Origin of the sequence: Vibrio sp. TRT 1302, from assembly GCF_050113875.1 — a bacterium.
Taxonomy (GTDB): Bacteria; Pseudomonadota; Gammaproteobacteria; order Enterobacterales; family Vibrionaceae; genus Vibrio.
This window is the reverse complement of the sequence record NZ_JBNJOF010000003.1, coordinates 1-230,686: the sequence shown is the minus strand read 5'-3', so window position 1 is coordinate 230,686 and position 230,686 is coordinate 1. Positions and strand designations below refer to the sequence as shown.

The 230,686-nt window shown below is 44.6% G+C and carries 213 protein-coding genes, 5 pseudogenes and 1 riboswitch (1 of these 219 cut by a window edge); of the genes and pseudogenes, 108 read left to right on the top strand and 110 right to left on the bottom strand.

Translation table 11 applies throughout. The features are described from left to right. Window positions 1-255, top strand: the 3' end of a protein-coding gene (locus ACQEXP_RS06145; RefSeq protein WP_426968829.1) for an HD domain-containing phosphohydrolase. 1,023 nt of this gene lie to the left of the window's left edge; the window shows 255 of its 1,278 coding nt (coding positions 1,024-1,278); its start codon lies beyond the left edge, outside the window; its stop codon occupies window positions 253-255. A gap of 18 nt (window positions 256-273) precedes the next feature. On the opposite strand, the gene ACQEXP_RS06140 is transcribed toward ACQEXP_RS06145, so the two are convergent. Continuing rightward, a complete protein-coding gene (locus ACQEXP_RS06140; protein WP_426968827.1) occupies window positions 274-918 on the bottom strand; it encodes a DUF2057 family protein in 645 nt (214 codons plus the stop codon). A gap of 424 nt (window positions 919-1,342) precedes the next feature. On the opposite strand from ACQEXP_RS06140, the gene ACQEXP_RS06135 reads away from it, so the two are divergent. The 3 genes from ACQEXP_RS06135 (at window position 1,343) to ACQEXP_RS06125 (ending at window position 8,858) form a co-directional block, all read left to right on the top strand. Then, complete coding sequence (locus ACQEXP_RS06135; protein WP_269375143.1) at window positions 1,343-2,740, top strand: tryptophanase; 1,398 nt, start codon at window positions 1,343-1,345, stop codon at window positions 2,738-2,740. A gap of 333 nt (window positions 2,741-3,073) precedes the next feature. Next, a complete protein-coding gene (locus tag ACQEXP_RS06130) occupies window positions 3,074-5,959 on the top strand; it encodes a glycosyl hydrolase family 18 protein (RefSeq protein WP_426968825.1) in 2,886 nt (961 codons plus the stop codon). A 469-nt stretch (window positions 5,960-6,428) separates the two neighbouring features. After that, window positions 6,429-8,858, top strand: coding sequence for a glycosyl hydrolase family 18 protein (locus tag ACQEXP_RS06125; protein ID WP_426968823.1), 2,430 nt, complete (start codon window positions 6,429-6,431; stop codon window positions 8,856-8,858). 73 nt (window positions 8,859-8,931) lie between these two features. Here ACQEXP_RS06125 and ACQEXP_RS06120 read toward each other — a convergent pair whose 3' ends face one another. From ACQEXP_RS06120 to ACQEXP_RS06105, 4 genes are read right to left on the bottom strand one after another with little or no spacing between them, the layout of a single operon-like run. Continuing rightward, entirely contained in the window at window positions 8,932-11,046 is a 2,115-nt protein-coding gene (locus ACQEXP_RS06120; RefSeq protein ID WP_269375140.1) for a type I secretion system permease/ATPase, read from the bottom strand. 17 nt (window positions 11,047-11,063) lie between these two features. After that, the gene (locus ACQEXP_RS06115) at window positions 11,064-12,974 is read right to left on the bottom strand and encodes a bifunctional diguanylate cyclase/phosphodiesterase (RefSeq protein ID WP_269375139.1); all 1,911 of its coding nucleotides are present in this window, start codon (window positions 12,972-12,974) and stop codon (window positions 11,064-11,066) included. 5 nt (window positions 12,975-12,979) lie between these two features. Continuing rightward, entirely contained in the window at window positions 12,980-13,690 is a 711-nt protein-coding gene (locus ACQEXP_RS06110) for a transglutaminase-like cysteine peptidase (RefSeq protein ID WP_426968821.1), read from the bottom strand. Further along, on the bottom strand, window positions 13,691-15,082 hold the full coding sequence (locus ACQEXP_RS06105) for an HlyD family type I secretion periplasmic adaptor subunit (RefSeq protein ID WP_426968820.1): 1,392 nt from the start codon (window positions 15,080-15,082) through the stop codon (window positions 13,691-13,693). Between the two features lie 212 nt (window positions 15,083-15,294). Between ACQEXP_RS06105 and pdxH the strand changes: the two genes are divergently transcribed. Further along, window positions 15,295-15,930 carry a pyridoxamine 5'-phosphate oxidase gene (gene pdxH / locus ACQEXP_RS06100; RefSeq protein WP_269375137.1) on the top strand — a complete coding sequence of 212 codons (636 nt, stop codon included), beginning with the start codon at window positions 15,295-15,297 and terminating at the stop codon, window positions 15,928-15,930. Between the two features lie 14 nt (window positions 15,931-15,944). On the opposite strand, the gene ACQEXP_RS06095 is transcribed toward pdxH, so the two are convergent. From ACQEXP_RS06095 to ACQEXP_RS06085, 3 genes are all read right to left on the bottom strand, one after another. Next, window positions 15,945-16,658: a helix-turn-helix transcriptional regulator gene (locus tag ACQEXP_RS06095; protein WP_269375136.1), complete on the bottom strand. Its 714-nt coding sequence runs from the start codon at window positions 16,656-16,658 to the stop codon at window positions 15,945-15,947. A 260-nt stretch (window positions 16,659-16,918) separates the two neighbouring features. Continuing rightward, complete coding sequence (locus ACQEXP_RS06090) at window positions 16,919-18,745, bottom strand: SUMF1/EgtB/PvdO family nonheme iron enzyme (RefSeq protein WP_426968817.1); 1,827 nt, start codon at window positions 18,743-18,745, stop codon at window positions 16,919-16,921. A 141-nt stretch (window positions 18,746-18,886) separates the two neighbouring features. After that, window positions 18,887-19,984: a PEGA domain-containing protein gene (locus tag ACQEXP_RS06085; RefSeq protein ID WP_269375134.1), complete on the bottom strand. Its 1,098-nt coding sequence runs from the start codon at window positions 19,982-19,984 to the stop codon at window positions 18,887-18,889. A gap of 495 nt (window positions 19,985-20,479) precedes the next feature. On the opposite strand from ACQEXP_RS06085, the gene ACQEXP_RS06080 reads away from it, so the two are divergent. From ACQEXP_RS06080 to ACQEXP_RS06055, 6 genes are all read left to right on the top strand, one after another. After that, on the top strand, window positions 20,480-21,295 hold the full coding sequence (locus ACQEXP_RS06080; RefSeq protein ID WP_426968815.1) for an AraC family transcriptional regulator: 816 nt from the start codon (window positions 20,480-20,482) through the stop codon (window positions 21,293-21,295). A gap of 187 nt (window positions 21,296-21,482) precedes the next feature. After that, the gene (gene putA / locus ACQEXP_RS06075; RefSeq protein ID WP_426968813.1) at window positions 21,483-24,602 is read left to right on the top strand and encodes a bifunctional proline dehydrogenase/L-glutamate gamma-semialdehyde dehydrogenase PutA; all 3,120 of its coding nucleotides are present in this window, start codon (window positions 21,483-21,485) and stop codon (window positions 24,600-24,602) included. Window positions 24,603-24,626: 24 nt separating this feature from the next. Then, window positions 24,627-25,325, top strand: a complete 699-nt coding sequence (locus ACQEXP_RS06070) for a 1-pyrroline-5-carboxylate dehydrogenase (RefSeq protein WP_426968811.1) — start codon at window positions 24,627-24,629, stop codon at window positions 25,323-25,325. A 68-nt stretch (window positions 25,326-25,393) separates the two neighbouring features. After that, window positions 25,394-26,881, top strand: a complete 1,488-nt coding sequence (gene putP, locus ACQEXP_RS06065; RefSeq protein ID WP_269375130.1) for a sodium/proline symporter PutP — start codon at window positions 25,394-25,396, stop codon at window positions 26,879-26,881. 167 nt (window positions 26,882-27,048) lie between these two features. Then, window positions 27,049-27,282 (top strand): hypothetical protein, encoded by a 234-nt coding sequence (locus ACQEXP_RS06060; RefSeq protein ID WP_138970882.1) that lies wholly within the window; start codon window positions 27,049-27,051, stop codon window positions 27,280-27,282. Window positions 27,283-27,382: 100 nt separating this feature from the next. Continuing rightward, window positions 27,383-27,859, top strand: coding sequence for an Lrp/AsnC family transcriptional regulator (locus tag ACQEXP_RS06055; protein WP_426968808.1), 477 nt, complete (start codon window positions 27,383-27,385; stop codon window positions 27,857-27,859). Between the two features lie 31 nt (window positions 27,860-27,890). Here the strand turns inward: ACQEXP_RS06055 and ACQEXP_RS06050 are convergent, their stop codons facing one another. The 3 genes from ACQEXP_RS06050 to ACQEXP_RS06040 all read right to left on the bottom strand — a co-directional run bounded on the left by ACQEXP_RS06050 (window position 27,891) and on the right by ACQEXP_RS06040 (window position 30,754). Then, window positions 27,891-28,595, bottom strand: coding sequence for a DUF445 domain-containing protein (locus ACQEXP_RS06050; protein ID WP_426968806.1), 705 nt, complete (start codon window positions 28,593-28,595; stop codon window positions 27,891-27,893). Window positions 28,596-28,714: 119 nt separating this feature from the next. Then, window positions 28,715-29,143, bottom strand: a complete 429-nt coding sequence (locus ACQEXP_RS06045) for an acyl-CoA thioesterase (protein ID WP_426968804.1) — start codon at window positions 29,141-29,143, stop codon at window positions 28,715-28,717. Window positions 29,144-29,323: 180 nt separating this feature from the next. Next, on the bottom strand, window positions 29,324-30,754 hold the full coding sequence (locus tag ACQEXP_RS06040; RefSeq protein ID WP_426968802.1) for a methyl-accepting chemotaxis protein: 1,431 nt from the start codon (window positions 30,752-30,754) through the stop codon (window positions 29,324-29,326). 275 nt (window positions 30,755-31,029) lie between these two features. Here ACQEXP_RS06040 and ACQEXP_RS06035 point away from each other — a divergent pair, with 275 nt between their 5' ends. The 3 genes from ACQEXP_RS06035 (at window position 31,030) to ACQEXP_RS06025 (ending at window position 32,447) form a co-directional block, all read left to right on the top strand. Further along, window positions 31,030-31,485, top strand: coding sequence for a GNAT family N-acetyltransferase (locus ACQEXP_RS06035; protein ID WP_269375125.1), 456 nt, complete (start codon window positions 31,030-31,032; stop codon window positions 31,483-31,485). Window positions 31,486-31,727: 242 nt separating this feature from the next. Then, window positions 31,728-32,084, top strand: coding sequence for an acyl-CoA synthetase (locus tag ACQEXP_RS06030; RefSeq protein WP_426968800.1), 357 nt, complete (start codon window positions 31,728-31,730; stop codon window positions 32,082-32,084). A 15-nt stretch (window positions 32,085-32,099) separates the two neighbouring features. Next, on the top strand, window positions 32,100-32,447 hold the full coding sequence (locus ACQEXP_RS06025; RefSeq protein ID WP_426968798.1) for a GlpM family protein: 348 nt from the start codon (window positions 32,100-32,102) through the stop codon (window positions 32,445-32,447). A gap of 34 nt (window positions 32,448-32,481) precedes the next feature. Here the strand turns inward: ACQEXP_RS06025 and ACQEXP_RS06020 are convergent, their stop codons facing one another. From ACQEXP_RS06020 to ACQEXP_RS06000, 5 genes are all read right to left on the bottom strand, one after another. Then, window positions 32,482-33,321, bottom strand: coding sequence for an energy-coupling factor transporter transmembrane component T family protein (locus ACQEXP_RS06020; RefSeq protein WP_269375122.1), 840 nt, complete (start codon window positions 33,319-33,321; stop codon window positions 32,482-32,484). Then, entirely contained in the window at window positions 33,318-35,006 is a 1,689-nt protein-coding gene (locus ACQEXP_RS06015) for an ABC transporter ATP-binding protein (protein ID WP_426968796.1), read from the bottom strand. Before ACQEXP_RS06015 ends, ACQEXP_RS06020 begins: the two co-directional genes overlap by 4 nt. Window positions 35,007-35,012: 6 nt before the next feature. Continuing rightward, window positions 35,013-35,561, bottom strand: a complete 549-nt coding sequence (locus ACQEXP_RS06010) for an ECF-type riboflavin transporter substrate-binding protein (RefSeq protein ID WP_269375120.1) — start codon at window positions 35,559-35,561, stop codon at window positions 35,013-35,015. A 285-nt stretch (window positions 35,562-35,846) separates the two neighbouring features. Then, window positions 35,847-36,977, bottom strand: a complete 1,131-nt coding sequence (locus ACQEXP_RS06005) for an HlyD family secretion protein (protein WP_269375119.1) — start codon at window positions 36,975-36,977, stop codon at window positions 35,847-35,849. Continuing rightward, window positions 36,977-37,357, bottom strand: coding sequence for a DUF3302 domain-containing protein (locus ACQEXP_RS06000; protein WP_426968793.1), 381 nt, complete (start codon window positions 37,355-37,357; stop codon window positions 36,977-36,979). Before ACQEXP_RS06000 ends, ACQEXP_RS06005 begins: the two co-directional genes overlap by 1 nt. 143 nt (window positions 37,358-37,500) lie before the next feature. Here ACQEXP_RS06000 and ACQEXP_RS05995 point away from each other — a divergent pair, with 143 nt between their 5' ends. Next, window positions 37,501-38,391 carry a DMT family transporter gene (locus ACQEXP_RS05995; RefSeq protein WP_426969056.1) on the top strand — a complete coding sequence of 297 codons (891 nt, stop codon included), beginning with the start codon at window positions 37,501-37,503 and terminating at the stop codon, window positions 38,389-38,391. Between the two features lie 4 nt (window positions 38,392-38,395). On the opposite strand, the gene ACQEXP_RS05990 is transcribed toward ACQEXP_RS05995, so the two are convergent. From ACQEXP_RS05990 to deoD, 4 genes are all read right to left on the bottom strand, one after another. Continuing rightward, complete coding sequence (locus ACQEXP_RS05990) at window positions 38,396-39,976, bottom strand: diguanylate cyclase domain-containing protein (RefSeq protein WP_426969054.1); 1,581 nt, start codon at window positions 39,974-39,976, stop codon at window positions 38,396-38,398. Further along, window positions 39,960-41,444 carry a tetratricopeptide repeat protein gene (locus tag ACQEXP_RS05985; protein WP_426968791.1) on the bottom strand — a complete coding sequence of 495 codons (1,485 nt, stop codon included), beginning with the start codon at window positions 41,442-41,444 and terminating at the stop codon, window positions 39,960-39,962. The genes ACQEXP_RS05990 and ACQEXP_RS05985 overlap by 17 nt, the downstream gene beginning before the upstream one ends. 126 nt (window positions 41,445-41,570) lie before the next feature. Continuing rightward, window positions 41,571-43,040, bottom strand: coding sequence for a transposase (locus ACQEXP_RS05980; RefSeq protein ID WP_426968789.1), 1,470 nt, complete (start codon window positions 43,038-43,040; stop codon window positions 41,571-41,573). Window positions 43,041-43,100: 60 nt separating this feature from the next. Next, complete coding sequence (gene deoD, locus ACQEXP_RS05975; RefSeq protein ID WP_005394915.1) at window positions 43,101-43,811, bottom strand: purine-nucleoside phosphorylase; 711 nt, start codon at window positions 43,809-43,811, stop codon at window positions 43,101-43,103. Between the two features lie 351 nt (window positions 43,812-44,162). Between deoD and ACQEXP_RS05970 the strand changes: the two genes are divergently transcribed. Genes ACQEXP_RS05970 through ACQEXP_RS05955 form a run of 4 tightly spaced genes read left to right on the top strand, consistent with a single transcriptional unit; the run spans window position 44,163 to window position 48,224 of the window. After that, on the top strand, window positions 44,163-45,113 hold the full coding sequence (locus tag ACQEXP_RS05970) for a YbgA family protein (RefSeq protein WP_269375115.1): 951 nt from the start codon (window positions 44,163-44,165) through the stop codon (window positions 45,111-45,113). Further along, entirely contained in the window at window positions 45,103-45,894 is a 792-nt protein-coding gene (locus ACQEXP_RS05965) for a MerR family transcriptional regulator (RefSeq protein WP_426968788.1), read from the top strand. The genes ACQEXP_RS05970 and ACQEXP_RS05965 overlap by 11 nt, the downstream gene beginning before the upstream one ends. 4 nt (window positions 45,895-45,898) lie before the next feature. Continuing rightward, on the top strand, window positions 45,899-47,329 hold the full coding sequence (gene phrB, locus ACQEXP_RS05960) for a deoxyribodipyrimidine photo-lyase (protein ID WP_426968786.1): 1,431 nt from the start codon (window positions 45,899-45,901) through the stop codon (window positions 47,327-47,329). Continuing rightward, on the top strand, window positions 47,319-48,224 hold the full coding sequence (locus tag ACQEXP_RS05955; RefSeq protein ID WP_269375112.1) for a L,D-transpeptidase family protein: 906 nt from the start codon (window positions 47,319-47,321) through the stop codon (window positions 48,222-48,224). Before phrB ends, ACQEXP_RS05955 begins: the two co-directional genes overlap by 11 nt. 53 nt (window positions 48,225-48,277) lie before the next feature. On the opposite strand, the gene ACQEXP_RS05950 is transcribed toward ACQEXP_RS05955, so the two are convergent. Beyond that, the gene (locus ACQEXP_RS05950; protein ID WP_006880552.1) at window positions 48,278-48,526 is read right to left on the bottom strand and encodes an Lpp/OprI family alanine-zipper lipoprotein; all 249 of its coding nucleotides are present in this window, start codon (window positions 48,524-48,526) and stop codon (window positions 48,278-48,280) included. Window positions 48,527-48,870: 344 nt separating this feature from the next. Here ACQEXP_RS05950 and ACQEXP_RS05945 point away from each other — a divergent pair, with 344 nt between their 5' ends. Next, complete coding sequence (locus ACQEXP_RS05945; RefSeq protein ID WP_269375111.1) at window positions 48,871-50,214, top strand: DEAD/DEAH box helicase; 1,344 nt, start codon at window positions 48,871-48,873, stop codon at window positions 50,212-50,214. A gap of 116 nt (window positions 50,215-50,330) precedes the next feature. On the opposite strand, the gene ACQEXP_RS05940 is transcribed toward ACQEXP_RS05945, so the two are convergent. Continuing rightward, window positions 50,331-51,974 carry a methyl-accepting chemotaxis protein gene (locus tag ACQEXP_RS05940; protein ID WP_426968784.1) on the bottom strand — a complete coding sequence of 548 codons (1,644 nt, stop codon included), beginning with the start codon at window positions 51,972-51,974 and terminating at the stop codon, window positions 50,331-50,333. A 351-nt stretch (window positions 51,975-52,325) separates the two neighbouring features. Between ACQEXP_RS05940 and ACQEXP_RS05935 the strand changes: the two genes are divergently transcribed. The 10 genes from ACQEXP_RS05935 (at window position 52,326) to ACQEXP_RS05890 (ending at window position 64,857) form a co-directional block, all read left to right on the top strand. Further along, on the top strand, window positions 52,326-53,147 hold the full coding sequence (locus ACQEXP_RS05935) for a phosphate ABC transporter substrate-binding protein (protein ID WP_269375109.1): 822 nt from the start codon (window positions 52,326-52,328) through the stop codon (window positions 53,145-53,147). Between the two features lie 102 nt (window positions 53,148-53,249). Then, the gene (gene pstC / locus ACQEXP_RS05930) at window positions 53,250-54,179 is read left to right on the top strand and encodes a phosphate ABC transporter permease subunit PstC (protein ID WP_269375108.1); all 930 of its coding nucleotides are present in this window, start codon (window positions 53,250-53,252) and stop codon (window positions 54,177-54,179) included. Between the two features lie 50 nt (window positions 54,180-54,229). Continuing rightward, complete coding sequence (pstA, locus tag ACQEXP_RS05925) at window positions 54,230-55,093, top strand: phosphate ABC transporter permease PstA (RefSeq protein ID WP_269375448.1); 864 nt, start codon at window positions 54,230-54,232, stop codon at window positions 55,091-55,093. A 51-nt stretch (window positions 55,094-55,144) separates the two neighbouring features. Next, a complete protein-coding gene (gene pstB, locus ACQEXP_RS05920) occupies window positions 55,145-55,894 on the top strand; it encodes a phosphate ABC transporter ATP-binding protein PstB (RefSeq protein WP_138970583.1) in 750 nt (249 codons plus the stop codon). A gap of 246 nt (window positions 55,895-56,140) precedes the next feature. Next, complete coding sequence (locus ACQEXP_RS05915; protein ID WP_426968782.1) at window positions 56,141-56,689, top strand: hypothetical protein; 549 nt, start codon at window positions 56,141-56,143, stop codon at window positions 56,687-56,689. Between the two features lie 26 nt (window positions 56,690-56,715). Next, window positions 56,716-60,549 carry a beta strand repeat-containing protein gene (locus ACQEXP_RS05910; RefSeq protein ID WP_426968780.1) on the top strand — a complete coding sequence of 1,278 codons (3,834 nt, stop codon included), beginning with the start codon at window positions 56,716-56,718 and terminating at the stop codon, window positions 60,547-60,549. A gap of 63 nt (window positions 60,550-60,612) precedes the next feature. Beyond that, complete coding sequence (locus tag ACQEXP_RS05905) at window positions 60,613-61,302, top strand: C39 family peptidase (protein WP_426968779.1); 690 nt, start codon at window positions 60,613-60,615, stop codon at window positions 61,300-61,302. A 12-nt stretch (window positions 61,303-61,314) separates the two neighbouring features. Then, window positions 61,315-61,989, top strand: a complete 675-nt coding sequence (locus ACQEXP_RS05900; protein ID WP_426968778.1) for a hypothetical protein — start codon at window positions 61,315-61,317, stop codon at window positions 61,987-61,989. 98 nt (window positions 61,990-62,087) lie between these two features. Next, window positions 62,088-63,476, top strand: coding sequence for a hypothetical protein (locus ACQEXP_RS05895; protein ID WP_426968776.1), 1,389 nt, complete (start codon window positions 62,088-62,090; stop codon window positions 63,474-63,476). Further along, a complete protein-coding gene (locus ACQEXP_RS05890) occupies window positions 63,427-64,857 on the top strand; it encodes a sigma 54-interacting transcriptional regulator (RefSeq protein ID WP_426968774.1) in 1,431 nt (476 codons plus the stop codon). Before ACQEXP_RS05895 ends, ACQEXP_RS05890 begins: the two co-directional genes overlap by 50 nt. Here the strand turns inward: ACQEXP_RS05890 and ACQEXP_RS05885 are convergent. From ACQEXP_RS05885 to ACQEXP_RS05865, 5 genes are all read right to left on the bottom strand, one after another. Continuing rightward, complete coding sequence (locus ACQEXP_RS05885) at window positions 64,854-65,957, bottom strand: GGDEF domain-containing protein (RefSeq protein WP_426968772.1); 1,104 nt, start codon at window positions 65,955-65,957, stop codon at window positions 64,854-64,856. The genes ACQEXP_RS05890 and ACQEXP_RS05885 overlap by 4 nt on opposite strands. After that, window positions 65,941-66,426, bottom strand: a complete 486-nt coding sequence (locus ACQEXP_RS05880) for a molybdopterin-dependent oxidoreductase (RefSeq protein ID WP_426968770.1) — start codon at window positions 66,424-66,426, stop codon at window positions 65,941-65,943. The genes ACQEXP_RS05885 and ACQEXP_RS05880 overlap by 17 nt, the downstream gene beginning before the upstream one ends. 172 nt (window positions 66,427-66,598) lie before the next feature. Beyond that, window positions 66,599-67,969 (bottom strand): YjiH family protein, encoded by a 1,371-nt coding sequence (locus ACQEXP_RS05875; protein ID WP_426968769.1) that lies wholly within the window; start codon window positions 67,967-67,969, stop codon window positions 66,599-66,601. A 233-nt stretch (window positions 67,970-68,202) separates the two neighbouring features. Continuing rightward, window positions 68,203-68,874 carry a YoaK family protein gene (locus ACQEXP_RS05870; protein ID WP_269375100.1) on the bottom strand — a complete coding sequence of 224 codons (672 nt, stop codon included), beginning with the start codon at window positions 68,872-68,874 and terminating at the stop codon, window positions 68,203-68,205. An 89-nt stretch (window positions 68,875-68,963) separates the two neighbouring features. Beyond that, entirely contained in the window at window positions 68,964-69,371 is a 408-nt protein-coding gene (locus ACQEXP_RS05865; protein ID WP_426968767.1) for a GFA family protein, read from the bottom strand. Window positions 69,372-69,442: 71 nt separating this feature from the next. On the opposite strand from ACQEXP_RS05865, the gene ACQEXP_RS05860 reads away from it, so the two are divergent. The 4 genes from ACQEXP_RS05860 (at window position 69,443) to ompW (ending at window position 72,771) form a co-directional block, all read left to right on the top strand. Beyond that, on the top strand, window positions 69,443-70,054 hold the full coding sequence (locus ACQEXP_RS05860) for a hypothetical protein (RefSeq protein WP_426968765.1): 612 nt from the start codon (window positions 69,443-69,445) through the stop codon (window positions 70,052-70,054). An 89-nt stretch (window positions 70,055-70,143) separates the two neighbouring features. Then, window positions 70,144-70,443 (top strand): isoamylase early set domain-containing protein, encoded by a 300-nt coding sequence (locus tag ACQEXP_RS05855; RefSeq protein WP_269375097.1) that lies wholly within the window; start codon window positions 70,144-70,146, stop codon window positions 70,441-70,443. A gap of 206 nt (window positions 70,444-70,649) precedes the next feature. Beyond that, window positions 70,650-71,900: a peptidoglycan DD-metalloendopeptidase family protein gene (locus tag ACQEXP_RS05850; RefSeq protein ID WP_269375446.1), complete on the top strand. Its 1,251-nt coding sequence runs from the start codon at window positions 70,650-70,652 to the stop codon at window positions 71,898-71,900. A 223-nt stretch (window positions 71,901-72,123) separates the two neighbouring features. Continuing rightward, window positions 72,124-72,771 carry an outer membrane protein OmpW gene (gene ompW, locus ACQEXP_RS05845; protein WP_426968763.1) on the top strand — a complete coding sequence of 216 codons (648 nt, stop codon included), beginning with the start codon at window positions 72,124-72,126 and terminating at the stop codon, window positions 72,769-72,771. A 57-nt stretch (window positions 72,772-72,828) separates the two neighbouring features. Here the strand turns inward: ompW and ppsA are convergent, their stop codons facing one another. Further along, complete coding sequence (gene ppsA, locus ACQEXP_RS05840) at window positions 72,829-75,216, bottom strand: phosphoenolpyruvate synthase (protein ID WP_426968761.1); 2,388 nt, start codon at window positions 75,214-75,216, stop codon at window positions 72,829-72,831. A gap of 156 nt (window positions 75,217-75,372) precedes the next feature. On the opposite strand from ppsA, the gene ppsR reads away from it, so the two are divergent. Continuing rightward, complete coding sequence (ppsR, locus tag ACQEXP_RS05835) at window positions 75,373-76,206, top strand: posphoenolpyruvate synthetase regulatory kinase/phosphorylase PpsR (protein ID WP_269375094.1); 834 nt, start codon at window positions 75,373-75,375, stop codon at window positions 76,204-76,206. A gap of 70 nt (window positions 76,207-76,276) precedes the next feature. Here ppsR and ACQEXP_RS05830 read toward each other — a convergent pair whose 3' ends face one another. The 7 genes from ACQEXP_RS05830 to ACQEXP_RS05800 all read right to left on the bottom strand — a co-directional run bounded on the left by ACQEXP_RS05830 (window position 76,277) and on the right by ACQEXP_RS05800 (window position 81,632). Next, window positions 76,277-77,020: a substrate-binding periplasmic protein gene (locus tag ACQEXP_RS05830; RefSeq protein WP_426968759.1), complete on the bottom strand. Its 744-nt coding sequence runs from the start codon at window positions 77,018-77,020 to the stop codon at window positions 76,277-76,279. Between the two features lie 64 nt (window positions 77,021-77,084). Next, window positions 77,085-77,867, bottom strand: a complete 783-nt coding sequence (locus ACQEXP_RS05825; RefSeq protein ID WP_426968757.1) for a heme ABC transporter ATP-binding protein — start codon at window positions 77,865-77,867, stop codon at window positions 77,085-77,087. Then, window positions 77,864-78,901 (bottom strand): FecCD family ABC transporter permease, encoded by a 1,038-nt coding sequence (locus tag ACQEXP_RS05820; RefSeq protein ID WP_426968755.1) that lies wholly within the window; start codon window positions 78,899-78,901, stop codon window positions 77,864-77,866. The genes ACQEXP_RS05825 and ACQEXP_RS05820 overlap by 4 nt, the downstream gene beginning before the upstream one ends. A gap of 13 nt (window positions 78,902-78,914) precedes the next feature. Next, the gene (locus ACQEXP_RS05815; RefSeq protein ID WP_426968753.1) at window positions 78,915-79,760 is read right to left on the bottom strand and encodes a heme/hemin ABC transporter substrate-binding protein; all 846 of its coding nucleotides are present in this window, start codon (window positions 79,758-79,760) and stop codon (window positions 78,915-78,917) included. A gap of 11 nt (window positions 79,761-79,771) precedes the next feature. Beyond that, on the bottom strand, window positions 79,772-80,185 hold the full coding sequence (locus ACQEXP_RS05810; RefSeq protein WP_426968752.1) for an ExbD/TolR family protein: 414 nt from the start codon (window positions 80,183-80,185) through the stop codon (window positions 79,772-79,774). Next, a complete protein-coding gene (locus ACQEXP_RS05805) occupies window positions 80,185-80,880 on the bottom strand; it encodes a MotA/TolQ/ExbB proton channel family protein (RefSeq protein ID WP_426968750.1) in 696 nt (231 codons plus the stop codon). Before ACQEXP_RS05805 ends, ACQEXP_RS05810 begins: the two co-directional genes overlap by 1 nt. Then, entirely contained in the window at window positions 80,880-81,632 is a 753-nt protein-coding gene (locus ACQEXP_RS05800; protein ID WP_426968748.1) for an energy transducer TonB, read from the bottom strand. Before ACQEXP_RS05800 ends, ACQEXP_RS05805 begins: the two co-directional genes overlap by 1 nt. Before the next feature lie 271 nt (window positions 81,633-81,903). Here ACQEXP_RS05800 and hutX point away from each other — a divergent pair, with 271 nt between their 5' ends. The 3 genes from hutX to ACQEXP_RS05785 all read left to right on the top strand — a co-directional run bounded on the left by hutX (window position 81,904) and on the right by ACQEXP_RS05785 (window position 83,567). After that, window positions 81,904-82,407 (top strand): heme utilization cystosolic carrier protein HutX, encoded by a 504-nt coding sequence (gene hutX / locus ACQEXP_RS05795; protein WP_269375086.1) that lies wholly within the window; start codon window positions 81,904-81,906, stop codon window positions 82,405-82,407. Between the two features lie 37 nt (window positions 82,408-82,444). Beyond that, complete coding sequence (gene hutZ, locus ACQEXP_RS05790) at window positions 82,445-82,975, top strand: heme utilization protein HutZ (protein ID WP_331417411.1); 531 nt, start codon at window positions 82,445-82,447, stop codon at window positions 82,973-82,975. A gap of 70 nt (window positions 82,976-83,045) precedes the next feature. After that, window positions 83,046-83,567: an ATP:cob(I)alamin adenosyltransferase gene (locus ACQEXP_RS05785; protein WP_269375084.1), complete on the top strand. Its 522-nt coding sequence runs from the start codon at window positions 83,046-83,048 to the stop codon at window positions 83,565-83,567. 54 nt (window positions 83,568-83,621) lie between these two features. On the opposite strand, the gene ACQEXP_RS05780 is transcribed toward ACQEXP_RS05785, so the two are convergent. The 3 genes from ACQEXP_RS05780 to ACQEXP_RS05770 all read right to left on the bottom strand — a co-directional run bounded on the left by ACQEXP_RS05780 (window position 83,622) and on the right by ACQEXP_RS05770 (window position 87,069). Continuing rightward, window positions 83,622-84,173 (bottom strand): DUF924 family protein, encoded by a 552-nt coding sequence (locus tag ACQEXP_RS05780; RefSeq protein WP_426968746.1) that lies wholly within the window; start codon window positions 84,171-84,173, stop codon window positions 83,622-83,624. A gap of 195 nt (window positions 84,174-84,368) precedes the next feature. Further along, window positions 84,369-85,646 carry an NAD(P)/FAD-dependent oxidoreductase gene (locus ACQEXP_RS05775; protein WP_426968745.1) on the bottom strand — a complete coding sequence of 426 codons (1,278 nt, stop codon included), beginning with the start codon at window positions 85,644-85,646 and terminating at the stop codon, window positions 84,369-84,371. A 28-nt stretch (window positions 85,647-85,674) separates the two neighbouring features. Beyond that, window positions 85,675-87,069 carry a glutamine synthetase family protein gene (locus ACQEXP_RS05770; protein WP_426968743.1) on the bottom strand — a complete coding sequence of 465 codons (1,395 nt, stop codon included), beginning with the start codon at window positions 87,067-87,069 and terminating at the stop codon, window positions 85,675-85,677. Between the two features lie 320 nt (window positions 87,070-87,389). Here ACQEXP_RS05770 and ACQEXP_RS05765 point away from each other — a divergent pair, with 320 nt between their 5' ends. The 7 genes from ACQEXP_RS05765 to ACQEXP_RS05735 all read left to right on the top strand — a co-directional run bounded on the left by ACQEXP_RS05765 (window position 87,390) and on the right by ACQEXP_RS05735 (window position 94,953). After that, window positions 87,390-88,721 carry a glutamine synthetase family protein gene (locus ACQEXP_RS05765; RefSeq protein WP_269375080.1) on the top strand — a complete coding sequence of 444 codons (1,332 nt, stop codon included), beginning with the start codon at window positions 87,390-87,392 and terminating at the stop codon, window positions 88,719-88,721. Window positions 88,722-88,834: 113 nt separating this feature from the next. Continuing rightward, window positions 88,835-90,184, top strand: coding sequence for an aspartate aminotransferase family protein (locus tag ACQEXP_RS05760; protein WP_426968741.1), 1,350 nt, complete (start codon window positions 88,835-88,837; stop codon window positions 90,182-90,184). 44 nt (window positions 90,185-90,228) lie between these two features. Then, complete coding sequence (locus tag ACQEXP_RS05755) at window positions 90,229-91,338, top strand: extracellular solute-binding protein (RefSeq protein WP_269375078.1); 1,110 nt, start codon at window positions 90,229-90,231, stop codon at window positions 91,336-91,338. Between the two features lie 48 nt (window positions 91,339-91,386). Further along, complete coding sequence (gene potG, locus ACQEXP_RS05750) at window positions 91,387-92,529, top strand: putrescine ABC transporter ATP-binding subunit PotG (protein WP_269375077.1); 1,143 nt, start codon at window positions 91,387-91,389, stop codon at window positions 92,527-92,529. Beyond that, window positions 92,526-93,440, top strand: coding sequence for a putrescine ABC transporter permease PotH (potH, locus tag ACQEXP_RS05745; protein WP_426968738.1), 915 nt, complete (start codon window positions 92,526-92,528; stop codon window positions 93,438-93,440). Before potG ends, potH begins: the two co-directional genes overlap by 4 nt. Then, window positions 93,440-94,282: an ABC transporter permease subunit gene (locus tag ACQEXP_RS05740; RefSeq protein WP_269375075.1), complete on the top strand. Its 843-nt coding sequence runs from the start codon at window positions 93,440-93,442 to the stop codon at window positions 94,280-94,282. The genes potH and ACQEXP_RS05740 overlap by 1 nt, the downstream gene beginning before the upstream one ends. Before the next feature lie 128 nt (window positions 94,283-94,410). Then, window positions 94,411-94,953: a cupin domain-containing protein gene (locus tag ACQEXP_RS05735; protein WP_269375074.1), complete on the top strand. Its 543-nt coding sequence runs from the start codon at window positions 94,411-94,413 to the stop codon at window positions 94,951-94,953. A 98-nt stretch (window positions 94,954-95,051) separates the two neighbouring features. Here the strand turns inward: ACQEXP_RS05735 and ACQEXP_RS05730 are convergent, their stop codons facing one another. Beyond that, window positions 95,052-96,539, bottom strand: a complete 1,488-nt coding sequence (locus ACQEXP_RS05730) for an aldehyde dehydrogenase (protein WP_426968737.1) — start codon at window positions 96,537-96,539, stop codon at window positions 95,052-95,054. Window positions 96,540-96,554: 15 nt separating this feature from the next. Next, complete coding sequence (locus ACQEXP_RS05725; RefSeq protein ID WP_269375072.1) at window positions 96,555-97,103, bottom strand: cupin domain-containing protein; 549 nt, start codon at window positions 97,101-97,103, stop codon at window positions 96,555-96,557. A gap of 244 nt (window positions 97,104-97,347) precedes the next feature. Here ACQEXP_RS05725 and ACQEXP_RS05720 point away from each other — a divergent pair, with 244 nt between their 5' ends. The 5 genes from ACQEXP_RS05720 (at window position 97,348) to ACQEXP_RS05700 (ending at window position 102,184) form a co-directional block, all read left to right on the top strand. Then, complete coding sequence (locus ACQEXP_RS05720; protein ID WP_138970549.1) at window positions 97,348-98,679, top strand: aspartate aminotransferase family protein; 1,332 nt, start codon at window positions 97,348-97,350, stop codon at window positions 98,677-98,679. Between the two features lie 2 nt (window positions 98,680-98,681). Continuing rightward, the gene (locus ACQEXP_RS05715; protein WP_426968734.1) at window positions 98,682-100,178 is read left to right on the top strand and encodes a CoA-acylating methylmalonate-semialdehyde dehydrogenase; all 1,497 of its coding nucleotides are present in this window, start codon (window positions 98,682-98,684) and stop codon (window positions 100,176-100,178) included. A 7-nt stretch (window positions 100,179-100,185) separates the two neighbouring features. Continuing rightward, window positions 100,186-100,926: a type 1 glutamine amidotransferase gene (locus ACQEXP_RS05710; RefSeq protein ID WP_426968732.1), complete on the top strand. Its 741-nt coding sequence runs from the start codon at window positions 100,186-100,188 to the stop codon at window positions 100,924-100,926. 176 nt (window positions 100,927-101,102) lie between these two features. Then, window positions 101,103-101,348: a hypothetical protein gene (locus tag ACQEXP_RS05705; protein ID WP_269375445.1), complete on the top strand. Its 246-nt coding sequence runs from the start codon at window positions 101,103-101,105 to the stop codon at window positions 101,346-101,348. A gap of 77 nt (window positions 101,349-101,425) precedes the next feature. Next, window positions 101,426-102,184, top strand: a complete 759-nt coding sequence (locus ACQEXP_RS05700) for a substrate-binding periplasmic protein (protein WP_269375069.1) — start codon at window positions 101,426-101,428, stop codon at window positions 102,182-102,184. Window positions 102,185-102,229: 45 nt separating this feature from the next. Here the strand turns inward: ACQEXP_RS05700 and ACQEXP_RS05695 are convergent, their stop codons facing one another. Both ACQEXP_RS05695 and nadE read right to left on the bottom strand, forming a co-directional pair. Continuing rightward, on the bottom strand, window positions 102,230-102,778 hold the full coding sequence (locus tag ACQEXP_RS05695; protein ID WP_426968730.1) for a hypothetical protein: 549 nt from the start codon (window positions 102,776-102,778) through the stop codon (window positions 102,230-102,232). Between the two features lie 258 nt (window positions 102,779-103,036). Beyond that, window positions 103,037-103,864: an ammonia-dependent NAD(+) synthetase gene (gene nadE / locus ACQEXP_RS05690; RefSeq protein WP_426968728.1), complete on the bottom strand. Its 828-nt coding sequence runs from the start codon at window positions 103,862-103,864 to the stop codon at window positions 103,037-103,039. Between the two features lie 186 nt (window positions 103,865-104,050). On the opposite strand from nadE, the gene ACQEXP_RS05685 reads away from it, so the two are divergent. Both ACQEXP_RS05685 and ACQEXP_RS05680 read left to right on the top strand, forming a co-directional pair. Beyond that, window positions 104,051-104,563, top strand: a complete 513-nt coding sequence (locus ACQEXP_RS05685) for a nicotinate-nicotinamide nucleotide adenylyltransferase (protein ID WP_426968726.1) — start codon at window positions 104,051-104,053, stop codon at window positions 104,561-104,563. Between the two features lie 32 nt (window positions 104,564-104,595). Beyond that, window positions 104,596-105,072: a hypothetical protein gene (locus ACQEXP_RS05680; protein WP_269375065.1), complete on the top strand. Its 477-nt coding sequence runs from the start codon at window positions 104,596-104,598 to the stop codon at window positions 105,070-105,072. 28 nt (window positions 105,073-105,100) lie between these two features. Here the strand turns inward: ACQEXP_RS05680 and ACQEXP_RS05675 are convergent, their stop codons facing one another. Beyond that, on the bottom strand, window positions 105,101-106,951 hold the full coding sequence (locus tag ACQEXP_RS05675) for a bifunctional diguanylate cyclase/phosphodiesterase (RefSeq protein ID WP_426968724.1): 1,851 nt from the start codon (window positions 106,949-106,951) through the stop codon (window positions 105,101-105,103). 127 nt (window positions 106,952-107,078) lie between these two features. Further along, window positions 107,079-107,960 carry a LysR family transcriptional regulator gene (locus ACQEXP_RS05670; RefSeq protein ID WP_426968722.1) on the bottom strand — a complete coding sequence of 294 codons (882 nt, stop codon included), beginning with the start codon at window positions 107,958-107,960 and terminating at the stop codon, window positions 107,079-107,081. Window positions 107,961-108,072: 112 nt separating this feature from the next. Between ACQEXP_RS05670 and ACQEXP_RS05665 the strand changes: the two genes are divergently transcribed. The 3 genes from ACQEXP_RS05665 (at window position 108,073) to ACQEXP_RS05655 (ending at window position 109,869) form a co-directional block, all read left to right on the top strand. After that, a complete protein-coding gene (locus ACQEXP_RS05665) occupies window positions 108,073-109,251 on the top strand; it encodes a multidrug effflux MFS transporter (protein ID WP_269375062.1) in 1,179 nt (392 codons plus the stop codon). Between the two features lie 51 nt (window positions 109,252-109,302). Continuing rightward, entirely contained in the window at window positions 109,303-109,653 is a 351-nt protein-coding gene (locus ACQEXP_RS05660; RefSeq protein WP_269375061.1) for a hypothetical protein, read from the top strand. A gap of 81 nt (window positions 109,654-109,734) precedes the next feature. Beyond that, window positions 109,735-109,869 carry a hypothetical protein gene (locus ACQEXP_RS05655; protein WP_269375060.1) on the top strand — a complete coding sequence of 45 codons (135 nt, stop codon included), beginning with the start codon at window positions 109,735-109,737 and terminating at the stop codon, window positions 109,867-109,869. Window positions 109,870-109,985: 116 nt separating this feature from the next. Here ACQEXP_RS05655 and ACQEXP_RS05650 read toward each other — a convergent pair whose 3' ends face one another. The 7 genes from ACQEXP_RS05650 to norR all read right to left on the bottom strand — a co-directional run bounded on the left by ACQEXP_RS05650 (window position 109,986) and on the right by norR (window position 116,925). Beyond that, complete coding sequence (locus ACQEXP_RS05650; RefSeq protein WP_426968720.1) at window positions 109,986-110,585, bottom strand: glutaredoxin domain-containing protein; 600 nt, start codon at window positions 110,583-110,585, stop codon at window positions 109,986-109,988. 58 nt (window positions 110,586-110,643) lie between these two features. Further along, entirely contained in the window at window positions 110,644-111,528 is an 885-nt protein-coding gene (locus ACQEXP_RS05645; RefSeq protein ID WP_269375444.1) for a DMT family transporter, read from the bottom strand. A gap of 117 nt (window positions 111,529-111,645) precedes the next feature. Continuing rightward, window positions 111,646-112,557, bottom strand: coding sequence for a DMT family transporter (locus tag ACQEXP_RS05640; RefSeq protein ID WP_426968718.1), 912 nt, complete (start codon window positions 112,555-112,557; stop codon window positions 111,646-111,648). Window positions 112,558-112,760: 203 nt separating this feature from the next. Next, window positions 112,761-114,098, bottom strand: a complete 1,338-nt coding sequence (locus tag ACQEXP_RS05635) for an MATE family efflux transporter (RefSeq protein ID WP_426968716.1) — start codon at window positions 114,096-114,098, stop codon at window positions 112,761-112,763. A 148-nt stretch (window positions 114,099-114,246) separates the two neighbouring features. Then, a complete protein-coding gene (locus tag ACQEXP_RS05630; protein ID WP_426968714.1) occupies window positions 114,247-114,870 on the bottom strand; it encodes an HAD family hydrolase in 624 nt (207 codons plus the stop codon). A gap of 14 nt (window positions 114,871-114,884) precedes the next feature. After that, window positions 114,885-115,244: a glutaredoxin family protein gene (locus ACQEXP_RS05625; protein ID WP_269375055.1), complete on the bottom strand. Its 360-nt coding sequence runs from the start codon at window positions 115,242-115,244 to the stop codon at window positions 114,885-114,887. 91 nt (window positions 115,245-115,335) lie between these two features. Continuing rightward, on the bottom strand, window positions 115,336-116,925 hold the full coding sequence (norR, locus tag ACQEXP_RS05620) for a nitric oxide reductase transcriptional regulator NorR (protein ID WP_426968712.1): 1,590 nt from the start codon (window positions 116,923-116,925) through the stop codon (window positions 115,336-115,338). Between the two features lie 229 nt (window positions 116,926-117,154). On the opposite strand from norR, the gene hmpA reads away from it, so the two are divergent. Beyond that, complete coding sequence (gene hmpA / locus ACQEXP_RS05615; protein WP_426968710.1) at window positions 117,155-118,330, top strand: NO-inducible flavohemoprotein; 1,176 nt, start codon at window positions 117,155-117,157, stop codon at window positions 118,328-118,330. 29 nt (window positions 118,331-118,359) lie between these two features. Here hmpA and ACQEXP_RS05610 read toward each other — a convergent pair whose 3' ends face one another. From ACQEXP_RS05610 to ACQEXP_RS05600, 3 genes are all read right to left on the bottom strand, one after another. Further along, window positions 118,360-118,911, bottom strand: coding sequence for a hypothetical protein (locus ACQEXP_RS05610; RefSeq protein WP_426968708.1), 552 nt, complete (start codon window positions 118,909-118,911; stop codon window positions 118,360-118,362). Further along, the gene (locus tag ACQEXP_RS05605) at window positions 118,904-119,443 is read right to left on the bottom strand and encodes a YaeQ family protein (protein WP_269375051.1); all 540 of its coding nucleotides are present in this window, start codon (window positions 119,441-119,443) and stop codon (window positions 118,904-118,906) included. The genes ACQEXP_RS05610 and ACQEXP_RS05605 overlap by 8 nt, the downstream gene beginning before the upstream one ends. Before the next feature lie 131 nt (window positions 119,444-119,574). Further along, on the bottom strand, window positions 119,575-120,060 hold the full coding sequence (locus tag ACQEXP_RS05600) for a PaaI family thioesterase (protein ID WP_426968706.1): 486 nt from the start codon (window positions 120,058-120,060) through the stop codon (window positions 119,575-119,577). Between the two features lie 57 nt (window positions 120,061-120,117). Between ACQEXP_RS05600 and ACQEXP_RS05595 the strand changes: the two genes are divergently transcribed. Further along, on the top strand, window positions 120,118-120,399 hold the full coding sequence (locus ACQEXP_RS05595; RefSeq protein ID WP_426968704.1) for a DUF134 domain-containing protein: 282 nt from the start codon (window positions 120,118-120,120) through the stop codon (window positions 120,397-120,399). A gap of 7 nt (window positions 120,400-120,406) precedes the next feature. On the opposite strand, the gene nqrM is transcribed toward ACQEXP_RS05595, so the two are convergent. The 3 genes from nqrM to ACQEXP_RS05580 all read right to left on the bottom strand — a co-directional run bounded on the left by nqrM (window position 120,407) and on the right by ACQEXP_RS05580 (window position 121,539). Continuing rightward, window positions 120,407-120,601: a (Na+)-NQR maturation NqrM gene (gene nqrM, locus ACQEXP_RS05590; protein ID WP_426969051.1), complete on the bottom strand. Its 195-nt coding sequence runs from the start codon at window positions 120,599-120,601 to the stop codon at window positions 120,407-120,409. A 5-nt stretch (window positions 120,602-120,606) separates the two neighbouring features. Then, a complete protein-coding gene (locus tag ACQEXP_RS05585; protein ID WP_426968702.1) occupies window positions 120,607-121,083 on the bottom strand; it encodes a NifB/NifX family molybdenum-iron cluster-binding protein in 477 nt (158 codons plus the stop codon). A 246-nt stretch (window positions 121,084-121,329) separates the two neighbouring features. Next, window positions 121,330-121,539, bottom strand: a complete 210-nt coding sequence (locus tag ACQEXP_RS05580; RefSeq protein WP_038204438.1) for a cold-shock protein — start codon at window positions 121,537-121,539, stop codon at window positions 121,330-121,332. A 48-nt stretch (window positions 121,540-121,587) separates the two neighbouring features. Between ACQEXP_RS05580 and ACQEXP_RS05575 the strand changes: the two genes are divergently transcribed. Further along, window positions 121,588-121,710 carry a hypothetical protein gene (locus tag ACQEXP_RS05575; RefSeq protein WP_269375047.1) on the top strand — a complete coding sequence of 41 codons (123 nt, stop codon included), beginning with the start codon at window positions 121,588-121,590 and terminating at the stop codon, window positions 121,708-121,710. A gap of 209 nt (window positions 121,711-121,919) precedes the next feature. Beyond that, a complete protein-coding gene (locus ACQEXP_RS05570) occupies window positions 121,920-122,129 on the top strand; it encodes an alternative ribosome-rescue factor A (RefSeq protein WP_426968700.1) in 210 nt (69 codons plus the stop codon). A 42-nt stretch (window positions 122,130-122,171) separates the two neighbouring features. On the opposite strand, the gene ACQEXP_RS05565 is transcribed toward ACQEXP_RS05570, so the two are convergent. After that, complete coding sequence (locus ACQEXP_RS05565) at window positions 122,172-123,335, bottom strand: threonine/serine exporter family protein (protein ID WP_426968699.1); 1,164 nt, start codon at window positions 123,333-123,335, stop codon at window positions 122,172-122,174. A 474-nt stretch (window positions 123,336-123,809) separates the two neighbouring features. Between ACQEXP_RS05565 and ACQEXP_RS05560 the strand changes: the two genes are divergently transcribed. Together ACQEXP_RS05560 and ACQEXP_RS05555 are read left to right on the top strand one after the other, a co-directional pair. Beyond that, window positions 123,810-124,166 (top strand): NADH:ubiquinone oxidoreductase, encoded by a 357-nt coding sequence (locus ACQEXP_RS05560; protein WP_269375044.1) that lies wholly within the window; start codon window positions 123,810-123,812, stop codon window positions 124,164-124,166. Window positions 124,167-124,358: 192 nt separating this feature from the next. Beyond that, window positions 124,359-125,525 carry a serine hydrolase gene (locus ACQEXP_RS05555; protein WP_426968697.1) on the top strand — a complete coding sequence of 389 codons (1,167 nt, stop codon included), beginning with the start codon at window positions 124,359-124,361 and terminating at the stop codon, window positions 125,523-125,525. Between the two features lie 56 nt (window positions 125,526-125,581). Here the strand turns inward: ACQEXP_RS05555 and gbpA are convergent, their stop codons facing one another. Next, window positions 125,582-127,045: an N-acetylglucosamine-binding protein GbpA gene (gbpA, locus tag ACQEXP_RS05550; RefSeq protein ID WP_426969050.1), complete on the bottom strand. Its 1,464-nt coding sequence runs from the start codon at window positions 127,043-127,045 to the stop codon at window positions 125,582-125,584. 72 nt (window positions 127,046-127,117) lie between these two features. Further along, a riboswitch (cyclic di-GMP riboswitch) is annotated at window positions 127,118-127,205 on the bottom strand. Window positions 127,206-127,527: 322 nt separating this feature from the next. Between gbpA and ACQEXP_RS05545 the strand changes: the two genes are divergently transcribed. From ACQEXP_RS05545 to ACQEXP_RS05530, 4 genes are all read left to right on the top strand, one after another. After that, window positions 127,528-127,884, top strand: a complete 357-nt coding sequence (locus tag ACQEXP_RS05545) for an XRE family transcriptional regulator (protein ID WP_269375042.1) — start codon at window positions 127,528-127,530, stop codon at window positions 127,882-127,884. A 71-nt stretch (window positions 127,885-127,955) separates the two neighbouring features. Next, a complete protein-coding gene (locus ACQEXP_RS05540; RefSeq protein WP_138970523.1) occupies window positions 127,956-128,177 on the top strand; it encodes a DUF3820 family protein in 222 nt (73 codons plus the stop codon). Between the two features lie 266 nt (window positions 128,178-128,443). Then, entirely contained in the window at window positions 128,444-129,988 is a 1,545-nt protein-coding gene (locus ACQEXP_RS05535) for a cryptochrome/photolyase family protein (RefSeq protein WP_426968695.1), read from the top strand. Then, window positions 129,988-130,695: an SDR family oxidoreductase gene (locus ACQEXP_RS05530; protein ID WP_426968693.1), complete on the top strand. Its 708-nt coding sequence runs from the start codon at window positions 129,988-129,990 to the stop codon at window positions 130,693-130,695. Before ACQEXP_RS05535 ends, ACQEXP_RS05530 begins: the two co-directional genes overlap by 1 nt. 37 nt (window positions 130,696-130,732) lie before the next feature. Here the strand turns inward: ACQEXP_RS05530 and ACQEXP_RS05525 are convergent, their stop codons facing one another. From ACQEXP_RS05525 to ACQEXP_RS05495, 7 genes and pseudogenes are all read right to left on the bottom strand, one after another. Then, window positions 130,733-130,870, bottom strand: a complete 138-nt coding sequence (locus tag ACQEXP_RS05525; protein ID WP_426968691.1) for a DUF2256 domain-containing protein — start codon at window positions 130,868-130,870, stop codon at window positions 130,733-130,735. Between the two features lie 252 nt (window positions 130,871-131,122). Continuing rightward, the gene (locus ACQEXP_RS05520; RefSeq protein ID WP_426968690.1) at window positions 131,123-131,893 is read right to left on the bottom strand and encodes a hypothetical protein; all 771 of its coding nucleotides are present in this window, start codon (window positions 131,891-131,893) and stop codon (window positions 131,123-131,125) included. 115 nt (window positions 131,894-132,008) lie between these two features. Next, a pseudogene (locus ACQEXP_RS05515) lies at window positions 132,009-132,452 on the bottom strand (IS5 family transposase); the annotation flags it as partial. 75 nt (window positions 132,453-132,527) lie between these two features. After that, window positions 132,528-132,878: a hypothetical protein gene (locus ACQEXP_RS05510; RefSeq protein WP_426968688.1), complete on the bottom strand. Its 351-nt coding sequence runs from the start codon at window positions 132,876-132,878 to the stop codon at window positions 132,528-132,530. Continuing rightward, window positions 132,871-140,829: a hemagglutinin repeat-containing protein gene (locus ACQEXP_RS05505; RefSeq protein WP_426968686.1), complete on the bottom strand. Its 7,959-nt coding sequence runs from the start codon at window positions 140,827-140,829 to the stop codon at window positions 132,871-132,873. The genes ACQEXP_RS05510 and ACQEXP_RS05505 overlap by 8 nt, the downstream gene beginning before the upstream one ends. Window positions 140,830-140,846: 17 nt before the next feature. Next, a complete protein-coding gene (locus ACQEXP_RS05500) occupies window positions 140,847-141,920 on the bottom strand; it encodes a ShlB/FhaC/HecB family hemolysin secretion/activation protein (RefSeq protein WP_426968684.1) in 1,074 nt (357 codons plus the stop codon). 68 nt (window positions 141,921-141,988) lie between these two features. Beyond that, window positions 141,989-142,549: a POTRA domain-containing protein gene (locus ACQEXP_RS05495; RefSeq protein ID WP_426968682.1), complete on the bottom strand. Its 561-nt coding sequence runs from the start codon at window positions 142,547-142,549 to the stop codon at window positions 141,989-141,991. A gap of 617 nt (window positions 142,550-143,166) precedes the next feature. Between ACQEXP_RS05495 and ACQEXP_RS05490 the strand changes: the two genes are divergently transcribed. Beyond that, on the top strand, window positions 143,167-144,432 hold the full coding sequence (locus ACQEXP_RS05490) for a Rid family hydrolase (RefSeq protein ID WP_426968681.1): 1,266 nt from the start codon (window positions 143,167-143,169) through the stop codon (window positions 144,430-144,432). A 160-nt stretch (window positions 144,433-144,592) separates the two neighbouring features. Here the strand turns inward: ACQEXP_RS05490 and ACQEXP_RS05485 are convergent, their stop codons facing one another. Continuing rightward, window positions 144,593-144,841, bottom strand: a complete 249-nt coding sequence (locus tag ACQEXP_RS05485) for a hypothetical protein (RefSeq protein WP_426968679.1) — start codon at window positions 144,839-144,841, stop codon at window positions 144,593-144,595. A 251-nt stretch (window positions 144,842-145,092) separates the two neighbouring features. Here ACQEXP_RS05485 and ACQEXP_RS05480 point away from each other — a divergent pair, with 251 nt between their 5' ends. The 8 genes from ACQEXP_RS05480 to ACQEXP_RS05445 all read left to right on the top strand — a co-directional run bounded on the left by ACQEXP_RS05480 (window position 145,093) and on the right by ACQEXP_RS05445 (window position 152,222). Next, window positions 145,093-145,737, top strand: coding sequence for a hypothetical protein (locus ACQEXP_RS05480; RefSeq protein WP_426968677.1), 645 nt, complete (start codon window positions 145,093-145,095; stop codon window positions 145,735-145,737). Between the two features lie 9 nt (window positions 145,738-145,746). Further along, window positions 145,747-146,430: an ABC transporter ATP-binding protein gene (locus ACQEXP_RS05475; protein WP_269375031.1), complete on the top strand. Its 684-nt coding sequence runs from the start codon at window positions 145,747-145,749 to the stop codon at window positions 146,428-146,430. Further along, window positions 146,418-147,677 carry an ABC transporter permease gene (locus tag ACQEXP_RS05470; RefSeq protein WP_426968676.1) on the top strand — a complete coding sequence of 420 codons (1,260 nt, stop codon included), beginning with the start codon at window positions 146,418-146,420 and terminating at the stop codon, window positions 147,675-147,677. Before ACQEXP_RS05475 ends, ACQEXP_RS05470 begins: the two co-directional genes overlap by 13 nt. Further along, window positions 147,670-148,428: an outer membrane lipoprotein-sorting protein gene (locus ACQEXP_RS05465; protein ID WP_426968674.1), complete on the top strand. Its 759-nt coding sequence runs from the start codon at window positions 147,670-147,672 to the stop codon at window positions 148,426-148,428. Before ACQEXP_RS05470 ends, ACQEXP_RS05465 begins: the two co-directional genes overlap by 8 nt. After that, the gene (locus tag ACQEXP_RS05460; RefSeq protein WP_426968673.1) at window positions 148,429-149,697 is read left to right on the top strand and encodes a hypothetical protein; all 1,269 of its coding nucleotides are present in this window, start codon (window positions 148,429-148,431) and stop codon (window positions 149,695-149,697) included. Further along, window positions 149,697-150,731, top strand: a complete 1,035-nt coding sequence (locus ACQEXP_RS05455) for a sensor histidine kinase (RefSeq protein ID WP_426968672.1) — start codon at window positions 149,697-149,699, stop codon at window positions 150,729-150,731. The genes ACQEXP_RS05460 and ACQEXP_RS05455 overlap by 1 nt, the downstream gene beginning before the upstream one ends. Before the next feature lie 12 nt (window positions 150,732-150,743). Next, the gene (locus ACQEXP_RS05450; RefSeq protein WP_269375027.1) at window positions 150,744-151,535 is read left to right on the top strand and encodes a LytR/AlgR family response regulator transcription factor; all 792 of its coding nucleotides are present in this window, start codon (window positions 150,744-150,746) and stop codon (window positions 151,533-151,535) included. Window positions 151,536-151,601: 66 nt separating this feature from the next. Beyond that, window positions 151,602-152,222, top strand: coding sequence for a DsbA family protein (locus ACQEXP_RS05445; protein WP_426968670.1), 621 nt, complete (start codon window positions 151,602-151,604; stop codon window positions 152,220-152,222). Between the two features lie 43 nt (window positions 152,223-152,265). Here ACQEXP_RS05445 and ACQEXP_RS05440 read toward each other — a convergent pair whose 3' ends face one another. Then, entirely contained in the window at window positions 152,266-153,897 is a 1,632-nt protein-coding gene (locus ACQEXP_RS05440; RefSeq protein WP_426968668.1) for a glycoside hydrolase family 13 protein, read from the bottom strand. 141 nt (window positions 153,898-154,038) lie between these two features. On the opposite strand from ACQEXP_RS05440, the gene ACQEXP_RS05435 reads away from it, so the two are divergent. Then, on the top strand, window positions 154,039-154,935 hold the full coding sequence (locus tag ACQEXP_RS05435; protein ID WP_426968666.1) for a LysR family transcriptional regulator: 897 nt from the start codon (window positions 154,039-154,041) through the stop codon (window positions 154,933-154,935). 48 nt (window positions 154,936-154,983) lie between these two features. On the opposite strand, the gene ACQEXP_RS05430 is transcribed toward ACQEXP_RS05435, so the two are convergent. From ACQEXP_RS05430 to ACQEXP_RS05420, 3 genes are all read right to left on the bottom strand, one after another. Beyond that, a complete protein-coding gene (locus ACQEXP_RS05430; protein ID WP_426968664.1) occupies window positions 154,984-155,217 on the bottom strand; it encodes a hypothetical protein in 234 nt (77 codons plus the stop codon). Window positions 155,218-155,379: 162 nt separating this feature from the next. After that, on the bottom strand, window positions 155,380-157,545 hold the full coding sequence (locus ACQEXP_RS05425) for a peptidase domain-containing ABC transporter (protein ID WP_426968663.1): 2,166 nt from the start codon (window positions 157,543-157,545) through the stop codon (window positions 155,380-155,382). 3 nt (window positions 157,546-157,548) lie between these two features. Further along, complete coding sequence (locus ACQEXP_RS05420) at window positions 157,549-158,784, bottom strand: HlyD family secretion protein (RefSeq protein ID WP_426968661.1); 1,236 nt, start codon at window positions 158,782-158,784, stop codon at window positions 157,549-157,551. A gap of 220 nt (window positions 158,785-159,004) precedes the next feature. On the opposite strand from ACQEXP_RS05420, the gene ACQEXP_RS05415 reads away from it, so the two are divergent. Together ACQEXP_RS05415 and ACQEXP_RS05410 are read left to right on the top strand one after the other, a co-directional pair. Next, window positions 159,005-159,253 (top strand): hypothetical protein, encoded by a 249-nt coding sequence (locus ACQEXP_RS05415; RefSeq protein ID WP_426968659.1) that lies wholly within the window; start codon window positions 159,005-159,007, stop codon window positions 159,251-159,253. Between the two features lie 4 nt (window positions 159,254-159,257). After that, window positions 159,258-160,055, top strand: a complete 798-nt coding sequence (locus ACQEXP_RS05410; RefSeq protein ID WP_426968657.1) for a CPBP family intramembrane glutamic endopeptidase — start codon at window positions 159,258-159,260, stop codon at window positions 160,053-160,055. 601 nt (window positions 160,056-160,656) lie between these two features. Here ACQEXP_RS05410 and ACQEXP_RS05405 read toward each other — a convergent pair. The 5 genes from ACQEXP_RS05405 to ACQEXP_RS05385 form a co-directional block, all read right to left on the bottom strand. Further along, a complete protein-coding gene (locus ACQEXP_RS05405; RefSeq protein ID WP_110415740.1) occupies window positions 160,657-161,217 on the bottom strand; it encodes a hypothetical protein in 561 nt (186 codons plus the stop codon). A 384-nt stretch (window positions 161,218-161,601) separates the two neighbouring features. Then, window positions 161,602-162,003 (bottom strand): hypothetical protein, encoded by a 402-nt coding sequence (locus tag ACQEXP_RS05400; RefSeq protein ID WP_426968655.1) that lies wholly within the window; start codon window positions 162,001-162,003, stop codon window positions 161,602-161,604. Continuing rightward, a complete protein-coding gene (locus tag ACQEXP_RS05395; protein ID WP_426968653.1) occupies window positions 162,000-162,350 on the bottom strand; it encodes a hypothetical protein in 351 nt (116 codons plus the stop codon). Before ACQEXP_RS05395 ends, ACQEXP_RS05400 begins: the two co-directional genes overlap by 4 nt. 19 nt (window positions 162,351-162,369) lie before the next feature. Further along, window positions 162,370-162,993: a PAAR domain-containing protein gene (locus ACQEXP_RS05390; RefSeq protein ID WP_426968651.1), complete on the bottom strand. Its 624-nt coding sequence runs from the start codon at window positions 162,991-162,993 to the stop codon at window positions 162,370-162,372. Between the two features lie 445 nt (window positions 162,994-163,438). Next, window positions 163,439-163,810: a hypothetical protein gene (locus ACQEXP_RS05385; RefSeq protein ID WP_426968649.1), complete on the bottom strand. Its 372-nt coding sequence runs from the start codon at window positions 163,808-163,810 to the stop codon at window positions 163,439-163,441. A 174-nt stretch (window positions 163,811-163,984) separates the two neighbouring features. On the opposite strand from ACQEXP_RS05385, the gene ACQEXP_RS05380 reads away from it, so the two are divergent. After that, window positions 163,985-164,179: a hypothetical protein gene (locus ACQEXP_RS05380; RefSeq protein ID WP_269375017.1), complete on the top strand. Its 195-nt coding sequence runs from the start codon at window positions 163,985-163,987 to the stop codon at window positions 164,177-164,179. Window positions 164,180-164,407: 228 nt separating this feature from the next. Next, window positions 164,408-166,318 carry a methyl-accepting chemotaxis protein gene (locus ACQEXP_RS05375; protein WP_269375016.1) on the top strand — a complete coding sequence of 637 codons (1,911 nt, stop codon included), beginning with the start codon at window positions 164,408-164,410 and terminating at the stop codon, window positions 166,316-166,318. An 80-nt stretch (window positions 166,319-166,398) separates the two neighbouring features. Here ACQEXP_RS05375 and ACQEXP_RS05370 read toward each other — a convergent pair whose 3' ends face one another. Beyond that, window positions 166,399-167,604, bottom strand: coding sequence for an MFS transporter (locus ACQEXP_RS05370; RefSeq protein WP_426968647.1), 1,206 nt, complete (start codon window positions 167,602-167,604; stop codon window positions 166,399-166,401). Window positions 167,605-167,701: 97 nt separating this feature from the next. On the opposite strand from ACQEXP_RS05370, the gene soxR reads away from it, so the two are divergent. Beyond that, window positions 167,702-168,166 (top strand): redox-sensitive transcriptional activator SoxR, encoded by a 465-nt coding sequence (soxR, locus tag ACQEXP_RS05365; RefSeq protein WP_269375014.1) that lies wholly within the window; start codon window positions 167,702-167,704, stop codon window positions 168,164-168,166. Here the strand turns inward: soxR and ACQEXP_RS05360 are convergent. Both ACQEXP_RS05360 and ACQEXP_RS05355 read right to left on the bottom strand, forming a co-directional pair. Then, window positions 168,140-169,015 carry an AEC family transporter gene (locus tag ACQEXP_RS05360; RefSeq protein ID WP_269375013.1) on the bottom strand — a complete coding sequence of 292 codons (876 nt, stop codon included), beginning with the start codon at window positions 169,013-169,015 and terminating at the stop codon, window positions 168,140-168,142. The genes soxR and ACQEXP_RS05360 overlap by 27 nt on opposite strands. A gap of 120 nt (window positions 169,016-169,135) precedes the next feature. Continuing rightward, on the bottom strand, window positions 169,136-169,612 hold the full coding sequence (locus tag ACQEXP_RS05355; protein WP_426968644.1) for a peptide-methionine (S)-S-oxide reductase: 477 nt from the start codon (window positions 169,610-169,612) through the stop codon (window positions 169,136-169,138). A 301-nt stretch (window positions 169,613-169,913) separates the two neighbouring features. Here ACQEXP_RS05355 and ACQEXP_RS05350 point away from each other — a divergent pair, with 301 nt between their 5' ends. The 3 genes from ACQEXP_RS05350 (at window position 169,914) to ACQEXP_RS05340 (ending at window position 173,076) form a co-directional block, all read left to right on the top strand. Continuing rightward, a complete protein-coding gene (locus tag ACQEXP_RS05350; protein ID WP_426968642.1) occupies window positions 169,914-170,915 on the top strand; it encodes an ABC transporter substrate-binding protein in 1,002 nt (333 codons plus the stop codon). Between the two features lie 4 nt (window positions 170,916-170,919). Then, window positions 170,920-172,278, top strand: a complete 1,359-nt coding sequence (locus ACQEXP_RS05345) for a GGDEF domain-containing protein (protein WP_269375011.1) — start codon at window positions 170,920-170,922, stop codon at window positions 172,276-172,278. A gap of 189 nt (window positions 172,279-172,467) precedes the next feature. Continuing rightward, complete coding sequence (locus ACQEXP_RS05340; protein WP_138971094.1) at window positions 172,468-173,076, top strand: YitT family protein; 609 nt, start codon at window positions 172,468-172,470, stop codon at window positions 173,074-173,076. Window positions 173,077-173,109: 33 nt separating this feature from the next. Here ACQEXP_RS05340 and ACQEXP_RS05335 read toward each other — a convergent pair whose 3' ends face one another. Together ACQEXP_RS05335 and ACQEXP_RS05330 are read right to left on the bottom strand one after the other, a co-directional pair. Further along, window positions 173,110-173,628: a flavodoxin family protein gene (locus ACQEXP_RS05335; RefSeq protein ID WP_426968640.1), complete on the bottom strand. Its 519-nt coding sequence runs from the start codon at window positions 173,626-173,628 to the stop codon at window positions 173,110-173,112. A gap of 78 nt (window positions 173,629-173,706) precedes the next feature. Next, on the bottom strand, window positions 173,707-174,183 hold the full coding sequence (locus ACQEXP_RS05330) for an HAD family hydrolase (protein WP_426968639.1): 477 nt from the start codon (window positions 174,181-174,183) through the stop codon (window positions 173,707-173,709). Between the two features lie 365 nt (window positions 174,184-174,548). Between ACQEXP_RS05330 and ACQEXP_RS05325 the strand changes: the two genes are divergently transcribed. Both ACQEXP_RS05325 and ACQEXP_RS05320 read left to right on the top strand, forming a co-directional pair. Next, window positions 174,549-175,694 (top strand): efflux RND transporter periplasmic adaptor subunit, encoded by a 1,146-nt coding sequence (locus tag ACQEXP_RS05325; protein WP_269375008.1) that lies wholly within the window; start codon window positions 174,549-174,551, stop codon window positions 175,692-175,694. A 9-nt stretch (window positions 175,695-175,703) separates the two neighbouring features. Beyond that, complete coding sequence (locus ACQEXP_RS05320; protein ID WP_426968638.1) at window positions 175,704-178,829, top strand: efflux RND transporter permease subunit; 3,126 nt, start codon at window positions 175,704-175,706, stop codon at window positions 178,827-178,829. A gap of 73 nt (window positions 178,830-178,902) precedes the next feature. Here the strand turns inward: ACQEXP_RS05320 and ACQEXP_RS05315 are convergent, their stop codons facing one another. The 4 genes from ACQEXP_RS05315 to ACQEXP_RS05300 form a co-directional block, all read right to left on the bottom strand. Continuing rightward, on the bottom strand, window positions 178,903-182,004 hold the full coding sequence (locus ACQEXP_RS05315; protein WP_426968636.1) for an efflux RND transporter permease subunit: 3,102 nt from the start codon (window positions 182,002-182,004) through the stop codon (window positions 178,903-178,905). Then, window positions 182,001-183,317: an efflux RND transporter periplasmic adaptor subunit gene (locus tag ACQEXP_RS05310; RefSeq protein WP_426968634.1), complete on the bottom strand. Its 1,317-nt coding sequence runs from the start codon at window positions 183,315-183,317 to the stop codon at window positions 182,001-182,003. The genes ACQEXP_RS05315 and ACQEXP_RS05310 overlap by 4 nt, the downstream gene beginning before the upstream one ends. Window positions 183,318-183,322: 5 nt before the next feature. Continuing rightward, complete coding sequence (locus ACQEXP_RS05305) at window positions 183,323-183,973, bottom strand: TetR/AcrR family transcriptional regulator (protein ID WP_426968632.1); 651 nt, start codon at window positions 183,971-183,973, stop codon at window positions 183,323-183,325. 359 nt (window positions 183,974-184,332) lie between these two features. Continuing rightward, complete coding sequence (locus ACQEXP_RS05300) at window positions 184,333-186,843, bottom strand: bifunctional diguanylate cyclase/phosphodiesterase (RefSeq protein ID WP_426968630.1); 2,511 nt, start codon at window positions 186,841-186,843, stop codon at window positions 184,333-184,335. Between the two features lie 291 nt (window positions 186,844-187,134). Here ACQEXP_RS05300 and ACQEXP_RS05295 point away from each other — a divergent pair, with 291 nt between their 5' ends. Next, the gene (locus tag ACQEXP_RS05295) at window positions 187,135-188,070 is read left to right on the top strand and encodes an endonuclease/exonuclease/phosphatase family protein (protein ID WP_426969048.1); all 936 of its coding nucleotides are present in this window, start codon (window positions 187,135-187,137) and stop codon (window positions 188,068-188,070) included. A 104-nt stretch (window positions 188,071-188,174) separates the two neighbouring features. Further along, window positions 188,175-188,321, top strand: coding sequence for a hypothetical protein (locus ACQEXP_RS05290; protein WP_269375002.1), 147 nt, complete (start codon window positions 188,175-188,177; stop codon window positions 188,319-188,321). Window positions 188,322-188,392: 71 nt separating this feature from the next. On the opposite strand, the gene yghU is transcribed toward ACQEXP_RS05290, so the two are convergent. Then, the gene (gene yghU / locus ACQEXP_RS05285; RefSeq protein WP_426968628.1) at window positions 188,393-189,253 is read right to left on the bottom strand and encodes a glutathione-dependent disulfide-bond oxidoreductase; all 861 of its coding nucleotides are present in this window, start codon (window positions 189,251-189,253) and stop codon (window positions 188,393-188,395) included. Window positions 189,254-189,456: 203 nt separating this feature from the next. After that, entirely contained in the window at window positions 189,457-190,104 is a 648-nt protein-coding gene (locus ACQEXP_RS05280; RefSeq protein WP_426968626.1) for an HAD family hydrolase, read from the bottom strand. Between the two features lie 284 nt (window positions 190,105-190,388). On the opposite strand from ACQEXP_RS05280, the gene ACQEXP_RS05275 reads away from it, so the two are divergent. Further along, window positions 190,389-191,264, top strand: coding sequence for an NAD(P)-dependent oxidoreductase (locus ACQEXP_RS05275; protein ID WP_426968624.1), 876 nt, complete (start codon window positions 190,389-190,391; stop codon window positions 191,262-191,264). 305 nt (window positions 191,265-191,569) lie between these two features. Here the strand turns inward: ACQEXP_RS05275 and ACQEXP_RS05270 are convergent, their stop codons facing one another. The 7 genes from ACQEXP_RS05270 to ACQEXP_RS05240 form a co-directional block, all read right to left on the bottom strand. Further along, window positions 191,570-192,601 (bottom strand): NADP-dependent oxidoreductase, encoded by a 1,032-nt coding sequence (locus tag ACQEXP_RS05270; RefSeq protein WP_426968623.1) that lies wholly within the window; start codon window positions 192,599-192,601, stop codon window positions 191,570-191,572. Window positions 192,602-192,677: 76 nt separating this feature from the next. Further along, complete coding sequence (locus ACQEXP_RS05265; protein WP_269374997.1) at window positions 192,678-193,262, bottom strand: TetR/AcrR family transcriptional regulator; 585 nt, start codon at window positions 193,260-193,262, stop codon at window positions 192,678-192,680. Between the two features lie 174 nt (window positions 193,263-193,436). Then, the gene (gene yqfB / locus ACQEXP_RS05260) at window positions 193,437-193,754 is read right to left on the bottom strand and encodes a N(4)-acetylcytidine aminohydrolase (protein WP_269374996.1); all 318 of its coding nucleotides are present in this window, start codon (window positions 193,752-193,754) and stop codon (window positions 193,437-193,439) included. Then, complete coding sequence (locus tag ACQEXP_RS05255) at window positions 193,751-194,947, bottom strand: DEAD/DEAH box helicase (RefSeq protein WP_138971105.1); 1,197 nt, start codon at window positions 194,945-194,947, stop codon at window positions 193,751-193,753. The genes yqfB and ACQEXP_RS05255 overlap by 4 nt, the downstream gene beginning before the upstream one ends. Before the next feature lie 109 nt (window positions 194,948-195,056). Continuing rightward, window positions 195,057-195,524, bottom strand: coding sequence for an OsmC family protein (locus ACQEXP_RS05250; protein WP_426968621.1), 468 nt, complete (start codon window positions 195,522-195,524; stop codon window positions 195,057-195,059). Between the two features lie 141 nt (window positions 195,525-195,665). Then, complete coding sequence (locus ACQEXP_RS05245; protein WP_426968619.1) at window positions 195,666-197,345, bottom strand: pseudouridine synthase; 1,680 nt, start codon at window positions 197,343-197,345, stop codon at window positions 195,666-195,668. Between the two features lie 76 nt (window positions 197,346-197,421). Then, the gene (locus ACQEXP_RS05240; RefSeq protein WP_426968617.1) at window positions 197,422-197,823 is read right to left on the bottom strand and encodes a hypothetical protein; all 402 of its coding nucleotides are present in this window, start codon (window positions 197,821-197,823) and stop codon (window positions 197,422-197,424) included. 171 nt (window positions 197,824-197,994) lie between these two features. Here ACQEXP_RS05240 and ACQEXP_RS05235 point away from each other — a divergent pair, with 171 nt between their 5' ends. Continuing rightward, window positions 197,995-198,864: a LysR family transcriptional regulator gene (locus ACQEXP_RS05235; RefSeq protein WP_426968615.1), complete on the top strand. Its 870-nt coding sequence runs from the start codon at window positions 197,995-197,997 to the stop codon at window positions 198,862-198,864. Between the two features lie 52 nt (window positions 198,865-198,916). Here the strand turns inward: ACQEXP_RS05235 and ACQEXP_RS05230 are convergent, their stop codons facing one another. Further along, on the bottom strand, window positions 198,917-199,690 hold the full coding sequence (locus tag ACQEXP_RS05230) for a siderophore-interacting protein (protein WP_426968613.1): 774 nt from the start codon (window positions 199,688-199,690) through the stop codon (window positions 198,917-198,919). A gap of 93 nt (window positions 199,691-199,783) precedes the next feature. Beyond that, complete coding sequence (locus tag ACQEXP_RS05225; RefSeq protein ID WP_426968612.1) at window positions 199,784-200,368, bottom strand: LysE family translocator; 585 nt, start codon at window positions 200,366-200,368, stop codon at window positions 199,784-199,786. Window positions 200,369-200,512: 144 nt separating this feature from the next. Between ACQEXP_RS05225 and ACQEXP_RS05220 the strand changes: the two genes are divergently transcribed. From ACQEXP_RS05220 to ACQEXP_RS05205, 4 genes are all read left to right on the top strand, one after another. Continuing rightward, window positions 200,513-200,953, top strand: coding sequence for an Lrp/AsnC family transcriptional regulator (locus ACQEXP_RS05220; RefSeq protein WP_269374989.1), 441 nt, complete (start codon window positions 200,513-200,515; stop codon window positions 200,951-200,953). A 178-nt stretch (window positions 200,954-201,131) separates the two neighbouring features. Next, window positions 201,132-202,127 carry a porin gene (locus tag ACQEXP_RS05215; protein WP_426968609.1) on the top strand — a complete coding sequence of 332 codons (996 nt, stop codon included), beginning with the start codon at window positions 201,132-201,134 and terminating at the stop codon, window positions 202,125-202,127. A gap of 286 nt (window positions 202,128-202,413) precedes the next feature. Beyond that, window positions 202,414-204,042 carry a methyl-accepting chemotaxis protein gene (locus tag ACQEXP_RS05210; RefSeq protein ID WP_426968608.1) on the top strand — a complete coding sequence of 543 codons (1,629 nt, stop codon included), beginning with the start codon at window positions 202,414-202,416 and terminating at the stop codon, window positions 204,040-204,042. Between the two features lie 426 nt (window positions 204,043-204,468). Continuing rightward, the gene (locus tag ACQEXP_RS05205; protein WP_138971115.1) at window positions 204,469-205,515 is read left to right on the top strand and encodes a GMP reductase; all 1,047 of its coding nucleotides are present in this window, start codon (window positions 204,469-204,471) and stop codon (window positions 205,513-205,515) included. A 117-nt stretch (window positions 205,516-205,632) separates the two neighbouring features. On the opposite strand, the gene ACQEXP_RS05200 is transcribed toward ACQEXP_RS05205, so the two are convergent. From ACQEXP_RS05200 to ACQEXP_RS05185, 4 genes are all read right to left on the bottom strand, one after another. Continuing rightward, on the bottom strand, window positions 205,633-206,664 hold the full coding sequence (locus ACQEXP_RS05200; protein WP_426968606.1) for a phage integrase: 1,032 nt from the start codon (window positions 206,662-206,664) through the stop codon (window positions 205,633-205,635). Between the two features lie 356 nt (window positions 206,665-207,020). Beyond that, the gene (locus ACQEXP_RS05195; protein ID WP_426968604.1) at window positions 207,021-207,767 is read right to left on the bottom strand and encodes a hypothetical protein; all 747 of its coding nucleotides are present in this window, start codon (window positions 207,765-207,767) and stop codon (window positions 207,021-207,023) included. 100 nt (window positions 207,768-207,867) lie between these two features. Beyond that, on the bottom strand, window positions 207,868-209,865 hold the full coding sequence (locus ACQEXP_RS05190) for an AAA family ATPase (RefSeq protein ID WP_426968602.1): 1,998 nt from the start codon (window positions 209,863-209,865) through the stop codon (window positions 207,868-207,870). A gap of 5 nt (window positions 209,866-209,870) precedes the next feature. Continuing rightward, window positions 209,871-210,497: a phage repressor protein CI gene (locus tag ACQEXP_RS05185; RefSeq protein ID WP_426968600.1), complete on the bottom strand. Its 627-nt coding sequence runs from the start codon at window positions 210,495-210,497 to the stop codon at window positions 209,871-209,873. 90 nt (window positions 210,498-210,587) lie between these two features. Here ACQEXP_RS05185 and ACQEXP_RS05180 point away from each other — a divergent pair, with 90 nt between their 5' ends. The 7 genes from ACQEXP_RS05180 to ACQEXP_RS05150 all read left to right on the top strand — a co-directional run bounded on the left by ACQEXP_RS05180 (window position 210,588) and on the right by ACQEXP_RS05150 (window position 214,842). Then, the gene (locus ACQEXP_RS05180; RefSeq protein ID WP_043921157.1) at window positions 210,588-210,800 is read left to right on the top strand and encodes a hypothetical protein; all 213 of its coding nucleotides are present in this window, start codon (window positions 210,588-210,590) and stop codon (window positions 210,798-210,800) included. Between the two features lie 106 nt (window positions 210,801-210,906). Beyond that, the gene (locus ACQEXP_RS05175; RefSeq protein WP_426968598.1) at window positions 210,907-211,422 is read left to right on the top strand and encodes a phage regulatory CII family protein; all 516 of its coding nucleotides are present in this window, start codon (window positions 210,907-210,909) and stop codon (window positions 211,420-211,422) included. A gap of 319 nt (window positions 211,423-211,741) precedes the next feature. Further along, on the top strand, window positions 211,742-211,954 hold the full coding sequence (locus ACQEXP_RS05170; RefSeq protein ID WP_426968597.1) for a hypothetical protein: 213 nt from the start codon (window positions 211,742-211,744) through the stop codon (window positions 211,952-211,954). Between the two features lie 25 nt (window positions 211,955-211,979). After that, window positions 211,980-213,149: a replication initiation protein gene (locus ACQEXP_RS05165; protein ID WP_426969046.1), complete on the top strand. Its 1,170-nt coding sequence runs from the start codon at window positions 211,980-211,982 to the stop codon at window positions 213,147-213,149. A gap of 99 nt (window positions 213,150-213,248) precedes the next feature. Further along, window positions 213,249-213,449, top strand: a complete 201-nt coding sequence (locus ACQEXP_RS05160; protein ID WP_426968596.1) for a hypothetical protein — start codon at window positions 213,249-213,251, stop codon at window positions 213,447-213,449. A gap of 304 nt (window positions 213,450-213,753) precedes the next feature. Next, window positions 213,754-214,533, top strand: coding sequence for a ParA family protein (locus ACQEXP_RS05155; protein ID WP_426968594.1), 780 nt, complete (start codon window positions 213,754-213,756; stop codon window positions 214,531-214,533). 9 nt (window positions 214,534-214,542) lie between these two features. Next, a complete protein-coding gene (locus tag ACQEXP_RS05150; RefSeq protein WP_272280369.1) occupies window positions 214,543-214,842 on the top strand; it encodes a hypothetical protein in 300 nt (99 codons plus the stop codon). A gap of 776 nt (window positions 214,843-215,618) precedes the next feature. Here the strand turns inward: ACQEXP_RS05150 and ACQEXP_RS05145 are convergent. The 3 genes from ACQEXP_RS05145 to ACQEXP_RS05135 form a co-directional block, all read right to left on the bottom strand. Continuing rightward, window positions 215,619-216,665, bottom strand: a complete 1,047-nt coding sequence (locus ACQEXP_RS05145; protein WP_426968592.1) for a hypothetical protein — start codon at window positions 216,663-216,665, stop codon at window positions 215,619-215,621. Window positions 216,666-217,120: 455 nt separating this feature from the next. After that, window positions 217,121-218,818 (bottom strand): DUF4209 domain-containing protein, encoded by a 1,698-nt coding sequence (locus ACQEXP_RS05140; protein ID WP_426968590.1) that lies wholly within the window; start codon window positions 218,816-218,818, stop codon window positions 217,121-217,123. A gap of 132 nt (window positions 218,819-218,950) precedes the next feature. After that, complete coding sequence (locus ACQEXP_RS05135; RefSeq protein ID WP_426968588.1) at window positions 218,951-219,091, bottom strand: hypothetical protein; 141 nt, start codon at window positions 219,089-219,091, stop codon at window positions 218,951-218,953. Window positions 219,092-219,381: 290 nt separating this feature from the next. Between ACQEXP_RS05135 and ACQEXP_RS05130 the strand changes: the two genes are divergently transcribed. From ACQEXP_RS05130 to ACQEXP_RS05120, 3 genes are all read left to right on the top strand, one after another. Beyond that, the gene (locus ACQEXP_RS05130) at window positions 219,382-219,687 is read left to right on the top strand and encodes a ribbon-helix-helix domain-containing protein (RefSeq protein ID WP_426968586.1); all 306 of its coding nucleotides are present in this window, start codon (window positions 219,382-219,384) and stop codon (window positions 219,685-219,687) included. 82 nt (window positions 219,688-219,769) lie between these two features. Continuing rightward, the gene (locus ACQEXP_RS05125; protein WP_426968584.1) at window positions 219,770-220,159 is read left to right on the top strand and encodes a VOC family protein; all 390 of its coding nucleotides are present in this window, start codon (window positions 219,770-219,772) and stop codon (window positions 220,157-220,159) included. A gap of 17 nt (window positions 220,160-220,176) precedes the next feature. Beyond that, window positions 220,177-220,467: a putative quinol monooxygenase gene (locus ACQEXP_RS05120; protein WP_426968583.1), complete on the top strand. Its 291-nt coding sequence runs from the start codon at window positions 220,177-220,179 to the stop codon at window positions 220,465-220,467. A 175-nt stretch (window positions 220,468-220,642) separates the two neighbouring features. Here the strand turns inward: ACQEXP_RS05120 and ACQEXP_RS05115 are convergent. The 3 genes and pseudogenes from ACQEXP_RS05115 to ACQEXP_RS05105 all read right to left on the bottom strand — a co-directional run. Further along, a pseudogene (locus ACQEXP_RS05115) lies at window positions 220,643-220,869 on the bottom strand (integrase); the annotation flags it as partial. Window positions 220,870-220,947: 78 nt separating this feature from the next. Continuing rightward, a pseudogene (locus ACQEXP_RS05110) lies at window positions 220,948-221,244 on the bottom strand (integrase); the annotation flags it as partial. 178 nt (window positions 221,245-221,422) lie between these two features. Next, entirely contained in the window at window positions 221,423-222,178 is a 756-nt protein-coding gene (locus ACQEXP_RS05105) for a hypothetical protein (RefSeq protein ID WP_426968582.1), read from the bottom strand. A gap of 100 nt (window positions 222,179-222,278) precedes the next feature. Here ACQEXP_RS05105 and ACQEXP_RS05100 point away from each other — a divergent pair. Continuing rightward, window positions 222,279-222,533 (top strand): annotated as a pseudogene (locus ACQEXP_RS05100) (IS110 family transposase); the annotation flags it as partial. A 361-nt stretch (window positions 222,534-222,894) separates the two neighbouring features. Here ACQEXP_RS05100 and ACQEXP_RS05095 read toward each other — a convergent pair. Then, complete coding sequence (locus ACQEXP_RS05095; protein WP_426968580.1) at window positions 222,895-223,527, bottom strand: hypothetical protein; 633 nt, start codon at window positions 223,525-223,527, stop codon at window positions 222,895-222,897. A 99-nt stretch (window positions 223,528-223,626) separates the two neighbouring features. Between ACQEXP_RS05095 and ACQEXP_RS05090 the strand changes: the two are divergent. The 4 genes and pseudogenes from ACQEXP_RS05090 (at window position 223,627) to ACQEXP_RS05075 (ending at window position 228,295) form a co-directional block, all read left to right on the top strand. Continuing rightward, window positions 223,627-224,652, top strand: a pseudogene (locus ACQEXP_RS05090) (IS110 family transposase). A gap of 1,499 nt (window positions 224,653-226,151) precedes the next feature. After that, on the top strand, window positions 226,152-226,688 hold the full coding sequence (locus ACQEXP_RS05085) for a hypothetical protein (RefSeq protein ID WP_426968578.1): 537 nt from the start codon (window positions 226,152-226,154) through the stop codon (window positions 226,686-226,688). Between the two features lie 189 nt (window positions 226,689-226,877). Further along, the gene (locus tag ACQEXP_RS05080; RefSeq protein ID WP_426968576.1) at window positions 226,878-227,564 is read left to right on the top strand and encodes a ParB/RepB/Spo0J family partition protein; all 687 of its coding nucleotides are present in this window, start codon (window positions 226,878-226,880) and stop codon (window positions 227,562-227,564) included. Beyond that, window positions 227,561-228,295 carry a hypothetical protein gene (locus tag ACQEXP_RS05075; protein ID WP_426968574.1) on the top strand — a complete coding sequence of 245 codons (735 nt, stop codon included), beginning with the start codon at window positions 227,561-227,563 and terminating at the stop codon, window positions 228,293-228,295. Before ACQEXP_RS05080 ends, ACQEXP_RS05075 begins: the two co-directional genes overlap by 4 nt. A 92-nt stretch (window positions 228,296-228,387) precedes the next feature. Here ACQEXP_RS05075 and ACQEXP_RS05070 read toward each other — a convergent pair whose 3' ends face one another. The 3 genes from ACQEXP_RS05070 to gloB are packed head-to-tail and all read right to left on the bottom strand — an operon-like array spanning window position 228,388 to window position 230,385. Beyond that, window positions 228,388-228,777 carry a ribbon-helix-helix domain-containing protein gene (locus ACQEXP_RS05070; RefSeq protein WP_237302249.1) on the bottom strand — a complete coding sequence of 130 codons (390 nt, stop codon included), beginning with the start codon at window positions 228,775-228,777 and terminating at the stop codon, window positions 228,388-228,390. Between the two features lie 53 nt (window positions 228,778-228,830). Continuing rightward, window positions 228,831-229,625: a type 1 glutamine amidotransferase domain-containing protein gene (locus ACQEXP_RS05065; RefSeq protein ID WP_426968572.1), complete on the bottom strand. Its 795-nt coding sequence runs from the start codon at window positions 229,623-229,625 to the stop codon at window positions 228,831-228,833. Between the two features lies 1 nt (window position 229,626). Then, on the bottom strand, window positions 229,627-230,385 hold the full coding sequence (gene gloB / locus ACQEXP_RS05060) for a hydroxyacylglutathione hydrolase (protein ID WP_426968570.1): 759 nt from the start codon (window positions 230,383-230,385) through the stop codon (window positions 229,627-229,629). Window positions 230,386-230,686: the final 301 nt, after the last annotated feature.

Sequence of the window (230,686 nt, the reverse complement as noted above, 5' to 3'; positions counted from 1 at the left end):
TATCCTCTAGGACTGACAGCCGAAAGCTTAGATGGCCCTAGCCGACTGGTTGCGGTTGCCGATGTTTTTCAAGCACTCACTCAGTCGAGACCCTATCGAGCAGGTTTGCCGCTGGAGAATGCAATCAGCATTATTGGTGACTTAGTTGATAAAGGAAAGTTAGATAGGCAAGTGTTTGGCTGCTTGGTCGCGAACGCTGCAGAGTGTTACCGAATCTCAATTGGCCAGCCTTACGATGAGCCAGCGGTCGCATAGCCGCTGGCACGATTGACATTACTGCTTATTGATAAAGGCTTTGAAGCGAGCTTGAGTCTCCGCGTCGGCCTTGCTGTACCAAAAATGGAGCATCTCTTCAGCGGTATTGTCTCCAACTTGAACGTTTTTCTGATCCAGTTTAGCTGGAAGAGTGACGGCAACCACTGCGGTAGTTGAAACTGCCGCAACTCCGCCTCTTCTGTTGTAATCCGCCAGTTCAATTTGATGGTTGCGCCCAATCTGCATACCATCTTTCACCAGTTTGTCTTGCTTCATTTCGATCGCTTGGCCACTAGTATCGATCAATGCCCATTCAAGGTTACGAATTTGCTTCGCGCCGTCGTGCTCGTTGCGATATTTAGGCAAATCAAACTCTAGCTGAGTGTCACTGGCGGTAAAGGTACCAATGATGGGATCGCTTTCTAGAATGATGCGGTCTTTACCTTGATCGAAATAGGGCTGGTACTTGAACAAAATTTGGTTCTCACCATCGGGTAGGGTCAGGGTCTTGGTGGCCGAAAAAATACTGCCAGAGACATCGGGTCTACTGTCGTTAACCACCAAAACATCAATGGTATCTGGAATAGCGATTGTGACATCCGCAGCAGCAGTGGCGCTGATACCTAGCGTTACAGCGGCAAGTAGTGTTGTTCTAATTTTCATTTTTGTTTCCTAGTAAACAGGCACTTATTGTTTAAGAGAGTGCCTAGCTCACTCAATGATTTCAATAAACAAATGTGAGAAGTTTGAAAAATTCATCAAAGCGTAATGTCACTTATATGAGTACGCGTTGCGAATGATAAATTTGAGCTATGTTTCACGGTAACTGGCGTTTTGTTTCCGCTATACTCAATGAAGTGTTCAATGAATCAGGAGGATGATGCTGTGGCATATACAGATATGTTAGACAACAGACTAGTGTTGTCGTCATGGTATAACATTGACTACACCCTATCTTTACTCAATAAAGAGTCAACGTTTCGTTAATTCCCTCAGGTGCGCTCGCGCCTAATTAAATACATCTTAATTAAACTCATTCGCGACATGACATCGCGAATAGAACAGATCTATCTAAAGGAAATTAACAATGAAACGTATCCCAGAACCTTTCCGTATCAAAATGGTTGAACCGATCAAAATGACGACTTATGACGATCGTGTTAAAGCGTTGAACGAAGCGGGATTAAATCCATTTTTGCTTAGAAGTGATGACGTCTATATTGACCTGTTAACCGATTCTGGAACCGGTGCCATGAGTGACAATCAGTGGGCCGGTCTCATGATGGGTGACGAATCGTATGCTGGTAGCCGTAACTACTACAATCTTTGTGCCGCTGTGGAACACTTTTTTGGCTATAAGCTTACCGTTCCTGCCCACCAAGGGCGTGGTGCTGAACAGATTCTATTTCCGGCGCTGATCGAACGTATGAAAACCGTACGTGGCGGCAAAGATCCAGTTTTTATCTCTAATTACCACTTTGATACAACGGCGGGTCATATTGAGTTGAATGGTGGCAAGGCAATCAACGTGGTTGATAAACATGCCTTTGACACCACCACGCCATATGATTGGAAAGGTAACTTTGATCTCGACAAGCTCCAATCCACTATTGCTGAATATGGCGCGGAAAACATCTGTGCCATCATCACTACGGTCACGTGCAACAGCTCGGGTGGTCAACCTGTCTCGATGGCAAACATGCGTGCTGTCTATGAGATTGCTGCTAAGAATGACATTCCAGTGGTTATCGACTCCGCACGCTACTGTGAGAACGCTTACTTTATAAAACAACGAGAAGCGGGATACCAAGATAAGTCGATCTTAGAAATCATTCGCGAAATGTACCAGTACGGCGACATGCTGACGATGTCTGCGAAAAAAGATCCAATGGTTAATATCGGTGGCCTGTGTTGTATTCGGGATCATGAAGAGTTGTTTCAGGCCGTACGTACCCGCTGTGTTCCAATGGAAGGATTCGTTACTTATGGCGGTATGGCGGGACGCGATATGGAAGCCTTAGCTCGTGGTCTGTATGAAGGTGCAGATGAGGACTATCTTCACTATCGTATCAGTCAAGTAGCGTATTTGGGTGAGCGACTAAGAGAGGCAGGTATCCCAATCCAGTATCCAACGGGTGGGCATGCAGTCTTTGTCGACGCTGCGAAGATTCTTCCACATATCCCAGCAGATGAGTTTCCTGCTCAGGTACTGTGTAATGCTTTATATCTAGAAGCCGGAATTCGAGCTGTCGAGATTGGTTCACTATTGTTAGGTCGTGACCCTGCGACGGGGGAACAGAAAGCATCAGAGCTCGAGCTAATGCGTTTGACGATTCCGCGTCGTGTCTACACCAACGATCATATGGATTACATTGCGGATGCGATTATCGAGTTAAAAGAGCGTGCACATGAGCTAAAAGGGCTTACTTTTGAATATGAACCGCCCGTTCTTCGTCATTTTACGGCGCGTTTTAAGTCGAAGTAACACGTTAAAATGATAAAAAATGGCACCACTTTCTTGCGGTGCCATATTTCAAAAAATCAACAATTAATAGTCATATCATCTAGGAAGTTTCCTACAACCATTTTGTTTTGCTACATAATGCTATCACCTTGAATTTTGGCTCAATGTCTTTGTTGTAATGTAACAATATGATAATGAGTTGTTAATTTCTTAATTTGGCTCGAAGTTAACAGTTATTCTTTTGCTACATGAAGAAAGTTTCTTAAATACTTGTCGGGATGTTTCTTTGTTTATAAGGGAGCAGATCTATCGTTGGCAAATTGCGCCAAACAACAAGTAGTGAGAGAAATAGGTATGAATCGGATAACCTTGGTGGCCGCGAGCATCGCTATGGTGATCTCTGGCACAGCAGCGGCAGCCCCCGCAGTCCCAGTCGTAGATGTAAGTGGCTCTAATGATCTTCAGTATTCGAAGGTTGAACTGGCAATGGGATCACCCGCTGGTTATAACCAGATGGTTCAGTATAACGATGATGTTGCTGTTGCAATCAAGTTCAATCAGTGGAGCAGCCCGATCACTGGGGACACATATAAGATTTATTTCGATGGGCAACAAGTGGCTACTGGCCCCATTACTGGCAGTGAAACGATCGCCAACTTCCTCTACAACCAAGCAGGTCGATACCAATTGACCGTTGAAGCGTGTGACGCTTCGGGTTGTGCTTCAAGCAATCCGGCAGAATTGGTCATTGCTGATACGGACGGTTCACATTTAGCACCACTTGATATGAACGTTGACCCGAATAATCAATCTTACAACACCGATCCTAACACTGTAGTGGGTACTTATTTTGTTGAATGGGGTATCTACGGAAGAGGATACACCGTTGATAATTTACCTGCGGATAATCTGACGCACATTTTATATGGCTTCATTCCTATCTGTGGTCCGAATGAGTCACTAAGAGCAATCGGCGGCAATAGCTATTCGGCTTTAGCAACTGCGTGTCAAGGGATGCAAGATTATGAAGTCGTGATTCATGACCCTTGGGCAGCCTATCAGAAATCCTTTACTCAAGCGGGTCACGTTAATAAAACACCAATTAAAGGCAACTATGGAATGTTGATGGCGCTCAAACAGCGTAATCCTGACTTAAAGATCATCCCTTCTGTAGGGGGATGGACGCTTTCAGACCCATTTTTTGATTTTACTACTAAAGCAAATCGTGACACGTTCGTTGCCTCGGTTAAGCGCTTCCTGAAAACATGGAAGTTCTATGATGGCGTAGATATTGACTGGGAATTCCCTGGTGGCGGTGGTGCGGCAGCCAATTTGGGTGACCCTGTCAATGATGGTCCTGCTTACGTTGCTTTGATGCGTGAACTGCGCTCTATGCTTGATGAGCTTGAGGCCGAAACTGGTCGTACATACGAATTGACGTCAGCGATTGGTGTCGGCCATGACAAAATTGAAGATGTTAACTATGGCGAAGCGATTCAATACATGGATTACATCTTTGCGATGTCATATGACTTCTATGGCGGTTGGAACAATGTTCTCGGTCATCAGACCGCGCTCTACTGTGGTAGTTTTATGCGACCTGGAGAGTGTGATGGTTCGGGCTTAGATGAAAATGGTGAACCATACCCAGGGCCAGCATACACATCTGACAACGGTATCCAAGCCTTATTGGCACAAGGTGTTCCTGCCAACAAGTTGGTGCTAGGCGCTGCTATGTATGGCCGTGGTTGGGAAGGGGTAACTCCAAATACTCTTGCTGATCCAAGTGACCCAATGACTGGCACGGGTAGCGGACCGTTAACGGGAACCAGTGCTCAAGGTGTATGGGAGGCGGGCGTCATTGACTATAAGGGTATTAAGTCTTTCATGCTGGGGCCTGACAATACGGGTATCAACGGCTTCCAATATGGCTATGATGAGCAAGCAGAAGCCCCTTGGCTTTGGAATCCAACATCAGGGAAACTGATCACATTTGATGATTCGCGATCAGTCATTGCAAAAGGTAACTACGTTCGTCAACTTGGTCTTGCAGGTCTATTTTCATGGGAAATCGACGCTGACAACGGTGATATTCTAAATGCGATGCACGAAGGTCTCTCCGGTGGTACTCCGGTGAATCGCAGTCCTGTGGCACAAGCGGGTGTGGATACTGTTGTTGTTGGACCTGCTACCGTTTCGCTGGACGGCAGCGCCTCGAGTGACCGAGACGGTACTATCGTGAGCTATCATTGGAACCAAGTTTCCGGTACTCCGGTCGTCCTGAATGGTGCCGATAGCGCTCTAGTGAGCTTCAACGTGGCTGAAGTAACACAGGCAGAAATACTTACGTTTGAACTGACTGTGACTGATAACGAAGGGGCGACGGCGACCGACTCTGTGCAAGTGACGGTTACTCCGACTGAACCTGAGGTTGAAAACCAAGCTCCCGTTGTCAACATCACTGCACCAGCAAGTGTGAATAACGGTGAGCAGGTTGTTGTTAGTGTTGCAGCGACTGATGCAGATAACGATCCACTCACATACAGCTGGGAGGTTCCTGCTGGCATTACTGTTACCGACAATGGTTCGACTGTGAGTTTTGTTGCACCCGAGTACAGCCAAGATACCTTGCTAACGTTCACTGTTTCAGTAAGTGATGGTCAGGCGGTGTCATCAGCGTCAGCGACAACACTAGTACTTGCTGCTGGCACTATTGGTGGACAGTGCGACAACCTTTGGGATCCTACCGCTGCTTATAGCGTAGCTGGCACTCAAGTCGTTTGGGATGGTTATGTTTGGGAAAACAAATGGTATGCCAACCCTGGTGACAACCCATCTGATTCAGGCCCTTGGGGAACTTGGAAACAAGTTGGTGTCGCCGATTGTAGCGCTGGAGGAGAGACATCTGGAGTCTCAACAGACTCGACAGACTCGACAGACTCGACAGACTCGACAGGTTCGACGGGTGACCTAGGTGGTACGGATACTTCAGACGGTAACGTGGAGACAGACACAGGCGCAAGCACTGGTGGAACTGAAGACAACACCGATGTAAGTGGTGCTCAATGTGACAACCAGTGGGACTCATCTGTCGCGTACAGTGTGCCTGGTACTCAAGTTGTTTGGGATGGGTATGTATGGGAAAACAAATGGTACGCTGAGCCAGGTGAAAATCCATCGGATTCAGGTCCGTGGGATGTATGGAAACAAGTTGGCGTCGCTAACTGTTCTGCACAATAACTTAGATCAGTAGTTATTTAAATTAAAAGCCACTTGAGGTATCGAGTGGCTTTTTTCATTGAGGAACTCAGTAATTATTTCGACTCAATTGGGCGTTTTTGGCAACAATTATCCGATTCATTCAGAGTTGCTATGAAATAACCATCCGCAGAATCTTCCCTACAATTTAGGAGTGTTTCTTTAATCTAGGGTGAGTTAAGGCTAAATAATTACTTTATTGAGTAAACTCTTATAATTCAAATTATTAGAGTTTATTTTATTAGCAGAAGCTTAGATGTTTTTGGCTCGATGTGGACTTTTCTAATCCTACGAAATGAGAAGGAATTATTATTACCTGACCTTAATTCTAAAACCTATTCTATTTTTTTACTCAGCAAACAAACTGACTTAAATAGATAGCTGTAGCGATGCTCTCATAGAGCATTTGAGCTCAATGAGTTAGTTTGTGAATAAGAAAGAGAGAAAAGGTATGAATCGTATTTCTTTATGTGCCGCGAGTATTGCTTTGGCAACGTCAGGCATTGCGACTGCCACTCCTGTCGCCCCAGTAGTTGACATTGGTAGCTCGAATAATTTGAAGTATTCAAAAATAGAATTATCGATGGATGCGCCATCAGGTTATACCCAGATGGTTCAGTACCACGATCAGATCCCAATCACCATTGCCTTTAGCCAAATGACAGGAGAAACAGGCGAGACCTACAAGATCTATTTTGACGGAAACCAAGTGTCTGAAGGTGTCATTTCGAGCCGCCAAACCGTTGCAAGTTTCGATTACAGTGACGGTGGTCAATACCAGATGACAGTGGAAGCTTGCGACTCGTCAGGTTGTAGCACAAGCGCTCCGTTAGAGTTAGTGATCGCTGATACGGATGGTTCTCATCTGGCACCATTGCCGCTAAATATTGATCCAAATAACCAGTCTTATAACACGGATTCGAATACTGTCATGGGAGGCTATTTTGTTGAATGGGGAATCTATGGTCGAGATTATACGGTAGACAAGATTCCGGCAGACAATTTAACCCATCTGCTATATGGCTTTATCCCAATTTGTGGCCCTAATAACTCACTTATGGCGGCTAATCAAAACAGTTACGCAGCGTTAGTTTCAGCGTGTCAGGGTGTTCCAGACTATGAAGTGGTTGTCCATGACCCATGGGCTGCCTATCAAAAACCATTTGAACAGGCGGGTCATGACGGCAGTTCAGTGATCAAAGGCAGTTACGGCATGCTGATGGCACTAAAACAACGTAACCCTGATCTTAAAATCATCCCTTCGATTGGTGGCTGGACACTGTCTGACCCATTCTTTGACTTTACCTCTAAAGATAATCGAGACACCTTTGTCGCTTCGGTTAAACGTTTTTTAAAAACGTGGAAGTTCTATGATGGCGTTGATATCGATTGGGAATTTCCCGGTGGAGGTGGTGCGTCATCCGCTTTAGGTGATGCCGCCAATGATGGTCCCGCTTATGTGGCATTGGTTCAAGAGCTGCGAGCAATGCTAGATGAGCTGGAAGAAGAAAGTGGTCGAACCTATCAGCTTACTTCGGCGATTGGCGCTGGTTACGACAAAATTGAAGACGTCAATTATGCAGATGCTGCTCAGTATCTGGATTACATTTTCGCTATGACGTATGACTTTTATGGCGCTTGGAACAATGTGCTAGGCCATCAGACGGCACTTTACTGTGGAAGCTTTATGCGACCTGGAGAGTGTGACGGAACTGGGGTTGATGAAAGCGGTAATCTTTACCAAGGTCCAGCCTACAGTTCTGATAATGGTATCCGTGCTTTGTTGAACCAAGGTGTTCCTGCCAATAAGCTGGTGCTTGGCGCCGCAATGTTTGGCCGTGGTTGGGAAGGCGTCGTACCGGAGTCATTGGCTAATCCTAATGATCCTATGACGGGAACGGGCAATGGCCCTCTTACAGGTTCTTCGTATCAAGGTGTTTGGGAACCTGGAGTAATCGACTACAAAGCAATTAAATCACTGATGTTAGGACCTGATAACACGGGCATAAACGGCTTCCAATACGGCTATGATGAACAAGCTCAAGCGCCGTGGGTGTGGAATCCTTCTTCGGGACAATTGATAACATTTGATGATTCACGATCGGTGAATGCAAAAGGTCAGTATGCGCGTCAGATGGGGCTAGCAGGCCTGTTTGCGTGGGAGCTTGATGCGGACAACGGCGATATCTTGAACGCTATGCATGAAGGTTTTGCCAGTGGAGAAAATATCGAAGTTCCAAATGAAGCCCCAATTGCTAACGCTGGTGCAGATATGATTGTGGTTGGCCCAACAACGGTTTCTCTTGATGGTAGTGGGTCAATGGATAGCGACGGCACTATTGTCAGTTATCAATGGGTTCAGCTATCGGGTTCTCCTACAGTAATCAATCAATCTGATAGCGCACAGGCAAGTGTATATATTGATGATGTAACACAAACTGAAATGATCACTTTTCAACTGACAGTGACTGATGATCAAGGCGCTGTTGCAACGGATACCGTTGTCATTACAATCAATCCGTCACCAGAAAATCAAGCTCCGGTTATTGAATTAACTGCTCCCAACACTGTGGAGTGGGGAGAAAGAGTAGTGATCAATTTGTCATCCTATGATCCCGACGGTGATCAACTCTCTTATCGCTGGGATATTCCTTCTTTAATGAAGATCCAGAGAGTTCGAGTGGAACTGAGTGACGAAGCATTGTCATTTAATGCGCCATTTTACGTCAGAGATACACCATTGACGTTTACTGCTGTGGTCAGCGATGGGGAAACATCGACCACTAAGTCGGTAACTGTCATCGTCAAATCACCATTTAGTCCTATTCTACAATATGTCTGGTCATTCCTTTTTGGCTCTCACACCAGTCTATTTAGATAAGTTCATTTGATATAAAAAAGCCATTCGGGTGACCGAATGGCTCTTCTTGTGGAGTTCCTGATAGAACCACGGATTAGTTGACAGCTCTTACTTTACCTTGTTTAAGGTTGTTGAGAACTTCTGATTTCGGACCGTCTGCGATGATACAGCCTTTTTCCATCACAATGACGCGGTCAACCACATCGAGCATCGACGTCTTGTGGGTAATCAAAATCAAGGTTTCACTCGCCTTAAGTTGGGCTAGTTGCTGCTTAATGTGCATTTCTGAGCGGTTATCCATCGCACTGGTTGGTTCGTCCAACAGTAGAACGGGTGGACGACCGAGTAATGAACGCGCGATAGCGACAGCTTGACGTTGCCCGCCTGAAAGTAGCATACCGCCTTCGCCAACCTGACGTTCTAAACCAGCAGGATCTTGCTGAGTAAAGACAGTCACGCCGGCTCGGTTTGCCGCATCGAGTACATCACGGTCGTCTGCTAATGGTCGACCAAGAGTGATGTTGTCGCGGATGCTGCCATAGAACAATTGACTATCTTGAGGGACACAGCCAATGTTACGGCGAATATCAATATGGTGCAGCTGATCAATATCGGTGTCGTCGATACGCACATGACCTTCGGTCGGCTTATAAAGCCCCATGATCAATCGCTCTAGCGTGGTCTTACCGGAACCAATTCGACCAATGACGGCAACTTTTTCACCTGGGTTGATGGTCAAACTTAAATCACGGATAGAGGCAATCGGTGAATCTGGATAGTGGAAGGTCACTTTATCGAGCTCTATCTTGCCATGGATGATAGGGCGGTGAATGTAACGTTTACCTTGTTCTTGTTCATCCGGCATCGACATAACCTGCTCAATGATGGTCATTGACGATTTTGCTTGGTTGTAACGGGTCGATAGCAGAGAAAGTTGGACCATAGGACCAATGGCTCGGCCACTGAGCATTGTCGCCGCGATTAGGCCACCCATTGTTAGGTCTCCTTCTGCGATCAAGTAAACACCCAGTATAATCATACCGACGTTAGAAGCTTGCTGAACAAAGCCTGCGGTATTTTGAATACCATCTGTGATTCTGCGGCTCTTAATGTTCCAGTTCGCCATGTGAGCGACGGCTTCTTCCCAGCGGAACTGGAATTGACTTTGAGCACCAAACAGCTTGACGGTTTCAAGCCCGGCAAGGCTTTCAATGAGGTTAGCGTACTTCTGTGATGCCAATCGAGAGCCTTCTTCAATAGCATGTCTGAGTGGTCCTTGAATCAGCATGGAGTAGACGATCAGGATCAGTACACCGACGATAGGCACGATAACGAGATTACCTGCCATCAACCAGATTAAGATCAGGAAGATGATGGCGAAGGGTAAGTCGATAAGTGAGCCAATTGTCGCTGAAGTGAAGAACTCACGGATAGACTCAAACTCTTGCAAGTGTCTCGCGAAGGCACCGACTGACGCGGGGCGCGCTTCCATACGGATGCCCATGACTTTACTAAATAGTTTCGATGAAATGAGAATGTCAGACTTCTTGCCAGCGACATCAATAAAATAGCTGCGCAGCAATTTGAGGGTTAAATCAAATAAGAAAATAACAAAAATACCGCTCGCTAATACCCAAAGTGTTTCGAATGCGAGGTTGGGTACCACTTTGTCATAGACTAAGCGGGTAAACATAGGGGCTGCGATCGCAAACAAGTTGATCAAAATTGAGGCGATGAGAACATCGCGGTAGATCTTTTTCGATTGCCAGATAGTTCCCCAAAACCAGTGTCCTTCACGCGTCTTGAGTACTTCAGGGGAGCGTTCGTCATAGCGGAACTGCTTTTTGACCAGAAAGTAGCGCCCTATGTAGAGCTCTTCCAATTCCTTGAGTGGAATCGAAATGGGTACCAAGCCTGACTCTCCGGTTACAATTTCGGCTTCGCTCTGATCGTTATTGATGCTGTTTAATACACAAGCATCGCCACTTTTAAGTATCAACACCACCGGAAGGACTAATTGAGATATTTCAGTCAATGCCGATCGGTTTTCTTTCGCCACTAAGCCTGCGCGTTCAGCGGAACGCGGGAAAAGAAAAGGAGTTAGCTTACCGTCTGAAAGCGGTAAGCCATTGATAAGTGCCTCTGGAGAATTTGCTAAACCGTAGTATCGACTGACGTAGATAAGCGAGTTTAATAGCGGATCCTGCATGCTATACCTTTATATTGTTATTTATCTACGATAAAGCCTTGGAAGACTTCAATAAAGTGTTCTGATAAGAAATCCAGCTGAGTCTGAGTTTCGACACGCGATGCGATGGTTTTTATCCCCAAGTTGTGGGCGGTTCTAGAGATCGAAGTCAGAGTGAACTTCTGTTTCTCATCGTCAAGGTGATGCGTGTACAAGTAATCAAGCTTCACATAAGCTGGACGGAATTCATTGATGTAATCCAATGATTGGAAATTACGACCATAGTTGTCAACACCAAAATCTGCGCCAGCAGCACGGACGGCATTACAGAATAGCGCCGTATGGTGCGGAGAGTTGATAAAGCAGTTTTCTGGAATCTCAAAGTGCAGTAATGACGCGATAGAATTGTGCTTGTTAAGCAGTTGCGTTACCCAGCGAATAAAGCTTGGTTGTGAAATGCTGCTCTGTGCAATGTTAATGGCAACCGGCTCTTCAAACTCTCCAGATTCAAGTCGTTTGACGATAGATTCGATAACGTACTCATCGAACAGATGACTGGCGTTAAGCTGTTCAAGAGCGAATAGGTATTGGTTTGCACTGTATCGCTCCCCATCTTTCTCAATCGCAGAGAACACTTCTCTGTGGTAAGCCTTACCCCAGCTGTCATTAGCGGCCTGGAAGCGGAAACTGAACCAATCGTTGCTGATAGCCTCTTCGACCAAGTTTTTCCACTGCTGTTTACCCATCAGCCCTTCGCTGCGTTCGCCAGTTACGTAACCATAGCTTAGCTCTGGATTTGATTTCGCATTGGCCAGAGCATTGTCGAGCATGGTTAACAATTCCGACGAGCTGGTGGAGGCTTTGTTGTAAACAACGCCTAACGCCAAGTTAGACGTAGCCATACCTGTTGGGTCGGCATTAATATCTTGGACATAAGTAACGATACTTTCTGCGATGAGTTTGAGATCTGGTTCTTCGGTATTCGGTAAGATGAAACCAAACTCTTCCGTCGAGATGCGCGCGAGTGTCACGTTTGGCGAAGAGAGAGAAACTTTAAGATGATCGGCTAACTCACGAACCATTCCATCACCTGCTTCGTAGCCTTTGTCATCATACAATTCGCGGATAAAACTAGCTTCTAAAATTGCAACACCACCGATACCCCCTTCACCAATCCATGAATTCAGTTGGCTCATGTAGTATGCGCGGTTACCCAGTTGTGAAACCGGGTCGATATAGGCGCGTTCGCGCAGTTGTTGTGCTTCTTTTGCTTGAGCTTGGAAGGACTTTTCAAGTTGTGCCGACATGCTGTTGATACCATCGACCACATAGATGAGATCTTGAGTCGCTGGTCTTGGTAGCGGCTCGCCAAACTGGTTTTTAGCAACCTGTTCCATCTTATTGACAATAAGTTGAAGAGGGCGCAGCGCACGCTTGAGGATAAATGAAATAGCGAACAAGCCAATCAGCATGATGATACAGAATGCAATCACTAGACGTTCAAATGCAAGCCATAGCTGGGTGTAGGCTTCCCCAGGGTGACTCACAATCTCTACTTCGGCAAGTTGCATCCAGCCACTGGTCACGACTCGACGATCATGGATCTTCTCAAACAAGTTAAGGTTAGTGAACCACTTAGGCACATTGTTTGGTTTGATCGGATATGAGCGGAGTATTTCATCGCCAGTGTCTAGGAAGATCAGGCGCACAATCGAATAGCTGCTGCCATCGAAAAGCGCATTGATTACTGATTCAACGGCCACTTGGTCCTTGTCTTCCAAATAGGGAGCTAAAGCCAACCCCACGGTGTTGATGGTGTTGTTCACCTCAGAGCGTTGTTGTTGAATGAGGTTACTTCGTGTTGTGTTGAATTCGATGATAAACACCGAAATCAATAACATCAAAATCACCGCAATCATGCCCGCGACAAGTTGTTTATATAACGTCATATTGCCTACTCATCATAGTTAACTATGGGTTTATTAAGTTTGAGCGATTTCTCGCGAGCACGTAGGTCATTCCATAGGCTTAACCTTGATGATTCCCCCGCGAGTTGTCCGTTTTTCGACTTCATTAACCACAAGTTCTTACCGTTAAAACTGTAGATAGGTAACAAATCTCGTCGCGTTGAAGCTGGTTTTATTTCTGGGTTGATATTGTCTAACAGTATGGGCTCTGCACTTGGCTTTGAGTAGTAGGCGAGCACCATATGGAATTGATTCAGTTCGATAGCTTTTACGTACACTAAGCGTAATTTTTTGTCGGAAACGCCAAGTTCTAGCAGGGAGAAATATTTTGCGATGGTAAAGTCTTCACAATCCCCCGCATTACTACCAAGAAACTCGAGAGGCGTTGCCCAATAATCATTTTGTCCCCACAAATTAATGTCGTTAACAAAATTGAGTTGGTTGAAGAAATTGTTGACCTTAGTCAGTTTCTGACGCTCAGACAGCGATTTGTATTGAGACATCTCTTTGCGCCATGTCTCAACGCGTCTCCCTGCGCGTTCGCCGTAGGTTTTACGCACAGCATCAACCCAACGTTGCTCTTGAGTGTTAAGAGCAAACGAGGTCGTTGATGCCAGCAAAAGTAGTGTAACTACTAATGCTGACTTCAATATGAAGCGAACTTTCAAGCGTGCATCCCTACGTAATTGACCATACATCTATTCCTTTAGCGCGTTGTTTTGGGCGCTGAGTATTGGTTTGAGCAGATATTCGAGGATGGTTCGCTTACCAGTAATAATGTCTACGGAAGCCGTCATACCAGGTATGATTGGCAAGGTGTTATCTTTGTCTAGACTGGTCTCTTTAGTGCGAACACGAACCAGATAAAAGCTGTTGCCCTCTTCATCAGTGGTGGTATCTGCACTGATGTGTTCCAAGGTGCCTTCTAGACCGCCGTATTTAGTGAAATCATAAGCACTAAACTTAACGATGGTGTGTAACTCTGGACGTAGAAACGCAATATCTTGGGGAGCAATCTTTGCTTCAACCAGCAAGGTATCTTCACTCGGGACAATTTCAACAATATCCATACCTGGTTGAATAACGCCACCGACGGTATTGACGTTGAGTGTTTTTACTGTACCCGTGACAGGTGAGGTCACGATGGTACGGTTTACTCTATCTTCCAGTCCAACCGTTGACTCCGTCATCGACGATAACTTGTCTTGTGCTTGGTTGAGTTTCTCTTGTTGCTCAGAACGGAACTTTTGCGCTGCGTCGATGCGGCTCAACATCGCCTCTCGAATCGCTGATTTAAGCACCGGCATTTTTAGCTCACTAGAGGTTAACTCACGTTGAGTATCGTTGACTTGGCGCTGGAGCTTAAGTAACTCAATACGCGGTACAACCCCTTCATCAGCGAGAGGCTGGGTGATTTCCAGCTCTTTTTTTGCAAAGCGGTAGCTTTCACGCAGGTTTTTAATTCGTGCCTGAATTTCAACCAGATCCTGTTGTTTCTGCTTTACCTGTTGGTCAATCAGTGAAATCTGGTTACGAAGATTATTAAGATCTTGGCGATATTCAGCGCGCTGACGTGCAACCAAGTCTGGTTGCAGTTCACTTAAAGTAGGTGGGAAAGCAAGTTTATTAAAATTTAATTGGACGTTTTTTTGCCAATTATTTTCGTCGAACTCCTCATCGATATCGACACTGGTGATCGAGGCCGAAAGTTGTAGAACGCTTGCGGTTAAGTTGGCAACCTGTTGCTCTCTTTCGCGGTAGTCTGAGCGGAATCGAGTATCATCGATAAGCAGTAGCTGCTGACCTTTCTCAACAGTTTGTCCTTCGCGAACCAAGATCTCTTTTACCAGACCACCTTCAAGGTTTTGTACCACTTGAACCTGTGATGAAGGCACAACTTTACCTTGACCGACGGTCACTTTATCGATCTCTGCCCATGATGCCCATAGAATGGCAAATACGAAAAAGACCACCATTACCCACAGCATGATGCGAGCGCTGCTTGGCGTATTTAGCAATAGAGCGGCTGTTTTATCGTCAACGTAATCCAGCTCGTCAGGAGTAAGCTTGTTGTAACTGCTCTTACTCATTGGTGATCCTTGTAAAATGGTGTTATTTGATTGATTTTATTATTCATTGCCTAAAATGTTAAGGATTTGCTGTCAGTTTTGTTCCCCTAATTGATATATAGCGATGTTTTAATAGCTAGTTTGTATAGAGTGTAGCGTTATCCATCGCACTGGGCTTGAGTTCTTGTCATTAAGGGCGCACAATCGACAAAAAATTTCGCCAAGGAGAAAAGATGGAACTTGAAGATATTCGCCGTGAGTACACCAAAGGTGGCTTGCGTAGAAAAGACTTGCTAGCGGATCCAATTGCCCAATTCGATTTATGGCTTCAGCAAGCGATCGACGCTAAGCTGACTGACCCAACGGCAATGACGGTCGCAACGGTGGATGCATCAGGACAACCTTTTCAACGAATTGTGCTACTAAAAGATGTCAATCAAGATGGTTTCGTTTTTTATACCAACCTTGGTAGCCGTAAAGCTCAGCAGATTGAAGCGAACGCAAAAGTTAGCCTGCATTTCCCTTGGCATCCTCTTGAGCGTCAAGTGCATATTACTGGTGTGGCTGAAAAGCTATCTGCGGTCGAAAACATGAAGTACTTTTCTTCTCGTCCTAAAGCAAGTCAGCTGGCGGCAATCGCCAGTAAGCAAAGTAGCCGTATTAGTGCTCGTGGCGTGTTGGAAGGTAAGTTTCTAGAGCTCAAACAAAAGTTTGAAAAAGGCGAAATCCCTGTGCCTAGTTTCTGGGGTGGATTTCGAATCAAGCCGCAAAGTATCGAATTTTGGCAGGGCGGTGAGCATCGCCTTCACGACCGCTTCTTGTTTTCAAAAGAAGCTGAAGAGTGGCATATTGACCGCTTAGCACCATAAAAAAATACGCCGCTTTATGCGGCGTATTCATTATCTAGGGCGACAGACAGCTGTCTTTTTAATAACGTCTTAGGTATGTGAGAACCATATCCCTGCTCTAGAGCCATATCGATCAATTGCGCTTTAGAATGAGCGCCAAACTTTACTCGCAGTCTCGCGACATAGCTTTCTAATGTTTTTATCGAGATGTTCATGATTGTGGCGATGTAGTGGGGTTTCTTACCATAGAGCAGTAAAAACAGCGCTTCTGATTCTCGGTTAGTCAGTTTGAGATCAAAGCGCGTTGTCGTAGGTGTTTCTGCGATTAGACTACTTTCAGGTGGTAAACCTGTCGCGCGACATATCCAGTGACCCACTTCTAGAATTGCGGTATCAGACAACTCTTGCCCATAAAAAATTGTCCCTTGAATCTTTTCTGAATCATCTAGCCATGGGATTTTGGTAAATAAATGCGCCCGCCAGCTGCCATCTGGGTATGGGTGAATATCGAGAACTCTCAATGACGTATTGTTTTCAATGACATACCGATCTTGTTTAACAAAATCAGCAGCGCAGTGAGATGTGGGACTGGGCATTTGAAAGTCGGTAAGACCAATACAATCTTGTGATTTCTCGAAACCGATCAGTTTGGCATAAGCAGTGTTAGCATAAACAAAGACAGAGTTGAGGTCTTTGCATCCCCAGAACCCGGGGAGTTGACTGAATAAAGAGACTTGCTGCTCGTTCACTTAAAAAAACTTCTTACTAAACAGAGTGAGTATGATACCAAAGTCACATGTGCTGTACGATAAAAAATGCCAGGCATCGTTGGATGACTGGCAAACACAAGATAAATCTTGTCGACGTGTAGAAGAGGTTCTATGTACTCAGTAAATTACTGAGCATAGACATATCAATTGATACCGAGGAGGATGGATAAATCCAACTCGTTAATGATTGTATCTGAAGGGAATAAGATAAAAAGGGGGGAAATCCCCCCTTAATATAACTAGTTGATGTCTCTAACGACTCGGAAACCTAAGTAGTTAGCGGCAGAGAATGGTGAAAGGTATAGCTGCTTGTCTGCTGCGGCCATATCTGGTGAGAAGTTCCACGCACCACCTTTCGCAATGCCTCTCGGGCTGCTTGTCCATTGCCAAACATTACCCACCGCATCATATACGCCTAACTGATTAGGTTTGAAAGCGCTTACGGGCGCAGTACTTTGGTTTGACCAAGGAGTGCCACTCCAGCCAGTGTTTGCTTCACCTGGTGCAAATTCATTACCCCACCAGTATTTATCTTGGCTGCCAGCACGCGCCGCAATTTCCCACTCTTCTTCTGTTGGTAGACGGTAAGAAGCACCAGTCTGCTTACGCAACCAATTAGTGTAAGAGACAGCATCGTTTTGGCTCACACACACAACCGGTGAATTAGGTGATTGTTTGAACCCAGGATCTCGCCAACTGCTGTTTGGAATTGGTGTTACTTCGCCTTGAGCTAGCGTGGTACAGGTGTTTTTTAGCTCGGCATCGGTTTGGTAATTGGTTTGTTCAACGAAGGTTGCAAACTGACTGACGGTGACTGGTGTCGCGCCAATACCGAAAGCATGATCAAGGGAAACTTGGTTAGAAGCTTTCTCTCCAGTGTAGTAAGTACCTTGGAGAATGGTGATCAATTCCGGTGCGTGACCGCTGCTTGCCAAGCCATCAGCAAATTTAGCACCAGCGCGTAGCGGGTTAGCTTTTTCAGTCAGTACCGCACGTAAAGACGTATCCGCGTTAACGGAAAGTTGTTGGCTGTATGACTTGTAGCCTTCTTTCTCGATCGTAATGTCGTGGATACCTATTGGTAGCATGATTTCTACAGGAGTGCTGCCATAAGAAACGCCATCGATCGTTACGCTGTCGTTGTATTGGTTAGAGCGAATAGCGAGTGTGACCCAAGCGATCTCTTGGTCATCTTGGAACTGCTGGTTTCCTGCCGCTCCAGGCGCAAAACAGTATTGACTATCGATTTGCAGAAGCTCACATGCCACTTTGGCTTTAGGGCGAGCCTCAAGTTCTACATCCATTAGTGTTCGGTAACGAACACCATCGTAGAAGCCCTGTTCGGTAGTAATGTGCTTGACAACGTGGATGTTAAGAGCAACATCATTGATATTGCGCTTGACCAGTGAACTTTCGCTGGTTTGCTCAACAATCTCACCGCGAAATTGCTTAACCGCTTTCTGCAAAGCTAGCTCTTTGGTTTGCTGATCACATTGCGCCAAAGTTAAAGAGGCTTGGCAGCGGTTAGTGAAACTGACCGAAATTTTCTGCGACTGTTCCAGTTCAAGCTTGAGCTGTTCGACTCTGGCGCGAAGTTTTTGTTCGTCCAATTCTGCAATAGCAACCTTAATTGCATCGGCTTCCGCTTTACGAGTAGCAAGATTCGCTCGCTCTTCCTCAAGCTTTTGTTCAGCGTCAAGGCGTGCCTTTTGATTTTGCTTAACTGACGACCAAGCATCTTGATAGGCCTTCTGAGATGCAGCTAGGTCAACATTGGGATCATCAATCATACGTTGATAATCCATTTCAAGCTTATTCTTGGCACTCGCAAACGACTTATCAAGAGACTCTGCCGTTTGTTGCAGAGACTTTAATTCGGCTTGCTGCTTATTGAACAGAGCTTGCTGCTCGTCTGAGGCTTTTTGTGCAGACTTTAACTCATCGTGTTTGCTAAAAAGCTTATCGTCGATCTGAATAACCGACATCTTCGCTTCCTCTGCGGAAGCGGGAGATAAAAGCAAACAAGGAGATAATGCTAATAAAAGGATTGATAAACCTGGACGCATCGTCTTTCTTCTACATCTAATTATTGATTAATTGGGTATTTTAAACGAAAACGCCATCTTGTCTTAAGTTATCCGTTGATAACTTAGGATCAAAATGGCGTTTTAGCTCATCTTTGTGAATCCGGTAGGTTTTTTTAGCCGTTATCCATTTGGACGTAGCTTAACCCAAACCGTGTCATTTGCGTTGACAGTGATCACGCGATTGTATGTCTGAAAACCATTTTTCGACACTGTAACTTGATGTTGGCCACGTGGTAGAACAACTTCTACTGGCGTGCTGCCATAGTTAATGCCATTGATAACTACGGAATCATCATATTGATCTGAACGAACGGTCACATTCACCCAATTCTTGTCTTTCTTAGCGGTTTTCTCTTCTTCACTGCCTTTTAGACAGTAACGAGTTGAAACGTTAAGTAGTTTACAAGCTGCTGAGGCCTCTGGACGCGCCTGCAATTGCGATTGCATTTGAGTGAAGTAGCTATTGTTGCCTTCAAAACCAGAGCGGATGAGCTGGCTCTCTTGAACATGAACATTCAACTGAACGCCTTTGGCATTTTGCTTAGCTAGGTTTGACTCCGTCAAACGATCCATCAGTTTTGCTTTGAACGCTTTGACGGCTTTCTGTTTAGTCAGGTATTGACCCTGGCTAGCACACTCGCCCAAAGTCATGGTCGATGAACAAGTTGTTTTGTAACTTGTTTCGAGAACATCACTTTCACGTAGCTCAGCAGAAATACGTTTTACACGCGCTTCCACTTTCTGCTCTTGTAAGTAAGAAAGCTCAGAAGTTAGACGTGCTTGCTTCTGTTTTACTTGTGAGAGGCGCATTTCACTTTCAGTTATCGCTTGTTGGTTTTCCAATAGCGCAGACTGGTTATCTTTCACTTCAGTCCAAACATCTTGGTAAGCTTTCTGGAATGAAACTAGGTCGATATCTGGATCATCTAAAAGACGGTTATACTGTTTGTCCAGAGCTGACTTAGTGCGATTGCGCTTCGCATTGAGTTCTTCCTCATTGCGTTTCAGCTTAGTTCTATCATTCTGAAGTTGTTGGAGACGATCAGCTTCAGAGTTAAACTCCGCAGCCATCGTGCCCATTTCTGCTTCTTTATTTTCTAACTTAACTTCGATTTCAGAAACAGGATCACCCTGTACATTTTCTTCTGCGAAAATCGAAGTCGAAACCCAAAGAGGGCTTAGCGCAAGCAAAAGCGCTGGCATGCGACGTATGATCATAAGTCCCTGCAACAATTAACGTTTAATAACCAATAAAAAAATAGTCAAACTTAGTGCATATCATTGAAATAGTGCACTTTATATAGAAAAAAAGACAAACTTTTGACAGTCCATTGCAAAGGTGCCTTGAAAAGGTCTATTTCTTCCTTCTATTCACACTAGTTAATAGAGCGAATTACCTAAGCTTATCATAAATCGAGATAAACTTAGGTGTTACATCATCCATTTTGGGCTGATTGAAGAAATATGCAAGTAAAGATTCTCGATCAGGAATAACGAAAATCGATAGAAGTGACATAAGCCGTAATTTATGTGCACTTGATCATTCTTCCAGTACGACAAATGACCAGATTTTCAGCAGTTCGCCCCGATAATTTTCTGTTTGTTGACGATGGTAAATGCAACCATTTTTATAATCAAACAATACAATTTTCGAGTTGCGTCACTTCTGGTATATCATGGCTTATCGAACATGTAATTTGACTGTGTGTCTCTATGTCATCATCCAATAAGCCGCTAAGTGAATCATCCACTGCCAAAGAATTGTCACCAAAACCAGCTCAATTGGTTACGTTGCCTTCGTATATGGAATGTCACGCGCACGACTATACTCAGGTGGTGATCGGTTTACGTGGTCAAGCGGAGTTTGAAGTTGGTGGCTACGGTAATATGGTCGGTCCTGGGCAAGGTTGCGTCGTGACATCCGGTTCAGGGCACGCATTTGGTGGTGTCGTTGGTCAATCTGATATTCTGGTACTCAATATGCCTGTTCCCTCGCAATCTGACGCTTTGATGATGCAGCGGCTTAACGAGCTTAACCAGAAAGAGACCTACTTTCAGCTGAACACTCAAATCCAGAAGCTTATCCAGATGCTAGTGTCTGAGATGCATTCTAGCCCAGATGACTTGCTGCTAAGCCGAGCTTGCAGTGATACGGTTGTGGCTTTATTACAGCGCCATATGTCGGCCTTTGAAGCGAGTCGTAAAGAATCGCGCTTCGATCTTGAAGCGATAGATCGCTATATCGAACAGCACATGAATCAGAGGATCTCAGTGATGCAGCTCGCAGGCAGTGTGTTCTTAGGCGAGAGTCAGTTTCACTCCTTATTCAAAGAACAGATGGGTATTACCCCTCACCAGTACGTGCTGGGCAAGCGAATCGACATGGCGAAGCAGCTAATAGAGCAGGGCAATCTCACTTTGGGACAGGTCGCCGAGTTCACTGGATTTTCAGGTCAAAGCACCTTTACTCATACTTTTTCCCGTCTTCAAGGTATTTCACCTTCTCAGTACAAGAAACGATTTGGTTAAATAAGCTAACGTAAACGATATAAAGTTTTACTTAATTGAGTGTGACTCTGTTTTTGTTTTGTTAATATTCAGAGTTTTTAGCAAAAAACTCGGAGTTTTTGACAAGTATTCTTCTCAAGCTCAAAATACACTGCATGCCATTGTAGAAAACCTGAAATGATTTCAGGTGTGAGATTGAGGAAAACGCATGTTTACAGCGACTAATGTGTTAAACGCTGAGTTTGTCGAGCAACCGCTTGAAAAACTTTGGTCGTTGATCTCGCCACTTTATATGGTGGACGAATCACAATGGCTTAACCAACTACTGCCATTAGCAACACCCACTGAGTCAGAGAAAGAGCAGATTGCCATCAAAACGACGGATTTGATCAATACGATTCGTGCTGACAAAAAGTCCATTCAGATGATTGACGCTCTGTTACTGGAGTACAGCCTTGATACTCAAGAAGGTATTCTGCTGATGTGTCTTGCTGAAGCTTTGATGCGTATTCCTGACGCTGCGACAGCCGATGCTTTAATCCGTGACAAGCTTACTGTGGCAGATTGGAAATCACACCTGAAAAATTCTGATTCCGTTTTTGTTAATGCGTCTACATGGGGCTTAATGCTTACAGGTAAAGTTGTTGGTCTTTCTGATAGCGAATCTCAAAGTCCGGTAAGTGCGGTTAACCGACTAGTCAACAAGATGTCCGAACCTGTGATCCGTAAGGCGATGCATCAGGCAATGAAAGTCATGGGACACCAGTTTGTACTTGGCCGTACCATTGCCGAGGCACAGAAAAATGGTCGTCACATGCGCGACAAGGGCTTCACGTATTCTTATGACATGCTTGGCGAAGCGGCGCTTACCACTGTTGACGCAAATAAGTACTTCAAAGATTACTTAATGGCCATCGAAGCGGTAGGCCGTGATGACTATGCTGCAGATGTGAGTCCAGCGCCTTCTGTGTCGATTAAGCTTTCAGCACTTCATCCTCGTTATGAGGTCGCGAATGAACAACGCGTTCTGACCGAATTATACGACACTTTGCAGCAATTGCTCCGTCGTGCGGTTGAGCTTGACGTCGCAATTACCATTGATGCTGAAGAGGCAGACCGCCTAGAGCTGTCCCTCAAATTGTTCGAAAAAGTGTACCGAAGTGAATTGGTCAAGGGCTGGGGTAAGTTTGGTCTAGTGGTTCAGGCGTACTCTAAGCGAGCGCTTCCTGTTTTGGTTTGGCTAAATGGCTTAGCGAAGCAGCAGGGCGATATGATTCCTCTGCGTCTTGTAAAAGGTGCTTACTGGGACAGTGAAATCAAATGGTCACAGCAGGCTGGTTATACTAACTACCCTGTTTATACGCGCAAAGAAGCGACCGATGTGGCTTACTTAGCTTGTGCTCGATTCCTTTTGAGTCAACATGTTCGCGGTAATATCTTCCCGCAATTTGCGAGTCACAATGCTCAGACAGTCACATCGATTGCTGTGATGGCTCAGCATAAAGATTTCGAATTCCAGCGTCTGCATGGCATGGGCGATTCTCTTTACAACCATGCGATGTCAGCCTACCAACAATCAGTGCGCATTTATGCACCCGTTGGTAGCCACAAAGATCTGCTGCCATATCTTGTTCGCCGCTTATTGGAAAATGGTGCAAACAGTTCATTTGTTCATCGCTTGGTCGATGCTCGTTGCCCTGTCGAAACACTGACACAGCATCCAGTAGATATGCTTAACGCGTTTGATTCTTTCTACAACACAAGCATTCCTCTACCAACCAACGTGTTTAACGAGCGCAAGAACTCTTTGGGTGTCAACATTGATATCGAGAGCGAAGCTAAGCCGTTTGAACATGAAGTAGAGAGTTTTCTAAGCAAGCAGTGGCTAGCGGGTCCGATCATCAATGGCGACATGTTTGCCGAAAGCATGATCAAGGAAAACATCAACACAGAACAAGTCACCGCTCCTTACGATCGTCGTATTCAGGTGGGTCAGGTTGCGTTCGCTACGCTTGAGCATGTTTCGGCAGCGATTGAAGGTGCTGAGCAGGCCTTCCCAGCTTGGCAAGCAACGCCAAAAGCCCAACGCGCAGAGAAGCTAGAGGTTCTCGCTGATCTGTTGGAAGAGAATCTTGCAGAGTTTGTTGCGATTTGTCATCAGGAAGCAGGTAAAACGATTCATGACAGTATCGATGAAGTGCGTGAAGCGGTTGATTTCTGTCGTTACTACGCTAAGCAAGTGGACGCGTTAGGCGAACTAACCATTAACGGTTTTGATGGGCAGACTCGTCAAGTGTCTCGTCAAGGTCGTGGTGTTTTCGTTTGTATTAGCCCATGGAACTTCCCTCTGGCAATTTTCCTTGGTCAGGTGACAGCCGCTTTGGTTGCAGGAAATACGGTTGTGGCGAAACCAGCCGAACAGACCAGCTTAATCGCAGCACGTGCGGTTGAACTGATGCTCGATGCAGGATTCCCAGCAGGGACGATTCAGCTATTAACAGGCCGTGGCGCTGAAATTGGCTCGGCTCTGACGTCGCATCCAGCCATCGCAGGTGTTGCTTTCACTGGTTCAACAGCGACGGCGCAGCGCATTAACCAAACATTAGCAGAACGTGATGCCGCTCCAGTGCCTTTGATTGCTGAAACGGGTGGTCAAAACGCAATGATTGTTGACAGTACAGCACTACCTGAACAAGTGGTGAGAGATGTGATTCGCTCTGCGTTTGCTTCTGCGGGTCAGCGTTGTAGTGCGCTGCGCGTTCTATACGTTCAAGAAGACATTGCCGATCGTATTGTTGCTCTGATCCAAGGTGCGATGGAGGAGCTAAGCGTAGGTAAACCTTATCTTCACTCGACAGATGTTGGTCCGGTTATCGACGCCAATGCTAAGAGCAAACTGTTAAAGCACATCGAGTTTATGACTGAAACAGAGAAGAAAGTCGCTCAACTGGTGCTTACTGATGAACATGAAAACGGTGACTTCGTTGCACCTTCAGCCTTTGAAATCCGTGATATTTCTTGTCTTAAAGAAGAACAGTTTGGCCCGATCTTGCACATCGTTCGATTCAAAGCGAGCGAACTCACTCAAGTGGTTGAGCAGATAAACAATACCGGTTTTGGCTTAACCATGGGTATCCATAGCCGCAATGAAACTACTTACCGCTGGATTGAAAAGCATGCTCGTGTTGGCAACTGCTACATCAACCGTGATCAAGTCGGCGCGGTCGTAGGAGTACAGCCATTTGGTGGTCAAGGCCTATCAGGTACTGGACCAAAAGCGGGTGGTCCACACTATCTTTACCGTTTTACACAAACACAGTTTTGTTAATCGAGTGAGCAAGGAGAAGTAATTATGGTTCATCAAGTAACTCGTTTTTCTGACGCTTTCTCTGCTTGGGAAAACTGGAATTTAACTAATTTTGATTCTAAAAGTGAGTGCCTACTCGCTTTTAAACAGGCTTTACAACAAGTTAAGCCTGAGTTGGCTTCGGTCGTTTCGTACCATATTGATCAAGCGTCGGCATTAATTGCTGATACCCATCATCTGGTCGGCCCTACAGGCGAAACCAACGAACTTTACACCGCAGGTCGTGGTGTGGCTCTTGTGATTCAGGATGATGTTCAAGAGCAAGCGAAGCTATCCGTCGTTGCGCAACTAACGGCTGCGCTGATCGCGGGTAATAGTGTCATCTTATGCAGTGATGATGCGGAGCTTTGCCAAGTGTTAGAGGCTGCTTATGTTCAGTCTTCACTTCCAACTCACCTTGTCCAGTTCGCAGCATATGATGCTTATCATCAGTTGCTCGAGTCGGACGTGCGAAGCATCGGTTATGTTGGAAATCCAGAGGTGGAAAGGACGATTAACCGCCAACTGGCTAAACGTTCGGGCGCTATTGTAAGCCTGACGTCTGAAACGGATCTTGTGAGCATACCTGTTGCCCACGATCCTCATTTGGCGCTCCGTTTTATCACTGAGCGTACAAGAACAATAAATATAACAGCAGTGGGTGGTAACGCGACCTTGCTAGAGCTCGGAAACGAAGCCCACTAAACTTCATTGATTTGCCCTCGTATTGAGGGCATTCAGGGAAGGCGATCTTTCAAAAGAGGACAAATCACATGGAAAATAGCTTTGCTATTACAACCACGTTTATTGCGTATCTGGTGTTGATGCTTGCCATTGGTGTCATCGCATACCAGCGTACAAAAAATTCAAGCGACTACTTTCTTGGTGGTCGTTCATTAGGCCCTTGGCCGGCGGCGCTTTCCGCAGGTGCATCGGATATGAGTGGTTGGCTTCTGCTTGGTCTGCCGGGTTATGCGTACGCAGCAGGCATCGAAGCATTTTGGCTAGCGGGCGGTCTATTGGTAGGTACATGGTTGAACTGGTTAATTAATGCTAAACGTCTTCGTACTTACAGCATCACGACTGACGCACTGACTTTACCAGAGTTCCTATCTCGTCGTTTTAACGATAAATCTAAACTGATTCAGGTTATTTCTGCTTTCTTTATTCTTTTATTCTTCCTTTTCTACACCAGTTCAGGCTTGGTTGCAGGCGGAAAATTATTTGAAACAGTCTTTGGCCTAGATTACTCAACGGCGGTAATCATTGGTACCGTTTGCGTCGTCTCTTACACGCTATTCGGTGGCTTCCTTGCGGTATCGTGGACTGACTTAGTGCAAGGTCTGCTGATGGCAGCGGCACTGATGATCGTTCCAATTACTGCGTTGGAAGGTGGTTTTGGTCAGCTTAGCAATGATCTTGCGGCGATTAACCCACAGCTATTAACGCTATGGAATGACTCTAAAGGTGAACCACTTTCTGCGATTGCGATTATCTCTCTGGTTGCTTGGGGCCTAGGTTACTTTGGTCAGCCGCATATCCTTGCGCGTTTCAAAGCATCTCGTTCAAATAAAGATCTGACAACGGCTCGTCGTATTGCGGTGATCTGGACTGCGCTATCCATGGCAGGGGCGATTCTAGTAGGTCTAGTTGGCTTAGTTTATGTGACAAACTCTGGTGTCAGCATTGATGATGGCGAGAAGATCTTTATGCTTCTAGTTAACTCTTTGTTCCACCCTGTTGTTGCCGGTATCCTACTTGCTGCCATTCTTGCGGCGGTAATGAGCACTGCGGATTCTCAGTTACTGGTTTCCTCTTCAGCGTTGGCAGAAGATTTCTACAAGCAAGTGTTTAAGAAAGACGCGAGCTCTGAAGAGATTGTTATGGTTGGCCGTATTGCCGTCGTTGGTATCTCAGTTGTTGCGCTAGTTTTAGCGATGACACCTGACAGCTCAGTGCTTGGCTTGGTTTCTTACGCATGGGCTGGTTTTGGTGCTGCATTTGGTCCTGCGCTAATCCTTAGCCTTTACTGGGAAAGAATGAACCGTAATGGTGCACTCGCGGGTATTGTGGTTGGCGGTGTGACTATCGTTATTTGGAAGCAGTTATCAGGTGGCTGGTTCGACGTTTATGAAATTGTCCCTGGTATCATTTTCTCGACTCTTGCAATCGTTGGTGTAAGTTTAACGACTGGTGAGCCGGAAGAGGCTGTAAAAGCGCAGCACAAGACGTTCAAAAAGCACTTAGCTGAACTGGACTAATTGATATTGGTTCGAGTGAAAAGCCCCTAAATTAGGGGCTTTTTTGTTGTCTATTGACTATTTATTGAACTTGTCTCACGTTTTCTAAACTAATGTTTGAATTTAATGAACTCTAGGTTCCAAAATATGTCAGTTATCAATAACGCTAACACTTAGGACGAACGGAAATGCCTCACATGTACTGCCATTGTTGTGATAAAAAAACTGCACATAAAATTGTCATGAAGCGTTGTGAGACGCAGAATAATTCGGTAGTTAAAAATATGGCGAACTTCTTTGCCACCGTTTTCCAAGGTGATCACTACGTAAAAATGGAAAAGCAGGCCTTTTGCAGAGTCTGCAATAGCCAAACAGAAGTTGTGACCGCGCAAGACGCTTTTTCTGACGCAAAAATCGCATAACCTTCACATAATTTATCGCTAACTCAACGATCGCTATCTGTGGCTCGGTGCTTTTGTTTTAGAATACCTTCAGCATCTATAACAACTTAATGAGCCGTTAATGGATTTAGATAGAATTGACCGTGAGATCCTACGCGCCTTGAATCTGAAAGGCCGACTTCCTATTGTTGAACTCGCCAAGCAAGTTAACTTAACCACCTCTCCTTGTTCTGATCGGGTAAAAAGATTGGAGAAAGAAGGCTATATTACGGGCTACCATGCTGAGCTAAATCCAGAAAAGCTTGGCTTGGATGTACAAGTGTTCATTCATATTCGTTTGGATCAAACCAGTTTTTCAATATTTGAAAAGTTTGCTCAAGCAGTGGCGGACATGCCAGAAATTGAAGAGTGTTATTCGCTATCAGGTGACTTCGATACCATGATTAAGGTGCGTGTAAAGGATATGAAAGCATATCAATACTTTATGTCGACGAAATTAGGGACTTTGCCCGGCGTGATTCAAACTCGCAGTGAAGTGGTTATTGAAGAGCATAAGACCAGCTTTGGCGTTAATGCAGATCTCATTTCGAAACTATAAAAAAGGAAGCTTACAGCTTCCTTTTTCAATTTTAAGCAATAAAAGATGAAATTATGCCAATAATGCCACCAAAGATTCCCCCCCAAACGACTAACCAGCCTAGGTGTTCTTTGATCATTCTCTGAACGATTTCCTTAACCAGTTTGGGTGTGAGTTCATTGAGGCGCTGATCGATGATGTTCTCAACGTTAGTGCGTATTTCATCCATCATCGCTGGGGCTTCAAACTGTTCTTTTAAGGCATCTTTGATGGTGTCGCTCTGACTCATGTCGACAATCGCTAGTTTCATTTTCTCGACAAAAGGTTGTTTCATAGGTTGGAGCGCTTCTGTGCCACCAAACATCGCCAGCATGCCACCAAATTGAGAGTTAGCGATGACTTCAACGAGTGAGTCAAACGTTGGGTTAAAGTCTATCTTTTCAATCACAGGCTCAAGGTTAAGGGACTTGCCGCCAGCCATTTCCCTGCTTAAGAACTTGTCGATGTTTTCTTGGGTAAAAAACTGCTCCATCATCAGTGTCTTGATTGCTGATTTAAATTCTTCAAAACGCGCAGGAATAACACCGGAACCATAGAGACCTGGAACCTTTTCAAATAGCATATGAATAGCAAGCCAGTTGGTGATGGCGCCTGAAAACGCAAATAGCCCAGCGTATAAGGCAATTTGGTTGTCTGCTTGATAGCCTCCTGCGAGTAAAGCGAGTGCGATAAGATTGGTTAGTAAGCTCTTGTTCATTGACAAATAAGGTGTTTATTAACGATGGAGAGGAGTATATACCAAGTCAAATATGAGATGTCACACAAATTGATTTGGCGCTCTGATGACATCGCCAAATCGAAACTAGGGTTTTGAGATCATCGCTCTTCGGCTAATAAAATAGCTTGTTTGATGTTTTCAGGTATTGAAGCTTTGGTGTGTTGCTTAAAGTCAAACATGACGCAAGTGGCTGAACCAACGGTCGTGACTTTACCAGTGTTCTCACTCACGATCTGGTACTCCATTGTGAATCGGTCGTCTTGCAAGTCAGTGACACGAGAGCCAATTAACAGCGTGTCTGGATAAGTTACCGGCGCTTTGTATCGACATTCGGTGTGGCTAAGCACAGGACCTATATGGTTTTGTTTTAGGTTAACGAGCAGATTGATTTTGTTGAAGTAGTCGAGTCTTGCTGTTTCAAAGTAGCGAAAATAAACCGCGTTGTTGACGTGTTGCAAAGCGTCCATCTCGCCCCAAGCCACCTGAATTTTCGTTACTGTAGCAAATTCGGCCAGTAGTTCTTCCATGTTACATCTCCTTAAACTGAGCTTTTATTCTAGTGGCTAAGTGCGAGCCTGTGCAGAAATTGTTATCAGTTTGTGATCCCAGTTGTTCGGTACAAGGCGGTGCAACTGAAATGTTCGTCACGGAGATGAGTCTGCACTACAGGGCAAAAAGAAAGGACCCAAAGGTCCTTTTTTTGTCTATTAAGTGCGATAGCCTTTTAGTATTTCAGCCAGAGATACGGAGGCTTTAGTAAGATTGGCTACCCCCATTGAGGATTGTTCTGCCACGCTACGAATCGTATTAGATTGCGCTCGAATTTCACTCAGTTCTGAGGCGATGTCATTGGCAACCGCGCTTTGTTCTTCCGCTGATGTTGATATCTGAATGCTCATATCTTTCAGAGCGCGTGCTGATTCGGAAATGGATTGTACGTCATGGCCAATGTCCGCGACGATATCACTGCTGGTTTGAGCTTGGCTCACGGTTTGTTCAGTAATTGAAGCGATACTGCGCGTTTCTGATTGGAGCTTCTCAATCATGGTCTGGATTTCGACTGTTGCGGCTTGCGTTCGTCCTGCCAACGTGCGTACTTCATCCGCTACTACAGCAAAGCCACGTCCTTGTTCACCAGCACGAGCCGCTTCGATGGCGGCATTCAATGCCAGTAGATTGGTTTGCTCAGAGATAGCGTTGATGGTGGTGATCACTTCATTAATTTGTGTCGTGTTATCAGTGAGGCTAGAGACGGATTGTGATGCCTGACCAATGTACTCGGACAGCTTTGTGATTTCATTGATAGCGGACTGAACGCGTTGGTAGCTTTGGTCAATATGCTCAGAATCGCGCTCAGTTTGTGCTGTTGAGTGCTGAGAAATGTTTGTCACTTCTTTTGCTGAAGCAGTCATCTCTTCCATGGCGGTAGCGACAGAATCTAATGAGGCGTACTGCTGACTGATCTGGGTTTCGCTCAATTTCATCTCTTGTTCGAATGAAGCTGAAGTTTCGCTCAGTGTTGTCGCGTTATCTTTCACGGTCACGACTAAGTCGGTTAGGGTATCCATAGCTTTGTCTAGAGCACAGCCGATAGTACCAAACTCATCACGCCCTGGATGGAAGCCAAGGCGAGAGGTTAAATCACCTTCACCAATGCGTTGTGTTGTGGTGTAGAGAACCCACAGAGCACCACCAAGGAATGTGGCGACCCAGTAGCAAAATAGTGCAAAAGGAAGCGCCCAGATAAAACTAAGGGCAAAACTGGTCATCGCTTCGGATTTTAACTGTTGTAACTCACCAGAACGATTTAATGTTAACTGATAGAACTTACCATCTTGCGCTTGTGCGGTCGCTGTAACGACGCCGTCACGGAACGCCGCTGCTTGTGAGCGGTTGACTTGAGTCACATTAGAAAGTGCGCCAAGTTTCTGTGGTTCGGCGACTTTGGCTAGCTCAGCGATGCGCTGTTCTGCGGTGACAACGGCTGACTGCTCGAACATTTCGATAGTATTGGTATATCTTCCACCAGCCAATGAGGCTACCGCTAAGATAAATAGGGCAAAAATCGCCCACATCTTGTCATTGATCGACATTTTAATGAACAAGCGATCTATCGTTCGAAACTCTACTTCTTTCATACTAGGATTCCTTTTCCGTCTCAGCCGGAAAGCTTACAGTTATATTGTAAAAATCTGATTACAAATTTATCGGCCTAAGGTGAAGAATTATGAGTCATCTGTCGCAATAATTTGTAATTAAAATTCCATTTTATCCAAGTAATGTGACAGTGGTCGTTATTCAGAGGAAGCGCGAGTTATACCCGTTGTATATGAATCACAGTCACCATGCAGATGGAAATATTTGGTCTTTTTCTTGCTAAGTTAACAATAGTATTGAGATATAGAGAATGATAATGGAAATTAAAACAGGTCTATTGGATCACCCTGATGTGCTATTGCTACTTGAGCAGCACCTCGCGGATATGAATGCCACTTCTCCCGCCGAGAGCGTTCATGCGTTGGATGTAACGGCGCTGAAGGATCCTCAAGTGACTTTTTGGACAGGCTGGAGCAATGGAAAGCTATTAGGATGTGCTGCGTTAAAACACATTGATGATACGCATGGAGAGATCAAGTCAATGCGTACTGCCGAGACTTCGCGTGGCCAAGGGGTTGCCGCATCTTTGCTCAATCATGTATTGGAATATGCCCATCATTCCGGGCTGAACCGTGTTAGCTTAGAAACGGGCTCTATGGCCTTTTTTGCTCCGGCCCGTTCACTGTATGAGAAATTTGGTTTTGAGTACTGTGAGCCGTTTGCAGACTATGAGCTCGACCCTAACAGCCAGTTTATGACGCGTAATATCTAATTTAACTTAGCAATAGCCCAAGCGTACGAATGCTATCTATTGGTGCGTTCGTGCACTTTAACAGTGCGACAATACAGGTCCAAATACCACATTGTTCTAACGGCAAGATGTCCCAAAGTGTCCAACATGAATTTAGATGTAATTTTCATCTGGTGAGAATTACACCAATCTGATGGGTCGTTATTCTTATCCGCAGTTACTACTCTAGAGCCACATATGCCACCTAGTAGGTGTTCTACACGATGAATCTGATTGTTAATATTCAAAAAAGTGTGCGAAAGCATGGCTTTGAGATGGCGACGAGACAAGCTTGGCGATGTGGGGTCAAAGCCAATTTAGTTAAGCGAGTTATTGGCGTTGCTCGTGGGCAAATTGTGTGTGTCGTTGAAGGTGTTCGTCCTGAACTATCGACAGAGATAAATAACGCGCTTCACTCTGATGACAAGCAGGGCAGATATGTGTTTGTCGGAGGCATTGTTTGGCTCCCAAATGATTTGCTAGCCCCCGGGTTTCCTGACTTTATGTTTATGCACGTTAGAAATCTAGGTACCAAGCATAAATACATGACAGATGAAGAGCTGTTCTTAAATTTGGCGTAGGTAAGGCGTAAGGCTATGGTAGCGTTGTTTTTTAAATGTCTGATTGGGGCCGCCGCTGTGCTGGTGATTGCACTGCTGTCCAAATCGAAGAACTTCTTTATTGCTGGTTTAGTACCGTTGTTTCCAAGCTTTGCTTTGATCGCGCATTACATTGTCGGCTCTGAGCGGAATATGGAAGATTTACGAGCCACGGCCTTGTTTGGCCTCTACTCACTGCTCCCCTATGCTAGCTATCTGTTAGCCGTCTACTATTTCAGCTATCGCTTTAGTTTGGTTCAAACCCTGAGCATGGCTACCGCCGTTTGGGTTGCGTCAGCGATGATGCTGCTCGTAATTTGGACCAGAGGTTTAGCGGTCAGTTAGAAGAAAGCCTAGAGTTCGACTCTAGGCTTTTTTGTTAGAACGGGTACCAGAACAATTCGGTTTCTAGATATCGCTTAGCTACCGCCAATATGACGATGACCGCAATGGCTAGCAGGCAGAGTTTGTCCGTGCTGCCTAGTGGCCTTGAGCTATACCATGAACGGGTATTGTGGCGTCCAAAGCCTCTTAACGTCATCGCGTTGGATATTTCATCCGCTCGGTCCAAGCTTGAGAAGATGAGAGGACCAAGGATTTTAGCCACGTTTTGTAGGCGCTGCACTAGAGGTGTGTTTTTTGATATATCAAGGCCACGGGCCTGCTGAGCGTGCATGATATTGACGAAATCGTTCTTGACCTCTGGAAGGTAGCGCAGTGTCAAACTGACGGCATATGCAATCTTGTACGGCACGCCAATGCGGTTCAAGCTGGCTGCAAACTCTGTCGGGTGAGTAGTAAAGACAAATACCAAAGCAATTGGGAACATGCTGAAGTACTTGAGTGTGACCGTCACCAAATAGAACAGAGTCTCTTGAGTTAGCGAATAGTGACCAGGCAGATTAAACAGAACAGTACTTGATCCAATGTATTCACTGCCTTGTTGGGGAGCCAACAAAAACATAAATAGTGCGTTGAGTGTTAAGACACTGGCTGTACCAATGAGCAAAGGTTTGTAAACTTTGAAAGGTACTTTTGTGATTTTTAGTAAGTACAGGCCTGCCACAATCAGTAAACCAATCAATCGGATATCGAAAGTGGTCAGTACCACAGTGACCCAAGCCATAAATAAGGCGAATTTGGTAATGCCATTTAGTGCATGCAAAGGCGACTTGGTATCGACATAACTGATACCAAACTTCATTTTAGAAGCTTTCATGCTGCGTGATTCTCTAGTTGGATGAAGTACTGCATAAACGCATTGATATCGGCGACATCTAAACACTCTGCCAAATCATATAGGCTAGTGGTGGTTAGATTTGCTTTGTCGAGTAGCTCGGGCTGGCTGAAAACTTCAGTCATCGGCGCATCAGCTATTAAGCGGCTGTCAGAAATAACAATTGAGCGGTCAGTGTATTCGAGCACGAGATGCATATCGTGGGAAATGATCATGACAGTAATACCCAGCTGCGAATTTAGTGTGCGAACAAAGTTCAGCATAGAGGTATAGTTGCGATAATCCTGCCCTGCGGTAGGTTCATCAAGAATCAGCAGCTTAGGCTCTAAAGCAAGGATTGAAGCGATGGTCACACGCTTTTTCTGTCCATAGCTTAGCGCCTCAATTGGCCAGTTTCGGTACTTGCTCAAACCACAGAGTTCAAGGGTATCGAGCACTTTCTTCTCAACCTCTTGCTCTGACAATCCTTTGTTGCGTAAACCAAAGGCAACTTCATCAAAGATCATGTGATGTGAAATCATATGATTTGGGTTTTGTAACACCACACCAATTTGCTGGCTGCGCTCAAAGATAGAAAGAGTAGAGATGTCTTCTCCCTCTAAACAGATAGAACCTGAATCTGGCTCGATCACGCCCATAATTAATTTGGTAAGCGTCGATTTGCCCGAACCGTTTTTGCCAAGTACAGACACAAATTCGCCGTGAGAAATAGTAAAAGAGACGTTTTCCAATGCATTCTTCTCACCATCGTAAGAGTAGGTTAACTCGTTGATGGTAAGCAGACTATCGTCTGAGCGAGTAAGCGTTTTGGTTGGACTCTGCCAGTTAGCAAAGTGAGGCCTGTAGCCAGCGATAGGCATCTCTTTAATAGAGGAATAAGTGTTCAATTGTTCCAACGGACAATTGGCCGCTTTTAGAGCCGTTAAGTAGAGCGGTTCACGAATTCCATGAGTTTCGAGTAGAGTTGACGCCAGTAATGCGTCGGGTGTCATGTCTGCAACAATTTCTCCTTGTTGCATTAGAATGACTCGATCGACGGGGCGGTGTAGAACATCTTCTAGTCGATGTTCTATGATGATGACGGTCTTACCCGTATCACGATGTAACTGATCAATGATCTCGATGGTTTTTCGGCTGGTCTTTGGATCCAAAGCGGCAAGCGGTTCATCAAATAGCAAAGTATCAACATCATCAACTAAAATGCCGGCAAGTGATACACGTTGTTTCTGACCTCCAGATAGATCGTGCGGTGAACGATCGAGCATGTCACCGAGTTCTACCATTTGTGCCGTTGACTTGACGATAGGATACATCTCGATATTCGAGGCCAGTTGATTCTCTAATGCAAAGGCAATATCTTCGCCAACACTCAGCCCAACGAATTGGCTATCGGTGTCTTGTAACACCGTACCAATCTGCTCTGTGTATTGGTGAAGATCCAACTGAGTCGCCGCTTTGCCATTTAAAAGCAGTTGACCTGAAGTCTCGCCTTTGATGGCGTGCGGGATCAGACCGTTCAGGCATTGGCCAAGTGTCGACTTTCCGCTACCACTTGGCCCTATAATGACGATTTTCTCTCCTTTCTCTATCCTTAGATTGATATGTTTAAGCGTCGGTTTATCCAGTGACTCATATCTAAAAGAGAAGTCAGAAAATTCAATGGTCATTATCGTTTAAGCCTCAGAAAGATTGCGGCTTTGTTTGTTGCGTTTTGCGACAGATTTAAGGATAAAGTAACCCACAACGGCGATCAGAACGGTGTTACCCGCAGCGATGATCGTCAACTGAGTAAAGACCTTGGTGAATGGTTCTGCGTAGAGAACGGTGTCGAGCAAGGCTGAACAGCCGTAGCCAAATACATTGCCAACCAAAGCAAGGAGAACGAAGAGAATGAAATCTTTGTTATCGAAGTGGCCGTGAGAGATACGCTGTTTGGTTAAGATAGGGAAGAAACCGATCACCAAGCCGACAATGCCTGAGCCCAGAACCCAAGTTAGCCATACGCCCCAGCCAGCAAATAAATCGGTCACCCAGTGGCCGATAAACCCAACTAAGAAGCCGACGATAGGGCCAAATAGTACAGAGAAAAGAGCTAATACAGCCATTGCTGGTTTAAGTGTTGTATTGGCGAAAACTGGAATACCAAACATAGGCAGCCCGCCGATACCGTAAAGTGCTGCGCCGATCGCAATGACCACCACTGTTTTTGCTGAAAAGTTCATAGATAACCTTTTGTATTACATCCTTTCATCCGTCATTTTAGTGATTAATAACGAGCGAATGAATGGCAATGAAATTGTAAAAGAACGCAATGATAGGTGCTTTATTTGATTAAGTTTTATACACCTAAGTTCGTAAGGCGCAGATTATACCTTCAGAGCTTGAGCTTGGAAAGCTAACTATCTGGATGGCTAAAAAGTAGCAGATGCTTTTACTGATTTAAAATGCTGTCCTTAATCCTGATAATGAAAAAGGCCTCTATGGTAGAGGCCTGTTGATAGGTAGGGTTAATGATCGAGATAGAGGTAGTTTTGCCAGCTCTTCATTCGAATCAGGACTTTACGCATGATAGAAACATGGCTGAATCTATCTGAATAGACGGCCACTTCAACGGCAGTACCTAAAGGAAGTTGGTACTCAGTGAGGTCGTCAGTAATTTTAAGCGTCACAAAGACTCGTCCACTGGTTCTCAATGCTTCAGTACCGAGTAAGCTACCACGAGCTTGGAACTGGCTCTCACCGATAGCGGGTAAAACATCAATCACTTCGCCTTTAAACACTTTGCCTGGTAGTGCTCTGAATAGAAATTCAGCTTCAAAACCTGGTTTTAGTCTTTGTAGCGAATTTTGGCGAAACGCGGCGGTATAGATTTTTTCTTCGGTATGGACGAAAGTCATAACCGGTGCCAGCGGTAGCGGTACGGCCATCACACCAGGTCGAAGCGCAAGTTGTGTGGCAAAGCCATCTGTGGGCGCTCTAACGACGGTCTGCTCTAAGTCAAACTCGGCTTTGCGAAGGTCAGCTAAAAGGCGAGCAACCGTGGTGTTTTCACCGCCGATCTCAGAGTCTAGCGCTAGCTCAGCTTGTTCAACGCCCGCTGCTGCGGACTCAACGGCTGCTTGCGCCGCTTTGTAGGTTTGGCGGCGAGTATCAAGTTGTTGCTCGGTGAACGCACCTTTATCGTAACCACGTTGATAGCGTGAGAACTCTCTTTGTGCTTTATCTCGTTCAGCAATCGCTTGTACTTCTGCGGCTTTGGCGGCCTGAAGCTTAGACTCTAAGCCAAGCGCTCCCTGACTTGCCTCTTTGATTTGAGCTTCTAACTTAGCTACTTCGGCCTGATAAGGGATGGGATCGATTCGGAACAAAATATCGCCTTGTTGCAATGGCTTATTTGCTTCGACAGGGACCTCAATCACTTTACCACGCACGCCAGACACGATAGGTGTTGAAGAGAAAACCTGATTGCCAATCTGAGTAAATGGGTGGTTGAAGTTCATCAATAGAATCAGCGTACCGATCAAAACCACGCCCCCAAGTACTGCTGTTGGGACAGTCCACTTATTCAATGGGATATTGAATACTTTGAAAATGGTAATACACAGTGCGGCATAAGTCAGAATGAGTAGTAAATCCATTATTGCTCCTCCTGCTTATTGTTATCATCAGCCTTTTGCTGCCTTTGGCTGGCTTTGAGGGTTGCAATTTCCTGCTCTAACTGAGCGACCTGATCGATGAGGATGGTCACTCGATGGTGGATATCATGCTGCTCTTCTTCGAGCTTTTGAAATCCCCAGCCACGCTCTTTTCGCCAAATGGTGGCCCAAATCCACAAAAATGGCCAAATGGCATGAAGAGTAAAGAGGCTAACCCAGCCCGCGTAGTGAATGGCGTCTTGGTGGGGATGCCCGCGTTCTTTAGCTATTTCATAGGGAATATCGTGAATAACGATAATGCCATAGAAGATAACTAGGGCAACAAAGACCAACAGCCCTAAGGCGAAGTAGTCTAAAAACATAGCTAAGTCCTTGAAGTGGTGTTTCTAAATTTAAATCGTACGGCGGTTGAGACATAAAGTATAGAAATAAAAACAACAAATTAGCGATTAATTGGTTACAATTTTATCAAAAATTAAAGCACAGTAACGTTATGCGAGGAATGATGGGTTTTCAGGGAGAAATTGCCGCAATTGGCGCTGCAATGGTGTGGGCGCTTGCTACTTGGATCTATAGCCAGTTTAGCCATCGTTTTTCAGCACTGCAGCTGAATATTCTAAAAGGCGTCATTGCTTCGGTTATGATGCTGGTCGTACTGCCGCTTGAAGCACAGTTTGACCAACCGATCTCTAAAGAACACTTACTGATTTTGGCTCTATCTGGCGTGATTGGAATTGCGGTGGGCGACAGTGCGTACTTTGCCTCATTGAGGCGGATTGGTGCCAACAAAACACTCTTGCTGGAGTCATTGGCTCCGCCGCTCTCCGGTGTACTGGCTATCGTCGCTCTTGGTAGTACACTGTCATCACAGAGTTGGCTTGGCGTCATGATCACCACTCTTGCGGTTACTTTCGTCATCTTTCAACCCACTGAAAACAGCAGCAATATGTCTTGGTCAGGCATAGCTTTCGGCTTGTTGGCGAGCGTGTGTCAGGCGACAGGCGTGGTTATTTCTCATTACGCTTTAGTCGCTGGTGATCTTCCACCGCTGCTCGGTGCATTGATCCGACTGTCTGTGGGAGTCATGGCGGTGATAGTGGTGATCCAGTTTGTTGAAAAAGCCCCTTTTCGAATGATAAAACAACACTTAAAAGAACTGACATCACAAGCGTTTTTGTGGCTGCTGGGGGCGATTTTTGTTGGTACTTTCTTAGCTCTATGGTTGCAACAGGTATCACTCAAATATGCCAATCCGGCAATTGCGCAAACCTTGATTGCGACCAGTCCTTTGTTCATGCTTGTGATTTACGTGTTTAAAGGACAGCGAATCGATGCCAAAAGTGCTGTAGGTACAGTGGTCGCGGTGGGTGGTATTTCCTTGTTCTTTATTCAGTAGTTGACTACTCAGTGCAGACTTGGTTGCGCCCATTTGCTTTGGCTCGATAAAGGGCTTTATCTGCTCGATAGAATGTGCGCTGGGTGTTTTCACCCTCACGGTGGAGCGTAATGCCAATACTCACGGTTAGCCCGCGTTCGCCAAGGATATTTTGCCAACCAAAATTGAAAATACGCTCACGGTAGTTTTCGGCATGCAATTCGGCCTGCTCGAGTGTAGAACGTTCGAGTATCACCAAGAACTCTTCTCCACCAAAACGCACACATGAAGCGCCCCGAAACTTGAAATAGGTTGAAAGTTCGTGGGAGACGTTAACAATAGCTTTGTCTCCAACCAAATGGCTTAACTCATCATTGATCGACTTAAAGTGATCGATATCGACGACCATCAACGCAAATGGCACATCATGCAACAGCAAGTCTTTCAGTTTGACATCTAGCCAACGGCGGTTGTGTAGAGAGGTCAAAGGATCGGTAAACACATCTTGTTGAAGCTGAGCTACCGTATGTTTTTGGTTTTCGGTGGTCTCTTTCAGCTCTCGGTTTTCTTGCTCAGACAAGATCAGTTTTAATTGCAACTCAAAACGAGAAAGTCGACGTAGTTGACTGGCGCCTAACTCCCCGATTGGGATCTTCTTCATTAGATCACTCTCAATCCGGTAGGCGCGTTTTTGGTAGTCTAGGGCACTTTTGAAATCATTTCTCTGTGCGCTAATTTCTGCCAGCGAGTTACATAGCTGAAGGTTGAGGATCGGAGACGCGTATTGTTTGATTCGTTTGCGTGTCGATTCTAGAACCCAATTCGCAATATGAGGCTTATTTACTTCACACAGGCAGGCAGCAAGTTCTAAACGAATCATGTTAGACAGCCAAGTCGAGTGAATGTTACCTGTCGTGTACTGTACGTTGCCAAGACAACGCATCGCGGAGTCTAGTTGTTTGCCTTGTCGATATAATTTTGCTTGGTAGAGAAGAATCTGGCCAGACAGGACTTTGTCACTGACTAAGATGCTTAACTCTTCACACTCTTTAATCAGATCGCTTGCCGCAGTGGTTCGATTGAGTTCGATATAACACGCCAACATATAGAGTTTGTATCGCAAACGGAGCGAACGACTACTAATGGCATGGTCGATACTGTCAACTTTTTGGTAATAACGCAGTGCGCGGTTGTGATCGCCATAGGCATCGCATAAGTTGCCCATACCTATGACGGCAAGAACATAAGCATCAATGAAGCCGTTATCGACCGCTATCGTCGATGAACTGCTGTATTCACCAAGAGCGCCGTGGTAATCACCATTTTCTACCAGTTTATCTGCAAGTGCGTTACGTACCTCTAAAATCAGCTCCGCGTCTTCAGGCAGAGAGAGATAACTTAATGCTTGTCTAAGCTCATCGATGCTGGCTTGCAATTGCTTCAGCTCAAAACGAAACTCAGCGCTAATGACTAAACACTGCGCTTTTTCCTGCGATGTGGTTGCTACATGTAGTCTGACATGATCCCAAAATATCAATGCCTCTTCACCGGACACGGAAGCAGCATCTAAACCGGAGTCAGATATCTTTTTAAACAATGCTTCCATCATGATCTTCCTGTTGCAGGCTATCTTCGAGCTGCTCTAATGTGAAAGGGAAAGAGAGAATATCTTGGTATACAACCTTAGGTAAGTCTTGGTTGAGCCCACGACGGTGCCAAGGGTAAATTTCAATCATTTTTGCAAGGATATGGAAAACGTTAAGCGCTTCTTCACCTTTGTCGGCCAGAAGTAATCCGAGGCGTTCACTACTCAGTCGAGCCAGCAGATCTTGTTTATTACAAATCGAGTGTGTCAGTTCCGCACAGACATCAAGACAGTTGGAGTCATGGTGTTGGATGGTGATGACGGCATGGTTCGAGCGTTTAAGCTCGGTCTTGAATAGAACTAACTGCTCCCACCAATAGGTTTCCGATACCATCTGACTTAACTGTTTGTCTGGGTCAAATTCATGTTGACCACGAATTCGGTTGATCAGCTTGCGGGCGCGTTGTTCGAGCTGTCGTTTAGACGCGCGGGCTTTATCGTTGCTCACTCTTGCTGTTTGCTCGCGGAGCATAGCAATAGAGTGTTTACGATATTTTTGAAACGCTTCAAGGGCGGTTTTGTAGTCGCCTGACTCTTCAGCGACACGAGATTGTTGGAAACAGATTTGCGATAGCAACTCGCCATTGTCGAAGGAGATGGCAGACTGTTCTGCCTGTATAAGTAATTCTGCGGCTTTTTCGGGTCTTTTACGAAGAAGTTCGACTCGCGCTCGGCTAATAAATGAGTGCGCCTTCATCCAAATGAGATCGTGGCGCAGAGCGAGTTCGTGAGCTTTGCTGGTGGCTTGTTCGGCATCCTCGACGCGCTCAAGTCCTAGCAAGGCTAATCCCCTAAAATCCCACACTTCTGCTTGCCATGTTTTATCGTGGTGGTCTTTTAACACTTCCATCGCACCATCAAGAACCGAGAGCATTTCCACATAGTTGTTGAGTAAATACAGATCCCAAGCGAGTAAGATTCGTGCCTTGCCTTCGAGCCAGCCAATACGACTGTTATTGGCAACCTTAACGGCTAATTCATGGGTAGATTTGGCAAGTTGATATTCGTGGGTGATACGCCAGACATTACCAAGACCAATCAGTGCTTCGAGTTGGATTTCTGTTTCATCAACTAGGGCTGACTGCTCTAGCGCGTTGATCCAAAATTGCTGTGCGGAGTAGTATTTGGCTTCTCCCCAGTAATGCAGGGCGTGAATGTGTAAGATTTCTGGAAGGAGGTCGTCAGTATCAAGTGCATTGAGTTTACTATGGGCGTCTTTTATGTATTTTAAGCCCTTGCGGTATTCCATTGTGCACCAAGCACAACGAGACATGATGATTAGACACTGGATTTCACCTTCAGGGTAAAGGATCTGCGACGAGCGAGCGGCGCATTGCTCAGCAATCGCCCACACTTTATCGGGTTCCGTTTCAATTCGCCCTTTGAGTTGCTCAATTTCGACTTCTAACAGCCGCTGGCTTTTATCCAATGAATCAATCCTTTACTGCATCAGTGTTCACATACCTACTGGTATTATATTAATTGCTAAAGAATGAACACTACTAAAAGTGCTAAAACAGAAACTGTTTACGGGCATTCGTCACATTACTGAGAATTATGAAAGTAGCTCGCGCAAAGTCAAAGGTGATTGAGTCAATTCTAAAGTTTGAGCGGCTGTCCTTCCTGTCTTATCCTGATAGCATAAATTATGCCATGCTCTGAATATATCAAGCATTGGCATCAGTCCACCTGGACGTAATTTGCGTCGAGGTTCATTGATAAAGCTCTCAAACAAAGTTTGAAAACGATGTTGATAAAACTCTGTTTGGCGAATTGAAGCCTTACGAAGCCACTGTTTTGGTTGGTTATTATTCCCAGCTAGGTAACAAATACCTTTAGCGGCTTGTTCTCCAGACACAATTGCCCATCTGTCGCGCCACCATCCCATATGAACAATGTCGATTTTGTCGATTGGGTTTTCTTCTCGCCACGCTTTATCTTCCTCAACATACATAAGGTCGATATTTTGACGCTGTATTCTAGGCAGGCAAACACTCAATGCCGCAGAACGTAGTACCGGATCTTGTGGCAAATATATGGAGACTTGACGCTCGCTCTGACACATATCCATCACGTGTAGAAAATGCGCGTAGGAAGTATAGGGTGGACGAATCAACGCCCCCTTCGACGGGTAGTTAAATACCGTAAGATTTCCCATTGGATCTTCAACGTTACCGCGAGCCAAAATGGTTTGATATTGCTGATCAATGCGCTCCCTTAAGAAAGGAGAAGGGGTTGGCGCTGGCATATTGGCTTCGGATGAATGTTCACGTGAAACGAATCGTGCCGGAAACTGATACGGATCGTGATCAACACTCCCACTAGGTTCTTCGTCAGCAGAATAATTGACGTGTTGACATAAGATGTAACCACTGTGCGCTTCACCAGTCGCTATCCACAAAACGCCATTATTGCTTTTGGGCTGGAGAGAAACGTAATGAGAGGCAAGCTCATAGTTTTGAGCATGGTTTACCCAACGGGCGTCAAACATGGCCAGTTTTCTACGGCAACGACTTGCGATGTGATCGAGGTGATCGTAAAACGTCTTTGGATTGATCTCTAACTTACGGCATATTTCGCGTACGGAATAGCCCATAAAGAGCAAACCAAGCAGGTTTTCTTGGAAGTGCAGTTTTTTATTGGCACCTGACCATTTATCGACAAACGTCGACTGACATGACTTACAACGGTAACGTTGGCGGTCACCGCTATAGCCAAAGGCATGGTATAGATGTTTATGGGTGTGGACAGAAAGTCCGAAGTTTTGACAGTCGTCATTACGACAGGCGGGTAGGCCGTCGCTGTGGAGATGTCTAAGGCGGTGAAGTTCATTTAAAACTTCACGGTTATTAAGTAAGGGGGGGAAAGCACCACACTCCCGACATACCATCGCAGGTCGCTTAGGGTTAGCATGCTGCACAACGTAACGATGCGCTTCACTCAATCCAAAGTTGTCACACGCCAATGTTTTACAAAAGTTGAGCTGTAACCCGTCTGCTTCCTGTGGCAGTTTGCCAGTAGTCACTATCTCCCCCTCGGGATATTCAGGCCACCAAAGACATCTCTGGCGGCAATAAGAATAGAATTAGATGTTGATCGCTGTTTCTAGAGCCACTTTCATCATGTCGTTGAATGACTTCTGACGCTCTTCTGAACTTAGCTTCTCACCACGGATGATGTGGTCAGATACAGTTAGGATAGTTAGTGCTTTCGCGCCTAAGTCTGCAGCAACACCGTAGATACCTGCTGCTTCCATATCAACACCTAGAATGCCTAGTTTTTCCATCTTCTCGAAGATGTCTGCTTCTGGTGTGTAGAATAGGTCTGCAGAGAATACGTTACCTACTTTTACAGGAACTTGTTGAGCACGCGCTTGGTTCACGGCTTCTTCAAGTAGACCGTAGTCAGCAATAGCCGCGAAATCATGGTTGTTGAAACGAATGCGGTTAACTTTAGAGTCAGTAGAAGCACCCATACCGATCACAACGTCCATTAGGTTTACGTCGTCACGTACCGCGCCACAGCTACCTACACGAATTACGTTCTTCACACCGTACTCAGCGATAAGTTCGTGCACATAGATACAACAAGAAGGGATACCCATACCGTGGCCCATAACCGATACTTTTTTACCTTTGTAAGTACCAGTAAAACCAAACATATTACGAACGTCACAAACTTGCTTGACGTCTTCTAGGAAAGTTTCAGCGATGTACTTAGCGCGAAGCGGGTCGCCTGGCATAAGTACTGTTTCTGCGAAATCACCAGGTTGAGCGTTAATGTGTGGGGTTGCCATAGTTATTACTCCAAATTTATTAGTCAATCATGGTGCTGATTACTAATTGTGTTGATTTTGAAAAATCTGTTGAGGCAATACTAGCTATATCTGCCAATACTCCATGAGAAGTATGTCACAAAAGAGCGGCTATGTGTGCCAAACATACCTATTGATAACTAAATATGTTGAAACTGGTAAAGCAATCGATTCGGAAAAACGTTTGCTTTATGTGGTGAACCAAATAAGCAATTTTTTCGTATCATTTGCCATGATTGTACAAACACTATTTTTGTACAGTTGAAGAAAATTATGCTAAAACTTGTACAAGATGTTTACTTGTATAGCCTAAAGGTTCGTAAGGAGCTCGCTATGGAACAGAAGATTAAAATTGGCATCAGTGCTTGTGTATTGGGCGAACGAGTTCGATTCGACTCTGGTCATAAAATCAGTAAGTTTGTGACCAAAGAGCTCGCGCCTTATTTTGACTTTGTATCCGTCTGTCCTGAGGTGGGGGCCGGGATGCCAGTACCAAGACCGACGATTCGCTTGATTTCGAATGAAGAGCGAATTGCTCTGGTCGAAACGAAGGATCCGAGCAAGGAACATACTCAACAAATGATCGACTTTTCTAAAGCAAAAGTAGAGGCGCTAGCAAGTGAGCAGCTATGCGGCTATATCGTCTGTGCTAAATCTCCAACTTGTGGCATGGAGAGAGTCAAAGTCTACAAAAAGGGTGGGGCTGAAAACATTGGTGTCGGGCTTTATACCAGAGAGTTAATGGAACGAATGCCTTGGCTACCGGTAGAAGAAGACGGTCGGCTCAATGATCCTGTGCTTAAAGAGAACTTTGTCACTAGGGTCTACACTTTACAAGATTTCTATCAGTCTATGGGTGATGAACCGACGAGAGGGAAAATCGTCGCATTCCACTCTAGATATAAGTTGGTACTGATGGCACACCATCCTCAGTCCTATAAAAAATTAGGCAGCTTAGTCGCCAATATGAAAGAGTATCCGCTTGATGAGTTTTACCTTCTTTATCGTGAAGGGCTAATGAAAGCGATGTCGTACCGAGCGAGCAGAAAGAACAACACCAATGTTCTTCTCCATATTCAGGGCTATTTTAAACGCCAATTAGGTAAAGCCGAGAAACAAGAGCTGCGTCAGACCATCGATGATTATCGTGTTGGTTTACTCCCTTTGCTTGCGCCACTCACTCTGCTTAAACATTACTTGTCAGCGCATCCTGATCAGTACCTTTCTCAGCAGGTGTTCTTCCAACCTCATCCTCAGGAGTTACGTTTAAGATATGGATTGTGAACAAAAGCAGTACGCAATTAGAGAAGTGTCTCAACTGACTGGTGTAAAGCCCGTAACATTGCGGGCTTGGCAACGACGATACAATTTAATTCAGCCACACCGTACGGAAAAAGGCCACCGAATCTATACTGAGCAGCATATAGCGCTTATTGGGGAAATACAGAGCTGGCTCAGTAAAGGAGTTTCTATCGGTAAGGTTAAACAGGTTCTAGATCTGAATGACGCCGGTGAGGCAAATGAGCTGGCCACTGTCAACCAGTTGGATGAGGTGCCGTTGCTACTAGAGGCTCTCGCTAAGCTCAGCAAAAACAAAGCGGACTCCATCATCGCTACAGTGCTGAAAGAGTACCCGATTGACATTGTAGAGCGGCAGTTCATTCAACCCACTGAAAAAGCGCTTTCGGTGGTTCGGTTTGGTTTACGATCACTCCAAACTGGGATGATGAGAACTTTGTTAGTTGCACGGCTTAACGAGATTGTAGAAGCAGAAAACAAAGTATCGAGTTCTAAACGATGTTTACTTATTTGCTATGAAAGCACCAACGATATCGAGTCTCGCTTGTGGGCATTAACGCTTTCTCAGTCTGGTCTGCATGTTGTCATTGTCGATGGTGTCGATGACTTGTCGGGATTAGTGGAACACCCTGACTTACATGTTTATGACACATTGGCGATTTTTAGTGGACGCCCAGTTACAGCAGCCCAGCAATCTCACATCGAGAGAATTAAGCTCAGTTTTAGCGGCAACCTGGAACTATCCGATATGGTAGAAAGCGAGTAAAACGATGAAGTTAGTATGGCTACGTAGAGACCTGCGTGTCGAAGATAACCGCGCCTTGAACTTAGCATTAGCATCAGGCCACCCTGTTGCAGCCATCTATGTTGCAACACCTAAGACTTGGCAGCGTCACGGCTTGGCACCTATTCAGGCAGACTTGATCTTTCGCCGCTTATTCGAATTGCGCAATGACCTCGATTTACTCAATGTCCCTCTATTCTATGCGCAAGTAGAGACGTTTACACAGGCTGCAGAGATAGTGGGTGAGTTGGCACAAGCTAACTCAGTGAGCGGCGTTTTCTACAATAAGGAGTATGAAGTTGACGAGCGGAACCGCGATTCGTATTTAGAACAGCAACTGAGCGATTTAGATATCGACGTGATCGGGGTTGATGACAAGTGTGCGTTGAAACCGGGTAGTGTGCTCAATAAACAAGGGGACTACTTCAAGGTTTTTACCCCGTTTAAACGCGCGTATCTTACCAAATTGTACCAACAGCCCATTAGCGTATTGAAAGCAAAGTCTGCCGACAGCAAAGCTGAGCTTCAATCCCTAAATGGTATAGAACGGTTTTCGCAGGCTTGTGCTCTAGATTATCCTCGTGTGTGCAGTGACAGTTACCCTGTGGAAACCAATGCTATCATTGGTCAACTTCGTCGCTTTGTTTTTGAACGTTGTGATCAGTATGATCAGCAAAGGGATATTCCATCCATCAATGGCACCAGCATGCTATCTCCCTATTTAGCTATAGGGGCGTTATCGATACGTCAGTGTATGGCCCGTCTCCATGATAGTCAGACATTGCCACTCAGCGCGGGAAGAGAAGTTTGGCTAAGTGAATTAGTCTGGCGCGACTTTTATCAGCACCTGATCTACTTTGAAGATAAGTTGAGTAAAGGCAAGAGTTTTGTTGAATGGGGAGACTCTCTTACTTGGCGAGATTCAGCCAGCGCAGTGATAGCTTGGCAAGCAGGACAAACAGGCTATCCCATTGTTGATGCCGCAATGAGGCAGCTCAACCAGACTGGCTGGATGCATAATCGATTAAGAATGATTGTGGCCAGTTTTTTAGTCAAAGATCTGCATCTGGACTGGCGTGTCGGCGAGCGATACTTTATTTCGCATCTCATCGACGGTGACTATGCTGCCAACAATGGTGGCTGGCAGTGGTGTGCTTCTACCGGTTGTGACGGTCAGCCCTATTTCAGGATCTTTAACCCCATTTCTCAGGGAGAAAAATTCGACCCTCAAGGCGACTTTGTTTACCAATGGATTCCTGAGTTAGCCAACGTGCCTCGCCAGTTTATCCATCAACCTTGGAAGTGGAGTAAAGCAAAGGAATTGTCATATCCGTCACCAATAGTTGATCATAAGACCGAAAGAGAGATAACCTTAAGCCTTTATAAAGATGCTAAGGACAATGTGAATGGTACGTAAGTTTATCGCGTTCTTTTGTTGTATAAGTTCGCCTTTATTTGCGGCTACTTACGACTTGCCTGCAAAAGAAAGCAGTATAGTAGGCAGAACTCAATATCATAAGGTGCAAGAAGGTGACACATTGGCGAATATCGCCAAGCAATACGATGTTGGTTTTCTATCTCTTATGGCTGCAAATAAGGGGGTAGATCCTTTTCTTCCCACTATAGACTACGTATTGACTATTCCGACCCAAATCATTTTGCCTAATGTTGAACGTCAGGGAATCGTGATCAACTTAGCCGAGTTACGACTCTACTATTTTGAACCTGAGATCAATAAGGTACATATTTTCCCTGTCGGCATTGGACGTATAGGTCGTGATACTCCTGAAATGGAGACCAAAATCAGCCAGAAACGTCCAAACCCTACGTGGACGCCACCAGCATCGATTCGAAAAGAGTACCTTGCTAAAGGCATCGAGCTACCAGCGGTTGTTCCTGCCGGACCAGAAAACCCACTAGGAGAATATGCATTACGCTTGGCCTATGGTGCAGGAGACTATCTAATTCATGGTACCAACAAAGATTTTGGTATCGGACTTAGAGTCAGTTCAGGTTGTATTCGTATGGATCCGAAAGATATCGAGTGGTTGTTTTCGCAGGTTCAGTTAGGGGAGAAGGTACGTGTGATCAATGAACCTATCAAGGTGGCATTGGAGCCAGATCGAAGTGTGTTTCTTGAAGCTCATGAGCCTTTGACTCGTAGTGATGGCATCAAAAAACCTTTAATCATGCCGCAAGAACTGACTTGGTGGTTGGAAGAATTTGATCAATCGGATGTTAAGGCACGAGCCGCAATCCTTGCTCAAAACGGTGTTCCTGTCGAAATCGTCGCACCAAGCTTTATCAACTAAAGAACAAAAAAAGAAAGGGTCTGCATGCAGACCCTTTCTTTTAAAAGACGTAATTACTTAGTGTAAGACTGAGCAATGTTGTCGATACGCTCATTTGCACGAGCTGCTTCTTCTTGAGCTGCCATAGCCGCATCACCAGACTTACGAACTTCTGATTGAAGAGCTTGAACGTCTTGGCTTAGCTGGCTTACTTGATTGCTCAGTTCATCCATTTTCGCAGTAGTAGCTTCGTCTGGACCAGACGCACAACCAGCTAGTAGAAGCACAGAAGATGCTGCAGCTGCGATCAACATTTTGTTCATAAGTGAACTCCTTGCATGTATAAGTATCAATAAAATGTCCTATACCTTTTTGTGTATAGTAACGTCAATTAGTGTAGCCCTAATTTTACGCTTCCAAAAGCCAGAAAAAGTCAAAAAAACCCAAGATTTTAGGTAATTATCGAATTAGTTGACCCACGTCTCATTGGTGAGAGCAATGAATGTAAGGCAATAAAAGTGATACTTTTGTCGCATTAGTGACATTCGAGATTATTTTATGTGATCTCTATCCTCCTTGTGCGAATCCAGTTATCATAGCCTGTTTTTATTAATTCCCGTGTTGTAAGGCTCCATCATAAGCTTCGCCTGCGACACTTAATGATCAAATGGAGAATACTTTGCAATTTAAAGATTTAGGTTTAGACAATCGCTTACTCAAGAACTTAAAGCATTTTGACTTTAAGAAGGCGACAGAAATACAGCAACAAGCGATCCCGGTCGCGATTGCAGGTAAAGATCTGTTGGCTTCTTCGAAAACGGGTTCTGGTAAGACGTTGGCTTTTGTTTTGCCTATGTTGCACAAGTCATTAAAAAACAAAGCATTCTCTGCAAAAGATCCTCGCGCAGTAATTCTCGCACCAACACGTGAGCTGGCAAAACAGGTTTACGGCGAACTACGTTCTATGCTGGGTGGCCTGACCTACGACGCGACTCTGATCGTTGGTGGTGAGAACTTTAATGATCAGGTGAAAGCGCTACGCCGTTACCCTAAGTTCATTGTTGCAACGCCAGGGCGCTTAGCCGACCACTTAGAACATCGTTCACTGTTCTTAGATGGACTTGAAACACTTGTTCTTGATGAAGCAGACCGCATGCTTGACTTAGGTTTTGCGCCTGAACTGCGTCGTATTCACCTCGCCGCTAAGCATCGCCGTCGTCAAACTCTCATGTTCTCTGCCACACTTGATCATGCTGAAGTGAATGACATCGCTTTCGAAATGCTTGATGCGCCAAAACGCATTGCGATTGGTGCAGGTAGCGCAGAGCACACAGATATCACTCAGAAGTTTTACTTGTGTGATCACTTAGATCACAAAGAAGCGATTTTAGAACGCATCTTAGAGCAAGAGAATTACAAGCAGTTGATTATCTTTACGGCGACGCGAGCCGATACGGAAAGACTGACTGCCAAGCTGAATGAGAAAAAGCTTAAAGCGATTGCGCTTAGCGGTGGCTTAACTCAGACTCAGCGCAATACGATCATGAGCCAGTTTGAACGTGCAGTGTTTAAGATTCTTGTGACAACCGATATTGCTTCTCGCGGTTTGGATATTGCTAACGTTACGCACGTGGTTAACTTTGATATGCCGAAACATACTGAAGAGTATGTTCACCGAGTCGGCCGTACTGGTCGTGCAGGTAATAAAGGTGACGCAGTTTCTTTGGTTGGGCCAAAAGACTGGGATAGCTTTAAGCGTGTAGAGGCGTTTTTACAGCAAGATTTAGCATTCTCTGAGCTTGAAGGGCTGAAAGGTAAATTTAAAGGCTTACGTCCTAATAAACCCGATTATCGTGGAAAAGGTAAGTCTGCGAAGAAAGCGGCACCACAAGCCAAGAAAGCAGCCAAGAAACCCGTTAAACGCGATAAGAGCTTCCATCAGAATGTTGCTGTGGGTGATACGGTATTCATTCCGAAAAAGAAAGTCGCACCGAAAACAGACGACGAATAAGCCGTCAGATAACAAGAAAATGTCACGAAAAAGGGTTGCCGTAATGGCAACCCTTTTTGATTGTTCACCACCCATTCTTTGGTGGTGATTATCACTGCGTTAGGGCAGTGTACTTATTAGACTTTAAAGAAACCAAGTTGCTGCTTTTGGTTTTCTGCAAGGGTTGAGAGTTCTTGGCTCGCCGCCGCAGACTGAGTAATACCCGTCACGTTTTGGCTTACTAATTCATAGATGTTGCCAAGATTTGTATTGATGTCAGCAGTGACTTGACCTTGCTCTTCAGAGGCGACAGCCACTTGTGCATTTAGCGTAGTGAGTTCAGAGATAGACGTACTAATGTTGTGCAATGCACTACGAACTTGCTCAGCTTGTTGCTGATTCTGTGCAAGTAGCTCTAAGCTTGAACTCATGCTGTCGTTTGCAGTACCTGATTGTGTTTGCAGCTCTTCAATGATGGTCTGAATCTCTTTCGTCGATTCTTGAGTACGTGCGGCTAGCATACGAACTTCGTCAGCGACTACGGCAAATCCACGCCCACTCTCGCCCGCACGCGCGGCTTCGATTGCAGCGTTAAGAGCCAGTAAGTTGGTTTGCTCAGAAATGCTTTCAATTACTTCAATGACTTTACCAATCTGCTCAGATTGTTCTTTAAGATTAGTGACTACGTTTGCAGCTTGGGCCAGTTGATCAGCCATCTTGATGCTTGCACGAGTGTTTTGCTCAAAAATCTCTAGACTTTCACGAGCCAGTTTATTTGCACTGCTTGAGGCGGCATCCGCTAAGTTAGCATTTTGTGTTACTTCCGCAGCGGTGGTTTCCATTTGGTTGATCGCCGAAGCGACTTGCTCAACTTCATTCTTTTCTTGATCTGAGTTCACGCTTGATTGAGTCATTACCGCTGCGAGTTCCGTTGACGCAGAAGCCACATCAACACTGATTCTAACCAGTGAGTCTACTGTTGTTTTCAGTTGAACAACTGTCGCATTAAAGTCGCGCGACAGTGCAGTAATTTCATTGTTGCCTTCTTCAGCTACAGTGACACGTAAATTGCCTTCAGCCAGTTCTTTCATTGCTTTCTGAAGTTGCTTAATTGGTGTCACGATGACGCCAGCAAGTAGCCAGCTGATTGCGCACGCGGCCAATAGAACAATAGCCAATCCTACAACCGAATTGAACATGACGCCTGAGTGAATCTGTTCATTCTGTTCCACTTCTGCGAGAGCAAGCTGGTTGAGCTTTTTCGATAGGTTGTCGATAGCTTCTACCATCTGTTTACCTTTATCACGGTAGATGCCAGAAGCTTGATTGTACTGGTTATCAAAATCACTTGAGGTCACAGATTGACTGTGTTTTTTGTTGAGTAACGGAATCATCGTTTCTATCGAATAGCTAACGTAATCCTCGATAGCGAGTTCCATTTGCTCGATCTCACGCTGAAGACCGTCTATATCACGCAAATTATCGAGTAGGCGTAGATTCTCTGTCTGTTTAGTGCGAAGCGTTACTTGTAATTGCGCAACATCTTCCGCGCGGAACAGGCTGTAGATCGCCTTGATGCGCATTCCGTAGGTATTATCAATAATTCTAGTCAGCTCATCTTTGTGCTGAATAACATCATTGGTAGAAACGGTCACTTGGTTAAAGGCATGTTTAAGGGTTGAAGTGCTGTAGCTGATGCCTGCAATAAGGAGCAGTATTGTAAATACTACAGGCACAACAACTTGCAGCTTGATAGATAAGCCACTTAATAACTGGCGCATGAATAGTCCTCTTCTGATAAAAGATATTTATTATATTTGTTTGATAATCATTCTAATTTGCATTATTGATAATGCAATCGATAATTCGCGCTATTGTAAAACATTGCACGGCGCAGGGTCACTAAGGAATTATATTATTTAACATAGCCTTACAGGATGTTGCTTGGTTTGTGTGAGATGGTACTTATGTTTGGTTAACCTAGGGTTACAATTTTATTTTGAGCATTGAAAGATTTTCACCTTTGTCATAGAGGCTTCAACTAAGTGAAACACAACTGTCATATTTGAGTCCTAAAGTGGGCAGCGTTCAAGTGAAACACAACGGCAATAACGCCACTTAAGGATAATGTGATGAAAAAGACAGTAATCGGTGCAATCGCACTTCTAGGCGCAATGGCAGTGACTTCAGTTTCTGCTAAGGAAACGATCTCTGCTGTAGGTTCTAGCAGCGTAACTCCACTGATGGAAGTTTTCTCTGAAACATACATGAAAACAAACCCAAACATCTTTATTGAAGTACAAGGACCTGGTTCTTCTGCGGGTGTTAAAGCGGCCAAAAATGGCAGCGCGGATTTAGGCATGTCTTCGCGTAACCTAAAAGATTCTGAAAAAGAGCCAGCTCTTAAAGAATTAACAATCGCGCTAGACGGCATCGCAGTTGTCGTTAACCCAAAGAATGGTTTAGAAAAGTTAACGGGCGAACAAGTAACGGCAATTTATAAAGGCGAAATCACTAACTGGAAAGATGTTGGTGGTGCAGATAAGCCAATCGTTGCGATCACTCGTGATACAGCATCTGGCACACGCGGTGCTTTCGAAGACATCATGCAACTTAAGAAGAAAGTTTCTGGCAAGAAAGTTTCTGCAATCTCTCAGCGTGCACAAGTGGCAAACGGTAACGGTGCACTAAAAACAATGGTTGCTTCAAACCCTTACGCAATTGGTTACATCTCTTTGGGTACAGTAGACAACACAGTCAATGCACTCGCAATCGATGGCGTAGCGGCAAATGTGGACAATGTTAAGAACGGCTCTTACAAAGTTGCACGCCCATTCCTAGTTCTTTACAAAGACGGTAAACCATCAGCAGAAACTCAAAAGTTCCTAGATTGGATGGTGACGCCTGAAGCACAAAACCTAGTAGACAAAAAAGGCTACATCTCAGTTAACTAATCTCAGTTAGCCACCCTTAACTTTGCTCAGCCCACTTTTTCGGGCTGAGCGTTTTCAATCCATTTCGACTCTGCTTTGCAGTTCGAACTGCGAGATTTTCATATGACCATCGCAAATAGTGAAAAGCTTATGAATACTGAATTGACTCAATTGAATAAGCCAGGTCTGCGCGCTAAAAAGCGTGTGGATTGGAAAGAACGAATTTTCCACGGACTATTTCTTACCAGTGCGGTTATCGGTATTGTCTCTCTAGCGGTTATCGCTTACTTCATCGTTAAAGAAAGTATCCCTGCGTTCCAAGAAGCGGGTGTTTCGGGCATCGTTCTCGGACAAGACTGGTTACCACCTGCACTTTATGGTGTGGCAACCATGATTGTCGCATCTGTGGTTTCTACGTTAGGTGCGGTTGTGGTAGGGGTTCCTATCGGTGTTTTAACGGCAATCTATATTGCTGAAATTGCACCAAAGCGTGTGGCGGATATTATTCGTCCAGCGGTAGAGCTGCTCGCGGGTATTCCTTCGGTAGTTTATGGTTTCTTTGGTTTGGTCATCATCGTTCCACTGATTCAACAAATCTTTGATGTGCCCGCGGGTAACACGATTTTGGCGGGTATTATCGTACTTGGTGTGATGATTCTTCCTACTGTTATCACCGTATCTGAAACGTCCATTCGTGCGGTTCCACGTACCTACAAAGAAGGTTCATTAGCACTTGGTGCGTCGAAAATATTTACTATTTTTAAGCTATTAGTTCCAGCTGCGCGTAGCGGTATTATGACAGGTGTGATCTTAGGTATCGGCCGAGCGTTAGGTGAAACAATGGCGATCATCATGGTGATGGGTAACGCGCCCGCGATGCCAGAAGGTATTCTCGATTCCGCACGTACACTGACCGCTAATATTGCAATCGAAATGTCTTACGCAAGTGGTGTACACGCCAACGCTCTATACGCTACAGGTGTTGTTCTACTGGTATTTATTATGTCTCTTAATGCCGTTCTGCTTTACCTGAACCGCGAGAAGGCGAGGTAATAATCATGTCTGCTATTAAATCATCACCTAATCAGTCAAAGGTCTCGCAAATGGACACTGCAAAGCTGAAAAAGGCGCGTCAGACAAAAGATAATATCTTGAATGCTTTTGTTTGGGCTTCTGCCGCACTTACCGTTGGATTCCTGTTTTGGATTATTTGGTACATTCTGTCGAACGGACTAAAGCACGTAGATTGGGCATTCATTACCGATATCTACACCGCAACGGGTGAAGAGAAAGGTATTTTTCCTATGATTGTGTCGACCATATATATGGTCATCGCATCTATCGCTGTAGCTGCACCACTTGGCATTATGACCGCTATCTACCTAACTGAGTATGCCAAAGTCGGAAGTCGCCTAGTTAAAGTGATTCGTTTCTGTACCGAGTCATTAGCCGGTATACCATCGATCATCTTTGGTCTATTTGGTATGACATTTTTTGTGGCGATCCTTGGTTTGGGTTTCTCGATTCTCTCGGGTGCGTTAACGCTAAGTATTCTTATTCTTCCGGTGATTATCCGTACTACGGAAGAAGCTCTCATGGCAGTGCCTCAAACTTATCGTGAAGGTTCCTATGCACTGGGGTCTTCAAAAATTTACACTATCTGGCGTCTTATCTTACCAAGTGCGACACCAGGTATCTTAACTTCGGTCATTCTGAGTATTGGTCGTGTAATTGGTGAATCTGCGCCTGTTTTCTTAACCGCAGGTATGGTTGCGCGAATCCCTGATTCTTTACTCGATTCGGGACGCACGCTGACGGTTCACCTTTATAAGCTAACTACCGAGCTGTTCACTATTGATGAGTGGAATCAGGCATACGGTACAGCGACAGTGCTGATTGTTGTGGTCTTACTGATCAACACGGCAACGAAATTTATTGCGAGCCGCTTTAATAAAGCGACGTATTAGCCCTTTCAGCACAAGTTAAACACGAATTACAGAATTTAAGAGATTAAGAAAATGAACAAATTTAATATTGAAAACCTAGATCTTTTTTATGGTGAAAACCAAGCTCTAAAATCGATTAACTTACCTGTACCAGAACGTCAGGTAACGGCGCTGATTGGCCCTTCTGGCTGTGGTAAGTCAACATTGTTACGCTGCCTTAACCGTATGAACGATTTGATTGAAGGGGTTAAGATTACTGGTCGTCTAGAGATGGATGGCGACGATATCTACGGTAATATCGATGTTGCAGACCTACGTATAAAAGTAGGAATGGTATTCCAAAAGCCAAACCCATTCCCAATGAGCATCTACGAAAATGTCGCTTATGGCTTACGCGCTCAGGGGATTAAAGACAAAAAGCATATTGATGAAGTGGTCGAACGTTCATTGCGCGGCGCGGCGTTGTGGGATGAAGTGAAAGATCGTCTGAAGTCACATGCGTTTGGCTTATCTGGTGGTCAGCAGCAGCGTCTTTGTATCGCACGTACTATTGCGATGGAACCTGATGTTATTCTGATGGATGAACCTACTTCAGCCTTAGACCCAATCGCGACGCACAAAATAGAAGAGTTGATGGAAGAGCTGAAAAAGAACTACACCATTGTTATCGTGACTCACTCAATGCAACAAGCGCGTCGAATCTCAGATCGCACGGCCTTCTTCCTCATGGGTGAACTTGTCGAACACAATGATACGCAAATTATTTTCAGTGAGCCAAAAGACGACCGCACAAGAGGTTATGTCAATGGTGACTTCGGTTAACCAGTTACTGGCACAAAAATTATAACTATAAGCGATGGAACTTTGCCCCTCATTTGAGGGGCTTTTTTATGTCTTTAAGAAAGAAATGACTGTTTCACATCTGTCTCACCTGTCTCACTACACTGTCTCATGTGAGACTGATATATGTGAAAAATTTTCCTAACACTTTGATTTTTAGCTGTTTAATTTTTGGCATGAGCGTTGCTCTTCCTAATGTGAATCCGAATTGGCTTCAGGTTAGGGATAATGCAAAAAGTAATTCTGGTAATAACAAGTTTATTTAGCCTTCAACTCTCGGCACAAGATTTAGTCACTTTAGGTCCGTCCACTTTTCAGGGGGCGGAAGGGGCTATTGCTGTCAATATCGCTGCTGGTGAACACAATATTCAAAGCAGTAACTTCATCTACTCTGCACAGGGTGGTTATGAGTTAACTATTGTCTCTGCAACACAAAGTTCAGAGATCTCTCATTCAGCTTCCGCATCAATTGAATCAGGCGCATTCGATAATGCTGGAGGTTATATCAGTGCCAATCTGGCTGCTGGTAAAAGTAATCAACAGCATAACGTCATTATCTTCGCGCCTAGTTCGTATGCGCACTGGGAAGCAACGGATCTGAGTTCTCAGTCAGCTGAGATCTCTGATAGAGAAATTTCAGAAAATAACCATGACCTTTCAGTAGAAATTGCTCCACTCGCTCTTAACGGAGCGAGCGGAGTTATTCAAATGAGCCAAATCGCCGGTAGTGGCAATACCGTGCGCAATACATTCCAAATGCCAACAACCATAAATTAATCTCAATGAAATGAGGAAAAAACACCATGGAAAAACAATGGAATAAGGTACCGCTAGCGGTAATCATCGGAACGATCCTTTCTGCACCTGCCTATGCAGATGGACTTGAAGTGGAGGCCAATAATTTGCAGGTCTCCGCGGACAACTGGGTGGATGTAAAATTTAATGCTCCAGGTATTGCCGATTCGGGTATCACCAATAATGCCTCATTAAGTAGTGGTGCATTTGATGATGCGAGAGGTGTTGTGCATTCAAACGTTGCTGCGGGTTTTTATAATCAGGGCAGTAACCAAGCTTCTATGGGGACGCGAGATGAAGGAAATATAGATCGCGCTGCTTCAGTTAGAGCAGGTTCTGCGCAAGCCAGCAGTGGTGAAAACCTAACTATGAAGAAGGACTTTGGTGGAGATAATGACAACAGTGCAACTTTAAATGGTGCGTTTAAGGAAGCGAAAGGCATTATCGGCACAAACATTGCCGCAGGTATTTCAAACTTGCAAACCAATAACGTTGCTATGGGTAATGCAGAAGATGCTAGCGAACTAACATTGATAGCAGCCTCTGAACAAACTCTTGGATTTGCACGCACTAAGGGTGGGGATGTCGAAGGAAATACGATTAATTCACTAGGTGCAGATAACGTTGCAAAAGTTCAGGGTAATGCTTTTAACCAGGCTAACGGTGTTGGTGGAGCCAACGTTGCTTCAGGAATGGCAAACCAACAAGCTAACTCAGTAGCGTTGGCTAACTTTGTGACCGTTGGTTCAGGTGACCCTTCTGAAGGTGATGCGGCCGCAAATATAGGTGAGACATTAGGCGTCGATGGACTACCAGCGAATACGAACAACAAGCAACCTTTAGATAACCAAACTGAAGTCACAAAGGTTACTCTGACATCAAAGGGTAAACAGAGTTTGGATGGAAATAGTGTGACTGTTGATGGCGACCCGCATCAATTCCAAAACAATACTTCGCTGATCGATAATGTATTTAACGCAGTAAAAGGCATTTTCGGTCTTAACGTGGCTTCTGGTGATCTTAATGCACAAAGTAATAACGTTTCCTTAGGCGTAACGGCTTTGCCAGATCCAGATAATGGTAGTTCAGTTAATGTGAATGCACTTGCTGATCAGAGTGTTCAGAACAATACGGTAAGCTATACCAACAATGGTGGAAATCGCAGTAACCCATCAACCAATGATGCCACTATTTCGAGAAGCTTTGTTGGTGCCAATGGTATAGTCGGTGCTAATGCTGCTGCGGGACAAAATAACGCGCAAACCAACAATGTTGCGGTTGCTGTGACTGAGCCTAACGGCAATGGTCCTGTTGACGCGGTGAGTGTCGTCGCATCATCAAATCAATCGGTATCGTCCAATACATTAACTCAGACGAAAGACCGTAGTCTTGGTCAAGTGACTAACAATGCCACGATTAACAATGGTTCGTTCTCAGGTGCTCAAGGTATTGTAGGCGCTAACGCTGCTGCTGGTCAGTTCAATGCCCAGTCTAACCAAGTGAGTGTCGCGTCTGTTGCTGGTTGGATTGACTCGCAAGCTGATACTAGTGGAGTCGTTAAGGCTAGCTCTGAACAAACAGTTTCAGGCAACGGAATGGCGACGAAGGACTCTGGTAACTACGAGGCGACTTCAAATGCGACACTAACTGGTAATGCATTAGACAATATTACCGGTATTGCTGGTGCGAATATCGCAGCAGGCCAAGGCAATGCTCAAACAAATAATGTTGCAATGAGCAGTGCATATGGTGATGTTGATTCATCAGAAGTTGTGGCGCAAAGCAAACAAAATGTGACTCAGTCAGATATTGCACCAGATAGTGATTCAGATTTAACGTCAAGCGCTACTATTAAATCCAACTTCTCTAGTGACGTATCAGGCATTATGGGTGTCAATGTGGCTTCAGGTCAGTCCAACGTCCAATCAAATAACGTCGCGTTGGCTTCGTATAACGATCAGAATGAATCTACAGCAGATGTTCTAACAGTTGAAGCAACCAGTCAGCAGTCAGTGAGTTCAAATGATGTCTTTGCTAGTGGTAGTGGCTATATTGATAACAACGCATCAATTGACAAGTCGTTTAATGGTGGTGTCAGTGGTGTTGTTGGTGTGAACGTCACTTCGGGTCAGGCTAACGCAGCAAGTAACAACGTTGCACTTGGGCTATATGCAAGTAAGCAGAAAGACGACTCTCAGGGTGACTTAATCAAAGCCAAAGCGAGCTCAGAGCAATCGGTTGTAGGTAATACTAATGAAATCGGTGCAGGTAGCGAAGCTCCTATCAGCAATACAGCGTCAATTACGGGCTCATTCACTAATGGAGCATCTGGCGTGGTTGGCGTGAACAACGCAGCAGGTCAAGGCAATGCTCAAGCGAACAACGTCGCTATTGCTTTAGATGAGTCATCGGATGATGGTGCGGGGGCTGGCTCAGTTATCGCAGCATCAAATCAGAATGTCATCAGCAACAACACAGTTTCAGATATCGAAGAAGGCATTGCGGTGTCTAACCAAGCGACGCTTGCTGGTTCATTTACGGATGTCTCGGGTGTCGTTGGAGTCAACTTGTCATCAGGTCAAACTAACGCGCAAGCTAACAATGTTGCGATTAGCAATGGTTCCGGCGGTGGTGAGACAAACCCATTCTCTAAACAGAACGGTATTGATACAACATCAAGCTTTAGTGGCGTACTTGCGGCAAGCGTCCAAGAGATCGACGGCAGTGATGTAACGTTAGGAGCTAGTAATTCTGTTTCGGAAAACGTTGCGAAGCTTACTGGTTCGTTTAGTCAAGCAAGTGGCGTAATTGGTGCTAACGTGACAGCGGGACAAGCTAACGCGCAATCGAACAATGTGGCGATGGCAGCTGACGGTCAATCCGGTGCGCAAGATGGAACATTAGCAGCGGCGGCAGTAAGTCTGCAAGAGTTCGATGAAGTGGATGTATCTCTGGGAAGTGGTTTCGAAAACAGTGCAACACTGAGTGGATCGTTCAATAATGGTACGAAAGGAATTGTTGGCGCGAACGTGTCTTCTGGTCAGGCAAACGCTCAAACCAACAACGTAGCACTTTCTTCAAACGATGGTCAGCCATCAGTAGCAGTTGCTGGTAGCGCTCAGGTTATTGGTGCGCAGCTAAATGGTGCAGGTACTGGTAATACGGGTACCAACAATCCAATGACTGTGACTAACGAGCTGTTTGCAAGTAATGCTGAGCTGTCGAACTCATTTGAAGACGCGAAAGGCATCCTAGGTGTCAATATAGCTTCTGGTCAGTTAAATGCTCAGGCAAACAATGTTGCGGTTTCAGTAACGGGTACAAATGCAGGGGCTCCTACTGGCGCAATCAATGTTCAAGCCGCGGTCATTAATGAAGTAAATTACAACGCCACAGGTGCATATACAGCAGTACTTGGTAGTAATGCATTCAACGGTGCGACTGGCGTAATTGGTACCAACATGGCAGTTGGTGTAGCAAATGGCCAAAGCAACAACGTTGCAATGCAAATTGCAGATGGCAATACCTCGGGTCCTGCAGTGGCAGCGAACATCCAAGGCTCGTTTGCTAATGGAGCTGCGACCAGAACGACAACGGGCGCAGTCAATGTAGACGGCATGGCTGAATTCGCTGGCCTCGCTGTTGAAAGTGTGCAGCTTAGTAAGTTTGCTGTGTCTGATAACGGTATTGGTACTAACAGTAACTTGGTCAGCGTAGGCAACACAGCGACAATCAAAAACAGTTACAACGGTGCTAAAGGCGTTATCGGCGTTAACGTAGCGTCAGGCTTAGGTAACTTGCAAAGCAACAATGTTACGCTTGTCGCCTCTCGCGGCAACTAACGACATGGTGTAAATATCGAAATGCCCTCCTCGGAGGGCATCCTTTTAAACTTAAGGAAAAGTATGAAATTTTGTCTTTTGACTGTTGGACTATGTTTATCGACCTTGACTCATGCGGCTACGGTTTATCTTGATGGACTTGTACCTGGGGTGGGTTCGATGCAGAAAGAAGTGGTCAGCATCAAAGAGAGAAAGTTTCTAAATATCGTACGACAACAAACAGACTTTTCTTGCGGTGCAGCTTCGCTCGCTACTTTACTTCGTTATGGATACAACATTGATACCGATGAAAAAAAGGTAATGAACGGCATGTTTCAGGTCTCAGATGCGACTGCAGCAAGAAAGCTTGGTTTTTCCATGTTGGATATCAAAAACTATGTTGAACAAGGATTAGGGATGAGGGTGCAAGGTTACAATATTCCTGCGGATAAGCTGAGTGCTCTACCTATTCCGACGATCGTTTTGCTAGACATCAAAGGATATCGCCATTTCGTCGTGTTAAAGAGGGTGGATCAGAGTGGGAATGTCTATATAGCCGATCCTGCGCTAGGTAATCTGACGATGTCAATTGAACAGTTTACTCAGGGTTGGCAAGGCGTCGTTCTGGCCGTGGTTGGCCAAGGGTATGATCAAAGCTCACCGTTAGCAGTGCCATCCCCACCACTCACTGTACGGTCACTGGAGGATCAGTTCGCTCCTGTAACGGCCTTTAACTTAATGGATTTTGGCTTCAATGCCTCGGAGTTGTTCTAAAAGGGAATTACAATGAAGATCAAATGTTTAGCTGTTTGCCTATTTGTCTGCTTTCAGGCGAATGCGGCGGTTGATTGGAAGTCAATGCAAGCAACCTTGGTAGATGAACAACAACTATCAACAATGCGTGGTAAGTATCGAGTCGCGCGTTCTGGAGAGGATCTCTATTTTGGGGTGCGGATGATCACTCATTGGAGTGATTCGAATTCATCAGGTTCAGCAGGAATGGATGTTGTCGTCAATGGTAACAATGTTAGTGTTACTCCATTAGATGGCAGTGAGTTACAAAGCAGCATTAATGACAATGGTATCCATGGAAATGGTTCGGGAATGGTGCAACTCGTTCAGATAGCGGGCAATGGCAATGCTGCAAGCAATGACTCTGAGTTAAAGCTGGTGGATAGCAGTAGGTTGACGTCGAAGTCGCTTACAGAGTCGTCGCAAGTAGAGTATTACCAAGTCTCGGGTGGTGAGAACCGTGTCGGATATAAAGTGACCATCGGAGAAAGCATAGCAATCCAAGAAATTCGGAGCCTGAAATCGGCACATGGAGCCTACCAAGGTATAAAACTCAAAGGTGATGATTTGGTGGTTCAGAACCAAATGTTAATGGAGGTGAAGATTCCCGACTCGTGGAAACAAAGTCGAGAGTTAATGGTATCTCATTCATTATTAAAAGGTTTGTAAGTACGTTAAATGTACTTCTGTTTGATATCTCACTTTTGAAACAGCAACGAACTATAAATTAAATTAACATCAAGCGAGTTCATATCCGGGAGGTGAATATGAAAAGGAGCTCGCTTACGATAAGTTGCCTGATCGCAACTAGCAGCCCTGTCATGCATCTGCATGCCAATGATCAAGTGGACGCGTTATCCCAGCAACTGGCTGAGCAAAAAGCGGCAAATGAAGCTTTAAGAGCTCAGTTGCAACAGCAGCAACAGGTGATGCAACAGGTTATCCAAGCCGTCAACAATCATCAACAAGTGCTAATCAATCATCAGGGAAATATTGATAGCCTAGTTAAAAAGAACCAGCGCGTTTCCGCGGAGATGAAATCTCAACTTAATGGTGATAAGGAAGAAAACACCCTATCGCGTCCCGAGAAAGTTGCCATCGATTCGACAGCTGGAGCTTCGCCGTCGGTTCGCCCTGAGACTCAAACTGCTCACTCTCAAGCTCCGAAAGCTACACCGATAAATGCAACTAAGCCTCAAGATTCAAGCCAGAAAAGCCGCAGCGCAGAAGATGTATACCAAGAAGCCGGTAACGTCTTTACACGTAAGTTCACACTGGAAACTGCTTTTCGTTACAGCTACTTTGACCGCAAGGATCTTGCATTAAGCGGTTTCTTAGCTCTTGATTCAATTTTTCTTGGTGATATCAACTTAGATAGAGTGCGTTCTAACACCTTCAACTTAGACTTTTCTGGACGTTACACTATCGATGACCGCTGGCAGGCAGAATTAAGTATTCCGACGGTTTACCGCTGGTCGGATTATGAAACCGTAGGTCAAAACAACTCGAGTGATGGATTAGAGTCAGGAAAAGTGTCTAGCTCAGGTATAGGCGACATTAGTGCAGGCATATACTACCGAGTTCTTAAAGAGACTACAGATTCCCCCGATTTAGTCTGGAACTTCCGTGTTACCGCACCAACAGGTAAAGACCCATATGGAATATCTACCTCGTCATCACAGTCTGGAAACCTCAATGTTCCCAATGATTTGCCAACAGGTAATGGTGTGTGGGGTTTAGGTACCGGAATCTCCATTGTTAAAACCTACGATCCGGCGATCGTATTTTTGAACCTCAATTATACCCATCAGTTGGAAGAGCAGTTTGATGACATCAGCAGTGCTGCGGGCAATCAGGCAGGCAGTGTCAAATTGGGAGACAGTTGGGATTATGGTCTGGGTGTTGCCTTTGCGATAAGCGAACGCATGAGTCTCGCAATTAACTTTAGCCAATCAATGAGTAATACCTCTAGACAAAGACTTGATGGGGGGGATTGGGTAGAAGTTATCGGCAGCGATGGCAATAGTGCCACTTTGGGTATTGGTTCAACCATGGCTTTGACCAAGAACTTGAGTATGGTGACGCAAGTCAGTTCTGGTTTAAGTGATGATGCTGCTGATTACGCAATCAGCATCCGCTTCCCTTACCGATTCTAAAGGTGATGAAGGTATTATTATGCGAGAAGAACAAGCGGTATCAATATTAGTTATTTCGCGTGATCATCAACTATGGTCAGGAATTTTGTCTGCTCAGGGGTGGAGTTATCGAATTGTAGCATCGGTTGATACTGCAAAAGAGATATTAAAGAATGTACACCGACTTGTGGTTGTATTCGACTTTTCATGTGGTCGATATCAATGTAAACAATTAGAAGTGCTCCATGGAATCGGCTTGGGAGTTCGCACTATTGCTTACTTGGACAAATCCCAAAGAGAGCTGATGACCTGTGAAGATCTCAACTATATTTCATACTATTGTGTTGATTATTACACCAGTCCTTTGCCTAAAGAAATGGTAGTGAAAACTCTAGGTCATCAAGTAGGAATGCTCGATTTGAAGAGCAACTCACTGACAAAATCAAAAGTAAATGTTGTTGAAGGTAAGACGACTGCGTTGATTGGTGATTCTCCTGTTGTCCATCGTCTGAGACGACAAATAGGCAAAGTTGCGCCAACGGACGTTAACACTCTAATTTGTGGTGAAAGTGGTACAGGTAAAGAATTAGTTGCTAGGGCTATTCACGATGCATCCTCACGAGCGAATGAGACATTTGTAGCGGTGAACTGTGGTGCTTTGAATGAACAGTTAGTTCATTCAGAGTTATTTGGTCATGAAAAGGGGGCGTTTACAGGAGCCAGCACAAGCCGAACGGGTAAAATAGCACTAGCTCATAATGGCACACTATTTTTGGATGAAATTGGTGACTTGCCCCTAACTCAGCAAGCCAATTTGCTACGGTTTCTTCAAGAAGGAACGATTGATGTTCTAGGGGGCAATGAGCCGGTCAGAGTAAATGTGCGGGTGGTTGCGGCAACTCACGTTGATTTGGAACAAGCGATTAGGGAAGGGCGTTTCCGACAAGATCTCTACTTTAGATTGAATGTGCTGCGGGTTAATGTACCAGCGTTAAGAGAGCGAGATCAGGACATATTAGTCTTGGCTGAATTTTTTATGAAAAAGTTTAGCGTTGAATACAATTGTAACGTCTCGCATTTTGATGAGGGAGCAAGGCAAAGATTGCTTGGATACCATTGGCCGGGAAATGTAAGGGAGCTCATCAATATTGTTAAGCGTGCCGTGCTGATGAACGATATCGGAGTGATTTCAGCACAAGATCTTGATATATCCGCTAATGTTGAGTTTTCTACACCTACCAACGGTCATAAAGGTGAAAGCTTACGTGATGCCTTACTCCTTTATGAAGGTAATGTTCTAGAAGCCTCGAAATATTTAGGAATCTCAAGAGCGACCGCCTACCGGATTATAGAAAAGTACGACCTAAAATCAGCATTGGTTAGGGCGAGAGGTCTCAATTAGTGATTACTGACGGCATGTATTTCGTGTGATCGTTTGTCGGAATACATGCTTAGGTCAGCATGGGTTAACAACTCAGCGACATGAAGTGAATCTTCTGGATATCGAGCGATACCGATACTAGTGGTTAACTCGAATTGCGTTCCATCTTTGATTTTAATTGGTTTGAATACGTTTTGGTGTATTGTGTCGATTGTCTGATTGATAACAGCCAGATCAGTTTGATTTGATATGACGGCAAACTCATCACCACCAATTCGGTAGCATTCTAGCCCGAGACGACTTAAGCGCCTAGTGACAGCTTTAAGTACCTGATCCCCTGCATAGTGCCCATGATAATCGTTGATTTGCTTAAATTTATTTAGGTCAAGTAGCAAAATACTGAATGGTGCATCAGAATCTATTCTCCGTTTTAATTCACTAAACATCGCCAAACGATTCGCAATACCTGTTAGCGAATCTGTGAGAGAGAGTTGCTTATGGTACTCCGATTCTTTATGAAAAATGTACATTGCTAGACAGACGCACAACACAAGCAGCATCAGGGAGGCAAACTGGATATCGTTGAGATTCTGTGCTTGCTTCATCTGATCGCGATAGAGCGGACTCTTGATGCGAAAATTGGTGTTTACATACTGAATCATAGACATGTAAAGAACGTTGAACTCGTCACTGACCTTCTCTACGTAATCAGGATGCGTAAGAAGCTCCAGACGGGGTTCGAGCGCTTTGAATTGGCTAAATAGTGTCGAAAAGAAGATTCTTGCTCCGGGTAACGCGATGTAGGTATCCGCTTCTCTACTGGTCAGAAGGAGATCAAAACGGCTCCAAGTAAGTTCGTATTTAAGCAGGGCTCGTTGATGATAATCCTCATCCGTTGCCGCAAAAGGAAGAATGGAATTGAGCTCCGAAAACTCCTTACTCAGTTGGAATAAAAACCATGTCGCTTGATTTTGCTGTTCGCTATAGGACTTAGCGTGTTGTCGAGTTGCACTAAGAAAGTAAAGATTCGCGATAATGACCACAAGACTCAGCAAGAGCAGTAAATACTTGGCCCTTTTGAGAATAGCGGATGATTGGTTGTAATTATTGCGCTGCCACATCTTGGTTTCTATGTATGAGTATCTCGTCTATCTGCCACACCATTTGAGCGTGGAAAACAGCATTATCAATTTCTGGGTATTGGTCTAAATTAAAGACCAGCCAATAAGGACCTTTATTTCTAATTTTAATGGGTTGATTGTTTATCTGATACGCCACAATAGGCTGATACGTTTTTATATCTTTGATTTGTGAGCTAGCCGCGTAATCATTGAGTGCAAGGAAAGAGACAGAAAATGCGTCGTTAATTCCAAGGTGTGTTAGGAGATCGGAAACCTTGAATCCAGTAAATTCTTTCTTATCTTCGAACCAAGGTAGGTTGGTGGTAAAGCTCGTTGGTGGAAGGAGCGATGTGATTTGCTCATGGGTAAGAACAATCGGTTCTTGATCTGCTACACGAATGACCAACTGAGAGCCAAAGGTTTGGAAACTCAAAATCGAGGACAACAATGCAGCCCAATACCACCTCATAAGCTCTCCTTGGATTGTTTATTTAGATAAATATCATTAAGTATATTATGAGAATTGATGGATTAAAAAGCTTTTACGCAAACAGTGAGAGTTGACAAGGGTGCTGTCGGATAGGATTAACAACAAAGCCCCTAAAAAGGGGCTTTGTTCATCAGCGCAGAAACGGCGCGGATTAGAAAATCAGGTGAGCAACCGCTGCAATAACAGGTAACGTGATAAGAGTGCGCAAAATGAAGATTGCAAACAGCTCAAAGATATTCACAGGGATACGGCTACCTAATAGCAGAGCACCCACTTCAGACATGTAAATTAACTGAGTAACAGACATAGCTGCGATAACAAATCGAGTCATCTCGTTGTCAATTGAGGCTGCTAGGATTGCAGGGATAAACATATCAGCAAAGCCTACAACCATAGTTTCGGAGGCCGCGGCTGCTTCTGGAATACCGAGGAGCTCAAGGAATGGGATAAAAGGCTGGCCTAAGAAGCTAAATACCGAAGTGTATTCAGCGATAATTAGCGCGATAGTGCCCAAGCCCATAACAACAGGCAGTACGCCAAATACCATATCGATTGCATTGTGGACGCCTTCTTGGAATACACTTTTAACCGACTTAACTTGGCTCGCTTTGTTAAGTGCCAGTTCCATACCCCAAGAAAAACTTGTGTGACCTTCTGGGATTGCATCTGCATCTTCACTTGGCTTAGAACCATCGATGAAGGCATCTTTTTTGTAGCTAAGTGGTGGAAGGCGAGGGATGATCACCGCTGCGATGATACCAGCCAAACAGATAGCGCCATAGAAAGGCAAGAACAGATGTTCCAACTCCACTTGAGCAATAACAACAAGGCTAAAGGTAATGGAAACCGCAGAGAAAGTCGTACCTACAACTGCCGCTTCACGTTGGGTGTAGAATTTGTTTTCGTACTGCTTGCTGGTCAGAAGAATGCCTACTGAACCATCGCCTAGCCACGAAGCCATACAGTCGATAGCACTGCGACCCGGCAGGTTGAACACTGGACGCATTACTTTGCTAAGAAGAGTACCGAACAGCTCTAACAGGCCAAAATTAAGAAGTAGAGGAAGGAGTAAGCCTGCGAAAATGAATACTGAAAATAGGGTAGGAAGCAAGCCTTCGAGCACCAATCCACCAGTATTCTCTTCCCAAATTGCTTTCGGACCAATTTGGAAAAATGTCATTACAACAGCTGCACCGCCAATCAAGCGCACCGCTAGCCACAATGGGCTTGGGTTAAACAAGCTGTTTAAGAAATTACTCTTGGCAATAAAATCAGGTGTCTTAATTCGACATAAAGCTGAGGCTGCAGCCATAAATGCGATGATCGTTGCGACTATAGCAACTAGGTAATCACCAAATACGGCTTGGATGGATTTGGCCAATACCGCTACAGGGATGGTAATATCACCCTGATAGCTAATTGGTGCCATAAAGACAAAAAGGCCAAGTAGGGATGGAATAAAAAACATCCAAAAATTGCCTTTACTATTCACTTGTTTCATCGTTTGTGCGCTGTCTTGCATAAGTTTCTCGAGTTACAACTAGTGTAATACTTAAACCAACTTTGTTGGCATAGTTATTCACTAAACATCCATATATTATCAAATCTGCGCAAGATTAATGGCTTTCCATAGCTCTTGCAATACTATTCAATAAAAATCGCTAAATATTCAACGGAAAATGTCATTTATTTTACCGTTGATGGTTAAATGTGTCGGGGATGTTAAATTGTTTGCTCTAATGTTTCAAGTGTCAATTAGGATTGAGCTCGAGTTGGATGGCTTGAAATGAAGACCCAGTAAGCGATAGCAAGGCATAGAGCGAGTATGATTGGAGCAGCAAGCGCACCGATTGCATAATATGCGAACAGCTTGGCACCGATGATGCCACCGGATAAAAATCCACAGAAGATAAACATGAAGAGTTTCGCTTTGCGATAATCGAATGATTCACCACGAAGCTTCGCACCAATCATGATGCCAAGGTCAGTGATGATGCCAGTCATGTGCGTCGTTCGTACCACGGCTCCGCTAAACGTTGTGATCATTGCGTTTTGTAAACCACAAGCAGCGGAAGCTAAGTATTGCCCCGCGGTGATGTTTTCTTGCAACAGAATGTATGCGCCAAAAAGCAGTAAGCTTTCAAAGCAGAGTGCCACGCCATAGCGTCGCCCGAGTTTGAGTGCCGTACTTTCAATAAAAATACCACTTAGCACCGCGCCAATCAGAAAGCTCAGTAAGATAAGTAAAAGGTGGCCTGTTTGCTGATCAAAGGCTTCGATTGAGGTGCCAAGCAAGGTGACGGTACCCGAAATATGCGATACAGCCTGATGTTGAAAACCTAGCAATCCTATTGCGTTTACAATGCCTGCGAGTAAGGCGAGTAGAAACGCTCCATATTCTACCCAGCGTGGAAGTTTGGAAATCAAAAGGTGCTCCTTAGATCTAAGGCGCAATTATAGAGCGAGTTCGCGTTTGTCGATAGGAAAAATCGAAGCCAAAAGTTGATCAAAGATAACTAAAGATAGTGTTCCATCTGGCAATCAAACTTAACCCATCCTAGCTTTCTCTCCTCGTAAATTGAAAAGCTTGGTGTGGGAAGATCTTGTTCCTGAAATACCCCGATAGGGACAATGAGGTAGTTAGGTGCAGAATCCAGTCTCAACAACATGGTGGTACTACAGCGAGGACAGAATAAATAACTGACTTCGTTGCCAGAATCACTGATACGTGTGTAACTCACCATCTCACCACTGTAAGAGATCTGCTGTCTAATAAAGCGAGCTTGAACCCCGAAAACACTTCCCGTGCGTTTTTGGCATTCAAAACAATGACAAACTGAAGTACGCTCAGGTTCTCCGCGGCAAACTAAATTAACTTGACCACAGCTACAATCAGCCATTCTAATTTTATGCTGTTGTTCCATTTTATCTCCTTGCGGTAGCCTGCTAACATGCTGTTTGATTGTTCTTTGATTCCAATAAAATTGATAACCCGATGAAAAAACGTTTATTACCGATTCCCCTCATCCTTTTGATTCCAGTTGTATTGCTAATTATAGTCGCGGTTGCAGGAATCAATCGTTTCAGCCTTACAGATGAAGAAATTCTAGCCAAATTTCCCAATCAAGCACCACAAAATAATGCCATTATGGCGCAAGTTTTTGGCATTAAGACAACCAATCCTTGGACAGTCAAAGTGCCTGACAGCAATGCGTTTACCTTCATAGAAAGTCTAGAACATCCACCAATCGCGACAGGTAATTATGAGGATGGCCCAGTCCGAGGCCGCGTTGCGATAAACACGGAACAAATCGTTAAGTTAAATGACACCACCTATGCTGTGATTCTTGCGGTTAGCAATCAGGGATCAGGGGTGTTTTATTATCTTGCAGTTTCAAAATATGATGAGTTCAGACAACGCATGATCATCAGCGGCGGAGCATTGTTAGGTGATCGAATTAAAGTGGCGGAAATCTCCGCTGTTGATAGATTGATTACTATTAAGCTGTTGGAACGTGAAGCGAATCAGTCTATGGCTGAGGAACCGTCACAAATAACCACTATACTTTTCAAGTTAACTGAGCAAGATAGCTTAGAACTGCGCTAAACCATTCAATTTATTAAGCGTGCTATAAGAGACATTGAACTGCCTAACCCGTTATGAGATGGATTTTAATTGTGTTAATGGAGTGATATATGATCAATAAGCGTTTCTTTAAAACCAAGGATGAAGTTGAAGTAACTTTTGAGTTTGCTGCGGATGAGGTTGGGCATAGTGTGGCGATTGTCGCGGATTTTCTTGACTGGCAGCCGCTCGCCATGAAAAAAGTGGCCAAATCTAAGTCTTATAAATTCAAAACTCGTCTACCGAAAGACCAAGAATTCGAGTTTCGGTATTTGATCGATGAAGAAAAGTGGGTCAACGATCCTGCTGCTGATCTTTATCGTCCAAATGGTTTCGGTGAAGATAACGGGCTGATTTCTACCTATCAGTAAGTTCTGACAGGAAAAAATAAGTTTTGTACAAAAAAACAACAAGGCGCATTGAGCGCCTTTTTGTTGTAAACCTGACAATCGACAGGTGACAAGCCTGAGACAAATTTGTACTCTTAGGCCTTTGTTTATTTCGATTAATAGGTCAAATTGTGCAAACTAGAAGTTTGAAGTCTCGCTTCCAAGAGCTATCTAGGCCGAAAAAGCTGATGGTATTGAGTTTGCCGATCCTCGCGGCAATTGCGGTAGCAAGTACTTCGCAACATGGTCGATACCAACGCACCATTGATCTCTCCTTACCTGAGTCAACTTTGGTTGATCGCTTGCTGATCGATACGGATATTGCACGTGATGTGCCGGATTATGAGTATGTTATTCAAGCTGGTGATAACTTGAGCAGCATATTTAATCAGTTAGGCTTTGGTTACAGCGAACTGATGAAAATCATGGAAACCGACCTCAACTATCTTGCTCTGGATACGCTCAAACCAGGAAACACATTACGTTTCTGGCGAGACGAGGAGAGTAAGCATCTGGCAAAAATGGAGCTAGAGTTCAGCTTGGTTGAGCGTGCTGTTTATACACGAGTTGACGATGGTGAATACGAGTTCACGGATGTAAAAATTCCAGGTGAGTGGAAGCCTTTTGCATTAGTAGGTGAAATCAATGGCAGTTTTTCTCAGTCAGTCAATGCCCTTGGCTTGGGTAAGAGTGAGATTGAACAGGTCGTGAATCTACTTAAAGACAAAGTAAACTTCGCACGTGATTTACGTGCGGGTGATAAGTTTGAAGTTGTCCAATCACGCCAATTCGTCGATGAGCAACTGACGGGAAATCGCGAAATCCAGGCTATCAGAATCTACAACCGAGGGCGTGTACTTTCGGCTTATCTGCATAGTGATGGTCAGTATTATGATTTCAATGGTGATAGCTTACAGAGAGCTTTCCAACGCGAACCAATTACAGGGCGTTACCGATTAAGTTCTCAATTTAATCCGAATCGTAAGCACCCAGTGACAGGGCGAGTCTCTCCGCACAATGGTACCGACTGGGCCGTACCTATTGGTACACCGATTGTATCGACGGGAGATGGTGTGGTGGTGATGACGCGTAAACACCCTTATGCGGGTAATTATGTTGTTATTCAGCACGGCAGTCGTTACAAAACTCGTTACCTGCACTTGAGTAAAATTCTCGTACGTAAAGGCCAGAAGGTGTCTCGTGGGCAACGAATTGGCTTATCAGGGGCGACTGGTCGAGTGACGGGGCCACATATTCACTACGAATTGATTGATCGTGGTCGACCAGTAAATGCGATGAAAGCAAACATACCCATGGCGAATTCAGTGCCGAAAAATCAGATGGCGAGTTTTAAAGCCAGACGAGATGAGTGGGATGCGATGCTTAAACAAAGAGAAATCGAGTTGGCAAGTCAGCCTCAATCGAAGACTACCACATAACAAGAAGCTCCTTAGGGAGCTTTTTTTACGTGTGATGAACATAAAAGTTGCATTACATAAATGTCACTAATGTTACAACGTTTGGTGATCGGTGAAATAAAAAAGACAAATCGATACGCAATTTCTTTCACAAATTGATTTCCCTCAATTTTGTAGGGTTTTTATGTGCTACTTTCCAGCGCAAATAATTCTATAAAACAACACCCTACAAAAGGAAACAATAATGAAAAAAACACTTTTAAGCCTTGCCGTTTTGGCCACTCTCGCTTCTGCTAACGCGTTTGCTCACAAAGAAGGTGAGTTTGTGGTCCGTGGTGGATTAGCGGCAGTGGTGCCAAACGACAGCAGTGGCGATGTGCTTAATACTCCTGGAAGCTCCTTCTCCGTAGACTCAAACGTTCAACTTGGTTTGACTCTTGGCTACATGATTACTGATAACATCAGCTTTGAAGTGCTAGCGGCAACGCCTTTTTCGCACAGTATCTCTACTAACCTACTTAACCTGGGAGAAGTAGCAGAAACCAAACATCTACCACCAACCTTTATGCTGCAATACTACTTCGGTGAAGCAGGAAGCGATATTCGTCCATATGTTGGTGCGGGTATCAACTACACCGTATTCTTTGATGAAGAGTTAAATGGAACAGGTACAGCAGCTGGTATTAGTAATCTCTCTCTTGACGACTCATGGGGCCTTGCAGCAAACGTTGGTGTGGATTACATGCTGAACGATGATTGGTTCCTAAATGCGTCAGTTTGGTATGCAGACATCGATACGACAGCCAAATACACTGTGGGCGGGAATGAGTATTCGACTGATGTAACCATCGACCCATGGGTATTTATGATTGGCGGCGGTTACAAGTTCTAGTTTTACCCGAATATAAAAAAGGCTTCCCACAGGAAGCCTTTTAACATTTACGAACGATTATTTATTGGCTTTTCCAAGCTGTAGCCAAGTATCGATAACCGTATCTGGGTTGAGGGATACAGAGCTAATGCCTTGCTCCATTAACCATTCGGCTAAGTCTTCGTGATCTGATGGTCCTTGCCCACAAATGCCGACGTATTTACCCGCTTTCGTGGCCGCGTCAATCGCCATTTTGAGCATCGCTTTTACTGCCGGGTTACGTTCATCAAATAGATGAGCAACATCGCCTGAATCACGGTCAAGACCAAGCGTAAGCTGAGTCATGTCGTTGGAACCGATAGAGAAACCATCGAAATACTTCAAGAATTCGTCTGCTAAAATCGCGTTGGATGGCAGTTCGCACATCATGATCACTTTCAGACCCTGATCGCCACGACGTAAGTCGAATTTAGCCAGCAAGTCGATAACCGAAGCCGCTTCACTTGGCGTACGCACGAATGGAATCATGATTTCTACGTTCTTCAGCCCCATTTCGTTGCGAACACGCTTAATCGCTTGTGTCTCTAACTCGAAGCAGTCTTCAAAGACTGGAGAGATATAGCGTGAAGCGCCACGGAAACCTAACATAGGGTTTTCTTCATGAGGTTCGTAACTTTGCCCACCAACTAGGTTGCTGTATTCGTTCGACTTGAAGTCAGACATACGAACGATAACACGTTGAGGCCAGAAAGCTGCGGCGATCGTCGCGATACCTTCAGTCAGTTTGCTTACATAGAAGTCGATAGGATCTTTGTAGCCACGAATTCGTTGGGTGATCTCGGCTTTCAACTCGTCGCTCTGCGCATCAAAGTTGAGCAGTGCTTTCGGGTGAATACCGATCATCTTGTTGATGATGAATTCTAGACGAGCTAGGCCGACACCTTCATTAGGAATCTGAGCAAAATCGAACGCACGATCTGGGTTACCCACGTTCATCATCACTTTGGTCGGCAGCATCGGCAATTCATCTACTGAAGAGCGCTTGATTTCGAACCCTAGCTCACCTTGGTAGACATAACCTGTTTCACCCTCTGCACAAGATACGGTGACGGTAGAACCATCAGTGAGAGCACTCGTTGCGTTACCACACCCAACAATAGCCGGAATACCGAGTTCACGCGCGATGATAGCAGCGTGACAGGTGCGGCCACCGCGGTTAGTGACGATCGCTGAGGCTTTCTTCATCACCGGTTCCCAGTCTGGGTCGGTCATGTCAGTAACCAGCACGTCACCTTCTTGTACTAACGACATTTGGTCGAGTGAATCGACGAGTCGAACGGGACCTGCGCCAATACGTTGACCGATTGCTCGACCTTCGATAAGCACTTGTGCTTTGTTGTTGAGTTCGTAGCGCTCAATCACATTTTGCTCGCTTTGCGAACATACGGTTTCTGGGCGTGCTTGAACAATGTATAGCTTGCCGTCGATGCCATCTTTAGCCCACTCTATATCCATTGGACGTTGATAGTGCTTTTCAATGATCATCGCTTGCTTGGCCAGTTCTTTGATCTCTTCATCACTCAGAGAAAACTGGTTTTGCTCTTGTTCGCTGGTATCGATGATCTCAACTTGTTTTCCAATTTCTTGGTTAGTCGAGTAGATCATTTTGATCAGCTTTGAGCCAAACGTCTTTTTCACAATGGCTTGTTGACCCGCTTCCAGCATTGGCTTGTGAACGTAAAACTCGTCTGGGTTAACTGCGCCCTGTACGACCATTTCGCCTAGACCCCATGAAGAGGTGATAAAGACGACTTGGTCGAAACCTGATTCCGTATCGAGAGTAAACATGACACCCGAAGAGGCTTTGTCTGAACGAACCATGCGTTGAATACCCGCCGATAGCGAGATGCCACGATGGTCGAAACCTTGGTGAACGCGGTAAGAGATTGCACGATCATTAAATAATGACGCGTAAACATGTTTGGTTGCTTCTAAAACGGCCTCAATGCCTTTAACGTTGAGGAATGTTTCCTGCTGACCCGCAAATGACGCGTCAGGTAGATCTTCTGCTGTTGCCGAAGAACGAACCGCAACAGAAAGTTCTTCATTGCCAGCAATGAGTTCATGGTAGTTATCACGTATATCCTGCTCTAGATCAGCAGGGAAGGGGGCTTCTAAAACCCATTGACGGATGGTGGCACCTGTCTTGCGCAGGGCTTCTACATCATCAACGTCTAGTTCATCAAGCAGTTGATGAATGCGGTCATCCAGTCCTTCATAATCTAAGAACTGGTTAAACGCGTAGGAAGTTGTCGCAAATCCATTGGGTACGGAAACGCCAGCATTAGCAAGGTTAGAAACCATTTCACCAAGCGAGGCATTTTTACCGCCGACTTTGTCGACATCTTCCATCGATAGGCCATCGAACCAGAGGGTGTTGTTTTGCATGTCTTTCTCCAGAAACATTGCAGCTTTGTAGGGAGTGGGCAAACGATTACGTCAAGGCTGAAAAAAATTCATTATGAATTTCTAAAGCTGTGGGGGGCGTAACAGCAAGCCGGGTTTTATTATCGATATTATGGCTACTATCCTACTCAAAAGAATTTGAAAGTTTAAAATAAAATGCAAATTGATATTCAAAGTCGTGATGTATTCTATGTTTCTGATGGAACAGCGATAACATGTGAAACGTTAGGGCACGTTGTTCTGGGACAATTTCCTTTCCAAGTGAACGAGAAAACGTTTCCGTTTGTCGAAAGTGAAGATAAGTTGACGGAACTGCTCAAAGAGATTGAAGCGTCTTACCAAAAAAACGGCGTTAAACCCTTGGTGTTTTTTTCAATGGTTATTCCTGAACTGCGCAACAAATTATTGGCCTCTAACTCTTACGGTTACGATGTATTGGAGAGTATTGTCCAGCGAGTTCAAGACGATACTCAGATGAAGCCAAAACCCAAATTACAACGTTCTCGCAGTGTCAGTAAGGATTCGGACAAATACTTTGACCGTATAGCCGCTATTGAGTACACCTTGGCTCATGATGATGGGATTACCCTCAAAGGGCTTGAAGAGGCGGATATCATCTTACTTGGCGTATCGCGCAGTGGTAAAACGCCAACCAGCCTTTATATGGCGATGCAGTTTGGTCTGCGAGTCGTTAACTATCCATTTATTGATGATGATTTGAAACGCTTAAGACTACTGCCTGAATTTGCAATTCATCGTCATAAGCTGTTTGGTTTAACCATCAATCCTGAACGATTGACAGAGATTCGAGAAAACCGTCTAGCAGGAAGTGACTATGCGAGTAACGAACAGTGTTTACATGAACTGCAAACCGTAGAGGCGCTATTTCGTCGCGAAGCGATTCCTTATATCAATACCTCTTCTTTGTCGGTAGAAGAGATCTCAACGCGTGTTCTAGAGCGTTCAGGACTACGTCGTCGCCTTCTGTAATTCATAAAACGATGGACCATGCCGATGAGCGTACTTTTGCTATTATCATCGCCTTGTCCGTGGTACTCGGTTATGGTGCAGTCTGGTTGACTTGTAAACTGATTAAATAGTTATCAAGCACCTGTTTGAGTTTGGCTTGTGCGGGAAATTGTTTCGAAATCAGCATATAGAACTTGTGTGGGGGCATGTTGGGTATCGCTTTAGCTACTAAGTCATCAGTAATGTATTCGATCCCCCACACCGATTTTAAACCATCAATGATTTCCAGCCAGTTTAAATAAACTTCGCATTCACCTTGCCTTAGTTTGGTGAGGACGTCCTTCACCGAGTTTCCTTCTCGAATAATATTTTTCAGTTCAAAGTCAGCGTAATTGTAGCCATGGTTACCACACACTTTGTAAGCGGATAAGTCTTGCACACTGGTTATCTCTAGACCCTGCGGAAATCGAGTGGAAGAGTAGATATAGTATGGGGTGATGCTGTAGTACCACTCTGTGTAGAGAAAGTCCTTTGTTCGGGTATTGCTGAATGAGGCACTAAGCGCCAAGTCAAACTCTCCACTTTTGGTGCCCCTCAAGCATCGAGACCAGGAGGTCATGGTGATGTCATAGCTAACGCCATTTTGAACTAACGCCTTATCGAGAATGACAACATCGGAGCCGTAAGCGACATCATTTACCACGTAAGTATAAGGGGGCCAGTCAATTGCATCCCCGCAGACTCTTACATGGGTCAATTCAGTGTTGTGAGCGTAACTCGCGAAGCTCACAAACGTGATGACACAAGCGATAATGATGTCAGTAAACCGAAGCATTATAAACTTTCCTCAAGCGCAATAACCTGAGTATAGCTAAGGTTTTCTAACCTATCGAACCAGATTAGGATGCAGGAAAGATCAATGGAAAGTTTAGTGTAGGGTGTGACGTGATAAGAGCGTCGTAGCCATAGACTTGCTTAATCAAATCGGCGTCTAACGCATGCCAAGGTGCTTCATCACACGCAATGTTTCCCTGATGCAAAACAACAAGACGATCTGAATATTGTGCCGCTAAGTTTAAATCATGCAAAACCACCACTACGGCACAATGTTCATCAGCCAGTCTGCGGGCAATTTTTAACGTGTTATGCTGGTGGGCCAAATCCAATGCTGAGGTCGGCTCATCAAGCATCAGGATTTTCTCGCGGTCTGAATGTGCTAGTTGAACCAATACTCGAGCTAAGTGGACACGTTGTTTTTCCCCACCCGATAAAGAAGGGTAGAGACGTTCGCTTAGATGACCAACATCGGTCATCTCCATATATTTTTGCGCCAACAGTTTTACTTGCTTATTTGGTAGATTCAGCGGGATCCCACCAAGCTCAACAACCTCGTGAACCAAAAATGGAAAACTGAGAGTACTGTGTTGAGGTAGCATACCTAAGTGCTTGGCCAAATCACTTGGCTGCCACTGCTCTTTACTGCGTCCAAAATAGCTGATATCGCATCGTGATGGGATCTCCCCACACAGCAACTTGAGTAGACTGCTTTTACCCGCCCCATTAGGTCCCAAAAGAGTGGTAACTTCTCCGGCTCGGATATCGATACTGACATTATCGAGCACTTTACGATGACCATACGACATAGAAACTTGTTGGGCAGACAACACGATTTCATTGTTCATAGGATTGTCCCTTTTTGCTTGAAGAGCAGATAGATAAAGAAAGGTGCGCCGATAAGGGCAGTCACAATGCCAACAGGCAGTTCAGCGGGGGCAACGGCCACTCGAGAAAACATATCGGCGAGCGTGAGCAGCAGTGCGCCCATTAATGCAGAAAGCGGCAATAAGGTTCGATGATCAGGCCCTGAGATCATCCTACCCAAGTGAGGAATCACTAAACCAATAAAGCCGATCATGCCAGATACACTGACCGTCACACCAACGCCGATCGCGCTAAGCAGGATCAGTTGGCGCTTTAGTTTTTGTACAGCAATCCCAAGGTGTGCGGCCTCTGCCTCACCAAGCAGTAGAGCATTGAGTGCCATCGCTTTATGAGTGAACACCGCCATCAGTAAAGTCAGCGTGGTCGCGCACAGCAGAATGCTAGACCAGTTTGCCCCCGCCATAGAACCCATCGACCACAAGGAGAGATCACGTAGCATCTGATCGTCAGCGACAAAGCTCATGTAACCAATTCCAGCTCCTGAAAGCGCACTGATAGCCACTCCTGCGAGTAGCATGATGGTGACAGAGGTTCCCATCTTGGTTGTACCTAACTTGTAGACCAACACCGTTGTCAGTGCTCCACCCAGAAAAGCGAACAGTGGGACGGCCGCTAAATTCATAAATTGAGGGTGATTCTGACTGATGCTTGAGAACAGGACTATCGCAGTCGCGGCACCGAGGGAGGCCCCTGCGGAAACACCAATGATTCCTGGTTCGGCAAGTGGATTGCGAAATAGTCCCTGCATGACACTGCCACACAGTGCCAGAATCGCTCCCACTAACATACACAGAAGTGTGCGTGGAAAACGGATTTCATGAATGACGAGATTGATGTGAGGAGCGAGATCTTGCGATTGGAACATCAGGCTTTGAACACTTTGCCAAAAGCCAATATGCATTGGACCCACTGTCACTGAACTGACAGCAGTCACAAACAGTGTAAGTCCACCCAGTGCCCAAATTGTCGTATTACCCAGTCGACGAAGAAACATGGTTATGGTGCTCTTATCTCAAAACTGTGCTTAGTCGCTCGGCTTCTGCAAGACTCTTTAACCCAAGTCCCCCAACCAAAGCACGACCATCAATTTGAATTATTTGGCTGTTTTGCCCCGCGGGTGTTGCTGCCAGCATAGGCATACTGGCGAGAATGGCTTCTGTCCCCCCTAGCTGTTTGTAGCTACGTCCACTGACTAGAATCACGTCCGGTTGCATTTCTACAAGGGCTTCCATTGAAAGAGGTTTGTATGACGTCACACTCTCTGCGGCAGGATTGCGAGCTCCCGCTAACTCAATGATTGCATTTGGCGTGGTATCTCGGCCAGCGACATTGGCTGGACGCCCTTCATGAATGAGCAAGAACAGAACTTTTTTCGCTGAAACTTGATCGTTTTTGTTGGCTTCCAAAGTATGGATCTGTTTAGTGATACTTTGCTTCAAGTTTGAGGCTTGTTGCTGAGCATCGAGTAGAGAAGCAATTTGGTCGACGCGCTGCAACAGCCCCTCAGTGGTTGGCTTAGTGTTAACAATATCCACCGTCACCCCTGCTGCACGGAGTTGGTTTAACGTCGTGTCTGGTCCCATCTCGTCAGAACCGATTAAACGAGTTGCACCGAGTGCAAGCAGACCTTCTGCTGATAGTTGTCGGTGATAACCTATATTTGCTAACGATAAATTGGCTGGAATTTCACTCGTGACATCAACCGCAACGAGCTTGTCTTGTTGTCCTAGTGCCACGACCAGTTCGGTGACTGCGCTGCCTGCACTGATGACTTTTTCATCGGCGAAAGAGTGAGCGGCAATGAAAAGCAGGGAAAGTGTGGCGAAGCGCTGAATGAAGGCATTTTTATACATAGTTGACTCGGCTATTTAGAATCTTGCGTGAGTAGTTGAGTTGCTTGAATACCGTTTTGCTGCAAGAAAGCGAGCAATTTGACCAAATGTTGAACATCGGCGGTTTTTTCAGCACCAACCACTATCGGCTGTTTGTTGGTTCGGTGCTCTTCGAGCAAGGCGAGAGTGAAGTTATTCCAGTCGATATACTGTTTACCATCAATGGCCCAATGGGGGGCTTGTTCAAGAATATTGATGGTCAGAGAGGTATTTTCCACCACTGAAACCGCAGGAGAATCGACGCTAGGTAGGTCGACTTCGAGAGAGTCCAGTTTGACGGCTGCTGTGAGCATCAAAAACACCATGACGATAAAAATAATATCGAGTAAGGGCGTTAAGTCCGGTACCAATCCGTGGTGGTTTACTTGGTGTGAGACTTTAATCATTAGTTGGCCTGAATTTCTAGTTTAGAAGCTTTTTCGCTAGCGCTGCCCTTGCTGGATGAAGTCTCTCCGAGGCGCAGTCCTTCAAGCCATAAATTTACGTAGTTCAAGGTGTGTTCAAGCTTAGCGATAACGCGATCTGCCCATAGTCCAAGCAATTGAGCTCCAGCGATGGCAGGCAGAGCAATAATCAACCCTGCGGCGGTTGTCCGCATTGCGATTCCTAGACCGTCAGCAAGATCATTGGGCGTAATGTTTCCTGTAGAGGCGGCAACGCCTTTAAACATCTCTATCAAACCCAGTACCGTACCAAGTAGCCCAATCAGAGGGCTAATCACACCGATTAGAGAGAGCAAACGCAGACCAAATTGAAGTTGGTGACGCTTCTCTTGTAACCACATACCTGCCGCATCTTCACGCAGTGTTTTATCAAACGAGTGCTGTGCGAGTAGCATAGCGACGCCCTTGTAAAGGAGAGGTCTACGCACAACCAGTGCCTTTGATAGCGCTTCGATCTGTTGAGAGTCTGTTGGTGTGATTTGCTCTAGTTCAGCACGAATAGCGCGTTTGCCAACACCTAAACTGAGGATGACATGGAAAATGCGCTCGGCGAGGATCATTAGGGTAAGCCCAGAGCAAAGGATTAGAGGCCAAGTCATCAGGCCGAGTTGTTGTTGCAAATGATTGATTTGTTCCATTATTGGTCCAACTTAAAACGAACAGGGATTTGAATGCGGTGCGCAATTTGCTGACCATCAACAGATTGTGGCGAGAACTGCCACGTTTTGATGGCGTCTAAAGCCGACTGATCAAGTATCGTCGCACCTGAAGAGGAGATTAGGACTTGCTTAACCTGATTGCCGTTTTTATCAAGCCAGACCTCATACAAAACCACGCCTTCTAGGCGACGCTTTTTTGCCAATCGCGGGTATTTGGGTGCAGTAGGCTTAGTCAAAAATGACGCCTTGGTGACCATCACGGGCTGTAAATTTACGCCGTCGTTAACGTCCTGAGGTAGCGCATCATCGGATGCCTGCTCTGGTTGTGGTGCAACGAGAGGCTTTTTCTCTTGCTTTGCCACGCGTTGATTCTCTGCTGTCTGATCAGACTTTTGTTGTGCAGATTGTTGCTTGGAAACGGGAGTTTTGACGGTATCCACTGGTTTTGGTTTTGGTTTTGGTTTTGGCTTTGGCTTCGGTTTGGCGAGGTTTTTTTCTTGTTTAACTGCGCTCGACTCGACTAACTTAGGTTGCGTTTTGATTTGAGCTTTTTGTTCAACAACAGGTTGAATTGAGCTTGGTGGAGCCGTCATTTTTAGATTGAGAGAGACAGAATTGGAGGGGCTGCCCGCAGGCATTGCCATGGCTTTGGGTTCTTGTGTAACAACAACTAACGCAGCATGCACAGCGACAGATAGACCTGCGGCAACAACGTATCGTTTAATGTTCACTTTATCTCCTTATCCAATCTAGCTACTTAATTACTGCGAGATTATTGCCTACAATGCAAATAAGATCAATTATCAATTGCATTCTCATTGTTGGCAATTTATGATCTCAACCATCACTGAAATGAGAAACAAAACATTCGCTGCCAAGCATTAGTCGACCTAAACCAAACGTTAGAGGCGTCTTCTTATGCAGGTGGAGATAAACGTACTAAAGTCTATTTAATCGTTCACGGCTTCCTTATTGATAAAGAAGCTACAGTATGGAAAGAGTATGCCCTCATTAAAACAACAAGTGGTTCAGCTATTGGAGCAAGAACCGACTTTGCTGCCTGCGGATTTGGCGGAAAAACTGAACGTTTCAGAATTTCAAATTGTTGCTTCTTTGCCTGATGGCATGGTGACTCTTGTCTCTGGGGGGCAAGCGCAATGGGTTTTGGAGCAATTGGTTGGCTTTGGCCCTGTGACGACTATCGTTCATTCATTTGGCTCTATTTTTGAAGTCAAAGCCCCCTTTCCTAGAGGGAAAGAGGCTAGAGGTTACTACAATCTCATGGGGAAAGAAGGCGAATTACATGGTCATCTGAAGCTAGAAAATATTAAGGATATTGCTCTGGTAAGTAAGCCTTTTAGAGGGCGAGAAAGCCACTATTTTGGATTTTTTTGCTCACAAGGTAATAATATCTTTAAAGTCTATTTGGGACGTGATGACAAACATCAACTGTTTGCTTCTCAAGTCGAGACATTCAAACGCTGGCAGCACGAGTTGAGCCAATAACAAATACAGATTAAGAGAACAAATTGAGGAGCCTCAAATGGACCAACAAGTAAAACAAGAGCGTTTGCAAGGTCGTCTAGAACCGGAAATTAAAGAATTTCGTCAAGCGCGCCGTACATTGCAACTCGCCACCGTCGATGAAAATGGGCGTCCCAATGTCAGCTACGCCCCTTATGTGCAGAATCAGGATGGCTACTTTGTCTTAATCTCTGAAATCGCTCGCCACGCACGTAATTTGCAGGTCAATCCAAGTGTGTCGATTATGATGATTGAAGATGAGGGTGACTCGAAACAGCTGTTTGCTCGAAAACGTTTAACGTTTGATGCGGTAGCGTCAGTGGTTGAACGCGATAGCAAGCAATGGAATCTAGTGATTGCACAAATGAAAGAGAGATTTGGTGAGATTATTGACGGTCTTAGCCAATTACAGGATTTTGTTTTGTTCAATCTAAAAGCGGAGCAAGGTCTGTTTGTAAAAGGCTTCGGTCAGGCTTATCAGGTGTCAGGTGATGATCTTGTTGACTTTGTTCATTTAGAAGAAGGTCATAAAAAGGTTTCCAACCAGTAGTGGATCGGATAGCTTAGATTCCAATTAAGGAGCCATGGTGGCTCCTTTCTGCTTTAGGATAGGAACGACCATGCGCCCCGTCAGCAAAGATCATGGAGAAATCTGCTACCCATTCATCTATGAAGATAGCCCAGTGTGTGACTTTGAAATTGCCAGTGACGAGCTGTGTAGCAGGATTGGTTTAGTGCTGACTTATGATTTGGATGACGTTAGCCGCGATATATTGCTGCGGCTTCAACCGAATGTATATCACCTCAATGGTTCCGTTCGCGGGAAGCTGGCGATTGATGAGTCAACCCTGAATGAACTCTATCGTGACTACAACCAGTTAAGAGAAAAACTCGATGGTGGCTTCAAAGGGTTTGTGTTACCCGGTGGACACCGAATCTCAGCGGAGCTACATCTGTGTCGCACTCAAGCCAAGAAAGTGGTTCGCGCTTTGGTGGCAATTGAACACTCAGGCAGGAAGTCGCCGGACCCGATCTTGTTCCGGTACGCCAACCTACTCGCCAATATCATGTATGCGCTAGCCTCATACACAAACCGTGTCCATCAGGTCAATGAAGTGGAGTTTGTCAGTCGCAGTTACTAACTGAGTAATGCCCCCTAATGTAGAGGGCGTTACACCGAGGCGATACGGACGATCTTAAAAACTAGAGTCCGGTTGAGTTAGAAACTCGGTCTCTTCATTGGTACTGACACGCCCAAGGATTTCATTGCGGTGAGGATAGCGGCCAAAGCGATCGATAATGACCTTGTGTTTAAGTTCAAATTGGTAGTTATTCTCCATCCCAGAGATGTTGAATAGTTCGACTGCTTGCTGGTGGATCAATTTTGACTCGCTGTGCATAAATGGCATATAGAGGAAACTGCGTTCAATAAGCTCAAGTTCCTTATCGAGGTTGAGTGCAATCGCCTGTTGAGCCAGTGACAAGGCGAGAGGATCCTGAGAAAAAGCTTGCGCGGTATTACGATAGATATTGCGTGAAAACTGATCCAGTACAATCACTTCAGCAAGCCGACTTCTGGCACTCGTTCTCCAAGTAAACAGTTCTGACTTTGCGGCGCTTTCCACTAAACGCCCAAAGCGTGAACGAATAAGCGCATCGACTTCAGCGTTGGCGACAAACCAATCTTTCGCTTCCAATTCTTGAAACCAAAACTCTAGTACTTCTTCTGCGTTAGGGAGTGTCGTCATCGCCATTATCCGTGAGTTAACCTGTCATTAGATGATGGATAACGGATGGAGTGATTTCAATAGTCACAGCGTAATTATGATCAACAGGTTAGTCCGAATCGGAGAATTACACCTCTCAATTGGAGTCATCAGCTGTGACGATTAAAAAAGCGAGAACGTAAGTTCTCGCTTTCTCGATATGAATGATCGGAGTGGCTATAGCATATCTCGGATTCTGAAATAGGACATCGCCAGAACGAGAGCAGGGGTGCGGAACAAGCGACCACCAGGGAATGGGTGATGAGGAATTCGATCAAATATAGCAAAACGTTCGGCTGTAGTGGCGATGCACTCTGCCATTAAGGTTCCCGCCATCCCCGTGGCTGCGATGCCGTGACCTGAAAAACCTTGCGCAAAGTAGACATTTGGCTTCAAGCGGCCAAAGTGCGGTGCTCGGTTGAGGGTAATGGCGACATTGCCTCCCCAAGCAAAATCAATCTTGGCGTCTTTCAACTGCGGATAGATATCAATCATTCTCGACTGCATTGCTTTTCTAAGGTTGAAAGGTGCAACCCCTGAATAACTGACTCTGCCACCAAATAACATGCGGTGATCTCCTGAACAGCGGAAGTAATCGAGTACAAAGTTAATATCGCACGCTGAAATATGATTTTTCATCAGGTCATTGGTGACTGTTTCACCGAGCGGTTCCGTCGCGCAAATATAGGTGCCAACGGGCATGACACGATTTTCCAACTTGCTTTCCAATCCATCCATATAAGCATTACAGGCTAGAACAACGTGGTTGGCTTCAATGCTGCCTTCTGCCGTAAACAGTTTGGCTGGATCGCCATGTTCAATCTTCTTACATTCACTGTGTTCGTAAAATTCAACCCCTGCATCTTGCGCGGCTTTAACCAAACCAAGGGTATAATTCAACGGATGAAGGTGACCGCTGTTAGAGTCAAATAAACCTGAAGTATAACGGTCGCTCGCGATGTGTTCGCGTGTCTGTTTTTGATCCCAAAGTTGCAGTGATTGGTAGTCATAATTCTCTGTAAGATCATCGTGCCACGCTTTGAGCTCACGATCGTGACGTGATTTGACGCCTAGATGGACCATCCCATCCCGCCAATCACACTCAATGTTGTATTTTTTTATGTTGCCTTTGGTGAGTGCCAAAGCGTCAACGGACATATCCCATAGTTTACGTGCGTCTGATTTTCCGACCAGTTTTTCGAGAGTACTTTGCTCTGAAGCCCAGCCGAAAATGGCTTGACCACCACTACGACCTGAAGCACCCCAACCGACCCGTTTGCCTTCAAGCACAATGACTTTAAAACCACGATTGGCAAGTTCAAGTGCCGCTGTTGCACCAGTAATACCTGAACCCACCACACAAACATCCGCCTTGTGTGCGCCTTTTAACGTAGGAAAATCAAAGTGTTGATTTGCTGACGCTGCGTAGTAAGAGTCGGTGTGCTTTGCTTTCATAGCTTTGTCCTTAAAACTAAAGTTGAACTTACTTGTACCATTGGTACTCGAGTGGCGATACCTGAGCGGAAAAATGTTCCTGCTCATGTTGCTTGTTTGCCAAATAGATCTTGCAGAACTGTTCTCCAAGTTGCTCTTTCAAGAACAGACTCTGGTCGAACAGTTCGAGTGCAGCTTGCCAAGAGGTCGGAACCGTTGGTGCGTCGACAAGTGTGGCATCGCCTTCAATAGGTGCTGGTGGAAGTTGCTGCTTCTCAATGCCATCTAAGATAGACGCGAGAATGACAGCGGTCGTTAAGTATGGGTTAACATCAGCACCTGCAAGTCGATGTTCAATCCGACGATTACTATTTTCACCAGCGGGAACACGAACCGCGACGGTGCGATTATCCCATCCCCAAGTCATTTGGAGTGGGACAAACATATTCGGTTGCAAGCGTCGATAGGAGTTAGCGTTTGGAGCCAAGACCGCCATGCTTTCATCCATATGGTTGAGAATGCCTGCAATGGCGTGAAGTAGGGTGTTCTGATCGTCAGCGAAGATATTTTCTCCGTCGCGATCGAGCAGACTAACGTGCACGTGGCAGCCGTTACCTGCGTGTTCGGTGTAAGGTTTAGCCATGAAGTTGGCATAGAATCCGTGTTTTTTCGCGACGGCGCGTATGACTCTTTTCAACAGCATTGCTTGGTCGCAGGCCAACAGCACATCATCGCAGTGGCGCAAGTTAACTTCGAACTGGCCTGGAGCATATTCGGCGGTGATATTGTCTGCTGGAATGTTTTGTATTTCACATGTCGCTAAGACTTCGTCAAGAAATGCCTTAAATTCATCAAGCTCATCAAGTGAATAGACTTGAGTTTGCGTCATTCGCTCGCCACTGAGTGGCATGATTGGTGGCTGTGGTTGTCCGTCTGCATCGGGTTTTACGTCTTGAAGATAGAACTCAAGTTCTATGGCGACGCATGGGGTTAAGCCACGTTGAGTGAATTTGTCTAATTGTCCCTGAAGGACGTGACGAGGATCGGCGAAAAAGGGCTGCTGGCTGTCGGGCTCATACATGGTAACAATGGCTTGAGCACTGTTCTCAAGCCAAGGCGTCAGTTGCAATGAACTGTCAACCAGCATACAGAGTCTGTCTCCATCACCTTGCTCAAATCCTAGTCCTGTTTCTTCGACGGTTTCGCCACATATATCGAGGGCGAAAACAGAAGCGGGTAAGCATATGCCTTGCTCAGCAATTTTATCCAGTTGTGAGGCATTCACTCTTTTGCCGCGTATGACACCGTTAATATCAAACAGCATTAAATCGACGGTGGTGACGTTGGAATTTTCGCGGATGAATTGCACGATGGCGTCAGCATTGCTGGAAACTGAGCAGGCATCGTGAGTGGTCGCAATGGTTTGTTTGACTAGCTCGTTCATTGTTAATTCGCTTCCTTTCAGTTGATTACCGCTTATGGGAATAGGCAAGTGCGTCCTTACTTTCCTTCGCGTGTTCGGTAACACGTTAGCCATATTTCGTCGATAACATTCCTACTTAATAGTGATGAAAAAACATCCAACGCACGGTATTACCCTTACACAACGTTTAGTAAAACACAACACTATTGTTAATTATTTGTAAAATACAAGTATCAAATTATCAAAATAATTAACATTTGTGGTTGACATTTGACCAGTTCAAGGTCAATTCTATTCCCAGTCGCTGACAAAATTGTCGCCAAACAATAGGTGAAGTAATCATGGAAAAGATAACGAAATGGATTGAGAGTAATAGGATTACTGAGGTGGAATGCCTCATCCCTGATATTACTGGTAATGCGCGAGGTAAGATCATGCCCGCCAAAAAGTTTCTTCGAGAGGGAGGAATGCGCCTTCCCGAAGCGGTTTTTTTCCAAACGGTAACCGGTGACTGGCCTGATGATGAAAGCATGATTGACCTGACAGAGAAAGACATGCTGCTAGAACCGGATCCGGATACGATTCGTTTTGTTCCTTGGACTAAAGAACCCACCGCTCAAGTCATCCACGACTGTTACACAGTGGGTGGTGACCCAGTAGATATCTCGCCTCGTGCCGTTCTAAGACGCGTTTTAGATCTCTACAAGAAAGAGGGATGGAATCCTATCGTTGCACCAGAGCTGGAGTTCTTCCTCGTTAAGAAAAACCTCGACTGGGACTACCCACTTGAACCGCCAATTGGTCGTAACGGTCGTCCAGAAACCGCGCGTCAGTCGTTCAGTATTGATGCGGTAAACGAGTTCGATCCAATTTTTGAAGATATGTACGACTATTGTGAAGTACAGGAGTTGGATGTTGATACCCTCGTGCACGAATCTGGTGCCGCGCAAATGGAGCTCAACTTTGACCACGGTGAGCCACTTGATAGAGCTGACCAAGTGTTCTTGTTTAAGCGTACGGTACGTGAAGCGGCATTAAAACATGATGTGTACGCAACCTTTATGGCAAAACCAATGGAAAATGAGCCAGGTAGTGCGATGCATATTCACCAAAGTCTAGTGGATGACAACGGTCAGAACCTGTTTGCGAATGAAGATGGCTCTAACAGTGAACTCTTCATGAACTATATCGCAGGTATGCAGAAATACACGCCTGCCGCTATTTCGTTTTTTGCGCCGAATGTGAACTCTTACCGCCGTTTGGTATTTGGTGAATCTGCGCCTACCAACGTGGCTTGGGGTGTGGACAACCGCACCGTTGGATTGCGAGTGCCTATTTCAGATAGAAATTCTCGTCGAATCGAGAACCGCTATGCGGGAGCTGATGCTAATCCATATTTAGCAATGGCACTCACCCTTGCTTGTGGTTATTTGGGCATGAAAGAGAAGCTTACACCAACGCCAGAATGTACAGGTGATATGACAACTCAACCATATTCTCTGCCACATACGCTGGAAGATTCACTGGTGCTATTGGAGCAGAGTGATGAGCTTCGTGAAATTTTAGGCGATCGTTTTGTAGCGGCTTATGTCGCCATTAAGCGCAAAGAATACAAAACGTTTTTCCAAGTGATCAGTTCATGGGAGCGTGAGTTCCTATTATTGAACGTGTAAATCATGACTCGAGTCACTTGGCATTTTTGGCTGAGTGACTTGAGACAAGGTGAGCTAGTTTGTGGTCAGTTTACCGAGTTTATTTCGATATCTGAAAAAGATGAGAGTTAACTATGTCTACATGGATTGAGCAAGACAGTGCACATTGTTTGCACCCTTTTACTAACTTTAAGTCATTAAATGCAAAAGGTTCTCGCGTCATTACTAAAGCTGAGGGCGTTTACATTTACGATGAGGACGGTAACAAAATTCTTGATGGTATGGCAGGGCTTTGGTGTGTAAACCTTGGCTACAGCAGCCAGCCACTCATTGATGCTGCAACGGCGCAGCTCAAGGAGCTACCTTATTACAATCTGTTCTTCCAAACTACTCATCCACCAGCGGTAGAATTGTCAACATTACTGGCTGAAATCACGCCAGAAGGAATGAACCACGTTTTCTTCACTGGTTCTGGCTCTGAGTGTAATGACACCGTACTGCGCATGGTAAGGCACTACTGGGCAAGCAAAGGCAAAGCCAGCAAGCAAACTGTGATCAGCCGAAACAATGCTTACCATGGAAGCACCATGGCAGGTGCGAGTTTGGGTGGTATGAAGTTTATGCATGCGCAAGGTGGTTTGCCACTACCTAATATCGTTCATATCGATCAGCCTTATCACTTTGGTGAAGGTCAGGGGCAAGATGCCAACGAGTTTGGTCTAGAGCGTGCTCGTCAATTGGAAGCCAAAATTATTGAGTTAGGTGAAGATAATGTTGCAGCCTTTATTGCCGAACCGATTCAAGGTGCGGGTGGTGTGATTATCCCGCCAGATAGCTATTGGCCAGAGATCCAACGTATTTGCGACAAATACGAGATTCTATTGATCGTCGATGAAGTGATTTGTGGCTTTGGACGTACAGGTGAATGGTTCGCCAGCCAGACGTTCAATATCAAACCTGATTTGATGTGCATGGCTAAAGGTATTACTTCAGGCTATCTGCCTCTTGGTGGTGTGATGGTCCGTGACCACGTCGCTAAAGTTCTCACCGATGCTGATACGGAATTTGCCCATGGCTTTACTTATTCCGGACATCCAGCAGCGTGTGCGGTAGCGATTGCCAACATCAAAGAGATGCAACGCCTTAATGTCGTCAACCAGGTTCGAGAAGAGACCGCCCCATACTTTGCTCAGCGTTGGAGCGAGCTTGCACAGCATCCATTGGTGGCAGAAGCCCGTTGCAAGGGTCTGGTTGGTGCTATCGAATTGGTAGCGGATAAAGAGACCAATCAGCGTTTTGATAAAGAGCTAGAAGTCGGTACTCGCTGTCGTGAGCACTGCTTTAATTCAGGCGTCGTTTTACGAGCGGTGGGAGACACAATGATCTGTTCGCCACCACTTATCATTAGCAAGGATGAAATCGATCAACTGGTCACTAAAGCGAAACAAGCTTTAGATAACACATTGGCGGACGTCAAGTCTTAGTCGGTCACGTACACGAGCAACAAGCAAGAGGAACGGAGATCCAAATGGTTAAACTAAAATCATATATCGGCATGGCGCTGGGAGCAGCAATGGTTACTGCACCGGCATTAGTGCACGCTGGCGAAGAGAAAGTTCTTAACGTTTATAACTGGTCAGATTATATCGCGGAAGACACGATTGCGAAGTTTGAACAAGAGACAGGTATTAAGGTGGTTTACGACGTTTTCGACTCTAACGAAGTGTTGGAAGCGAAAATTCTCTCAGGCAACACAGGATTTGATCTTGTTGTGCCGAGTAATGACTTCCTTGGACGTCAGGCTAAAGCGGGTGCATTTCAGAAGCTGGATAAAAGCAAGCTGAGTAACTACAAAAATCTAGATCCTAAGTTGATGTCGATTCTGGCTGATACGGTTGATCCGAACAACGAGTTCGCGATTCCTTACCTATGGGGTACCACAGGTATCGGTTACAACGTAGAAAAAGTACAAGCAGCACTTGGTGAGAACGCTCCTGTCGACAGTTGGGAGTTGGTCTTTAAGCCTGAAAATATGGAGAAGCTAGCTCAGTGTGGTGTGGGCTTCTTAAATGCGCCAACCGAAATTATGGCGGCGGCACTTAACTACTTAGGTAAAGATCCAAACAGTACTAATGCGGATGACTACAAGAATGATGCACTCGCATTGTTGAAAGACATTCGTCCTTACGTCACATACTTCCACTCATCTCAATACATCAATGACCTAGCAAATGGCGATATCTGTGTCGCTATCGGTTGGTCTGGCGATGTTCTTCAAGCGGCAGATCGTGCGGCAGAAGCGGACAATGGAGTAGAAATTTCTTACTCAATTCCAAAAGAAGGCGCGCTTGCTTGGTTCGATTTGATGGCGATTCCTAAAGAAGCGAAACATCCAGAAAATGCGCATCTGTTTATCAACTTCCTGATGCGTCCTGAAGTTATCGCAGAAATTAGTAACTACGTTTGGTATGCGAATCCAAATGTCCCGTCTCGTGAATTTATCGATCAGGAGATACTAGACGATCCGGGTATCTACCCTACGCCAGAGGCACAAGAGAAGTTGTACAGCTCGAAAATGCTGCCGCATAAGGTTTCACGAACTATTACACGTGCGTGGACTGACTTTATTAAAAACTAAGTTGTAAGGCGGGCACTTTCGGGTGCTCGCCGCTGTAGGGAGAAAGATATGAGTGTGATGTCTATTGAAACCGAGCTAGTGCATAGCCATACAAAATCTAAACCGCCTAAACCCTTGTTAGAAATACGCGGTTTGACTAAGAACTTTGATGGCCATGTTGCGGTAGATAATGTCGACCTGACCATCAACCAAGGTGAGTTGTTTGCCTTATTAGGTGCCTCGGGTTGCGGCAAATCAACACTACTTAGAATGCTAGCGGGTTTTGAACAGCCTACGGAAGGGCAAATTATACTCGATGGTGAAGACTTAGCGAATGTCCCGCCATACCGTCGTCCAGTCAACATGATGTTTCAATCATACGCTCTATTTCCCCATATGACGGTAGCCAAAAATATAGCTTACGGGCTAAAGCAAGATGGCATGCCAAGCAAAGAGATCGACGCGACAGTAAAACACATGCTTGAGTTGGTAAGGATGACCGACTATGCCAATCGTAAGCCGCATCAGCTATCTGGTGGACAGAAACAAAGGGTGGCCTTGGCGAGAAGCCTAGCGAAAAAACCTAAGTTGCTACTTCTTGATGAACCAATGGGCGCGTTGGACAAAAACCTCAGAGAAAAAATGCAGCTTGAGGTTGTGGATATTCTTGAGAGCGTCGGCGTGACATGTGTCATGGTGACACATGACCAAGAAGAAGCCATGACGATGGCGAGTCGCATCGCCATCATGAACAAAGGTCAGTTTGCTCAAATCGGTTCTCCCGAAGCCATTTATGAACACCCTAACTCAAGATACACCGCTAGATTCATTGGTTCAGTTAACGTATTTGAAGGTGTTCTCGCGACCAACAACAAAGACAGCGCAACAATTGCCACACCGGATCTCCCTTCTCCAATTCGAATTGCACACGGTGTATCTGGCGCTCCAGGGATCCCTGTTTATATCGCAATACGCCCCGAAAAGATGATGCTGTGCGACAAACCATCCAATGCGGAGAACTCTTGCTCTGGTGTTGTTGAAGATATCGCTTATATGGGCAATCAGTCGATTTACCATGTGCGTTTAGAAAGCGGTAAATTGGTGACTGCCACACTGCAAAACACTAGCCGTCATCGCAAAGAAATGCCGACTTGGGAGCAAAGGGTCAACCTATGCTGGGAATTAGAAAGTAGCGTGGTACTTAAGATATGAAAACTCATGCCAAATTGAACTTCTGGCGTGTGGTGCCGACGCCAAAGTGTCTATTGCTGTCGATTCCCTATGGGTGGTTGTTACTGTTTTTCCTACTACCTTTTCTTATTGTGTTCAAAATCAGTTTCGCCGAAGCAGAAATTGCAATCCCGCCATACAGTGAGCTGTGGAGTTATGCGGAACAGAAAATACAGTTGCTGCTCAATATTGGTAACTACCAATATCTTGTTGAAGACGATCTCTATATTTCGTCGTATCTACAGTCGATCCGCATCGCAATAGTCTCGACCGCTTTATGTTTGTTGATTGGTTTCCCGATTGCTTGGGCGATCGTTCACTCAACACCAGCGACTCGAAACATCTTACTGATGCTAATCATTCTACCGTCATGGACCAGTTTCTTGATCCGAGTTTATGCGTGGATAGGCATCCTCAAAAACAATGGATTGCTTAACAATGTCCTGATGTCGTTAGGAGCCATTGATGAGCCACTAAAAATACTTCATACCGATGCTGCGGTGTACATAGGGATTGTTTACACCTACTTACCTTTCATGGTTTTGCCTATCTATACCGCTTTAATGCGCGTGGACTATTCGTTGATTGAAGCGTCTAGCGATTTAGGTGCGAAGCCATACACGACCCTATTTAGCATTCTTGTCCCACTCACTCGTGCGGGGATCATTGCTGGCTCGATGTTAGTGTTTATTCCTGCTGTGGGTGAATTCGTTATCCCTGAGCTCCTTGGTGGGCCAGATTCGATATTGATTGGTAAAGTGTTGTGGCAAGAGTTTTTCAATAACCGAGATTGGCCAGTGGCGTCAGCAGTGGCCATTGTCATGCTGTTACTGTTAATGATTCCGATACTGTGGTTCCACCGTTATCAGAAACGTGAGTTGGAGGCAAACTAATGGATGCGATACCTGTATATAAAACCAAATGGAAGTGGGCGATACTCGCGGCAGGTCTTACGTTTCTCTACCTACCGATTCTAATCCTCATTATTTATTCGTTTAATGAAAACAGATTGGTAACGGTTTGGTCAGGTTTCTCAATCAAATGGTACTTTGAGCTTCTCGAAGATGACCTATTGATGGGAGGGGTGAGACTGAGCCTGATGATCGGCTTCTTGTCAGCCAGTGCAGCTGTTGTGCTTGGTACTATCGCCGCTTTTGTCTTAAACCGATTTGGTAAGTTCAGAGGTGAAACGGGTTTTGCCTTCATGATCACCGCCCCACTGGTTATGCCAGAAGTGATTACCGGCTTATCCTTGCTATTGCTCTTTATCGCACTAGGGCAAGTGTTCGACATCTTCTCACAGCGAGGTATGTTGACGATATGGATAGCACATGTGACTTTTTGTACGGCTTATGTCACCGTTGTAGTCAGCTCTCGTCTACAAGAAGTGGATCGCTCGATTGAGGAGGCGGCGATGGATCTTGGGGCGCCGCCTTGGAAAGTCTTCTTCCAAATCACCTTACCAACTATCGCACCAGCGATTCTCGCTGGATGGTTACTGGCATTCACATTGTCATTGGATGATTTAGTAATTGCGAGTTTTGTTTCAGGACCAAGTGCTACAACCTTACCTATGGTGGTGTTCTCCAGCGTTCGTTTAGGGGTCAGCCCGAAAATCAATGCTCTAGCGACCCTCATCATATTGGCGGTAGCGTGTGCGACGTTTGTCGCTTGGTGGGTGATGGCGAAAGCAGAAAAACGTCGGCAACTTGAGATGAAACTTGCTGCTCAATAGTGCCGTTCAAGGTGGTGTGGTATAGCTTGCTATGACATCACCTTTCTTTATAATTGTTGGCTTAATTTTGCGCATTGATAGTCAATTTGTGTCATTAGTGTTGCAATTACTTTTTTAGAGGATAGGCCATGGATGTTGGGAAACAACTAAAAACAATAAGAACGATGCGCGGGCTTTCTCAAAGAGAGTTAGCGAAGCGCAGCGGTGTCACCAACTCAATGATCTCCCAGATTGAGCAGAATCTCGTTAACCCATCTGTGGGGTCACTAAAGAAAATTCTTGATGCTATTCCAATCTCAATGGGGGAGTTTTTCACCATAGAAATTGAGGCAAAAGATGAAATCTTTTTTACACTCGGACAAATGGCGGACCTTGGTGACGGCACAATTAAGATGTTACTGGTTGGGGCGAAGCGTGAGGGACGAAAACTGGCGATTTTGCGCGAGTTTTATCCACCAGGTACGGACACTGGACCGGACTTCCTGCAACATGACGGTGAAGAGGGAGGGATAATCATTAGTGGTGAAATTGAAATAACTGTTGGAAGTAAGACGCAACTGCTTAAAGCGGGCGACTCTTACTACTTTGAAACCAAGAAACCTCATCGTTTTAGAAACCGAGGCAAAGTTGAATGTGAACTGATTAGTGCGGCTACGCCACCCACTTTCTAAACCCATTTCTATATTTCTACTCAACCGAATCTCATGATTGTCCTGTGATACCCTTGAAAAAGGTATCACAGGCTTTGTCATTCTAGAGACGGTTCGCGTTAGTCCAACTCTATCCATGTCGACTTCATTTCGGTGTATTTATCAAGTGCATGAAGTGATTTGTCACGGCCGTTACCACTCTGCTTATAGCCGCCAAATGGCATCGTCATATCACCGCCATCCCAGTTGTTGACAAACACCGTACCCGCGCGAAGCGCTCTTGAGCAGCGTACAGCGGTTGAAATATCGGAAGTCCAAATACCCGCGGCTAGGCCATAATCGCTGTCGTTGGCGAGCTCAATGGCTTCCTCTATTGTGTCAAATGTCGAGACACACAAAACGGGGCCAAAAATCTCTTCTTGGAAAATACGCATATCACGAGTGACTTCTGTAAAAATCGCTGGTTGGATAAAGTAGCCCCCCGTTTCCTGACGCACTGGCTGACCACCACAGATCAATTTCGCCCCTTCTTGCTGGCCGATGTCGACATACTCTAGAACGCGTTTGAACTGAGATTCATCCACAATTGCGCCCACACGGGTCGTTTCTGATAGGGGATCGCCTGGTTGCCAATTCTTGACGTTTTCGAGTAGCAGTTCGATGAATTGATCCTTGATAGAAGAATGAACCAACAAACGGGACCCAGCAGTACACACTTCCCCTTGGTTGTAACAAATGGCAGAGACGGCAGTCGCCGCAGCCTTAGCAAGGTTCTTAACATCGTGATGGACAATATGAGGACTCTTACCACCACACTCCATAAAGGCGCGTTTAAGGTTTGATTGACCTGCAAATGAAAGTAACTTCTTACCAACAGCGGTCGAACCCGTAAAGGTGATGCAGTCGACATCGTTGTGCAGTGCTAGCGCTTGGCCTGCTTCATGTCCAAAGCCAGGTAAGACTTGTAACACGCCATCAGGGATGCCTGCTTTCTTGGCAAGCTCAGCGAGTAAGATTGCCGTCAGTGGAGATTTCTCTGAAGGTTTAATGATGACGGAGTTACCCGTTGCTAGAGCAGGACCGATTTTCCATGCGGCCATCACTGTCGGGAAGTTCCAAGGAACAATAGCAGCGACGACACCCAGTGCTTCTCTGGTCACCAGTGCGAGCGCGCCTTCTGTTACAGGGGCAACTTCGTCATAAATTTTATCAATGGCTTCTGCATTCCATGCAATACAGCGAGCTGTCGCAGGCGCATCGTAACCGATAGCATCACCAATTGGTTTCCCCATGTCCAGCGACTCTAAAAGAGCAAACTGCTGTTGGTGAGCGTCGATTTCTTTAGCGTAGTTTAAAAGGATGGCCTTTCTTTCCGCTGGTGCAAGCCCTGCCCAAACACGACTTTCGAAAGCTTGACGTGCAACTGCGACTGCGAGGTCGACATCCTGTTGATCACATCGTGCCACAGAGGCGAGAACACGGCCGGTTGCAGGGTTAATGACCTCAAACGTTTCACCACTTTTTGCGTCTTGTAGCTGTCCATTGATAAACGCCTGAGTCGAAAACTTGATCGTCTCTGCCTTGTTCTGCCAGTACATAGTATCCATATTATTGCCTTATCCTTAAAAGCTTGCTGGTGAATTCGCGCTAATGATGACGCAGTCTTCTTCAGCCGTGTTTCTAAAACGGTGAGGACGGGTACTATCAAAGTAGTATCCATCCCCAACATGGAGGGTAACGGTATTGAGATCGACGGTCAGCTCAAGTTGGCCCTGAACAACGACACCACACTCTTGTCCTTCGTGAGTAAGCATTTCCTCACCGGTGTCAGCATTCGGTTTGAGAGTTTCTCTCAACATACCTATATGACGGTCACCGTGGAAATGTCCGACTTGTCGATAACTTATTTCTCCTTGGCCAATTTCTGGTTGTTCCTCTTTGCGAGTGTAAAACTGTTCAGGTTGTGGATCGTCTATAGCGAAAAACTCCGCCATAGAGGTTGGTATCTTACTCAGTAACTTGCTCAAAGAGGCGACGGATGGGCTGACCGCGTTATTCTCTATTTGAGAGATGAAGCCATTTGTTACTCCAGCACGCTTTGCCAACTCTCGTTGAGATAATCCGGCTTTCTCGCGTAAAGCTTTAAATCGAGTGCCGATTTCTGTATCCATGATATGAATCCTCCTAAAACATCTGTGATTATTAAATTAAACACATTTTGATATCTATTTCATCACATTCGACCTGTAACGTTTAAAATTTAAACATTGCATGGCGTAAATTTCCACGCTATAGTCGTTTTTGTTAAGTATTTTATAACACAGTTTTAACATTATGGTTAGGCGTTTATTAAAAGAAACGCTTTGACCGATATCACAGACAACAAACTCTTAGTCATTGATTGAGGAAATGCACATGCAGGATCTCGCAAAAACACACAACTTAGACGCATTTTGGATGCCGTTTACCGCCAACTCGCAGTTTAAACAATCACCACGGATGATGGTGTCAGCTGAGGGGATGTACTACCGCACAGACGACAACCGCAAAGTGCTCGACGGTACAGCAGGGCTATGGTGTTGTAATGCAGGACATGGACGCAGAGAGATCAGCGAGGCCGTGAGTCAGCAAATCCATAACCTAGATTTTGCACCGACATTTCAGATGGGCCACCCGTTGCCATTCCAGTTTGCTGAAGAGCTTGCTGAGATAGCGCCAGCAGGGCTGAGCAAAGTCTTTTTTACTAACTCAGGCTCTGAATCCGTCGATACCGCATTGAAAATTGCTTTGGCATACCAACGTACCATTGGTCAAGGGACACGAACGCGTCTGATTGGGCGTGAAAGAGGCTATCACGGGGTAGGATTTGGCGGCATTTCCGTGGGGGGAATCGTCAATAACCGCAAAACTTTCGGTAGCCTGCTGACTGGCGTAGACCATCTTCCTCATACACTCAGTATTGAACACAGTGGGTTTAGCCGTGGTCTGCCAGAATATGATCCGGGTTGGGCAGAAAGCTTGCAAAATATTGTCACGCTTCACGATGCGAGCAATATCGCAGCTGTGATCGTAGAACCAATCGCAGGCTCCACTGGGGTTATCTTGCCGCCAAAAGGCTATTTGAAAAAGCTAAGAGAGATATGTACCCAGCACGGTATCTTGCTCATCTTTGATGAGGTAATTACTGGCTTTGGTCGCCTTGGTAGTCCATTTGCCGCTCAAGAATTCGATGTGATTCCAGATATCATCACCAGTGCTAAGGGATTAACCAATGGTGCAATTCCTATGGGTGCAGTATTTGTTCGTGATGAAATCTACGATGCGATGGTAAGCCCAGAGAGTCAGGCGATAGAGTTGTTCCACGGTTACACCTATTCAGGTCATCCAGTTGCTGCCGCAGCGGGATTAGCGACGCTTAATATCTATCGTCAAGAGAGTTTATATACTCGCGCTTCAGAACTTTCCCAATACTGGGAAGATGCAGTGCATAGCCTAAAAGGGCTACCGCATGTAATTGACCTGAGAAACTATGGATTGGTTGCAGGTATTGAGCTATCGAGCATTGCCGGAAAACCGGGTTCGAGAGCATTCCAAGTTTTCCAAGCGTGTTACGAGAAGGGTGCGTTGATTCGTGTCACAGGGGACATCATTGCCCTGTCGCCACCACTGATTATCGAGAAACACCATATTGATGAACTGTTTAATATCTTAAGTGATGTGCTGAGCACGATTGAATACAAGGAATAATTATGTCGATTTTAGTTTCAAACTTTATAAATGGATCGGTAGTTGAAAGTAAAAGCACTCGTAGCGCGGATCTTTTTAATCCGGCGACGGGAGAGCGACGTGGTCAAGTACAGCTATCTACAGCCCAAGAAGCTGACGAAGTGGTTCAAATAGCGAAAAAGGCACAGGTTGAGTGGCAAGCGACACCGCCACTCCAGCGTGCGCGAGTGATGTTTAAGTTTAAGCAGCTATTAGAAGACAACGCAGATAGTTTGGCGACCTTGATCACGCAAGAACATGGAAAAGTGCACAGCGACGCACTGGGTGAACTGACTCGAGGCCTCGAAGTTGTTGAGTTCTCATGTGGTATTCCCCACCTGTTGAAAGGTGAACACTCACTTAATGTTGGTCGTGAAATTGACAGTTATTCAATGATGCAGCCTGTAGGTGTTTGTGTTGGTATCACTCCTTTTAATTTCCCGGTTATGGTTCCGCTTTGGATGATTCCGGTCGCGTTGGCTTGTGGTAACAGCTTTATCTTAAAACCGTCAGAAAAAGATCCGAGTGCAGCAATGGTGTTGGCGGATCTTCTCAAACAGGCGGGTCTACCAGACGGTGTATTTAATGTTGTCCAAGGCGACAAAGAAGTCGTTGATGCGCTGCTTGAATCCCCTGATGTTGCAGCGGTAAGTTTTGTTGGTTCAACGCCGATTGCTGAAGCCATTTATGCAAAAGGTAGTGCAAATGGTAAACGCGTTCAGGCGCTAGGTGGCGCGAAAAACCATTTAGTTGTGATGCCGGATGCGGATTTAGATCAGGCGGTAAACGCGATTATGGGCGCGGCATATGGTGCGGCAGGTGAACGTTGTATGGCAATTTCGGTTGCCGTAGCGGTGGGTGATGAGGTTGCAGATCGCTTAGTAGAAAAACTTAAACAGAAGGTTGAAGCGCTACGCGTTGGCCCAGGTCTTGGTGTAACACCTGAAAATGAAATGGGGCCTTTGGTAAGTGAGCCGCACAAAAATAAAGTGGTTGACTACATTCAGTCAGGTGTTGATCAAGGCGCGACACTGGTTGTTGATGGGCGCAACTTTGATGCAGGTTCTCCTGGCTACTTCGTCGGTGGTACGCTGTTTGACAACGTGACGGAAGATATGACCATCTATAAAGAAGAGATCTTTGGTCCCGTTCTTTCAGTAGTGCGAGCTGACGATTACCAGCATGCCGTTAATATGATTAACCAACATGAGTTTGGAAACGGGACAGCGATCTTTACTCGTGATGGTGATACGGCGAGAAACTTTACAGAACAGATTGAAATTGGCATGGTAGGTGTAAACGTTCCAATTCCAGTGCCAATGGCGTTCCATAGTTTTGGGGGCTGGAAGCGTTCAATCTTTGGACCACTCAACGTTCACGGCAATGATGGCGTACGTTTCTACACTCGTATGAAGACTGTGACAGCACGTTGGCCTAGAGGTCAAAGGGATAGTGAATTCGTTATGCCAACCATGAAATAGGTGAACAATGAAGATAGGAATCATTACTTGTGGGCACGTAGCCCCACCGTTGTCAGACCTCCACGGTCAGTACTTCGATATGATTGCCGCTTCTCTCCATGAAGTGAACAGTCAGTTTGAGTTTGTTGATTTTGATGCAACTCAGGGGGTACTGCCGTGCCTTGACGAATGCCACGGTTTTATCATTACAGGTAGTGTTCACAACGCTTATGATGATGATGCTTGGATACTTGGTCTAATGGAGTGGATTCGCCGATGTGAGGCCGTTCGTCGACCATTAGTCGGTATCTGTTTTGGTCATCAGGTTATTGCCAGAGCGCTCGGTGGCACCGTGATGAAGTCTGAAAAAGGCTGGGGACTGGGCAGTTACCCTGTCAATGTAAACGCGCAGAAGAAGTGGATGAACCTATCTATGGATAGCGTGCGTATGCTGGTCAGTCATCAGGACCAAGTGGTGATAGTTCCTAAAGGTGTTAAGGTCATCGCAGGTAATGATTTTTGTCCTAACTTTATGCTGGTGAAAGACAACCACATTTTTACAGTGCAAGGGCATCCTGAGTTTAGTAATGAGTTCACCGCTAAGTTAGTTGAAAAGCGTCGCGAAATCATTGGTACTAAAAAGGCTGATGAAGCTTTGCGTCAGCTAGAACAACCACAAGATTCGGCACTGATTCTTCATTGGATTGATTCGTTCCTAACCATGGCGGAGCAAGCGGAGCGGACTCATAAGCTGCATAAAGTGCTATAACTTTACGTTTTAGTCGTAATCTAAAGACCTATCAACTCCCAGAGTTGGTAGGTTTTTTTGTTTTACTGACACTTTGTAGGTATTGGTTTTTTCGTCATCAGAACTATAATCCGCCTTCTTTACGCTCTTGAACAAATGAAGTGAAACCAGTGAGAAAGCCTGACCGAGCCACTGCGATGCTGAGCATTATTGAGCAGGTGAAAAACACGCTCCCCCTATATGAACCCGAAACCTTTGTTTGTGGAACGGAAGGAAACTGTATTGGTTGCCCCAAGAAATTATTGGAAATGGTTGATTCTGAACTGACTTATTGGGAATCCGCACTCAGGCGCGGAGTTACACCTCAGTTCGATGAGATTCGTCGATTTGGCAAGATGTGCTCTAGCGTCAAAAGGGGGCTTAGCCGGAATGGGCTAATATAATTTACCTTCTCCCTTTAGAACTGCTCTGCTGTGAACTAACTTTAATGTTAGTAAGGGCAAGATAGGGAGCATTCACAATGCGACGACTGGTTTGCGTTATTTTTGCGTATCTGGTGTTTTTTAGTGTGAGCTTCGCTGAAGACGATCTACGTGAAATATCTTTCTATACCGAATCCTACCCGCCAGCAAATTTTATAAAAGATGGCCAGATGACGGGATATTCGATCGACATCCTTATGGCCGCCAGTGAGCTGGTTGGAGAGCCGATAGAACTTAGTCAGGTGACGTTACAGCCTTGGGCGCGTTCTTATCGGACGGTTTTAACGAACAAAGACTCCATTCTTTTCTCAACCACGCGCTCTGAACACCGAGAGAATCTTTTTAAGTGGGTTGGGCCAATTCTTGATATCAAAGTTGTGGTGCTAGCGCGCAAAGATTCAAACATAAAGATTAATTCCCCTATGGATATGGCCAATTACCGAATTGGTGTCATTCGTGATGATATAGGAGAACAGAGTCTGCTTTCACTGGGCATTCCTCGCAACTCAATGCAAGAAGCCTCCTATGTCACTGTGTTGGCGGAACAGTTGATGAAAAAGCGCATCGATCTGTTTGTCTATGCAGAGCGAGCGGCGTATTGGTGGACAAGGCAAGCCAAAGTTGACCCTGATCTGTTTGAACCTGTTTATGTGGTGAGTGAAGGTGAAGTCTATTTTGCAATTAACCGAGACACAGACGACGCGATAGTCGAAAAATTGCAAAAAGGGCTCGACATGCTCAAGGAGAAGGACGCGGCTGGGCGTAGTCAATATCAAGATATTGTTGATAAATACTAGCTACGAGAAAAAGTAAAAAGGGCACCTGAATGGTGCCCTTACCGTTTATACTTTTGCTTTCTTGACGAAATAGGGGTTATCAAACTTCTTCGCAGGACCAATTTCAGAAACGACCAGTTTATTCCACAGCTGGACATCAAACTCACCTTTAGGAATTGAGGGATAAAGCGTTTCTACCTCTTCCATAGCAAAGCGAAGAAATTGTTTTTTCTTTATTTGATTGTACTTTCGTGCGACGCGGTTGTGTTTTGAAATCCATTCTTGCTTGAACGCGATGATGCCGGGCTCTGCCTGCTCTAAAGGAACACGAGACAGATAAACTCGTTTGTAGGACACTTTTCTATCAAGCATGGTACGCATCGCCGTTTGAATATATTTCCCGTGATGCGTTACTGAAATGTCATTGTTATCGAATAATTGAACGCTCCAGCCCGTTGGGAAAAAATCAGGTTTACGGTACTGCTGGTTCCGCACTTCGATTGCTTGGTGCATGACAATATCTGACGTGCCATTAAAGGTTTGTTGCCATTTTCCAATGCGGATCTGCACTGCTGTGGGCAATCGATAAATATTGGTAAATTTATCCTGTTCCATACTTCTATACACTAATTAGCGTCGATGATAAAAAAACAAGTAAAGTGAGGGGCGAGAGAGCCGCCTTGGGTTCAGCGCCGTAGGTTAACCGACTTAGTGTAGTGAAAAGCGTGCTTTCCTGCTAGTGGCTTAGGTCAATATTTGGTTAGAGTGTGACGGCTTAGGCTAGCGTTGATAGCAACAAATGTTGCTTATCAATGTTGTTTGCGGGCATGAATAACAAAAGCCCCTACCAAGGGATAAGGGCTTAAGTGACGTTTAATCGTAGATAGTTGGGATTGGTTGACGCTTATGCTGAGTTACTGTGTAGATATGTACGAGACGCTCAGTCACCTCTGGAGAGACAGGCTTTCCTTCGAGGAAATCATCGATTTGATCGTAAGTTAGGTTTAAAGCATCTTCGTCAGCTTTTTGAGGCGCAAGTTCTTCCAAGTCTGCCGTTGGAACTTTTTTCACTAGAAGTTCTGGTGCACCTAGCGTCGCAGCGACTTCTCGAACTTGACGTTTGCTTAAGCCGAATAGCGGAGCCATATCACATGCGCCATCGCCAAACTTAGTGTAGAAACCGGTGATGTTTTCTGCTGAGTGATCCGTGCCGATAACCAAGCCACCGACGTAACCTGCGATTTCGTACTGTGCCACCATGCGAGCGCGAGCCTTGACATTCCCTTTCACAAAGTCAATTTTTGCTTTGTCTTGCGGTAGAAGTCCAGTGCCTTCAAGTGCGGTGTGGCTTGCAGCGTGTAATCCGTCAACACCTGATTTGATGTTAACCGAAACAGAATGTGTGGGTTGGATAAACCGGAGAGCTAACTGAGCTTCGTCTTCATCTTTTTGCTCGCCGTAAGGTAAGCGAACGGCGATAAACTGGTAGCCACCGTTTGATTCTTCGTTAAGCTGGTCAACAGCGATCTGAGCGAGGCGACCGCAAGTCGTGGAGTCTACGCCACCACTAATGCCAAGAACGAGGGATTTACAACCCGCATCTTGGAGCATTTTTTTGATAAAGTCTACGCGGCGGTCGATTTCAAAGTGAGGGTCGATTGACGGCAGAACGCGCATTTCATCGCGAATCAACTGTTCCATTATGTTTCCTTCCTGCAAGCAATGTAGTTTAAAATTTTGTGGTAATCCTGATAGCCTTAACAGGTCTATCTCAGCAAGACTTATCTCAACTGAAGTGGACGTGTTAAAGTCACCTTGCTATATCATACCTCAATCAAAGAATTAGAAAACTGTGATCACAGTTTTCGCCACAGAGTGAAGAACAAAATGAGCAAAATTGCAGTATTTGGAAGTGCTTTTAACCCGCCGAGTTTAGGACACAAAAGTGTTATTGAGTCCTTAGGCCACTTTGACAAGGTTTTGCTGTTGCCAAGTATTGCTCATGCTTGGGGAAAACAGATGCTGGATTATTCAGTCAGATGTGAGCTGGTGGATTTATTTATCGAGGATTTGTCGGTCTCTAACGTTGAGCGTTCGACAATCGAAGAAACATTGTATAAACCAGATGCCAGCGTTACGACCTTCGCTGTACTTGAAGCGCTACAAGCTCAGCATCCGGACAGTCAACTGACCTTTGTTATGGGGCCTGATAACCTGTTCAACTTCGCCAAATTTTATAATGCACAAGAGATAGTCGCTCGTTGGTCGATACTGAGTTGCCCAGAAACCGTCCAAGTAAGAAGCACAGATATTCGCCAAGCTCTGAGTGAAAAACGGGATATTTCTAACCTGACGACTGAAAAAGTGTGTCACAGATTAGCCGAAATGGAGTATTATTAAACGGGCTGGTGTGCGATATATAAGAGGTATGAATGTCAAAGCTCGGACTTATAGCGTTGACGTTATTTTCGTCATCTGCATCGGCTGGATGCGAGATCTACTCCTCGACTCAATCAGTCATGTTTGGTAAAACACAGGGGCTTTGTGTCTCTTTGCTCCAAGGTATTGAATATACGACAAAATCGCTTGACTCATTCAATGATCTAACCACTAGTGATAAGCAAGATTACAGTGAATATTGGGCGGATTGGAGTATGAGTGAAGACATTAACCCGATCTTGAGCCGCAGTTTGGCATCTAACTATGTCGGCATCGGAGTATGGGTACCCAGTGAACTGGAGAAACAGTTAGAGTCTATGAATGCCGAAGAGTGGCTAAAAAGTCACGGGTTGTTGCTGAGCTTTGGATTTGGTGACATGAATTCAGGTAAACCAAGAATGAGGCTCGATTATCGCTGGCACGAAAAATACGATGGCGATGTTGTTATGCAAGTCGAGTTACCCTTCTAACACCGACAACACTTCACCGCCACCATTACTAGCCGTTTGATACTTGCTGCGGTTCGCTACGTTCAAAGTTTTTGCTAACAAGTACCTCTGGCGTTTCAGGACGCGAAAAGTAGTATCCCTGAATGAGCGGACATCCCATCGCCGTCAACTTGTCTAACGCTTCTTGATCTTCTACCCCTTCAGCCACGAGCGATACGCCAAGCTGGTTAGCAAGCTGAACGATCAACCAAACAACCCGCTCCGCAGTCTCGTTAGTTAGCATGTTCTTGATGAAGGTCGCGTCAATTTTGATGCAGTCGATAGGATAGCTGTGAATATAGTTAAGGCTCGAATAACCAGTACCGAAATCATCTAATGCGACCTTAAACCCGAGTAAACGAAGCTTATTGAGGATCTCTTTCACTTCTTCCGTCTGTGAGAGCAGCACGGTTTCAGTTAGCTCAATCGTAAAATCTTGTGGCGCAAAATCATACTTACGAATGGTAGTGAGTATGTGCTGAAGATAACGAGTCGAGTTGTTGAGCTCATGCGCTGAACAGTTAATCCCCAACTTGACGTTATGGCCTAATCCCTGCTCCAGCTTTTGTTTTGCTTGGCATGCCAGCTCGACTATTCGCTCGCCAAGTTCCACAATTAACCCTGACTGTTCGGCTGCTTCAATAAATTCAATCGGATATATTGGGCCGAGTGTTTTACTTTGCCAACGAGCCAGAATTTCAAAGTAGTCCCATTTGTTACTGCGCAAATCGACGATCGGTTGAGCGACAACATAGATCTCACTCTGGCTGAGGCATTTTTTCTCCAGTTCCTGACGAAGGGCGTCAATTACTAAAGCGCGGCGATAATATTGAGCGCTCAAATGAGTATCGTAGCACTGAATATGGGTATGACGAGATTGCTTACAGTCTTTCAGAGCCAAGCTTGCATTAAGGATTATCTGATCTGAGCTAATGTTGTGCCCGTTGTTTCTTGCCAGGCCGATACTGACACTGAACTTGATGTTGTGCGCCGGATCTTTGTAGCCTTTCTCTAAATTCTCAATCAGGGCGTAACAGAGTTGGAATGGATCACCGGATAGCGTGATAAAAGCAAATTCATCACCGGAAATACGAAATGCGAGTTGCTTGTCTTTGATGGTTTCTTTGATGGTATTGGCAACAAATTTAATTATCTGGTCACCAATATAGTTACCATACAGGTCATTGATTGATTTGAAGTTATCAATATCAATATAGGCTAGAGTAAAAGGTTCATTTTGTAGCTCATTTAGCCGTTCTAGTTTATCCGACAGAAAGCTACGGTTGAGAAGCCCAGTTAGATTGTCATGGGACACTTCGTAGCTCAGTTGTTCAACCAGTGTATCTGACCGAGCTGACAGCCATTTGGATCTCAAGCTATGAGCGATAAGGTTGCCAAACAGCTTATGGTAATAAATGAGTTCATCACACTGGCTGCTATCTAGCGCGGTTGTGTAGGTAGACAGCAAAACACCCAGTACTTCACCGTTATGCGTCTTGAGCGGTACGGCAATATAAGCCTCAATGCCGTGCTCAATAATGTACTGCTCTTGAGGATTTGCTTCATGGGCGTTGCTTGCACATACGATGGAATCCTGCTCGGTTTTAGTGACTAAGGTACAGGTTGCTCGTGTCAGAGGTGAGGTGTAGTTCTCACGTAGTAACCGCTGATCACTTGAAGAGGCGAGCAAAGTGGGCTTTGAGGTAAATGGGTCTAGCTCGATCACACATGTACAGAATGATGATGAGATACGACTCAGCTCAGACGTTGTTTTGTTGAGCAGATCTATCCCATCTAAACGTAACGTGTCATTGAGAATCTCAACGCTCAGCGGAGCATGTTGATATGTTGTCCTAACCATAACGTAGTAACTCACTCTTATTGTGAACTTTGTCACTTATTTATCGATCGGGGTTACAAATTAAATATGGTATGAGGTGCATATTATTGCAAATGAATAATCCAAATGACGTGCGTTTGGAGCTAACTTACTGACCTTTAGATAATCTTTCTTTCAAATAATCGAGAAACAGTTTAGTTCTTGTGTGCTGATAGTCGAGTTTCGGATAGTAAGCATAGACGGTTGCTTCATCAGCAGTGATGTCTGGAAGAATCCGTTTTAGCGTTCCCAGTCGTAGTTCTTCTTTAATCATCACGTCATTACTAAGTAGTACACCCATGCTATTTTTGGCCGCGTAATATAGCGCTTCAGGGTTAGTGGTCGCAAAATTACCTTTAAGTTGCAGCTTCTTGCCATTGGCCAAGGCGATCTCTTTATGTGGGCGTTCACCCCAAATGAGCATATTGTGATGAGTGAGATCTTGAGCTAATTTGGGTTCACCATGTTTCTTAATGTAGTCAGGAGCCGCATAAAATCCCGCTCTATGCTCAAAGAGTGCGGTGGCTTTAAAACTCAGTGAGTTGAGTTGCTCTATCTCTCGACTGATAAACAGATCCAAGCTTAGTTCAGGCAACTGACCTGGGGTCGTCGTGGTCAATTGAATACGAATATCGGGATACATCTGTAAAAAGTCATCCAGATATTGAACGAGAAACTTGGAGCCGACCGCTAGCGTTGCTCCGATTCTCAGTAAACCTGCTGGTGTCTGTGAGACTGAGCGGGTTTCGTCAACAATCGACTGCCAGCCATCAAGTTGCACTTTAGCTCGTTCATAAAACAGAGCTCCGGCTTCGGTTTGGGTAACTGAGCGAGTGGTTCGTTTTAGAAGTTGAACACCGATTCGTTCTTCGAGCCAGTGAATGCGTTTACTGATCGCAGAACTGGTGGTGTTGAGCTTTCTTGCAGCGCCATTAAAACTGCCTTCATCAACGACACGAATATAACTCTGAACACTTTGAATCCAATCCATAATTCTCTCCAATTATTTCCACTTTGGAACCAATCACTTTCCAATTCGCTATATTATCATTTGATAGTGGCCAATTTAAACTGATTTGAACCCACCCAATTCAGGAGATGCCATGAAAAAAACACCGATCTTGCTTGCAATGATGATTATCGCTACCGGCCAAGTCGGGGTGAGTATTTACCTGCCCGCTCTTCCTTCAATTAGCCAGTCGCTTAATGCCACCCAAGCCGATGTTCAACTCTTAGTGACACTTTTTCTACTCGGTTTTGGGGCTTCTCAACTGTTTTACGGACCACTGTCGGATGCCATTGGGCGACGACCTGTTTTTATCATGGGTCAAGGCGTATATCTGATTGGTACTGTGATCTGTCTGACTTTCTCTCATCATCTCCATTTGCTGATATTGGGAAGGTTGTTGCAAGGTTTAGGTGCCGGAAGTGCATCTGTGTTAGGTCGGAGTGTATTAAGAGATAGCTACGAAGGCGCACAGCTGACCAAAGCGTTGTCATATATTTCCATTACGGCTTCTATTATGCCTATTGTTGCGCCAGTCTTGGGTGGTTGGATCGCATTCTATCTAGGCTGGGAATCTGTGTTTGTCTTTGTTCTACTGTACCTTATTGCTATCTTCACGCTGGGCTATTTTGTGTTACCGGAAACCATGACCTATGGCAAAACGAGATTTAACCTTGTTTCTGTAGCGGCAAACTATGCGCGTCTGATTACCAATAGACAAGTGCTGACAAGCGCGAGTTACAACTGGATCAGTTATCTTGCCAGCCTAGTTTCGTTATCGGTGATGCCATTTATTTTGCAGCATCAACTTGGCCTAACCGCTGGTGAGTATGGCTCAGTAATGATATTGCCATCTGCCGGACTGATGATGGGTAGCATTGGCTTAAATATTCTTAATAGATACCTCTCTACGGGTCAATTGCTAACACTCGCAATATCCGTGATGACAATCGCTGGTATCTGGTTGTTAGTTTCGCAAGTGACACTGTTTAACCTCATTGGAGCGTTTACCTTGCTGACAATTGCACAAGGGATTTCATTTCCACTGTCGATTAGCATGTTATTAGCACCACACAAACGTCAAGCTGGGGCTGTGTCGGCGTTATCTGGTTCGATCCAAATGTGCATGGCGGGATTGTTTGGTGGCTTTCTGGTGGAGCATTGGGTACAGAGTCAAACCTCTATGGGGGTGTTCTATTTACTCTCTGCGGTGGCAATGGGAGCGGTGTTGATCGCGTCGAGAAAAGTGCCTTTAGTTCAGCAAGAGTTTGCTTGATAGATACTTGGGTATACAATGCCGGCAAACTCCTATCCAGAGAAGATGATCATGGAACACAAAGAATTTGAAGTATTGGTAAAAGCACTGTGCGAAAAAGAGACGCTACCGCAAGCATTAGAAATGCTAAAAGCTTGTGATGATAGTGAAGTCGCAGAAGCGGCGGAATCATTGACAGGTCAGTTTGCTCTAGCTGAGGTGGAAGGTGCTAAGCGAATTTACCATGTGACAGTGCAAACCAACGAGCAGGGTGAAGAACAAGAGTTTGTTGAGCATGTGATGGATGAAGGTGATGATGTTATCCGTTTTGTTGCGTGGTTCTTTGACATTATGTTTGATGTGAAGCGTAAAGACACGTACCTAATGGCGGGTAAAACATACCAACAGCCAAAGCGTTCTTAACTTAGCTCTTAATGTGATATAGATCTTGTTTTTATTTTATTTGTGATTAAAATCACGCTCCTTATTACTGAGGAGAGACTCATGAATCACGAATTAGGCAACGCATATCTAGGTCAGATGATCGCAAAGCAAGCTATGCACGATGCACTTTATGGCAAGCCTAAAGCGAAGAAAACGTCGTTCATCAAACGCATGATGAAAAAGATGGCCAAATAATCGCTGACGTGAAATGGATTTTACAGTGGGTGAGGGGAGCGTGAGTTTTCTTCTCACTGGCTAACTAACACAAAGCCCTACCTGAATAGGTAGGGCTTTGTTGTAGATAACGAAGATTATAAGGCGATGACGTTGTCAGGTACGGTATGGAGCCCTTTTTCTTCTAACCACGCTCCTAAGTTGTCTGATCCACCGATGTAGTTGCCGTCAAGCCAGATTTGAGGCACGGTAACCGGCGTTTTCTCACCGATAATCGCTTTGACTTCGGGGATCATTCGATAGAGTGCCGCGCTGTCTTTTACGACGTCGAAATAGTGGTAATCGATCCCTGCGTCATCAAGCATTTTCTTAGCTTTCACGCAGTAAGGACAGGTTGCTTTGCCATAAACGATATTGCCTTTAAGGGTATCGCGCTTAGTCCATTCCTGAATCACGGATTGAATCAAAACGCCTCGATTCAGAGCTTCGCCTTGACTGACTACCTTGCCTTCCACCATTAAAATGGGTGCGTGCCATGCCCCAACTTTGAGTGGTTCCCACCAGTGCGATAACCAATCTTTAATCTCAAGTTTAACTGGCACTCCCGCCAACTCGTTTTCAAACGTGTCAGTGAGAATATCTTTCGTTAAGGTGCATTCGCCACAGGGGATGTTGACCTTAAATGGTCCCCAGCTACCCGCCCAGCGATAGAGTGTCAATTTGATGGGTTCTGTCATAAAGGTGTCTCTCATTAATTCCTATGACTGATAAGAACGGTCAAGTTCGACATTTCTTTCAGCGAGCTGATTTTTTGGTTTCCCAACGAGTAATAAACGCGACCGACGCAATGATAATCGCAGCACCAAGCCAAAGTCTGCCTGGTGGCACCCAACTAAACACTAGCCATCCCGCCAATACGTTGAGCGGCAATTTTGCATGATCAAATGGTTGAACAAACGATGCGTCGGCAACCGAATACGCTTTAACAATAGCCCATTGAGCTAGAGCAGTCATTGCACCGGCGGCGATTAAAACCAGCCAGATCGTGCCACCAACGGGCGTTTGCCAGTCTGGAAGCGCGAGCAGAATGTTGAATGGAGTAATGAGGACGAGCAAGTAGACCACCATAGTAGAAGGTGAGTCGTCAGAAGAGAGCTTTTTCACCATAAGTGAGTAGCACGCCCAGAAGAAGGCGGCACCAACAGGCAGCAGCGTTGCCCAACTGAAATCATCGGCCCAAGGCTCGAGTATGATCATGGCACCAACAAAGCCAGTTAAAGTGGCTCCCCATCGAGCAACGCCAACTTTTTCTTTCAAAAATAAGCCGGAACCTACGGTTGCAAAAAGAGGTGAGGTCATCAATAGTGCGATGCCTTGCCAAATAGGTACAGGATAGGCCAGTGCCCACAGCCATAGCTGGATACCAATCACCGACAAAAACACACGGAAGATATGCATCCCAAGATTTTGGGTTCGTAGCGATTGACGAATGCCTAGCGTTTTAAGATAAGGGAGAATAACAACCAAAGCGATGGCGTATTGAATCAACGCAACGGTGGTAGAAGAGAGACCAAAATTAATACTGGCAATCTGAGCTAAGCTGTTGACGATAGCAAACGCTAGGCCTGCTGTTAGCATCCAGCTTGCCCCTTGAATAGGGTGGTGGTTGTGGGTGGTCATGATATAACTATCTGAAAAATTGATAGGCTGAATCATACGACTTTCTAAGCGTAAGATCATCTGCGGATTGCGCATGATGTTGCAAGATCATCGATGTTTCAGCCCGTTTTGATGTCGTTATGATTTCTTGTTTAGCGTATAGACGGAAAACACCACCAGCACCAGACCAATAGCATGCCAAGGGGTAAAGAGTTCGTCGAGAACGACAACCGCGAGGCCTGCGGTAACGGCAGGACCAATATTGCTGGTCAGGCTTAAGCTTGTTGGCGTTAAACGTGCCATGGCCGCGGCAATCAAATAAGACGGTAGCACGGTACAAAATATACCGAGAATAATACCTGTCGTTATGAGCTCTTGTGACCATTGGCTCACTTCGCTACCACTTATCAGCAGGTGGAGAATAATGGCAAGCCCTGCGCAACCCATACCTATGCTGGTAAAGAGAGAACTTCCTAGCTGGGTAATAAGAGGCTTACTCCATACTAGGTAGAAGGCGAATACCAATGCCGAGCTAATCGCAAGCACGCTCCCCAGCACGACAGAGTGACCCGCCGTATTGAAATCATGGACAACAATCACACTGATCCCTGCGTAGCCAATCACAGCAGAAAGAACAACATTACGATGTGGCTTCTGCCCATATAGACACCAGCTAATTAGAACGACAAAAGTAGGGAAAAGAAAGATAAGCAATCGTTCTAATTGCGCAGAAATAAATTCAAGTGACGAGATATCTAGAAAGCTTGCTAGGTAGTAGCCCATCACGCCAATTAACGCGGCTTTGGCTCCGTGTTGTTTTACTTTGATCCGATTTTCAGCACTGCGACATAAGAGCAACAGCGTAACCAGATAGAGAGGAAGAGAGCTGAATGCACGGAGTGTCATGATTGACGTTGCATCGCCTCCATATTGGTAGGCAATTTTGATCAGGATTGGTTTGATAGAAAATAGTATACATCCGGCGAGCGCCAACAGAATTCCGGTCTGCGATAGAGAGTCGGGAACGGTAGTTTGGGTTTCTTCAGTCATGTTGCTCGTATCCTTCGTGAGTGATTTTAGGGCTACGAGAAAGTGGAGTTCTGGCTACGTTTCTCGCAGCCAGACATAGTGATACCTACCGGCTACTGGCATTAGGGAGAAGAAGCCAAAGGTAAGTAAACACGAATTTCATAATCGATCCTAAGTGGTGATTATTTAGACTATCTAGGTTGATTATAGAATGCAAACCTTAATCACTGAGTCACGGTGTGTTGCTCTAACTGATTGAGTACTTTATGGAACATCATCCATGCACAGATGCCAGCGAGAATATTGCCACCAAAGGCTCCCCAGAACAGTCCTTCGATCCCTCCGAGTTGCGCTCCGAGCCACAAACACGGTAGGAAAAAAGCAAATAACCTCAGCGCAGAAATCGTCAACGCGGTGTAAGAACGACCAAGTGCGTTGGAAATGGATACCATCAACATACAGATCCCTAACGGCCCAAGACTAAAGGGAACGATCATTAGGTGGTAATTCAGAATGCTCTCTACTGCGGAGTCGCTGGTCATCAGTTGTGCTAAAAACAGCGATGCGAATAGCGTGATGGCAGCGATAAGCAGTTGGAAACTGATAACAAACTTAGATGCAATAGCAACCAGTTTGCGAATGTCAGCGAGATTGTTGGCTCCCAGCAACTTACCGACCATAGGCGGCATTGACATGGTGAGCGCTAAGACCGAAACGATGGCAAAGAACTCAAAGCGTGAACCTAACGCCCAAGCGGCGACCGCTGCTGTACCATAGCTTGCAAGTAGCTTGGTTGCGAGCATGGATGAGAGGGGAGGAAGCAGTTGACTGATCATCGCAGGCCCCATGATGTGGCCAATTGAGCGGACACTTTTAGCCACATCGAGATCACTCCAGTCGAAGCTCAGCCACTGTTTAGTGGCAACTTTTGGTGCGACGACCACAAGACCGATACCAAATGCCACAATGGTTGCGATAGCCGCACCATCAATACCGAGATCTAACGTAAAGATGAAAATTGGGTCTAGGATCAGGTTGAGCAAACTGGTGACCATCATCATGGTGCCTGGGAGCATGGTGTTTCCGTTGGCTCGGCAAAGACTGTAGAAAAAGTAGAGTACCGCACCCGTCCAAGAGCTTACCAACCAGTAAACCCAATAGCTATCAATGATAGGCAATACACTTTCAGGGGCACTGAGTAATGCTAGGATGGGCTCTCGGAGCAGATAGATCAGCACTGAAAATACGGCGACACCAACACTGCCGATGACGATGACTAATCCACCAAGTTGTTTGGCGTATTTTGGCTGGCTAGCGCCAATTGCTGTGGCGATAACGGCGGTTGTTGCGATACCTAGACCAACTTGAATACCAATAATGACCATTTGCAGTGGAAGTGTAAAACCTTGCGCTGCCAGTGGCAGAATACCGAGCTGACCGATGAACGCACTGTCTACTAGCTGAAAGCTCATAATCGACAGCACGCCGAACAGCATTGGCCAAGTCATTTTAAATAGCTGTTGCCCAAGAGAAGGGGATGAATCAAGAGTTTTTGCAGTCATAGCCAAGCCGTTGTTTTAGGTTTTTATAACGAATCTAAAGAGAAACCGAGGCGATAGACCTCGGTTTGATTTGTTGTCTTTAATACATCGTTACTTACCAGACAAAATTCAAGGGTAAGTGTGATTTATTTCACTTTGTTGTTATCGTTCAATTGCGTGTTGTTTCGTTAGATTCAGACAAGACAGACTGGAGTTCATCAAGATGTTCTACGATCAGTGAAGCGTGTGCGCCAAATGGAGACGTTTTGCCGTGAGTGACGAGACACGAAGGCATATCAGCATTGTAGGCGGCCTGAAGATCGTAGAGATAATCACCCACATAGAGAATTTCATGGCGTTCAAGTTGCCATTCATCGGCTAAAGCGATCAGTGAGTCTGGATTCGGTTTCGGTGGAAAGTGTTCGCGGGTGATCAGTCGAGAGATATTGAGTTGGTTATGCTCGATTTTGATTTGAGCGGCCTGAGCACAATTTCGAGTAATGATAGCGGTATACAGTTGATTACTGTGAATGAACTCGATGAGGGACTGACAGCCAGGCATTGGCTGTGATTGCTGTGCGTCTTCAAGCTCATGTTGCAGGATCAGTGCGTGCGCATCGGCGTAAGCGTTGGCACATTCAAGTTGATCAACATAAGAGAGCAAGTCGGTATCTGAAGGACACCCAATTTGCTCTCTTAACCAGAAGAAATCCATGTCTGAGCTTACCAAGGTATTATCTAAATCAAACACAATGGCTTTGATATGCCGAATGTTCAATGGCTTGCATGACATGGAACCTTCCTTTTTTACGCGAACTCTTTCTCTAAGTAAGCAACGATATCTGATGATTCATACATCCATTGTACGTCACCGTCTTTTTCAATTCTTAGGCAAGGAACTTTCACTTTTCCACCACCTGCTTCTAATTCTGCGCGGTGTGTTTGATCATTCTTTGCATCACGTAATTCAAACTTAACTGATTGACGCTTCATCGCTCGACGTACTTTGACACAAAACGGACAAGCTTCGAATTGGTATAGAGCCAATGATTGAGCTTTCTGATCGACCGCTTGCTGTTGGTCAGCATCACGCTTTATGCCTTTTGGTGAAAAAACAAAGTTGAGCAGTAGGATCACTCGTCCTAAAAACCAGCGGATAAACTTCATAACAATCCTATTTGATGAATATTTTATTATTGGCAGATGACTTTTTCGTTGCGCATTGTAACTGAGATGTAATCAATGTTGAATCTTAAACTCAGCCAATGTTCACTTGATGCTTTTTGGTGACTTCGATACCCAGCCGTTTGGCGAGACGCGTTAAGTTGGCACGATCTGTCTTCAACTGACGTGCGGCTTTTGCCCAATTAAAATCAGCTTGAGTCAAGGCTGTGATAATCATGTGACGCTGATATTCTTCCGTTGACTCTCTAAGACCACGTGATAGCTCGAACTCTGGCGCTAGACGAGCCTCATTGATCGGAGTAAAGGCATTGCTCTCTTGCGTTGATTGCAGTTGGCCAATGTCTTCAACTGAAACGGTAATGAGTTTACCTCCTTGACCGCGAGCTCTCGCTTTTAGTGCGGCTCGGTTAATGACATGCTCCAATTCGCGGACATTACCCGGCCAGTTGTAGCGAGATAATAGGAGCTGCGCATCTTTGCCCAACTTAATCTGCACAATCCCCAGTTTGCGCCTAGCCTGCTCAAGGAAGTAACCAGCGAGCAGTACGATATCACCGTTACGTTCACGAAGGGCGGGAACCGTGATTGGGTAGACACTGAGTCGGTGGTAGAGATCAGAACGGAAGTGGCCTTCAGAGACTTCTTCTTTTAGATCCCGGTTGGTCGCGGCGAGCACACGCACATCAATGTTCTCGACTTTGTCTTGTCCTACGGGCTGAATCTCATTATTTTGCAGAGCTCGAAGGATCTTGCTTTGCGCTGCAAGGGGAAGCTCACCAATCTCATCGAGAAATAGCGTGCCGCCATCCGCTAACGCAAATTTACCCAAACGTGATTTATCTGCGCCCGTAAAGGCGCCTTTCACGTGACCGAAGAGTTCGCTCTCGACCAGATTCTCAGGAATCGCAGCGCAGTTGACATAAACCAGAGGTTGTTTTCTACGTGGCGACAAGTGGTGCAAACTGCGTGCAACCAGCTCTTTACCGACCCCCGTTTCCCCGTGGATCAGAATATTAAAGTTGGAAGGAGCGACCACCTCAATATCAGCCTTGAGGGCTTGCATTGCCTGACTGTCACCAATGATTTCTCCACCATCACGTTCCCATGCTTCTTCGTTCAGTTCCTCAAATCTTTGTTGAGTCTGTTTTGCTTGTTGCTCTAGTTGGCTTACGGTGAGAGCGACCTTGAGTGTTGAAGCTGCGATAGCGGAGAGCGCATCGAGACTGCGTTTAGGAAACTGCTCGAAGACCCCTGGTGTTAGACTATCAAGTGTAAGGACACCGAGGAGCTTGTCTGCATAGATAAGTGGTAGCCCCATACACGAGTGCATGGGTAAATCCCCCTCATAGTCGAGTAGCAAGTTATCAAAGGGATCGGGAAGATCGCTATTCGCATCAAACCTAACTGCGGTTTTCGACTCACAAATCAGGGCAAAACGAGGATGTTCGTCTATCTTAAAACGACGCCCTAGCGTGTCACGGGTCAATCCTTGCATCGCCAACGGGATAAGGGTATCTCCCTGTAATGAGAGCAGAGCGACACAGTCGCATTGGATGGCTTTACGAATTGCGTCGAGTAGATTGTTGAATCGATCTTGGTCGTTATCACCGCGAGCGAGACCAATGGTCATGTCGATAAGGGTAGAAACAGAGATATCTTGCATAATAGCTATAGGTAGAAACGGTTGAGCATCACATGATGTTGAATTAACCATATTGGTCGAGTTATTACAATATTAATGTGTCAAATTGACATTTTATAGGTGTGTTTATTTGACATGATATTGACGGCTAAAACGTGCTAAACCAAGAGTTTAGATACATTCTTGAAGTTGGCACTCTTCCTGCTATATCGGCTACGAACAAAATTAAAATAATGAGGAGAAAACTCGAATGCTCAACAATCAGCACATTGAAGTCGTAAAAAGTACAATTCCACTACTGGAATCAGCAGGTCCTGCATTGACCCAACATTTCTATCAAAGAATGTTTACTCACAACCCAGAACTGAAAGACATCTTCAATATGACCCACCAAAAAACCGGTCGTCAGGGCGTCGCCCTATTTGAAGCTGTAGCGGCGTACGCAAAGAATATTGATAATCTGCAAGTACTGACTTCCGCTGTCGAGCGCATTGCTCACAAACACACAAGTTTTAACATTCAAGCTGAACACTACCAAATTGTTGGCCATCACTTAATCGAAACACTACGCGAGCTGGCTAGTGATGCGTTTACCCCTGAAGTTGAAGAAGCCTGGACAGCGGCGTACCTGTTTTTAGCTCAGGTCTTTATCGATCGTGAAGGCGAACTTTATCTGCAACGTAAGCAGGCAGTTGGTGGGTGGGCTAACTCACGCAACTTCGTGGTTAAATCTAAGCAGCCAGAATCACAGTTTGTGACCAGTTTTGTCTTAGTACCGCAGGATGGTGGGGATGTTCTAACCTACCAACCTGGCCAATATGTGGGTATTGAATTAAAGCCTACAGAGGGCGAATACAACGAGATTCGCCAGTATTCACTGTCGCAAAAACCGAACGGCGTGGACTACCGTATTTCTGTTAAAAGAGAAGTGGGTGAGCATAAAGGTTTGGTATCTAACTACCTACATGATGAAGTACATGAAGGGGATGTGGTTCGCCTTTACCCACCAGCAGGTGATTTCTTCTACCAAGAGAAACAGCAACCAGTGGTGCTGATTTCCGCGGGTGTTGGTGCCACACCAATTCAGTCTATGATGCAGACATTAGCTGCGCAGAATAAGCAAGATGTCAGCGTGCTCTACGCGTGCAACACTGAGCAGCAGCATACTTTCAAGGCGGATACGGAACGAGCTGTAAAAGACAACAATTGGAAGTCATTCACTTGGTATCTTGAAGAGGCTAATGCCGAGTTTCAAGGGGAGCTCAACGTAAGCCTGATTGCCGATCAATTGCCTTTAGACAGTGCCGATTTTTATCTTTGTGGCCCTGTCGGTTTTATGGAATCGGTGGTGCGTCAACTAGAGTCTCTTGGTGTAGACCGAGATCGAATCCACTATGAGGTATTTGGCCCTCATACTTACCTATAAAAATAATGGCCCTCAATGAGGGCCATTATTTATAAAGTCGAGTTGCCGAAGATACGACGCAGCCAATCTATCAGACCTGATTTGGCTTGAGTGTTTTCACCGGCGCGTTGCTTGCCGAGGTAGTAGCTTTCGAGAAACTGAGTTCGCAGATATTGAGGGTCTTGCTTGTTGAGCGTCGCGATCAAGTGAGCCGTATTGTCAGCATGATCATTGGCCAAACTAAAATCCATCTTCAAATAGCCTTGAAGATAGAGCCACAGATGGGTAACGAGAATAAGTTGCTTGATGCCTTGCTGCTCAAATTTATCCGCGTGTTCCTGTCCGAGATTTGATACCAATACATCCTGCATTGCCTGAATCGATGCAATTTGTGATTCGAGGGCTGAACTCTCTTCCATATGTGCTTTCGTGAGCACACCCAGCAGCCCATGTGTGGCGGGCTTATCTGGATTGCGTCTCCTTGCTTTAGCAAACAGTGACGCATGGCGGCTGCAAAACTGCTCCCACGCTGAACAAGGTAGAGTAACGGCTGGGATAGAATCGGCGTCAATGGCTCTAAGCGACTGCTCAAGTTCAGTCATTTGACTGCAAGCTCTTCAATGAGATTTCAAATGAACCTTTGTCACAATCAACAAACAGGCTTTCACCAGTAATCATGACGGACAGATCCATACTGCGTTCAACAATTTCTGATAATGCTTCAATACCATCCCAATCAAATTGATAGATATTGGCGTCGTATTGATGTGCCTTGTTCTTGGTTTGTTCCCACCAAACATTAGATTTGCTGTTGAATGAAAACACGTCAACGTGAGTGGCTAAGCGACACGCCTTTTTGATTCTGTCTAGCGAAGGCTCTCCAATATCAACCCAAAGCTGGATTTGGTCGTCTAAGGATTTGACCCACAGGTCTGGCTCTTCAGTGGTCGACAAGCCTTTGGTCAACGCTAAATCTGGCTGCCATTTTACACAGAAGGCCAGAATTCGCGCCATCATTCTCGGAACGGTTTCTGACGGATGCTGAGCAACGGTAAGTTGCGTCGAGTCATACAGGTCACGGTTGGTATCTGAAAGTGAAATACGGAATTTGTAGATAGTCGGTTTAAGAGCCATGTATTTTCAAGGGTTCCAAATGATTGAAGTGTACTATAGGTGTACCGTTGAGGCTTTGCTTATAGTAAAAACGTTAATGGAATTCACTATACAGCACTCCCCGAGAAAACGGGAGCATAACCGATTGTTTATTAACTCAATTGCAGAGGTAGAATTCGGGACTCATTCACATGGCATGAGTACAGGTTCGTCTTATCCGAAGTCGCTGTTTCACTGGCGCATCTTATAAATTTTGCCTCCGCTTTCGAGTGGCACTGATCATCCACGTAAATAGTGCTTTCTAACAGATACAATCCACGTCGATGTTTTGTGCATATCGCTTCAACTCGAAGTAATGTGTTGAGAGGAATGGGGTGTATAAAGCGCACATCAAGTTGTGCGGTCATAGCATAGACATGCTGAGAGAATAAGCAGTGAGTCATGGCGGTATCATGTAAAGCGCTAATAGCACCGCCTTGCATTACCCCTTGGTAGCCTTGCACGGCTTCTGTTGCTACAATTTCGCCCTGTACTCCACCGTTTTGCATCGCTGCAAAGTGAATCTTGGTATGGTGGTTAAAAAAAGGCTGGCAACATATAGCGCACTGTTGATGATTTTTGGGTTTGTGAATAGTCATAAAATACCGCAAAGTTAGAGAGCAACATTGAGCCCAGAAAACGTAAAGGGGAACAAAGTGGCGAGGCCAAAAATAAAGCGAAACATATGTGGCAGAGCAAGTTACGAATGCTTTAAACCCAATGGGGTAGCGCTTTCTCAGCTCGAAAAAATCGAGTTATTTGAGGATGAGCTCGAAGCGTTGCGTCTAGCTGATTTGGATGGTCTAAGCCAATTGGAAGCGGCAACGCTCATGAAAGTATCAAGACAAACTTTTGCCAATATTGTTAAGCGTGCACGTAGCAAAGTCGCGCAGAGCTTAGTGCATGGACATGCGTTGATATTGGCTAGTGAACAATAGCCCCTACTTAGTTCGGCTCCTCAATTTGGTATAATTTGCGCGAATGTTGATCGCAGATTTCTACGCAGTTGCATTCTCTTTCTATCTCTATAGTGGCAAGACCGCCACAACTCCCCTGTATCGCATGGCGTTTTAATACGACTCCTATCGCCATCATGCCAACCACAATTATAAAAACAGCAAAGCTAATCAAATAGGTCACAGCGACTACTCGGCGTGAGTGGTGCATTTAAACACCTTAGCAAGATGGCTCACAGCCTTAGGTGACAACTTGTTGACCCTCGCATGTTGGTTCGCTGATATAGAGTGAGTAGGGCAATCTCCTGAGCAGGTTGCGTTGTGCTTTTTGGCTGAAGGGCGCGCAAAATTAATGTCGGTAATGGGCTTCAACACGTTGGTATCAAACCGTTCAAGGTCGAACTGGCGCGGTGCAGCTAGCACACTGACATTCATTTTAAATAGAGTGTTAAGCATATTGGTTCCAATAGAGCGAACGATGACCGCGTCGATATGGTTCTCCTGTACAACACTTTGCCAATATTTTTTACGCTCACAACACGCTGAAGAAGGGGGTAAATCAAGCACGCACTTGGTTTGTTCCTTGCTATCCCAAAGCATGATCTGAGGGGCTTTAGAGAAGTGATTGTGAACAGACGCTCCGTGGTAGGGGATGGCGAATAACATAGTGAACTCCTTATCTTGTGACAGAGACACTATAGTATTGGTTTCTGGCATATGCCAATAACCAATAATGAGAAATTAAGATCCACTGAGTGGTGTTGTGAGGAAGAATTGATGTCTCTCAAGCAGGGCGAGAGAGGAGGCTCGTTAGAGAGTCTCGCGATAGGGACGTTAAATGGAATGGGCATATTTCGGGTATAAAAATAGCCAGCTTGAAGCTGGCTATCGAAAAACTGTGGTACTTAACAATTAAAGTACTTTGATGTTCTCAGCTTGAGGACCTTTTTGGCCTTGAGATACTACGAACTCAACTTTTTGGCCTTCTACTAGAGTACGGAAACCGTCGCCAGTGATTGCAGAGAAGTGTGCAAAAACGTCTGGACCGTTTTCTTGTTGAATGAAACCGAAACCTTTAGTTTCGTTGAACCATTTAACTGTACCAGTAACAGTGTTAGACATAATGTATATCCTTGATAAATCTTGTAAAAGCCATACGGCACCGATAGCGTGGAAAAGGAGATTGCTAATGCGTACGACGTTACGGTAGATATTCATACATCCAACGAAACGGCGAAAGTAAACAAGAACCGTTTTCTAGCTGGCATCCAGTCTAAAGAGAAGTGCAACTAAGTCAATAAAAATCAGGGGATTTGCACACCATAAATAGGGGTTTTCATTGGAAAATTTGCGCTAGGTATAATTTCGAAAATAATACTGATTAGCGCATAAATAGTGTAACATTCGAACGCTTGGTTGATTGTTCTACTTAACGATAAAAATGTGAGTAGAAACAGCGCAGAAACCAGCTGTATGTAAACTATCATTCAGAGGAATGGATTATGAAAAAGTTGAGTGACTCAAGCCATGAGTTCACGAATCTCGACGCAGAATTAGAGGTCGGTCGAGGTCAGATAAAAGATAACGCTCTTAAAGCCGTGGTGACCAGTAAGCTGTTTCGAGCAAGAGTAGAAAAAGCGAAAAAAGGCAAAGGAAGTTTCAGACGAAACATGAAACACAAGGGGAAAGAGCCCTATTCAAAAGCCGCTTAGTTAGCGACGTTTGAATAGGGCTTTTTACTGAATCAATGGATGTTAGCGTTCAATTCTTGGCGAATAAATCGAGTAAGCGGTGACTTGCCCTGCGACGATAGCAGAGAACTTAAACAAGGCTGAGAGTCCGATACTAGGGATCGGTAAAATTGATTGCTCAAATACTGATTGGCTTGCACTGATCAGCACTCGGCTACCCGGTACCAAAATAATGATGCCTTGAACAATATAGATAGACCCAGTCAGGTCCATTTTTTTTGCAACCCAAGTGCCATATAGAGTGATTAAGACGGTTGTTACCCAAGTGCCGACGACCCACCCACTGTCAAAACCAAGATAAAATGGTCCCCACATGCCCAATGCAGCAACGGGTAAACCTAATAAAATATCGGTAGGACGCGCATTAAAGATGATGCTCAGTGAAATGGAAATCAGAAATAGTCCAAAGATGTGCATCCAGAATGGCACTTCGTTGACGTATTTTATGCTTTCCGCTTGCCCCCATATCGCCTCGCCAATATTTAGCCCCATAACGATGCCGACAAACAGCTTTATTAGGGTCAATGCACTCTGACCAAGTAAACTGGTACCAGATACTAAATCATTGAATGCAAGGCACTCTAGCGAGTTCGCAATCGATAAGCCGGGCACGAATAGAACTATTGCAGCAATACATAGAGCCCAGATAGGGATTGCAAAGCCAGTGCTGGCGAAGAAAGCAACCAGAATCCCCGTGAGCAAAGCGGCAATAAACTCTACGGCGATGGAGCGACGAGCTTTGCACACCTGCTGAGTTAGCCAAACTACAAACCCCAAAAATACGGAGAACACTATCGCTTCCATGGTACTGCCCACTAGCATCAGGTAGGCTGGCGGAATAGCCATATTGGCCAATGCGATGACCCATTTAGGGTATCCGACAGGTTCAGGAACCGGTTCGCTGCTGGGTTGATTGATGCGGATAATGGTATTAGCCAACAGACTTAGATTAATTGATGCGGGCTGGTGGCGTTTCATTACAACAGCATTGTTGTCTTCAGGAAACTGATAGTTAACGGTCGTCGGCGTCGCTTGAATCATCAGATCTACGCCGTGTTTACGTGCATAAAATTGAGTGTACTTTTCAAGTTTGTACGGTGCGCAGCCGCTGCGATGAAGAGTGTCACCTATCTCAACAATTTTATCAATTCGGTACTGGGAAGGCATGGTGTGTGTGACCTAAAAATGGGTTGCGCAAAGGTATCAGACCCCAAGTTGTGATTCGAGCTGGAAAACTGGGAACAGTGGTTAAGCTCACACTTAAATTGGCCTTTATTTTTCTTTGCAATCCGTCTATTTGTGCAATCTTAAGTTTTGCCTTGAGAAAGACCTGCTTTGTGGCTGGCATTTGCTGTGTTTAGTCACAATTTTTAAGGAATTTTATAGATAAATAAATGTTATTGAAATGTGACGCCCATAAGTTGGCTTTTCTTAAATATGGGGTTAACCCTTTCTTTCTCTAAGGCTAACGAAATCAGTATTGTAACCAGATGTTAACATTTGTTCGTTGATTGTTTTTTGAACAAGTTTTGCAACAAATTACTGCTTGATATTGCTGAGCTAAATGATGAAAATATGCGCAAAATGAGATTTCAAAAATGAAAGGAAGCTTTTTCCCAGTTTTAAAAAGCGAGGCAAAACATGAAACTATTCATACTCTTTATGATTTCAATTACTGCAGGCGTAGCATCAGCAGATCACTTACATTCATTTTTGCTCGGCCTTTACATTTCGACCATGGCTGTAGGTAGCTGCTATTGGTTTGCGTTTAGAAGCAGTCGTTTTCCACAGTTAGCGTTACTTCTTCTTATCTGTGGCCTATTTTCAAAGATTGCAATCACAGTTGCAGGTGTTAGTTGGGGTATGTCACAAGAGCTTATTAGCTCGCCATTTGTGTTTGCGCTTTCATACCTATTCTTCTCGATTGCAGCGACATACTTGTGGTTCTCTCACCGTGAACGCATGATGAACAAACAAGCCGCGATGAAGCTGGCTTAAGTTAAAAGTGAACAAATTGAAAACCAGCGGTTAATACCGCTGGTTTTTTTTATTTCTCGCGAGGGTTGATTCTGCGTTAATTGCGAAAAACATGACTCAATAGTAACGATTGGTTTCAAAGCGGCTGAAACTGTTGGGCGGTTGTCTATACTGAACCCGACCATGTTTAACTAAAGTGAGACGTCGCATATCATGACTTTGCGTTTAATAAAATCGACAGCACTTCTTCCGACACTTCTTTTCTCATTCGGAGCGTATTCTGCCCCGACAATTATCCCTGATCCTCCTGCGTTAGGAGCGAAAGGCTATATTCTGATTGATTACAACACTGGTACCGTTCTAGTGGAAAAAAACGCCGATCAGAAGCTTAATCCTGCGAGTTTGACGAAATTGATGACGGCTTACGTTGCGGGGCAAGAAGTAAAAAGCGGTAATATTTCTTTGAATGATCAGGTAAAAATCAGTGCTAAGGCATGGGCGAAAAATTTTCCTGACTCTTCGAAAATGTTTATCGAAGTGGGAACAAACGTTGAATTGATGGATCTTTATCGTGGCTTGATCGTTCAGTCGGGTAATGATGCTAGCGTAGCGATTGCGGAGCATGTGGCTGGTAGTGAAGACGCGTTTGTGAGCTTGATGAACAGTTGGTCACAAAAGTTAGGGCTAGATAACACCGCCTTTACCAATCCACATGGACTGGATAGCAAAGGGCTTTATTCTACGCCACGCGATATCGCACTTCTTAGCCAAGCGATCATTCGAGATCTTCCCGATATCTATCCGTTATACAGTGAAACAGCCTTTACCTATAACGGGATTACGCAGTACAACCGAAATGGATTATTGAGAGATCGCAGCCTCAATGTTGACGGAATGAAAACCGGCTACACCAGTGGAGCAGGCTACAGTTTGGCAACGTCAGCGACCAACGGTGAAATGCGCTTAGTCTCTGTAGTTATGGGCTCTACCAGCACTAAAAGTCGAGAGTCAGAAAGTAAACAGTTACTCTCATATGGATTCCGTTTCTTCGATACCGTTTCACCAACCAAACTGAGTGACACATTAGCCGAAGCTAAGGTATGGATGGGACGTCAGGACTCTGTACCTGTGGGGGTATCTGAACAGGTAATGATTACCTTGCCTAAAGGAGACGCTAGTAAGCTCAAGGCCGAAATCGAGTACAAAGGTGAGCTAGAAGCACCTATTCGAAAAGGCGACGCGGTAGGAGAGGTGATCTACAGTGTTGAAGGTACACAAGTGGCGAGCGCTACTCTAATCGCTCAACAAGATGTGGAAGAGGGTGGCTTGTTCAAGAAGTTGCTAGACTGGGTTAAACGATTGGTTCTAGGATGGTTCTAAAACCCTGAATTGAAAAAGTAGCAAAGCGGATGCCATGGCATCCGCTTTTTTAACGGTTAGTTTAGCTTGTCCCAAGCCGAAGCCCAGTGTGAGCCTACTGCTGGTTCATAGTGGTTTGCAGAAGGCGACCACTGAACACAGTAACCTGAATATGGGAAAGGTTTACACTGGTAAATGCCGCCATCAACAGCAAGTACTTTTGTACCAGCAGTGTAGTTCTCCATGCCTTGAGGGAAGACATAGTCATAATCATCCGATGGCGGTGGTGTTGCCTCTTCAATTAGTTGAAAATCAAGCGTATTCTGGTCAACGACACTGCCTTGCTGGTCTTTTATCACGACCACTAGCATATGATGTCCGGCTTCAGACTTTGACAGCGTTAGAGTCGTGTTGCTCAGTTCTCCGTCAGCCAGTGGCGCAGTGTAGGATGCCAGAGGTTCACGGTGATGATTGAACACAGTTAGCTCTGCATTAAGGTCGCCAGTTGCTTCAAGTGTTAGGTTGATTTGTGTTGCGGTATCACCAATCAGGTATTCCTCTTCCAGCCCTGTAACATCTAAGCGATAATCAGGCTCTGGTGCTTCAAGTTTATAGCCGATCTCAACGCTATTTAAGCCGGAACCTGCTTTGATATATACAGGGTTTGTTCCATAGACAGGAGTAAACTCACCTCGATCATTCAACTGACCAGCTCGAATTTGGCTTTGCTCTTGATTGATCTTAGACGCTAACGCGTAAGACCAGTTATTCGCCTGACCTTGTTCAGCGGTTTCGATGACTAACTCAGTACTGTAAGAGGCATTTTCACCGTTTTGATCAAATACGCGGGTGTAGACACTATCGCCAATATTTAGGTTAAGTCCTGGGTTGATTTGGCCTGACTGACTCCAGTCTGGAACTTCGGGTGCGTCACCATCAAATTGAACGTCTATTACGTTGTAGAATGACGCAGCAGTATCACCTACGTCCCAAACCGCTAGGATAACCTGGTATCCCTCACGTGTTGGTACGTTACATTGGTGGCTGACACGTTTTGGAGGTTGAACCATTCCACCATCAACCACACAGAAGGGTGTTAAATCGAACGAATTGCGAGCGAGTGGCTGATTTGGATTCCATCCCTGTTTGGTGATGTAATATTTCCAATCTTTAGTCACATGATTTGCGGTAAACGTCCATTCAAAGTTTTGAGTTCCAGAACTAATCGGACGTTTTACCCAGCGGTTGGCTGTCTGTTCGTCTAAAGCTGCCGCTAGGGTTGTGGCTGCGCTGGCAATTTTGCCATCGCTTGGACCCGCTTCAGGGAAGCCATCTGGGCCCTCGACACTCTGTGGTTCATATTGAATCGCCCCACAGTTGCTGTTTTTCTCATTCGTATCACTGGTTGGGAACTTACACAGTGCGACACGACCTGCGGCTACGCCATTTTCGTACGCCGAAACGTAGCCATGACCATAGCTAACGCCGCTAACGCTAAGTAAAGCGAGGGCAATTAGAGATTTGTTTGGGAGTTTGTGCATCATTTGTCCTTTTTTTATGACTGACAGTTAAGATGACACTCCGGCACGCGAAAACACTTGGTGACTAGACCAAGCGGCAGCCCCGCTATCATAGACATTAAAAGTCGACAGACCGGTGGCTTTGCGTCCTAACCTTTCGGATAGTTTGCCTGAAGTGCTATTTGAGCGGGAAGAATGTAGCCAAAGGAATCCGTAAAATCCAAGGCAGAGAATGAATATGGAATTGCATTCTCGATTTGAATAAATTGTTTATAAATTTACTTGCGAATTATGTGGTTATTACTCCGTTAACGCATTTATATCAAGGTGTTAACGTTGATTATTGATATATTTAGTGAATGTATTTGCTTGATTTCTATACGCGGAACTTCGCTCGCTTTTGAGTTCGCAACAGAACCTTTGACTTGCGCTAACTCCACGCTGACAACTCTATGTATGAAAAGGCTGACAATTAATCCAATAGAGTTATATAAGGAGCCAACATGGAATTCACAGATAGAGACCGAGATGCGCTTTATCAAGTTTGGATGTCTCAGAAATCTAAAATGCGTCTTACGCAAATGGAGTTTGCAAAAAAGTTAGGTATGAACCAGCTGACTTTTTCTCAGGTGCTGAGAGGGGAAACACCCTTGACCATGTCGTTTATTAGCCATTTTTGCCGCTTGTTACGAATCGAACCTCAAAACGTTGTGCCCTCATTGAAAGAAGACAATCAGAACGGCCCCAAAGTGGTCTACCTACAAAGCCGTATGAGCGTTGATGGTGAAATACAAAATGCCTATATTGAAGGCAATCAAGTGGTTGTTGAGTACGCCCATACTGTACATCCTAACGTTTAATTAAGGCACTGCTATCCGAGTTAAATAATCGGTGTTACCCTACGGCTCAAATACATTGTTTATTCAGTCTTATGCTAGAAAAAGAAAACTTGATTAAACTTGCACGTATGCAAATGCCTTTTGGAAAGTACGCAGGCCGAGTATTAATTGACTTGCCTGAAGAATATTTGCTTTGGTTTGCCAACAAGAAGCAGTTTCCGGAAGGGGAGCTAGGCGAGCTTATGCAGTTGTGTTTAGCGCTGAAGATTGAAGGCCTCGACAGTGTGGTTAAACCGCTGAAAAGACCTCAATAGAATATTGAATGAAACCAAGCCCTACACCTAACATGTGTGGGGCTTTTTTATCTCTGCCGGGCTTATATGGGTTTCCCATAATCCCTATGGTCTTTCCCCGTCATCGTTGCGGCCTGTATCGGCATCTGCGCATCACATGATCTCAATTATCCACGTTGCGTATTAACAACCACGAGTCGTAATTTTCGAGAGAATCTTTTGATAGCACCCATTTATTCTTCCTTACACCAAGCGAATCGACTTATCACCGCTGTGGAGAAACCATAATGCGTTTTGAAACCGTAAGATTGATCTTGGGCGATCAGCTCAACTGCCTGCACTCTTGGTTTGATGAGCCGGATGACCGAGTTCTCTATCTGATTGCTGAACTAAAACAAGAAAACAGCTATGTGACACATCATATTCAGAAGGTGTGCGCTTTTTTCTCTGCTATGGATCTGTTTGCTAAAGAGCGCCAAAGCGAAGGTCATCAAGTGGTGCATCTGACCTTAGATGACACGCAGTCGTTCGACGACTTAGATCAACTGCTACAGCATTATGTGGCTGAAGTTGGGGCGAGCAAGTTTGAGTATCAACGCCCTGACGAATACCGGTTGTTGCAGCAGCTAGCCAATCTAAAGCTTAAAGATGTGGTGATACGCTGTGTGGATACGGAGCACTTTTTACTCCCTTTTGAAGAGATTGAAGCTCAGTTTCCACTGGGTAAACACGTGATGATGGAACACTTCTATCGTTGTATGCGCAAGCGATTCGATATATTGATGCAAGACGGCAAACCAGCGGGTGGTCAGTGGAACTATGACGCAAACAATCGCAACAAACTCAAAGCGCAGGACATTGATGAGTTACCTCAACCTTTAATGTTTAGCACTAATGTCTGCGAGATTAACCACCGCCTAATCCGACATAAGATATCAACAATCGGTCGCCTTAACGGAGATCTACTGTGGCCAATCAATCGAGCACAGAGCTTGTCATTGCTCGCTCACTTTTGCCAAGTTTGTTTGCCATTGTTTGGTCGATTCCAAGATGCGATGACAGATAAGCACCAAGCAAAATGGAGCCTATACCACAGCAGACTCTCTTTTTCTCTTAACTGCAAGCTCATAAATCCCCGAGAAGTGATAGAGGCAGCACTTAAAGCATTTCAATCAAACTCAAATATCGACCTTTCACAGGTCGAAGGTTTTGTTCGCCAAATTTTAGGCTGGCGCGAATATATCCGTGGTGTCTATTGGGCTAACATGTCCAAATATTCGAACAACAACGAACTTGGTGCCAAGAGAACACTACCAGAGTTCTTTTGGACCGCTAACACAAAGATGGCCTGTATGCGCAATGCGATAGGGCAGTCGCTCGACTATGCCTATGCCCATCACATTCAGCGTTTGATGGTGACGGGCAACTTCTGCCTGTTGACCGAAATCGACCCCGACCAGGTCGATGAGTGGTACCTCGGTATTTATGTCGATGCGATCGAGTGGGTCGAAATGCCCAATACACGAGGTATGGCGTTGTTTGCTGATGGTGGGATTGTCGGTACCAAGCCTTATGCGGCCAGCGGTTCGTATATCAATAAAATGAGTGATTACTGCAAAGACTGTCATTACGACAACAAAACTCGCAGCGGTGAAGGTTCTTGCCCATTTAATAGCCTTTACTGGCGTTTTATGAATAAACACCAAAAGCGCTTGGCCACCAATCCACGTATCGCAATGATTTATCGCTCTTGGGATAATATGGATGAACAGCAGCGTCAGGCGATACTCGATACCGCGGAGCTTTACATCACCCACATGGAGAGCTTGTAATGGATGTGGTGATTGTCGGCGCAAATGGTGGTATCGGTTTAGCGTTAACCCAAGAGGTGGTCGATCGTTTCCCTAACGCGAGAGTTCATGCGACCTACCACAAGCAAGCGCCAAACTGGCAACATCACAAGGTGATTTGGTATCAAACCGATGTGACTCAAGAAGAACAGGTGAGGGCACTGAGTGACCAAATAGAGCATGTTGACTGGTTGATCAACTGTGTCGGTATTTTACATACTCAAAACAAAGGCCCAGAGAAGAATCTTAATGCTCTGGATGCGGACTTTTTTCAGCACGTGATCACAATCAACACCCTACCCACTGTGCTGTTAGCGAAATATTTCACTCCTTTGCTCAAGCGCAGTCTCGCGCCTAAATTTGCCACGATTTCAGCTAAAGTAGGCAGCATTAGTGACAACCATTTGGGGGGATGGTACAGCTACCGAACATCGAAAGCAGCATTGAACATGTTTCTTAAAACCCTGTCGATTGAATGGCAACGGAGTGTCAAGCATGGCGCTGTACTCGCGCTTCACCCCGGAACCACCGACACGCCCTTATCGGCGCCTTTTCAAGCTAATGTCCGGCCAGGAAAATTGTTCACCCCACAGCGAGTGGCTAGGGACTTGGTGGGTTTAATAGAACAAGCCACACCTGAAGACAGTGGCGTATTTTGGGCCTACGATGGCAGCGTGCTGCCCTGGTAGTGCAACAGACTGGTGAGTGACACAGGTTGACGGTTGGTTATTTTTTGCTTCTTCGACATCGCTCAGAGCAATAGAGGATCTGATCCCATTGACGGGCCCATTTCTTTCGCCAGGAAAACGGCCGCTGACACTCTGGGCAAATTTTTATCGGAAGATTGGATTTGAAGCCTTTCATCGTTTGATAGATCTTGTGGTAGATGACTCTTATACGCGAAGAATCTGGTAAGAGAGTAAAGGCAGGGGCTTAAAAGTACGCCCCTAAGTACCCAAATGAAGGTACTGTAATGGTTTAACAATATATTCCCGTGGCTGATACGGTTGGAGTTTGCCGTTTCTGGTGGCGAGAGAGGGGTCTGTGGGTGTGGTTCGGGGAAGTGGACGCCACTCGGGTGAGTGGCGTTTACCTGTCGTACCAACCAAATTTTTACTACTTAGTATCTTCAGCACGCCAAATAAACGAATCTTCCGGATCTAAATCAAACGACTTGTTATAGAACATTAATCCTTCCGCTTCCATACGCTCTACATCGAGGTTTTTGATTTTAATGCTTTCAACAATCTGACTAACAGCATCTTTCAAGTAGCGTTCATTTTCCATTTTTTGTTCATCACTAGAGCTCGCATAAAAATTGATGGAATACCTGATAGATATCTTTCGTTTTCCATCATTCTCGCTAATAGTCCTATCATAATAACCACAGTCTATATGGGTCGTTTTACTTCCTGTAGGTGCATAGCTACCTCCGATACCTTGTAAATAAGAGTTCGCCATGCAATGTATCCCGTTAATATAAGTGGTCCATTTTTCAAAGAACGTAATACCCTGAATTTTGCTCCTCTTCAAAAAATCAGGCTTAGTAAAACGACGCCCATAGTTTTCATCAAAATCACTATTTAAATAGTAGTTATCTTCTGAAGAGATATAGTTGTCAGTACTAATTCTCAGGGTCATAATACTTGGGTTGACATTTGATAACCCTATCCATTGTACTGCTCTGTTTTCGCTGCTCTTCCCACCATGCAAAACTCTCCAGTCTCTAGTTTTATATAAGTACCAGTCTTGTTTTGGCGGATTAAAGACGATATAAGGGTTTTCGATAACATCAGCATCGGTTAAATAAAAATACTTCCCTCCGGAGCAACCTGAAACAAAGATAATTATTAAAAGAAAAGTCGTTGGATTTGTTAATTTTTTCATGGTTGATTTGGTCCGTATACCTCAGTGAATAAATTCGTCAGTTTGTGTTGCCATTTCTATGGGCTTTGTTTCGTAATTCAGACGAGAAACCAAACCACCTAAAGTTGAGTAACTTTTATACAATGCACTGCGTTTCATGCATACCAAGCCCTGTAAGTTTGTTCAGTGCTTTGATCATGGCGTAAGTCTCGCCAACCTGAGCATTGTAATTTCTTAGGCTCAATTTCCCACCTAGTAGTTGTTTTACTCTGTACATCGTTGTCTCTGATAGCGAGCGCTTGTGATAGCCATACCGCTTTTTCCATTTCTTGTTGGAGCCTTAGAGCTTCTGACAACCTACTGCTAAATTGCGAGGGTGTCCTTGCTCCCAGAAGACCACCCCTTCTCGTGGTGGGATAAGCGGAACAGCTCGCTTGAACCATATAGCATCATGGCAATTCCTTGTGTCATAAGCGCCATCACCTGATATCTCAATGATTTTACTCCGTGTTTGCTTGAGTAAATTGGGGAGCACTTCGGCATCGGTTACGTTAGATAAACTCAGCCCTGCTGCGACGATTGATGGGGGTAGCCGATCAGATCGTAGAGTATTGATTTAGTTCCATCGAATTACGCAATAAAGCCGAACCTCTAATTAATCTGGAGAAGAATATGTACGCAATGGTATTTTTTTTCCGTTTAAGTACACTTCTTCTACATCTGTAAACCAGCCATTTATTGATCTGTAAAATATAAGTATATCGGATTCAGGAGTGAACCGTTTTATAGCATCCCGGCATAACTCGTCTTTTACCCCAAAATAATATGTTCTCTTACTTGTATCTTTTGTTGCTATTAATTTGATCGACAATTCTGACTTACCAGTCTCAACACAAGATGAACTACTAACTTTCCCTAAAAATTTCCCATCTTTTTTAAAAACCTCAATAATAGAGAAGAGTGTTACAACTAAGATACATAATAACAAATACCTTCTATTACTCATCTTGACCACCCTGATTCCAAATCTTTCTTATATTACTTTCCATTGTTTCAATGTATACTTCAGCGCTTCCAATTTCCGATGATTTATTTAAACTTTCAATAATAGCATCAATTTTATTCTTAGCCTTAGGCATTTTATGAATATCTTTAATCCCATACCCTCCTAATAATAGATCTGTCATAGTCTTCTTGGCACTCGGTTTTATATAGTCAGGGATTAAATCCATCATCGCATTTTGAATAGGGTCATTCCCCACATTGTTCTGCTCGAGATCTTTAGTTAATACTTCACCTAAATCACTAGTTGCGATACCTGATCCTGCACATCCAGCAAGATTTCCACCTACGCAGCTCACTCCTCCGAGAGCAATGGAAAAATAGTTAACAATAGCTTCTTTGGATTTGGCGTTTTCATTAATTATTTCCTCTGCAGCATTATAATCTTTCAATGACTCTTGCTGAACTCCGCTAGCTACAATATTCTCAACATGTGGAATATTCATGTAATCTATTTCTCCAGATTTAAGCTCCGTTTCTTTCTTAGTAAAGCCGTCACTATTACCTGTAACTAACGCTGAGTCATTCCCAATATGAGAGTTAGTATTGCCTTTATTAACCTTGCCTAGACCACTGTTCTCCAGTGCAAACTCATAGTTACCTTCGGCATAACCTCCAATCAGCTCAGCGTAGTTTTCTCCTTGTTCTCCTTTATCTCCGATGATGCCTTGCTTCTCTAGTCCGTGAGTGACTTCATGAGCCAGAGTGTTCATATAGTCTTGAGCATTTTTCATCGATGCATCATTGAGAACAATGTTGCTGCCTTTGTCGCCCATATAGTGAGCACCGCCAATCGATTTATTAACTGCGATAACCAAGGCACTTTCGATAGAGATACCGAACAGTTCGGAGTAAGCAGCCGCGTAATCATTAATCGCATCTTGCTTCTGTTGAGCGGTAGCATTTTCAAGGTTATTGATATTGACCGCTGCATCACCCTTCTTCTGAGCAATAAGCAGTTGTACATCCAGTTCCTTCTGCACTACATCCATATGCTCGAAGGTATCAGCCAACTTAACGGAGTCTTCAAGCGCTACATCAGCTAATGACTGACCAGCTAAATGTGTCCGCTTAACATCCTCTTTTATCTGCGCCCTTCCCTCTTCGGTCAGCAGACGGTGATCTACAGTAACATCAAAATCCCCTTGCTTACGGTCAACTGTGAACAGGTCCTTTTCTGTATGTTCGGTGTCGCGATTTAGAGCTGTGAGGTCATCGGAAGCCTCAGGATCAGAAAGGGTCAGCGTGCCTTGGCCGATGGTTGCCAGCATCTTACCCTTGTCGTAACTTGAGGTATTGGTGTACTGGTACGAGCTCGAGTTGAACTTGCTGTCGTCTTCGCTGGTGTTGTTCGGAGTAGCTTGAGCGGATTCCGCACCTGACTCAGTCGGTTGTTTAATGCCGTAACCTGCATTGACTCCCAAACTTTGATTTTGGCTATAACGGGTGTTAGACAAGTCAGCATAGGTTAACGAATCGGTGGTGAGGTTGAGCTTACCGCTGTCGTTACCTTGTTCATCAACAGTGGCGATAAGCGCGCCTGTCACATCGGTGTTACCGCCGACGGTGATGTTGGCGTCGCCGCCCGAGGTCAGGCTAGTGAGGACGGTTTGCTTACTGTTCGTGCGGCCGTTTGACGCGTTAATGCCTCCGTTTATCCCTGTCAGCTCGCCTGCGCCATCTGTGCTGGCTAAGGCACCCAGGGGTAGGGTGCCTGTCCCGTCTGATGTTTGGCCTCCCGTTAAAGAGACACCGCCACTGATACCTGCGCCTTGATTGTTTGAGGTGTAGCGGTCTTGAACTGAGGCTATATTCAAATCTCCCCCGATATTGGCCTCAAGTGAGTTCTCAGCGGTGACCGTTGCCCCCTTGATGTTGGTGTCTTGGTTAGACGTCAACGAGATGGTATCACCACTCAATAGAGTATTGTTGTGGGTGGTTGACGCCGAAGTGCTTTGATTACGGTTATAGCTCGCGTTGACGTTGATACCAGTTGACGCACCAAAAACGGTCATCTGCGCATTGATTTGACCGGATTCCATTTCAGACTTGGTGTTCAGCGTGTCTTGTGATGCGGTTAGATTAATTTCGTTAGCAGCAAGGGATAGGGCATCATTGGCGGCAATCTGCGAACCTTGGATGTTGAGTTGGTCACCCTCGTTATTACCAGCGTTGATAACAATGTTCTGTCCACTGAGGCTTGAACCATTGGACGTGGTTCGCTGAGACGTTGAGCTATTCTTACTGGCTGCAATATCGAGCTGTAGGCCAGCATTAAAGCCAAAGCAGTATGCGCACGAGCTAACACTGGTGGCAAGTGCAGCGGTCTGCTGGGTAAGACCGGTGGTTTTGGACACCACATCTTCCGTAGCGAGGGCCACACCAGCAATATACCAAGCTTCATCACTCTCGACTTGAGCAATAAGGTCGCGAAGCTCTTCGATGTCTGCAAAGGTGACCCCCGGCTTCTTATCTGCGTATTCTTGCTCTAGTGTACCGAGTGTTGACTCAAGAGACTCCAAGCCCTTTTTGTACTGCTTGTAATCTTGTTCCGCTTGCTTGAGTTTCTGGGTCGATACTTTGAGTGCCTGGACGGCTTTGGCTACCTCCACGGCCTGGTTTTGCACCACTAGACTCGCCTCGGCCTTACCACTTATCTCTTCGCGTTGTTCAGTTAGCGTATCGACCGTTTCAACAATATTGATGTCTTGATTGGCGGAGAGCAGAATATCACCAGACTGGTTCTGGTCGCGGTCGGCAGTCAGGGTCGAACCTTCGACCAAAATGGACGACTCAGCGTCTAGTGAGACGCTGTCATTCGCCGAGATAGCGCTGCCTTTATGAGTGAGGGCATCGGTTTGCTGCTTGACCTTATCGTAGTTAGCCTCGCCAAGAGCGATATTCAGTCGGCCATCTTCCACTTTGACCTTGCCGAAGTCGTCACCAAAGCCAACAGATATGGTCTCTTCACTGGTGAACGCCTGCGTAGTTTCTTTAGCGGCGAGGATTTCTATATCGCCTGTGTCGGCGGTTAACTCGACATTTTGCTGCGCACTCAGCTCAGAGCCAATCACCTTAATCGAGCCCGCATTGACGGTTAAGTGACCGGCAGACTGAATGACACTCGACTGGGCGGTTGAGCTTTGCTGACCCTCACGTTTTTTCTCCATCTCAAACAGGTTACCGCCACTTAGGAACTTGGTTTTCTCATCCCACTCTTGGCTCTGTTTGAGCACTTCCCCAGCAGCAATAAGAACCTCATTGACCGCTTCAAGGTTAACGTTGCCATCACTGGTAACTTCACTGGCAATCACACCAATATCTTTGCCTGCGATAACCGTGGTGTTGCCTGAGTTAATCAGGTAGCTGCTGTTGAGCAGCGTAGCGTTATCAAGGCTGCCTTTGTTACTGCCACTTAACCCAGCAAAGCCTTTTTTCATGGTTTCATGGCGCTCGAACTCTCGATAGGTTTGCGCAGCCATGGTCACATCGCCATCCGCAGACAGTGCGACTTCGCCTCTTGCATTGAGTGAAGAACCAATGATGTTGATGTCACTGTCACCTCCTGCTGTAATGGCAGAGGCTAAGTTTTGCGCTTTAACCGTGATATCCCCACCTGCGGTGATAGCACTGCCGTTAACTTGTTCACGATAGGTCTCATTGGTGGTTATTTGACTTCGTCCAAACGACTTCGCTGTATCGGTCTTATCGTAGTGGTACTGGCTGTCGCTGACGGCAAGAATATTGACGTCGCCTTTCGCTTCGATAGACACTGACTGCGCAGCGGTAATGGTGCTGCCTGATAGGGTCGCACCATTGTTGGCTTTGATGGTGACGTTATTACCCGTCAGTGTTGAGCGCTGATGTTGTTCACTGCGATTGATGCTGGTGTAATTGGTTAGATTGGTGCTGTCTGACTGTTTATTCAGCGCCGTCTCAATGGTGACATTATTGCCAGCTTCGAGACTTAATGTTTGTTGTGATGCTAATTGGCTGGCCGAGACAGTGATATCGTTGCTCGCATTAAGGCTTACGTTACCACCTGCGGTAATTGCACTGCCGTTAACTTGTTCACGATAGGTCTCATTGGTGGTTATTTGACTTCGTCCAAACGACTTCGCTGTATCGGTCTTATCGTAGTGGTACTGGCTGTCGCTGACGGCAAGAATATTGACGTCGCCTTTCGCTTCGATAGACACTGACTGCGCAGCGGTAATGGTGCTGCCTGATAGGGTCGCACCATTGTTGGCTTTGATGGTGACGTTATTACCCGTCAGTGTTGAGCGCTGATGTTGTTCACTGCGATTGATGCTGGTGTAATTGGTTAGATTGGTGCTGTCTGACTGTTTATTCAGCGCCGTCTCAATGGTGACATTATTGCCAGCTTCGAGACTTAATGTTTGTTGTGATGCTAATTTACTGGCCGAGACAGTGATATCGTTGCCCGCATTAAGGCTTACGTTACCACCTGCCGTAATGCTTGAGCCTATTTGTGACGTAGAGGCTTCTCCGCCAAATGAACCACTCGCATTTAGCGTATTTTCTTTAGAGCTGACGATGATGTTTTGGCCAGCGGTTAAATTCATCTCTCCTTGACTCGTGATGTCTGCGGCCAGATCCTTAATGTTGTTACCTGCACTGAGGGCTAGGTTGCCTGCGGCACTGATTGAGGCGGTTTTGCCCAGAGTGGTTGAAGTCGAGCTGCTGCTACCCAGCGTGCTGGTCAGCGTTGTTGCGAGCGTTTCATTGACAATGTCGCCATGGGTCGCCGTTAGCGAGACATTGCTGCCCTGAATCTCGCCACTGAGGTTGATGATGTCTTGCTTTGCGAGCAATGAAAGGTCTGCGTTGCTGGTAATTGACCCACCAAGGTTGCGGATGCTGTTGGTGCTGGTCAGATTGAGCGAAGAGTCTGCGTTGATGCTTGCGCTATTGGTAATGTTGTCGGCACTGACAGCGACATCTGTCGCAGCGATAAGGGCACCTTGGTTTAGGTTGTCTAATGTGGCTTGAGCCAAATAGAGTTTTGGTGCCAGTACGGTTTGACCGTTAACGAGCACTTCCTCATACCACAAGATATCTTGAGTCAGACGGGCTATCTGGTCATCGGAAAGGGCGGTGCCCGCTGAAAGATTTAGGGCATTTTTTTGCGTAGCGGCAGCATCAATAAGCTGTTGCATTTGGTCTAGTTGACTGCCAATTGACTGGTTGAGATAGCGTAAACCCGTTTGCTCGAAAATTGCCTGACTGATGATTTTCGAGTCATAGAAGGCATCCCCTAAGAACTTGACGTCCTTTTGCGGATTGAAACCGACCCGCGTCATAAAGTAGTCGGAACCGAGAAACTGCCCCATATTGGTCAGCAGTGGGTTAGTCTCAATGAGGTATTTGCCTTTGGGATTGGGCTGATAGATGAACAAACCATGGTTGTTCTTTGGCAGAGGGTAGGTCAGTGTTGCTGCGCTTTGTTGCTGGGTAGCTTGTGGCGTCAATCCCATAATTTGGCTGCTATTTCCTTCACTCATCTCCGAGTTATTGATCAGAGAGTTGGCATCAATGGTTAATTTTCCGCCAGCAGCAATGGTGGATTGATGGGTTTCTTCATTCAGGGTTTGGGTCTGAGTATTTAAGCGAACATAGTCAAACTGGCGAATGGGATCGCCTTCAGTGCTGTAATGCTTATAGAGCGAATAATCCCGGTAGCGACCGGTTGTGTATCCCTGATTGACAAGCGACTCAGTCGTAATGTTGAGGTCTTGTCCCGCATGAATCAAACCTAACTCATTGGTGATTTGCTCTGAGACTAAGGTAATGTTGCCGTCCGCGGTTATCTGGGAGGGCGCACTATTTGTCAGGGTACTATTCGTCGTTCGTGTGAGTAGGGTTACTTCTGTGTCTTGAGATATTTTCCAGTGTTCACAATTACTACCGAACACGTTGCAGTTCCGGTCTTCAGTTCTAGTTTCAGGTGTGTACGACGAACCCCACCCAACAGAAAAGCCTTCAACAGAGCCAAAGCTGTAATCACCATTGGTGGTTTCGCTATTGAAATTGACCGTGGTGGGTTTGTTAAGAATCGTCGATGCATAGATGGCAAGAGATTGATTGGCATGGATAGTACCAGAGGCGTTGTTAACGCTTTGCGCAAGTTCGTTTCCTTGGCGACCACGGATCTGGATATCGCCACCGGAGAGGATTTCGCCTTGCTGATTGAGTAATGTGCCCTGAATTCGAAAATCCAGAGAATCTGCCGCGTACACCCAGCCGTAATTCGTCATGTCACTATCAACATTGATTTGTTGAGCACGAGAGGACGTCATGCCGCCAGTATTTGTCAGTGTCTCTGTTGTCACCGTTAACGCTTCGTTAGCGTGAAGTTCACCTTGAACCTGAGTGTCATTCGCGGTGAGATTGACATGTTTGCCGAGCAGAGTGCCTTGGATATTCGCCGCCCCATTAACGGTGACGTCGATTTGGTTGTTTGCCACGGTATCGCCAATAAGATCCAATTGCCCAGCGGTAAACTCAACATTGTTTGTTGCTTCCAAGCGAGCGTCTTGAGTGAGGGTGAATAACTGGTCTGAAACTATCTGTGCGTTGTCTGTCTGTAGCCTTGTATCAATGGTTAACTGAGGGCTTTGGATGATGACATTTGATGCGGTAATCAGCCCATCTTCCGCTAACGTTGTGTTGTCGCCTTGTATCGAGAGGGTATCTCGGGCGTATACTTGCCCATGATTGTTTAAAGAAGACAGATCAGTCATGGTGATTGATGTCGCAGAGAGTTCACTCTGCTCATCAACCATGATGTCATTGACTGCCGTGTTTATCTGCTCCGCTTCAATAACCGCATCGGTTAACAGTACATTGTCGGCATAGACCGATAGGGCCTCGTCAACGACTATCTGCGACTGCTGAACTTGAATGTTTTGCGCCGTTAGCGACATCGCTTTTTGCGCGGTTTGCGCGTCGACTAAGGTCAAATCCTGTTGTGAATTGAGGATCAAGTTGTTAGCACTGTTGGCGTTACCCAGAACAATATCCCCATTGGCCGTTATCAATAGGTCGCCAGTATTTGAAACCAGATTCCCAACGTTAACGCCAACCCCTTGTTCTGTCGCGACGAGAGAAATACGTCCGGCGTACATGCCACCTAACGAGGAGGAATCAATCGCCAAAGCAGGCGCATTGCTCGATGGGGGAACGCTAGAAGCAGTCGCTTGATTGGTTTGATAGCTGACATGGTTTTTGCCTGTCACGATAGCTAAATCGTTCGCGTGAATGTTGGCGTTAATCTCTGCTGTGCGGCTGATTATATCGAAGTAGGTTTGTTGGGTTGCATCCAGACCAAGGCCTTCGATCGTCACACTGCCGTCGGCGACGTTAAATCCACTCACCAGTCCATTTTGAATATCGGGTTGTCCGGTTGATAACGTCACTCTTGGGGTATTAATAAAACCACAGCCATCACAGGTAATACCGTAAGGGTTGGCTAGGATGACATTGGCTTGCTGTCCAACGATTTCGGTGTAGCCTTCAAGCTGGCTGCGATTGGCCCCTGTGACTTCATTTAAAATTACGTCGGCAGCACGGCCTTTGAGATTGGGGTTATTTTGCAGTAACCCACCAAGCTGAGATTGACTGAGTTGTTGGGTCGAGTTATTGAGAATTAGCCCTTGAGAGTCAACATCGAACTTTTGGTATTTGTTATGAGATAGCCCTTTGTTGTTCGGGGTGGCGATATTCACAACCTCAACGCCGTTGCCAGCTTGTGTTTTGCTGGTATTCGCTGAGTTGCCATCAATCACCACATTGGCAAGTGCAGGTTGAACCGTCAAAACCGCGCACAGTGAATAGGTGAGCCAAGTGCTCATATTGCTGATTTGCTTATTCATTTTTGCTTACCAAATTCCTACCAAGTGACGTTGATGCGGTAATTAACCACGTAGTCGTCTGCGTTTAATCGTGATGGAGCTTCAATAGGAAGCCCTACGGAGAGTGAAGAGGAGCCGTACTTGGCCTGAGTTTTTAGCGACCAACTGGTGCCGAGCAGTGAACCGCCCTCATACTGGTCTTGGCTGTCTTGAACGATAGAGCCCGTATCGAAGGCAAGTTGTGTGGAAATTTGCCCTAGATAGGGCCATTGACCGATGCGATAGGTCAAATCGTTGCGCCAGTAATAGCCTTCATCACCTGAAAGGGAAGCTCCTTTGAATCCCCTGACGGAGTATTCGCCACCAATACTAAGGCGCTCGGCACCATATAGGGTGTCATTGCTCCATTGACCAAATAAGGTCGTCGCGACAGTGAGAGAAGCGCTAACGGGGTAGGTATAGCTGCCTGTCAGTGTTCCTTTAACAAATTGCGCATCTGGCATTGCTGGGGCGTTTGAGAGGGTTTCTTCGCCACCAAACCAATCCGTTCCGATAGCAATCTGTGGCGCCAGACTCAAAAATCCTCCGGCTAAACGGCGACTGTGTTCCCAACTTAATGACGTTGATGAGAGGTTTCTGGAGCTGGCTTCGACCAGAGAACCCAGAATGTAGTTTTTCTCTCGACGATGCTTAACACTGGCTTTTAGCGCTGATTTACTTATGCTGTCGCGAAAAAATAACCACTTGATATCAAGGTCATGACTGTTGGTTTTTCCCGTGGAATCAAAATTAAAACCCTGATTACTGAATGTGGTTAGGTAAGTGCTGTAAGAGGTGCGAAAACCCACGTTCCAATAACCATAAGGGATGTCTGCACTGAGAAATAGACTCTCTGAATCCTTAGAGTCAATAAAGGCTGCGCTTTTGGTTGCCGTTAGATTCCACTGGTCAAGGCGTTTGAATAGGTTCTCTCCGGTCACGCTAAGGGATATTTGCTGTTCACCTGTCGATTCCTGACCGCTATTGCTCAACCCTAGTTCTAAAGAGGAGAACTTTTGCTCGGAAGATTGAATATCAACAATCGAGTAGCCTTGTTGGGTTGAAGGGAGCAATTTAATCTGTGCATTATATCGAGATAAGCGGTTGATCTGATCGAGGCCTTGTTCAATCTCTCTAAGGTTTAGGATTTTCCTGATATGTCAGGAAATGCCATATCTAACGAGACAGAAAGCTGCCCGTTAAACAGAACTTTCTCCACTTTTCCTTCAAGGATGATTATCTGTAACTCACCGCTAGCGAGGTCTTGTGGTGTCATAAACGCGCGTGACGTAACGTAGCCAGCCACCATGTAGTGATTAGAAATATTGCGTAGATAGCTGTTGATGGTGTTGAGGTCGATACAGCCGGGCTTAAATCCACTTACCTTGGTTAACGTCTCGCGGCTATACAGAGTATTGCCTTCGAAAACCAGTGTTTCTATCTCTAAGCATTGGTCGCTTGAGACTGGTTTCGGTTCAGGGAGCGTTGGAACAGGAACCAGATCTTGCAAGGCACTCGTATTTTTCTCAATGAGCTCTAAACGCTGTTTTTGTTTGTCTTGAATCTCTTGTGTTGTGATGGGGGCAAGTGGCAACTCTACAGAATGTGCGGCGAAGGAGTAAACGCTGCAAATAGCAACAAGAACGTAGCATAGACGTTGGAACGGCCTGGCAGTGTATAGATGTGTCGATAACTTTATCATGTTGGATAATCATGGGCTCAATTTCAAATGAAACTGACGGAATGATTACCACATGCACTGAAACTAAAATGTAAGACTCTCAGTAGGAATTTATCAAACTGGAAAGAACGCCTAAAATGGGAAATAAATTACTGACAATGTAATTAGTTAACAATATTTTTTCACTTCCATAATACTTACCTGTCAGGATTTTTCTGTCAGGTAACATCTATAAGCTAATCGCCATCGAGCTTGAAAAGTTTATGCAATTCTAGCGAGATAATTAGCAGTAGAAATACGCTCTCGTAGGCTTATCAGTCAGTTTGTTGTGAGTGCGCTATCAGAAACGAACGAAAACTTCTCATATCAGCAAGTTTAACCATGGGTATGTATTCACCTATTGCGCAATACTAGAGTGAATTAGGTCGTGGAAATAAGGAAAAGTCGCAATTTACGGATAATTAGTCTCTATGTGATTAATTATCCAGTGTTAGGCATATGTCTAGTGAAATCATTATTTGAATTTAGTCACAATCCACTTTGGGTTGTTGCCATACTATCTCGGCACTTATTTAATAAAACTAAACCCTACCAAAATAAAGATATAAATAAATCTTAATAGAAGGATAAGCATCGAAATGAGTGGCGGAATTATTAAAGTTTCAAGAAATAGTGAAAAAGCTCCAATTAATGCGTTGTCAACACAGAGCGTTGCTTTCTCACACTATAATAATATTTCAGCACAGTTGCCAATTGAGCCTGCAACGGGTCAATTAGTCGTTGGTGATATTAAAGCTCAAGCGAAGCAATGTCTTGAGAATATTAAAGCGATCGTAGAGAGCATCAATCATGTTATGGATGATGTGGTAAAAATTCACGTTTTTCTCAAGGATATGTCTGATCTTCCTGCTATTGACGAAGTGTACGCGACTTTCTTCGAAAACCTATTACCAGTAAGAACGGTTGTTGCAGTTGATGCCCTTCCATTAGGTGACGCGCTAGTGCAAATGGACGCTTTAATTTCTAATGGCGAAGGGACGGCACCTCAGGAACCATGCCCGTTGATTAAGCTCTCTAGAAATACTGAGCAAGCACCAGTGCACCCACTCTCCACACAGACAGTTGCATTCTCACACTACAACAATGTGTCAGCACAGTTACCAATCAATCCACAAACTGGTGAGATCGTTGCGGGTGGCGTTAAAGAGCAGGCTGCACAGTGTCTAAAAAACGTGAAAGCAATCCTAGAAAGCATTGATGTACCGTTTGACGACATTGTAAAAGTAGGAATCTATCTAAAAGACTTAGCTGACTTAGACGCAGTGAATGAAGTCTACAGCACTTTCTTCCCTGATTCAGCGATTGCTCGCACTGTCGCTTATGTTCCTGCACGTACCGTAGCCGCTGCAAAAGAACTACCACAGCAAGCGTTGGTTCAGATTGATGTTGTTGTTTCTCATGGTGACGGTACGCCACCACAAGAAGTCGAAGATCGACATGGCATTGTGATCCGTGCAAACAATACTGAGAAGGCGCCGCTAAGCCCATTGCACACTCAGACAGTAGCGTTCTCGCATTACAACCATATCGCTGCGCAGTTGCCTGTAGATCCGCAATCAAACCAGATTGTTGCTGGTGGTGTGAGAGAGCAAGCAGAGCAATGTTTAAACAACATCAAAGCGATCGTTGAAAGCGTTAACCATGTTATGGACGATATCGTTAAGGTGAACATTCAATTGCGAGATATTGCCGATCTGGACACGGTGAATGAAGTTTATACTCGTTACTTTGACGGTGATTTACCTGCAAGAACGGTTGTTGGTGTCGCGGCAATTCAACAAGATGCCTTAGTTCAGATCGATGTAGTGATGTCGAATGGTGAAGGTACACCACCACAACACTGATATTAATTAAAATTGAATTAATTTCTAGGCAGAAGGTTTGTTGAGGATATTTAAATATCTTCAGAAACTTCTGCCTTGTTGTATTCTAAATTGGACTTAAAGTTTGTCATTAAAATAAGACCTGTTCATTGAACAGGTCTTATTTTCTATCTCTGCGATTTTAGTGCTTGCGGCTTGGGCCGTTGCGGACTAAATCTTGTCCTGTCTGGAAGACTTCTTCTGTAACCCAACGGCCTAAAAGGAGTTGGTGCTTATCGTCTAGTACAGCAACAAATCGGCGGCCGTCTTGGTTGTTGGTTGCCATGGCAACGCCTGCTGCATTCTTAAGCTCTAACACACCGCTCTCGACGGCGATAAGGAAAGCTTCAAGTTCTGCTAAATCAGCAATAATTTTGTCGTCTTTGATCATCGGAGTTATCTCTTTGCTCTGACCTTCTCTGCATGTTTTTGTTATTCAGAGAGGTGATTCTTATTTTGTCGCTACTTTAACGATCATAGTGGCTAAAATCCACTGCTGCACCCTAGGTTGACTTCAACCGCTTGCCATTTAATCCATGTTTATACCATTCACGCCTTTTAATGCCCGTTCGTCGCATTGCTCTGAATGCTTTTTTCTCGGAGCGTAATCTTTGACCATCACACGATCAAAGGAATAGTCAGATGAAAACAGTAACATTCGCCAGCTTCATTCTATGTAGCCTACTCACAGCCTTTCCCTCGTTTGCTACGCCAACAGAGGCCGTTATCGCCGAATACAACTTGGCAGCGGAAGGTGACGAAGACAAAGTGGAGCGAGTTCACCAGCAGCTAGAGCAGCAGATTGCAGAGCATGGTGCTGATCCGCTTAGCCTCGTCTACTTGGGCAGTACCCAGACGTTAATGGGCCGTGATGCTTATATGCCTTGGAACAAGATGAAATACACGGAGCAGGGGCTTGCGACGATCAGTAAAGGGCTCGATCTATTAGCCAGCCAATCGACGCCAATTGAACAGCAAGAGATTCGTCAGGGGCTGCCAGAGTCACTACTGGCTAGATCGATTGCAGGTGCGACGTTCACTTCGCTTCCCGATATGTTCAATCACTTCGAACGCGGCTACGACCTATATATTGATCTGCTTGCTGACGAGTCGTTTAAACAGCAAGACTACGATGCAATCTCTTGGGTTTATCTCTATGCAATACGTGCTGCACTTCGAGCGGAAGATAAGCATCAGGCGCAGCAATGGATATCAGATATGCAGGCAAAAGCGCCGCAACATCCATTGACTCTTCAGGCACAAGCCCTTGTTGATTCAGCAGCTTAAGGTGGCGTTATGATTAACTTCCAGCAAATCAGCAAACAGTATTGCATTGGTCAGCAGCAAGTGAATGCACTGAGCGAAGTCAGTGGTCAGATTGCCAAGGGAGAAATGGTTGCTCTCTGTGGTCCCTCTGGCTCAGGTAAAAGTACCTTGCTTAATATCCTTGGACTTCTCGACATGGATTATCAAGGAATCGTCGAGTTGTCCGGTCAAGCTTATCCCAAAAATCCGCTCAAAGCGGCTCAAATGCGTCGTCACCAGCTTGGTTTCGTATTTCAAAAGTTCAACCTGATCCCAGTAATGACCGCTTGGGAAAATGTCGCCTATCCACTGATGCTCAACGGGTTTTCTCAAGCCGAGCAAAAGAAACAGGCTCAAGCGATTCTCGCAAAAGTGGGGTTAGCGGAATTTGCCAACCATAGACCTGACAACTTGTCAGGAGGTCAGCAACAGCGCGTTGCGATTGCGAGAGCTCTGGTACATAAGCCACAAATGGTGATAGCCGACGAGCCAACCGCAAGCTTGGATAGCCATACAGCTTCGGTCGTGATTGATTTGATGAAAAACCTAGGCCATCAGTTAGGCACCACATTCATTGTGGCCACTCACGACCCACGCATGGCTATTCAGTGCGATCGAAGCATCGATCTGCTTGATGGAACAGTTAACAAGGAGCCAGTCAAATGGGCAAGCTGATCCCTGATTCGATCCGAATCGCTTATCTAAACCTACAACGCAACCAACGTCGCAGCGTACTGTCGATATTGATTGTTGCTATCGCGATCTTTGCTCTGACATCGGCGGGAGGGTTTGGCCTCTATACCTATGATTCACTTAAAGAATCAACCGCTAGAGATACTGGGCATCTCACCATTAGTCAGCCGGGATATTTCGAGCAAGATGAAGATATGCCTCTGGCAAACGGGATTGCAGATGGAGGGACTCTAACCACTCGTTTGTTGGCCAATGATAAGGTTCGTGGAGTCCAACCCCGCGTAGAATTTACAGGCTTAGTGTCGAATGGCAGCAAATCGACGATTTTTGTTGGCACTGGCGTCAATGAACGCGAGTTCGATATGAAAGGCCCCTTTCTTGACGTTCGAGAAGGTAAAACGCTTTCGAGTACCCAATCCTCTCGGTACGATCCGAGCGAACCAGAAGTGATGCTTGGTATCGATTTGGCGCGTAATCTCAGTGTCAAAACCGGTGACTGGGTCACTTTACTCGCCACAACCAGTGATGGTGCGCTCAATGCCTATGACTATAAAGTTCGCGGCATCTATTCAACCGGCGTTCCTGAGCTCGATAAACGTCAGTTGTATCTTCATATCGAATCTGCGCAGCAACTGCTGAACAGTAACAAAGTCAGTACCTTGTCTGTGTTCTTGTTTGATACTAAGCAAACCGAGTCCATGGCGCTATGGGTTAACCAACAGCTATCTCAAATGAATTTAGCTCAGCCGCTAGAGGTGACACCTTGGCAGCAAAGGGCGTTTTTCTACAGTAAAGTCAAAGATCTATACGATCGAATTTTTGGCATCATGGGCGCGGTTATGGCTTTGGTTGTATTCGTTGCTCTGTTTAACACAATGACAATGTCTGTGACAGAGCGCACCCGTGAGATCGGCACCTTATCCGCATTAGGGACTTACCCCAATGAGATCGTTTCTGGTTTTGTTCGAGAGGCCGCGCTGCTTGCCGTGATCGGCTCAATGATTGGTGGATTACTGAGTTTACTGGTCAGCGGTTTGCTTATGGTGGTCGATATACAAATGCCACCCCCACCAGGGCGAACCGAAGGCTATCCACTTAACATCTATTTCTCACCAGAACTTCTGTCAATGACAGCGCTAGGCGTACTCATTATATGTGTTGTCGCCGCTTGGTTGTCTGCATCAAAAGGCGTTAAAAAGCCCATTACGGAGGCCCTTATCTATGTTTAATACTCTGATTAAAGCCACTATGGCGATGTTACTCACCTTGTCGGCCAGTTCATCAATGGCTAAAGACGTTGAAACCATGGTGAAAAACGCTGATCACTATCGGCTGGATTCTGACTCAGCTAAGGTCGTTTCTCTGGTAAGCCTGTATGAGAATGGAGAATTAGATAAAACTCGCGAATACAACGTATACACTCGTGAGAAACGGGAGTCGTTGGTGCTGTTTAAGTCCCAAGTTGAAGCGGGACAGAAAATGTTGATGTTGGGAGATAACTACTGGTTAGTGATGCCTAAGAGTCGTCGCCCCATTCGGATTACTCCGATGCAAAAACTGCTTGGCGAAGCATCGGTTGGAGATATATCAACCTTGACCTGGAGTGAGGACTATCAGGCGACATTTGTGAAACCTGAGCAGATGGAAATCGAAGGTCAGGCTCGTTCGGTCAACTATTTGCGCTTACGGGCGACAACTAAAGGTGCAAGCTACGCCAAAATTGACCTGTGGCTCAATGATAGCGATGACTTTCCGATCAAAGCGGATCTATACCTACACTCGGGTAAACTTGCCAAACAGGCTTGGTTTACGTCCGGAGAAAGGGAAGGTAAACAGCGCGTGGTTGCCATGACGCTTCTTGATCAAATTCAGCCAGCGAAGAAAACGGTGATTGAGTATCAAGAGATCACGCCGTTTGAGTTAGACGATAAATACTATAACCCTGCTTATCTCACGCGAAATGCTTTGTCGGAGTTGTAGATGAAAACATCTGTTGTGGCGATAGCATTAATAGTGGTGGCGTCTTCGGCAAACAGTCAGCCGTTTGAATTTGATTGGGATATGACCCTAAGTGGCAGTTCTGCTCAACATCGACATTCAAAGCTTCTCGGGTCTGCGGATTCAGCGAGTACTGAAGGGATTGATGCCGTTGTGGACGTTCAATTTGAAGGATACGGAGTGACGGGATTGTTAGCGGCCAAAGGAAGCCAAATTTACAGTTCGGACGCGACGCAGAGTTATCAAGGTGAATTGATCGCACAAGAACTGTTTTGGCAGGGCAGTATGGAACTCTTTTCTCAGCCAGTGGATCTGACGATCGGGAAAGTGAGGTTAGACTGGGGCGTCGGCTATGGTTACAGACCGATCGACCTTTTCAAACCCTACCGACGTAACCCTGTTGGGATTCAGGTTGAAGAGGGGACAGGCACCGCAATGGCGTCCTATTTTGACTCAGCAGGAGAGTGGAGTATCTACTACACCGACTCTTCGTGGACGAAACAGCGGAGCAGCGATCTCGAACAAGCTTCTGAACAACAAGGCGTAGGGATTCGGCGATATGTGCTGAGTGGTGATACCGAATGGCAGATGCTTGCTTATTACGATGATATTCGCCATGGCCTGTTAGGGGGCTCGTTGGTCACGGTTGTAGATGAAGCTTGGTCCCTGCATGGCTCGGCTGTTTATCAAAACCACTACCTTGGCTACCGTCAAAATGAACACAATAGCCCCGTGACGCTTGAAGAGTACAACGACGGTTATCAAGCGTTATTGGGGCTTAATTGGGCTAATGCAACAGGTCATAACGTCATCGTTGAATATTGGTTTGATAGTCGAAGCTGGAGCAATAGCGAGTGGCAGGAGGCTTATCGGAGAGTGGAATTACTCAATAGTGATGCCATGCTCGCCCCGTTAACGTCCTCCTATGCACAAGGGCTCAATCACGCCAATCTCGTTCAACACAACCTGATGATTCACTGGTCAATGAACTCGACTGCATGGAGCCATTGGCCTTGGACTCGACAGCTATTATGGCTTGATAAACTCACGCCAACCTTCGATCTACTCTATTCACCACAAGATCAGGGGGTCATCGCCACGCAATGGATCGAATACCAGATGTATGATTCGGGAAGCGCTTCACTATTCGCGGAAATTGCGGCTCGTTTTATGACAGGAAATCAAGACTCGTTGTATGCAAATCTACCAGATAAGCGTATGATTTTTCTTAACCTGAGAGGGAAGTTTTGATGAATAATTCAGTCACTTATGCTTCGAACGCAATCAAAAGTTTTGGCTACACAACGATTTTTTGTGCAGTTATTGCGTTCGTTACTCAGTCGATTTGGCCGAGTCCTTACAATGAGCATCTGGCGATCAGCCTAGGTTATGGCTATAGCTCAGTGATTGGAGCATTGCTGCTTAGCTGGTGGTTTCCACAGCTCTCTAATCGTGTAGTGACCGCGCTCTCACTGGCAGGCGCTATGGTATTTGGTACGATGAATGCCTACTGGTGGCTAAGCATTTATGATCGATTCGCCGACCTTAGTCAGCTCAAACCCGTGATGGTACTTGGTTTTATCTTCACCGTGACTTGCTTCTTTTATTTTTATACTCATGAGCAAAAGTTACTGGCGCAAAAAGAGTTAGAAACCGCGAAACGTATCCAGTCTGAGCAAGAAAAAGCACTGGTTTTAAGTCAGTTACGTCAGCTACAGAGTCAAATCGAGCCTCATTTTCTGTTCAATACATTGGCGAATGTCAATGCGTTGATTAGCCATGATCCAAAAACTGCTCAGCATATGTTGGATAAGTTAACCGAGCTGTTGCGAGGAACACTGCAAAACAGTCGTCAGTCTCATTCTACGTTGGACGCAGAGCTCAATCTGGTTGATGCTTACTTAGCGATTCAACAGATTCGTTTGGGTGAACGGCTCAGCTATCAGATAAATAACTTGCTAGATCATTCTTTGCCATTAGCGCCTTTGTTACTGCAACCTCTTGTCGAAAATGCGATTCAGCATGGCATTGAGCCCAAAGCTGAAGGCGGTGAAGTGTTGATCGAAATATCGCAGCAAAATCAAATGATCAATATTGAAGTGACAGATAGCGGAGTGGGCTTGGGCAACGTGGCGACTAAAGATGGTCATGGTATTGGGCTGGAGAACACACGAGAGCGAGTTAAAGCGTTGTACGGTGATGAGGCAAGCCTGTCGATTAGACAAGTTGAAACTGGAGGGGTTAAGGCCGTGATTCAGATCCCTATCGATAAATTGACACTTTAAGCAGGGAGCGCAATGAACACCATATTGCACAGTGCGGTTATCGCTGATGATGAGCCATTGTTGAGGCACCATTTAAACAAGCTGTTGGGTGAGTGCTGGCCGGAGCTAGAGATAGTTGGTCTGGCCAAAAATGGTCAGGAAGCATTACAACTTATTGAACAGCATAAGCCTAGCGTGGTCTTTCTTGATATCAAAATGCCTCAGCTTGATGGGATGGCCGCTGCCAAGATACTGGACAAGAGCGACAGTGAGACACAGATTGTTTTCGTCACGGCATACGATGAGTATGCTTTACAGGCTTTTGAGACCAATGCTGTCGATTATTTACTTAAACCTTTGTCAGAAAAGCGGTTAGAGCAATGTATAGCTAAGCTTAAAGGGAGGCTTAACACCAATACATCACCTTTACAGCCCAATATGTCGATGCTGCTTGATCAGATTCAGCAGATAAGTCAGCAAGCAAAGCCGACTTATTTGAGTTGGTTGCGTGCCAGCAGAGGGGACGACATTCATCTTATCGCTACGAGTGATGTCCTGTTTTTTAAAGCTGAGGATAAGTACGTGTCTCTTTTTGCTAAAGAGGGCGATAAAAAGGTGGAGTACTTGTTGAGAACTTCGCTGAGAGAGTTATTGCAGCAGTTAGATCCGCAGCAGTTCTGGCAGATTCATCGTTCAACGATTGTTAATGTGTCGGCGGTTGAAAAGGTCAAAAAAGTCATTACCGGTAAGATGGTGGTAGTGATTGGAGGAGAAAAGCTGCCAGTGAGTCGTGCAATGCAAAGCCAGTTTACCAATTTGTGGTAATGGAGGGACAAGCTGTGTAGTCTCACGCTAACATCCTATCTAAGAGCTCACCGGAGGAGCGGTAATATGTCGACCAACAACAAACTCTATTATGTCTATGATCCCATGTGCTCTTGGTGTTGGGGCTACAAACCCGTGTGGCAGAAAATTTCGCAACAGCTCGAAAGCAAGATAGAGATACAGTATGTACTCGGTGGTTTGGCACCAGATTCCGACCAGCCGATGCCTGAAGAGATGCAACGCCAAATCGCCTCATATTGGAAGAAAATAGAGGATTTTCTTGGTACAGAGTTTAACTATGATTTCTGGCAAAAGAATACGCCTCGTCGTTCTACCTATCCGTCATGTCGGGCTGTTCTTGCCGCTCGCAAGCAAGGCGCTGAGCAAGCCATGTTGAGTGCGATTCAACACGCCTATTACTTAGAGGCAAGAAACCCCAGTGACGATGAGGTTCTACTCTCTCTTGCAGCCAACATAGGGTTGGATGCAGCAAAATTTGAAGTGGATTTTTTCTCAGCAGAGCTAAACAACGAGTTTCTTCAAGAGCTGGAATTTGCTCGTCGTATCGGTGGAAACAGCTTTCCTTCACTGTTTGTTGCCACCGAACAAGGAATTGTAGAGCTGCAAGTGGACTATCAGTCTGCAGAGACAACGATTGATCAAGTTGAACAGATACTGTCTTGGTAAGGGTATGATTGAAAAAAACACCGGACTCTTGTCCGGTGTTTTTTTATAGCTCTAGGGCAAAAGATTCATACGGGCTCAACGTGAGTGAGTTCCCTAATTCTGCAAGTGCCGCGCTATTGGTAATTAAGGTGGTTACCTTACGACTTTGTAGGTGACTTGGTAATGGGACGATAAGCGTCTCGGCGCTAAAATTACTGACGACCACAAAGTGTTGTTGATCATCTTTTCTTTCGTAGGCAAACACTTGTGGGTGTTGTTCGAGCAGCGGAATGAAATCACCGTAGACGATGACAGGGTGGGCTTTACGCAAGGATACCAGTTGCTTGTAGTGGTAGAAGATGGAGTGGCGATCTTCCAGTGCTGCAGCGACGTTTATCTCTGGATAGTTCGGGTTAACCTCAATCCAAGGTGTTGCGTTGGTAAAACCCGCTTGATTGTCGTTATTCCATTGCATCGGTGTGCGTGCATTGTCACGGCCATTTTGGTGAATTGCCGCCATCATCTGCTCGTGACTTGTACCTGATTCGGTTTTCACTTGGTAAAAATTGAGCGTTTCGATGTCTTTATATTGGTCGATGGTATCGAAGGCCACATTGGTCATGCCAATCTCTTCACCTTGATAGATATAAGGTGTCCCTTTCATAAAGTGCAGCGTGGTTGCCAACATTTTCGCTGATTCAACTCGGTATTGTTTATCGCATCCATATTTAGACACAACACGCGGTAAGTCATGATTGTTCCAAAACAGTGAGTTCCAACCTTGGTTGTTGAGTTCGACCTGCCATTTGGTGAGAACTTGCTTAAACCTATTTAGGTCGAGTGGAATGGGCTGCCATTTATCGCCGTCTTGCCAGGTCAGTGTAATGTGCTCAAACTGGAATACCATCGACAATTCCTGCCTTGCGGGGTCACTGTACAATTTGGCAATTTCAGGTGTTGCTCCCCAAGTTTCTCCCACCGTTAGAAGGTCTTTGCTGCCAAAGGTGGCTTGATTCATTTGTTGTAACAGAGGGTGTAGACGTTCACCGTTCCCAGTAATACCTTTATCGATCTCCTTACCGATCAGATCGATGACATCAAGACGGAAGCCGCCAATACCTTGGTCAATCCACCAGTTCATCATCGCAAAGATGTGTTCGTGAAGTTGCGGGTTTTCCCAGTTAAGGTCAGGCTGACGTTTTGAGAATAGGTGAAAGTAGTATTGTTGGTTGTGCTCGTCCCACTGCCAAGCGCTGCCTCCGAAAATAGAGCCGATATCACTTGGTGGCGTGCCGTCTGCGTTCGCATCTCGCCAAATGTAAAAATCGCGATACTTGCTGTCTGCACTTTGCTTTGCATCGACAAACCATGGATGTTCATCCGAGGTATGGTTTACTACCAAATCCATCACAATGCGGATACCACGCTGTTTGGCTTGTTCGATGAGCGCTCGCATGTCGTCCATGGTGCCAAACTCAGGAGCGATTGCCTGATAATCTGAAATATCGTATCCGTTGTCGTCCATTGGAGATTGATAGACTGGAGAAAGCCAGATCACGTCAATTCCCAGATTTTGGAGGTAATCGAGTTTACTGATAATGCCTTGAAGGTCACCGATGCCATCGTCATTTGAATCACAAAAACTACGTGGATAGATTTGATATACCACGCTGTTATGCCACCAACGTTTGTCCATTTTGCTGCCCTAATATTCGAAATCTTGAGGGAAATATAGCGAATTCTTGGCGACAAAAATAATTGATTATTTGAATTTTGATATAGAAAAAATCAATATCAAAAGTTACTCTCACACCTCTATTCTGAGGAGGGGTTGATCATGGATAAACAGTCTCGCTATTTTTACGAAGTTGCCCGACAGGGGAGCATCAAGGCTGCCGCAGATAAGCTTTTTATTAGTCAGCCATCACTAACAACAGCAATCAAGAAGCTTGAACAGCAGTTGGGTACGGACTTGTTCATTCGCAAGTCGAAAGGAGTTGAACTCACTGAATATGGGCGAGTTTACTTGGGTTATGTGCAGGATGTACAAGAGAAGCACACTCAGATGATTCATCAGTTGTCTGATATGAAGATGCGAAGCAGTGGTAAAGTTAAGCTTGGTGTGGGCGAGGCTTGGTGGGAATGTTTTGCGGCGCAGGCTATTGAGGAGTTTACTCGACAGTTTCCAAACAGCTCGATGCACGTTGAATTTGGTAATGGTCTGTCAATGTTACACCACTTGATTAATGACGAAATTGACCTGTTTGTAGGCCATGAAATTAACGGCATTAACTCTCAGTATCGGGTTCGTTTTACCCCTTTATTTCAAGAGCGTGAAGCCTGGTATGTTAGACCCAACCATCCCTTACTGGATCAGGACAATATTGTCGAAAAAGCAGTGAACTATCCGCTGGTTAAGGTTACTCCCGATCATGCTCGTCATGGGGATGTATTAACGGAGGAAGGTGCCGAACTATTTAGCGCTGCAGCTTGTGATACGCGAGTGACGTATGAGCTTGATTCTCTTTCGGCGAGCGTTGATCTGGTCAAAATGAGCAATGCGATCATGCCTTATACCTCAGAGATGAAGGCGCATTTTGAACGGGCGGGTTTGAAAATGTTGTGGGTGAATCAACAGCAACTGGGTCAGGTTGGTATCTACACTAAAATTGGCAAGTTCACTGAGCCCACACAAACTCTGATGGAGCTCATTTGTAGTCAAGCCGAGAGATGATCTCTCGGCAAAGATTAGGCTCAGATCAATCCATTTTATAGGTAAAAGCTATATCAATCGCAATAGGCTAGGTTTGCGTTGACTCGTCACTTCCAGTAGATAACCCTGCTGATTGAGCTTATCGACTAGTGGGTAACGACCGTTTGATAAGCGCCATTGCTTGTTCACCGACATCGGGATCTCAAGCTCAATATTTTTGCCATTCTCTGGGCTGAAATTGCAGGCAATGGTGATAGCTTGGTCTTGGTTGCTACGAGCGAATGCGTAGCGTTTGTTTTGCATCTCTGCGAAGTGAGAGCCAGCAAGTTATTGGACATAAATGATTTACGTACATTGCTACAAGCAGCTTTATAACATTAGAAAAAGTATCTTGAACAAAGCCCCTTTACTTTAGATGACCGTTTTCTATAAGCTTTAGTCATTATATATTCATTTAGCGTATTTCTAGCAAGCACTGTTCGTTGGTTGATTAAAGTACTCTTCAGCTTGAGTCATAGAATTAGGATTTAAATTTATGACTCTGTTAGCTGAACTGATGGTCTCTTTACGGTGAGCTATCACAATCTTGGTTATTTTGAGTTGGTTTATATTTACGTTTATCATTTTCTCATTGTCTGAGTCTAAATGGCTTGTAGACTCATCCAGGCATAAAACTTTTGGTTCCTTATAGAGAGCCCTAGCTAAGAAAATCCGCTGCAATTGGCCGCCCGAGAAGCTGCTTCCCATATCTCCAACCTGAGTATGAAATCCCATAGGTAATTGATTTATTTCGTCCCAAATACAGGCCGTCTTGCAACATCTAACCATTTTTTCTTCTTGAAAATTATCCACATCAAACATTGTGATGTTTTCGGTTAAGGTTCCTGAAAACAAACTGTCATTTTGCATTACACTACCCAGTACACCTCTGTAGCTTGTTACTGACACCTCCTTGATATTTACATTATCTATATAAATGCTGCCTCTATTTGGTTTTAACAGTCCAAGGATAAGTTTGAGTAATGTTGTTTTGCCACAACCTGAAGGGCCGACGATAGCGACGCTCTCACCAGGCGCAATCTCAAATGAAATATCCTTCAGTATCCAGTCTGTATTGTCAGAATATCGAAACCATAAGTTACTCACTTTTATATGGCCTTGGACAGAATGAGGAAGAATGACTGAACCATCATCATTTTCGGTTTCCTCGAAAGTGATGTCTGACAATCGCTCTAAATGTAAACCTATTAACTTAAATGTTATTAATTTATCTATTAGGGAAAAAATACTGGAAGTAAATTGGCTTCGATAAGCCAGAAATGCTATCAACATTCCTACGGATAGTTGTTCTTCCATCACTATCAACGCCCCAAGATAAATGACTAATATTAGCTCTAAGCTGTTAAGTGAATTTTCAAGACTATCTTCCGCAATGCTTAACTTACCCAAGCGAATATCCGTGTTTATGACCTCGGCATATCGATTAAGCCATGTGTTTTGCCTTGCGGTTTCGTGACTAAACAGCTTTATCGTTTGGATGCCTCTTATGGTCTCCAAAAATATAGAATCTTCCTTTGCGCCCGTGACGATCGATTCTTCTGTAACTCGTCTGTTCGGATAGTAAAAAGCCATTTGTATGACAAACGATGCAAAAACAAAACCTATTACCAGAAAAGTAAGACTTGGGCTATACACATACATCATAACGAGCACAACAATCGCCATTAGCCCATCAATTAATGACTCAATGATTCCTTGCGTAAGAAACTCACGAATTGTGTTCAGTGAATTAAACCGAGAAACGACATCTCCTATATGCCTTTTTTCAAAATAGTCTAAGGGTAGTCTGACTAGATGATGAAACAAGTTCGCTCCCATCTGGATGTTGATTGCGCAATTTAACCTAATAATAAGCCAGCTTCTTACACACTTAACTGCCACTTGAATAAGGGCTAAAAGTCCAAAACCGAGCGCCATTACTTGTAAGAGGGGTTTATCGTTACTAAGTAGTACGTTATCAATCACCCATTGTAGATAATATGGTGATATCAGCTGAGAAGCCTGTATGACGATTGACACAAAAAAAAGGGAGATAAGGGAGCTCTTTAGCCCGGTCATTTTGCTCCAAAGCTGACTTATTTTCATCGCCACTCTGGTATCTTGTTTTTTGAATTTACTCGCTGGCGTTAACTCTAACGCTATTCCTGTGAAGCATTCACTAAACTCTTGTAACGAAATTTTCCTTTTTCCTTGCCCCGGATCATTTATTGATAACCATTTTTTACTCACACCCGTTAACACAACGAAATGATCAAGATTCCAGTGAAGAATACACGGCAATTTCAGAAGCTTTATTTCTTCTAGATCACACTGCAATGCTCTTGATGATAGATTGATGGCACCCGCAACCGACATTAATTGTCTTAAGTTCATTCCTTGAGAACCAACAACCACATGTTTACGTAGTGATGAAAGGTTTACCATTTGACCATAAAAAGATAAGACCATCGCCAGGCAGGCAAGACCACATTCTGATGCCTCAGATTGAAGGATAAGAGGAACTCTTTTGGCCCCGTTAAATGTCAACAAGTCCAAAGGATTAGTAGCATTGCTGCTTTTCGTAGTATCCATAAATTATATCTTTCCCTTAATGGCATATATGGGGTCGAGTAACCACTCGAGAAGTGAGCGGTTATCAAGAACAATATCAGCCTCAGCTATCATCCCAACTTTTAAAGGGAATGATTTACCATATGCGTGGATTTCTTGTTGGTTGATGGTAGCTCTGACTCGATACATCGCTTCAGTTATGTTGATCGGCAGCTTCTGATCACTGGGCAAAATAAGTGCTTTATCAATATTGCTAATTTTACCTTCTACTAGACCAAATTTTTGATATGGAAAGGCATCAAATCTGATTTTCACTTGATCGCCAACCTGAATAAAACCAGCAGATCTGGATGGTAAAAGTAGCTCTAAGATTAGTGGTGAGTTTTTGGGGATGATACTTAGAATAGGGCTGTCTGAGTCGACTTGGCTGCCAATAGAAGGCTGTATAGCCGTAACAATGCCAGACTCAGGCGCCTTTTTAATAAATTCGTACTCATTGTTTAGCCGAACAATATCGGCTTTAAGGACAGAGAGTTGTCTTTGGATACTGGTACGTTTTAGCGCTCGCTCTTCCGGTAACGAAATTCTTTGGGATTCTAAGCTAGCGATGTCCACTGAAATTGAAGCCATTTCGGTTTCTAACTTGTTTACCGAACCCTGAGCTTCCAAATAGTCTTCTTGAATAGACGAAAGAGCAGCCATGGAAAGGTAGCCTTTTTTATACAAAGCAAGATTATTGTCGTATTGCTCTTCTTTTAATTTAAGGCGCTGCTTGCTTGTTACCATCGCTTTTTGTATCGCACTTAAGCTGTGGCCAAGTTCCCTCATTTTTCGGTCAATGCTGAGTTTTGATTTATCAAAAACAATATCAGAGAACTTTAACTCCTCCTTAAGCGATGTTATCTGGCTCGACAGTTCAGCTTGTAATGCCACAGATAGCTCAATACCAGAGATTAGATTTTGACTGTTTCTAATTTTAGCGAGTGCTTGCCCTTCTTTGACATGATCGCCTTCTAAGACTAGCAAATCCTCTAGTATCCCACTTCTTCCTGAGAAAACTTTTATTACACCTTGCTCTGGAAGCAGGTAACCTTTAACCGTCTCTTTTCGTGAGTAATGAGTGTTTAATGAGAAAATTAATAGCAGTATAAATATGGCAAAAACTAAGCTACATATGAAATAAACTGAGAATGGCTGCGTTAACGTTACTTTGCCAGGAAGACGATTCTGTTTAGCTCTTACTGCTTCATTTCTGAACAAATGTCATTCCTTACGTCTGATTTTTGGTTAAAAATTCGACTGAATATAATGCGAAAAGTTCATCTATCAATATATGAACTGCATTTATAGTGATCAGCTGTCCAAAATTGTTAACATTTTGTGGTTTAACTTGAGTTTTTGTTCTCCTCGGTGTTAATGATTTATTGCGAGTGCTTGCTTTACATTTGTTTATTGTCATTTACTAGATAAGGAAATATCAATGAAAGAATTATCAGAAAGCGTTCTCTCACAGGTAACAGGAGCATCGAGCCCTCTTGGCGGTTGGGGTGGCTGGTTGGCAGGTAATTATGGTGACCTGTCTAACGCGCAGGCTAAGAGAAATTACGAGCGTTACAGAGAGCGTCGTGATAGAAGTGGCGATCGAGCGGCGAGGTCACGCTCACGTTCTCGAAGTGATATGAACTCACCAGGCGATCAACGTTCAAGTGATAGACGAGGTGGTCGCTAGTACCATGTTAAAGATTGCTATATTAATTATTTTTATAGCTGCAAGTGCCTCGCCCCTAGCAGGGCACTTGTTTTTTATTCTCTACGATTCTAGTGAAATACTTGGACAGTTTGACGTTAGTGTTCTTTTATCTTACTGGGTGATTATTGTTCATTTAAGCCGTGTTACTTTCGCTATGGCGCTATTCGGGCCACTTTCAAATAATGGTATTCCTACTGCTCCACCTTTTAAAAAATCGATGACAGTAGCGACTCTATATCTTCCCCTTTCTATAGCTGTCTTTTATTTTTCGACCGCTCTATCTTACACCTTTGATTCAAACTATATCTTAAATCAGCTCAACTATTATCAGCCTATGTTTAAAAATGATGGGGGGTTAATAAACTGGTTAAGCGTAATTGAGTCTGCCTTGTTATTTTGTGTTCTTGTTCCTGTGTTAGAAGAAGTGATTTTTCGTGGATATCTGTTAAAGCAGTGCCTAAGTAGGTTTAGCTTAATCATCTCTATTTTTATTTCATCGTTTTGCTTTGGTATCTTGCATCAAGAAATTTTGCATGCATCCGTTATGGGTGGCGTTTTAGGATGGATATTTTATAAATTTGGCTTGCGAGTATCCATTGTTACCCACTGCATACACAATCTAGTTCTCCTCGTCGTTAATGTTCTCTATTTTGAGATCGAGGGTAACTATGCATTACCTTCTTTGGATAGTTCACCATATATACCAACTATCCCCCAATTCGTTGCAATTCTTTTTTTAGTGGTATTTTCAAAGTACATCTATCGAAGCGTTATTAAGTAACTGACTCCAAGGTTAAATATGCCAACAGCAATGAAAGTAATAGTTACTCTCAAACTATTAGTTTGGTCAGATGAACTAGTAGAGGATTTATTACCATTAAAAATCAGGCAACCAAATACGATTGAAGCAATACCAGCATAGGCATAACCGTTAGTTAGTGTAATGTTATCAGGTAAAAGCTTAAAGCTCCAAAAGAGGTAAATACTGGCAGCGGTGAGTAAACTCGCTACTAAAAGTGAAAACATGTATTTCATATTTATAGTATCTCTTGAGTCGAGAGTTGTATAGGTAACATCATGGATAAGCTCTTTAAATCTATAGTCATATCATACAAAGAGGACAAAATATATCATTTTAATTTTTCTCATAAATCTTTCTTTATAAATATTTTACATGCTAAAGCCAAATATGTTATTGCCTTCTAAAACTACTAGTTAAGAAATTGCATAATTAATCATTAGTTAAAATAGGTCAATTAATGACAAAAGAAATGTGTCCTAGATCGTAGGTTGGCACGCTTTTGGACAGAAGCGTGTTAGAGAGCCAGATCTAACGCCTTCACCTCTGATGAGAAACAGTATCTTTATGTCTTAGTCGTTTGTTATATGCGCACTTGCGGGTTAGGGTTGGTTTTTGAAATGAATGCTGCTCCTAAAAGCATTGGTCTATACTCAAAATGAAATCCATCTAGTCCAGTATTTCCATAGCCATAAAGCTCTGCCGCATACAAACCATTAGTAATATCTCTAAACAATGACGCATCAAAAAATTGCCCACTTTCTAGTAACAGCCAACAGTGAACTTTCTGCGATGCATCTGAAACACCAGTATTTAACTGGTCTTTCAGCGTACCTAAGTCGCATCCCATGTGTGGCTGACCATTAACAAGTACATCGCCAAAAACCAATTCCGATTTATACCCTTGTTGGGCAAATGCTTCTTTTAGATGTGAATGCACATACAAACAAGCCCCTGCCATATGGTCGTAATTTAACTTAGGTTGTACGCTATCAATGATTTGAAATAACGCTTCCATGTCTTGACGAGTAAGTGCTCTATAATCAGGAATTGACGGAGACAAGCCTAATAACTCAGATTCACCTAGAGCCAACTCAAGACTCATAACATGATGTTCATGTTTCTCTCTAATATTTTTAAACATATCACTCTCTAAATTTAAACGACTAGCATATAACGCTTTATCAACGGCACAACACCGCTGCTCTCACACACGTTACTGCCTTACAATATACTCATAATGCAACGATGCTATGCGTGTTAATGATAAAAATCAGTGATCTAGCTCAATGCAAGACAAGTTGCATATTATGATCTACCGACAGTTGCTATAGATCCTGTTGAATGTAGGATAGTTGCATGAATACTGTGTGTAATTACAGTATCGTTGGGCGTGTTGTTTGTATTGAACACGTAATTGTTATTAACTGCTCCTAACGCGAAATGGGGCAGAACCTAGGCAGCTCAACATTGCAAACTTTTGAGCTTCTAGCCAGAACCAAGCCAGAATACTAACTTGACCGTTTCTTTATTTGTCACAAAACTCAAAATTAGTAACGTATTGAGTCATCAAATTTTCCTTGTAACCATTTGGGTTTGGGCACTTAATCATATTTTCTGGTTGAATAATTAAGATGTAAGTTAAATGATTAACCAAAAAACCTGCTATAGCACCAATGACAAAGCAATTTCGGGCCAATTTTTTGGGGAATACAGGTGCTCTAAGTAACACTACTTCACAGAACCTATGACCAAACACAACCAAAAGCCCCGAAAATCCCGAAAAAAGTAATACCAACATATAGCCAATAGGCTCATAAAGCACTGAATCTTGTGCTTTAAAAAAAGGCAATATGAATAGCACGCATACCCAAGCATACCCAGCCATCAATAGAGGAGCAAACGCCCCCCATGCAAATCTATATATCATTCTGAAAGCTCTATAACCTTTTGAATAAATTTGTTTTCAAAGTCCGTAATTTTGTCTGCTGTCCAAACCAATGTACTGCTTACCACAAGGGTTATACCTGAATACATTGCTGTAGACGCTAAAACAGGGGATAAAGCCGCGGCTCCCAGAGCCAAGCCTGATGTCACTAAGATGTGAACGAAAATTTTAGCCTCATCAACACCCAATTTCTGTAATGTGTATTCATCGTTTACAATGAATTGCAGCACATTGACTGCCGAACCCACCAGAATTTCCATTGGCGCAGTTACTTTAACATATTGAGTCATTCCTTTGACCGAACCTAGCGCTCCCAAGCCTAATTTCACCACTTGAGCATTATTGGCTTTAAATACACCGCCATGAAGTAAAGTTTGCGTTGTACAAGCGTGTGACCTTATCTTTCATGGTTTTAACGTAGTCAAAAGAATCAAAGAACACTTTCCATTCCGTTGGTTCTAATACTGCAAACCTCACGATTTCTTGTGTGTATTTTACGTCTAAGCTCTTTTCACCTTCTTTTGCTAAAGGATTGTATGGTGGCCAATAAGCATTATTCGGGTTAAGGCGTACTGCCGATTTCGAAGCACTGCTAGTTGTTGCAGCTTGGCTAGCGACATTTTTAGTTTGTGTAGAAGCTAATGGAAGGGAGTGAGCTGTTGCGGTTGCAACACCGCTAGGATTTGCTGCACCAACTGAAACAGAATTTGAACCCACGAGAACATTTGAATTTGGCGGGCAGCCACAGGCAACATAATCCCCAATTCTTGCTGCTGGGCCAGCTGGTAGGTTTACGTCTCTTGGACCTACAGGCACAATGGGACCTATTCCATTACATTCCTTACGACCCGAATTACAAGTGGCTTGATGACCTATTGAGCTGGCAACAAGGCCATTAAACTTAATGCCTGCATTTCCCTCTACAACTTCACCACCTGTAGAGGTTTTAGTTCCTATACCAACACCGTACATACATCTGTTCCTTTTTTGAGACTGATATGCAAGCAGTGTAACTGGTTGCATATATGCACTTTTCACAGAAAGTCACATAATGACAGAATTTTTATACTTTCGATGGGAGCGTAATGCACTGCTATGGATATCGACATAACTTATCGATTTGAAAGTTGACATGACTCAACTTATTCTCAGCTAGCTATTTAAGATTATTGTTTTTGGGAAGCGTTCAATAACAAGCTACAAATAAACTTTCACGAATTAGATCTGTTTATGTTCAATGCTTGCATCTTTATTAATGAATTGATCGATAATCTTCGTCGCACATTTTTTGTATGTATTTTTGCGGTAATAATGCCACTGTAAAGAGAAAATTGAGCAGCAATGTAAAAACAGTGTGGTGCAATTTACGCCCCAACTCCTTTTAATTGGGGCTTTTTTTTAGCGATAATTCAATTAATCAATAAGTGGCCCTGATGGCTTTCATCCCAGCGTTATGAGTTCGAGTGATAAGTTCACGGAAATCTTGATTACGTTGCTGAGGAATATTCGCTTGTTTGGTATTGCCAAACAGGCGTGTGAATACTTGATAAATATTTATTTTTTGCATAATCGACGCTAGCCAAAAGTCCGATGATATTGGGCTAGTCGATACCTGTAGTAGGTGATTCATCCTTATATGACTAATGGGGGAGTTGACGGTAAAAATGTGGTTTTGATAGAAAATCTCATGCACTGGCAAAAACGGATAGCCAGCATGCTTAGATTGTCCATTGACCAATGTATTGAGTGATTTATGAAAGAACAATGCGAATAGTTGGTAAAAGCTCACAGAATTACACTTATTTGAGTCATGATGATCGAGGTTTAATGTCCAATAACATTTTATTAATCATAGTGTTACTTTAATGACTGTTGGTTATGTGCAACAAAAGTTCACTTTGACTCTGGCAAGGGGTTTTCTACGCTTAATAGTGATTTAAACGTCAGATGAAAGGAGAACACAATGGCGAGATTCCAACAAGACATCCCAAATCGAGTCACGGTTTATCATGATGATCTTGACCAAGAAAAAGCGCTAAAAAATGCAATGCTACCAGAAAAACCAAGGTACTTTAACGGTTCACCAACCTATGAAGCCTCTAGCGTTGATGAATTCCGAAGCAAATTGAGTCAAATAGGCATGTCTCTTGATGTGTAAGCTCAGCGGGTTACGCAGAAAGCAGTCCTAAGGGCTGCTTTTTTTATGTCTAATGGCGATTTTATGCATTGCAGACCAAGAAATGGCAATCATGCGACATGAACCCGCGTTCTAGGCTGGATCTTTATCATATTCCTACCACAATTTACTTACAGATTTAATAATAAATTCGAGTGACTGGCTCTGCTCTGTAGTCGTTATGGCGATAGAGTGAATAAGGAATTTGTAATGAGAAATTTAGGGTTTAGGAAGTTACTGCTTATATCGATCATCGCGCTGGTGGTGTTTTCTGTGACGGTGTCGAGCTATGTTTCATATGTTAAGCAGAAAGAGACATTGGTGGATCTGATCACTAGAAGTAATCAGGAATATGTCAAAGAGCAAGCTGAGCAGATCGGTGGCAAACTGAATGAAAAAGTGGCGGGTTTGGATAAAGTTGGGGCGCTGTTTGCGAATCAACCCATCACAGGTAGTGAAAAAGAGTTTATTGATTTGACTCACTTGATAGCGGGTGGAATGAACCTCAACAGTTCTGTGGTGGCGTTTACTAATGGTGATGCCTACTGGAACCAGACAGCAAACACGTGGCCGAATCATAAATACAATGGTGACGTTACAACTCGAAGTTGGTATCAGCTAGGAAGACAAAGTCCAACGGCCGCAATGACGGAGCCCTATTTAAGCAGTGACGGAGACACCTACTGGGTGTCGATCGTTCGCAAGACACTGAGTGGCATGATCTCAGTCGATATGCAGCTCGGGTTTCTCAACGAAATCGTAAAAAGTGCCAACGATATTCCTGGTGCATTCGCGATGATTCTCAATCACGATAATACCGTTTTAGCTTCTTCTCTCTCTCTGGTTAAGGCGGGAGAGAAGGCAGACAAATACGCTTGGTTGGCAAACGTTGCTCGCCAGTCAATCGGAGTGAATGATTCGGTATTTGAGGGTCAGATTGACTCCGTCGAAAAACTATTTTTTGCGCACAAAATCAGTGTCGCGGGTAAAAGTTGGTACTTCGTAACTGGGCTTGAGAAAGACGTCGTTTTCTCTGATTTGGTGTCGGCGAAACAAGCTGCGATCGCCACGGCATCAATTGCAACCGTGGTGAGTGTGATATTAGCAATGCTAATTATGCAGGTTCTTTACCGACCCATTTTAGTACTGAAACAGACCATGCTTGGTCTGAGCCAAGGAAACGGCGATCTCACTCAGCGCATCGAAGTCAAAACGAAAGACGACTTGGGAGAGATCTCGGAAAGTGTTAACTCGTTTATCGGAAGCTTGCAGACCATGATGTTAGAGATTCGCCAGATGACGGAAAATCTCAATGAGAATGTCGATCGGATGAAAGATCAAAGTCAGAGGAATAGCGTTATTCTCCAAAACCATGTTCAAGAGACAGAGCAAGTGGTGACGGCCATCGAGGAGATGAACTCTACGGCTGATTCGATGGCAACGGATGCGGCGAATACTGCGCAATTGACTCATAAGGCGAGTGAGGCGAGTAGCGCTTCTAAGAATACCGTGACACAAGCGCAGAAAAATGTTCAAGAGTTAGTCGAAGACGTAAGCACGGCATCTGGAAACGTAAATAATATGGCGGCCGAGACGGATGGAATTAATACCATTCTTGGTGTGATTGGCGATATCGCTGAACAGACTAATTTACTGGCGCTAAATGCAGCCATTGAGGCAGCACGTGCAGGGGAGCAGGGGCGTGGTTTCGCGGTGGTGGCGGATGAGGTTCGTAACCTTGCTAGCCGAACCAAAACGAGTACTGAAGAAATAGAAGCGGCGCTAGCAAGCTTGTTACGTGGCAGCCAATCCGTGGTGGACTCGATGGAATCGACCAAACAGAAGTGCGCCCAAACTGCGCAAGGGGCTGGTGAAGTGGCAGAAAGTCTCGATGTGATGAGTCAATTTGTGACGGATATAAACGACCTCAGCACACAAATTGCGACAGCCGCAGAAGAGCAAAGTAGCGTTACTCAAGAGTTAAGCCGCAATATGAGCGCAATCAATGACATTGTTGGTGAGTTGGATGCCAATGGACAACAAGCATTAGAAGAGGCGCAGAGAATATCAGAGATGAATCAGACACTGAGTGATATCGTCGCTCGCTTTAAACTCTCGTAGTTCACTTGCTATTGGCTGAAAATATAAGAGGTACCTCCATGTACCTCTTTTGTTTTTAATTGGAGAGAGACAATATCGGCTCAGTTGGCAATTTGAGCTTGTAAAGCGCGGGAGCGGTTGAGTTGCGACATAACCAATACCGCGGAAAACATAGTAAACGCTGCAATAGCAAAGCCCCATTGAGTCATATCGTATCGTGCCAAATACGCAATCAGGATGTAACTGACACTTTGTACAGATGTGGAAAATAGCACCAATCCACCTTCTACTCTGCCACGCTGACTGACATCAATCGTATGATGCATCCAATTAGTGCGAGCGATACGATTTAAGGCATTAAAAAATCCAAACACTAACGTCATCATAAGGATGTACATTGGGTGTGTCGCGATACTCATACCCACTAAGGACAGTGCTACCAGAGCCATTGAGTATTGCATGGTCGTTTGATGTGAGCTCAGTGAGAGCAGTCTGCTGACTAATATACCCGTCAGCAAAGAACCAAAACCAAAGGTGATGTTATAGCCGGCATACCAGTCTCCGGAAATGTTATTCTCAGCAAACCAAATTGGGACAAGTTTTCCTAAGAAAGTGAGAATTGGATAAGAAAGGCATGACATCAGCAGAAAAGCATAGAAGTGTGGCTGTTGAGCAAAGATGGTACGACTCTCTTTCATCTGTTCGACAAAAGAGTTTTGGTTGTTGCTACGCAGTTGCTGGTGATAGGGTGTGACAATGTAACTCACAGCGGCGATAGCCGATGCAATGGCTGCGAACGTTGCAAACTCCACCATTCCCCATCTTTGCAGTAACACGACGCCTAATGCGCCAGCACCAAGGGTTGTCGCCTGCATTACAATCTCTTGTTTACCTGAAATCGAAGCATATTCATGGCGCTGATAGTTCTCTTGGGTAAATGCGTTGTTCGTCGACCAGGCTAAATTGCTACTGACCCAAAACACTAATTGAGCGCCGGCGAGGAGCCAGTGAGAATCGAGATGAATAAGGTATGCGACCAACACGATGGTTGCGGTGAGAGACTGAACCACTTGAACAAGGATCAGCAATGATTTCCGTGAGTGACGATCAATTAAGGTCGCAAAAAATGGCGTGAGGACAAATGATGTTGCTGTACAGGTGAGGGCAACCAAAGCAATGAATGTTCCCATATCGGGTGTGCTTAACATGATCCACGGCAAAGCCATCATGAAAAGACCGGATGAAATACCATCAAAAAAGCGCCCTGAAAGGTAAGGCAGAGTTCTATTTCTCGTCACTAGTCTCATCGAAATATCCTTATGTAATCTGATTGAGTTAGTGCTACTCTAAAACCTCAAGTTAACTTTAGGTAAAGCGTTAATTTCAATTTATTTGGAGCACAATATGGAAATGAGTGTGGGAGAAGTGGCAAAAAGAGCGCAAGTCAAAGTCTCAGCGCTACACTTCTATGAGCAAAAGGGATTGATCTTCAGTTGGAGAAATCAGGGCAATCAACGTCGTTACCATCGCAGCGTACTGAGGCGTATCGCAGTGATTAAGGCCGCTCAAGAAGTGGGGCTAACGTTGGAGGAAATTGCGGAGTCACTTGGTCATTTACCCAAGCATCAGGCTCCTAGCCGTCAGGAATGGGAGCAGATGGCATCCGGATGGAAAGAGCGTCTGGAGCACAGGATTCAGCAGCTTAAAGCCCTTCAAGATGATCTAGGTGGCTGTATCGGCTGTGGCTGTTTGTCTATGGAATCCTGTGCTATCTACAACCCTCAGGATATTCGCGCTGAAACGTTCAAAGGTAAAACCATGCTCACCAACCCTGAAGAGTGGTCACAAGGAGAGGGCGAACCCAAGTAACATTGGCAGCGTCAGCACACTAAAGAAGTTACTGAACAGCACCATTGACGCGACTTTCGTTGGCTCTATCTGAAAGCGCTCAGCAAACAGATAGTTCATCACCGCAGGTGGTAGCATGGTAAAGAGCACCATCATTTGCAGCTGCATCGGCGGTAGAGGAATGAATAGATAGATCACTGTGAAAGCGGCTGCACCGGTCGCCAGTGATTGCAACGTACATAAGATTCCCACTTTTATGCCGCTCAACCTGAGGTTACACATCTGTGCTCCAAGCGAAAGCAGCATGACAGGAACAGCCGCCTGACCGAGTAACGAGGTCGCTTCATAGAGTGGTGTCCATACACCGATATCGGAAACGTTAAGGATTAGCGCTAAGCTTGCCGCGATAAAGATGGGCATCTTTACGATCTGTTTGAAAGGGTTACCTTCACTCAGGAGTGCTAAACCGAGGCTAATATGTAGGCAGGCCGAAACCACAAACAGTAAAACTGCCGCCCCGAGTGCACTGTCTCCGAACGTGTAAGTAAACAACGGGATAGCGAGGTTGCCACTGTTACGAAACATATGTGGAGGTGCCCAAGCTTTATAGTTTAGCTTGGTGAGTTTGCACACGGGGAGCATGAGGATACCAGGTAACAGCACCGCGATGGCGGCAGCGCTTAAAAGAGGCACTTGCTCAGTATCCAGCGGCATTGCGACCAGCGATGAAAATACCAACGCAGGGGTGAACGCATCCATATTGATACGGTTAATCGGCCTAAAGTCGGGTTTAAGCCATCTACCAACGGAAAAGCCAACGGCAATCAGCGCGAACACAGGGAAGAGAATCCCTACCACTTGTTGAAACATTTCAATCCTTGAATAGCGTTACACAACTTTGACTAACTTACTGGATCTTAACTCATTAAAACAGTGTGATGTCGCTTTTAACGTCAATGCCCGTTGATTTACGCGCGGTTGCTCTGCTGGCTACTTACGATATTTGTGCAGCACATTGACGGGAATGTGGCAGTAGTCATTTGGAAATCGAGTTAATCGATCTTGGTGTTCGTCATCGCTCTTGACGTAATTGGTCAGCAGCATCACTTCAACTGCAATGTTCTTGCTGTCCGGACGCGCAGCAATGTACTGGCGAGCTTGATGTAAGTGCTGCTCATCTCGGCTGTAAACTCCAGTACGATACTTCTCACCGATGTCCTCTCCTTGCTGGTTAACGCTATAGGGATCGATAATTTCGAACAGATAATCCATTAACTGTTCAACAGAGAGCAATTCAGGATCAAACTCAGTACGAACACATTCTGCGTAGCCATCATATTGCCCCGAGGTTGTGCTAGAGGTGCCATTGGCTCTACCGGCTTCCGTGGAGACAACACCGGGTAAATGGCGCATAAACTCTTGCACACCCCATAAGCATCCGCCTGCAATATAGATCTCGTGTAACAAAACATGGCTCCGTTGGTCGATTTAGACTGGCAATTAAAACAAATTCCACTGCCGAGGAATAGTCATAATTCGTCAAGCGAATATGTGCACAGATATAACAGAAAGCATCGAGAATAAGAGGATGGCTAGACAAACTGGCGGATATCGATGGCGCGTCGGAAGGGCTGATTTTTGTGAGCTGGCGTTAAGTTTTAAAGAAATTATTCATGACAATCTGAAAAACTTGAGCTCTTGGTTCACTTTTTTAATTCATAGGCTAAATTTATATGTGCTAGGTTTCTTATGTGAAATGGATCTGCCAATGATACCGTTTATAAAGAATAATAAATTGGCGCTTAGTGTTTCTGTGATTATGTTGTGCGCGGTGGCTTGGGGCGTGATAAACGAAGTGAAGATGAGTCAGATGACGACTTCTTCAAAAATTAGAATAGGGGTTTCTCTAACACCCTTATCGTCGCCTTTTTTGGTTGCTGACCAACTGGGCTTTTTTAAATCCTTTAATCTCGACGTCAGCTTACACCCTTGTTCTAGTGGTGCTGCTTGTACAAACTTGATGCTAGATCGCAACGTTGACTATGCAACGGCATCGGAGTCTGTTGTGATGTTCCAAAGCTTTCAGCGTGATGATCTTTCGTTGCTTGTTAGTTTTGTTGAATCAGACAACGACCTCAAACTTCTCACACTCGTGCCTGCCAGTATTCACAGCGTTAACGAGCTGGAAGGTCGTAGGGTAGGTATCATAAAGGGCACGGCCAGTGAGTTCTATTTCGACTCGGTACTTATCAGCAACAATCTCAAGCATATGCCCGTAGAGAAAGTCTATTTGCAACCACACGAGATGGTACCGGCACTGCTTTCATATCGGGTTGATGCAATATCGGCATGGGAACCAATGGGTTTTGAAGCGGATTTACTCTCTGTTGCGGATGTGGCGAATCTAGGGGTTAAAGGGATCTATCAACTGTCATTTAACCTTATTGCTCGCTCACCTTATCTAGAGTTTGTTGGTGATGAGCCAACCCGTTTACTACAAGCTCTTGATAAGGCGATTGAATGGATAAACAGCAACCCAGAGGATGCGATTGCGATGATCGCGACACGACTTGACCTTCCGCCTAGCCAAGTCAAGTGGACATGGCAGGACTACCTGTTTCGCTTATCCTTGGGTAATTCGCTACTGTCAAACTTGCAATTACAATCTCGCTGGGCGATTGAAATGGGGTTGGTCGAAAACTCACCGCCGGATTTCAGAGAGCTGTTTTACCCCTATCCGTATCAGCAAGTGATGGACCAGAGGGATTGACGCTATGTTAGATTCTCTGTTCAAGAAAATGTTTATCCTTTCAACGACAACGATGATGTTGACGTTATTCATTGTTATCTCTTTCTCAAAGATACATGCCGAACAGAAGCTAACAAAATTCGAGCTGGATCAGCTTATTGAGCTGCAACTGTGCGTCGATTTATTGCGCAGTCAATTATGGGTGTTCAGGCAGTTTGGTGACCAGCCAAGTTTGAATCAGGTCGAGATTGCGCACGCTGAGTTGGATACTAAACTCACCGCTTATAAGAGTAGCAACATTCTTCTCGACAACATCCAACACATGAACCGAAGCCTTCATATTTTGCTACTGCAAGAAAAAGAGCTCTATTTTGATGGTTCTGGTAGACGCAAAGAAACGGATTCTGACGATATTAATGCGCGTAATCTGCTGCATTCGCGCTACAACATGATAGTACAAAACATGACAGAGGAGCTTGCTTACGTTCACCAGCTTGTCTTGAATCGTAATGTCACCAATCTACAGAGTGTTATGTCGACCGCTGCTGCGTGGCTGATCATCTGTTCCATTTTAGTTAGCGTCACCGCTTGGCTGATTTTGTTCCGTTTTAAATCGGGTGCAGAAGCAATGAAAGCGGCGATCATCGATCTTGCTAAGGGAAAATTGGACACCAAGGTTGAAGCGGTAAAAATGGACAGTGAGTTTCGTGTTATCGCCAGCTTTTTTAATCAAATGACCGTCTCGTTGTGTCGTTCGACGGTCACACGTAAAGAGCTTGAAGAAGAAGTGCTCAGACAGACTCGACAGCTCAAACATAAGCAGGAGCAACTGCTGTTCTTATCCGAACATGATCCACTCACCAACCTAATGAACCGACGCGCATTTGATAAACAGCTTGAGAATGCGATGATCAAAGCTAATCGCAGTGGCTGTAAATTGGCGTTGCTGTTTATTGATCTAGACGAGTTCAAACAAGTTAATGACACCTATGGTCATGATGCCGGTGATGTGGTGTTAGTCAAAATTGCGCAGCGATTAGAAGAGAGTGTGCGCGAGTCGGATTTTGTTGGTCGTTTAGGCGGGGATGAGTTTGTTATCTGCTTAGACCTGCTTCACGATCTGTCCATTGTCGATAAAAAAGTTGAGCAAATCATAGACGTCATCAGTCAGCCGATTGTATTTGACGGCCACACGCTCGTGATTGGGGCGAGTGTTGGTGTTAGCCATTATCCTGAACAGACCAAAGATAAAGATTCATTGCTCAGCTTAGCTGACGAAGCGATGTATAGCGCGAAAGGTCGCAGTGGGAGCGAGGAGAAGGCCAGTAAGCCAACGACCTCTTCAGAGTCAAATGTGGTCAATTTATCGGAACGCTCTAAGTAACCTTAACCTCTAGTGTACATTTTGTTTAACACAGCCCTTACAAGTGATTTCCTGTCAGATCTCGACATTTTTGTCATTAATCGACATCTTATGCGGGTTTGATTCACCAGTTTGTGAATCTGATTGCCCATCGAAATACGTCGCCGTGATGCCTATTTCGATTTTGGTACTAATGGATAGGAAGTCTAAATGGATAAAGAACATAGTTTGCGCGAGAACTTACTTGCGCTTGTTTTGGGTAGTGCTCTGGTCTCACTGGGCGTTATCTTTTTCAATAAAGTCGGTCTGCTGACAGGCGGTACCGCGGGATTGGCAATTTTCCTGACTAAGGTGAGTGATTTCAGTTTCGGCCAAATTTTCTTTGCGCTCAACTTGCCGTTTTACATTTTATCCGTCACCCGAATGGGATGGCGATTCACGCTCAATACCTTCATTGCCGTTACCATTGTTTCATTCGCGGTTGACCACTTACACCATGTCATAGAGATTGCACGCATTGACCCATTTTATGCGGCGCTTCTTGGCGGAGGGATGATCGGTATTGGGATGCTGGTGATATTCCGCCACAAGATGAGTTTAGGTGGATTCAATATTTTAGCGCTGTTTCTGCAAGAACGATTTGGCATTCGTGCGGGTAAAGTGCAGATGGCATTAGACTGTACGATTGTGATTATGTCTTTGTTTATTGTCGACATTTCGCTGATTGCTCTGTCGGTAATGGGCGCTGTCGCGACCAACTTGATTCTGGCAATGAACCACAAGCCGGGTCGTTATCAACCCCAAGCAACAACAGCATAGAAAAAGGCTTAGCTTCGGCTAAGCCTTTTTTATTTAACAATGGGATTGGCTATGACTCAAGGCGTTAGTGAAGTGCTGCAAATCCTGGTCAGACAAAGAGTAGCCATCATTGCAAGCAGCGTGCAGAGTCGCAGTAAACTCCATATTAAAATAATCAAATAGACCGTGAAACAGCCCATGAAATATTGGGCATATTTGCGCTTTACCTGAGCTGGTCACTAAGAAACCTCGCTTATGTTCAAGCGCCCGCGCTTTGGGCTTTAGTTCGGCAACATCGAGCAACTCGGTTAAACGATCGATCAGGGCTTTCATCGGCGCAGTCACGGTATACCAATATACCGGAGAGGCAAACACAATGTTGTCAGCCGCGAGCATCTTATCGACCAATTGATAAAAGTCATCGGCAGGATAGTCATTTTGGTAGTTGTAGGGAGTGATCACCAGGTCATCAATGTCGATAATCTCGCTTTCGTGGCTGCGATTGACCGCATCAATGGTTTTAGCCGTATTTCCTTGTTTGTTTGCGCTTGAGAATAGAATCAATGTTTTCACTTGTTGTCCTTTTTGATGTTGATACCTTGCTAAGGACGAGACTATAAAACCTCAACATAAGCTGAGGTAAAGTGCCAGTTACCATTTTTGTTCTAGTAGCTGAGATAAACAGTGAATCTCAGTGATGCCTTCATCAACCTGATGACGCTGAGGATTGAAATAGACGGTTTGAAGTCCAGCTTCTCTAGCGGGGAGAATATCTTTTTCAAGTGAATCACCAACCATAGTGACGTGAGAAGGCACTTGGCCTAGTGAGTGGGTGATCGAACGATAAAATTCAGCACAGTTCTTATCGATTCCTACGTTGGCTTTGCAGAAGTAACCCGCAATAAAAACGTCTAAGCCACCACGCTCGAAGGCTGCACGAACGTCTGATTCGGATGAATCTTGTGCGCTGGTCGCGATGTATAGATCGTAATCCTGCCTCAGCTTTTCCAAGGTAGTGTGTGCTTGATCTACGGTTTCAATCTCTGGCCACAAATACATTTTTCCGCTGTATTGGGGAAAATCAACCATTAGGGTGTTACCCCAATCAAATAGAATGACTCGCTTCATCTGACGACTTCCTTGTTAGTCATATTTGCCTCATCAGGTTTTATTGTAATCGCTAGTAGGTAAATTTCACCTACTAGTGATGACATTCACCAACTGCATAGTTGGCAAGTATTGATTGGTTCTGTGGAAGCTTTTATTTATCAGAGACTTAATTTTGGCACTGCAATTGCTATCGCCTAATTAGGTATTCAATGTATGAACAAAAATGAGAATTGATAAGGATTTATTATGAACGTCATTTATTGGGTGTATAGTGTGGGCTGAATTGGTGCAAAACCTCTCTACATACGTATATAAATTCTAATACTCGGTGAAGTCAGCCGAGATTGCACAAATGTATTATTACAAGCGGATAAGGAATTCACATGACAACTAAGCCGTTACGTTGGTTACTGCCATTTATCACGTTAGGGGCTGCCTATGCGGGCTACTCAGCTATCGCTTCAAGTGCACCGGAGTCACTGGAGAGTAAGCCACCCAAAGCACCACCAGTCGTCACCGTTTCTAAAGTTCAATCAAGTGACCATAAGGTCGTGATTACTAGCCACGGCGAGCTTCGACCTGTGGAAGTCACTCAACTTTCAGCTCAGGTGTCAGGTGAGGTAACCAGCTGGCACGCCAACTTTGTCGTTGGCGGTATTGTAAAACGAGGCGAGGTTCTATTCAGTATTGAAAACGACAACTACCAAGCGGCGGTATTGCAGGCTGAAGCTCAGTTAGCGAGTGCACAAGCAGCGCTTATCGAAGAGAAAGCAAAAGCCGAAGTCGCAAAGCGTCAAGCGAAGAGTATGCCTGAAAAACAGGTCACAGATTTATATCTCCGTAAACCGCAACTGCTCAGTGCCAATGCCCAAGTGAAATCTGCACAGGCCGAGCTGAAAAGAGCGAAACGTGATTTAGAAAACTGCCAGATCATCGCACCTTACGATGCACTGGTAGTGTCGAGGGATATTGGTGTTGGTCAATTCATCACTGCGGGTGCTCACGTCGCAACGCTAAATAACGTCGAAGCGGGTGAAGTGCATATTCCAATCGCAGGCTTTGACAGTGCTTTCTTGCCACAAGACTACGCAGGAACATCGGCTCAGATCATTCAGCGCGGTATCGAAAATACCTTCCGTGAAGGTGTTATCGACCGTGATCTTGGTGTGGTAGATAGCAGTACACGGATGATCAATATGGTGGTTCGCGTCGAGAATCCTTACGCCATTGATAGTGATCAGCCCGCGATGAAATTCGGTTCTTATGTCGAGGTGAAGTTCGCAGGCAAAGAGCTGAAGCATATTTACCGTCTGCCGCAAGAACTGGTTAACAATCGTCAAGTCTGGGTGGTTAACGACAACAATCAGTTAGAACCAAGAACCGTTAATGTGCTGCGTGCAGAAAAAGAGTTCATGCTGATCAATCAGGGATTGAATGATGATGACATGTTAGTCCTCACTGTGCCTGAGTATCCGCAGAAAGGGTTACAGGTTGAAGTTGCTGCGAAAACTAACCAATCAAGCATGTAGGGTTTGAGCATGGAAGAGACGAAACAAAAAGGGCTGATTGCCTATTTCGCCAACAATTCTGTGGCGGCAAACTTGCTGATGGTGTTCATTCTTATCGTCGGGACGGTGAGTTTTTTCTTCATACAAAGACAAATGTTCCCCAACATTGAGGTCAACTACATCAATGTCAGCGCACAGTATCCGGGGGCGTCGCCGCAAGAAATCGAAGAGAGCATCCTAATCAAACTTGAAGAGTCGTTGAAGGATGTCACGGGAATTAAAAAAGCGGTATCTACGGCATATCGTGGTAGCGGTAACATTGAACTGGAAGTGAACGTTAATGAGAATATCGATGATGTTCTCGATAAGGTTAAGCAGAAGGTCGATGCCACTTCTAACTTCCCAGATGCCATGGAACCGATTCAGGTTTACCAATACGAGTGGCGTCAAGATGTCATTGAGATGGCTCTGGTCGGTGATCGCAGTTTGCTTGAGCTAAAGCCGATTGCCAAACAGATTGAAGATGAGTTGCTACAACTGGGGAATGTGGCTTTGGTTGATTTAGGGGCGCCTGATTATGAGATCGCCATAGAAATCGAACCCCAAGTGCTGCAAAAGTACAGTTTAACGCTCAATGACGTTAGCAACGCGATTAAGCGTTACTCAGCGAACTATTCTGCGGGTGAAGTGCGCACCAATGCGGGAATGATCTCGGTACGAATAGAGAATCAGTATTACAGCGGTGAAGAGTTCCGCGATATCCCAGTCAAAATTGGTAAAAATGGTGGCAAGGTTCTTTTGCAAGACATCGCCACGATTAAAGATGGTTTTACCGAAGATGATCGATACTTCAAGTATTCGGGTCAAAACGCGATGTACCTTTCGGTTAAGGCGACCAAAGATCAAAACATGGTCGCCGTTGCGGAGTCAGTCAAAGCGTATATTGAGCAGAAGAATCAAACGTTGCCCGCCGATCTGAAGATCAAAACTCTGGTTGATATGACCTATTATCTGAATGCGCGTTTAGACATGATGTTGAAGAACCTACTGCAAGGTGCGGTTTTGGTAGCACTCATGCTTAGTCTATTCTTGCGTGTTAAGTTAGCAATGTGGGTGATGATTGGTCTGCCTGTCTGTTTTCTCGGCGCGGTGATGGTGATGCCTGCGATTGGTGTCAGTATCAATATTATTTCACTGTTTGCCTTCATTATGGTGCTGGGTATTGTTGTCGATGACGCGATAGTGATTGGCGAAAGTGCTTATAGTGAAATCGAGAAAAAAGGTGGCGGGGTTGAAAATGTGGTTCGAGGCGTAAAACGCGTTGCGACTCCTGCGACCTTTGGTGTTCTTACTACCATGGCAGTATTCGCTCCGTTTTTGATGTCTCAAGGTATTGAGCGTGCCTTCTTCTTTGGTATCGCGTCGATTGTTATTCTTTGTTTGTTCTTTAGTTTGATTGAGTCGAAGCTGATTCTTCCGGCGCACTTGGCACATTCTAATTTTACTCCAATCAAGAAAGGCAGTTGGCGAGATCGATTCAATACTCGTTTCTTTGCATTCATCAATGGACCGTACAAACGTTTTGTCAAAACTTGTACCTATTGGCGTTGGAGTGTGTTTGCTGGCTTTGTTGCGATACTCGTTATCAGCATCGCTATGGTGATGGCGAGTTTCGTTCGAATTGTCCCTTCACCTAAGGTACCTCATGATTTCCCAAGTATTAAGTTGGTGATGAACGACAATGTTTCTAGCGAACAGACGATTGAGGCGTTGAAGCTCATCGAATCGACCGTTCTGACGATTGATAAAGAGATCGAACAAGAGACGGGTCAGAAAATGATTCGTGACATCCTCACCTTTAGTCAGGGTAGAAAAGAGGGTCGCTTGGTGATTCCTTTAGTTGATGAGGAACTGAGACCATTTAACACATTTGAGTTGGCTCGAAGATGGCGCGAACGTCTGCCAAATATCCCAGGGCTCAAGATGCTAAATGTATCTGACAACGTTAACGATGATGAGAAAGGGGACGAGTTCGGCTTCTTGCTTTACGGGTCGGATATTGAAAGCCTGAATGCGGCTGGACGCGATCTGATTTTGACTCTGCAACAGCAGAAAGGCTTGTTTGATATCTCTTCATCCATTGACGCGGGTAGTCAGGAAGTTCTGCTCTCTCTCGCACCAGTTGCCTACGATCTCGGTCTTGATCTCTTCGATATTGCCACTCAGGTCGGTGGGAGTTTTTACGGTGGCGAAGCACAACGAGTGCTACGCGATGGTGAAGAAATTAAAGTAATGGTTCGCTACCCACAGTTGACTCGTGAAGCGTTCTCTTCACTGCGATATGCCGTCATTACGACTCCAGAAGGTAAAAAGGTGATGCTGGGGGATGTGGTCGAAATTAATCAGCAACCTGGTGTGAGCAGCATTCGACGAGAAGGTGGATATCGTAGTGTGTATGTCTATGGTTCTATTGATGAGGAACTGGTTGAACCGAATGAGGTTGTTGGTCAGATCACCGATGAAATCATTCCAGATATTTTGACATCTTATCCAGGCGTTAAGAGCCAACTTGGTGGCTCGATAGAAGAGCAACAAGCTCAGCAAAATGAGCAAAAAATCTTCTTTGTCGCTGGTATGATCATTGTTTATATGCTGCTGGCTGTGCCGCTCAAGAGCTACACACAGCCGTTGATCATTATGTCTGTTATTCCGTTTAGTTTAACTGGGGCGATCTGGGGACATTATTGGTTTGGACTCGATCTAAGCATGATGTCGACATTTGGTCTTATCGCTGCCGCGGGGGTGGTGGTTAACGACTCCTTGGTGATGACAGATTATGTCAATCAGGTTCGAGCGCAAGGCGTGACGATCAAAGAAGCAGTGATAGAAGCTGGCTGTGCTCGATTCCGTGCCATCATACTGACTTCCATTACTACCTTTGTCGGTGTACTACCGATTATGTTTGAAACCAGTCTTCAGGCTAGGTTCGTCATACCTATGGCGGTCGCACTCGGTTTCGCCGTTTTGTTTGCAACACTGCTGACGCTGGTTCTCGTCCCATGTCTCTATTTGATGTTGGAGGATATCAAAGGTGTGTTCGGCAAGCTAAAACGCGTGCTTCCACGAGCGAAAGCGAAGGCACAAACTACGTCTTGAGAAATGATCTCGGTAGATAAAAAAATAAGCCAGACATCTTGTCTGGCTTATTTTTACTTTGATGTTTCGACCATCAAATTTCTTCATGTTTATGAACCAAACCGAAGTCAGCCAATACGGCATAGGCGGCGGGGATCATAAACAGCACCAGAAGTGTGGAGGCAAAAATACCAAAGACGATAGAGATCACGAGCGGCTGAATCACTTGCGCCTGCAAGCTGGTTTCAGTGAGTAGTGGTAGCAAGCCCGCAGCCGTAGTCATGGACGTCAAGAATACCGCGCGGAACCTCTCTCTGCTAGCTTTTACAACCGAGTCATGGACATTGTCGCCTTCATCCACATGGTGACGGATATACTGCACCAGTAGGATAGAGTCATTGACCACTATCCCCGCCAGAGAAACAAAACCCATCATACTTGGCATACTGAGTGAGTGACCAAGCAGAATATGTCCCCATACTACACCGATGAAAGCGAGTGGAATGGCAAGCATAACCACAAACGGTTCTAAGTAGCTGCGGAACTGATAGCTCAAGATGGTGAATACACCGAACAGTCCGAGCAAGAAGCCTTTCGCCATCGAAGAACTGGTCTCTGCTGTGTCTTTTGCCTCTCCTTCAAAATCAAAGCGTAGCCCCGGATATTTAGCCATTAACTTAGGTGCTTCATCTTTCTGGAACTGATTGATGATAGCGGTTGAGTTGACTTTGGTATTGTCTGTATCACCAAAGACACTGATGGTTCTCAATCCGTCAATGCGCTGTATGCGCACATAGTTTCTCTGGAAATCGAGCGTCGCGATGGTTGCCAAGGGAATTTGGCTACCGTCAGCGACAATGATCGGGAAGTTAGCTAACTGTTGCAGATCGCCCGCTTGAACCTTGTTTAATCGCACCTCAACGGAGATGTTTTCGACGCCAACCTGAATTTCATCGGCCGTTTGACCAAAGAAAGCGGCTCGCAGTTGGTTGGCGATAAGCTGACCATTGACTCCGTAGGTTTCAGCGCCCGGTCTTAGTTTGACGAGCACCTCTTCTTTACCCATGCGCATGTCATCGAGCACGCCGTGAACGCCATCAAACTCTTTTAAGTACTGCTGAATATCGATCGAGGCTGCTTTTAACGCGTTAAGATCATCATGTTTGGCGCGGATTTCAATGGCTCGCCCTCCAGGTCCCATAGTCGGTTGTTTAAATACCAGAGAGATAGGATCGGCGAGTTCTCCAATGTCTTTTCTCCATGCGGCAATAAACTCATCGATGACTGTGTTGCGGCTTTCTGCCCCGAGCAAGTCAAGCCTGACGGTCGCGATATGAGGGCCAGATTCGTTGGCGTCCGCGTTGGCGTTAAACTGACTGGTAATATGCTCGATGAGCGGTGTGCCATTTTCGACAGTTTCACTCCACTCTTTATCCAGTTTACGAGCGGAAGCGACGATTTTATCGACCACCGCTTCGGTCTGGGAGAGAGACGAGCCGGGAGGTAAAATGATACGAGCTTCCGCTATATCGCCATCTAATTCTGGAAATGGTTGGAATTTAAGTAGCCCACCAGCAATGGTTGCGATTGAAATCAGAAGTAACGCCACGATACCACCGAGGAAGGCATAGCGGTATTCGACAACTTTTTCGACACCATTGACTAGGGTAGTGTTACGGAAGTTCTCAAACTTATCGAGGAGCTTTTGTTTGAACTTAGCAGGTGGTTTATCGTTTTTTTCGCGGTGTAACGAATGGGATAAGTGGTTAGGAAGGATTAAGAATGCTTCCACCAAGCTTAACGTTAGAACCAAAATCAGCACTTGCGGAACGGCTTTCAGAACCGCCCCCATCTCTCCTTCGAGAAACAACAGACTGCCAAAGATACACACGGTGGTTAGGAACGAAGAGATAACGCCGGGCAGAACCTTTTTTACCCCTTTGATCACTGCGTCATCCACTTCTTCACCCCGATCTAGGTGTGATGCGATAGACTCGGCGATCACGATGGCATCATCCATCATGATGCCTATTGCCATCAGAAGACCAACCAGCGACATGATGTTGATTGACAGTCCGAGTTGCGCCATTAAGAACAGACCGCCAAGAAACGCGACAGGCAAACCGGCAGCAACCCAAAATGAGTAACGAAGGGTGAAGAACAACCACATGGTAGCAAACACTAAGACAATACCTTGCCAGCCGTTGCGTACCATCATGGTTAAGCGATCCCACAATACGGATGAGAGGTCATTAGTCAGCTCAAGTTTGACACCCATCGGCGCAATAGCCTGTTGTTCTTCGACAAACTGGGCGACACGCTCTTTGATACGCAGCGCATCATCTTCTTTGTTTTTACTGACTTTAAGTAGTGCCGAAGGATGGCCATCAAATAGCACTTTTTGTTCGTCCAATTCGAAGCGATCGGTGATGGTCGCGATGTCTCTAAGACGTATAAGCGATCCATTAGGGCCTGAGCCGACAACAATACTTTCCATTTCTTGTGGAGTGATGCGTCGCTCATCGAAACGGATAAGGAAGTTTTTGTCGGGAGTTTCAACGCTTCCGCTTGGTAGTTTGATATTCTGACGACCAATCTGATCGGCGATATCGCCAACACTTAGACCCAATTGACGCATCGCTTGCCCATCAAGCTCGACTCTAAACTGGTGATCCGAAAAGCCAGCTATATCGACCAGCGAAACACTATAATCGAGCTTTAACGTCCGTTTAAGCTGTTCAGCATACGCTTTTAGCTCAGGCCAAGTGGTATCGGCAGTGATCGCGACATCAACGACAGGCTCGTTCCAGTCTAGCTCTTGAACAACAGGGGACTCAATCTGTTGAGGGAAGTCATTGATAGAGTTGATTTGCGTCTGAACATCAACCAGCATCCGACCAATATCGGCTTTCTCATTGAGCTTGAGGATCAGGCGCGCTGAGCCTTCAACGGCTTCACATTGGGTCTCTTCGATATTGGCTAATCCATCGACGGCATCTTCCATTCTTACACAGATGCTCTCCTCGACTTCTTGAGGAGATGCACCAGGATAGACGACGCCAGCCATAATATAGGGTGGATCAAACTCGGGGAAAGTCTCCCTTTTGATGTTGGGTAATGAGGTAAGGCCAAGTACCAATAGGGCGAGCATCATCAGGTTGGCGGCTGTAGGATGCTTGGCAAAGAATCGGATCATTGCGTTGACTCCTGATCGCTATTGTTCGCTGTTTTAAGCAGCATCCCTTCAATGGCAGGAAGCAGATCATTTACAATCAGTTGGTCCCCCTGATTGAAATCACCATCGATTACTACTTGGTTGTCTCGGCGATACAGAACTTGGACAGCGTGGATTTCCAACTGGTTTTCCTGATTCATGAGATAGATTTTGTCACCGTGCAAAGCGCGTTCAGGGATGACCCAACTTGGATTAGCCTGACCTTCAATGACCGCTCGAACAAACATACCATTGACCAGTGGCGGTGCGGACGTCGGGTTAAGGTTGCGGTAATCTTGTTCGATTTCTAGAATCACGCCCGCCGTGGCCTGATTTGGGTCAACCGTTTCACTGATACGGGCAACTTTGGCAGGCCATGTTGCCTTCAAGCTTCCGCTACTCAGTTCGATATAAGCGTCAATGAAGGTCATGTCAGGCTGAGGAATGCCATTCGCATCGCGGCCAAACTCGCCAAGACTCGACGCTAGGGTCTGCATGTCGTGAATCGATAACTGCGCTTCTACTTCCATCACGCCCATACCATGTGCGGTGACCATAGTTTGCTGGAGGTTCACAACTTGATTCTGCTCGACATCGACTGAGGCAATGCGCAGATCATACGGAAGCGTAATAATGGTTTTCTCAAGGGAACGCTGTGCTTCATCAACCTTCGATGCATTGACTTTAACTAAGGCTTGCGCGACACGTTTTTCATCTGGCATCAGCCCAATTTGGTTTTCGATGTCCAGAACCAGCTTGCGTTGTGATAACGCACTTTGTTCTTGCTGATCGACATCTGATTGAGACGTTAGCCCTTTAGTGCGCAGATTCTGTTTCCGTTGTAACTCTTTGTTCGCAATCTCAAGTCGGTTGCGCTCGATCTTTAAGGTTTGTTTAAGGTTATCTTCTTCTTGATTCAGCTTAGCTAAAGAGGTTTGAGCAGATTTGAGATCAGCCTGAGCCTGAACCAGTTTTAGTTCGTAATCGAGTGGGTCGATACGCAGGATTTCTGTTCCGGCTTGAAGGACTTGCCCTTTTTCAAGTCTCGGATGGCGGAAGACGATTTTACCTGTGACCTCGGCGATCGCTTTCCACTCTAACTTAGGGGCAATTTTACCAAACCCGATAGCTTGCGGAGCCATTGACCTGAGTTCTAACGTTGCGGTTTCGACTAAACGGGCGCGATCGCCTGCGGGTTTAACGGGCAAATCAGGTTTCATTTTTACCGCAACAATCAGGGTGATCACGCCAACAGCGAGTGCGGGGAAGAACAGTAGTTTCTTGTTAATTTTCATTGATGTTAATCCTGCTGGTCGTTGGATTGCAGAAATCCATGAGTCATGAGTTTGATGTTATGTTCGAGTAGTTGGTCTAAGAAGGCTTCATTCAGTTCAATGCCATGAATCGCGAGCAAAGCAGGCGGTGCAATAAATGGAAAGACCATCAGACTGATGTAGGAGACCTTACACAGTTTCGGGTCAGCATCTGGCCTGAGGATTTTGCCCTCGACGAGTTTAGTAAACATAACCTGTTGCATTGGTTGGCTGATATCGAGAAAAACCTTCTCCAATAATTTGCGTTGTGTTTCGCTTGCGTCCATGTGCATGACTTGAGCGACTAAGCGCGGGAATTGCGGCACCTTGACCATCTCACGATAGTAAGTTCGCATGAGATCGAGAAAGTTCTTCTGGGAACTCTCTTTTAACAGCGCCTGCATTTGCCGTCGCATTGGCTCTAAGGTTTCACGCAACATGGTTTCAAATAATCCTTCTTTGTTGCCGAAGTAATAGCGGATCATGGCAACATTGACGCCTGCGCGATTGGCGATAAGTCGAGTCGATACCTTATCGTAGGCCATGACAGTAAACAGCTCTCTGGCTTGATGGATCAGCTGTTGTCGAGCATCGATACTGTCACTGGGACGCCCTGCTTTACGTGGCTTAATCGTCACACCAAAATCTCTTATATTAAACAGACGATTAATTATAGTGTGGCTGTGATTTGTTCGATACGACAAAAATTAATCAATATTTAAACAAGTGATTAATTTGTGACGTGTCGCGTAAGTGGGCATGCTAGAAAAGAAAATGCCCGTACAGTGGGCAACTGCACGGGCTAAAAAGGGCAACAATTCATATTGTTTGTTTGGAGATTGTTGGTCCATATCCTTATTTAAACTGTTATAAAGAGTGTTCGGTCTTTGGAATTTCTTTATATCAGTGTAACCAATGACGTTTAAAGTAACACTTTTGTCACGATTGGTTAAACAGTAAAAGTGCAAAGATAAATTCCAAATATGAAATCTTCGGGCTACAGATTGGTCTCCGTCATCGAGTTTTCTTGTAGGGTCGACGCGTACTTTTCTGCTAATTGATCGACACTGATAGGGCGCTCAATTAAATAGCCTTGGAGCACATCACATCCGTACTCTATTAAAATCTTTCTCTGCGCTTCCGTTTCGACCCCTTCAGCAACGACACGCATTTCCGCAGACTTGGCAATAGCAAGGATCGCTTTAACGAGCGAGTCACTCTGCTCCGAACTCAACATCTTGTCGACGAAGACTCGATCAATTTTGAGCTCGTCGAGTGGTAGGTTGCTCAGATAGCTTAACGATGAATAGCCTGTACCAAAATCGTCTAGTGATATCGTGAACCCAAGTTCCTTCAATTTGCTAATGACAGGCGCAACTTTAGGGAGATCGCTAATCAGGACATTTTCGGTGATTTCTAATGTAACTCGATGGTTAGGCAACTGGTGTCGAGCGGTTGCCGCCAGCAAGTTAGGAATAAGTTGTTCATTCATCAACTGCATTGGTGAGATGTTGATTGAGAGAACCAAATCAAATTGAGGTGAAGGGAACAACTGGCTGAACTCCTCACACGCCTTGTTAATCACAAAGTCGCCTAACTGATGTATCAGACCAATCTCTTCTGCCAGAGAAATAAACTCCAGTGGAGACACATGGCCAAGCTGAGTATTGCTCCAACGTAGCAAGCTTTCAACTCCATACAGTTTACCGCTGTCGGCACAAATCTGTGGCTGATAGACCACGGAAAGCTCACCACGCTCAACCGCACCGCGTAATTCGCGTTCGAGCAGGAAGTCATACTGAACTTGTTTGTTAATACTGCTATCGAAAAACAGTACATCACCTTTTTGGCGAGCCTTCGACTTGTAGAGCACGATATCAGCTTTGGAAATGAGTTCTTCGGGTTCATCACCATCGGAAGGGTACATAGAGACACCGATAGAGCAACTGGCAAATAGCACTTTGCCATCGATGACAAATTGCTGAGTAAAGACTTGCTTAATACTGTCTACTTTTGCTTCGGTTTCAGCAAGATTCGTTAAGCCGGAGAAACAGAAGATAAATTCATCGCCACCAAAACGCGCTACATAATCGTTGGGCCCAAGAAATGCCTCAAACTTCTTACCGATTTCACTGAGTAGACGGTCTCCCGCTGAGTGACCATATAAATCGTTAACTTTCTTAAAGTCATCAAGGTCGACAAACATCACCGCTAACTGACAACATGCTTGCTCCGATTGCTTGATGCCTTCTCTAATGCGTTGATGTAACTGGGAACGGTTGGGTAGGCCAGTGAGTTCATCATGGGAAGCAATGTACTCCAATTGATCTTTGGTGGATTGCAAATGCTCGAAGTCGTTGTTGATTCGTTTTTCAAATCGCTTAAAGCGTTTGGCGATGAGACGGCTTAAAGCAATGGAGAACAGAGCCACGATAGCGGTTGTGCTTAAGCCAATGACTAACAGCTGCTGTAAGGTGCTGCGTTGCTCCAGTTTCGCCTGCTGCTCGACAGAGGCGAGATAGCGCATATTGATTTCATCATACACACCGGCGCCGATTGTCCATTGCCAGCTTTCATCTTGAACGACGTAACTGGTTTTAGAGTAATCTGAGATATCTTCAGGTCCAAAGGTCGCTTTGTAGTGTACAAATTCTTTATTGGCGTTCATGAGGGCTGAAGCGCCCTGTAAAGATTCGGAACTGTCGAGGTTATACGCATTCTTGCCAATCAACTCAGAGTCAATGTGCGAAAGAATCGTTCCGTCATTTTCGATGACGAACACATAGCCAAATTGACCAAATCTAAGATTTATCAACCAGTTAAGAACCCTTTTCTTGATGTCATTTTCTACATCGACGACATAGTCGCCCGTACCGATAAACCAGTCATAGGGTTCGAAGTACTTACCAAAGCCCACTTTTTCAAACTCTTTATTTTTGTTATCTGGCTTAACAAACCACCAGCGATAGAAGGCTTCGCCATGTTTTTTTACCTCTTCTCCCATCTCGCGGACGATGTAGCTGCCGCGAACATCTTTAAAATCCCACAAAGATGTGCCTTCCACACGAGGAAGTAGGGGATGCATGATGCTCAGACCATCGGTTTTGTAGATAAAGAAGTAACCACGACCGTTATTGAAACGTATATCGCGAAGGGCATCGGTAATAAGTTTGGTAACTTCCGCCTCGGGTAAATGTTTGTTGCTTTCGTATAGGCGCGTCGCGATGTTGTGAGCTTGATATATCTGCTCTTTGATCGTGCGTTCTAGTTCGGCTTCTGTTTGAGTGCGTGCGTAGCGGATTTGCTGCTCAACATATTCGACTCGGCTGGTTAGGGTTGCCAGTTGCTGTTGTTGGTGTTCTTGGCGTAATGCGCGTAATTGCTCTTCTGAATTTAGAATGACGTCTCTTGCGGTAAGGATTATCCAGAATAGAGTGAAGACAGCAACGATGGAAGCTGGAGCATAAGTAATTAAGTTCAGCAGTTTTTTATCCGTCAGCTTGGTCATGTAATACCGTAAGTTGCCTAAAAATAAGAACTTAGATTATAGCAATCGTTTAATGAAATGTTAAAGATATCAATGCGAATTGTTCTAAATCTTAACAATTTGAGATCTCACGGTATGTATTGAATTGCATTCCGAACCACTTTCTCAAGATTAGAGGTGCATAATTATGCATTTATACTTGGGGAATCTGACTATTAGTCACTTGAGTTGAGCTATATTTCATAGTGTAGCGGAGAAATGTGACAGCTTGACGCATACTTGGTTGATATCGTTCGTAAGGAGAGCCGATTGATAAAGCGCAGCTTAGTCTGGTTATTGATCTTCAGTCCAACATTAGCATGGGTAGGACTTTCATTTTATGAATCGACTTGGTGGATAGAAAACATTGTCGCGTTTCCGGCGGTCTTTCTGTTGATCTACTGGGGACTCGCGTTGGCCTTGATATGGAAGAAGTGTTGGGCGCAGGGTGTCGTATCTCTTTTGTTATCGGGTGTGTTCTTCCTCCTCGCTCCAAAATCCCAGCACACTTTAGTTACCAACTGCGTCAATCCGATCACGGTGAGTCAGTTTAATCTTTACTACGGCAACAGAGACATCAATCAATTTATAAACCGTTTGCTATCAAATCCCACGGATTTAGTCGTGCTGCAAGAGGTAGCGCCTGAAATAGGTGAAAAACTCAAAACACTCGATGATGTTTATCCCTATTACTACGGTGGACAAGAGGGAATTGGTTACCCTTCTAGTCAGATGATTTTGAGTCGAGCGCCGCTGCGAGACGTCTCCGTGTACATGACGCCAGATCAGCAAGCCATCATACACGGTGTTTGGATGCCAAATAAGCATAGTGCGGTGACCTTTATTGCTGCACATCCTCCTTCACCAAGGACTAAAGAGCTCTGGTATCGACGTAATGCCTTGATAAGGACGATAGAATCTATCATTGAACTTTATCCGAGCGATGAAATGCTGGTGGTTGGGGATTTCAACCTATCCGCGGTTAGCCTGAGGTTTGGTCAGATTTTGCCAAGTTTTCAAACGGTGCCAGTGGCGAGTTGGCCTAATTGGACTCAAGAGGTTGCGACACCCGATTTTTCAATGATTGCGATTGATCACTTATGGTTAAAGTCATCCTTAGAAGGAAGGCGGATATGTGAACGACGAAGTATCAATCATCCAAATGGCTCTGACCATAAAATGGTGATCACCAAGATTGGGTTTCTTTAATGGTGCTAGTTGGACGAAACAAACTCAGCTCTTACTTAGGTTGAACTCGTAACAGGCAGTCTATAGAATTGCCGCTCCTTAACACTCTATCCGTTTGAGGATTTATGAACAGTGCACAAGTTGCGGCGTCATATTCTACAGCGATTGTTTCACCTAAGCGTGAAGTGATGATGCGAGAATTTTTGGCGTTAGCAAAAATGGCGTCGGCAATTGCCTTACCATTTTTGCTGTTGTCTCTGGTTTGGATTTAACACAGAGCAATACGACACAAGGATGTGTACTTTCTATATCGCATTCCCCACATCATCCTGCACCAGTTATCTTACTCTGGCTTTAACGCCATGACTTTATCGATATCCTCTGCACTATGGCGTTCGAGCACTTGTTCCCACTCTTCACCAAATGGTCGGTTTACAATACGTCCACGCTGTACGGCTTGACGAGATTCAATCTGTTTGGCCCAACGGACCACATTGGTGTAACTCTCTACCTGTAAGAACTCAGCCGCGTTATACAATTTGCCTAGTACTAGGTTTCCATACCATGGCCAGATTGCCATATCCGCAATTGTGTACTCTTCACCAGCGACAAAGGTGTTGTTTGCCAACTGCTTGTCCAGTACGTCTAACTGACGTTTTGCTTCCATCGCAAAGCGGTTAATTGGGTATTCTTGCTTCTCATCGGCATACGCGTAGAAGTGGCCAAAACCTCCACCCAAGAATGGAGCGGAACCTTGCGCCCAGAACAACCAGTTGAAGGTTTGAGTACGGGCAGGTCCACTTTGTGGTAAGAACTTGCCAAATTTTTCTGCTAAGTGAACCAAAATTGACGCCGATTCAAACACGTTCTCAGGTGTTTCGCCTGAATTATCGACCAACGCAGGTATCTTAGAGTTCGGGTTTACGGCAACGAATCCTGAAGAGAACTGATCGGAATCCCCAATCTTAATTAGGTGCGCATCATACTCCGCCTCTTTAATGCCAAGGGCGAGCAACTCTTCCAATAAAATGGTGACTTTTTGGCCATTTGGAGTGCCTAAAGAGTAGAGCTGAAGGGGATGTTCGCCAACAGGCAGTTCCCTTTCAAATCGAGCCCCTGCTTCTGGGCGATTAATATTTGCCCACTGGTTGCCTGAGCTAGGTTCGTTCTTCCAAACTTTAGGTGGTACGTATTGAGTTGTCATTGTCGTTCCTTATTCGGATTGCGTTCAATACTATTATTGGGTCTCTTTTGGAGATAAAAACCCTAAGTATCAAACTGCCTATAGAACGCTTAGTTATTGAAAATTGGTAAAGGGTATAAGGGCGAGGTGCTGTATCCGACAAGATGGTCGACGATGAAGTCGCGAGTAAGCCAATGAAGAGAGATGCTTACTCGCTGTCGAGATTACTGCTGTTTTAAATCGGCTAGGGCATCATGCAGTGATGGCAGGATATGGTGGCCAAGGGCGATCACATCCTCACTAGGTTCAAGCAGATCTGGAATTTGATAGGTAGTCATTCGCGCTGCCACTGCACTACGTACACCATTGTTTGAGTCTTCAAACGCGAGACACTGAGTCGGGTCTACTCCCAAACGCGTTGCGGCAAGTAGGTAAATCTCTGGATCAGGTTTGCCATGTGACACTTCGCAACCACAAGTCAGGCTATCAAAATACTTATCGAGGCCTGCCAGTTTAAGTTTAAAAGTCGCGACATCCTTATGTGTTGAAGTGGCGACAGCCGTCGGAATCTTGTGGCTTTTTAGCCACTCAAGTAGCTCTATGACGCCATCTTTGACAGGTATTGCCTGATGCTTGACGATAGCGTTGTAGTTGACTCGCCACTCATCGTGCACAGTTTGGTAGTGCTCGCCATAAGCCTGACGAAAGATCTTCTCAATGGTTGCAGAGTTACAACCGATAATCGATCGGTAAACCTCTTCATGGAAAGGTTGATGGGTTGTGGCGCAGGCCTCTTTGAAGACGCGCATACAGACACGTTCAGTGTCGAGTAAAAGGCCATCCATATCGAAGATAGCGGCTTGATAATTCATGTGACAACTTATTAAACATGGAAGTAACTGCGTTGATTCTGGCACAATTAGCCAAGTGAGTAAAAGAGCATATCAATGATATCTCAACAATTTTAATCGCCTCCGCTGGGGCGATTTGTTTTGTAAATGGATAAAGGTTGTTCGTTAATCAGACCTTATCGTTACAAATAATGCTTAGTTCGCGTACTTTCCGAATGTGAACAACAGTTCGTTTCAGAAGTTAATTTGTCTGCCATTGTTTAGTACACTGGCAAAACAACAATCTATAACAGAGAGATAGAGTCATGAGCAACAAAGTCGCCTTCATCGGATTAGGAGTGATGGGCTACCCAATGGCGGGTTATCTTAGCAAAGCGGGAAACCAGACTAAGGTGTATAACCGCACATCGGCTAAGGCAGAGCGTTGGGCTGAAGAGTATCAAGGAACAGCGTGTGCGACACCGAGAGAAGCCGCGCAAGATTGCGATGTGGTTTTTGTCTGTGTTGGTAACGATGATGACGTACGCAGTGTTGTTTACGGTGAAGATGGTATATTGGCGGGACTAAAACCAGGAGCAGTATTGGTTGACCATACGACGACGTCGGCAGAGTTGGCGATTGAGTTGGCAGATGCGGCGAAAGAGAATGGAAATGCCTTTATTGATGCCCCTGTTTCTGGTGGGCAAGCAGGCGCAGAAAATGGCGTATTAACCATCATGTGCGGTGGCGATCAGAGTGTTTTCGATGCGGTATCCCCAGTGATGGATGCCTATGCGAAACAAGTCAGCCTGTTTGGTGAAAACGGGCAGGGGCAGCGCTGTAAGATGGTTAACCAGATCTGTGTGGGTGCGGTATTGCAAGGCCTCAGCGAAGCCATTTTGCTTGCGCAGAAAACGGGTCTTGATGTTGAAAAGGTAGTTGATACCTTAAAGCATGGCGCCGCAGGATCATGGCAAATGGAGAATCGCGCGGTTACTATGGCTAACGATCAGTTTGATTTCGGCTTCGCCATCGATTGGATGCGTAAAGATCTTGGGTTCTGTCTTAAAGAAGCAAAACGAGTTGGTATCGAGTTGCCTCTGACTCAAGATATTGACCAACGATACGCTCAACTGCAAAAAGATGGCTATGGCCGTATGGATACTTCTGTATTGATTAAAGCACTAGGCAAAAATCAGTAAAAAATAAACAGCTCTTTGGTGTCAAACAGTCTAAAAAAATCGAAGCTTTTCATGGTTCACCCCTCATTGATCCTACAGAGCAAAGCCAATAGAGAGGTGCTATATGCACCTCTTTTCCTATTTGGTTTCATCAATAAATTTAGTGTAGGTTTTGCTGGATTGCCAAATTTTATCGTCAGGTAAATAGCGCGGATTTGAAAAGAGAGTTGAGGACGGTTTGGGTTGGATTCGAAACAGCAAAAAGGGCTCACCACAGTGAGCCCTTTATTGGCATGATGTTTTAGTGTTTTATCACTACGTTTAGATCAAAGTGCAGCGTTGGTTTGAACAACGAGTTTACCGAAGTTTTTTCCTTCCAGTAGACCGATAAAGGCTTGTGGTGCGTTTTCTAGACCTTCAACCAGATGCTCGCGGTAGTGAATTTTACCTTCAGCTAACCATTGCCCCATGTCTGCTGCAAATTCGCCATAGCGGTGAGCGTAGTCGTCGAAAATGATAAAGCCTTGCATTTTAATGCGTTTGATCAGCAGTTGACCCATGAGCATTGACATGCGGTCTGGTCCAGCAGGCAGTTCTGTCGCGTTGTACTGAGAAATTAATCCACACAGAGGAACACGAGCGCTGGTATTTAGTAGAGGCATTACTGCATCAAATACTTTGCCGCCAACGTTCTCGAAATAGATATCAATACCCTTATCACACACCTTTGCTAGCTGCTCGGCGAAATCGTCGGCCTTATGATCAATACATTCATCAAAGCCTAACTGTTCTTTAGCGTAACGGCATTTTTCTTCGCCACCAGCGACGCCGATAACTCGACAGCCCTTTAGCTTACCAATTTGACCAACCATAGAGCCTACTGCGCCAGTCGCAGCTGCAACGACTAGAGTTTCTCCCGCTTTAGGCTGACCAATGTCTAGCAGCCCCATGTAAGCTGTGAAGCCTGGCATACCCATAACGCCTAACGCATAAGATGGATGAGAAGGTGCTTTACCCATCTTAATGAGACCTTCGCCATTTGAAATGCCGTAGTCCTGCCAACCAGTAAAGGCGAGAACCCATTCACCGACTTCAAAGTCAGGGTGGTTGGATTGCTCTACCTGACAAACGGTACCGCCAACCATCACCTCACCCAACGCAACAGGATCGGCGTAAGATTTAGCATCGCTCATACGTCCACGCATGTAGGGATCAAGAGAAAGGTAAACACTGCGAAGTAGCATTTCGCCTTCGGCAGGTGTTGGTTTATCGACATTCTCAAGACGGAAGTTACTGTCGACCGGAGCACCTACCGGTCTAGAAGCGAGAACAATGCGGCGATTCGTTGAATTAGTCATGGGTAGTTCCTTATTATTAGACCAGTCGTCTAGTTAGTATTTCAAAAAATCCCGCCGTGTAAAGTGGCGGGTATTATTAACTGTTTAAAAGTTGTTGAGTCGCAATGTAGCAAGATTCCAGATTGCGGCCATCTTGATGTAATTTGTTCAATAAACTTGCCCCAAGCCATTGCTGATAGAGCTGACGTGCCATTTGATCAGCATCACGACGGTGAATTGAACCATCTTCAATACCAGATTGAATGCACTTGGCCAGCAACTGAACTATCTTTTCTGCACCCGACGCCAACTTTGACCCCATAGGTTCTGATAAATCCGATACTTCAGCACTTAGCTTTACCACCAAGCACTTATTGGCGTTACACATCCCGTTGTCGACATCTAACCAACGTGAAAAATAATCAAGCAGGCGTTCACGGCCTGTTGCCTTGTCATTCGACAATAAGTCACCGACTCGTGTCAGATAAGTTTTGAAGTACTCTTCAATAAGAGCTTCTCCAAACTGTTCTTTTGATTTGAAGTAGTGATAGAAAGAACCTTTAGGTACATCTGCACTTTTAAGCAGTTCGGATAGGCCAACCGCAGTAAAGCCTTTAGCGACGACCAATTGGTAGCCTACTTCGAGTATATGTTGACGAGTGTCTTGGGTTTTAGCGTTCATGGCGCTACTATATTTTAAATTAGACCAGTCGTCTAGTTTTGTTTTTCGCGACATATAAAAGGACTTGCTGAGGGGATGGCCGAACGAACAGGGCAATAATGAACGAAAAGGTGGAAACCAAGATTAACTGGATGAGAATACGCAGGCTACCGTTGGTTGCCTGCGTTAGGTCTCTTAAACGAGCTCGTAACTGATTTCGAAAAGGGTGTCTGTATCGGGGTAGATCTCCCTAATCAGTGCTTTGAGTTTTGGGAGTTCAATGTACTCCTGCTCGGCATGGAACTCGTTGATATCATCAAAGTGGAGTGGTTTAACCGACAGTATCTTTATGTTGCAGACTTTTTGGTCAGTTTCTAAGGTGTACACTTCCACTTCTGTTCCTGGAACATAATGGGACTCAGACTCATCACGGATGGTAATGGTCTTTTTTCCCGCCGTGATCAACGGAGTCAGAAACTCAAAAAAGGTAATTTTAGTTGGCGCGTTCATCAATTATCCTTTTGTTGGCGTTTGTGTTTTGGCACATAGTTTAAGATTGAAATCGGCACTGGCTTACGAGGTTCAAAACCTTCTATTTCACGGCGCTCAATCAAGTGACCTAAACGAGATTCGATCATGCAAAGGTTCTTGAAGTTATCTTTCGAGACAAATGAGATCGCTTCACCTTGCGCATCCGCACGACCTGTACGACCTATGCGGTGAACATACTCGTCTGCTGGGAAAGGTAGGTCATAGTTAATGACTCTCGATAGCCCTTCAATATCAATACCGCGAGCGCCGACGCCTGTCGCAATCATGTATTTAATTTTGCCTGCTTTGAAGTCAGCGAGTAGTTGTGAACGTACCGCCTGACTTCTGCCGCTGTGGAATGCTTCAGCAATGATGCCGCGCTTTTCAAGCTGTGATGCCAACTTGGCTGCGCCATGTTTAGTTTCGATAAAAATCAGCGCCTGATCCCAGTCATTCTCATTGATCAGATGACTCAGCAGCGCTGATTTTCTGTCTTTGTCTACCGTTATCAGCCATTGCTCTATGTTTTTCTTTGATGCTTGGTTGGCCGCAATAGAGATTTCATACGGGTCATGAACCGCGGTTTTAGCCAGATCGCGCACCTTGTTCGACAGGGTCGCCGAAAACAGGAGATGCTGAATATCGGTAGGCAAACGATCGAGAATCTTGTTGATGTCTTCAATGAAGCCCATGTCGAGCATTCGGTCAGCTTCATCGAGTACCAACACTTCGACTTCATCGAAATGCACTGCGCGTTTGCCATACATATCAATTAGGCGGCCTGGTGTTGCAACCAGAATATCGACACCATCGATTAATGCTTGTTTCTGGCTACTCTCATCGACGCCACCGTACATAGCGAGAGATGTGAGAGACAGATTCTTACTATAATCTTGTACCTTTTGCTCAACTTGCATTGCAAGCTCGCGGGTAGGAGCAAGGATTAGAGCGCGAATACGTTTCTTACGCTGGGTTTGCCCTTGACTGAGCTTTTGTAAAATTGGCAGAACAAAGCTGGCGGTTTTACCCGTTCCCGTCTGTGCCGCAGCGATAAGGTCATCACCACGTAAAATTACTGGAATCGCTTGTTGTTGAATTGTAGTTGGCTTGCTGTAGCCAAGTTGAGAAATCACGTCGGTGATCGGTTGGCTCAGGCCAAGTTTGGAGAATGGCATGGTTACACTCAGGTTTTTTATCGTAGTGGGCGTTTACCCCATAATTGACGCTGAGTGTAGCATGAAGTGTGTCATTTTGATTAGCTTTGTTTCTCTCGCTTTACTGCCTCTAAGCAAGGATTTCAGTGGTTATCTCTGTTTTGACTGAATTCGCAATGAAGCAGTGTTGATGAGCAAGGTGATGGAGTTTTTGCAACTGCTCAAACGTTGGTTGCTTGTCTCCGACGAAAACGATGCTGGGTCGCAGAATCACTTGTGTCACGGAGCTTCTTCCTTGCGAGTCTTCTTCCATATAGCCAACAGCGTGATCAATGTACTGGTCGATAACGTAGCGCTGTTTGGCCGCTATGCCAAGGAAAGTCAGCATGTGACAACTGGAGATTGCAGCGATGTACGCCTCTTCAGGATCAACGTTTTCCGCCACTGAAAAGGGCAGGGGTACAACATGAGGTGAAGATGAGGCGGGAACGACGACTCCGCCATCAAACTCCCAAGTGTGGCCTCGGCTGTATTGATTGTCGTTAAAGGGCTCTTGCTCGCCACGTTGCCATTTAACCGTAGCAGTGTAATCAGACATATTTGAACATTCCTTGTAGGCTGGCTTTAAGACACTGTCTTACACTGATTACGTTGAGGTCTGAACCCTTAGATAACAAAAGCCTGACTAGACTCACAGCATTGACCGTTTCGAGTCCGCGTAATGAGTCCTGTCTGCGAGTTAAAACTCGGCCGGTGCTGAGAAGGTTAGTCTCTCTTTGCTATAAGGGTGGTCAAACTCCAACCGCTCTGCATGTAGATGTAAGCGATCTGCTTTCTCACCATATAATCCATCACCCACCATAGGCAGGTTTAGTCCGAGATGGTGTGCACAGTGAACTCTAAGTTGGTGAGTGCGTCCAGTTTTCGGATAGAGGTAGAGCTTGCTTCGCCCGTCAGTGGTGCTGATTTTTTCCCAGTAAGTTTCAGCGGGTTTGCCATGCTCAAAACAGACCAATTGGCGAGGTCGATCAACGGGATCCCCTCGCATTGGTAGATTTATCTGGCCGTTCTCTTGGTCAACACTACCTTCGAGCAAAGCGACATAGCGCTTATGCACACTGCGGGAGATAAACTGTTTCTGGAGGCTTTTGTTGGCGCGTCTAGTGAGTGCAAAAACCAGCAATCCCGATGTGGCCATATCCAATCGATGGATGACAAATGGACCTTCTGCGTCGGGATAACGCATTTGTAAGCGTGTATAGGCAGAGTCAGAGATGGTCTTGCCTGGCACGGAAAGTAGGCCCGAAGGTTTGTTCACGACGACTAACGCTTCGTCTTCGTATAAGATTTCCAACTCTTTGTCTTGAGCCCAGCTCTCTTCCAGTGGGTTGTCGTCAACCAGTAAGCCTTGCAACATGTGACCTAATATTGGTTGGCACTTGCTATTGCATGATGGATAGAACTTTGCGTGCTGTCGAATTTCCGACTTAGGAGAGACTCCCCACCAGAATTCAGCCAGCGCTAATGGTTTGAAGTTGTGCTTAAAGGCGTAATGTAACAACTTTGGTGCCGCACATTCGCCAGCCCCTGCGGGTGGGGTCGGACTCGTCGTCGGCGCAAAGATTGCAGACAGAGACTGTTGTTCTCCATGAGCATTAAGAAAACGGTATTGATTGAACAGTTTGTTTTGCAGGGTATTGGACAACTGTTTTCTCTGTTGCTTGAGTTGTTCGAGTGACGTCTGCAAGACATCAAGCGCTGCTTTGATCGCCGCGATTCTTTCTTCCCACTCTAACTTGAGGTATTTGAGCTTGTTTTTTTCAGCGACACTCTCTTTGCCTAACTCGACTAACAGCGCATCGAGCTCTGCTCTACTCAATGTTTGTTCGCCGCGTTCGCGTTGCATTTTACGCGCTGCTCGGCCAGCGATAATGGCTTGACGCTGTTGATGTTCTTCGCTCTGATAGTCTTGCTGTAATTGACTTAACGTCTGCCTAAGCTCTATAAGACGGGGGTTGGATTGCTGCTGGGAAACCGCACTATTGATCTCAGTTATATTAGCTAGATCTGAACGAAAGAAACTTTCCTCTGCCAGCATGTCAAACACAGGTGGTACAAAGCCTGGTAGTAGATTTTGGTCTGCGATCTTGCCAGAAAAAGCAGAGAGATAACCAATTTCACCTTGAGGAGACTTAACCAGTAGAACGCCAAACATTTTACCAGTTCCTGCTGCATCACCGTCGATGCCAAAGTTATGTTGCCATTGCTTTTGGGTCGTCAAGTGTTGTTGCAGTTGCTCGGCAGCTAGCACGCACAATGGGTGCGGTTGATAGTAAAACGGAAAGGTAAATTTCTCGGGTAGTGAATAATGATCGATATCAGTGGAGAAACGGGTAAATAGATCTTGAGGGTGGTGCATTAGGGTATTCACTACAGGTAAAAACAACTGGCGTGATTTTACCTGTTTGCGTCTGGAATGCTAGCGCAGTGAGCGGTTAGCGGACGTAATTGATGTTCGCACTGACGTACCAATGTTGCACTGTACCGTCTGGTCTTTCGATCCAAAGGTCATTATCAAGAAACTTAACTCGCCCATTGATCGAGAGCGATAATTTGTTGTCATCAACCTTATTCACGGTAATAAATGGGTCAGACGTGATCAAAAAAGGCTCTGAGTCTGAGACGCTGGCTGATTGGTCGATAAGGAAGAAGTGGTTCAACTTACCTGCTTGAGGATCGGTTGATATCGCTTTGTGACCGACCAGTTTGTAGCCATCACCAATGGATTGATTAAGGATTTCGTTGCCGAGACGAACATGGGTGGGGATGAACACCCATGCTAGCACGAGCGCGATTGTGATGATGAGTATACTCAGTGACAGTTTGACTTTAGACATTTTCAGTCGCTTTTGGAATCGGAACAGGAGGTCATGTTATCACAATCGAGGCGCGTTTTTTTGCTTTGAACTTATCCTGCTAAACAATTCACAACTTCAAATCTTGTGAGATTATTGTCTTTTTTGCAATAATTGACCGCCAGATACCCTTGAATATTGCAGAGTGAGAAGATGGCGAATTGGGAAGGAGTCAGTGAGTTTGTCGCGGTGGCGGAGACACACTCATTTACGGCGGCGGCAAACAAACTGGCGACTTCAGTTGCGCAGGTCAGTCGACGTATTTCTACGCTAGAGGAACGTTTGGCCGTTAAGCTATTTAACAGGACGACTCGTAAAGTCACCCTCACCGAAGCAGGACATGTTTATTTCCAGCAATGTAAGCATCTTGTTGAGGGTTTAGAATTGGCTGAACTGGCGGTCACTCAGATGCAGTCAACGCCGAAGGGATTGTTAAAAGTGACCGCCCCAGTCACCTTTGGCGAGCAAAATTTAGCGCCTTTGTTGCATCAGTTTTTGGAACAGTACCCACAGGTCGATCTGGAGCTTATGCTGACCAACCAGAAGCTGGATCTTATTGAGATGGGCTTTGATGTGGCGATCCGCCTCGGTCGTCTACAAGATTCAAGTTTGATCGCAAAACGTCTCTCAAGTCGGCAGTTATACGTGTGTGCTAGCCCGAGCTACCTAGACAGGTTCGGAGAGCCTCATACATTATCTGAGTTAACTCGCCATCAGTGCCTCGTGGGATCAGTAGATTACTGGCGGTTTAGGGATGCAAAGAGCGAAAAATCAATACGCGTTACAGGCCGAATTCACTGCAATTCAGGCTATGCGCTGCTTGATGCGGCGAAACGAGGGCTAGGTTTAGTTCAACTGCCCGACCACTATGTTCAACAAGCTTTGGACGAAGGTGAATTGATCGAAGTATTGACGGAGTATCGAGATGAACGCGAAGGTATTTGGGCGCTTTATCCACAAAACAGAAATCTATCGCCTAAAGTTCGGTTGTTGATTGATTTTCTCGCTGAGAAGTTGGTTTGACGGTTCACTCATGAACAGATTGAGGGAGAAATTCCCTCAATCTATATCCCAGTTAGTTGTCGTGCTGTTCCGCATCCTGACGTTTAATCACTTTGTGACCATCTTCTGCAACGCCTTGTTTCCAATAACTACTGATGTAGATATGTTCTCGTTCTACCTGTTTTTCATTTCTAAAGTACTGGCGTAGCGCTCGCATAGAGTCAAACTCACACGCGCACCAAACGGAAGTTGTACCTGCATGCCAAGGCAAAGAACGTACAGTGTCGACTAACGATTCGTTTTCGAAAATCCATTTAACGTCAAAGTGAGTTGGTGTCTGAATCGGCTGAATATCGAGCTCTGAAACAACCTTGATCACAGCATAGCCTTTTGCATCATGCGGTAAACGGCGGATCTTAGCGGATAGTGCTGGCAGCGCGGTCATATCGGCGGTCATAAAAAACCAGTCCGCTTCTGTATTCATATCTTGAATCGCACCTGGACCCGCGATAGAAATGCTTTCACCCACTTTGGCACTCATTGCCCATCGAGCGGCAAATCCGCACTGTAGATCCTCAGTAATATGTTTAACAAAATCGACTTCAATCAAACCGTTATCGGCGTCAAAGCGGCGGATGGTGTAAGTGCGCATGATAGGGCGATCGCCTTCGCTCAGCGAGGTGAGATCAGTGCCACCTGATGGTGTAAACAGTAATTTGATGTAGCTACCTTCACAATCGGCAGGGAAATCAGCAATCGCATCACTCTGAAGAGTAATGCGCTGCATGTTGGGAGTGATGGATTCAGTCGCTGAAATGGTTACTTGTCGTGGAGATGGCTTTTTCATATCTTACTCGATAATTGTTCGTATTCGCGTTTAAGATTAACAGTACAATTTCAAGTTAGATAGCATCTTTAAGTAAATTTACATTCAGCCCAACTAGATCATCGGCAGGGTTGAGGCGACCAGCAGTGTCGCCATCGCGATATTAAAACTTCGGATACGAAGTGTACTGGTTAGCCAACGTTGTAACTCGCGTCCCGCCAGTATCCAAAAAGTACCAGAGGGAAAGTTCACGATTAAAAAGGTACTTGATATGATCATTAGCTCAAACCAACTTCCACCATTGCTATACAAGGTGACGGAACTGAGGGCCATTGACCAGCCTTTGGGGTTGACCCACTGAAAGCTTGCTGCGGCAAGAAAGCTCATTGGTTTAAAGTCATCGACTGTTGATGCTCTACCACTTAATGCGATCTTAAGCGCCAAATAAGCCAGATAGGCCAAGCTGACGTATTTCAGTACCACATGCGCTGTTGGATAAGCTTCAAATACCTTGGTCAAACCGAGGCCGACAAGCAATACCATAAACGCAAAGCCAAATGCTATCCCGCACATGTGTGGAAGCGTGCGCATATAACCCACATTGGCACCGGAAGTCATCAACATGATGTTATTGGGGCCTGGAGTAAAGGTCGAGACAAAAGCAAATAAAATGAGAGCACTGAGTTGTTCAAATTCCATGAGAGTTCCTAATTGCAAAGTGATCGCAACAAAGTTGCGTGATGAGCTTCTCTTGACCGGTCAATGGCTATATTAGGTGGAATAGTGAGCAATTTTGTGTTTTTATTCGAATCTAATTGGTTATTTGCACAATAAAGGGATGAAATGGATCGTTTTGACGAAAGGATATTGCACGAGCTCAAATCAGACGGAAGAATCTCCAATGTTGAACTCGCGGAGCGTATTGGTTTATCGCCGTCAGCGACGCTGAGACGGGTTCAGGAGTTGGAGAAGCAGCGAGTCATCAAAGGTTACCGTGTGATTCTGGATAACAGCCGCCTTGGTATCGGATTTATTGCTTATGTTTCAATCGGCTTAGCTAGCCATAGAAAGCAGGCTCAGCAAGAGTTTGAACAGCATGTGCGTTTTGTCGATGAAGTCGTGGAATGCCACAACATTACCGGGGCCAACGAGTATTTACTCCGAGTAGAAACCAAGGATTTACCAAGTTATAAAAAGTTTCACGCCGATGTGTTAGGTGAGTGTAGGCACGTTCAGTCAATTACCACCATGGTGGTGATGGACTCTCCTAAAGACAAACGTTAGCGATCAGTTTTATCTCGATAGGGCAGGTCTTGTTTGGCATGTCCTGTCACATTACTTCCATTATTTCGCCACTTAACCGTCATGGTTCAGCCATCAAAGCGTCACGCCGGCACATTAATTTATCTCGCATTGACCCATTCGAGCTTGAAGCTCATTGAATATTAAAAGGTAACGTAAGATGAAATTAGCAGTGGCAGCGTCTGCAGTATGTGCAGCATTGGTATCAGGATCTTCATTGGCAGCGACCGTTTACAAGGCAGAGGGTACCGAATTTCAAGTCGGTGGACGTGTTGAGTTTAGAGGTGACTTTATCGGTACCTCAAAAGGGGCTGAAATTCAGGGCACGATGGATGACAGTACTCGTGCTCGTCTGAATTTAAAAGGGAAGTCTGAAATAGCCCAAGGCATGACAGCATTTGGCGTGTACGAAGCAGAGCAAGACACAGGCAAAAACGAATTTGAAAACCGCTATATGTACGCAGGAGTCGATTTTGATGGTCATGCCTTATCGTTTGGTCGTCAAGATATGGCGTCTGTCATTGTCTCTGATCTAACGGACATCACCGAATTCTCTGGGATCCAGCAGGTAAATAATTCATCAAGCGACAAGCAAGACAGTGTGGTTGCGTATCGCGGAGCATTTGAATCTTTCAAACTACAGGCGACCTACCAAGCCAATAGTGCAGAAGACACGGATGGCTATGGTATTTCTGGGATCTATTCTGCGCCGTTTGGGTTGGATATTGGTTTAGCATTTTCGGCTGCAGATCTAGGTAAAGGGCTAGGCAGCCAATCACAAGTACTTGGTGGTCTCGGCTATACGCTAGACAATCTTTATCTTGGTGCCACTTACTCTATTGGTGATCTTGATGATAAAGCGACAGGGACGGACGACAAAGAGTTCACCGCCTTAGAAGTGGTGGCTCAATACAAGTTTACCAAGCAGTTTTCCGCTGCGTTGCTTTATACCAATCAGGAGAACAAGCAAGCAAATGGTAGTAAATATGATGATACTGATGGTGTAGAGCTGGTCGGTTATTACAAATTCAACAGTAATTTCCGTACCTATGTTTCTTACTACTCTAATGGCGTAACGTCGACAGATACGAACGCCGACGGATTCAAAGATACGGGTGAAGATACTCTACGCCTTGGAGTGCGCTACGATTTTTAATCGCAGAATTGCCTGAAGATTCTGTGGTAATGGCCAAGCTTAGCTTGGCCTTTTTTGGCTAAGTGTCCTAGTTTAATACAACTTTTAAAGTCATCTAAATGCATATGTTCTATAGTCGGGCTGCATATAATTGCGTCTGAACCTAGAGTATTGGTCAGGACATACTGCTGCCGAAAAAGCACCTCACTCCAGTCAGACACTATTACTTGAAATGCTTTAAGTCCTTTTTTAGCCAACGCGAGCTAATAACAAGTAAGGGCAAGCTTAGACTGACAAAGAGTGAATTATGCAGCCATCATTAAATAATTTTTCGATCCGAACTCAGGTTTTGTTACCTGTTCTTTTTACCGCCCTAGCACTAATTATTGCGTTATTTATCACCAAGAGAAGCATTCTAGCGGAAGAAGCCGTGGTCAATGAAATCATCGAATCACTGATGTTTTATACCGAAACGTTGGATGAGCTTGACGAAGAGGTATACACACTCAGGCTCAGTGCGTTAAACGCTATCTATGGAAGTGAAGATCACAATGATTTCCATATCAAATTGGATCAAGGAAGGTCCGCTATTGAGGCAAAGCTAACTCTGATTGATCAGCGGGGAACATTTGTCGATCAGGTGAAACCGGTTCGCGATGCGCTGAAAAACTATATAGCGCAGTCTGAGCGAGTGACGGAATTTACTAACGCGAAAGAGTTAGGGCAGTTGAGTAGAGAGGAATACAACGACTTTCTTCGCAATTATCGTCAAGCGGGCGATGAGATGGTGATTGTCGCTGATCAGCTTTCACAACAAATTACGACCTTCGCAAGTGAGTTTGTCGAGATGAGAACGGCGCAAAATGTAAAAGTAAAACGACTGACGTTTATTTTGGTGCCTTCGGTATTCGGCTTATCGCTTTATGTCGCATGGGTTCTGTCAGGCATGATCGTTCGCCCAATCCTCAACCTGCAAAATGTCATGCGCCAGTTAGCACAAGGTGACTTAACAATTCGAGCTGACGCAAAGGGCAAAAACGAAATCTCAAAGCTAAGCAATGACGTTAATCTAACGGCGAAGCAATTCCATTCGATCGTCGGTACCTTAACGAACATTAGTGACGAAGTTGCGAGTGCCTCGACAGTACTGGCTAAGGTTATGACCCAATCAGAGTCCAATGCAGAGAAAGAACTGGCAGAAATCGAACAAATTGTTTCTGCTGTCAAAGAGCTATCAAGTGCTGCCGACAATGTCAGTGCTAACGCTCAGCAGGCCGGTCTAACGGCCCAAGAAGCCGATTCGTTGGCGAAGTCTGGGCAACAAGTATTTGAACAGAGTCATGAGGAAGGTGTGAAAATGGGCAAAGTACTCAATGACGCAGCGAACGTTATCATGACTCTGAAGTCTCAATCAGATCGGGTGAATGACGTGATTGAAGTGATTCGCGGTGTCTCCGAGCAAACTAACTTACTGGCGTTGAATGCAGCGATAGAAGCGGCGCGAGCAGGAGAAACTGGGCGCGGTTTTGCTGTTGTCGCTGATGAAGTACGAAAATTGGCGGCGACAACACAAGACTCCACAGTAGAGATTCAAACGATCATTGAAGAGCTACAGAAACAGTCGAATCTCGCCAATGAAAGTATGCAAAAAAGTTTGGATATGCTAGAGAAAAGCAGCCAACTTACTAATCAGGCTGACGGAGCATTGCTGGGTATTACGCAAACCGTCACCAGTATTAATGCTGTAAATGCGCAGGTGGCAACAGCGGCGGAACAACAGTCTCACGTTACCCAAGAAATCAATGGCAACATGGCGAATATGTCCGAATTGGTGAATCAAAACGTGTTAGGGATTTCTCAAAGTGCCACCGCAAGTGAAGCGCTTTCTGATCTTGCAGAGAAACAAAAACAACATTTGTCGTTCTTCAAACTGTAGTTTTTGGGCTTTTTAGGTAAATAATCACCAATTTTTTTAATCAAGAGGCGAAAAATAGTTGAGCTCTACACCACTGTTTTTAATCAAAACGAGACATCGAATCGAACATTTAGTTTATAGGTTGGTTTAATTGCCCATGTAAAGGATTGCGCAAACGTTTGTGTGATTGTTATTAAGTGTTTGTTTTGAAAGGATAAGTGGTATTTAGGACGTGAGCTGCCATCGGCTAGGTATGCAACTTAACCGAACTGTAGCATAAAAATTTTGAAAATATCAGTCTTGCGAGAAATAAATCGCGACCTATAATGCTGAAAACCGGAGCGTCTGCCAACGCTCCGGTTTTTTTGTGTCCGAAACTCAGTAAAACGTCTGCCAACGTTTACCGAAAACGCACGACACGTAAATTTGCTTACAGGAAAATTTATCATGCGTATCGAACAAGAACTTAAGTTAGGCTTTAAAGATGTACTATTCCGCCCGAAGCGTTCTACTCTTAAAAGTCGTTCTCAAGTTGAGTTAACCCGTGAGTTTACATTCAAGCATAGCGGTCGTCAATGGTCTGGTACTCCAGTCATTGCTGCCAATATGGACTCGGTAGGTAGCTTCGAAATGGCAAAGGCGCTCGCTGAACACGGTGTTATGACTGCCGTTCATAAACACTACTCAGTAGAACAGTGGGCTGAGTTTGTAGAATCTGCGGACCAAAAAACACTAAACAATGTGTTTGTTTCTACTGGTACTTCTGATGCTGATTTCGAGAAAACAAAAGAGATCATGGCGCTTTCAGAAGAACTTATCTTCATCTGTATCGACATCGCGAATGGTTACTCAGAGCATTTAGTTGAGTACGTAGAAAGAGTACGTGCGGCATTCCCAAACAAAGTGATCTCTGCTGGTAACGTTGTTACAGGTGATATGTGTGAAGAGTTGATTCTTGCTGGTGCGGACATTGTGAAAGTGGGTATCGGCCCGGGTTCAGTATGTACAACACGCGTGAAAACGGGTGTTGGCTACCCACAACTTTCAGCAATCATTGAGTGTGGTGATGCGGCGCACGGCCTTGGCGGTATGATCATCGGTGACGGTGGCTGTTCATGTGCGGGTGATGTGGCGAAAGCATTCGGCGGCGGCGCAGATTTCGTTATGCTAGGCGGTATGCTTGCAGGTCATGAAGAGTCAGGCGGTGAAATCATAGAGAAAGATGGTGAAACCTTCATGAAATTCTACGGCATGTCTTCTCAGTCAGCGATGGACAAGCACTCAGGTGGTGTTGCTAAGTACCGCGCAGCTGAAGGAAAAACCGTACTATTGCCATACCGCGGTAGCGTTCACGGTACTATCTCAGACATCCTTGGCGGCGTACGTTCAACCTGTACCTACGTAGGCGCAGCAAAGCTTAAAGAGCTAACGAAGCGTACTACCTTCATCCGCGTACAAGAGCAAGAGAACAACGTATTCGGTAAAGAGAAGTAATCGATCACTTCGGAAAATTCGAACTAATAAGAGCCGCTTTTTGCGGCTCTTTTTTTGTCTAAAAATCACCAAGTGGCGACAAAGTGGCGACAGAGAATTTATTTTTGTGGCGACAGACTACAGATTAGTGATTGGATTATGAGTGATTGCTTCTGAAAGGTGATCGGGTGCGAAGTGTGCATAACGCATCGTCATGCTGATATCGGCATGGCCTAGAATGTCTCTCAGTACAAGAATGTTGCCACCATTCATCATAAAGTGGCTGGCGAAAGAATGGCGAAGAACGTGTGAAGCCTGGCCCGAGGGGAGAGTAATGCCAAGTTTATTCTTCAGAATGTAGCAGAAGGGCGTGTAGCACTCTTCAAACAACTTGCCAGCAGTTGGCTTATGGATCTCGTTATATAGCTCTTCAGAGATAGGCACAGAGCGATTCTTCTTAGTTTTTGTGTTGGTATAGGTGACTTTGTATTTAGTGAGCTGAGAGCCGTTAAGTTGCGCTGCCTCATTCCAACGTGCTCCGGTGGCCAGGCAAAGTTTCACAATCTTGAGCATATCCTTGCGATTGTGTTGTGCAACTAGTTGAAGCAACAGGGATATCTGTTCTTTGTGTAAGAAAGCCATGTTGCGTTCGTGATCTTTAAATGGTTTTACTTCTTCTACAGGATTGGGCAGCTTCCATTCACCTAGTTCCTTAAGTTTACTGAATACGGCTTTAAATCTGGCGAGTTCTGAGTTGAGTGTCGCGATACTCGGTGCGGCTTTTTGCCACCTGTCGTCGACAAAACTAATCTGGCCATGCATACGCTGACTACGAAATTCTGAATACAACTTGGCATTGAGAAGGGGAGCAACTGGATTACCCATAGTATCTGACATCTTGAGTAGTTTGCTATACACCACAGCACCATTAGCCAGTGTGACGCCGTAGCGTGTAAACCAAATCTCGATAAGTTGAGTAAGTCTACGGTGGTCGGGTTTATCGCCTTCCCAGGGCTTGTCTTCTATCTCTCTTGTTACAAAGCGCTCAAAAGCGGCGGCTTCGCCTTTAGTCGCGAATCGCTTTCTAACTCTCTTGCCCTTACGGCCATTGAGGTAACACTCGCAGAACCAGGGTTTTTTCGACCCATCTTTTAAGTTGCGGATAGACATAAATAAAACACACCAGTGCTGTATTTTTTACACAGGTTAATAGGTCGCTCGATATCAGGCAATGTTTGAATGTTGAAAAACGAACATGTGGGAAGTGTATCGCTTAAGGTCTGACGTTAGTTCCAATGATGCTGGAACCGAAATCGCAAACTGCGCTAGGGTGTTAAGCGCAGTGTAAACCTCCCCTAATTAGTTGCGCCCATAATTAGAGGTTTCGGCTTGTTCATTCTTCATTAAATATTCCCATGGTGTCAGATCGTTGAGGGCATCATGGGGAAGTTTACAGTGGAAAGCCTACTCCTCGAAGCCTGAAGTGTGTGTCCCTTTAAGCTTCCCTTTAAGCTCTAGATCTGACACTACGCAAACGTCGCTATCGCCAATCCGACTAGCGCAATCAAAGGGAACAGTAAATCTAGAGTTCTTAAGTCTCTAGTCATATTCAAGAAAGTAGAGTAGAGCATGAGTAGCTCTAACTCTCTGCGTACTCTAAAGCTAGTCTTGTGTCCGTGGTAATATATATAGTCATCTTCTGGAATAATATCTGGGCCTCGATATATACTCAATCCCCAATGCTTATCGTTCAACTCTTGGTCTGAAAGATACTTTCTTGTAGTACTGAATGCAGGGTGCATAGCGACCTCAACATGCCGCATTGTGTTGTTGATGTCGTAGCACAGTTTAAAAACTTCAGTGACGGTATCAGGGTCTTCATAAGTTTCTATTTTGATAACGTTATAAACACTATTGTTACCTTGCGAAATAGTGTAGTAAGTATCTTTATCAAGTAGGAATTTATAAACGAATTGCTTACCCCAGAATGTGTTCTGTAGACCCCAGGCAAGACCACCTTGTAGAATCTCTTTGATTAGTTGACTATTGGCAAGAATATAACGGCATATCGCGTATATCACTAATCCCCAGTAGAGATAACTTAGCCTTTCCAAGTGTTCTAAATTGATTTTAGGAAACCAAGGTATAGAAATTTCTGTTCCAACGAATTTTACACCTAATAGATGTTTGATTAAGCCAACCAGAAATAGGGTAAGCAGACCCTTTGATGAGGCAGTAAAACCGTGATCTACGAATTTATCAATTGGGCTCAATTTGAATAAAACCTTTTGCGTAAAAATGTGTCGTTGACAACTCAAGCTTTGAAGCCGGGAGGTGTTCCAGGCATACTCGAACCTTTCGTTTCAACCGTCCTTATGAATTACATTCTTCAATAAACGACCAAATTTTGTTGCACAGACCATTAAGCTCAGGTGTTAGTTGCCAATCAACTTGGTTCTCTTCATCTTTGCCTTTCATTATTTTGACTGCCAATTCACAGAAATCAGTTTTCTCTTTGATTGTGCTACCTGAGCTTGGAGAGTCTACTTCTCTGCGGTTTTTTCCTCTGCCTTCGAGCTTAGTAGGTTTTCCTTTACGATAAAAAAAGCGTTCTGACTTTACTTGATCATCACGAGTTACACAGTTCTCTAGGGTCGCACCAATACCTATGTCTTCACTATCGAATGCATTGTCTTCTAGCCCATCAAAAGACAATTTACTGTCATGCTTACCATTAAACGTATCCCACTGGACCTCAGCAGTTTTTAATATGATATTTTGAGGGATATAGTTTTCAATTTCTTTCCGTTCCAATAGGAAGAAGCGCGGACCTAGAGCTTCTACTAAATCATCTACTCTAGAGCCTTTAGTCTCTATATCTGCATCAGCAAGCAAAAAAATGTCCTTGTTCAGCTTATTCGCAGGAGTTTGAGATGTTTTGTCAGGATCAACATTGTCTGAAAAGGCCCAGTGGGTGATGTTAGCGCCCTGATATTCAACAAAAACATAATGAAGATTTTCATTGTAGGTGCTTAGTTTTGCTACACGGGCTTTGGCTTCTGCTCGTTGTTCTGCTGTACCATCCTCTGAGTTACCAAATGTGTCGAGTTCATATAAGTATTTCTCTAGATAAACTTGTAGATAACGTTTATCAGTGACGCCTTCAACCCAAATTGAGCAATTGGCCAGAAGTACTGAAGAGGCAAGTACGCCAAGCTCTTTGAGTATCTCGTTGTTGTTGGCTTGGCTTTGAACGATCGAAGTTGCTTTACCATCGTCATCGACTTTTTTCTTAACACTGATTAGATTTATGTCGTCAGATTCTAATGTGAGGTCAACAAAGTGGTTTGATTGAGTAGTAAAGAAGAACATATGCTTTTGACACGCTCTAAATGCTTCAATCAGCGCGCGCTGCATACCGGCATGAAGGTTTTGTTCGGGTTCTTCGATAAAGAAGATAGTCGGCTTTGTTTCCAAAAAAGGGCGAACAGTCAGTGCAATCATAGCTTGGATGCCATCGCCGAGCTCATAGATCGGACGCTGAGACTCATCCCCGATTTTGATATGGACGACATTGTTTTCTTTCTTTGATTGTTTATCATCTCTGTCTTTACGAGGGATGATATTTACACGTTGACCCTCAAAGAAATGTGCTGAAAGATAATCTTGGTAGCCTCTCACATTTGCTTGGTCATCTTCAGTGCCCAATAGTGCATACACCATATCTTCATATAATGTGTGACCTGTAAAAATATTAAGCTTTGAATCAGAGGTTTTGTCTTTAAAGTAATCTTCTCGCGTTCGCTCTAAATATACATCTCTATTTGGTACTAATGTCCGAAGACCTCGCAGAATCGGAATATATTCCTTTGACACATTATGTATGTTGAAGTCTTCGTTAGGTTTGAAACTTTCAATTTTGTGCCAGAGTTCGTCACCGAGCAGACTTATAGCTATATCTATTACTTCTTGATGATCGACGAATTGTTTTTCTTGATGCAGTATGCTTTCAATAACGTTGAAAATTTCATTGTAAAGATTGGAGTCGAAAATCGAAGATATGTTGCCGATTAAATATGAGTATAAGCCTGTAGTATAAGCATTCGTCGCTTTCTTAGAAAAGCCTGAATCATTCTTGGCAGGGCCTAGTTTTTTTAACGTAGCTTGAATATTTCCGTTCTTATCGTTGAACTCCATAAACGCTGAGGAAAAAAGCGTTCTAAGAAGGCGACTTTTCCCAGAGTTGTTTGCACCAATAATGATATTAATGGGTTTTGTATTCGCTATGCTATTTGGGTTTCCATCAGGAAGTATGAATCTCTTTCCTTGTAAGTCGTTGACCTCTAATTCATCGATATTCTTCAAGTCCATTAGTTTCACTTCTTCGCCATCACCAAAGCCACACGCCCAACAACCTTCACATCGCCTTCCTCAACCGTAATCGTTGAGCCATTAAAGCTAATTGCTAGCTTCTTACCTGGCAGGCGCTGGATTTCGTTTAGAGAGAGTAATCCGTCCATATCGACTAAGTATGTGCCGCTTACTGCTTGGCGGGATTCTTTGTTCACTAGGAATGTGCTCTGACCATCTTTAATGGCCATCACGTTGATTACATCGAGCTCGTTCAGGAATGCCTTGTCCAAAGCCAAGGTTCCTTGATTCACCAATTGTCCATCTTCAATGCGAAAACAATCCGCATCAAAAATTTGTTTGGTTTCGTTCTTTTTTGAGACGTGGGTGTACTCAGACGCGCTCTCATAAGGCTCACCTTGACCAAGTGTTAGCCATCTTATTGATATCCCTGTTTCCAAATGAAATCGAATTACAATTTCGTAAGGAACTAAATTTCTGTGGCGCCATGTGCCTACAGTGGACTTTGATAAGTCAAATGCATCAGCCAGTGCCTGATTTGAGCTAGTATTTGTGGCTTGCATCAATCTTTCGATAACTTCCTTTCCCCCAACATATGCAGGTGGGCGAATTGGGAATTGACATGGTTCCATATGCGATCAATAATTCCAAATGAAATTGGGCGGCGAGCTGCAACTCTATCACCCGAATAAATACAATCAATAACTTAACAGGATACCACTATGCTTTCATATCAAGTAGTCCTAAATACCCCGTATATGACTTACGACCAATATTCCCAGTTCTCTGGTATGCCCAAACGTACCATCATGGATTGGGTTTCAGACGGTCGCTTACCTATTAAAGAGAAAGCCAAAGCCAAAGAAACTCCTTTAATCAATATGGTCGAGTTACTTGAAATGGCAACAAGAGAAACGTTGCAACGAATGGGATAGGTCTTCATGCACTTATCTTCCTTTATTCCAACCAAAGAATGTTGTCCGTGGTGGATAAACCTTCTTTGGTATGAGATTACCGTTTTTCTTCAACTGAGTATTCGCTATGAACGACATTGACTTAAAGTGCGACTTTCTTGGTTCTAAACAAAAGGCATTCAACGAAGCGTGTTGTGCTTTTGCGAGAACGGAAAACATGGCTCGGATAGCAGAGCGTCTTGGCATGAGCGCGACGATGCTTCGCAATAAACTCAACCCCGAGCAACCCCATGTTCTCAGCTGTACTGAACTCATTACGATCTCAAAGATAAGTGGGAATCATTCCATTGTGAACGCGTTACTTATAGGACTGGGTGTAGTCACAGCTCTTATTCCTCCTGACAAAACTGAAGCGACTTTGTTGCGACGGGCAATAGATAACGCCATTTATTCTGGTGAGTTGTCTCGTATGGCACTTGATTGTGTTGGTAAGCAAGAATTAAGTCGAACGATGAAACATAAGATTGTTCAAACGGCACAAGCCAGTATCAGTAACCATGTTTTGATCATCAATAGCCTAGAAAAACTCAATCAAGACGTCTCTCCATGCATGGAGATTGAATCTGTCGTCAGGGCAGGATAAGCGTGTATCAATTTGGAGGTGCGATGTCCGTTGTTCATTGCCATAAACCATGCCCAGAGGACTTAAAAATATCAGGCAAATTCGACATGAGCTCTATCGGTGTCAACTCTCTCCTTTATTAGAAGAGCAGCAGAGCCTAATTCACCAGTTACACAACACTCTTCATGTGTTGGGGCAAGTGAGACTTCGGATACGTTTACTTGGCGTTGAAAAGCAAATAGACAAGATCAGAAAACGTTGGCTTTAAGTTTTATACATTAGCCTGATTTGTGCCAATGGCTCCTCCTAATTTGGGAGGGGGCTAGACAAGGTAAACCCTGTGAACCATCAAGTATTTGAGGCCTTAAATTATAAGGCAGCTCAAGAATGCCCCCATTTTCTCAAGTTAGTCATAGAAAATGAAGCTAAAGAGGGCATTGTTATTAATGTTCGATCGAGAGAGCTAATTAAACGCAACTCATCTAGCGTGATTATATTCACCACGATGAAAGTAGTGTTTGGCCTTGCGCTTTTGGGCGCACTAAGAAGTTAATTGTGTTGACCTTATTATGACGATGATTCGTTCAGGCCAGGCTCATATAATAGCCTCATCGCATTCGTTGAAAACTCGCTTGATTGAGGAAGCGCCTTATTTTTCGAGATGTAGCGATAATAAAACCGCTGTGCTCGTTAGGCCACGTGACTACGCTGTAAAGTGGCCATACATGCAAGTCAATCGTAAAGAGATGAAAGCTTGGATGGTGTTCGATATTGATCATGAACACCGTGCCTTGCCAAATCCCTACATCTGGCAAGATGAAGGGCTCCCACCGCCGAACTTGATTGTGCGCGATCGTACCAGCAACAAAGCCCATCTTTTTTATGCCATTGTGCCTGTTTGCACCAGTGATAACGCCAACGCCAAACCCATCGCTTATTACCAAGCTATTTATCGAGCACTTGCATTAAGGCTAGAGGCTGATGTGAGCTACAGCGGTCCAGTGGCCAAAACGCCTTTTCATGCTGACTGGATGACGACCGAACTCCACCGAAGTGTTTACGAGCTTGGTGAGCTTGCAGATTCCCTTGAACTTGAGACAGAGCATTTATGGCAACGAAAAGCACATGATACTTCCTACTCCCGAAATTGCACACTGTTTGAACACACCCGCCAATACGCTTACAGCATTGTTGGTAAGGCAAGAGAGCTGGGATGTTATATCGATTTTAAAGCTCGGATCGAGGGGTTTGCGCGCTACAAAAATGTAAGCGCTATGCCGGAGAGTCCTCCGTTGCCAAGTAGTGAAGTTCAGGCACTAGTGAAAAGCGTATCGCGTTGGACTTGGGATAAGTATTTTGCCAGAGCAGACTGTCAGCGCGGCGTGATGAAACTTGATAGGAGCTTGAGTTTGCATGAAAGGCAGCGAAGAGCGGCAAGGCGGACACACCGGATACGCCGAACGAATACAGCTCGTCGTATTGTCCACGCCTGTCAACGTCTACTGCGGAGCAACCTACCACTTACGATTGGTAGCGTTGCTCGTATGGCTCGCCTGTGTCGTCAGACAATCAGTCGTTATGTTTATTTACTTGAACGAGTTAGGTCTGCACTTGCTATGAGCGAACGAAACGGGCCGATTCAGCATGTTAATGATGCTGTACATCAGATATCTGCTCCTGTTGAGCCGTACTTAGTGGGTTATGTGATGAAGCAAAAAAGCACCTTGTCTAAGTTGTCATTTCCTTGAATAAAAGTAGTAGTAACCACAAGGTTGTGATGTTCTGCGCAACCACGTAGTCATAAAACGGTATCTATTGGTAAATTCAAACGTTAATTGGAGAGGTATATGTCATCTTTACAAGACAACCACCTAGTTGAAGTGATGAGTTTTATTATTGATTCTGTTGCCGTGGAAACAAAAACTACAGGTCGTGCTGAAATCGGTATTTACCTGATGAGCTTGGTGCTTACGGAGTATCAGAACGATGCGAGTCAAGAGACCGTCAATAGCCCTAAATTAATACAATCTCAAGAGAACTCAGCATAGAGATAGTAGGCCTCGTTACGTGGCTTTAAGAATTTAGGCTCGCAATTGGTGAGCCTAACTTTGCACTAGAAGCGGTGAAAGAAGGCTCTAGAAGTTTACTCAAAAGTGATACAGCTTTATTGGTGCTGATTCTATTGATGTTAAAGAGTCATCGCTTCTATAGCTCTTAAAATCTTAGCTTGAGACCCTACACAGGGTCTTCTGCTGAACTGGGCAAATAGCCCGATGTGCAAGTGACCCTTTCGAGGGGAACTTTCTATAACTTTTTTGTGTATTACATATGTAATACATCTTGGTGTTTGTTATGAAAACTAACGTTATTAGTGCCGCAAATCAAAAAGGTGGGGTAGGGAAAACCACAACCCTAGTCAATTTAGCTGCTGAATTAACGCGAAGAAAAAAGGTGTTAATTATAGATCTTGACCCTCAAGGAAACTGCTCTAAGACTTTAACAGGGCAACGCAATTTCAAGTTTGAAGACACTATTGCTGCGATGTTTGACAAACCTAAGGTTGTGTCGATCGTTGATTTAGTTCGACCAGCATTGCTTGACGGTTATCCAATTAGAAACCTAGACATTGTTCCAGCTGACTTCCAGTTGTCTCGGATTATCGAAACGTCAATAACAAAGATTAATCGAGAGCGTATTCTTGAGAAGCAATTAAGTAAGTTGGTTGATATTTACGATTTTATTCTTTTAGATACCCCACCAAACCTTGCTCTAACAACTCTCAACGCGATCCAAGCATCCGATCTGATTTTGATTCCAATTGACTCCGGTGCGTTCTCTCTAGATGGTATTAGCCCTCTTCTTGAAGCAGTTTCTGAGATAAAAGATGATGACGCAAACTATTTGATTTTGAGAAATGAGGTTGATCAGAGAAACTCCATCATCAATGAATTTATTGAAGAAGAGCTAGAGGTTGCACAAGATAAAGTGTTGTCGGTATCCATTCGTCGTTCAGAACATGTTGGTCAAGCCAATGCTGTTTCCGCACCAGTGCGTTTTTACAAAGCGGGTTCTCTTGTTAATAATGACTATCGTAAACTCGCGTCAATTATTATCGAAAAGTGTAATACATAGGTAATACATATGAGTAAGTTAAAAAAACGCGGTTCTATTACTGCGATCTCAAATTCCCAAAAACAAGATTCAGGTAAGTCTAATGGGATTACCACCGTTAAGAAAAAGGTGACTACGTCATATAAAGTTCCTCCATTGACGTTGAGAATGTCTCTTTGCGATAAACAAGCAATAGGCGACTGGGTTTACGATTTACAGGCGTTGACTGAGCGAAGCGTATCCGCCGCTAAATTGTTTCGAGCTTTGGTTCTGTATCGAAGCAATATCGATGATGAAGAGTTAATCAAACTGATCGACAAAATGAATTAAAGCCATTATGTATTACCTATGTAATACATAATGAGGCGCTCTTAACGTTAATTTGGAGCTGAAGGAGTAGCTCTGAAGTACTTCGTTCAAATTAGAAAAAGTATCTTGAAACCTTAGTCGTTTGTTAGTTGCGAACTTCAAGTGTTCGTAAGCATTTTTCCTTGTGTCCCTCAATTGTTTTCAGGAATAAACCACATGAAAAACATCTAGTTTTACCTTTTAGATCTACGCTCTTTTGAACGAAAAAGTGGTTCCACGACTCAGGATGCGACTGACTTACATGTTGGGTAAGATCAACTACCATTTTGGTGCAATATGGGCAAGAAACTTTATTGTGAACTGGTTTCTTTTTATGCTTTGTGCGCATTTCTTCAATGCGGTGACGAAGATGAGTCGTATATAAATACTCAACTCGATCTACTTGAAACTCGGCTCCTCGACACGAACGGATGCCCGCGGTTCGAAATTTGATGGAGAGTAAATATAAAGGATCACCAAGCTCAAGTTCTTGGAATAGAATATACAATTCGCAAGCACTATTTATGAACTCGGTCGAGTAAGTAGTCGCCCAACTTCCAGAACCGTGATGCGCTGGGAGATATTCTCCTTGCTTGGATTTGCACTTTTCCACTAACGCTCTAATTTGCTTCTTTTTGTTCTTTGATATTTCCATTTAGCCCCCAAACAACTCACGCCGCAATAATCGGTGACATATGCGTGCTATGTTTGAGTACAAGCGAGTCGGCACGCGTATGGAATCCGACTTAATTGATTTGTTAAATTTTATCTTCTCTGATAGCGATTGTACCATCTGAAAAAATCTCAACATTTTCTAATGACTTTGTGGCTGTTTTTAGAGAATAGATATCTTTGTAGTTATTAGCTCTAAAAAGCTCGATAACTTTACTTGAAATACCATAGCGCACTGGAACACTCAAATATCGGTTGCGGTAAACTCGCTTCTGGACATGATACTTTTCACCAGAAATTTCTAAAACATCGAAATCTTGCACAAACTTATGATACTCGAAGCAGAAAGCACTATCACCTTCGTGTTCAAAAAGGAACTCTAGCCAACGTAGATAATAGTTTTTAATTGGCTTGGAGTAATCTTGCTCCTGAAACTCATCATATTCTGGATCTGCAAAATGAATGACACTATGTCTCTTTTCTGATGACTCAGAAAGTTCAACAACGGAAGCATATGAATTCGAAACTAGAACACCATTACCTCGCAAATAACTTACGCCAGACGAGCACTGGTTATCCATAGCACCCTGGAGTTTAGCGCGAAGCTCAGGTCTAGTTAACTCAACTTGTGTAGAGCTTCCTTTAGATTCTAACACCGATACATTTTTACCTGGTTTTCCTAACATTACATAGTCTGGCTTACCGCCATTAACTTGGGGTAGGATAGACTGTGATTTTAAAAACTCATCAAAATCAAAGACAAACTTATACCCAAGTTTTTCTTGAGCAAAAATATAATTTATTGCCTGACCTAACTCTCCCGTTCTACCACTCTTAGAAAAGTCTCGATACTTATCTCTAAAGCCGTCTTTCAAGCAGATAGAGGATGGTTTTAAGTCGAGTAAACCAAATAGCGTCAATGCATTCAGCATTATGTCATAAGCCTGAGACAAAACACTTGTACTACTCGTTGTATTCGCTTTAACCATCGCAGTAGAGAACTTTAGAAAATTCACTTTGAGGGCTGTATGATTTTGTGAACTATCAGCAATTTTTCTTCGAGAAGTTCTGGTGGATTTCCCGATAACGCTTGCAGATGTATATTCTTTTATTTTTATATCTTGCGAAATCAATTGATACCTCGTGAAATTTAACGCTTTGTAGACGGAATTATTCTATATTTGCATTTCGTCTATGGTGCTTAAATTCACTGTGAAACTCAATAGGTATCAAACTGTTATGTGAATCGACAAAGAGTCCCAGGGTAGAATTACAGTAAACTTTCGTATAAGTGCCCAAAGTACGGATTAGATTAGTTTGATCTATTGCAGTACTGGCTGGTCAATTCTTGCGTTAAAGAAGGTCTGGGGCAGATCTGAGCTAGGTGGCATTTTTTGACAAAGTGCCACGAGTAAAACTTCAAGTCTATGAAGCCTCTGGACATAAATGAGTTTCGTTTTCACGAAAGTACCTTTTTTCAGATTAGGTCAGGTAGCAAGAAGGTGAGTTTTGATGACTATATCTGGCATCCAAGTTGTGGTTTGAATGCCAGATTACAGTTTATCGGGTAGCATAAGATTAATGTTGGTTATTGGATTGCCCTATAAATGTATACCCACTTTAAGCAAACCCACCAAACATATACAGACCCATAGCTATTACCAGAATAATCATCAATCAAACCGTGAGCGACTTTGTTTCTGAAGTTAAACCCTAGTGGGTCAGTAAATAGAGCTTCAGCCTTAAAGACTGTTTCTCGATTGAGTATCCCGTGGTTAGACGCTATATCCAAAAGCAACGTCATACTCTTTTCTGATTCAGATGTTTCATTTATTGTGACTGTTGGGATTTCCGCTCTTTTTAGTACATTTCTCAGAATCGCTTCAACCATAGGGCACAACATCATCAATGCACTATGAAAATCCATGTTGTAACCGTGATAAAGCGCTTTTGACATAATATTCTTTTGGTCTTCTGGAACCAGTACACAATCTAGAACAACATTCTCAAAATATTCCAGATCAAGTTTTAGGTTTTCGCGAAGCTTTCTGAGCGCAGGAATAATGAAACCTGCTGCGGTACAATGGGCACTTCTTTCAAATGTTTTGAAGCATTCAACACGCTTGGCTTTGTCTGAACCTGTAGCAAATCGCCCCAACTGTCTACCGTCAACATCACTATAAACATGGGAACCTATGAAGAGGCGACTAAACAATCCTTGTGATTCGCGAGCCTTGTTGATCTTTAGAAGATGACTGTATTCCATTTCTGGGAACTGGATTAATTCATCTAATGACTGTCCTTTGACGGTTTCGCTTACAATTTCCAAGTAAGGAGAAAGATCCATCTCAATTGCGACTGCACTCATTCGAGCCTGATTTTGAATAGCTTCACGTAGGTGAACCAATCGAGCTTCAATCAATTGAATTCTGGTCTGCACATCATTTTTCTTTTTGTATTGGTTATTCAAACCACGAAGAAGAACAATCGCTTCTCTGTATCTTTGAGCCGACACTTGAAACTGTCCGCTATTTTCATCCTCTGCGGCACGAAATTGCAAGCTGTCACATAATAAATCAATGATAGCTTCCCTAGATAATTCGATTTTCGGATGTTTTTCTTTCACCTCTAAGGCTAGCTTTAAATAGGACTCTGCTAGGTAGTGTCCCTTTTTTTCGATAGCCTTGTTAGCTAGGCACTTTGATAGTTCTTGAGCATAGGGCTCGATTTCACCGAGTTGTAAAAGCAGTTTTGTAATAGCATAGGTACAGTCTTCAACTAGCGCTGTCTCTGCCAATGTTCTAACTAGATTATCTTTGTTTCTTTTTCGTTTAGCAGCCTTAGATAGGTAAATTGCTCTTTGCCAGTATGCTAAATCACCTAACATATATTCGATTGGAAAGTGTTGATAGGCATTGATAGCGCACTCAATATTATGTTCTATTCTGTTGCCAAAAGTGGACCACAATACATCGTAGTATCGTGCTACTAACCAATGTGAATCTAGTTGAGTGATCCAGTCTTTTATAAGCTGAAGGTCGTCTATGCCAATTTCTTTGACAGACCAAATGTCAGAAAATTCTAGCTTCATTTTCCCAGAAACAATCTTATAGCTAAGTATGTGAATCAGTGCTTCTGCTATAGACTTCTGCTGATATGAAAGCTCTAAAGCTGGCTTTGAGATTAGCTCTTTAATCGCATAAGCGTAATCATACTCTTTGTTATGGCTGTGCTTAGAATTCTTAAAAATTGTATTTAATTCAGATAGAAAATCACTTTGATGCATTGTTCAACCCATCTTACCTTTAGTGAGATGATACTAGCGGTGTTTATTCCTCTTATTAAAACTTTTTAGTCAAAAGAAAGCCCTAGCTCACTACATCAGCTAGGGCTTTTTGTTGCTGCCATGGGCAAGCTATTATTGAGTGTGGTCGCGGTATCTTGGACCACTTCGCCCAGGTTTTGCATCAAGGTGAACCAATCCAGTGTTGCCATCGGTGTAACTGCCCATGTATTGGCGCGACATCAACTGACCAAATGGGCTGTAACCTATGATCAATTTGCGAACGCATTCCAGATAACATTTTCTGAGGAAAAATGAAGCTCAGCATTTTAAGAGGAATAATTCCGCTAAAACGTTTCGGTGCATAAACGTGTTAGCGGGATTGCCAATTTAGCAATTAATGAATTATGTTAGGTATGGCAAAAGTTGCTTAACCAAGAGTTCAGTCCTGCAAGAATAGAACTCTCATACACTCTTCGAGAGCTTTATATTTTACTACTCAACGATTGACTTAGCACAAGTGAAAAGACAAGAACGATCGCTTTCTCATATATTGGCAGATTATTATGTGCAACATATTTTCTAAGCAACCTAAAGAAGATTACCAATTCATTGCTCGCTCTATCCGAATAGGTGGCCATGCTACCAGCATCAAATTGGAAGCGAGCTTCTGGCAAATTCTTGACGAAATCTCTGAGCAACAACAAATGAAACTGCCCCATTTTATCAGTGTAATCTACAACGAAGCTTTGGGACACAACGGAGAAATTAGCAATTTCACCTCATTGTTGCGTTGTGCTTGTTTAATTTATCTACGCCAGTCTAACGAAGTAATGGGCATAGTCAAACGACAGCTTATCTCAAGTAGCTAATTAATTTAACTGTCGTACTCTGTTACTACCAATACTTCATTCCTTTCCCTTATTCTAGGTCTCAACTGAATAAGAGGCAGATATGACGAAACTTATCCACACTATGGTAAGAGTTAGCAACCTTACCGAATCCATCAATTTCTACCGTGCAGCACTGGTGCTCGACATCAAAGACCAATATGTTTTTGATGATTTTACTTTAACTTACCTAGCCAACCCTCAAACAAGCTTTGAACTAGAGCTGACTTATAACCATAACCAATCCGAGCAGTACCCTCATGGTAATGGGCACATAGCCGTTAGTGTCGAGGATATTGAGCAAGCTCATCAGCGAATGACCTCATTAAATATCGAGGCTTCCGAAATCAAAACGCTCGTTCACAATCAAATCCCCCTAGCGACATTCTTTTTTATTACCGATCCTGATGGACACAAGATCGAGTTTCTACAACGTCAAGGACGATACCTATGACAGAGCGAGTAAACACAATGATTAATTTAACAGCGGTATTTCATGCTAAAACTGGGCAAGAGCAGGCTCTCGAGTCTCTGCTGGTTGCGATGCTAACCCCTACCCGAGAAGAAGCTGGCTGCGAAGGTTATTTCTTATTTAAAGACAAAAGCAACCCAGCACTATTTATGTTTCAAGAGCAATTTGTCGACCAAAATGCTTTCGATGAGCACTGTAAGCAACCTCATTTCATCAAGCTGCTAGACAAATTAGAGGGTGTGCTGGTGCAAGAGCCACAAATCACTTTCTACGATGAACTCTCTGCTTAATTATAAAGAGCGCTCAATGAACTCAATGTTAGTCAGTTAAGTTGATTAACATTTTGTCTTCTAGTCGAACCCATGGTAAATTTTGGACGAAACTTATCACCATTTGTTATGACTACCGTCTTTTGGCGAAAACGAAATGTGGCACAGGCTTTTCAAAGGTAAAGAAAAGCCTGTATCAGTACTTCAAGCAATCCGTTTGCTCTGAGAGACTCAGAGCGCCTTCCAGTTCAACGCCAAGGTAACGAATAGTGTTATCTAGCTTCGAATACCCCAGTAAAATCTATACCGCCCTAATGTTTTTGTTCTGGCATAGATCAGAGTAGTTTTGGTGCGACGAATGGAATGAGTCCCACAATAGTCTGCATTCAACCCAAGTTTGACAGCCCAGTCCCTGATAACGAACGGATAGTTTGCCTCATGCGGGTCAATTTTTAATCGGCGCTAGTGGGTCATTTTTACATCGACGGTAACAGGGGGCAGGGTAGAGCCATCGACTAATACTTTGCTGGGTTCCCGGAGTAATCTCATAGTGTAAATCGGTGCCCGTTTTTTGCTGGATGCATTGAACCCTTTCATAGATTACTCTTGCGAAGAAATATCGTATACGTGCAGCTTTAGTAAATTACTCGCTTTCAACTTGCTATCAATGGCTAAGTTTAGTAATACAAACTGCATTAAGTCATTTTCAATCTCAAGTTGAGTTCTGATTCGCTAGACTCCTTCTAGCTTCAATGGCCTTTTTATGTCACTACATTTTCCTGAAGATAGCTTTCTCATGTTGACCTCCTTTCAGGTGTTATTGGTCAACATAAAGTCTGACAGTCACCTCAGACAGTTTTGCTAGCCTGCATTGCGCTGAAACGTCCTTGGACAAAAACGTTTCGTTTAGAATAGAGAAAGTATCTTAAACCTTATACGTTTGTTAAAAGTAAAACACACTAGACCTAGAGTGTGGCTATTTCCAGCTTGACCCTATTTCAGCCATCGTTGATTCTACGTCAAATTCATGATCAATATCCGGACTGAATTCCCCCGAAACATCACCATACCTAAACTCTTCACACGTACATTCATTTTCACCTTCACCACAGTCAAAGCAAGTCGGGTTACAATACTCAATCATTCGATCAATTGCAGTTGCAGGGTCTGAAGAATCCAAGTAAGGATCATAAGCATCGATATAGCCATCTTCGCCATCAATCGTACTCAAAATAACGTCTGGTTCGTCGTATGAGAATCCAAGAATTTTTGAAATACTTCGTAGTACAATACGACCATAATCAAACTGATAACGTTCAGTTTTCATATAAACCACACCAGCATCTTCAACCAGGAGTCGAAAACTCATATGACCATATTCATCTATAAGTTTTTTGTATCGACTTGGAGCAAGAGTGATATGTTTCATGGAGTTGTTTACTGCATCAATTAGCTGAAACTTGTTATTGGTAAACCTGCCACCTTCAATGTGATAGCCAATATCAAGCTTTTGCATAATCGATTTTCGAGTCACTTGCTCATCTGTACGCTCTTTTTGTATTGCGAGCATGTAATCAAGAGCATGAGCAATCACCATATTAAAGCCAATTGCTTGGTGTAACTTCAGGGTATTACTAGACACTTTTTCATCAATTTCATAGAGCGTAGGTAGCAGTATGGAATGATGATAGTCATAATAATCTAGTAAGCACTGTTCTAATTGATCTGACATTATTCGAAGAACCTATAATTTTACTTTTAACGAATGACATGGATTCCCCCTCTCGAGGATCTGCCACACTTACGTGGTAATTATTAATACCGGAGGCACCATGTCTGATTATTCTTATTTTGGCGGTATCGATTTAGCTAAAAACCACTTCAGTATTCATGTCGTTGACTCACAATGTAAAGTGCCACTTCATAAATCGGATACTCGAGCTAAATTACTGACTACAATAGCAAATATGCCGCCCATGCGTATAGGACTCGAAGCGTGTGGCGGTGCACATTATTGGGCAATAACCTTCAACAAATTAGGACACGATGCTCTCGCAAACAAACTCATGCGGATCACTTGGGCTGTCATCGCCAAAAACGAAGAATATCAACCAGCATAAACACCATGCACCACCAACTCTTTGCAAAGTACGTAGTGAGATGAATAACAGGATAAACCCTACACGTTGAAAACCTTGTGCTCACACTGGCTTTTAAAGTCGATAAGGTGATATTCGACTGCCTCATCTTGTCCAAGGCAATAGCCGTTAAAACAGGCAGTATATATGGTAGTTAACCTGCGCTTTTAACCATACTGCTGACTTGGAAAACTGGGGAAGACTATATAGGTAAACAACGCCTCCACCCAACCCTCAAGCATTGTGCCATAAACACTAAAACTGAAGTAGAAGCAAAAGTGCCAAGCGTTGTGAATCCCTCTTAAATTGCTTATGTTTTAGCTACCAAAAAACCAATTACGGCCATGAAATTTTGGATACTAACTATACCAAATAGAGCAAAGCCAACAAAAAACAAACACAAACATACATACCTATATGGTGTAAATTTCCTATCAGCAAATTCATGAACTGGCCAAAAATAATGTATAGGGTCTTCGGCGTCAATTTCTTGGTATTGGTCAGCTGTATGGCTGGCTATATTGAGGAAATCTCGCTTAGCGTGAAGAATCTGTTGTCGCTTATTTTCAATACTATTTTCCAATTTTCCCCAGTCAAAGGATATGTCTTCACAATATTGTTCTAGTTGTTTGAGTTTCTTGCCCTCATTGAGATAGCTATGATACGTAGGATGTTCTTTTATTATTTTGGGACACTTGATCAAATATACTAGATTACCCAAGGCTAAACACAATGCACTAAAGTAAAACATCGCCCAAGAAAAAGGAAGAGTCGTACTTATTGGCACTGGTTGTTGAAATATCTGAAAAACCAACTTCTCATCCTCAACGTATTCAAAAGCTTTAACCAACAAGGGAACAACAAAAATCCATACATACATTGAATTTACAAACTTAGTGTCACCTATTTTTTTTAAGTCACACCAATTAAAGCTTACTTTCATATTACCTCTGAACTCAAACTAAAACATAACGAATGGCATGGATTCCCCATCACGAGGGTCTGCCACACTCATGTGGTCATTGTTTAAACCGGAGGCACCATGTCTGATTATTCTTATTTTGGCGGTATCGACTTAGCTAAAATTACCTTTAGTGTTCATGTCGTTGACGTACAAGGTAAAGTCGTTATGCACAAGTCGGTTAGCCGCTCTAAATTGCTCACTACCATATCAAACCTTCCTCATATGTGCATAGGCTTAGAAGCGTGCGGTGGAGCGCATTACTGGGCAAGAACTCTCAACAAACTTGGTCACGAACTCACGTCATAGCTGCCAAATATGTTTCCCCTTGTCGGACCAAAGGAAAGAATGACCTCAATGATGCTGTCGCTATCTACGAAGCCGTTCAACGTCCTTCGACTCGCTTCGTCCCGATAAAGTCTCCCGAGCAACAAGCCATACTATCGATACACCGCATGCAAGAACACTGGGTTCGTGAGAGCACAGGCATCATGAATCGCATCCGTGCACTACTATCCGAGTTTGGTCTTGTCATCCCTGTCGGGCGCTAAGCTCTAATTAAGCAAGTTCCACTCATGCTTGAAGACGCCAGCAATGAACTGCCTCAACTAGCAAGAGTTGTGCTGCATGATGCTTATCTGCATCTCAACGCTCTCAATCAGCGTATCGCAGATACTCAGCAGGCATTCGAAGCCCTCGCAAAGATCAGTGATAATGTACAACGCATCATGAAAGTTCGTGGCATTGGACCTCAAACTGCTACTGCGATTTTTGGCATAAATTGGTAATGGCGCTCAGTTCGACAAGAGTCGAGACTTCTCAGCCTGGCTTGGTCTGGTTCCTAAGCAATACACAACTGTGGATAAACCAAGGTTAGGTCGAATTACCAAGCATGGTGACAAATACCTCTACACGCTTTTAGTCCACGGGGCAAGAACCGTCATTGCCAACTTAGGAGATAAGCAAGACAGGCTTCGCCAATGGTGTCGAGGCATATTAGAGCGAAGGGGTATGAATCGCGCTGTTGTCGCATTGGCAGCTAAGAATGCGCGAATCATCTGGTCACTGTTACACAATCAAACGGAGTATGAGAACTATGCTGCCTAAGTAAAAACTTAAACACCATGCACCACCAACCCTTTGCAAAGTATGTAGTGAGATGATAATAGGATAAATCCTACACGTTGGAAACCTTGTGCTCACACTGGCTTTTAAAGTCGATAAGGTGATTAGGACTTCGTGTTCGACTGCCGCATCTTGGCCAAGGCAATAGCCGTTAAAACAGGCCGTATATATGGTAGTTAACCTGCGCTTTTAATCATACTGCTGACTTGCAAAACTGGGGGAGACCATATATGTAAATAATGCTGACACCTTAGCTAAACATTGTGCCATAAATACTAAACTAGCTTGACGTGAAAGCGCCAAGCGTTGTGAATCACTCTTAAATTTATTGTTAGCTTACAAACCTAAGACGTACGCACATGCTAACGTGGCAGTATGGTTATGGATCAACAATAACCATGCAAAAACTATGGAAATAGATCATAGATCACTGTTTTAATGAACAGTGATGGATATATTTACATATGAGCAATTTGCTCTCATACAAGTGAGGATTATCATTATGGCTTTGAAACCAGGTCCAAAACCAATTGCTAAATCAACGGGTAAACCAGACCAACGTAGACGTGATAATAAAAACACTCCCGGAAATACTCCTGGGCTAAAACCTAGCAAGTCATCTAAAAAGTAAGAAATAACATTCGTAAGCTACTGCTCCAGTAGCTTACTTGCCTCGATGTGCTCCCAACTTCTGCCTGTAAGCTAACGCTATCTATACGACTCCGAGATCCTCTATCTCATACCTTACAGTTGCTTTTTACTAAAGAGGATATGAGAGGCACAGGTTTAACTCAATGAAATATAGTCATTTTCTTTGGTGGCTGCACACAAAGAGATTCAATTTATACGACTACTAGTTACTTAATTGTTTATGCATTCAATTTATACTGTGTCTGTATCTATGAACAGGGCTAGAAAAAGGACAACTGTCGTAGACATAAATGCAATCGTAACAAGCTTTGGGGCAGAAACAGCTTAGAAGTTATGTCCGTTTAAATTTAGTGTCATATAGCAGTTTTGCATGCAAGCATTATTATTGGCGTTCTCCCTGCGCGGCACATCGCTTTGGTCGGTTCATACCGTTGGGCGGCATTCCGTCGCTACGCTCCTCCCTCGATAACTTGAGCCATGTCCATCGAGCAAGCTAAACATGGCTCTAAGTTCCTTAGACAATCACCCAACGCTTTTGCTACTGCGTAGCTGCTCCTCGTACCTCATGCCGTTCGTCGTGCCTCCTCACGTAAAAATCTTTCACTGACTTCGCTTAAGTTCGAGTAAGGGCTCGATGTCTTATGTGCCGATTTTCCTTTCAAATCGCATCATTTGATGGCGCTCGCAGGCTGTAAACCCTCCTCACCCAGAACCCTCTTTGCAAGGTAGGGCGAAGCCGCTGCGCGCCCTTGCAAAGAAGAACCCTGCTTGAGGAATGGGACAGCCAAGCGGCTCCATAAAAGTGATACTCAAACAAAAGGAAACTCCTTATGGCACAACGACACTCAACCCCAACTCTCTCTAAATCGAACTCAGCGACCAACGTCTCGTCGTTGGAGCACGAAAGCTCACCAAAAAATGATATCTCTTGTTCGTTGACGTTGCTATCTGCTCATCGTCAATTAAAGGCTTTGCGTGGTGTTTCTTACGTCGAAAAGAGCACCAAGGTTGAGGCGAAATCCATAAGCCATTTAGAGCGCCTTCAACACTTAAAAATGTTCAGTCGTGGTCAAAGTCCTTTGCAGAAAAAAGACGTGGCGAACCTTAAAAAACAACGCTTGGATGAAATGTTAAAAACTCGCCTTCCCTACCTCGCTAAGCGCACCTTTCAGCATCATGAAGTCGTTGGGTTACTTCCTGAACTTAATGCCATTTCTTCGACTGGAGATTGGCACATTAGGGCAAATAGTAGAGAAGTGATTGCGTATAGCTGTTTTGGCTCTGTCTTCCCTGGACTGCGTTTTAAAAAGCAAGGTGATACTTATCGTTGCGTTGGGTTCAGCTTCAATATCCGCCTAGCGTCATAAGGAGTCAGAGATGAATGACAAGCGAAGTGATACTAAACAACGAACGGAGAACACTTATAACGCTCTTACCTCGAAACAAACTCACTCTATGCAGCAATCAACGACCAACGTATCGACATTGGACTCTCAGGCAACTGCACAAAATGATAACTCTATTCAAATGCTCCCGATTTCATCCTTAGTGGTGTCGTGCGTAAAAGCAAAGCATCAAAAGAAGACGACCAGTCTCTACAAGCGTCTATTTTGGCTCATGGCCTGATTCAAAACCTTGTAGCACTGCTGATTGATGAAGCAGGGTTATGCCCTATCGTCAGTGGGGGACGTCGATTAACGGCTTTGAATGCGTTGATTGAATCCGGTCAGCTTCCCAATGACAGTATGGTTGCGGTGAAAGTACTGAATGATGAGGAAGCCAAAGCTTATGCAAATGAAATTTCTCTGACAGAGAACTTTACACGTGCAGCCATGCACCCTGTCGATGAATTTGAGGCATTTTCTAAGATGGTAAAAGAGGGCGCAACCATTGAAGCCGTGGCACAGCGTTTTGGTAAAACCAAGCTTTATATTCATCAACGCATGAAACTGGCTGCGGTCGTTCCTGCTGTACTTGAAGCGTACAAAGAGGGCGAGATTGCGCTTGAAAGAGTCATGCTGTTTACGTCTGCGACCCCAGAACGTCAAGCTGATGTCTGGGAGCGCATCAAAGACAATAAGTTCTATCAAGATAACCAAGTGAGTAATATGCTCAAAGAAGGCGCAATCGAAGATAATCACTATTTAGTGAAGTTCGTAGGCCGTGAAGAATACGAAAGGGCAGGGGGCTTGGTTACGTCTGACTTGTTTTCTGAAAAGTCTATATCGAAGATAGAGCCTTGATTGAATCTCTCGCGACTCAAAAAATTCAAGTTGAAGCGGATAAGCTGATTTCTCAGGGATGGAAGTGGACTGAAATTGTCTTGCAGCGCACCTTTGACGAAACCAAAGGCTACTTGGAGTTAAAAGTTAATAAAGGTCAATACAAGAAAGCGGAAAAAGCACTCGCAGGGTGTGTGCTTGTCTTGGATTACCAAGGTGAAATCAATGTGATTAAGGGCTTGGTGGCGAAGTCTGAGCGTAAAGCATTGAAAGCCTTGCAAATGGAACAGGCGAAGAAAAATACCAAAGGCGAACAGGATACGCAGAGTGCCAGTGGTGATAAAGCGGCAGACACAAGCACGTCCGCGCCTGTTGTAGAGTACTCGAATGCACTGTCAGAAGATTTAAAAGCGCATCGCCTTGTCATGGCCAAACATGCCTTAATGCTTAACAGCAACCTAGCTATCGATGCTTTGCATTTCTCGCTATGTATTAGAGCATTCGTTCCGTTTGGGAGCATGCCGCTCGATGTATCGATCAACCGCACTGACCTCGAACCTAAGCAAGGTGACTTCACAGAGAACCAAGCATTAGCACGAATCGAAGCTCACGAAGAAACCTTCGATCTCTCATGGCTAGAAGTTAATGCTTCAAAAGAACGCTTTGAAGCATTCGTTAAGCTCGATGCAGACGAAAAACAAAAGCAAGTCGCCTATGCGACCGCATTGATGCTAAGAGCATCAATGGCGTAGGACGATGGTCGAAAAAATCTAGTGCAGATATGATCTGACAGGCGCCGAGTTCAAAGTGAGTAACTGTCAGATCAAGTCTTAATTTGTATAGATTAGTTAATAGATGACGACTTTATAGGGATAAATGTTCTTAACTTTAGATTGTTTTCTTCTTTCATTAATATATGCTCTGAATTAACTTGTTCTAAAGGGAAGTTATCACCTCTTATTAACTCACCATCTGCAATTAGTGATAAATATCTAGAGCAACAAACTCTAAGGAAAGATGTAAAATTACCTATATCTAAATCCGCATCCAAAGATTCGAAATACAGTTTTGTTATCATTTTATTTACAGTCATATTCTCCCGGTGAGATATTTCCTCCAATGTGTTCCAGAAGAAGTTCTCTAAACGAATAGATGTTGCTACACCATCTATTCTTAAAGAGCGTGTTACACTTGACCATAAAGTTTGATTTCCCTTTACAAATAACTCACACATCTGATTGCCCTCCTAAAAGTAAAGAGTATAATGCTATACTCTTTACTTTTTAATTATTTTACTTTGTCAGTAAATGAAATCATTAATCGTGGTAAATCATAAGGAAATCTACTGGTGATTAAATTTCCATCAATTACAACTGGTTGGTCATAAACTTTAGCTCCGGCATTTTCTAAGTCTTTCATGATTGCCCAATATCCAGTCATTTTTCTTCCCTCAACTAAATCTGAGTTAATTAAAACCAATGGTCCGTGACATATAGTTGCGAGTGGTTTATTTTCATTCATAATTCCCTTTACAAGTTCTTGTGCTTCAATATCGGTTCTAAGAAAGTCTGGGTTCCATGCTCCTCCAGGTAAAACTAGACCATCAAAGTCACTAGGAGAAACTTCGTCAATATATTTGTCTATTTTTAACCAACCAGAATTTTCCATTAGTCTCACGGTCATAATGTGTGTGCGTCGGATTTCTGGAAACTTTAAACCTAATGTATTGGGGTAATTTTTTTTCCTAGGAGATACAACAACAACATCTGCTCCAATTTCACGTAAATAATTTAATGGGACTAGAATTTCTAGTTCTTCAACACCGTCAGTTGCTAATATGGCAATTTTTTTACCTTTCAATTGTTTTTTATCGTGCTTTTTAAGCATGAATTCTTTGAGTTCTTTATTTAATTTCCCATCGGCTGTGATTAGCTTTACAGTGTCCAGTGTTGGGACGAGAGAGTTAGTAGAAACTAAATCATACACATCGACTTTATTTTCATAAGCAATAGCATTGCAAGAAGCTAATAATATATATACTGTAAATAAGATGGTTTTTAAATTCATACCGTTCAATTTCATTTTATTTCTCCGAGTTTTTTGAAACAAATTTATCTTTTAGTTTTCTAAGATAAATAAAAATATCTAATGAGTTGTTTAAATTATTGTCCCTGCCTATTTTTTCAGATAGTCTTAAAAAAGGGTTTATTTTCTTTTCGAAACGTAATGTAGTAGGTGCTGATACTAAACTTGGACTTATTTTAAATTTTTCGATATATCTTTTAATATGCTTGTTTTCTGGTTCTATTTGATTGGCAAATATTAAGTTTTCCAATGTGTATTCATGAGAGAAATATATCTTAGTATTATCGTCCATCATTTTTATTCTTTCTAATGATGAATGCATATCTATATACTTATTATCTGAAACTCTCCCACATCCGGCAGAAAATAGCACATCGCCACAAAATAAATTATCTTTGTAAATTATGCCTATATGATTGTTACTATGCCCAGGTAGTTCGATGATCTTAAAAGTAGATTCAATTAAAAATAACTCATCTCCTTCTCTAACCTTGATCTCATCTAAACCTAACTTTAATTCATCTGGTACATATAAGATTGCGTTAGGATACTTTTGTTTTAAGTGAACGACCCCATTTATATGGTCGTCATGACCATGAGTTAGAATAATGCACTCCAATGATAAATTTTTATCATTCAAAAATTTTATCATTTCTTTTGATTCTCCTGGATCAATAACGATAGCTTTACTTTCGTTAAATAATACCCATATGTAGTTATCAATTAGTGCTTTTTTATAAGTTATATGTAATGGCATTTAATTTCTTGAATTTTATGAGGTTAACTGTTGTTGTGATTAGTTTCGATTTAAAAGAAGTTTATATTAATTTTATAGTATCTTGGTAATAAGTGAATACCACAACTGAAAGTGATTTCCGTTCGGTTATAAAATTAACACTGTTTTTTAGCTAGCTAACTAAAAGGCGTCTAGGAAATCAGTGGCGATTCAAATTAAGGGGCATGATCGATACCAGACTAAAGCGAATAACGATCATGAAGTGATTGTTGAACTGCAAAAAGCGGTTGAGCGTTATCCAGCCTACGGTTTTAGCAAGTTG

Bases quoted from the DNA above. Each gene is read 5' to 3' on its own strand.
- ACQEXP_RS06110 (WP_426968821.1), bottom strand. From the start codon at position 13,690: ATGTATGGTCAATTACGTAGGGATGCACGCTTGAAAGTTCGCTTCATA.
- ACQEXP_RS05265 (WP_269374997.1), bottom strand. From the start codon at position 193,262: ATGAACGCTAAAACCCAAGACACTCGTCAACATATACTCGAAGTAGGC.
- ACQEXP_RS05445 (WP_426968670.1), top strand. From the start codon at position 151,602: ATGTCGACCAACAACAAACTCTATTATGTCTATGATCCCATGTGCTCT.
- ACQEXP_RS05290 (WP_269375002.1), top strand. From the start codon at position 188,175: ATGAACAGTGCACAAGTTGCGGCGTCATATTCTACAGCGATTGTTTCA.
- pdxH (WP_269375137.1), top strand. From the start codon at position 15,295: ATGGAACTTGAAGATATTCGCCGTGAGTACACCAAAGGTGGCTTGCGT.
- ACQEXP_RS05065 (WP_426968572.1), bottom strand. From the start codon at position 229,625: ATGAAATTGAACGGTATGAATTTAAAAACCATCTTATTTACAGTATAT.
- ACQEXP_RS05340 (WP_138971094.1), top strand. From the start codon at position 172,468: ATGGATAAAGAACATAGTTTGCGCGAGAACTTACTTGCGCTTGTTTTG.
- ACQEXP_RS05505 (WP_426968686.1), bottom strand. From the start codon at position 140,829: ATGAATAAGCAAATCAGCAATATGAGCACTTGGCTCACCTATTCACTG.
- ACQEXP_RS05645 (WP_269375444.1), bottom strand. From the start codon at position 111,528: ATGACCACCCACAACCACCACCCTATTCAAGGGGCAAGCTGGATGCTA.
- ACQEXP_RS06125 (WP_426968823.1), top strand. From the start codon at position 6,429: ATGAATCGTATTTCTTTATGTGCCGCGAGTATTGCTTTGGCAACGTCA.
- ACQEXP_RS05640 (WP_426968718.1), bottom strand. From the start codon at position 112,557: ATGACTGAAGAAACCCAAACTACCGTTCCCGACTCTCTATCGCAGACC.
- ACQEXP_RS05405 (WP_110415740.1), bottom strand. From the start codon at position 161,217: ATGTTTAAAAATATTAGAGAGAAACATGAACATCATGTTATGAGTCTT.
- ACQEXP_RS05885 (WP_426968772.1), bottom strand. From the start codon at position 65,957: ATGTGGCAGCGCAATAATTACAACCAATCATCCGCTATTCTCAAAAGG.
- ACQEXP_RS05225 (WP_426968612.1), bottom strand. From the start codon at position 200,368: ATGGAATTTGAACAACTCAGTGCTCTCATTTTATTTGCTTTTGTCTCG.
- hmpA (WP_426968710.1), top strand. From the start codon at position 117,155: ATGCTCAACAATCAGCACATTGAAGTCGTAAAAAGTACAATTCCACTA.
- ACQEXP_RS05935 (WP_269375109.1), top strand. From the start codon at position 52,326: ATGAAAAAGACAGTAATCGGTGCAATCGCACTTCTAGGCGCAATGGCA.
- ACQEXP_RS05510 (WP_426968688.1), bottom strand. From the start codon at position 132,878: ATGAGTAATAGAAGGTATTTGTTATTATGTATCTTAGTTGTAACACTC.
- ACQEXP_RS05180 (WP_043921157.1), top strand. From the start codon at position 210,588: ATGCTTTCATATCAAGTAGTCCTAAATACCCCGTATATGACTTACGAC.
- ACQEXP_RS06085 (WP_269375134.1), bottom strand. From the start codon at position 19,984: ATGATCATACGTCGCATGCCAGCGCTTTTGCTTGCGCTAAGCCCTCTT.
- ACQEXP_RS05470 (WP_426968676.1), top strand. From the start codon at position 146,418: ATGGGCAAGCTGATCCCTGATTCGATCCGAATCGCTTATCTAAACCTA.
- ACQEXP_RS05210 (WP_426968608.1), top strand. From the start codon at position 202,414: ATGCAGCCATCATTAAATAATTTTTCGATCCGAACTCAGGTTTTGTTA.
- ACQEXP_RS05475 (WP_269375031.1), top strand. From the start codon at position 145,747: ATGATTAACTTCCAGCAAATCAGCAAACAGTATTGCATTGGTCAGCAG.
- ACQEXP_RS06130 (WP_426968825.1), top strand. From the start codon at position 3,074: ATGAATCGGATAACCTTGGTGGCCGCGAGCATCGCTATGGTGATCTCT.
- ACQEXP_RS05815 (WP_426968753.1), bottom strand. From the start codon at position 79,760: ATGTATAAAAATGCCTTCATTCAGCGCTTCGCCACACTTTCCCTGCTT.
- ACQEXP_RS06090 (WP_426968817.1), bottom strand. From the start codon at position 18,745: ATGCGTCCAGGTTTATCAATCCTTTTATTAGCATTATCTCCTTGTTTG.
- ACQEXP_RS06030 (WP_426968800.1), top strand. From the start codon at position 31,728: ATGAATCTGATTGTTAATATTCAAAAAAGTGTGCGAAAGCATGGCTTT.
- ACQEXP_RS05345 (WP_269375011.1), top strand. From the start codon at position 170,920: ATGTTAGATTCTCTGTTCAAGAAAATGTTTATCCTTTCAACGACAACG.
- ACQEXP_RS05990 (WP_426969054.1), bottom strand. From the start codon at position 39,976: ATGGAAGCATTGTTTAAAAAGATATCTGACTCCGGTTTAGATGCTGCT.
- ACQEXP_RS05950 (WP_006880552.1), bottom strand. From the start codon at position 48,526: ATGAACAAAATGTTGATCGCAGCTGCAGCATCTTCTGTGCTTCTACTA.
- ACQEXP_RS05430 (WP_426968664.1), bottom strand. From the start codon at position 155,217: ATGCAAAACAAACGCTACGCATTCGCTCGTAGCAACCAAGACCAAGCT.
- ACQEXP_RS05685 (WP_426968726.1), top strand. From the start codon at position 104,051: ATGAGCAAAATTGCAGTATTTGGAAGTGCTTTTAACCCGCCGAGTTTA.
- ACQEXP_RS05770 (WP_426968743.1), bottom strand. From the start codon at position 87,069: ATGAACGAGCTAGTCAAACAAACCATTGCGACCACTCACGATGCCTGC.
- ACQEXP_RS05965 (WP_426968788.1), top strand. From the start codon at position 45,103: ATGGATTGTGAACAAAAGCAGTACGCAATTAGAGAAGTGTCTCAACTG.
- ACQEXP_RS06120 (WP_269375140.1), bottom strand. From the start codon at position 11,046: ATGCAGGATCCGCTATTAAACTCGCTTATCTACGTCAGTCGATACTAC.
- ACQEXP_RS05460 (WP_426968673.1), top strand. From the start codon at position 148,429: ATGAAAACATCTGTTGTGGCGATAGCATTAATAGTGGTGGCGTCTTCG.
- ACQEXP_RS05485 (WP_426968679.1), bottom strand. From the start codon at position 144,841: ATGATCAAAGACGACAAAATTATTGCTGATTTAGCAGAACTTGAAGCT.
- soxR (WP_269375014.1), top strand. From the start codon at position 167,702: ATGGAAATGAGTGTGGGAGAAGTGGCAAAAAGAGCGCAAGTCAAAGTC.
- ACQEXP_RS05125 (WP_426968584.1), top strand. From the start codon at position 219,770: ATGACGAAACTTATCCACACTATGGTAAGAGTTAGCAACCTTACCGAA.
- ACQEXP_RS06020 (WP_269375122.1), bottom strand. From the start codon at position 33,321: ATGAAAGCTTCTAAAATGAAGTTTGGTATCAGTTATGTCGATACCAAG.
- hutZ (WP_331417411.1), top strand. From the start codon at position 82,445: ATGGACCAACAAGTAAAACAAGAGCGTTTGCAAGGTCGTCTAGAACCG.
- ACQEXP_RS05730 (WP_426968737.1), bottom strand. From the start codon at position 96,539: ATGGATACTATGTACTGGCAGAACAAGGCAGAGACGATCAAGTTTTCG.
- ACQEXP_RS05490 (WP_426968681.1), top strand. From the start codon at position 143,167: ATGAGTGGCGGAATTATTAAAGTTTCAAGAAATAGTGAAAAAGCTCCA.
- ACQEXP_RS05725 (WP_269375072.1), bottom strand. From the start codon at position 97,103: ATGGATACAGAAATCGGCACTCGATTTAAAGCTTTACGCGAGAAAGCC.
- ACQEXP_RS05530 (WP_426968693.1), top strand. From the start codon at position 129,988: ATGGATGTGGTGATTGTCGGCGCAAATGGTGGTATCGGTTTAGCGTTA.
- ACQEXP_RS05635 (WP_426968716.1), bottom strand. From the start codon at position 114,098: ATGACTGCAAAAACTCTTGATTCATCCCCTTCTCTTGGGCAACAGCTA.
- ACQEXP_RS05675 (WP_426968724.1), bottom strand. From the start codon at position 106,951: ATGGTTAGGACAACATATCAACATGCTCCGCTGAGCGTTGAGATTCTC.
- ACQEXP_RS05680 (WP_269375065.1), top strand. From the start codon at position 104,596: ATGTCAAAGCTCGGACTTATAGCGTTGACGTTATTTTCGTCATCTGCA.
- ACQEXP_RS05390 (WP_426968651.1), bottom strand. From the start codon at position 162,993: ATGTACGGTGTTGGTATAGGAACTAAAACCTCTACAGGTGGTGAAGTT.
- ACQEXP_RS05375 (WP_269375016.1), top strand. From the start codon at position 164,408: ATGAGAAATTTAGGGTTTAGGAAGTTACTGCTTATATCGATCATCGCG.
- ACQEXP_RS06080 (WP_426968815.1), top strand. From the start codon at position 20,480: ATGTCATCATCCAATAAGCCGCTAAGTGAATCATCCACTGCCAAAGAA.
- ACQEXP_RS05415 (WP_426968659.1), top strand. From the start codon at position 159,005: ATGAAAGAATTATCAGAAAGCGTTCTCTCACAGGTAACAGGAGCATCG.
- norR (WP_426968712.1), bottom strand. From the start codon at position 116,925: ATGCAAGATATCTCTGTTTCTACCCTTATCGACATGACCATTGGTCTC.
- ACQEXP_RS05230 (WP_426968613.1), bottom strand. From the start codon at position 199,690: ATGAAAAAGCCATCTCCACGACAAGTAACCATTTCAGCGACTGAATCC.
- ACQEXP_RS05380 (WP_269375017.1), top strand. From the start codon at position 163,985: ATGGCGAGATTCCAACAAGACATCCCAAATCGAGTCACGGTTTATCAT.
- ACQEXP_RS05255 (WP_138971105.1), bottom strand. From the start codon at position 194,947: ATGCCATTCTCCAAACTTGGCCTGAGCCAACCGATCACCGACGTGATT.
- ACQEXP_RS06015 (WP_426968796.1), bottom strand. From the start codon at position 35,006: ATGACCATTGAATTTTCTGACTTCTCTTTTAGATATGAGTCACTGGAT.
- ACQEXP_RS05945 (WP_269375111.1), top strand. From the start codon at position 48,871: ATGGAGAATACTTTGCAATTTAAAGATTTAGGTTTAGACAATCGCTTA.
- ACQEXP_RS05670 (WP_426968722.1), bottom strand. From the start codon at position 107,960: ATGGATTGGATTCAAAGTGTTCAGAGTTATATTCGTGTCGTTGATGAA.
- ACQEXP_RS05310 (WP_426968634.1), bottom strand. From the start codon at position 183,317: ATGAAAATTAACAAGAAACTACTGTTCTTCCCCGCACTCGCTGTTGGC.
- ACQEXP_RS05320 (WP_426968638.1), top strand. From the start codon at position 175,704: ATGGAAGAGACGAAACAAAAAGGGCTGATTGCCTATTTCGCCAACAAT.
- ACQEXP_RS05890 (WP_426968774.1), top strand. From the start codon at position 63,427: ATGATGCTGCTGATTACGCAATCAGCATCCGCTTCCCTTACCGATTCT.
- ACQEXP_RS05560 (WP_269375044.1), top strand. From the start codon at position 123,810: ATGAAACTATTCATACTCTTTATGATTTCAATTACTGCAGGCGTAGCA.
- potH (WP_426968738.1), top strand. From the start codon at position 92,526: ATGAAAACTCATGCCAAATTGAACTTCTGGCGTGTGGTGCCGACGCCA.
- ACQEXP_RS05860 (WP_426968765.1), top strand. From the start codon at position 69,443: ATGAAAAAACGTTTATTACCGATTCCCCTCATCCTTTTGATTCCAGTT.
- ACQEXP_RS06135 (WP_269375143.1), top strand. From the start codon at position 1,343: ATGAAACGTATCCCAGAACCTTTCCGTATCAAAATGGTTGAACCGATC.
- ACQEXP_RS05425 (WP_426968663.1), bottom strand. From the start codon at position 157,545: ATGGATACTACGAAAAGCAGCAATGCTACTAATCCTTTGGACTTGTTG.
- ACQEXP_RS05915 (WP_426968782.1), top strand. From the start codon at position 56,141: ATGCAAAAAGTAATTCTGGTAATAACAAGTTTATTTAGCCTTCAACTC.
- ACQEXP_RS05480 (WP_426968677.1), top strand. From the start codon at position 145,093: ATGAAAACAGTAACATTCGCCAGCTTCATTCTATGTAGCCTACTCACA.
- yghU (WP_426968628.1), bottom strand. From the start codon at position 189,253: ATGACAACTCAATACGTACCACCTAAAGTTTGGAAGAACGAACCTAGC.
- ACQEXP_RS06105 (WP_426968820.1), bottom strand. From the start codon at position 15,082: ATGAGTAAGAGCAGTTACAACAAGCTTACTCCTGACGAGCTGGATTAC.
- gbpA (WP_426969050.1), bottom strand. From the start codon at position 127,045: ATGCACAAACTCCCAAACAAATCTCTAATTGCCCTCGCTTTACTTAGC.
- ACQEXP_RS05700 (WP_269375069.1), top strand. From the start codon at position 101,426: ATGCGACGACTGGTTTGCGTTATTTTTGCGTATCTGGTGTTTTTTAGT.
- ACQEXP_RS05585 (WP_426968702.1), bottom strand. From the start codon at position 121,083: ATGTTATTCGCCATCCCCTACCACGGAGCGTCTGTTCACAATCACTTC.
- ACQEXP_RS05605 (WP_269375051.1), bottom strand. From the start codon at position 119,443: ATGGCTCTTAAACCGACTATCTACAAATTCCGTATTTCACTTTCAGAT.
- ACQEXP_RS05130 (WP_426968586.1), top strand. From the start codon at position 219,382: ATGTGCAACATATTTTCTAAGCAACCTAAAGAAGATTACCAATTCATT.
- ACQEXP_RS05610 (WP_426968708.1), bottom strand. From the start codon at position 118,911: ATGACTGAACTTGAGCAGTCGCTTAGAGCCATTGACGCCGATTCTATC.
- ACQEXP_RS05455 (WP_426968672.1), top strand. From the start codon at position 149,697: ATGAATAATTCAGTCACTTATGCTTCGAACGCAATCAAAAGTTTTGGC.
- ACQEXP_RS05495 (WP_426968682.1), bottom strand. From the start codon at position 142,549: ATGATAAAGTTATCGACACATCTATACACTGCCAGGCCGTTCCAACGT.
- ACQEXP_RS05660 (WP_269375061.1), top strand. From the start codon at position 109,303: ATGGAACACAAAGAATTTGAAGTATTGGTAAAAGCACTGTGCGAAAAA.
- ACQEXP_RS05995 (WP_426969056.1), top strand. From the start codon at position 37,501: ATGGGTTTTCAGGGAGAAATTGCCGCAATTGGCGCTGCAATGGTGTGG.
- ACQEXP_RS05555 (WP_426968697.1), top strand. From the start codon at position 124,359: ATGACTTTGCGTTTAATAAAATCGACAGCACTTCTTCCGACACTTCTT.
- ACQEXP_RS05715 (WP_426968734.1), top strand. From the start codon at position 98,682: ATGTCGATTTTAGTTTCAAACTTTATAAATGGATCGGTAGTTGAAAGT.
- ACQEXP_RS05200 (WP_426968606.1), bottom strand. From the start codon at position 206,664: ATGTCTATCCGCAACTTAAAAGATGGGTCGAAAAAACCCTGGTTCTGC.
- ACQEXP_RS05235 (WP_426968615.1), top strand. From the start codon at position 197,995: ATGGCGAATTGGGAAGGAGTCAGTGAGTTTGTCGCGGTGGCGGAGACA.
- ACQEXP_RS05270 (WP_426968623.1), bottom strand. From the start codon at position 192,601: ATGACTAATTCAACGAATCGCCGCATTGTTCTCGCTTCTAGACCGGTA.
- ACQEXP_RS05205 (WP_138971115.1), top strand. From the start codon at position 204,469: ATGCGTATCGAACAAGAACTTAAGTTAGGCTTTAAAGATGTACTATTC.
- ACQEXP_RS05525 (WP_426968691.1), bottom strand. From the start codon at position 130,870: ATGAAAGGCTTCAAATCCAATCTTCCGATAAAAATTTGCCCAGAGTGT.
- ACQEXP_RS05435 (WP_426968666.1), top strand. From the start codon at position 154,039: ATGGATAAACAGTCTCGCTATTTTTACGAAGTTGCCCGACAGGGGAGC.
- ppsR (WP_269375094.1), top strand. From the start codon at position 75,373: ATGCAAATTGATATTCAAAGTCGTGATGTATTCTATGTTTCTGATGGA.
- ACQEXP_RS05105 (WP_426968582.1), bottom strand. From the start codon at position 222,178: ATGTCAGATCAATTAGAACAGTGCTTACTAGATTATTATGACTATCAT.
- ACQEXP_RS05630 (WP_426968714.1), bottom strand. From the start codon at position 114,870: ATGTCATGCAAGCCATTGAACATTCGGCATATCAAAGCCATTGTGTTT.
- ACQEXP_RS05120 (WP_426968583.1), top strand. From the start codon at position 220,177: ATGATTAATTTAACAGCGGTATTTCATGCTAAAACTGGGCAAGAGCAG.
- gloB (WP_426968570.1), bottom strand. From the start codon at position 230,385: ATGCCATTACATATAACTTATAAAAAAGCACTAATTGATAACTACATA.
- hutX (WP_269375086.1), top strand. From the start codon at position 81,904: ATGCCCTCATTAAAACAACAAGTGGTTCAGCTATTGGAGCAAGAACCG.
- ACQEXP_RS05155 (WP_426968594.1), top strand. From the start codon at position 213,754: ATGAAAACTAACGTTATTAGTGCCGCAAATCAAAAAGGTGGGGTAGGG.
- ACQEXP_RS06005 (WP_269375119.1), bottom strand. From the start codon at position 36,977: ATGGATTTACTACTCATTCTGACTTATGCCGCACTGTGTATTACCATT.
- ACQEXP_RS05360 (WP_269375013.1), bottom strand. From the start codon at position 169,015: ATGTTTCAACAAGTGGTAGGGATTCTCTTCCCTGTGTTCGCGCTGATT.
- ACQEXP_RS06050 (WP_426968806.1), bottom strand. From the start codon at position 28,595: ATGAACAAGAGCTTACTAACCAATCTTATCGCACTCGCTTTACTCGCA.
- ACQEXP_RS05695 (WP_426968730.1), bottom strand. From the start codon at position 102,778: ATGGAACAGGATAAATTTACCAATATTTATCGATTGCCCACAGCAGTG.
- ACQEXP_RS05895 (WP_426968776.1), top strand. From the start codon at position 62,088: ATGAAAAGGAGCTCGCTTACGATAAGTTGCCTGATCGCAACTAGCAGC.
- ACQEXP_RS05085 (WP_426968578.1), top strand. From the start codon at position 226,152: ATGGCACAACGACACTCAACCCCAACTCTCTCTAAATCGAACTCAGCG.
- ACQEXP_RS05095 (WP_426968580.1), bottom strand. From the start codon at position 223,527: ATGAAAGTAAGCTTTAATTGGTGTGACTTAAAAAAAATAGGTGACACT.
- ACQEXP_RS06060 (WP_138970882.1), top strand. From the start codon at position 27,049: ATGCCTCACATGTACTGCCATTGTTGTGATAAAAAAACTGCACATAAA.
- ACQEXP_RS05280 (WP_426968626.1), bottom strand. From the start codon at position 190,104: ATGAATTATCAAGCCGCTATCTTCGATATGGATGGCCTTTTACTCGAC.
- ACQEXP_RS05740 (WP_269375075.1), top strand. From the start codon at position 93,440: ATGGATGCGATACCTGTATATAAAACCAAATGGAAGTGGGCGATACTC.
- phrB (WP_426968786.1), top strand. From the start codon at position 45,899: ATGAAGTTAGTATGGCTACGTAGAGACCTGCGTGTCGAAGATAACCGC.
- ACQEXP_RS05140 (WP_426968590.1), bottom strand. From the start codon at position 218,818: ATGCATCAAAGTGATTTTCTATCTGAATTAAATACAATTTTTAAGAAT.
- ACQEXP_RS05570 (WP_426968700.1), top strand. From the start codon at position 121,920: ATGAAAAAGTTGAGTGACTCAAGCCATGAGTTCACGAATCTCGACGCA.
- ACQEXP_RS05755 (WP_269375078.1), top strand. From the start codon at position 90,229: ATGGTTAAACTAAAATCATATATCGGCATGGCGCTGGGAGCAGCAATG.
- ACQEXP_RS05805 (WP_426968750.1), bottom strand. From the start codon at position 80,880: ATGGAACAAATCAATCATTTGCAACAACAACTCGGCCTGATGACTTGG.
- ACQEXP_RS05540 (WP_138970523.1), top strand. From the start codon at position 127,956: ATGCTAGAAAAAGAAAACTTGATTAAACTTGCACGTATGCAAATGCCT.
- ACQEXP_RS05910 (WP_426968780.1), top strand. From the start codon at position 56,716: ATGGAAAAACAATGGAATAAGGTACCGCTAGCGGTAATCATCGGAACG.
- ACQEXP_RS06035 (WP_269375125.1), top strand. From the start codon at position 31,030: ATGGAAATTAAAACAGGTCTATTGGATCACCCTGATGTGCTATTGCTA.
- ACQEXP_RS05705 (WP_269375445.1), top strand. From the start codon at position 101,103: ATGCTGAGCATTATTGAGCAGGTGAAAAACACGCTCCCCCTATATGAA.
- ACQEXP_RS05760 (WP_426968741.1), top strand. From the start codon at position 88,835: ATGTCTACATGGATTGAGCAAGACAGTGCACATTGTTTGCACCCTTTT.
- ACQEXP_RS05410 (WP_426968657.1), top strand. From the start codon at position 159,258: ATGTTAAAGATTGCTATATTAATTATTTTTATAGCTGCAAGTGCCTCG.
- ACQEXP_RS05775 (WP_426968745.1), bottom strand. From the start codon at position 85,646: ATGAAAGCAAAGCACACCGACTCTTACTACGCAGCGTCAGCAAATCAA.
- ACQEXP_RS05325 (WP_269375008.1), top strand. From the start codon at position 174,549: ATGACAACTAAGCCGTTACGTTGGTTACTGCCATTTATCACGTTAGGG.
- ACQEXP_RS05665 (WP_269375062.1), top strand. From the start codon at position 108,073: ATGAAAAAAACACCGATCTTGCTTGCAATGATGATTATCGCTACCGGC.
- ACQEXP_RS05245 (WP_426968619.1), bottom strand. From the start codon at position 197,345: ATGCACCACCCTCAAGATCTATTTACCCGTTTCTCCACTGATATCGAT.
- ACQEXP_RS05190 (WP_426968602.1), bottom strand. From the start codon at position 209,865: ATGGACTTGAAGAATATCGATGAATTAGAGGTCAACGACTTACAAGGA.
- deoD (WP_005394915.1), bottom strand. From the start codon at position 43,811: ATGGCAACCCCACACATTAACGCTCAACCTGGTGATTTCGCAGAAACA.
- ACQEXP_RS05250 (WP_426968621.1), bottom strand. From the start codon at position 195,524: ATGTCTGATTACACTGCTACGGTTAAATGGCAACGTGGCGAGCAAGAG.
- ACQEXP_RS05735 (WP_269375074.1), top strand. From the start codon at position 94,411: ATGGATGTTGGGAAACAACTAAAAACAATAAGAACGATGCGCGGGCTT.
- ACQEXP_RS05780 (WP_426968746.1), bottom strand. From the start codon at position 84,173: ATGACGACACTCCCTAACGCAGAAGAAGTACTAGAGTTTTGGTTTCAA.
- ACQEXP_RS05220 (WP_269374989.1), top strand. From the start codon at position 200,513: ATGGATCGTTTTGACGAAAGGATATTGCACGAGCTCAAATCAGACGGA.
- ACQEXP_RS05850 (WP_269375446.1), top strand. From the start codon at position 70,650: ATGGTATTGAGTTTGCCGATCCTCGCGGCAATTGCGGTAGCAAGTACT.
- potG (WP_269375077.1), top strand. From the start codon at position 91,387: ATGAGTGTGATGTCTATTGAAACCGAGCTAGTGCATAGCCATACAAAA.
- ACQEXP_RS05970 (WP_269375115.1), top strand. From the start codon at position 44,163: ATGGAACAGAAGATTAAAATTGGCATCAGTGCTTGTGTATTGGGCGAA.
- ACQEXP_RS05820 (WP_426968755.1), bottom strand. From the start codon at position 78,901: ATGTTTCTTCGTCGACTGGGTAATACGACAATTTGGGCACTGGGTGGA.
- ACQEXP_RS06000 (WP_426968793.1), bottom strand. From the start codon at position 37,357: ATGTTTTTAGACTACTTCGCCTTAGGGCTGTTGGTCTTTGTTGCCCTA.
- ACQEXP_RS05185 (WP_426968600.1), bottom strand. From the start codon at position 210,497: ATGGAACCATGTCAATTCCCAATTCGCCCACCTGCATATGTTGGGGGA.
- ppsA (WP_426968761.1), bottom strand. From the start codon at position 75,216: ATGTTTCTGGAGAAAGACATGCAAAACAACACCCTCTGGTTCGATGGC.
- ACQEXP_RS06055 (WP_426968808.1), top strand. From the start codon at position 27,383: ATGGATTTAGATAGAATTGACCGTGAGATCCTACGCGCCTTGAATCTG.
- ACQEXP_RS05825 (WP_426968757.1), bottom strand. From the start codon at position 77,867: ATGAACAATGAAATCGTGTTGTCTGCCCAACAAGTTTCTATGTCGTAT.
- ACQEXP_RS06070 (WP_426968811.1), top strand. From the start codon at position 24,627: ATGGTTCATCAAGTAACTCGTTTTTCTGACGCTTTCTCTGCTTGGGAA.
- ompW (WP_426968763.1), top strand. From the start codon at position 72,124: ATGAAAAAAACACTTTTAAGCCTTGCCGTTTTGGCCACTCTCGCTTCT.
- putP (WP_269375130.1), top strand. From the start codon at position 25,394: ATGGAAAATAGCTTTGCTATTACAACCACGTTTATTGCGTATCTGGTG.
- ACQEXP_RS05655 (WP_269375060.1), top strand. From the start codon at position 109,735: ATGAATCACGAATTAGGCAACGCATATCTAGGTCAGATGATCGCAAAG.
- ACQEXP_RS05330 (WP_426968639.1), bottom strand. From the start codon at position 174,183: ATGAAGCGAGTCATTCTATTTGATTGGGGTAACACCCTAATGGTTGAT.
- ACQEXP_RS05150 (WP_272280369.1), top strand. From the start codon at position 214,543: ATGAGTAAGTTAAAAAAACGCGGTTCTATTACTGCGATCTCAAATTCC.
- putA (WP_426968813.1), top strand. From the start codon at position 21,483: ATGTTTACAGCGACTAATGTGTTAAACGCTGAGTTTGTCGAGCAACCG.
- ACQEXP_RS05600 (WP_426968706.1), bottom strand. From the start codon at position 120,060: ATGACTATTCACAAACCCAAAAATCATCAACAGTGCGCTATATGTTGC.
- ACQEXP_RS05650 (WP_426968720.1), bottom strand. From the start codon at position 110,585: ATGACAGAACCCATCAAATTGACACTCTATCGCTGGGCGGGTAGCTGG.
- ACQEXP_RS05160 (WP_426968596.1), top strand. From the start codon at position 213,249: ATGTCATCTTTACAAGACAACCACCTAGTTGAAGTGATGAGTTTTATT.
- ACQEXP_RS05955 (WP_269375112.1), top strand. From the start codon at position 47,319: ATGGTACGTAAGTTTATCGCGTTCTTTTGTTGTATAAGTTCGCCTTTA.
- ACQEXP_RS05175 (WP_426968598.1), top strand. From the start codon at position 210,907: ATGAACGACATTGACTTAAAGTGCGACTTTCTTGGTTCTAAACAAAAG.
- ACQEXP_RS05275 (WP_426968624.1), top strand. From the start codon at position 190,389: ATGAGCAACAAAGTCGCCTTCATCGGATTAGGAGTGATGGGCTACCCA.
- ACQEXP_RS05545 (WP_269375042.1), top strand. From the start codon at position 127,528: ATGGAATTCACAGATAGAGACCGAGATGCGCTTTATCAAGTTTGGATG.
- ACQEXP_RS05400 (WP_426968655.1), bottom strand. From the start codon at position 162,003: ATGATATATAGATTTGCATGGGGGGCGTTTGCTCCTCTATTGATGGCT.
- ACQEXP_RS05565 (WP_426968699.1), bottom strand. From the start codon at position 123,335: ATGCCTTCCCAGTACCGAATTGATAAAATTGTTGAGATAGGTGACACT.
- ACQEXP_RS05240 (WP_426968617.1), bottom strand. From the start codon at position 197,823: ATGTCTAAAGTCAAACTGTCACTGAGTATACTCATCATCACAATCGCG.
- ACQEXP_RS06010 (WP_269375120.1), bottom strand. From the start codon at position 35,561: ATGAACTTTTCAGCAAAAACAGTGGTGGTCATTGCGATCGGCGCAGCA.
- ACQEXP_RS05580 (WP_038204438.1), bottom strand. From the start codon at position 121,539: ATGTCTAACACTGTTACTGGTACAGTTAAATGGTTCAACGAAACTAAA.
- ACQEXP_RS05810 (WP_426968752.1), bottom strand. From the start codon at position 80,185: ATGATTAAAGTCTCACACCAAGTAAACCACCACGGATTGGTACCGGAC.
- ACQEXP_RS06115 (WP_269375139.1), bottom strand. From the start codon at position 12,974: ATGACGTTATATAAACAACTTGTCGCGGGCATGATTGCGGTGATTTTG.
- ACQEXP_RS05830 (WP_426968759.1), bottom strand. From the start codon at position 77,020: ATGCTTCGGTTTACTGACATCATTATCGCTTGTGTCATCACGTTTGTG.
- ACQEXP_RS05070 (WP_237302249.1), bottom strand. From the start codon at position 228,777: ATGTGTGAGTTATTTGTAAAGGGAAATCAAACTTTATGGTCAAGTGTA.
- ACQEXP_RS05940 (WP_426968784.1), bottom strand. From the start codon at position 51,974: ATGCGCCAGTTATTAAGTGGCTTATCTATCAAGCTGCAAGTTGTTGTG.
- ACQEXP_RS05520 (WP_426968690.1), bottom strand. From the start codon at position 131,893: ATGAAAAAATTAACAAATCCAACGACTTTTCTTTTAATAATTATCTTT.
- ACQEXP_RS05450 (WP_269375027.1), top strand. From the start codon at position 150,744: ATGAACACCATATTGCACAGTGCGGTTATCGCTGATGATGAGCCATTG.
- pstC (WP_269375108.1), top strand. From the start codon at position 53,250: ATGACCATCGCAAATAGTGAAAAGCTTATGAATACTGAATTGACTCAA.
- ACQEXP_RS05625 (WP_269375055.1), bottom strand. From the start codon at position 115,244: ATGAAGTTTATCCGCTGGTTTTTAGGACGAGTGATCCTACTGCTCAAC.
- ACQEXP_RS05765 (WP_269375080.1), top strand. From the start codon at position 87,390: ATGGAAAAGATAACGAAATGGATTGAGAGTAATAGGATTACTGAGGTG.
- ACQEXP_RS06045 (WP_426968804.1), bottom strand. From the start codon at position 29,143: ATGGAAGAACTACTGGCCGAATTTGCTACAGTAACGAAAATTCAGGTG.
- ACQEXP_RS06040 (WP_426968802.1), bottom strand. From the start codon at position 30,754: ATGAAAGAAGTAGAGTTTCGAACGATAGATCGCTTGTTCATTAAAATG.
- ACQEXP_RS05865 (WP_426968767.1), bottom strand. From the start codon at position 69,371: ATGGAACAACAGCATAAAATTAGAATGGCTGATTGTAGCTGTGGTCAA.
- ACQEXP_RS05875 (WP_426968769.1), bottom strand. From the start codon at position 67,969: ATGCAAGACAGCGCACAAACGATGAAACAAGTGAATAGTAAAGGCAAT.
- ACQEXP_RS05905 (WP_426968779.1), top strand. From the start codon at position 60,613: ATGAAATTTTGTCTTTTGACTGTTGGACTATGTTTATCGACCTTGACT.
- ACQEXP_RS05300 (WP_426968630.1), bottom strand. From the start codon at position 186,843: ATGACCAAGCTGACGGATAAAAAACTGCTGAACTTAATTACTTATGCT.
- ACQEXP_RS05900 (WP_426968778.1), top strand. From the start codon at position 61,315: ATGAAGATCAAATGTTTAGCTGTTTGCCTATTTGTCTGCTTTCAGGCG.
- ACQEXP_RS05440 (WP_426968668.1), bottom strand. From the start codon at position 153,897: ATGGACAAACGTTGGTGGCATAACAGCGTGGTATATCAAATCTATCCA.
- ACQEXP_RS05720 (WP_138970549.1), top strand. From the start codon at position 97,348: ATGCAGGATCTCGCAAAAACACACAACTTAGACGCATTTTGGATGCCG.
- pstA (WP_269375448.1), top strand. From the start codon at position 54,230: ATGGACACTGCAAAGCTGAAAAAGGCGCGTCAGACAAAAGATAATATC.
- ACQEXP_RS05855 (WP_269375097.1), top strand. From the start codon at position 70,144: ATGATCAATAAGCGTTTCTTTAAAACCAAGGATGAAGTTGAAGTAACT.
- nadE (WP_426968728.1), bottom strand. From the start codon at position 103,864: ATGGAACAGTTGATTCGCGATGAAATGCGCGTTCTGCCGTCAATCGAC.
- ACQEXP_RS06140 (WP_426968827.1), bottom strand. From the start codon at position 918: ATGAAAATTAGAACAACACTACTTGCCGCTGTAACGCTAGGTATCAGC.
- ACQEXP_RS05785 (WP_269375084.1), top strand. From the start codon at position 83,046: ATGCGCCCCGTCAGCAAAGATCATGGAGAAATCTGCTACCCATTCATC.
- ACQEXP_RS05880 (WP_426968770.1), bottom strand. From the start codon at position 66,426: ATGAGGTGGTATTGGGCTGCATTGTTGTCCTCGATTTTGAGTTTCCAA.
- ACQEXP_RS06025 (WP_426968798.1), top strand. From the start codon at position 32,100: ATGGTAGCGTTGTTTTTTAAATGTCTGATTGGGGCCGCCGCTGTGCTG.
- ACQEXP_RS05315 (WP_426968636.1), bottom strand. From the start codon at position 182,004: ATGATCCGATTCTTTGCCAAGCATCCTACAGCCGCCAACCTGATGATG.
- ACQEXP_RS05535 (WP_426968695.1), top strand. From the start codon at position 128,444: ATGCGTTTTGAAACCGTAAGATTGATCTTGGGCGATCAGCTCAACTGC.
- ACQEXP_RS05215 (WP_426968609.1), top strand. From the start codon at position 201,132: ATGAAATTAGCAGTGGCAGCGTCTGCAGTATGTGCAGCATTGGTATCA.
- ACQEXP_RS05710 (WP_426968732.1), top strand. From the start codon at position 100,186: ATGAAGATAGGAATCATTACTTGTGGGCACGTAGCCCCACCGTTGTCA.
- ACQEXP_RS05370 (WP_426968647.1), bottom strand. From the start codon at position 167,604: ATGAGACTAGTGACGAGAAATAGAACTCTGCCTTACCTTTCAGGGCGC.
- ACQEXP_RS05350 (WP_426968642.1), top strand. From the start codon at position 169,914: ATGATACCGTTTATAAAGAATAATAAATTGGCGCTTAGTGTTTCTGTG.
- ACQEXP_RS05465 (WP_426968674.1), top strand. From the start codon at position 147,670: ATGTTTAATACTCTGATTAAAGCCACTATGGCGATGTTACTCACCTTG.
- pstB (WP_138970583.1), top strand. From the start codon at position 55,145: ATGAACAAATTTAATATTGAAAACCTAGATCTTTTTTATGGTGAAAAC.